At 68.0% G+C, this 230,686-nt stretch carries 208 protein-coding genes, 2 tRNA genes, 2 pseudogenes and 1 riboswitch (2 of these 213 cut by a window edge); of the genes and pseudogenes, 100 read left to right on the top strand and 112 right to left on the bottom strand.

Translation table 11 applies throughout. The features are described 5' to 3' along the window. Both ACZ50J_RS18105 and ACZ50J_RS18110 read left to right on the top strand, forming a co-directional pair. Positions 1-130 carry the final stretch of a C40 family peptidase gene (locus ACZ50J_RS18105; protein WP_464298549.1) on the top strand. 734 nt of this gene lie to the left of the window's left edge, so the window shows 130 of its 864 coding nt (coding positions 735-864); the start codon falls outside the window, past its left edge; its stop codon occupies positions 128-130. Between the two features lie 71 nt (positions 131-201). After that, positions 202-948, top strand: a complete 747-nt coding sequence (locus ACZ50J_RS18110; protein ID WP_464298550.1) for a CHAP domain-containing protein — start codon at positions 202-204, stop codon at positions 946-948. A gap of 70 nt (positions 949-1,018) precedes the next feature. Here the strand turns inward: ACZ50J_RS18110 and ACZ50J_RS18115 are convergent, their stop codons facing one another. The 7 genes from ACZ50J_RS18115 to ACZ50J_RS18145 are packed head-to-tail and all read right to left on the bottom strand — an operon-like array spanning position 1,019 to position 9,264. Beyond that, positions 1,019-1,699 carry an N-acetylmannosamine-6-phosphate 2-epimerase gene (locus tag ACZ50J_RS18115; protein ID WP_464298551.1) on the bottom strand — a complete coding sequence of 227 codons (681 nt, stop codon included), beginning with the start codon at positions 1,697-1,699 and terminating at the stop codon, positions 1,019-1,021. After that, positions 1,696-2,646: an ROK family protein gene (locus ACZ50J_RS18120; protein WP_464298552.1), complete on the bottom strand. Its 951-nt coding sequence runs from the start codon at positions 2,644-2,646 to the stop codon at positions 1,696-1,698. Before ACZ50J_RS18120 ends, ACZ50J_RS18115 begins: the two co-directional genes overlap by 4 nt. Then, positions 2,643-3,581 (bottom strand): dihydrodipicolinate synthase family protein, encoded by a 939-nt coding sequence (locus ACZ50J_RS18125; protein WP_464298553.1) that lies wholly within the window; start codon positions 3,579-3,581, stop codon positions 2,643-2,645. The genes ACZ50J_RS18120 and ACZ50J_RS18125 overlap by 4 nt, the downstream gene beginning before the upstream one ends. 3 nt (positions 3,582-3,584) lie before the next feature. Further along, complete coding sequence (locus ACZ50J_RS18130; RefSeq protein ID WP_464298554.1) at positions 3,585-4,628, bottom strand: ABC transporter ATP-binding protein; 1,044 nt, start codon at positions 4,626-4,628, stop codon at positions 3,585-3,587. After that, a complete protein-coding gene (locus ACZ50J_RS18135; protein WP_464298555.1) occupies positions 4,618-6,621 on the bottom strand; it encodes a dipeptide/oligopeptide/nickel ABC transporter permease/ATP-binding protein in 2,004 nt (667 codons plus the stop codon). Before ACZ50J_RS18135 ends, ACZ50J_RS18130 begins: the two co-directional genes overlap by 11 nt. Further along, a complete protein-coding gene (locus ACZ50J_RS18140) occupies positions 6,621-7,577 on the bottom strand; it encodes an ABC transporter permease (protein ID WP_464298556.1) in 957 nt (318 codons plus the stop codon). Before ACZ50J_RS18140 ends, ACZ50J_RS18135 begins: the two co-directional genes overlap by 1 nt. Before the next feature lie 52 nt (positions 7,578-7,629). Continuing rightward, entirely contained in the window at positions 7,630-9,264 is a 1,635-nt protein-coding gene (locus ACZ50J_RS18145) for an ABC transporter substrate-binding protein (RefSeq protein ID WP_464298557.1), read from the bottom strand. A 111-nt stretch (positions 9,265-9,375) separates the two neighbouring features. Here ACZ50J_RS18145 and ACZ50J_RS18150 point away from each other — a divergent pair, with 111 nt between their 5' ends. From ACZ50J_RS18150 to ACZ50J_RS18165, 4 genes are all read left to right on the top strand, one after another. Continuing rightward, positions 9,376-10,137 carry a FadR/GntR family transcriptional regulator gene (locus ACZ50J_RS18150; protein ID WP_464298558.1) on the top strand — a complete coding sequence of 254 codons (762 nt, stop codon included), beginning with the start codon at positions 9,376-9,378 and terminating at the stop codon, positions 10,135-10,137. After that, positions 10,130-11,101, top strand: a complete 972-nt coding sequence (locus ACZ50J_RS18155; RefSeq protein ID WP_464298559.1) for an acetylxylan esterase — start codon at positions 10,130-10,132, stop codon at positions 11,099-11,101. The genes ACZ50J_RS18150 and ACZ50J_RS18155 overlap by 8 nt, the downstream gene beginning before the upstream one ends. A 122-nt stretch (positions 11,102-11,223) precedes the next feature. Continuing rightward, entirely contained in the window at positions 11,224-13,038 is a 1,815-nt protein-coding gene (locus ACZ50J_RS18160; protein ID WP_464298560.1) for an exo-alpha-sialidase, read from the top strand. A 168-nt stretch (positions 13,039-13,206) separates the two neighbouring features. After that, entirely contained in the window at positions 13,207-13,662 is a 456-nt protein-coding gene (locus tag ACZ50J_RS18165) for an SRPBCC family protein (protein ID WP_464298561.1), read from the top strand. A 9-nt stretch (positions 13,663-13,671) separates the two neighbouring features. Here ACZ50J_RS18165 and ACZ50J_RS18170 read toward each other — a convergent pair whose 3' ends face one another. Further along, positions 13,672-15,429: a DUF429 domain-containing protein gene (locus tag ACZ50J_RS18170; RefSeq protein ID WP_464298562.1), complete on the bottom strand. Its 1,758-nt coding sequence runs from the start codon at positions 15,427-15,429 to the stop codon at positions 13,672-13,674. Positions 15,430-15,509: 80 nt separating this feature from the next. Here ACZ50J_RS18170 and ACZ50J_RS18175 point away from each other — a divergent pair, with 80 nt between their 5' ends. After that, positions 15,510-16,055, top strand: a complete 546-nt coding sequence (locus ACZ50J_RS18175) for a hypothetical protein (protein ID WP_464298563.1) — start codon at positions 15,510-15,512, stop codon at positions 16,053-16,055. A gap of 11 nt (positions 16,056-16,066) precedes the next feature. On the opposite strand, the gene ACZ50J_RS18180 is transcribed toward ACZ50J_RS18175, so the two are convergent. The 6 genes from ACZ50J_RS18180 to pdxH form a co-directional block, all read right to left on the bottom strand. Beyond that, positions 16,067-16,336 carry a DUF6295 family protein gene (locus ACZ50J_RS18180; protein WP_464298564.1) on the bottom strand — a complete coding sequence of 90 codons (270 nt, stop codon included), beginning with the start codon at positions 16,334-16,336 and terminating at the stop codon, positions 16,067-16,069. Between the two features lie 3 nt (positions 16,337-16,339). Then, the gene (locus ACZ50J_RS18185) at positions 16,340-17,083 is read right to left on the bottom strand and encodes a dienelactone hydrolase family protein (protein ID WP_464298565.1); all 744 of its coding nucleotides are present in this window, start codon (positions 17,081-17,083) and stop codon (positions 16,340-16,342) included. A 75-nt stretch (positions 17,084-17,158) separates the two neighbouring features. Next, positions 17,159-17,593 carry a DUF6918 family protein gene (locus ACZ50J_RS18190; protein ID WP_464298566.1) on the bottom strand — a complete coding sequence of 145 codons (435 nt, stop codon included), beginning with the start codon at positions 17,591-17,593 and terminating at the stop codon, positions 17,159-17,161. A gap of 103 nt (positions 17,594-17,696) precedes the next feature. Continuing rightward, entirely contained in the window at positions 17,697-18,479 is a 783-nt protein-coding gene (locus ACZ50J_RS18195) for a C40 family peptidase (protein ID WP_464298567.1), read from the bottom strand. Continuing rightward, a riboswitch (cyclic di-AMP (ydaO/yuaA leader) is annotated at positions 18,480-18,675 on the bottom strand. 123 nt (positions 18,676-18,798) lie between these two features. Continuing rightward, positions 18,799-19,488 (bottom strand): metal-dependent transcriptional regulator, encoded by a 690-nt coding sequence (locus ACZ50J_RS18200; RefSeq protein WP_464298568.1) that lies wholly within the window; start codon positions 19,486-19,488, stop codon positions 18,799-18,801. Positions 19,489-20,189: 701 nt separating this feature from the next. Further along, positions 20,190-20,870 carry a pyridoxamine 5'-phosphate oxidase gene (gene pdxH, locus ACZ50J_RS18205; protein ID WP_464298569.1) on the bottom strand — a complete coding sequence of 227 codons (681 nt, stop codon included), beginning with the start codon at positions 20,868-20,870 and terminating at the stop codon, positions 20,190-20,192. 33 nt (positions 20,871-20,903) lie between these two features. Here pdxH and serC point away from each other — a divergent pair, with 33 nt between their 5' ends. Continuing rightward, entirely contained in the window at positions 20,904-22,016 is a 1,113-nt protein-coding gene (serC, locus tag ACZ50J_RS18210) for a phosphoserine transaminase (protein WP_464298570.1), read from the top strand. A gap of 59 nt (positions 22,017-22,075) precedes the next feature. Then, the gene (gene pepN / locus ACZ50J_RS18215; RefSeq protein WP_464298571.1) at positions 22,076-24,658 is read left to right on the top strand and encodes an aminopeptidase N; all 2,583 of its coding nucleotides are present in this window, start codon (positions 22,076-22,078) and stop codon (positions 24,656-24,658) included. A 93-nt stretch (positions 24,659-24,751) separates the two neighbouring features. On the opposite strand, the gene ACZ50J_RS18220 is transcribed toward pepN, so the two are convergent. Further along, a complete protein-coding gene (locus ACZ50J_RS18220; RefSeq protein WP_464298572.1) occupies positions 24,752-26,041 on the bottom strand; it encodes an MFS transporter in 1,290 nt (429 codons plus the stop codon). Then, the gene (locus ACZ50J_RS18225; RefSeq protein ID WP_464298573.1) at positions 26,038-26,469 is read right to left on the bottom strand and encodes a MarR family winged helix-turn-helix transcriptional regulator; all 432 of its coding nucleotides are present in this window, start codon (positions 26,467-26,469) and stop codon (positions 26,038-26,040) included. Before ACZ50J_RS18225 ends, ACZ50J_RS18220 begins: the two co-directional genes overlap by 4 nt. A gap of 138 nt (positions 26,470-26,607) precedes the next feature. On the opposite strand from ACZ50J_RS18225, the gene ACZ50J_RS18230 reads away from it, so the two are divergent. From ACZ50J_RS18230 to ACZ50J_RS18250, 5 genes are all read left to right on the top strand, one after another. Beyond that, positions 26,608-27,306, top strand: coding sequence for a response regulator transcription factor (locus ACZ50J_RS18230; protein ID WP_464298574.1), 699 nt, complete (start codon positions 26,608-26,610; stop codon positions 27,304-27,306). A 120-nt stretch (positions 27,307-27,426) separates the two neighbouring features. Beyond that, entirely contained in the window at positions 27,427-28,971 is a 1,545-nt protein-coding gene (locus ACZ50J_RS18235; protein WP_464298575.1) for a sensor histidine kinase, read from the top strand. Between the two features lie 61 nt (positions 28,972-29,032). Further along, positions 29,033-30,589: a S1C family serine protease gene (locus ACZ50J_RS18240; protein ID WP_464298576.1), complete on the top strand. Its 1,557-nt coding sequence runs from the start codon at positions 29,033-29,035 to the stop codon at positions 30,587-30,589. A gap of 329 nt (positions 30,590-30,918) precedes the next feature. Continuing rightward, on the top strand, positions 30,919-32,985 hold the full coding sequence (locus tag ACZ50J_RS18245; RefSeq protein WP_464298577.1) for a HelD family protein: 2,067 nt from the start codon (positions 30,919-30,921) through the stop codon (positions 32,983-32,985). A 169-nt stretch (positions 32,986-33,154) separates the two neighbouring features. Then, positions 33,155-33,463 carry a WXG100 family type VII secretion target gene (locus ACZ50J_RS18250; protein ID WP_464298578.1) on the top strand — a complete coding sequence of 103 codons (309 nt, stop codon included), beginning with the start codon at positions 33,155-33,157 and terminating at the stop codon, positions 33,461-33,463. A gap of 65 nt (positions 33,464-33,528) precedes the next feature. Here the strand turns inward: ACZ50J_RS18250 and ACZ50J_RS18255 are convergent, their stop codons facing one another. The 4 genes from ACZ50J_RS18255 to ACZ50J_RS18270 all read right to left on the bottom strand — a co-directional run bounded on the left by ACZ50J_RS18255 (position 33,529) and on the right by ACZ50J_RS18270 (position 40,380). After that, a complete protein-coding gene (locus ACZ50J_RS18255) occupies positions 33,529-35,544 on the bottom strand; it encodes an NADPH-dependent 2,4-dienoyl-CoA reductase (RefSeq protein WP_464298579.1) in 2,016 nt (671 codons plus the stop codon). A gap of 203 nt (positions 35,545-35,747) precedes the next feature. Beyond that, positions 35,748-37,646, bottom strand: a complete 1,899-nt coding sequence (locus ACZ50J_RS18260; protein ID WP_464298580.1) for a potassium transporter Kup — start codon at positions 37,644-37,646, stop codon at positions 35,748-35,750. 308 nt (positions 37,647-37,954) lie between these two features. Next, complete coding sequence (gene groL, locus ACZ50J_RS18265; protein ID WP_464298581.1) at positions 37,955-39,586, bottom strand: chaperonin GroEL; 1,632 nt, start codon at positions 39,584-39,586, stop codon at positions 37,955-37,957. A 260-nt stretch (positions 39,587-39,846) separates the two neighbouring features. Continuing rightward, complete coding sequence (locus tag ACZ50J_RS18270; protein WP_464298582.1) at positions 39,847-40,380, bottom strand: hypothetical protein; 534 nt, start codon at positions 40,378-40,380, stop codon at positions 39,847-39,849. An 84-nt stretch (positions 40,381-40,464) separates the two neighbouring features. On the opposite strand from ACZ50J_RS18270, the gene ACZ50J_RS18275 reads away from it, so the two are divergent. Both ACZ50J_RS18275 and ACZ50J_RS18280 read left to right on the top strand, forming a co-directional pair. Then, complete coding sequence (locus ACZ50J_RS18275) at positions 40,465-41,325, top strand: GNAT family N-acetyltransferase (protein WP_464298583.1); 861 nt, start codon at positions 40,465-40,467, stop codon at positions 41,323-41,325. Between the two features lie 22 nt (positions 41,326-41,347). Beyond that, complete coding sequence (locus ACZ50J_RS18280) at positions 41,348-42,091, top strand: hypothetical protein (protein WP_464298584.1); 744 nt, start codon at positions 41,348-41,350, stop codon at positions 42,089-42,091. A 5-nt stretch (positions 42,092-42,096) separates the two neighbouring features. On the opposite strand, the gene ACZ50J_RS18285 is transcribed toward ACZ50J_RS18280, so the two are convergent. Beyond that, positions 42,097-42,669: a hypothetical protein gene (locus ACZ50J_RS18285; RefSeq protein ID WP_464298585.1), complete on the bottom strand. Its 573-nt coding sequence runs from the start codon at positions 42,667-42,669 to the stop codon at positions 42,097-42,099. Positions 42,670-42,902: 233 nt separating this feature from the next. Here ACZ50J_RS18285 and ACZ50J_RS18290 point away from each other — a divergent pair, with 233 nt between their 5' ends. From ACZ50J_RS18290 to ACZ50J_RS18315, 6 genes are read left to right on the top strand one after another with little or no spacing between them, the layout of a single operon-like run. Further along, entirely contained in the window at positions 42,903-45,233 is a 2,331-nt protein-coding gene (locus tag ACZ50J_RS18290) for an ROK family protein (RefSeq protein WP_464298586.1), read from the top strand. Beyond that, positions 45,230-46,156: an ABC transporter permease gene (locus tag ACZ50J_RS18295; protein ID WP_464298587.1), complete on the top strand. Its 927-nt coding sequence runs from the start codon at positions 45,230-45,232 to the stop codon at positions 46,154-46,156. The genes ACZ50J_RS18290 and ACZ50J_RS18295 overlap by 4 nt, the downstream gene beginning before the upstream one ends. Then, on the top strand, positions 46,149-47,075 hold the full coding sequence (locus tag ACZ50J_RS18300; RefSeq protein ID WP_464298588.1) for an ABC transporter permease: 927 nt from the start codon (positions 46,149-46,151) through the stop codon (positions 47,073-47,075). Before ACZ50J_RS18295 ends, ACZ50J_RS18300 begins: the two co-directional genes overlap by 8 nt. 2 nt (positions 47,076-47,077) lie before the next feature. Then, positions 47,078-48,073, top strand: coding sequence for an ABC transporter ATP-binding protein (locus ACZ50J_RS18305; RefSeq protein ID WP_464298589.1), 996 nt, complete (start codon positions 47,078-47,080; stop codon positions 48,071-48,073). Beyond that, a complete protein-coding gene (locus tag ACZ50J_RS18310) occupies positions 48,045-49,100 on the top strand; it encodes an ABC transporter ATP-binding protein (RefSeq protein ID WP_464298590.1) in 1,056 nt (351 codons plus the stop codon). Before ACZ50J_RS18305 ends, ACZ50J_RS18310 begins: the two co-directional genes overlap by 29 nt. 2 nt (positions 49,101-49,102) lie before the next feature. After that, positions 49,103-50,716, top strand: coding sequence for an ABC transporter substrate-binding protein (locus ACZ50J_RS18315; RefSeq protein ID WP_464298591.1), 1,614 nt, complete (start codon positions 49,103-49,105; stop codon positions 50,714-50,716). A 4-nt stretch (positions 50,717-50,720) separates the two neighbouring features. Here ACZ50J_RS18315 and ACZ50J_RS18320 read toward each other — a convergent pair whose 3' ends face one another. Further along, positions 50,721-51,863 (bottom strand): CaiB/BaiF CoA transferase family protein, encoded by a 1,143-nt coding sequence (locus tag ACZ50J_RS18320; RefSeq protein WP_464298592.1) that lies wholly within the window; start codon positions 51,861-51,863, stop codon positions 50,721-50,723. Positions 51,864-52,005: 142 nt separating this feature from the next. Between ACZ50J_RS18320 and ACZ50J_RS18325 the strand changes: the two genes are divergently transcribed. Genes ACZ50J_RS18325 through ACZ50J_RS18335 form a run of 3 tightly spaced genes read left to right on the top strand, consistent with a single transcriptional unit; the run spans position 52,006 to position 55,038 of the window. Beyond that, a complete protein-coding gene (locus ACZ50J_RS18325; protein WP_464298593.1) occupies positions 52,006-52,752 on the top strand; it encodes an SDR family oxidoreductase in 747 nt (248 codons plus the stop codon). Then, positions 52,752-53,804, top strand: coding sequence for a phosphotransferase family protein (locus tag ACZ50J_RS18330; protein WP_464298594.1), 1,053 nt, complete (start codon positions 52,752-52,754; stop codon positions 53,802-53,804). The genes ACZ50J_RS18325 and ACZ50J_RS18330 overlap by 1 nt, the downstream gene beginning before the upstream one ends. A 7-nt stretch (positions 53,805-53,811) precedes the next feature. After that, on the top strand, positions 53,812-55,038 hold the full coding sequence (locus ACZ50J_RS18335) for an acyl-CoA dehydrogenase family protein (protein WP_464298595.1): 1,227 nt from the start codon (positions 53,812-53,814) through the stop codon (positions 55,036-55,038). A gap of 103 nt (positions 55,039-55,141) precedes the next feature. On the opposite strand, the gene ACZ50J_RS18340 is transcribed toward ACZ50J_RS18335, so the two are convergent. Then, complete coding sequence (locus tag ACZ50J_RS18340; RefSeq protein WP_464298596.1) at positions 55,142-55,438, bottom strand: DUF3263 domain-containing protein; 297 nt, start codon at positions 55,436-55,438, stop codon at positions 55,142-55,144. Positions 55,439-55,569: 131 nt separating this feature from the next. Further along, the gene (locus tag ACZ50J_RS18345; protein ID WP_464298597.1) at positions 55,570-56,928 is read right to left on the bottom strand and encodes a pyridoxal phosphate-dependent decarboxylase family protein; all 1,359 of its coding nucleotides are present in this window, start codon (positions 56,926-56,928) and stop codon (positions 55,570-55,572) included. A 56-nt stretch (positions 56,929-56,984) separates the two neighbouring features. On the opposite strand from ACZ50J_RS18345, the gene ACZ50J_RS18350 reads away from it, so the two are divergent. Both ACZ50J_RS18350 and ACZ50J_RS18355 read left to right on the top strand, forming a co-directional pair. After that, positions 56,985-57,662 (top strand): uracil-DNA glycosylase, encoded by a 678-nt coding sequence (locus tag ACZ50J_RS18350; protein ID WP_464298598.1) that lies wholly within the window; start codon positions 56,985-56,987, stop codon positions 57,660-57,662. Continuing rightward, complete coding sequence (locus ACZ50J_RS18355; RefSeq protein WP_464298599.1) at positions 57,659-58,471, top strand: SGNH/GDSL hydrolase family protein; 813 nt, start codon at positions 57,659-57,661, stop codon at positions 58,469-58,471. The genes ACZ50J_RS18350 and ACZ50J_RS18355 overlap by 4 nt, the downstream gene beginning before the upstream one ends. Positions 58,472-58,626: 155 nt before the next feature. Here ACZ50J_RS18355 and ACZ50J_RS18360 read toward each other — a convergent pair whose 3' ends face one another. The 3 genes from ACZ50J_RS18360 to ACZ50J_RS18370 all read right to left on the bottom strand — a co-directional run bounded on the left by ACZ50J_RS18360 (position 58,627) and on the right by ACZ50J_RS18370 (position 62,616). Then, complete coding sequence (locus ACZ50J_RS18360) at positions 58,627-59,694, bottom strand: threonine aldolase family protein (protein ID WP_464298600.1); 1,068 nt, start codon at positions 59,692-59,694, stop codon at positions 58,627-58,629. After that, entirely contained in the window at positions 59,691-60,392 is a 702-nt protein-coding gene (locus ACZ50J_RS18365) for an SDR family NAD(P)-dependent oxidoreductase (protein WP_464298601.1), read from the bottom strand. Before ACZ50J_RS18365 ends, ACZ50J_RS18360 begins: the two co-directional genes overlap by 4 nt. 106 nt (positions 60,393-60,498) lie before the next feature. Then, positions 60,499-62,616, bottom strand: a complete 2,118-nt coding sequence (locus ACZ50J_RS18370; protein WP_464298602.1) for a DUF6421 family protein — start codon at positions 62,614-62,616, stop codon at positions 60,499-60,501. 120 nt (positions 62,617-62,736) lie between these two features. Between ACZ50J_RS18370 and ACZ50J_RS18375 the strand changes: the two genes are divergently transcribed. After that, complete coding sequence (locus tag ACZ50J_RS18375; protein WP_464298603.1) at positions 62,737-63,912, top strand: acyl-CoA dehydrogenase family protein; 1,176 nt, start codon at positions 62,737-62,739, stop codon at positions 63,910-63,912. Further along, a complete protein-coding gene (locus tag ACZ50J_RS18380) occupies positions 63,909-64,676 on the top strand; it encodes an SDR family NAD(P)-dependent oxidoreductase (RefSeq protein ID WP_464298604.1) in 768 nt (255 codons plus the stop codon). Before ACZ50J_RS18375 ends, ACZ50J_RS18380 begins: the two co-directional genes overlap by 4 nt. Before the next feature lie 203 nt (positions 64,677-64,879). On the opposite strand, the gene mgrA is transcribed toward ACZ50J_RS18380, so the two are convergent. After that, entirely contained in the window at positions 64,880-65,932 is a 1,053-nt protein-coding gene (gene mgrA, locus ACZ50J_RS18385; protein ID WP_464301369.1) for an L-glyceraldehyde 3-phosphate reductase, read from the bottom strand. A gap of 163 nt (positions 65,933-66,095) precedes the next feature. Between mgrA and ACZ50J_RS18390 the strand changes: the two genes are divergently transcribed. Beyond that, positions 66,096-66,168, top strand: a tRNA-Thr gene (locus ACZ50J_RS18390). Between the two features lie 66 nt (positions 66,169-66,234). On the opposite strand, the gene ACZ50J_RS18395 is transcribed toward ACZ50J_RS18390, so the two are convergent. Together ACZ50J_RS18395 and ACZ50J_RS18400 are read right to left on the bottom strand one after the other, a co-directional pair. After that, a complete protein-coding gene (locus ACZ50J_RS18395; protein WP_464298605.1) occupies positions 66,235-66,786 on the bottom strand; it encodes a methyltransferase family protein in 552 nt (183 codons plus the stop codon). Positions 66,787-66,795: 9 nt separating this feature from the next. Continuing rightward, on the bottom strand, positions 66,796-67,011 hold the full coding sequence (locus ACZ50J_RS18400; protein WP_464298606.1) for a hypothetical protein: 216 nt from the start codon (positions 67,009-67,011) through the stop codon (positions 66,796-66,798). 155 nt (positions 67,012-67,166) lie between these two features. On the opposite strand from ACZ50J_RS18400, the gene ACZ50J_RS18405 reads away from it, so the two are divergent. Together ACZ50J_RS18405 and ACZ50J_RS18410 are read left to right on the top strand one after the other, a co-directional pair. Next, the gene (locus tag ACZ50J_RS18405; RefSeq protein ID WP_464298607.1) at positions 67,167-68,150 is read left to right on the top strand and encodes a peptidoglycan-binding protein; all 984 of its coding nucleotides are present in this window, start codon (positions 67,167-67,169) and stop codon (positions 68,148-68,150) included. Positions 68,151-68,280: 130 nt separating this feature from the next. Further along, positions 68,281-70,407 (top strand): alkaline phosphatase family protein, encoded by a 2,127-nt coding sequence (locus ACZ50J_RS18410; RefSeq protein WP_464298608.1) that lies wholly within the window; start codon positions 68,281-68,283, stop codon positions 70,405-70,407. Positions 70,408-70,417: 10 nt separating this feature from the next. Here the strand turns inward: ACZ50J_RS18410 and ACZ50J_RS18415 are convergent, their stop codons facing one another. Continuing rightward, on the bottom strand, positions 70,418-71,842 hold the full coding sequence (locus tag ACZ50J_RS18415) for a helix-turn-helix domain-containing protein (RefSeq protein ID WP_464298609.1): 1,425 nt from the start codon (positions 71,840-71,842) through the stop codon (positions 70,418-70,420). Between the two features lie 148 nt (positions 71,843-71,990). Between ACZ50J_RS18415 and prpC the strand changes: the two genes are divergently transcribed. From prpC to ACZ50J_RS18430, 3 genes are all read left to right on the top strand, one after another. Beyond that, positions 71,991-73,136, top strand: coding sequence for a bifunctional 2-methylcitrate synthase/citrate synthase (gene prpC, locus ACZ50J_RS18420; protein WP_464298610.1), 1,146 nt, complete (start codon positions 71,991-71,993; stop codon positions 73,134-73,136). A gap of 192 nt (positions 73,137-73,328) precedes the next feature. Further along, positions 73,329-74,828 carry a bifunctional 2-methylcitrate dehydratase/aconitate hydratase gene (locus ACZ50J_RS18425; protein WP_464298611.1) on the top strand — a complete coding sequence of 500 codons (1,500 nt, stop codon included), beginning with the start codon at positions 73,329-73,331 and terminating at the stop codon, positions 74,826-74,828. Further along, positions 74,828-75,697 (top strand): isocitrate lyase/PEP mutase family protein, encoded by an 870-nt coding sequence (locus tag ACZ50J_RS18430; RefSeq protein ID WP_464298612.1) that lies wholly within the window; start codon positions 74,828-74,830, stop codon positions 75,695-75,697. Before ACZ50J_RS18425 ends, ACZ50J_RS18430 begins: the two co-directional genes overlap by 1 nt. A 164-nt stretch (positions 75,698-75,861) precedes the next feature. On the opposite strand, the gene ACZ50J_RS18435 is transcribed toward ACZ50J_RS18430, so the two are convergent. The 5 genes from ACZ50J_RS18435 to ACZ50J_RS18455 all read right to left on the bottom strand — a co-directional run bounded on the left by ACZ50J_RS18435 (position 75,862) and on the right by ACZ50J_RS18455 (position 81,856). Then, positions 75,862-76,602: a transglycosylase family protein gene (locus ACZ50J_RS18435; protein WP_464298613.1), complete on the bottom strand. Its 741-nt coding sequence runs from the start codon at positions 76,600-76,602 to the stop codon at positions 75,862-75,864. Positions 76,603-76,846: 244 nt separating this feature from the next. Beyond that, entirely contained in the window at positions 76,847-78,349 is a 1,503-nt protein-coding gene (locus tag ACZ50J_RS18440) for a threonine/serine exporter family protein (RefSeq protein WP_464298614.1), read from the bottom strand. A gap of 64 nt (positions 78,350-78,413) precedes the next feature. Further along, positions 78,414-80,231, bottom strand: coding sequence for a serine/threonine-protein kinase (locus ACZ50J_RS18445; protein ID WP_464298615.1), 1,818 nt, complete (start codon positions 80,229-80,231; stop codon positions 78,414-78,416). Positions 80,232-80,305: 74 nt separating this feature from the next. Beyond that, entirely contained in the window at positions 80,306-80,731 is a 426-nt protein-coding gene (locus ACZ50J_RS18450; protein WP_464298616.1) for a CBS domain-containing protein, read from the bottom strand. Between the two features lie 45 nt (positions 80,732-80,776). After that, complete coding sequence (locus tag ACZ50J_RS18455; protein WP_464298617.1) at positions 80,777-81,856, bottom strand: hypothetical protein; 1,080 nt, start codon at positions 81,854-81,856, stop codon at positions 80,777-80,779. A 108-nt stretch (positions 81,857-81,964) separates the two neighbouring features. On the opposite strand from ACZ50J_RS18455, the gene ACZ50J_RS18460 reads away from it, so the two are divergent. From ACZ50J_RS18460 to ACZ50J_RS18475, 4 genes are all read left to right on the top strand, one after another. Beyond that, a complete protein-coding gene (locus tag ACZ50J_RS18460; protein ID WP_464298618.1) occupies positions 81,965-83,371 on the top strand; it encodes an alpha,alpha-trehalose-phosphate synthase (UDP-forming) in 1,407 nt (468 codons plus the stop codon). Continuing rightward, on the top strand, positions 83,368-84,138 hold the full coding sequence (otsB, locus tag ACZ50J_RS18465) for a trehalose-phosphatase (protein WP_464298619.1): 771 nt from the start codon (positions 83,368-83,370) through the stop codon (positions 84,136-84,138). The genes ACZ50J_RS18460 and otsB overlap by 4 nt, the downstream gene beginning before the upstream one ends. Before the next feature lie 152 nt (positions 84,139-84,290). Continuing rightward, entirely contained in the window at positions 84,291-85,406 is a 1,116-nt protein-coding gene (locus tag ACZ50J_RS18470) for an ABC transporter ATP-binding protein (protein WP_464298620.1), read from the top strand. A 232-nt stretch (positions 85,407-85,638) separates the two neighbouring features. Further along, the gene (locus tag ACZ50J_RS18475) at positions 85,639-86,880 is read left to right on the top strand and encodes a DUF4032 domain-containing protein (RefSeq protein ID WP_464298621.1); all 1,242 of its coding nucleotides are present in this window, start codon (positions 85,639-85,641) and stop codon (positions 86,878-86,880) included. 108 nt (positions 86,881-86,988) lie between these two features. Here the strand turns inward: ACZ50J_RS18475 and ACZ50J_RS18480 are convergent, their stop codons facing one another. From ACZ50J_RS18480 to ACZ50J_RS18500, 5 genes are all read right to left on the bottom strand, one after another. Next, a complete protein-coding gene (locus ACZ50J_RS18480) occupies positions 86,989-87,414 on the bottom strand; it encodes a TM2 domain-containing protein (RefSeq protein WP_464298622.1) in 426 nt (141 codons plus the stop codon). Positions 87,415-87,529: 115 nt separating this feature from the next. Next, complete coding sequence (rlmB, locus tag ACZ50J_RS18485) at positions 87,530-88,486, bottom strand: 23S rRNA (guanosine(2251)-2'-O)-methyltransferase RlmB (protein ID WP_464298623.1); 957 nt, start codon at positions 88,484-88,486, stop codon at positions 87,530-87,532. A 1-nt stretch (position 88,487) separates the two neighbouring features. Continuing rightward, positions 88,488-89,915 (bottom strand): cysteine--tRNA ligase, encoded by a 1,428-nt coding sequence (gene cysS, locus ACZ50J_RS18490; RefSeq protein ID WP_464298624.1) that lies wholly within the window; start codon positions 89,913-89,915, stop codon positions 88,488-88,490. 165 nt (positions 89,916-90,080) lie between these two features. Next, complete coding sequence (locus tag ACZ50J_RS18495; protein ID WP_464298625.1) at positions 90,081-90,713, bottom strand: MBL fold metallo-hydrolase; 633 nt, start codon at positions 90,711-90,713, stop codon at positions 90,081-90,083. 66 nt (positions 90,714-90,779) lie between these two features. Continuing rightward, positions 90,780-91,616 (bottom strand): hypothetical protein, encoded by an 837-nt coding sequence (locus ACZ50J_RS18500; protein ID WP_464298626.1) that lies wholly within the window; start codon positions 91,614-91,616, stop codon positions 90,780-90,782. A gap of 145 nt (positions 91,617-91,761) precedes the next feature. Here ACZ50J_RS18500 and ACZ50J_RS18505 point away from each other — a divergent pair, with 145 nt between their 5' ends. Then, positions 91,762-93,351 carry a CehA/McbA family metallohydrolase gene (locus tag ACZ50J_RS18505; RefSeq protein ID WP_464298627.1) on the top strand — a complete coding sequence of 530 codons (1,590 nt, stop codon included), beginning with the start codon at positions 91,762-91,764 and terminating at the stop codon, positions 93,349-93,351. Position 93,352: 1 nt separating this feature from the next. Here ACZ50J_RS18505 and ispF read toward each other — a convergent pair whose 3' ends face one another. The 3 genes from ispF to ACZ50J_RS18520 all read right to left on the bottom strand — a co-directional run bounded on the left by ispF (position 93,353) and on the right by ACZ50J_RS18520 (position 95,902). After that, positions 93,353-93,832 (bottom strand): 2-C-methyl-D-erythritol 2,4-cyclodiphosphate synthase, encoded by a 480-nt coding sequence (gene ispF / locus ACZ50J_RS18510; RefSeq protein WP_464298628.1) that lies wholly within the window; start codon positions 93,830-93,832, stop codon positions 93,353-93,355. Positions 93,833-94,103: 271 nt separating this feature from the next. Next, on the bottom strand, positions 94,104-95,381 hold the full coding sequence (gene ispD / locus ACZ50J_RS18515; protein WP_464298629.1) for a 2-C-methyl-D-erythritol 4-phosphate cytidylyltransferase: 1,278 nt from the start codon (positions 95,379-95,381) through the stop codon (positions 94,104-94,106). A gap of 38 nt (positions 95,382-95,419) precedes the next feature. Next, positions 95,420-95,902 (bottom strand): CarD family transcriptional regulator, encoded by a 483-nt coding sequence (locus ACZ50J_RS18520; protein WP_325549501.1) that lies wholly within the window; start codon positions 95,900-95,902, stop codon positions 95,420-95,422. A gap of 211 nt (positions 95,903-96,113) precedes the next feature. Between ACZ50J_RS18520 and ACZ50J_RS18525 the strand changes: the two genes are divergently transcribed. Continuing rightward, complete coding sequence (locus tag ACZ50J_RS18525; RefSeq protein WP_464298630.1) at positions 96,114-96,674, top strand: hypothetical protein; 561 nt, start codon at positions 96,114-96,116, stop codon at positions 96,672-96,674. A 93-nt stretch (positions 96,675-96,767) separates the two neighbouring features. Here the strand turns inward: ACZ50J_RS18525 and ACZ50J_RS18530 are convergent, their stop codons facing one another. Next, a complete protein-coding gene (locus tag ACZ50J_RS18530) occupies positions 96,768-97,454 on the bottom strand; it encodes a winged helix-turn-helix domain-containing protein (RefSeq protein WP_464298631.1) in 687 nt (228 codons plus the stop codon). After that, positions 97,451-98,623 (bottom strand): sensor histidine kinase, encoded by a 1,173-nt coding sequence (locus ACZ50J_RS18535; RefSeq protein WP_464298632.1) that lies wholly within the window; start codon positions 98,621-98,623, stop codon positions 97,451-97,453. The genes ACZ50J_RS18530 and ACZ50J_RS18535 overlap by 4 nt, the downstream gene beginning before the upstream one ends. A 361-nt stretch (positions 98,624-98,984) precedes the next feature. Between ACZ50J_RS18535 and phoU the strand changes: the two genes are divergently transcribed. Continuing rightward, entirely contained in the window at positions 98,985-99,647 is a 663-nt protein-coding gene (gene phoU / locus ACZ50J_RS18540; RefSeq protein WP_464298633.1) for a phosphate signaling complex protein PhoU, read from the top strand. A gap of 238 nt (positions 99,648-99,885) precedes the next feature. On the opposite strand, the gene ACZ50J_RS18545 is transcribed toward phoU, so the two are convergent. From ACZ50J_RS18545 to mshA, 3 genes are all read right to left on the bottom strand, one after another. Further along, positions 99,886-100,629, bottom strand: coding sequence for a phosphoglyceromutase (locus ACZ50J_RS18545; RefSeq protein WP_464298634.1), 744 nt, complete (start codon positions 100,627-100,629; stop codon positions 99,886-99,888). Between the two features lie 9 nt (positions 100,630-100,638). Continuing rightward, positions 100,639-101,148, bottom strand: a complete 510-nt coding sequence (locus ACZ50J_RS18550; RefSeq protein ID WP_464298635.1) for a type III secretion system chaperone family protein — start codon at positions 101,146-101,148, stop codon at positions 100,639-100,641. A gap of 86 nt (positions 101,149-101,234) precedes the next feature. Beyond that, positions 101,235-102,512: a D-inositol-3-phosphate glycosyltransferase gene (gene mshA, locus ACZ50J_RS18555; protein ID WP_464301370.1), complete on the bottom strand. Its 1,278-nt coding sequence runs from the start codon at positions 102,510-102,512 to the stop codon at positions 101,235-101,237. A 123-nt stretch (positions 102,513-102,635) separates the two neighbouring features. Here mshA and ACZ50J_RS18560 point away from each other — a divergent pair, with 123 nt between their 5' ends. Then, positions 102,636-105,764, top strand: a complete 3,129-nt coding sequence (locus tag ACZ50J_RS18560; RefSeq protein ID WP_464298636.1) for an AfsR/SARP family transcriptional regulator — start codon at positions 102,636-102,638, stop codon at positions 105,762-105,764. Positions 105,765-105,934: 170 nt separating this feature from the next. On the opposite strand, the gene ACZ50J_RS18565 is transcribed toward ACZ50J_RS18560, so the two are convergent. The 8 genes from ACZ50J_RS18565 to ygfZ all read right to left on the bottom strand — a co-directional run bounded on the left by ACZ50J_RS18565 (position 105,935) and on the right by ygfZ (position 112,725). Then, entirely contained in the window at positions 105,935-106,747 is an 813-nt protein-coding gene (locus tag ACZ50J_RS18565; protein WP_464298637.1) for a peptidase inhibitor family I36 protein, read from the bottom strand. Positions 106,748-106,822: 75 nt separating this feature from the next. Further along, on the bottom strand, positions 106,823-107,659 hold the full coding sequence (locus tag ACZ50J_RS18570) for a CHAP domain-containing protein (protein WP_464298638.1): 837 nt from the start codon (positions 107,657-107,659) through the stop codon (positions 106,823-106,825). 123 nt (positions 107,660-107,782) lie between these two features. After that, a complete protein-coding gene (manA, locus tag ACZ50J_RS18575; protein ID WP_464298639.1) occupies positions 107,783-108,934 on the bottom strand; it encodes a mannose-6-phosphate isomerase, class I in 1,152 nt (383 codons plus the stop codon). A gap of 31 nt (positions 108,935-108,965) precedes the next feature. After that, positions 108,966-109,304, bottom strand: a complete 339-nt coding sequence (locus tag ACZ50J_RS18580; RefSeq protein WP_464298640.1) for a DUF2516 family protein — start codon at positions 109,302-109,304, stop codon at positions 108,966-108,968. A 40-nt stretch (positions 109,305-109,344) separates the two neighbouring features. Beyond that, the gene (locus ACZ50J_RS18585; protein WP_464298641.1) at positions 109,345-110,316 is read right to left on the bottom strand and encodes an asparaginase; all 972 of its coding nucleotides are present in this window, start codon (positions 110,314-110,316) and stop codon (positions 109,345-109,347) included. Positions 110,317-110,442: 126 nt separating this feature from the next. After that, positions 110,443-111,186 carry a hypothetical protein gene (locus ACZ50J_RS18590; protein WP_464298642.1) on the bottom strand — a complete coding sequence of 248 codons (744 nt, stop codon included), beginning with the start codon at positions 111,184-111,186 and terminating at the stop codon, positions 110,443-110,445. A 79-nt stretch (positions 111,187-111,265) separates the two neighbouring features. Then, positions 111,266-111,610 carry a helix-turn-helix domain-containing protein gene (locus ACZ50J_RS18595; RefSeq protein WP_464298643.1) on the bottom strand — a complete coding sequence of 115 codons (345 nt, stop codon included), beginning with the start codon at positions 111,608-111,610 and terminating at the stop codon, positions 111,266-111,268. Between the two features lie 68 nt (positions 111,611-111,678). Next, positions 111,679-112,725: a CAF17-like 4Fe-4S cluster assembly/insertion protein YgfZ gene (gene ygfZ, locus ACZ50J_RS18600; RefSeq protein ID WP_464298644.1), complete on the bottom strand. Its 1,047-nt coding sequence runs from the start codon at positions 112,723-112,725 to the stop codon at positions 111,679-111,681. A 65-nt stretch (positions 112,726-112,790) separates the two neighbouring features. Here ygfZ and ACZ50J_RS18605 point away from each other — a divergent pair, with 65 nt between their 5' ends. Both ACZ50J_RS18605 and ACZ50J_RS18610 read left to right on the top strand, forming a co-directional pair. After that, positions 112,791-113,972, top strand: a complete 1,182-nt coding sequence (locus ACZ50J_RS18605) for an LCP family protein (protein ID WP_464298645.1) — start codon at positions 112,791-112,793, stop codon at positions 113,970-113,972. Between the two features lie 27 nt (positions 113,973-113,999). Continuing rightward, on the top strand, positions 114,000-114,527 hold the full coding sequence (locus ACZ50J_RS18610; RefSeq protein WP_464298646.1) for a heme-binding beta-barrel domain-containing protein: 528 nt from the start codon (positions 114,000-114,002) through the stop codon (positions 114,525-114,527). Positions 114,528-114,558: 31 nt separating this feature from the next. On the opposite strand, the gene ACZ50J_RS18615 is transcribed toward ACZ50J_RS18610, so the two are convergent. Both ACZ50J_RS18615 and ACZ50J_RS18620 read right to left on the bottom strand, forming a co-directional pair. Next, positions 114,559-115,338, bottom strand: coding sequence for a hypothetical protein (locus ACZ50J_RS18615; RefSeq protein ID WP_464298647.1), 780 nt, complete (start codon positions 115,336-115,338; stop codon positions 114,559-114,561). Between the two features lie 16 nt (positions 115,339-115,354). After that, the gene (locus ACZ50J_RS18620) at positions 115,355-115,594 is read right to left on the bottom strand and encodes a MoaD/ThiS family protein (RefSeq protein WP_464298648.1); all 240 of its coding nucleotides are present in this window, start codon (positions 115,592-115,594) and stop codon (positions 115,355-115,357) included. A gap of 141 nt (positions 115,595-115,735) precedes the next feature. On the opposite strand from ACZ50J_RS18620, the gene ACZ50J_RS18625 reads away from it, so the two are divergent. The 9 genes from ACZ50J_RS18625 to ACZ50J_RS18665 all read left to right on the top strand — a co-directional run bounded on the left by ACZ50J_RS18625 (position 115,736) and on the right by ACZ50J_RS18665 (position 125,600). Next, the gene (locus ACZ50J_RS18625; RefSeq protein WP_464298649.1) at positions 115,736-116,446 is read left to right on the top strand and encodes a response regulator transcription factor; all 711 of its coding nucleotides are present in this window, start codon (positions 115,736-115,738) and stop codon (positions 116,444-116,446) included. Positions 116,447-116,493: 47 nt separating this feature from the next. Continuing rightward, positions 116,494-117,333 carry a mycothiol synthase gene (gene mshD, locus ACZ50J_RS18630; RefSeq protein ID WP_464298650.1) on the top strand — a complete coding sequence of 280 codons (840 nt, stop codon included), beginning with the start codon at positions 116,494-116,496 and terminating at the stop codon, positions 117,331-117,333. A gap of 196 nt (positions 117,334-117,529) precedes the next feature. Further along, positions 117,530-119,818 (top strand): RNA degradosome polyphosphate kinase, encoded by a 2,289-nt coding sequence (locus ACZ50J_RS18635; protein ID WP_464298651.1) that lies wholly within the window; start codon positions 117,530-117,532, stop codon positions 119,816-119,818. Next, positions 119,815-120,768: an NUDIX hydrolase gene (locus ACZ50J_RS18640; protein WP_464298652.1), complete on the top strand. Its 954-nt coding sequence runs from the start codon at positions 119,815-119,817 to the stop codon at positions 120,766-120,768. Before ACZ50J_RS18635 ends, ACZ50J_RS18640 begins: the two co-directional genes overlap by 4 nt. Positions 120,769-120,930: 162 nt before the next feature. Next, entirely contained in the window at positions 120,931-122,073 is a 1,143-nt protein-coding gene (pstS, locus tag ACZ50J_RS18645) for a phosphate ABC transporter substrate-binding protein PstS (protein ID WP_464298653.1), read from the top strand. Between the two features lie 129 nt (positions 122,074-122,202). Next, positions 122,203-123,210 carry a phosphate ABC transporter permease subunit PstC gene (pstC, locus tag ACZ50J_RS18650; protein ID WP_464298654.1) on the top strand — a complete coding sequence of 336 codons (1,008 nt, stop codon included), beginning with the start codon at positions 122,203-122,205 and terminating at the stop codon, positions 123,208-123,210. Beyond that, complete coding sequence (gene pstA / locus ACZ50J_RS18655; RefSeq protein ID WP_464298655.1) at positions 123,207-124,139, top strand: phosphate ABC transporter permease PstA; 933 nt, start codon at positions 123,207-123,209, stop codon at positions 124,137-124,139. The genes pstC and pstA overlap by 4 nt, the downstream gene beginning before the upstream one ends. A gap of 46 nt (positions 124,140-124,185) precedes the next feature. Next, positions 124,186-124,962: a phosphate ABC transporter ATP-binding protein PstB gene (pstB, locus tag ACZ50J_RS18660; RefSeq protein WP_464298656.1), complete on the top strand. Its 777-nt coding sequence runs from the start codon at positions 124,186-124,188 to the stop codon at positions 124,960-124,962. 356 nt (positions 124,963-125,318) lie between these two features. Further along, positions 125,319-125,600 carry a hypothetical protein gene (locus tag ACZ50J_RS18665; protein WP_464298657.1) on the top strand — a complete coding sequence of 94 codons (282 nt, stop codon included), beginning with the start codon at positions 125,319-125,321 and terminating at the stop codon, positions 125,598-125,600. 186 nt (positions 125,601-125,786) lie between these two features. Here ACZ50J_RS18665 and ACZ50J_RS18670 read toward each other — a convergent pair whose 3' ends face one another. The 3 genes from ACZ50J_RS18670 to ACZ50J_RS18680 form a co-directional block, all read right to left on the bottom strand. Then, entirely contained in the window at positions 125,787-126,437 is a 651-nt protein-coding gene (locus ACZ50J_RS18670; RefSeq protein ID WP_464298658.1) for a hypothetical protein, read from the bottom strand. 86 nt (positions 126,438-126,523) lie between these two features. After that, entirely contained in the window at positions 126,524-129,076 is a 2,553-nt protein-coding gene (locus tag ACZ50J_RS18675) for a DEAD/DEAH box helicase (RefSeq protein ID WP_464298659.1), read from the bottom strand. 31 nt (positions 129,077-129,107) lie between these two features. Further along, positions 129,108-130,292 (bottom strand): alpha/beta hydrolase, encoded by a 1,185-nt coding sequence (locus ACZ50J_RS18680; protein ID WP_464298660.1) that lies wholly within the window; start codon positions 130,290-130,292, stop codon positions 129,108-129,110. Positions 130,293-130,482: 190 nt separating this feature from the next. Here ACZ50J_RS18680 and ACZ50J_RS18685 point away from each other — a divergent pair. The 6 genes from ACZ50J_RS18685 to ACZ50J_RS18710 all read left to right on the top strand — a co-directional run bounded on the left by ACZ50J_RS18685 (position 130,483) and on the right by ACZ50J_RS18710 (position 133,869). Beyond that, positions 130,483-130,555 (top strand) — tRNA-Lys (locus ACZ50J_RS18685). 131 nt (positions 130,556-130,686) lie between these two features. Beyond that, the gene (locus ACZ50J_RS18690; RefSeq protein ID WP_464298661.1) at positions 130,687-130,995 is read left to right on the top strand and encodes a hypothetical protein; all 309 of its coding nucleotides are present in this window, start codon (positions 130,687-130,689) and stop codon (positions 130,993-130,995) included. Further along, positions 130,992-131,444 (top strand): pyridoxamine 5'-phosphate oxidase family protein, encoded by a 453-nt coding sequence (locus tag ACZ50J_RS18695; protein WP_464298662.1) that lies wholly within the window; start codon positions 130,992-130,994, stop codon positions 131,442-131,444. The genes ACZ50J_RS18690 and ACZ50J_RS18695 overlap by 4 nt, the downstream gene beginning before the upstream one ends. A gap of 325 nt (positions 131,445-131,769) precedes the next feature. Then, positions 131,770-132,015, top strand: a complete 246-nt coding sequence (locus tag ACZ50J_RS18700; RefSeq protein WP_464298663.1) for a hypothetical protein — start codon at positions 131,770-131,772, stop codon at positions 132,013-132,015. A 132-nt stretch (positions 132,016-132,147) separates the two neighbouring features. Then, positions 132,148-133,329: an MFS transporter gene (locus ACZ50J_RS18705; protein WP_464298664.1), complete on the top strand. Its 1,182-nt coding sequence runs from the start codon at positions 132,148-132,150 to the stop codon at positions 133,327-133,329. 90 nt (positions 133,330-133,419) lie between these two features. Then, positions 133,420-133,869 (top strand): MarR family winged helix-turn-helix transcriptional regulator, encoded by a 450-nt coding sequence (locus ACZ50J_RS18710; protein WP_464298665.1) that lies wholly within the window; start codon positions 133,420-133,422, stop codon positions 133,867-133,869. 33 nt (positions 133,870-133,902) lie between these two features. Here ACZ50J_RS18710 and ACZ50J_RS18715 read toward each other — a convergent pair whose 3' ends face one another. Beyond that, positions 133,903-134,580 carry a Pr6Pr family membrane protein gene (locus ACZ50J_RS18715; RefSeq protein WP_464298666.1) on the bottom strand — a complete coding sequence of 226 codons (678 nt, stop codon included), beginning with the start codon at positions 134,578-134,580 and terminating at the stop codon, positions 133,903-133,905. Positions 134,581-134,772: 192 nt separating this feature from the next. Here ACZ50J_RS18715 and ACZ50J_RS18720 point away from each other — a divergent pair. The 4 genes and pseudogenes from ACZ50J_RS18720 to ACZ50J_RS18735 all read left to right on the top strand — a co-directional run. After that, positions 134,773-135,333 (top strand): annotated as a pseudogene (locus ACZ50J_RS18720) (GTP-binding protein); the annotation flags it as partial. Between the two features lie 63 nt (positions 135,334-135,396). Beyond that, positions 135,397-136,506: a hypothetical protein gene (locus tag ACZ50J_RS18725; protein WP_464301371.1), complete on the top strand. Its 1,110-nt coding sequence runs from the start codon at positions 135,397-135,399 to the stop codon at positions 136,504-136,506. Positions 136,507-136,587: 81 nt separating this feature from the next. After that, positions 136,588-138,060: a bifunctional phosphatase PAP2/diacylglycerol kinase family protein gene (locus tag ACZ50J_RS18730; protein WP_464298667.1), complete on the top strand. Its 1,473-nt coding sequence runs from the start codon at positions 136,588-136,590 to the stop codon at positions 138,058-138,060. Between the two features lie 59 nt (positions 138,061-138,119). After that, positions 138,120-139,382 carry a cytochrome P450 gene (locus tag ACZ50J_RS18735; protein WP_464298668.1) on the top strand — a complete coding sequence of 421 codons (1,263 nt, stop codon included), beginning with the start codon at positions 138,120-138,122 and terminating at the stop codon, positions 139,380-139,382. Between the two features lie 158 nt (positions 139,383-139,540). Here the strand turns inward: ACZ50J_RS18735 and ACZ50J_RS18740 are convergent, their stop codons facing one another. Genes ACZ50J_RS18740 through ACZ50J_RS18750 form a run of 3 tightly spaced genes read right to left on the bottom strand, consistent with a single transcriptional unit; the run spans position 139,541 to position 143,636 of the window. After that, positions 139,541-140,137, bottom strand: a complete 597-nt coding sequence (locus tag ACZ50J_RS18740) for an ABC transporter ATP-binding protein (protein WP_464298669.1) — start codon at positions 140,135-140,137, stop codon at positions 139,541-139,543. Next, complete coding sequence (locus ACZ50J_RS18745; protein WP_464298670.1) at positions 140,134-140,991, bottom strand: ABC transporter ATP-binding protein; 858 nt, start codon at positions 140,989-140,991, stop codon at positions 140,134-140,136. Before ACZ50J_RS18745 ends, ACZ50J_RS18740 begins: the two co-directional genes overlap by 4 nt. Next, a complete protein-coding gene (locus ACZ50J_RS18750) occupies positions 140,988-143,636 on the bottom strand; it encodes an FtsX-like permease family protein (protein WP_464298671.1) in 2,649 nt (882 codons plus the stop codon). The genes ACZ50J_RS18745 and ACZ50J_RS18750 overlap by 4 nt, the downstream gene beginning before the upstream one ends. Before the next feature lie 182 nt (positions 143,637-143,818). On the opposite strand from ACZ50J_RS18750, the gene ACZ50J_RS18755 reads away from it, so the two are divergent. Continuing rightward, on the top strand, positions 143,819-144,277 hold the full coding sequence (locus ACZ50J_RS18755) for a Fur family transcriptional regulator (RefSeq protein WP_464298672.1): 459 nt from the start codon (positions 143,819-143,821) through the stop codon (positions 144,275-144,277). Position 144,278: 1 nt separating this feature from the next. Further along, positions 144,279-146,474 (top strand): catalase/peroxidase HPI, encoded by a 2,196-nt coding sequence (gene katG / locus ACZ50J_RS18760; protein WP_464298673.1) that lies wholly within the window; start codon positions 144,279-144,281, stop codon positions 146,472-146,474. Between the two features lie 80 nt (positions 146,475-146,554). Here the strand turns inward: katG and ACZ50J_RS18765 are convergent, their stop codons facing one another. Continuing rightward, complete coding sequence (locus tag ACZ50J_RS18765; RefSeq protein WP_464298674.1) at positions 146,555-146,980, bottom strand: hypothetical protein; 426 nt, start codon at positions 146,978-146,980, stop codon at positions 146,555-146,557. A gap of 94 nt (positions 146,981-147,074) precedes the next feature. On the opposite strand from ACZ50J_RS18765, the gene ACZ50J_RS18770 reads away from it, so the two are divergent. From ACZ50J_RS18770 to ACZ50J_RS18780, 3 genes are read left to right on the top strand one after another with little or no spacing between them, the layout of a single operon-like run. Beyond that, positions 147,075-148,379 (top strand): CapA family protein, encoded by a 1,305-nt coding sequence (locus ACZ50J_RS18770; protein WP_464298675.1) that lies wholly within the window; start codon positions 147,075-147,077, stop codon positions 148,377-148,379. 60 nt (positions 148,380-148,439) lie between these two features. Then, entirely contained in the window at positions 148,440-148,853 is a 414-nt protein-coding gene (locus ACZ50J_RS18775; RefSeq protein ID WP_464298676.1) for a VOC family protein, read from the top strand. Further along, positions 148,850-149,875 (top strand): GNAT family N-acetyltransferase, encoded by a 1,026-nt coding sequence (locus tag ACZ50J_RS18780; protein WP_464298677.1) that lies wholly within the window; start codon positions 148,850-148,852, stop codon positions 149,873-149,875. The genes ACZ50J_RS18775 and ACZ50J_RS18780 overlap by 4 nt, the downstream gene beginning before the upstream one ends. 3 nt (positions 149,876-149,878) lie before the next feature. On the opposite strand, the gene ACZ50J_RS18785 is transcribed toward ACZ50J_RS18780, so the two are convergent. Then, the gene (locus tag ACZ50J_RS18785; protein WP_464298678.1) at positions 149,879-150,232 is read right to left on the bottom strand and encodes a winged helix-turn-helix transcriptional regulator; all 354 of its coding nucleotides are present in this window, start codon (positions 150,230-150,232) and stop codon (positions 149,879-149,881) included. A gap of 79 nt (positions 150,233-150,311) precedes the next feature. Here ACZ50J_RS18785 and ACZ50J_RS18790 point away from each other — a divergent pair, with 79 nt between their 5' ends. The 7 genes from ACZ50J_RS18790 to ACZ50J_RS18820 all read left to right on the top strand — a co-directional run bounded on the left by ACZ50J_RS18790 (position 150,312) and on the right by ACZ50J_RS18820 (position 159,726). Further along, on the top strand, positions 150,312-151,085 hold the full coding sequence (locus tag ACZ50J_RS18790; RefSeq protein ID WP_464298679.1) for an NAD(P)H-dependent oxidoreductase: 774 nt from the start codon (positions 150,312-150,314) through the stop codon (positions 151,083-151,085). Positions 151,086-151,176: 91 nt separating this feature from the next. Beyond that, positions 151,177-153,585, top strand: coding sequence for a malto-oligosyltrehalose synthase (gene treY / locus ACZ50J_RS18795; protein ID WP_464298680.1), 2,409 nt, complete (start codon positions 151,177-151,179; stop codon positions 153,583-153,585). After that, entirely contained in the window at positions 153,582-155,309 is a 1,728-nt protein-coding gene (treZ, locus tag ACZ50J_RS18800) for a malto-oligosyltrehalose trehalohydrolase (protein ID WP_464298681.1), read from the top strand. Before treY ends, treZ begins: the two co-directional genes overlap by 4 nt. Further along, positions 155,306-155,770, top strand: coding sequence for a flavodoxin family protein (locus tag ACZ50J_RS18805; RefSeq protein WP_464298682.1), 465 nt, complete (start codon positions 155,306-155,308; stop codon positions 155,768-155,770). Before treZ ends, ACZ50J_RS18805 begins: the two co-directional genes overlap by 4 nt. A gap of 191 nt (positions 155,771-155,961) precedes the next feature. Continuing rightward, positions 155,962-157,278 (top strand): MFS transporter, encoded by a 1,317-nt coding sequence (locus ACZ50J_RS18810; RefSeq protein ID WP_464298683.1) that lies wholly within the window; start codon positions 155,962-155,964, stop codon positions 157,276-157,278. A gap of 46 nt (positions 157,279-157,324) precedes the next feature. Continuing rightward, entirely contained in the window at positions 157,325-159,088 is a 1,764-nt protein-coding gene (menD, locus tag ACZ50J_RS18815; RefSeq protein WP_464298684.1) for a 2-succinyl-5-enolpyruvyl-6-hydroxy-3-cyclohexene-1-carboxylic-acid synthase, read from the top strand. Between the two features lie 56 nt (positions 159,089-159,144). Then, entirely contained in the window at positions 159,145-159,726 is a 582-nt protein-coding gene (locus ACZ50J_RS18820) for a GrpB family protein (protein ID WP_464298685.1), read from the top strand. 14 nt (positions 159,727-159,740) lie between these two features. On the opposite strand, the gene ACZ50J_RS18825 is transcribed toward ACZ50J_RS18820, so the two are convergent. The 5 genes from ACZ50J_RS18825 to ACZ50J_RS18845 form a co-directional block, all read right to left on the bottom strand. Further along, a complete protein-coding gene (locus ACZ50J_RS18825; protein WP_464298686.1) occupies positions 159,741-160,670 on the bottom strand; it encodes an aldose 1-epimerase family protein in 930 nt (309 codons plus the stop codon). Continuing rightward, positions 160,663-162,300 (bottom strand): AMP-binding protein, encoded by a 1,638-nt coding sequence (locus ACZ50J_RS18830; RefSeq protein ID WP_464298687.1) that lies wholly within the window; start codon positions 162,298-162,300, stop codon positions 160,663-160,665. Before ACZ50J_RS18830 ends, ACZ50J_RS18825 begins: the two co-directional genes overlap by 8 nt. A gap of 44 nt (positions 162,301-162,344) precedes the next feature. Next, positions 162,345-163,112 carry a hypothetical protein gene (locus tag ACZ50J_RS18835; RefSeq protein WP_464298688.1) on the bottom strand — a complete coding sequence of 256 codons (768 nt, stop codon included), beginning with the start codon at positions 163,110-163,112 and terminating at the stop codon, positions 162,345-162,347. 3 nt (positions 163,113-163,115) lie between these two features. Next, positions 163,116-163,298, bottom strand: coding sequence for a hypothetical protein (locus tag ACZ50J_RS18840; protein WP_464298689.1), 183 nt, complete (start codon positions 163,296-163,298; stop codon positions 163,116-163,118). 123 nt (positions 163,299-163,421) lie between these two features. Next, positions 163,422-163,604 carry a hypothetical protein gene (locus ACZ50J_RS18845; protein WP_464298690.1) on the bottom strand — a complete coding sequence of 61 codons (183 nt, stop codon included), beginning with the start codon at positions 163,602-163,604 and terminating at the stop codon, positions 163,422-163,424. Positions 163,605-163,723: 119 nt separating this feature from the next. On the opposite strand from ACZ50J_RS18845, the gene ACZ50J_RS18850 reads away from it, so the two are divergent. After that, positions 163,724-165,928, top strand: a complete 2,205-nt coding sequence (locus ACZ50J_RS18850) for a helicase-associated domain-containing protein (RefSeq protein ID WP_464298691.1) — start codon at positions 163,724-163,726, stop codon at positions 165,926-165,928. 197 nt (positions 165,929-166,125) lie between these two features. Here ACZ50J_RS18850 and ACZ50J_RS18855 read toward each other — a convergent pair whose 3' ends face one another. Further along, positions 166,126-166,959: a TrmB family transcriptional regulator gene (locus ACZ50J_RS18855; protein ID WP_464298692.1), complete on the bottom strand. Its 834-nt coding sequence runs from the start codon at positions 166,957-166,959 to the stop codon at positions 166,126-166,128. 236 nt (positions 166,960-167,195) lie between these two features. Here ACZ50J_RS18855 and ACZ50J_RS18860 point away from each other — a divergent pair, with 236 nt between their 5' ends. The 4 genes and pseudogenes from ACZ50J_RS18860 (at position 167,196) to ACZ50J_RS18875 (ending at position 171,263) form a co-directional block, all read left to right on the top strand. Continuing rightward, the gene (locus ACZ50J_RS18860; protein ID WP_464298693.1) at positions 167,196-169,253 is read left to right on the top strand and encodes a putative Ig domain-containing protein; all 2,058 of its coding nucleotides are present in this window, start codon (positions 167,196-167,198) and stop codon (positions 169,251-169,253) included. Positions 169,254-169,471: 218 nt separating this feature from the next. Beyond that, complete coding sequence (locus ACZ50J_RS18865) at positions 169,472-169,597, top strand: hypothetical protein (RefSeq protein ID WP_464298694.1); 126 nt, start codon at positions 169,472-169,474, stop codon at positions 169,595-169,597. A 593-nt stretch (positions 169,598-170,190) separates the two neighbouring features. Next, positions 170,191-170,972: pseudogene (locus ACZ50J_RS18870) on the top strand (DUF222 domain-containing protein); the annotation flags it as partial. 48 nt (positions 170,973-171,020) lie between these two features. Continuing rightward, positions 171,021-171,263: an HNH endonuclease signature motif containing protein gene (locus ACZ50J_RS18875; protein WP_464301372.1), complete on the top strand. Its 243-nt coding sequence runs from the start codon at positions 171,021-171,023 to the stop codon at positions 171,261-171,263. Positions 171,264-171,265: 2 nt separating this feature from the next. On the opposite strand, the gene ACZ50J_RS18880 is transcribed toward ACZ50J_RS18875, so the two are convergent. The 3 genes from ACZ50J_RS18880 to ACZ50J_RS18890 all read right to left on the bottom strand — a co-directional run bounded on the left by ACZ50J_RS18880 (position 171,266) and on the right by ACZ50J_RS18890 (position 175,138). Continuing rightward, entirely contained in the window at positions 171,266-171,859 is a 594-nt protein-coding gene (locus ACZ50J_RS18880) for a GNAT family N-acetyltransferase (RefSeq protein ID WP_464298695.1), read from the bottom strand. Positions 171,860-172,172: 313 nt separating this feature from the next. After that, on the bottom strand, positions 172,173-174,119 hold the full coding sequence (locus tag ACZ50J_RS18885) for a M13 family metallopeptidase (protein ID WP_464298696.1): 1,947 nt from the start codon (positions 174,117-174,119) through the stop codon (positions 172,173-172,175). A gap of 89 nt (positions 174,120-174,208) precedes the next feature. Continuing rightward, positions 174,209-175,138: a hydroxymethylglutaryl-CoA lyase gene (locus tag ACZ50J_RS18890; RefSeq protein WP_464298697.1), complete on the bottom strand. Its 930-nt coding sequence runs from the start codon at positions 175,136-175,138 to the stop codon at positions 174,209-174,211. Positions 175,139-175,323: 185 nt separating this feature from the next. On the opposite strand from ACZ50J_RS18890, the gene ACZ50J_RS18895 reads away from it, so the two are divergent. The 3 genes from ACZ50J_RS18895 to ACZ50J_RS18905 all read left to right on the top strand — a co-directional run bounded on the left by ACZ50J_RS18895 (position 175,324) and on the right by ACZ50J_RS18905 (position 179,191). Next, positions 175,324-176,889, top strand: a complete 1,566-nt coding sequence (locus ACZ50J_RS18895) for a M20/M25/M40 family metallo-hydrolase (protein ID WP_464298698.1) — start codon at positions 175,324-175,326, stop codon at positions 176,887-176,889. A gap of 43 nt (positions 176,890-176,932) precedes the next feature. Next, positions 176,933-177,472 (top strand): YbaK/EbsC family protein, encoded by a 540-nt coding sequence (locus ACZ50J_RS18900; protein ID WP_464298699.1) that lies wholly within the window; start codon positions 176,933-176,935, stop codon positions 177,470-177,472. A 72-nt stretch (positions 177,473-177,544) separates the two neighbouring features. Beyond that, positions 177,545-179,191, top strand: a complete 1,647-nt coding sequence (locus ACZ50J_RS18905) for a DNA repair helicase XPB (RefSeq protein ID WP_464298700.1) — start codon at positions 177,545-177,547, stop codon at positions 179,189-179,191. Between the two features lie 49 nt (positions 179,192-179,240). Here ACZ50J_RS18905 and ACZ50J_RS18910 read toward each other — a convergent pair whose 3' ends face one another. From ACZ50J_RS18910 to ACZ50J_RS18940, 7 genes are all read right to left on the bottom strand, one after another. Then, positions 179,241-179,882, bottom strand: coding sequence for a response regulator (locus tag ACZ50J_RS18910; protein WP_464298701.1), 642 nt, complete (start codon positions 179,880-179,882; stop codon positions 179,241-179,243). Between the two features lie 5 nt (positions 179,883-179,887). Beyond that, positions 179,888-181,201, bottom strand: coding sequence for a sensor histidine kinase (locus ACZ50J_RS18915; protein ID WP_464298702.1), 1,314 nt, complete (start codon positions 181,199-181,201; stop codon positions 179,888-179,890). A 272-nt stretch (positions 181,202-181,473) separates the two neighbouring features. Beyond that, positions 181,474-182,940, bottom strand: a complete 1,467-nt coding sequence (locus tag ACZ50J_RS18920; protein ID WP_464298703.1) for an NCS2 family permease — start codon at positions 182,938-182,940, stop codon at positions 181,474-181,476. A gap of 37 nt (positions 182,941-182,977) precedes the next feature. Beyond that, positions 182,978-183,598 carry a LysE family translocator gene (locus ACZ50J_RS18925; RefSeq protein WP_464298704.1) on the bottom strand — a complete coding sequence of 207 codons (621 nt, stop codon included), beginning with the start codon at positions 183,596-183,598 and terminating at the stop codon, positions 182,978-182,980. A gap of 54 nt (positions 183,599-183,652) precedes the next feature. Next, entirely contained in the window at positions 183,653-184,480 is an 828-nt protein-coding gene (locus tag ACZ50J_RS18930) for a class I SAM-dependent methyltransferase (protein ID WP_464298705.1), read from the bottom strand. 18 nt (positions 184,481-184,498) lie between these two features. Then, complete coding sequence (locus ACZ50J_RS18935; protein ID WP_464298706.1) at positions 184,499-185,338, bottom strand: class I SAM-dependent methyltransferase; 840 nt, start codon at positions 185,336-185,338, stop codon at positions 184,499-184,501. Positions 185,339-185,465: 127 nt separating this feature from the next. Then, the gene (locus ACZ50J_RS18940; protein WP_464298707.1) at positions 185,466-188,183 is read right to left on the bottom strand and encodes an AfsR/SARP family transcriptional regulator; all 2,718 of its coding nucleotides are present in this window, start codon (positions 188,181-188,183) and stop codon (positions 185,466-185,468) included. A 141-nt stretch (positions 188,184-188,324) separates the two neighbouring features. On the opposite strand from ACZ50J_RS18940, the gene ACZ50J_RS18945 reads away from it, so the two are divergent. After that, positions 188,325-188,591: a DUF2530 domain-containing protein gene (locus ACZ50J_RS18945; protein ID WP_464298708.1), complete on the top strand. Its 267-nt coding sequence runs from the start codon at positions 188,325-188,327 to the stop codon at positions 188,589-188,591. 78 nt (positions 188,592-188,669) lie between these two features. Next, positions 188,670-190,112 (top strand): glucose-6-phosphate dehydrogenase, encoded by a 1,443-nt coding sequence (zwf, locus tag ACZ50J_RS18950; RefSeq protein WP_464298709.1) that lies wholly within the window; start codon positions 188,670-188,672, stop codon positions 190,110-190,112. A 153-nt stretch (positions 190,113-190,265) separates the two neighbouring features. Here zwf and ACZ50J_RS18955 read toward each other — a convergent pair whose 3' ends face one another. Continuing rightward, on the bottom strand, positions 190,266-190,793 hold the full coding sequence (locus ACZ50J_RS18955; protein ID WP_464298710.1) for a hypothetical protein: 528 nt from the start codon (positions 190,791-190,793) through the stop codon (positions 190,266-190,268). 118 nt (positions 190,794-190,911) lie between these two features. Here ACZ50J_RS18955 and ACZ50J_RS18960 point away from each other — a divergent pair, with 118 nt between their 5' ends. Continuing rightward, entirely contained in the window at positions 190,912-193,326 is a 2,415-nt protein-coding gene (locus ACZ50J_RS18960; RefSeq protein WP_464298711.1) for an ATP-binding protein, read from the top strand. Here ACZ50J_RS18960 and ACZ50J_RS18965 read toward each other — a convergent pair. Together ACZ50J_RS18965 and ACZ50J_RS18970 are read right to left on the bottom strand one after the other, a co-directional pair. Continuing rightward, positions 193,323-193,793 carry a hypothetical protein gene (locus ACZ50J_RS18965; RefSeq protein ID WP_464298712.1) on the bottom strand — a complete coding sequence of 157 codons (471 nt, stop codon included), beginning with the start codon at positions 193,791-193,793 and terminating at the stop codon, positions 193,323-193,325. The two genes, ACZ50J_RS18960 and ACZ50J_RS18965, sit on opposite strands and share 4 nt — an antisense overlap. After that, positions 193,793-194,275 (bottom strand): DM13 domain-containing protein, encoded by a 483-nt coding sequence (locus tag ACZ50J_RS18970; RefSeq protein WP_464298713.1) that lies wholly within the window; start codon positions 194,273-194,275, stop codon positions 193,793-193,795. Before ACZ50J_RS18970 ends, ACZ50J_RS18965 begins: the two co-directional genes overlap by 1 nt. A gap of 150 nt (positions 194,276-194,425) precedes the next feature. Here ACZ50J_RS18970 and ACZ50J_RS18975 point away from each other — a divergent pair, with 150 nt between their 5' ends. Together ACZ50J_RS18975 and ACZ50J_RS18980 are read left to right on the top strand one after the other, a co-directional pair. Beyond that, complete coding sequence (locus ACZ50J_RS18975) at positions 194,426-195,118, top strand: response regulator transcription factor (protein ID WP_464298714.1); 693 nt, start codon at positions 194,426-194,428, stop codon at positions 195,116-195,118. Between the two features lies 1 nt (position 195,119). Next, positions 195,120-196,286, top strand: a complete 1,167-nt coding sequence (locus ACZ50J_RS18980; RefSeq protein ID WP_464298715.1) for a sensor histidine kinase — start codon at positions 195,120-195,122, stop codon at positions 196,284-196,286. On the opposite strand, the gene ACZ50J_RS18985 is transcribed toward ACZ50J_RS18980, so the two are convergent. Beyond that, a complete protein-coding gene (locus ACZ50J_RS18985) occupies positions 196,267-197,415 on the bottom strand; it encodes a hypothetical protein (RefSeq protein ID WP_464298716.1) in 1,149 nt (382 codons plus the stop codon). The two genes, ACZ50J_RS18980 and ACZ50J_RS18985, sit on opposite strands and share 20 nt — an antisense overlap. Positions 197,416-197,691: 276 nt before the next feature. Here ACZ50J_RS18985 and ACZ50J_RS18990 point away from each other — a divergent pair, with 276 nt between their 5' ends. The 3 genes from ACZ50J_RS18990 to ACZ50J_RS19000 are packed head-to-tail and all read left to right on the top strand — an operon-like array spanning position 197,692 to position 200,742. Continuing rightward, positions 197,692-199,650: an FAD-dependent monooxygenase gene (locus tag ACZ50J_RS18990; RefSeq protein ID WP_464298717.1), complete on the top strand. Its 1,959-nt coding sequence runs from the start codon at positions 197,692-197,694 to the stop codon at positions 199,648-199,650. A gap of 13 nt (positions 199,651-199,663) precedes the next feature. Next, positions 199,664-200,275 carry a PadR family transcriptional regulator gene (locus ACZ50J_RS18995; RefSeq protein WP_464298718.1) on the top strand — a complete coding sequence of 204 codons (612 nt, stop codon included), beginning with the start codon at positions 199,664-199,666 and terminating at the stop codon, positions 200,273-200,275. Beyond that, positions 200,272-200,742 (top strand): group II truncated hemoglobin, encoded by a 471-nt coding sequence (locus tag ACZ50J_RS19000; protein WP_464298719.1) that lies wholly within the window; start codon positions 200,272-200,274, stop codon positions 200,740-200,742. Before ACZ50J_RS18995 ends, ACZ50J_RS19000 begins: the two co-directional genes overlap by 4 nt. A 10-nt stretch (positions 200,743-200,752) precedes the next feature. Here ACZ50J_RS19000 and ACZ50J_RS19005 read toward each other — a convergent pair whose 3' ends face one another. The 5 genes from ACZ50J_RS19005 to ACZ50J_RS19025 form a co-directional block, all read right to left on the bottom strand. Then, complete coding sequence (locus tag ACZ50J_RS19005; RefSeq protein ID WP_464298720.1) at positions 200,753-201,511, bottom strand: DUF3027 domain-containing protein; 759 nt, start codon at positions 201,509-201,511, stop codon at positions 200,753-200,755. A 4-nt stretch (positions 201,512-201,515) separates the two neighbouring features. After that, positions 201,516-201,899: a cold-shock protein gene (locus tag ACZ50J_RS19010; RefSeq protein WP_464298721.1), complete on the bottom strand. Its 384-nt coding sequence runs from the start codon at positions 201,897-201,899 to the stop codon at positions 201,516-201,518. Between the two features lie 170 nt (positions 201,900-202,069). Next, the gene (locus ACZ50J_RS19015; RefSeq protein WP_464298722.1) at positions 202,070-202,690 is read right to left on the bottom strand and encodes an HAD family hydrolase; all 621 of its coding nucleotides are present in this window, start codon (positions 202,688-202,690) and stop codon (positions 202,070-202,072) included. A 26-nt stretch (positions 202,691-202,716) separates the two neighbouring features. Beyond that, positions 202,717-203,394: a hypothetical protein gene (locus ACZ50J_RS19020; RefSeq protein WP_464298723.1), complete on the bottom strand. Its 678-nt coding sequence runs from the start codon at positions 203,392-203,394 to the stop codon at positions 202,717-202,719. Positions 203,395-203,479: 85 nt separating this feature from the next. Further along, positions 203,480-205,378 carry an ABC transporter ATP-binding protein gene (locus ACZ50J_RS19025; protein WP_464298724.1) on the bottom strand — a complete coding sequence of 633 codons (1,899 nt, stop codon included), beginning with the start codon at positions 205,376-205,378 and terminating at the stop codon, positions 203,480-203,482. 84 nt (positions 205,379-205,462) lie between these two features. Between ACZ50J_RS19025 and ACZ50J_RS19030 the strand changes: the two genes are divergently transcribed. Next, positions 205,463-205,921 carry a MarR family winged helix-turn-helix transcriptional regulator gene (locus ACZ50J_RS19030; RefSeq protein WP_464298725.1) on the top strand — a complete coding sequence of 153 codons (459 nt, stop codon included), beginning with the start codon at positions 205,463-205,465 and terminating at the stop codon, positions 205,919-205,921. Between the two features lie 9 nt (positions 205,922-205,930). Here ACZ50J_RS19030 and ACZ50J_RS19035 read toward each other — a convergent pair whose 3' ends face one another. Both ACZ50J_RS19035 and ACZ50J_RS19040 read right to left on the bottom strand, forming a co-directional pair. Then, positions 205,931-206,440, bottom strand: a complete 510-nt coding sequence (locus ACZ50J_RS19035) for a hypothetical protein (RefSeq protein ID WP_464298726.1) — start codon at positions 206,438-206,440, stop codon at positions 205,931-205,933. Between the two features lie 43 nt (positions 206,441-206,483). Further along, complete coding sequence (locus ACZ50J_RS19040; RefSeq protein ID WP_464298727.1) at positions 206,484-207,422, bottom strand: 1,4-dihydroxy-2-naphthoyl-CoA synthase; 939 nt, start codon at positions 207,420-207,422, stop codon at positions 206,484-206,486. A gap of 31 nt (positions 207,423-207,453) precedes the next feature. Here ACZ50J_RS19040 and ACZ50J_RS19045 point away from each other — a divergent pair, with 31 nt between their 5' ends. The 3 genes from ACZ50J_RS19045 to ACZ50J_RS19055 all read left to right on the top strand — a co-directional run bounded on the left by ACZ50J_RS19045 (position 207,454) and on the right by ACZ50J_RS19055 (position 210,287). Next, complete coding sequence (locus ACZ50J_RS19045) at positions 207,454-208,449, top strand: o-succinylbenzoate synthase (protein WP_464298728.1); 996 nt, start codon at positions 207,454-207,456, stop codon at positions 208,447-208,449. A gap of 102 nt (positions 208,450-208,551) precedes the next feature. Continuing rightward, positions 208,552-209,043, top strand: a complete 492-nt coding sequence (locus ACZ50J_RS19050) for a MarR family winged helix-turn-helix transcriptional regulator (RefSeq protein ID WP_464298729.1) — start codon at positions 208,552-208,554, stop codon at positions 209,041-209,043. After that, positions 209,040-210,287, top strand: a complete 1,248-nt coding sequence (locus ACZ50J_RS19055; RefSeq protein ID WP_464298730.1) for an MFS transporter — start codon at positions 209,040-209,042, stop codon at positions 210,285-210,287. Before ACZ50J_RS19050 ends, ACZ50J_RS19055 begins: the two co-directional genes overlap by 4 nt. A gap of 140 nt (positions 210,288-210,427) precedes the next feature. Here ACZ50J_RS19055 and ACZ50J_RS19060 read toward each other — a convergent pair whose 3' ends face one another. Together ACZ50J_RS19060 and ACZ50J_RS19065 are read right to left on the bottom strand one after the other, a co-directional pair. Next, entirely contained in the window at positions 210,428-211,207 is a 780-nt protein-coding gene (locus ACZ50J_RS19060) for an inositol monophosphatase family protein (RefSeq protein ID WP_464298731.1), read from the bottom strand. Between the two features lie 275 nt (positions 211,208-211,482). Then, the gene (locus tag ACZ50J_RS19065; RefSeq protein WP_464298732.1) at positions 211,483-212,223 is read right to left on the bottom strand and encodes an SDR family NAD(P)-dependent oxidoreductase; all 741 of its coding nucleotides are present in this window, start codon (positions 212,221-212,223) and stop codon (positions 211,483-211,485) included. Between the two features lie 154 nt (positions 212,224-212,377). Between ACZ50J_RS19065 and menE the strand changes: the two genes are divergently transcribed. Further along, positions 212,378-213,538, top strand: a complete 1,161-nt coding sequence (menE, locus tag ACZ50J_RS19070; RefSeq protein WP_464298733.1) for an o-succinylbenzoate--CoA ligase — start codon at positions 212,378-212,380, stop codon at positions 213,536-213,538. A gap of 128 nt (positions 213,539-213,666) precedes the next feature. After that, positions 213,667-214,545, top strand: coding sequence for a 1,4-dihydroxy-2-naphthoate polyprenyltransferase (locus tag ACZ50J_RS19075; protein WP_464298734.1), 879 nt, complete (start codon positions 213,667-213,669; stop codon positions 214,543-214,545). Between the two features lie 7 nt (positions 214,546-214,552). Here ACZ50J_RS19075 and ACZ50J_RS19080 read toward each other — a convergent pair whose 3' ends face one another. Continuing rightward, positions 214,553-215,779 (bottom strand): S1C family serine protease, encoded by a 1,227-nt coding sequence (locus ACZ50J_RS19080; RefSeq protein WP_464298735.1) that lies wholly within the window; start codon positions 215,777-215,779, stop codon positions 214,553-214,555. Between the two features lie 40 nt (positions 215,780-215,819). Continuing rightward, positions 215,820-216,764, bottom strand: coding sequence for an EamA family transporter (locus ACZ50J_RS19085; RefSeq protein ID WP_464298736.1), 945 nt, complete (start codon positions 216,762-216,764; stop codon positions 215,820-215,822). A gap of 71 nt (positions 216,765-216,835) precedes the next feature. Here ACZ50J_RS19085 and ACZ50J_RS19090 point away from each other — a divergent pair, with 71 nt between their 5' ends. Beyond that, on the top strand, positions 216,836-217,738 hold the full coding sequence (locus tag ACZ50J_RS19090; protein WP_464298737.1) for a LysR family transcriptional regulator: 903 nt from the start codon (positions 216,836-216,838) through the stop codon (positions 217,736-217,738). A gap of 13 nt (positions 217,739-217,751) precedes the next feature. On the opposite strand, the gene ACZ50J_RS19095 is transcribed toward ACZ50J_RS19090, so the two are convergent. The 8 genes from ACZ50J_RS19095 to ACZ50J_RS19130 form a co-directional block, all read right to left on the bottom strand. Further along, the gene (locus ACZ50J_RS19095; protein WP_464298738.1) at positions 217,752-217,994 is read right to left on the bottom strand and encodes a DUF4229 domain-containing protein; all 243 of its coding nucleotides are present in this window, start codon (positions 217,992-217,994) and stop codon (positions 217,752-217,754) included. After that, positions 217,994-219,028, bottom strand: a complete 1,035-nt coding sequence (gene ccsB, locus ACZ50J_RS19100) for a c-type cytochrome biogenesis protein CcsB (protein WP_464298739.1) — start codon at positions 219,026-219,028, stop codon at positions 217,994-217,996. Before ccsB ends, ACZ50J_RS19095 begins: the two co-directional genes overlap by 1 nt. Next, positions 219,025-220,695 (bottom strand): cytochrome c biogenesis protein ResB, encoded by a 1,671-nt coding sequence (gene resB, locus ACZ50J_RS19105; protein ID WP_464298740.1) that lies wholly within the window; start codon positions 220,693-220,695, stop codon positions 219,025-219,027. The genes ccsB and resB overlap by 4 nt, the downstream gene beginning before the upstream one ends. Continuing rightward, a complete protein-coding gene (locus ACZ50J_RS19110; protein ID WP_464298741.1) occupies positions 220,696-221,451 on the bottom strand; it encodes a cytochrome c biogenesis CcdA family protein in 756 nt (251 codons plus the stop codon). A gap of 10 nt (positions 221,452-221,461) precedes the next feature. Next, on the bottom strand, positions 221,462-222,130 hold the full coding sequence (locus ACZ50J_RS19115) for a TlpA family protein disulfide reductase (RefSeq protein ID WP_464298742.1): 669 nt from the start codon (positions 222,128-222,130) through the stop codon (positions 221,462-221,464). Continuing rightward, a complete protein-coding gene (locus ACZ50J_RS19120) occupies positions 222,127-222,783 on the bottom strand; it encodes a histidine phosphatase family protein (protein WP_464298743.1) in 657 nt (218 codons plus the stop codon). The genes ACZ50J_RS19115 and ACZ50J_RS19120 overlap by 4 nt, the downstream gene beginning before the upstream one ends. 122 nt (positions 222,784-222,905) lie before the next feature. Beyond that, on the bottom strand, positions 222,906-224,306 hold the full coding sequence (gene hemL / locus ACZ50J_RS19125) for a glutamate-1-semialdehyde 2,1-aminomutase (protein ID WP_464298744.1): 1,401 nt from the start codon (positions 224,304-224,306) through the stop codon (positions 222,906-222,908). Positions 224,307-224,340: 34 nt separating this feature from the next. After that, entirely contained in the window at positions 224,341-224,883 is a 543-nt protein-coding gene (locus ACZ50J_RS19130; RefSeq protein WP_464298745.1) for a MarR family winged helix-turn-helix transcriptional regulator, read from the bottom strand. 137 nt (positions 224,884-225,020) lie between these two features. Here ACZ50J_RS19130 and ACZ50J_RS19135 point away from each other — a divergent pair, with 137 nt between their 5' ends. Then, positions 225,021-225,551, top strand: coding sequence for a YceI family protein (locus ACZ50J_RS19135; RefSeq protein ID WP_464298746.1), 531 nt, complete (start codon positions 225,021-225,023; stop codon positions 225,549-225,551). 155 nt (positions 225,552-225,706) lie between these two features. Here ACZ50J_RS19135 and hemB read toward each other — a convergent pair whose 3' ends face one another. The 5 genes in view from hemB to ACZ50J_RS19160 are tightly spaced (each overlapping or abutting the next) and all read right to left on the bottom strand, a layout consistent with a single transcriptional unit that may run on beyond the window. Beyond that, positions 225,707-226,726: a porphobilinogen synthase gene (gene hemB / locus ACZ50J_RS19140; RefSeq protein ID WP_464298747.1), complete on the bottom strand. Its 1,020-nt coding sequence runs from the start codon at positions 226,724-226,726 to the stop codon at positions 225,707-225,709. Further along, positions 226,723-228,360 (bottom strand): bifunctional uroporphyrinogen-III C-methyltransferase/uroporphyrinogen-III synthase, encoded by a 1,638-nt coding sequence (locus ACZ50J_RS19145; RefSeq protein ID WP_464298748.1) that lies wholly within the window; start codon positions 228,358-228,360, stop codon positions 226,723-226,725. Before ACZ50J_RS19145 ends, hemB begins: the two co-directional genes overlap by 4 nt. Next, positions 228,357-229,382, bottom strand: coding sequence for a hydroxymethylbilane synthase (gene hemC / locus ACZ50J_RS19150; RefSeq protein WP_464298749.1), 1,026 nt, complete (start codon positions 229,380-229,382; stop codon positions 228,357-228,359). The genes ACZ50J_RS19145 and hemC overlap by 4 nt, the downstream gene beginning before the upstream one ends. After that, positions 229,379-230,680 carry a glutamyl-tRNA reductase gene (locus ACZ50J_RS19155; RefSeq protein ID WP_464298750.1) on the bottom strand — a complete coding sequence of 434 codons (1,302 nt, stop codon included), beginning with the start codon at positions 230,678-230,680 and terminating at the stop codon, positions 229,379-229,381. Before ACZ50J_RS19155 ends, hemC begins: the two co-directional genes overlap by 4 nt. After that, positions 230,677-230,686 carry the 3' end of a redox-sensing transcriptional repressor Rex gene (locus tag ACZ50J_RS19160; RefSeq protein ID WP_464298751.1) on the bottom strand. Its footprint extends 659 nt past the window's final position, so 10 of the gene's 669 nt are visible here — the last part of the coding sequence; its start codon lies beyond the right edge, outside the window — the gene reads right to left on this strand; its stop codon occupies positions 230,677-230,679. Before ACZ50J_RS19160 ends, ACZ50J_RS19155 begins: the two co-directional genes overlap by 4 nt.

The raw sequence follows: 230,686 nt of genomic DNA on the forward strand, positions 1-230,686 counted from the left end.
CCACGTCGGCCTCTACATGGGCGACGGAAAGGTGGCGCAGGCCGCCACACCGCGCAACTCGCACAGCGTGCGGATATCCGCCTTCCACGCCTCGGACTGGAACAAGCAGGCGGCCCGCCCCTTCAAGTGATCCCGGCGTGACAGCGCCATACATCGAGCACGACCTGCACTGACGGACACCCGACGAGAAGGAGAATCACCATGCGAACTTCCACCAAGACAGCCACCACTATCCTGGCGGCAACCGCCCTCTGCACCGGCCTCGGGGCAGCGTCCGGAGGCACGGCGCACGCCGCCACGGTGCACAAGTTCACGGCGAAGGTCGACATCAACGGCCGCGCCAAGATCGGCCAGCCGGCGAACGCACCCGGTCACGTCGAGAACCAGTACCGCAAGGGACACCAGGTGCCGGTCGTCTGCCAGCAGTATTCCGGCTCGGACCTGTGGAACAAGACCGCCGACAAGACCTGGGTGCCGGACAAGTACATCAAGACCGGCACCGACGGCCGGGCACCCGGCGTGCCCGACTGCAACCCGGGCAAGGCGCCCGGCAAGGGCGAGAAGCCGCGCGACGACTTCAACCACAAGACCTACGGCTTCGCCGCCGACAACTGCACCGCGTTCGCCGCGTTCCGGGTCGTCGACCGGCTCGGGGTCAAGGGCTTCAAGAACGACTGGAAGGGTCAACACTTCGGCAACGCCGGCACCTGGGACGACGCCGCCCGCGGCGCGCACCTGAAGGTCGACAAGAAGCCGGTCGTCGGTGGCATCGCCGTCAACGACGTGCACAAGGTCGGCCATGTCGCCTATATCAACAAGGTCTACCAGGACGGCTCGTTCGACGTCGAGGAGTACAACTGGAACAACCCGCTGCACTACGGCACCCGCAGTCACGTGCACCTGTCGAACGCGCAGGCGGACTTCCAGCACGTCATCCACTTCACGTGACCCGCGTTCGCCGCTGAGCAGGTCGGGCCTGCGGACGGTGCGCCTCAGCGCACCGTCCGCAGGCCCTTCTTCAGTGACCGTTCACGGCGTCGGCGAACCAACCCGTGATGGTCGCCGGATGGGTGATCGCTGTGCCGACCACCACCGTGAAGGCCCCGGCGTCGATCGCGGCACGCGCTTGCTCGGGCGTGTGCACCCGGCCCTCGCAGACGACGGGTACCTCCACCGCAGCTGCGAGTTGCTCGACCAGCTGCAGGTTCGGCCCCTGAGTCTTCTCGGTGTATGGCGTGTATCCGGCCAACGTGGTGCCGACCAGATCGGCGCCGGCATCGGCCGCCCCCCGTCCCTCGTTCAGGGTCGAGCAGTCCGCCATCACGAGAGCGCCTGTGCGGGCATGCAATTCGGCGATCGTCTCGGCAACGGTCCGACCGTCGGGTCGTTCCTGGGCGGTGCCGTCGATCGCCACGATCTCGACACCGGTCTCGGCCACCGCCAGCGCGTGCTCCAGCGTCGGCGTGATGTAGACCGGGGCGTCCCCGTCCTTCCACAGTCCGATGACCGGCAGGTCGACGGCCTGATGGATGGACCGCAGGTCGTCCAGCCCCTGTGCACGGATCGCCGCCGCGCCACCACGCGCCGCCGACAGGGCGACCTGGGTCATCGTGCGCGGATCGCGCATCGGCTCGCCCGGATAGGCCTGACACGACACGATCAGCCGACCGCGCAGTGCCTCGATCACGTTGGTGCTCAACGGTTCTCCTCCGTCTCATCAGCGGGTCGGAGCACCAGGCCGGCCGCGCCGGCCAGTGCGGCGTCGGTCCCGACGCGACTCGGCGACACCGGCACGTCGGCCGTCGCGGGCAGCAGCTCATCACGCAGTGCGGCCTCCATCGGTGACCACCACAGCTCGCCGGCGCCGGCGACCCCGCCGCCGATCACCACGACCCCGGGGTCGAGGAAGTTGACGGCTCCCCCGACCGCGGAACCCAACGCCCGGCCCGCCTCGGCGATGACCGCCGCGGCGTCCGCCGACCCGTCACCGGCACGCTGCACGATCTCCTGCACCGTCGGGAGTTCTTCCCCGGTCCGTTCGGCATACAGCGCGCAGATCGCCGGCCCCGCAGCGACAGCCTCGAGGTGTCCGACACGTCCGCAGACGCACGGACGTCCTTCGGCGGCCGCAACCGGGATGTGGCCGAGGTGCCCTGCGGCGTCGTGCGCGCCGAACCAGGCCGCACTCGATTGCACGAACGATGCGCCGACGCCCGTGCCGACGGCGACCATGAGCATGGACTCCGCACCGGCGGCCGTACCGACCCAGGCCTCGCCGAGCGCGTGCGCGTGCACGTCGTTGACGACACGTACCGGCAGGCCGGTGGCAGTCGAAAGTCGTTCTCGCACGGGCGTTCCCGCCCAGTCGCGCAACACGCTGGTCGCCGAGCGGACGACGCCGGAGCGGTGGTCGATGACCCCCGCAGAGCCAACACCGACACCGATCGGGTGGGCACCCGCGGAGACCTCGTCGATCAGCCGGGTCACGGTGGCCAGGATCGCGTCCGGCCCCTCCGAGCCGGGCGTACCCGCCGTCGCCCGTTGTATGACGCACCCCCGCGTGTCGACCAGCGCGGCGACCGTCTTGGTCCCGCCGATGTCCGCACCGACGGCGCAGCGGGGTTCAGTCCGGCGCCGCTCGTTCATCGACGAACGGTGAGCCCGGCGAGCTCCAATTGCTCACGGACACGGCCGGTTTCAGCCTCGTCGTAGCGACGCATGGGCAGCGAGACGGCAGGTGAATCGATAATGCCGAGCAGATGCAGAGCGCACTTGAAGGCACCGACCCCACGGGTCGCACCCGCGGCCGTCGAATCCGCAGCATCGACGATGCGGAACAGCCGTCCGAGGCGCTCCTGCTCCGCACGCGCGCCGGCCCAATCCTGTTTGTCGGCAAGCTGATGCAGTCGCGCGTAGCCGGCCGGGTCGACGTTCCCGAGACCCGGCACCGAGCCACTGGCACCGGCGAGCAGCATCCCGTCCACGACCAGTTCGTGTCCGGTCAGCAACGAGAAGCCGGTGTCACCCTGGTCGTCCAGACCGAGGCGCAGCTGCCGGAACGCGACGTCGTCACCGCTGGAGTCCTTGACCCCGGCGAGCACACCCTCCGCGGCCAGTCGCAGCAACAGGTCGAGCGGTAGTTTCCTTCCGACGCACACCGGGATGTCGTACGCAAACATCGACAACGAGCTCGCGGCACCGATGGCACGCAGGTGCCGCTCGATCTCGTGCGGTCCGACGATCGCGTAGAACGGCGCCGTCACGACCGTCGCGTCGGCGCCGAGCCGCTCGGCGACGCGCACGCGGTCGAGCACCCGCGGGGTCGTTGTCTCGATGCAACCGGCAATGACGGGGACTGCGCCACCGGCCGTGCCGATAATGACTTCCAGCGCCTCGTCACGCTGGGCGTCGGTGAGGAAGACGGCCTCGCCCGAACTTCCGAGAGCGAAGAGACCGTCGACACCGCCGTCCAGCAGGTGCTGCACCAGCCGTTCCAGCGAGCCGCGATCGACGCCACCGTCGTCGGACAGTGGTGTGACGACGGGCGGGATGACCCCGGTGTAGGTGGTGGGGGTGGCCACGATTCACGCTCCTTGCGCTGTCGCTGCGCGGTCATCGGCGGTCGCCTCGCGCAGCAGTTCGGTTGTCGTTGTTGAGGATTCGATGGGGTGGTAGCAGCGCACGACGTGGTCGTCGCCGACCTCGTCATAGGCCGGCATCGTCGTGCTGCAGGTCTCGTCCGCACGCCAGCACCGGGTGCGGAACGGACACCCGCTGGGCGGAGCCGATGCGGACGGCACCGCACCGACCAGCGGAATGGGGTCGGTCGGATGCAGCAGACTCGGCGCTGCCGAGAACAGTGCACGCGTGTAGGGATGCCGGCCGTCGTCCGGAAGTCCTGCCGCCGGCGCCTGCTCGACGATTCGGCCGAGGTACATCGTGACGACGCGGTCACTGATGCGCTTGACCGTCTGAATGTCGTGTGACACGAACACCATTGCCAGGTCGAGCTCATTCTTCAGATCCAGCAGCAGGTTGAGGATCTGCGCCCGGACCGACACGTCGAGCGCGCTGGTGGGCTCGTCCGCGACGACCAGCGCCGGGTCCAGCGCGAGCGCCCTCGCGATCGAGACGCGCTGCCGTTGGCCACCGGACAGGGACGTCGGGAGTGCGTCCGCGAGGGACGACGGCAGGCCGACGAGGTCCATCAGTTCCCGCACCCGTGCGGCGCGCTCCGTCGACGACTTCCAGCGGTGCACGTCCAGTGGGTCCCGGATGATCTCCGCAACCGGCATCCGCCGGTTCAGCGAGCCGGACGGGTCCTGGAAGATCATCCCGACCCCTCGACCGAGCACACTGCGCCGCTCGCGGGCCGACATGGACCAGACGTCCTTGCCCTGCCACAGCAGCGAGCCGTCCGTCGGGCGTTGCAACCCGACCAGCACGCGCGCGAGAGTCGATTTGCCGCAACCGGATTCGCCGACGATGCCGAGGGTGCGTCCGGCCTCCACCGACAGGTCCGCACCGGTCAGCGCGTAGACCTTGCCGCTGCCGAACAGCCCGTCCCCGCGGGTCCGGTGCACGACGTGCAGGTCCTTGGCCTCCAACAGTGGGGTCTCAGTGCTCATCGGCGGCCGCCTTCACGAGGGAGGGAGTGTCTTTCTCTGCGGTCACCGCGTGGTGGCACGCCGACCGGTGCTGCTCGTCACCGACCATCGCCGGGACCTTCTCGTGGCAGATCGACGTCGCCGCCGGACACCGGTCCGCGAAGCGACAGCCCGCCGGGAAGTCGGCCGGTGCGGGCACGACTCCACGGATCTGGGTGAGTCGTTCGGCACCCGCCTCGAGCGAGAGCACCGAGCCGAGCAGCCCGCGGGAGTAGTGGTGCTGGGGTTGTTCCACCACGTCCGCGCTCGTGCCGGCCTCGACGATCCGGCCGCCATACATGACGGCGACGGAGTCGCACACCTCGCTGACCAGGGCCAGATCGTGGCTGACCAGGATGAGTGCGAACCCGCACTCGGCCCGCAGCCGCAGCAGTAGCTCGATGACCTGCGCCTGGACGGTCACGTCCAGTGCGGTCGTCGGCTCGTCGGCGATGAGCAGCTTCGCGTCCCGGGCGAGTGCCATCGCGATGACCACCCGTTGCCGCTGGCCACCCGACAGCTCGTGCGGGTATGACGCCAGGGTCCGCTTCGGGTCCAGCCCGACGAGCTCCATCAGCTCATCCGCCGACCGAGTGCCTCCGCGCCGAATGATCTGTCGCAGTTGGGCTTTGATCGTCATCGCCGGGTTCAGCGCGGACAGCGCGTCCTGGTAGACCATCGCGATGTCGCGGCCCATCAACGCCCGTCGCCGGCCGGATTTCATACCGACCAGTTCGGCGCCGTCGAACAGCATCGACCCCGTGACGTGGGCACCCTTGGGCAGCAGGCCCATCACCGCGAGCGAGGTCAGCGACTTGCCGCTGCCGGACTCACCGACCAGGCCGAGGACTTCGCCCGGCCGGACGGTCAGGTCGACGCCGTCGACGATCGCGACGCCGCGGTGCCGTTCGGGGAAGTCGATGCGCAGGTCACGCACGGTCAGGATCGGCTCCGCGTCGGGCACCGGCCGAGCAGCCGCCCGCAACCGCTTCGCCGCGAGCGCGAGACCCGGCAACGCCTCCGCAGGCGCACCATCGCCCACGGCTGGTTCCGCAACGGCCGCAGCGGATTTCGCCGACGCGGTCGCCCGGGAGGCCGGCGCCGCCCACGCGTCCGAGATGCCCTCGGAGAGCACGTTCAGGGAGAGCACGGTGATCAGGATCAGCACGCCCGGGAAGAACGTCGCCCACCAGCCGCCGGCCTGCAGGATCTGCTGGCCGTAGGCGATGACCGAGCCCCAGGACGACTGCGCCGCCTGCCCGGGCAGGCCGCCGCCGATGAACGACAGCGACGCCTCGAAGATGATCGAGTCGGCGACCATCACGGTGGCGAAGACGAGCACGGGAGCCGCACAGTTGCGCATCACGTGCCGACGCAGGATGTGGAACCGGCGGGCACCGATCACCTGCTCCGCAGCGACGTAGTCCTCGCCGTACTGCGACAGCACGTTGGCTCGTACGACGCGTGCGATGGAAGGCATGAAGACGAAACCGATCGCGAAGATCAGCACCGACAGCTTGTCCTTGCCGTAGGCGACCACGAGCACCGCCGCGAGCGCGATCGCCGGGAAGGCCATCACGACGTCCAGCAGTCGCATGATCAGCTCGTCGATCACCTTGCGACTGGTGGCCGCGATCGCGCCGAGCACGGAACCGGCGATGAGCGCGAAAGCCGCTGCGCCGAAACCGACTTCGAGCGAACGCCGGGTGCCGACGATCAGCCGGGACAGGATGTCGCGGCCGGACGCGTCCAGACCGAACCAGTAGGACCCGTTCGGCCCGGTGCCGACGGCGTCGAGCCCGGTGCGGGTCGGGTCGTGCGGCGTGATCCACTGCCCGGCGATCGCCACGAGGATGAGCACCGCGACGAAGACGAGCGCGATCCGGGACGGTATGCCGAGCCGGGACAGGCTCATCGATCGGGTGCCGGGGTTGTTCGACAGCTTGCGGGTGAGTCCCGCGCGGTATCCACCCATCAGTTGCCTCCTCGCAGCCTCGGGTTCGCGACCGTGTAGAGCACGTCCACGACCAGGTTGATGACGACGAAGCAGCCCGCGATCACCAGGATCGTGCCCTGGGCCAGCGACGTGTCGTTGGTGGTGACGGCCTGCATGACCAACGTGCCCATGCCGGGCATCTGGAAGATCGCCTCGATGATGATGGTTCCGCCGAGCAGGTAGCCGACCCGCAGGCCGAGCACCGTGAGCGGGTTGACCAGTGCGTTGCGCAGGACGTTCCGCCCGACCACGACGTATGGCGGCAGGCCTGCGCCATACGCCGTGCGTACGTAGTCCTTGTCCAGCTCCTCCACCATCGAGGTCCGCACGATTCGTGCCAGGGAGCAACCCACCGGCAACGCCAGCGCCACCGCCGGCATCGCCATCGACTTCAGGAAGCCGACGAAATCGTCACCGGGGTTGACGTATCCGGCGTTCGGCAGCCAGGTGTGGCTGACCGCGAACTGCTGAATCAGCAACAACGCCAACCAGAACGACGGGATCGAGATGCCTGCCATCGACACCACCCGCACCAAGTGGTCGGGCCACCGGTCCCGGTAGAGCGCCGCACCGATCCCGAGCACCATCGCGATCACGAAGGCGAGCAGAACCCCGAGCAGAGTCAGCTCGATGGTGACGGGCAACGCCTCGCCGACCAGGCCGGAGACCGACTTGTTCAGCGAGTGCGTTGTCCCGAGGTCGCCGGTCAACAGGTCACCGAGGAAGTTGACGAACTGCACCGGCGGCGATTTGTCCAGACCGTGCTCGTGGTTGTATGCCGCGATCTGCGCGGGGCTGGCGTTGTCACCCAGCGCGGACACCGCGGAATTCACCGGCGACAACCGCATGACGATGAAGACGAACAGCGCGATGCCGAGCAGTAGGGGAATCAGTGTCAGTATTCGCCGGAAGACCAGGCCCAGGATGCGAGCCATGCGAACACCTCCTCGGAGATGGGATCGATCGGAAGAGTGCGGACGGGTGCGATCAGCTCGGCTTGGCGTCCAGGAAGTACAGGCCGGTCATCGACACCGGCTTGAAGCCGCTGAGCTTCTTGTCGTCCCAACCGGTCTCCATCTTGGTGTGGACGATCGGGTAGAGCGGGGCATCGTCGGCGATGAAGTCGATGGCCTGCATCCACAACGCCTTCTGCTTGGCCTTGTCGGTCTCCTTCGCCGCCGCATCCAGCCAGTCGGCGACCTTCTTCGTGGAGGCGGCCGACCAGCGGAAGCGGTCCTTCGGCCAGGTCGCGCCGTAGTAGAACCAGCGCAGCAGGAGGTCGACGTCCACGCCATAGACGGTCGGGTCACCGGACGCCAGCAGCACGCGGAAGTTCGACTTGGTCACCAGGCCGTCGGGTGCCGGGGCGTAGACCGACGAGGACGGCGCGGTGTTCAGCGTCGCCTGCACACCGACCTGCTTCCAGGCATCGACGATCAGCGGCGCGGTCGCCGCCACAGCGCCGGCGTCGGTGGTGACCAGCTCGATCTTGAGGTTGGTCGCACCCGCCGCGGCGAGCAGCTTCTTCGCCTTGGCCGGGTCGTGGTTGTAGACGGTCGACGCCTTCTGGAAGTCGGCATTGCCCTCGTCGAGGTAGCTCTGCGCGGCCGTGGCGTGGCCCTGGAAGGCCGTCTTGATGATCGCGTCGGTGTCGACCGCGTAGTGCAGCGCCTGCCGAACTCGCTTGTCGTCGAACGGTTTTGCCGCACAGTTGAACATCAGGAAGATCTGGTTGAAGGCCTGCTTCTCGGCGACCTTCTTGGTCTTCGACAGCTGCTTCACGTTGACGTAGGGCACCGCTTCGATGGCCTGCGAGCGACCGCTCTGCAGGTCGGCGATCCGGGTCGCGTCCTGGGTGGTGGTGTGCCACACCATCTTGGTCGCCTTGGCCTTGTGCGCACCGTTGTACTTGGTGTTGGCGGAGAAGGTGAGGCCGTTGTTGGGGTCCGCCGAGTCGAGCTTCCACGGGCCCGACCCGATCGGCGCGTCACCGAACTTCGTGGCCTGCGCCGTGGTGGCGGTCTTCGCCTTCGGCACGATCTTGATGACCGAGATGCGGGTCGGGAAGAGCGGGAACGGCTCCTTGAGGGTGAATTCCACGGAGGACTTGCCGGTCGCCTTGACGGACTTGATGAAGGTGATGAACTGCGACATCAGCGTGGCCGGGTCGAGCGCACGGGTGAACGACCAGGCGACGTCCTCGCCGGTCACCGCGGACCCGTCGGAGAAGGTCGCACCGTCACGCAGCTGGACGGTCCACGTCAGTCCGTCGGCGCTGGCCTTCGGCTGGGCCTTCGCGAGCGCGAGATACGGCTCGTGGGTGGCCGGGTCCAGATCGATGAGCCCCTCGAACACGTGCTGGTTGGCGGCCGTCGCGACGGCGCTCGAGTGGTTCACCGGGTCCAGCGTGCCGGAGAGCTGGAACGCGAGGGTCGCGTCGATGGTCGACGAGCCACCCTTGGCCCCACCACCACCGCCGGAGGTTCCGCTGGAGGGACCACAGGCGCTGACCGTCGTGGCGATGCCGGCGGCTGCCGCCAGAACTCCGGTGTACTTCAGGAATTGCCGACGCGAGGTTCCGCTGAGTCCGGCAGGATCGAGCGGTGAATTCTTGTGTGACACGACAGCCTCCAAGTTGCTGCAAAACGATGAATGTGAGCGACCCTACAAGACATCAGACGTCTGATGTTGGGATACGCTGACTTCCAGCCAGGAAATTTCGAGGGAGGACGCATGAGCGAGCGCGACGGACGACCACGCACTGCGCAGTTGCAGGTCGTGGAGCAGATCAAGAGCTACATCCAGGACCACCGCCTGAAGGCCGGCGATCCGCTGCCCACCGAGCCCGAGCTGATGAGCGCGATCGGCGCGAGTCGCTCCAGCGTCCGCGAGGCGATCCGCACCCTGAGTGCCCTGGACATCGTCGAGGTCCGGCACGGCCACGGGACATTCGTCGGCAGCCTCTCGCTGAGCGCGATGATCGAGAGCCTCGCCTTCCGCTCGCTCCTCGGCAGCGGAAGCGACTATCGCGTGCTGTCCGACGTGGTGTCGATCCGCCAGCTCATGGAGCAGGGTTTCGCACGCCTGATCATCGACGGCCTCGACGCCGGCCAGCGCAAGCGGATGGCCGGACTCGCCCGGGAGATGTGCAATCTCGCCGACCGGGGCAAGCCGTATGTCGAGCAGGACCGCGCCTTCCACCTGCTGCTGCTGCAACCGATCGGCAACGATCTCGTCGTCCAGTTGACCGGTGCGTTCTGGGAGGTGCAGGCGCGCGTCGCCACCACTCTCGAGGTCAGCGATCGCAGTTGGCAGCGGACCGCGCACGCCCACGTCGAGATCGTCGAGGCTGCGGCAGCCCGCGACCTGGAGCGCCTGCACGCCGCCATCGAGGAGCACTACGCCCCGGTCAAGGAACAGATCCAGACCCTCGCGGCACTGGCAGAATCGGAGTCGGAGTTGGAGGACGACGCGACGGAGGCGACCGGTGCCTGAGTTCGACCTGCCCCTGGAACAACTCACGTCATACCTCCCGGAGCGGCGCGAGCCGCAGGACTGGCAGGTGTTCTGGGACAGCACGCTCGCCGAGGCACGCGAGCACGACCTGGCCGTGCAGACGCGGGCAGCAGCCGACTACCTGACCAACGTCATCACGCACGACGTCTCGTTCGCCGGCTTCGGCGGGCACCGCATCAACGCGTGGCACCTGCGCCCCGCGTCCGGTGAGATCCAGGGCACCGTCGTGCAGTTCCTCGGGTATGGCGACGGGCGCGGCACTCCCCTGGACTGGCTGGCCCGGCCGGCCGCAGGTTTCGCCACGCTGGTCGTCGACACCCGCGGGCAGGGAGCGCGCGCTCGCCGCGGCGGCAGCACGGGCGACCCGGCGGGCAGCGCCTCGCCGCACGTCGAGGGATTCCTGACCCGGGGCATCCTCGACCCGCACGACTACTACTACCGGCGGGTCTTCACCGACGCGGTGCGCGCCGTCGAGGCCGCCCTTGCGCTGGACGGCACCGATCCGGAGCGACTCGCGGTCGCCGGCGCCAGCCAGGGCGGCGCGATCGCCCTCGCGGCGACCGCCCTCGCCGGCGATCTCGTGCGGGCGTCGGTCATCGGCGTACCGTTCCTCGCCGACGTCCGTCGCGCCGTTCGCATCACCGACGAGCGCCCCTACTACGAGCTCGTCGCGTTCCTCGGAACACATCGGGCCGACGCCGAAACTGCGTTGCGCACAATGGATTACGTCGACGGCATCACCATGGCCGCACACGCCACGGCACCGGCAAGGTTCTCGATCGCGCTGATGGACACGATCTGTCCGCCATCGGGCGGTTTCGGGGTCTACAACCACTACGCGGGCGCGAAGCAGGTCGACATCCACCCCTACAACAACCATGAGGCGGGCGAGGCGGACGACGAGATCGCCGCCATTCGTTGGCTGCAGGACCTCTGGACCTGAGTCCCGCAGCACGGCCGTCCCACCCGTCGAACCAGGCGTCGCGTAATCCACACGGCACAGCGGGATCGGACTACGGTCCGAGGACATCAGATGTCTGATGTCCTCCCCGAAAGGAACTCTCCATGCGCATCTCCCGCCTGACCACGCCGCTCGTCGCGGCGGCCACGAGTTGTTTGCTCGCGTCCGTCATGCTCCCGACAGCGCACGCTGTCACCCCCTCGGGCGACGGATCGGTGACCCTCGCCACCCGCGGGCAGGGCGGCTTCCCGCAATACCGCATCCCGGCGCTGACCAAGACCACCCAGGGCACCCTGATCGCCGCGTATGACGGCCGGCCGACCATGGCCGACCTGCCCAGCAACATCGCGATGATCATCCGGCGCAGCACCGACGGCGGTCGGACCTGGCAGCAGCAGCAGGTCGTCCGCGAGGACCCGGCACCGCACGGGTACGGCGACCCGAGCCTGCTCGTCGATCACCGGACCGGTCGCATCTTCCTGTTCTACGCAGCCGGCATGAACCAGGGCTTCGCCGGCTCCACGACCGGCAACGACCCCACCGATCCGAACGTGCTGCAGGCCGACTACAGCTACTCGGACGACGACGGCCGCACCTGGCACTCCCGCCGGATCACCCCGCAGATCAAGGACCCGTCGTGGGGCGGGATGTTCGCCGCGTCCGGCCAGGGCATCCAGCTCACGACCGGGCCGTATGCCGGGCGGCTCATCCAGCAGTACGTCATCCGGATCAACGGTCAGAACTACGCGGGCAGCGCCTACAGCGACGACGACGGAAACACTTGGCAGATGGGCAAACCCGTCGGCCCGGGCATGGACGAGAACAAGACGGTGCAGCTGGCGGACGGCTCGGTCATGCTCAACAGCCGCGCGGTGGGACACCGACTGATCGCGATCTCGCACGACGGCGGACAGACCTACTCGACGCCGGTCGCGGACCCGACTCTGGTGGACCCGGGCGACAACGGCTCGGTCGTCCGGGTCGCTCCGAACGCGCCGGCGAGCGACCCCGCGTCGCACCTGCTGCTGTCGGCGAACAACGACGACCCCTCGATCCGGCGGAACGAGACCGTGCGGTTGTCGTGTGACGACGGCAAGACCTGGGCGGCCTCGAAGGTGATCGACCCGGAGAGCTCGGCGTACTCGACGTTGGCGATGGTCACCCCCGACAAGGTCGGCCTGTTCTACGAACGGGACGGCTACCAGCACATTGCCTACACGTCGTTCTCGCTGAAGTCGATGAAGGCACTGTGTGCTCCGATCTCCGCCGGTGCCAACACTATTCAGGCAGGCAGCACGGAAACCGTGCCGATGACAATTACCAACCAGACCGGTCACGCACTCGGCGCGGGCACCCTGCAACTGACCGCACCGGATGGCTGGCAGGTCCCGAGCCGGGTCCGGGTGTCACGCATCGCGGCACGCGACAGCATCACGCTGCAGGTTCCGGTCACCGCCGCGCTGACGAGCTCTCCGGGCCAGCACCAGATCTCTGCTCGGTATGTCGCCGCCGGCAAGTCCTCCGACGCCGACCTCTCGGTGACCGTCACCGCCAATGACCAGGCACCCGCCACCCCCAACGTACGCATCGTGTCCTACCTGGACCACTTGGACACCGCGGGCCGGGCCGGCACCGTCGACGACGTCGCCACCTACGTCAGCCGAATCACCAACACCGGCAACACCACCCTCACGAACGTGACCGTGACCGGCAATCAGGACAACCTGGCGCGCTGCCACTACAGCTCGCTCGCGCCGGGCGCGTCATACAACTGCAGCTACGGCACGCACGCGATCTCGGACGCGGACGTCACCGCCGGCAGCTACGCACCGGACCTCACCGTGACCGGCGAGTCGACCGCCGGCACCGCGACCGATGCGACCACCGGTGAGGCGGTGAACCTGAGCGACTCGCACTGAGTCGTTCTCCCGACCCGGGCCCCGTTCGCCGACTCCAGCGGCGAACGGGGCCCGCCAAGCGGGTCGAGTAGCGACGAGCCCCTGGGCGAGGCCGTCGAGCGGGTCGAGTAGCGACGAGCCCCTGGGCGAGGCGCGTATCGAGACCGTCCTGCTGCCACGATGGGTCACATGACAACTCCGGAAGAGACCAAGGTCGTCAGCGCCACCCGAGACATCGCCGCACCCGCAGCGCGGATCTTCGAGCTGATCGCCGATCCGAGCCGGCAGCCTGCGTGGGACGGGAACGCGAATCTGCAACAAGCAGAGGAGGGTCAGCGCGTGCACTCCGTCGGTGACGTCTTCCGGATGACGACCACCAAGGGCACCGTCCGCGACAACGAAGTCGTGGAGTTCGAGGAGGGTCGCCGCATCGCCTGGTGCCCCGGCGACGAGGGCGCCGCACCGGCCGGGCACCTGTGGCGCTGGGAGTTGGAGCCGGCCGAGGACGGGCGGACCCGGGTCACCCACACCTACGACTGGTCCCGACTGACCGACGCCCGTCGCCTGGAACGAGCCCGTTCGACGACATCCGAGAATCTCGCGGCCTCGATCGAAAAGCTAGCTGCCGCAGTCGAATCCGCCTGATCGTCCGGCTCAGGACGATGCGCCGCGCAGCTTCGCCAGTCGCGACTGCAGTCGCTCGACACGGTGCGAGTTGCCCTCGAGGGCGACGTATTCGTCGCCGAAACGGTAGAGCAACGCGTCGTCCAATCGGCGTACCGCACCCGGCGGGGTGCGGTACGCCATCCGCTCGTCGATCGTCGCGGAATCGACGGTGTGCAGCGTCTCGGCCAGCTCCGCCAGCGTCCGTATGCCGAGCTCTCCGACCAGCCCCGCCATCCACGAGTAGTGGTCCGCGCGGGACCAGGCCGCCCCGGCGTACTGCCCGGCCAGATAGGCGGCCAGCTCGCGTGAGGAGATCTGGTCCGCGTCCAGGCCGCTGGGCACCGCCTCGGCGGCACCGGACTGCAGCTTGTCGCGGATGGTCGAGAACTCCTCGTCGGCCAGCTCCAGCAGTCCGGCGGCCAGCGTGAACCGCCGGTCGAAATCCGGCCGTTGCTCGGCGGGAATCGTTCCCTTGTAACGGATGTCGTGCTCGAACTCCGCCCAGGCGTGCTGCAGCACGGTGCGGATCTGCACCTGGACGTGCCGGTCGCCGAGGTCCGGGTGCTCGGCACGGTCCTCCGGTGCCAGCCGGATCTGCAGGTGCCGGCTGGAGTAGCCGAACCGACCCTCACTGGCGGTCTCCTGACCGAGGTCACGGTCGTCGAGCACCTCGGTCTCGGCACCGAGCAACTGCACGACCGCGTCGACGTCGCGCCGCACGTAGGTGATCACCCGCACACCGATGGTGTCGCCGATCTCGCGCATCGGATCCGGGTAGAGCGGAGCTCCGTCCTGCTCGCGCATCGCCTTCTCGGCGAACGACGCGACCGTCTTGGCCCGCCCGTCCACCGACAGGTAGTTGAGTCCGGCGTCGTCGAGCACTCCCGCGATCAGTGCGACCGCGGCTGCTGCCGCCCGCTCGACCTGGGGGAACTGCACGGCATACTCGCGCCGTGCGGCGCTGACGACGTCGGCCTGCCGCGCGCCCTTGGCCGACTGTCGACTCGGACGCATCCCCTCCGGGAGGGTCGGCGTCACGATGTAGCCCGACGCGAAGTCGCCGTATGTCGTGAGCCGTTCCGGAGCCTGGTGCGCCAACAGGGCGACATACGCACAGATGACCGCATCGATCGCGTCCTCGGCGCTGCGCAGTTGCGCCTTGCGACGGGCCGACTGCACGGTGTCGACGAGGCGCTGCCAATCCGGGCTCTGCTTCAGGCGCAGCGCCGGTTTCGCCGTCTCCAGCGACTCCAGCAGCCGGATCAGCGTGAGCATCTCGCCCTGCAACTGCTCGACCGACCGGCCCGGCTTGTTCTTGTACTTCAGGCTCTGCCCGAGCCGGAAGAGCGCGACGGTCGCCGCGTGCGGATAGACCTCCAGCGCACGGCGCGGGGCCCGTGATTCCGGGTCCATGTCCAGCTCGAGCAGGCCGGCGAGGCGGCCACCCCGGGTGCCGTCGGCGAACGCCGGATTGCCGGTGTTCGACGGGTGTGCGCCGGCTTCGTATGCCGCGAAGTCCCGCCCCAACGCGCGCTCCGCCGGCCTGCTGCTCCTGGGGTTGACCACGATCAGCGGCGCGTCGATGCCGACCACGCACTCGGCGGGCGCGGCACGCCGGACGAGGGCGACGATCTCCTCGTCGGTCCGGACCGCGCTCGCATGACACAGCGTGCCCGCCTCGTCCAGGACCGCCACTCCGGTGGGATTCTTCAGACCCCAGGCGAGATCGAGACCGACGAAATGCATGCCTGCAGCATGCCGTATCGACGCGCGCAGCCGTCGGCGGAGCACCGAAGGAGCGCCATACGACTCGTAGCATGGGCAGTATGCCGAACAGCACCCAGGCAAGCGGTGACGGCGAACAGCGATCCGCGAACGACGAGTTCATGGATCAGTGGGCCGATCCGGACGACGATTACGGCGACGACTACGGCGACGAGACCCGGCATCGACAGACACCGGGCCTGCTGCCCGGGGCGCTCATCGGTGCCGGGATCGCATCCTTGTGTGCCATCGGCATCTACCTGCTCGCCGGCGGCGGTGGGAGTGACACGGGCACCAGCCCGCAGACCGTCACCGAGACACAGCTCGGTCCGACGCAGACCGTGACGCAGGCCGGCGACTCGGATCCGGCGAACGACAGCACGTTCACGCAGACGACCACGGTCACGCTGCCGCGCCGGACCGTCACGGTTCAGGTCGTGCAATCCGGCAAGGACACGACGCGGACCGTGACCACGACGGCGACCACAACGGAGACCAGCACCACGACGGGGTCCGCTCCCCCGCCGCAGACCACGACGGTCACGCAGACGGTGACCGAGCCGGGTGGGCCACCGCGCCCGTCGGTAGGCGCGCCGCAGCTGCCCTGACGCGACTGCCGCTAGCCGACCTTGAGCTCGTCCGGCGCCGCGTCCAACGCCTGCTGGATCGAGTCGATCAGCCGCTGTGCCGACGCCGCCGTCAGCTCCAGCGCGATGCGCTGTCCCGGACCCGCGCTCGGGTCGGTCAGGTCCAGGTTGAGCGTGTGCTCGGCCATCGCGTGGACCGGGTGGTCGAAGTAAGCGGCGGCATCAGTCACCTTGAACCACTTGCCGCCCGGCGCCTTCGCACTGCCCTCGACGTCGGTCGTGACGGTGATGTAGGTGCACATGGCTCAGGCCCCCAGGTTCTCGTGGAAGAAGGTTTCGATACGTTCCCAGCCGTCGTTCGCGGCGGCCACCTGGTATGACGGCCGGTCGACCGCGAAGAAGGCGTGGCCGGCTCCGTCATACGAGAAGAACGCGTGCGGCTTGTCGTGCGTGGTGAGGATGTCGTCGAGTTCGGCCACCTGCTCCGGCCCGGGGAACTTGTCCTCCTTGCCGAACAGGCCGAGCAGCGGCGCCCGCAGGCCCGGCAGCAGCGGCACCAGGTTGGTGACGTTGAGCGGGTAGTCCGCGCCGGGTGTGCCCGTGACGAACGCGCCGTAGCAGTCGACGGCCGCGTCCAGGTCGACGTGGCAGGCGGCCAGCACGGCGTGCCGGCCGCCGGAGCAGTGTCCGATCACGCCGACCTTGCCGTTGGAGAGCGGCAGGCCGCGCAGGTACTCGGCCGCGACCTGCACGTCCGACACCAATTGCTCGTCAGGTATGCCGCCCGCAGCGCGCACCGCTGCCGCTGCATCGGCCGGGTCGGCGCCCGGCGCCTGGCGGGAGTAGAGGTTGGGGCAGATGGCGTCGTAACCCAGCTCCGCGAAGCGGCGGACCATCTCCTTGGTGGCCCGGTCGTAGCCGGGCAGGTGATGGATCACGACCACTCCGCCACGAACTCGGTCCTCGTCGGGCGTCGCGAGGTAGGCCTCGATGTCGGAGCCGTCGGAACCGGTGAGACGCACGGTCGTTGCGTGCAGCGAATCAGACATATTGAAGGTCTATCAGACCTTCATGGGCGGTTGCTGACCGGCCGCGCCACAGCCGGCAGCCGCCTCGGCACACGCTCAGGAAGCGTGCTGCTGAATGACCTTGCCCAGCCGCGGGAGGGCCTGCTTGACGTTCTCCTTGGCCTTGCCGCGCAGCCCCTTGTAGGCGCGTCGCAGCGGCTCACGCTCGGTCGCCGCGGCCCGTCGATCGGTCACCGCGAGCAGGGCGTCGGCAGCCTCGTCGCCGCGTCCGGCCAGGTAGTCGCCGAAGTCACCGGCGCCGGCGAAGTCCGTCCAGAACGGGTCCAGCGCCGTCGCGACCTCCGGCAGCATCCGGTTCGTCGCGTCGGACGTGACGGTCGGGTTGAACTTGCGCACCGCGGCATACCCGGCCTTGATCGCGCCGCCGCTCAGACCCTTCTTGTCCTTCACCTCGGCATCGATCACCGCGGCGAGGTCGGCCACCACCTGCGGGCGACGGTCGGCGGCGAGCAGCGATTCGGACAAGCTCATGGGTTCTGCCTTTCGGGAGGATGACGCTCGGCGGGTATGACGAACGCCGCGCCCGGCTGGGCCGGACGCGGCGTTCGGTGGAACTGGTGGATCAGGCGGTCGCTCAGAAGCGGCCGTAGCCCGACACACCGCTGTACAGCGGGCGCAGGCCGACCGAACCACCGGGGTGGTTGGCGTCGACCATCATGCCGTTGCCGGCGTAGATGCCGACGTGGTAGGCGGAGCTGCCGTCACCGTAGAAGACCAGGTCGCCGGGTTGCGGGTTGCTGACCCGGGTCGCGGCCAGCATCTGGGCGGTCGCCGTGCGCGGGATCGACTTGCCGATCTGCGAGTAGACGTAGGCGGTGAAGCCGGAGCAGTCGAAGCCGGCCGGGCTCGAGCCACCGTAGACGTAGGGGGTGCCGGTGTAGCGCTCCGCGATGGCGACGAGACCACCGGTCGCGGCGGGCGCCGGGTTCGACACGGGGGCCGGCTTGGTGACCGGCTGAGCCTTCGGCTGCGTCTGGACGGCCGGACGCGTTGCGGTGCGGGAGACCGACGAGGTGCGGGGACGGACGACCGGCTTCGGGGCCTCGTAGCGCTGGGCGGCGACCGGGGCAGCCAGCTGGGCCTGCGCGCGCACGGCGCCGAGCTGCTGCTCGGCCTTCGTCGCGGTCAGCGGGTGAGCCAGCGCCTGGGCGCGGGTCGCCTGGGCGGCAAAGTCGACCGAGCTCGCACCGGTGATCGATGCAACACCCGTGGTGGCCTGGGCGGCCTGGGGCGCGGCGATCGAGGCCACCAGACCACCGGCGACGGCAACAGTGGCCGAAACGCGCGCGGTCGAGTTGAAGGTCGTCGACAACTTGCTCGGGGCGCGGTGACGACCGCGCGTACCAAGAATGGACACGTGTTACCTCTCCGTCGCCTACGAGGTGAGCTGTCGGGCTCGAGTTGGAGATACCCGGTTCCGGCGCGACACCATGTGGTGCTGCGGCGAAACTTCGCCCCTAGGGCGGCTTGCGCCACCCGAATGTGGGTCCCCCGCTCCTGCCGGGCGGATTCGTTGCATCTGTTCGGCTGGCAGGACTCGGCGTTGCCTCACAGAAGCCCACCGAATGGCGGGCCGGGGAAAACGGTACACAACGCCGGACCGGATGTCACAGCGAGGTCACGAACTGGTCCAAAAAACTTTGCAACCCGTTGCGGTGACACCGATGCGACGTGCGTCACTCGGCGTCGACGAAGACGTGCATCGCGACGTCGTGCGGCAGCGACACGGCCTCACTGCCCTCGGCCCGAACCAGCACCCGGTCACCCTCCAGATGCGTCTCGACCTTGGCATCGGGCGTGATGCCTCCGGCGGTCAGCACGCTCAACGCTTCCTGGTCCGCCTGCGCGGGCTCACCGACGCGTCGTACGACGAAACTGGTCGGCTGATCGGACACGACGTCGGTCATCGGGCGGACGCCGTCCCGGAACCGCAGCCGGGTCTCCTCCTCGCCCAACTCCTCGAGACCGGGGATCGGGTTGCCGTAGGGCGAGATGTGTCGCTCCTGGAGCATCCCGAGGATCTTGCGCTCGACCCGCTCGCTCATCACGTGCTCCCACCGGCACGCCTCGTCGTGCGCGAACTCCAGCTCGACCCCGATGACGTCCACGAGCAACCGCTCGGCGAGCCGATGCTTGCGCATCACCCGCGTCGCGAGCATCCGACCGTGGTCGGTGAACTCCAGGTGACGGTCACCGGCCAGAGTCAACAGGCCGTCACGCTCCATCCGGGCAACGGTTTGGGACACCGTCGGACCGGAGTGCCCCAACCGCTCGGCGATGCGCGCGCGCAGCGGCACGATGCCTTCTTCCTCGAGGTCGAAGATCGTGCGGAGGTACATCTCGGTGGTGTCGATCAGCTCGCTCACACCGTAAGCCTGCCATTAAGCGGTGACAGGTGCCATTGCGGCCACCCCGAGAAGAATTTCGGTCAATAAGTTCGGGAATCCTGCTCGCTCACGCTACGTTCTTCTACTTGGAAGCCGTGGGGCTCCTCCCCCCTGACCCACGGCATCCCGAACCGTTCGTTCTACGGGCGGGGTGAGCGCACCGCAAGGTGGTGCTCGGACGGCTGGCGCACCTCCCCTGGGCGCCAGCCGTTCTTGCGTTCGGCGCCACGTCGTGGGACGCCCCGCATTAATCCGTTGCCTCCGGCGAGCACCTCGGCCTAGCGTGGTGGCACACGAGAAAGGAGGTGGTCCAAGAGTGAATTCTCAAAGGACGCGTGAGGTGGTTGCGCGCTAGCGCAACCTACGTATTCGTCGCCGGTCACCTCCGGTGCACCGACGAAACGGACGTTCGGTAGCTACTCCAACGCAGCCACCGCGGCCCGTGGGCGCGCGATCTCGTCCATCGTGCTTCCCGGTTTCGACCGGAGCTCACGGGCTGTCCCATGCCCGCGTGCAGGAAGGTCCTTGAGGAGCCCGTGAGGAACGAGCGGGCGTCTCGAAAGGCCGGGGACCTCGAGACGCTCCTTCGTCGCTCCTCGGCCACCTCGAGTTCGTCACTCCTCGGCCACCTCGAGTTCGTCGCTCCTCGGCCACCTCGAGTTCGTCGCTCCTCGGCCATCTCAGGGTTGGCGGCGCTCGATCCGCCAGGACGTCGCGTCCGCGAGGTCACCGTCGCCGGTGCGGACGTAGACCAGCCGGTCGTGCAGCCGACTGCTGCGACCGGCCCAGAACTCCACCTCGTCACAGCGCACGACATACCCGCCCCAGAAGTCGGGCAGCGGCACATCCGCCGGGCTGCCGGTGTCCGGCCACTTCGCCTCGTATGACGCAACGGCCGCTTCGAGTTCCGCTCGTGTCGCCGCCGGCTGCGACTGGTGCGATGCCCAGGCGCCGATCCGCGAGCCGTACGGGCGGCTGCGGAAGTACTCGGTCACGACCGGCTCGGGCAACCGCAGCGCCATACCGGTGAAGCGGATCGCGCGGTACATCGGCGGCCAGGTGAGCGCCGCCGCGATGCGCGGATTCGCCGCCAGGTCCAACCCCTTGCGGCTACCGAAGTTGGTGTAGAAACCCGGACCGTCCGGCGCGAGATAGCGCATCAGCACCGTCCGGACGTGCGGCTGGCCCGCGGCGTCGGCGGTGGCGACCGAGATCGCCTCCGGCTCGGGCACGTCACCGCGATCGTCCTGCCGGGCGCGCGCGTCGGACACCCACTGATCGATGAGATCCCAGGGACCGGGCGGCAGTTCGTGCTCGTCCAGACCCTCGCCCGCGTAGTCCCAACGCTTGATCGGCTGCATGGCTCCGACGGTACCGCTGGCAGAATCGGACCCGTGACCGACCAGCTCGTCATCCCTGACTCGTTGAAACCGTCCGACGGCCGCTTCGGCTCCGGACCGAGCAAGGTGCGCCCGGAGCAGCTCGATGCGCTGCTCGCGCAGGGCCGCACGGTGCTCGGCACCTCCCACCGGCAGGCCACGGTCAAGAACCTGGTCGCAGCGATCCGCTCCGGCCTCGCGGAACTGCTCGGCGCACCGGAGGGCTACGAGATCGTCGTCGGTATGGGCGGCACCAACGTGTTCTGGGACGCGGCGTCCTTCGGGCTGATCCGCGACCGCGGCGCCTTCGCCGTGTGCGGCGAGTTCAGCGCGAAGTTCGCGACCGTCGCGCGCAAGGCCCCCTTCCTCGCCGACCCGATCGTCGCCGAGGTCGAACCGGGTTCCTCCGTGCAACTGCTGACCAGCCACGGCGTCGACGCCTACTGCTGGGCGCAGAACGAGACGTCGACCGGCGTGGCCACACCGGTGCGAAGGGTCCCGGGTTCCGGCGAGGAACTCATGCTGGTGGACGCGACCTCGGCCGCCGGCGCCATACCCGTGGACCTGGCGGAGACGGACGTCTATTACTTCTCGCCGCAGAAGGTCTTCGCCTCCGACGGCGGCCTCTGGTTCGCCGCGATGTCGCCCGCGGCGCTGGAGCGGATCGCATCACTGAGCGCCCAGCGCTGGACGCCCGCGACGCTGGATCTGCAGGTGTGCGTGGACAATTCGCGGCTCAACCAGACCTACAACACACCGGCGGTCGCCACGATCGCGCTCATGGCGCAGCAGGTCGAGTGGATGCTGGCGAACGGCGGCCTGTCCTGGGCGGCCGGTCGCAGCGCCGCGTCGAGCCGGACGCTCTACGACTGGGCGGAGCGCACGTCATACACCGCCCCGTTCGTGCCCGACCCGGCCGACCGCTCCCCCGTCGTGGGCACCATCGACTTCGACGGTGTCGACGCGGCGGGTGTCGCGAAGACGTTGCGCGCCAACGGGATCCTCGACACCGAGCCCTATCGCAAGCTCGGCCGCAATCAGCTGCGCATCGGCATGTACCCCGCCGTCGAGCCGGAGGACGTCGCCGCCCTGACGGCGTGCATCGATTACGTCGTCGAGCACTCCTAGAAGAGCGTCGCTGACCCCGGGTCCCGCCCCGGAGCCCGTCATCAGCGACCATGGCGGGCGTGACTGTTGCGGACCTGAACCTCACTCGTGACGACTGCGCGACGCGTGGTCGTCAGCTCGCCGTCGACACCCAGCGGGTGGATCTGGACCTGAGCGAGGTCGACAACCCGGAGGTGGCGACCTTCGCGTCGCGTTCGACGATCCGCTTCACCAGCACCGGCACCTCGACCTGGCTCGATCTCGTGGCCGACGAGATCACCGCCCTCACGGTCAACGGCGCCACCCAGGCGTTCGACTCGTATGACGGCGCGCGTGTCCAACTCGCCGATCTGCTCACGGACGGCATCAACGAGGTCACGGTCGAGGCGCACTGCCGTTACAGCCGGACCGGTGAGGGTCTGCACCGCTTCACCGATCCCGCCGACCAGAACACGTACGTCTACACGCATTTCGAGCCGACCGACGCGCGCCGCGCGTTCGCCTGCTTCGAGCAGCCGGACCTGAAGACCCGCTTCACCCTCGCGGTCACCGCACCCGTGTCGTCATCGGTCTTCGCCAACCAGTCCCCGGTCAGTGACGTCGTGGACGGCGACCGCCATACGGTCACCTTCGCGCCCACGCTGCCCCTGTCGTCATACCTCACGGCGCTCGCGGTGGGCCCGTTCCACCACCTGTCGGACGTATGGCGTGCGGACCGCCCGGACGGCAGCTCCTTCGAGGTGCCGTTGGGTGCCATCTGCCGCAAGTCGATGGCCGAGCACCTGGACGCCGAGGACATCTTCACGATCACCAAGCAGGGTCTGACCTTCTTCGACGAGGTCTTCCAATTCCCTTACCCCTGGGGCAAATACGACGAAATCTTCCTGCCGGAGTACAACATCGGCGCGATGGAGCACCCGGGCCTGGTGACCTTCAGCGAGAGCAGCTACCTCTTCCGCGGGACCCCGAGCGAGGCGCAGCGCGAGTCCCGTGCGGAGGTGATCATGCACGAGATGGCGCACATGTGGTTCGGCGATCTCGCGACGCCGCGCTGGTGGGACGACACCTGGCTGAAGGAGTCGTTCGCCGACCTGATGGGCTACCTGGCGGCCACCGAGGCGGCCGGTCACCACGGGTCGTGGGTGACGTTCGCGCTCAACCGAAAGCAGTGGGCCTACACCCAGGACCAGCTGCCGACGACGCACCCGATCGTCGCCGACATCCCCGACCTCGAAGCTGCGCGACTGAACTTCGACGGCATCACCTACGCCAAGGGCGCGTCGGTCCTCAAGCAACTGATGGCGTATGCCGGGCGGGACGCGTTCTTCCGTGCCGCGCAGTTGTACTTCCAGCGGCACGCGTTCGGCTCCACCGGGCTGCAGGATCTGATCGACGCGCTGCAGGAAAGCAGCAGCGCCGACCTCTCGGACTGGGTGCCGACCTGGCTCGAGACGACCGGCCCGTCCGTCGTGTCGGTGCTTCGCGAGGGCGAAAAGCTCTATGTGACAACGGATTCAACAGATCAACTGACCGGCGAACAGATCGCCCGCAACCACCGGGTCGTCGTGTCCACCTTCGCTCTCACCGACGCGGGGCTGGAGCGCACTGCGCGCGTGGAGGTCACGCTCGACGCGGCCAAGGTCGAGGTGCCACTGCCGGCGGGCACGGCCGTCGACGCGGTGGTGGCCAACGACGACGACCTGACCTATGCACTGCTGCGCCTGGACGACCGGTCCGTGGAGACATTCCGGACCGGCCTGTCCTCCGTGCAGCCGACGTTGACCCGTGCCGTGGTGTGGTCGGCACTCTGGAACGCCGTCCGGGACGCCCGTCTGCATGCGGGGCGCTACCTCGAGGCCGTGGAGCGCAACGCCGCCACGGAAACCGATGCAGGACTGCTGGCGATGGTGTTGAGCCAGGCGGCATCCGCGATCACCAGCTACCTTGCCCCCGCCGAACGCGCCTCGGCCGCAACGGTTCTCGTCGCCTCGATCGACAAGGGTCTGCGCTCAGCGGCATCCGGTTCGGACCTGCAGCGCACCTGGGCGCATGCCCTGGCTCGGTGCGCCGGACTGACGCCGTCGGGTAAGACACCGGTCCGCCATACGCTCGAAGGCGGTGTCGAGGGGCTCGAACTCACGCCGTCCCTGCGCTGGGATCTGCTGGTCGCGCTCGCCGAGCTCGGCGCGGTCGACGAGACGCGCCTGCACGACGAGTACGCCGCCGACCCGACGATGAGCGGCGCGACCGCCAGGGACCGTGCGCTCGCGTCGCTGCCGGGCATCGCCACCAAGCAGCGGGTATGGCGCGAGCTGACCACCGACGCCACGTTGACCAACGACAAACAGCGTGCCCTGCTGGCCGGCTTCTCGACCGGCCCGGACGCCGAGGTGGCGGGTTTCGCCGCGCCCTACTTCGAGCAGGTCGGGCAGTGGTGGCAGCAACAGACGATGACCATGGCGGCGCGTCTGGCGACCGGCCTGTTCCCCCGCACGAGCATCACCGACGGCGGCATCGACGGCGGTGTCGCGAACCCGGTGGTGCGGGCCGCGGAGCAGTGGCTGGCGGACCGCGAGGACGCCCCGACGGCGTTGCGCCGCATCGTGATCGAGCAGTTGGACCACACACGACGCCGGCTGTTCGCGCAGCAGCAGTCGAGCTGAGTCGGCTGGTTCAGACGATCGCGCTGAGCACGGCGACGCCCACCAGGGCGACCAGCGCGACGATGACCACGATGCGCTGGGAGCGCGGCGACATCATGCGACGCGCTCGCCCGCGAGGTCGGCACCGCCGTCGCGGTGCCGCACCTCGAGGTGCGGGATGGGGCGGCCCTCCAACCGGAGTCGCAGGTTCGTGCCGCGCATCAGATAGATCATGACGGCACCCACCGTAATGGCTGTGGCGATGCTGCCGACCAGGATGGTCCATCGCGGCCCCCAGGCCGTGCCGATCCAGCCGACGACCGGCGCTCCCACCGGGGTGCCGCCCATGAAGATCGCCATGTAGAGCGCCATCACCCGGCCGCGCATCACCGGCGTGACACTCAGCTGCACGGTGGCGTTCGCGGTGTTCAACGTCGTGATCGCACACAGGCCGGTCGGGACCAGGAACAGGGCGAAGAGGAAGTAGGACGGCGCGATCGCAGCGAGCGCCGAGAAGATGGTGAACCCGACGAGCGCGGCCAGCACGATCCGCAGGCGCGGGCGCTGGCGGCGGGCCGCCATCAGCGCGCCGGCGAGCGACCCGATCGCCATGATCGAGCCGAGCAGACCGTATTCGGCGGCGCCCTGGTGGAAGACGGCGGTGGCCATCAGCGCGATGGTGATCTGGAAGTTCATCCCGAACGTGCCGAGCATGAACACCATGAACATGATCAGCATGATGTCCGGGCGGTGCCGAACGTAGGCGAAACCCTCGCGCACCTTGCCCTTGCCGCGCACCTGTGGAGCCGGCATCAGATCGGCCGGTCGCATCGCCCGGAGCGCGATCAGCACGGCGATGAACGAGAACGTGTTGAACACCAACGTCTGACCGGTGCCGATCAGCCCGATGCACAGGCCGGCGATGCCGGGGCCGATCAGGCGGGCCGCGTTGAAGGAGGTGGCGTTCAGGCCGACAGCGTTGCTCAGCAGGTCCGACTCGACCATTTCGGAGACGAAAGCCTGCCGACTCGGGTTGTCCAGGGCCGTCGCGACGCCCTGCAGCAGCGCGAGCGCGTAGACCTGCCACAAGGTGACCACGTCGGTGAGCACAAGCACTGCGAGCAGGGCGGCGGTCACGGCCAGGGCGCTCTGCGTGCCGAAGAGGATGCGCCGCTTGGGGAAGCGGTCGGTGATGGCGCCGGCGAACGGCGCGAGCAGGACGACGGGGGCGAACTGCAGCGCGGTCACGATGCCCAGCGCGGTCGAGTCGTGGTGCGTCAGCTGGGTCAGGACCAGCCAGTCCTGGGCCGTGCGGCCCATCCAGGTGCCGATGTTGGAGATCAGGGCGCCGGCGAAGTAGACGCGGTAGTTGTAGACGGACAGGGACGCGAAGGTCCGACTCATTGAGGGGTCACGACCCTTTCCAGGATGTCCGCAGCCTGCCGCAGGACCGCACACTCCTCCTCGGTGAGATCCGCCATACGGGAGTAGACCCACTCGTCGCGCGATCGTCGTATGGCGCTCAGGCTCTTGCGACCCTCCGGGGTCAACTGGAGGTGGACCTGACGACCGTCGTCGGGGTCGGCATCGCGTCGGACGAGCCCTTGCTCGACCAACGCGTTGACCGTGCGGGTCATCGACGGTGCGCTGACGCACTCGATCTCGGCGAGCTCGCGCGGCGTGCGGATATTCTTGTCCAGTTTGCCGAGCACCGAAACCTGGTGCGGCGGAAGGGAGCTGCGCCCGGCGCTGGAGAAGCGGACCCTGCGACTGATGCGCATGCACACCGAGCGGAGGTCGACGGCGAGGCGTCTGCGTTCGGCTGGAGTCACAGTTAGTTAGTTTAGCTCATTAGACCAGCTAATTAAATTCGCGAGTCGCAGCGCCTCCGACCCTCGCCCAGCAGAGCCGCCGCGACGTATCATGTGACTCTCAGACAATTCCCAGCGAAGGGGGTCACAGTGTCCGACATGAGTTCACCGGAAGCCCGCCTCCTCGTTGTCGAGGACGAGACCAACATTCGCGAATTGCTCGCAACGAGCCTCAAATTCGCCGGATTCGAGGTGCATACCGCGGCGACCGGCAACGACGCCGTGACGATCGCCGGTCAACACACCCTCGACCTGGCCGTCCTCGACGTCATGCTCCCGGACATGGACGGTTTCACCGTCACCCGCAAGCTGCGCGCCAATGGCATCGAGCTGCCGATCGTCTTCCTCACCGCTCGCGACGCGGTCGAGGACAAGGTCAAGGGCCTCACCGTCGGCGGTGACGACTACGTCACCAAACCGTTCAGCCTGGAGGAGGTCGTCGCGCGCATCCGCGCGGTGCTGCGCCGCACCCAGGTCGAGAGCGACGCCCGTTCGACGGTGCGGGTCTCGGACCTGGAGCTCGACGAGGACTCCCACGAGGTCCGGCGCGCCGGTCAGGTGATCGAGGTCTCCCCCACCGAGTTCAAGTTGCTGCGCTACCTGATGCTGAACCAGGGCCGTGTCCTGTCCAAGGCCCAGATCCTGGATCACGTGTGGGACTACGACTTCCGTGGCGAGGCGGGCATCGTGGAGAGCTACATCTCCTACCTGCGCCGCAAGATCGACGTCGGCGACGTCGCGCCGCTGATCCACACCAAGCGCGGCGTCGGATACGTTCTGCGTGCACCGCGCGAGTGACGCCTTCGCGCAACTCCTTCCGGTCCCGCCGAAGGACGGCACTCGGGCACAGAGCGTGAGGAGACGATGAGGAACCGCTCTTCTTCCTTCTCCGGACGTGTCCGCCACGAGTTGTCGGCCATGCCGCTCCGGCTCCGGCTGAGCGTGCTGCTGATGGGGCTCCTCGCGGTCGCCCTGTTGGCGAGCGGTGCCACGGCGACCACCCAGGTCCGCAGCTTCATGAGCGCCCGACAGGACGCCGAACTGCGTGCGGCGAGCGCCCATCTCGTCGACAGCGCGGTGCAGAACCCCGCGTCCGAGAAGCGGGCGTTCGCGTTCGTCCCGACCAACACCTACGCGATCGAGCTGCAGAGCGTGGACGGCCACGAGCGCAGCCTGGCGACCGACCCGGGCAACTCCTCGACGGGCGGACCGTTGCCCGCGATCCCACGGCTGACCAGCTCCGACCCCCGCGTCCGCAGCGGCCGCGTCTTCAGTGTCGGGTCCAAGAACGGCGACACCACCTGGCACGTCGTGGCAGGCACCGTCCGCACCGACAAGGAGACGCTCGTCTACGCCGTCGCCGTGTCGATGGACCACACGAACGACGTCATCGTGCACCTGGAGCTGGTGATCGTCTCGGTCGGGCTGATCGCCCTGCTGGCGTGTGCGGCACTCGGCTGGTTCGCCGTACGCCGGGCACTGCGCCCGCTGCGCCAGATCGAGGACACGGCGCGCAGCATCGCGCGCGGTGACCTCACCCAACGCGTGCCGGCGCCCGGCGCACAGGACGAGGTCGGCAGCCTCAGCAAATCGCTCAACATCATGCTTGCCCGGATCGAGGACTCCTTCGCCGTACGCCGTGCCTCCGAGGATCGGATGCGGCAGTTCGTCGCCGACGCGTCGCACGAGTTGCGCACCCCGTTGGCCACGGTGCGCGGGTATGCCGAGCTCTTCCGGCAGGGTGCCGTCTCCGAACCCGATGACGTGCGCTCCGCGATGCGCCGGATCGAGGACGAGGCGACGCGGATGGCGAGCATGGTCGACGACCTGTTGCTGCTGACCCGGCTCGAGCGGCGGCACAAGGACGACACCGTCGCCGAACGCCCGCTGACACCGGTCGATCTCACGGTTCTCGCGGCGGACACCGTGCAGGACGCGACCGCGATCGACCACGACCGGGAGGTCCGGCTGCACGGACTGGGCGGGCCGGTTCGCCCGACCGTCGTGCTCGGGGACGACGCCGCGGTGCGGCAGGTGCTCGGCAACCTGATGGCCAACGCCATCCGCTACACGCCGGCCGGGACGCCGATCGAGATCGCGGTCGGCACGATCGACGGCTCCGCCCAGGTCCACGTGATCGACCACGGCCAGGGCGTCCCCGCCGACCTGCACGATCGCATCTTCGAGCGTTTCTACCGTGCCGACGCATCGCGCAACAGCGAGCACGGGGGCAGCGGCCTCGGATTGGCGATCGTGACGGCGCTCGTCGCCGCCCACAAGGGAACGGTCGAGGTGAAGGACACCCCCGGTGGTGGCGCTACCTTCGTCGCGAAAATACCCTCTTTCGAAACAGACATGGCAGCAGACACCGTCAACGAGACAACCGCACCGCGCGACACGAGGGAGCCACAGGAAGCCCACAGGTTCGACGAAGCGCCGGAACAGACGGACGGCGTTCAGTAGGGACCAGTGACGGGCCGGCACCGGCGGCGCATCGACCACGAGGCACGAGGGGTTACACAAGATGTCGTTTGACCAGCATCCTGCTGACGACAGCAGGGGCGACGACGCACCAGGTGGCGACACGACCGGACGCATCTACACGTCCGACGACCACACCGCACATCTGCCGGCGCACCCGAGGCCGCATCAGTCGCCGTACGGCGAGCAGCCACAGTCGCAGCAGCAGAACCCGTATGCCGCGCCGGTCGGGGCCGGGCAGCAGCCCGCCTATGCGGCGGGACAACCTCAGCAACCGCAGCAGCCACAGCACGGCCAACAGCCGTACGGCGCGCAGCCGACGCACAACGCCTACGCGGCACCGACCTATGCCACCGGTGGCGGTCAGCAGGGCGGCTTCCCCGGTGGTCCGTACAACCCCGGCGGCGGGTCGAACGACGGCGGGCCCAAGCGCAGCAAGCGCTGGGCGGCGGTCCCGGCTGCTGCGATCCTCGCGGCCGCATTGGCCAGTGGCGGCACGTGGGCGCTGACGAAGGACGACAACGGTTCGTCGACCGCGACCGGCGGGAACACGACGGTCGTCAAGGCCGACCCGGCCGACTTCGCCGATGCCGGAGCGATCGACTGGTCGGCGACCGCGAGCAAGGTCGCCCCGAGCGTCGTCGCGATCACCGTGCGGGCCGGCAGCCAGGGTGACCAGGGGTCCGGGGTCATCCTGGACAAGGACGGCAACATCGTCACCAACAACCACGTGGTCACCGGTGCGGGCAGCAAGCCGACGGTGACGGTCACGCTGAACGACAGCCGCACCTTCACGGCAAAGGTCGTCGGCACCGACCCCAGCACCGACCTGGCGGTGGTCAAGCTGGAGAACCCGCCGGACAACCTGAAGCCGGTCGGTCTCGGCGACGACACGAAGCTCGTGCCCGGTCAGCCGGTCATGGCCGTCGGCAACCCGCTGGGCCTTGCCGGCACGGTGACAACGGGCATCGTCAGCGCGCTGAACCGCCCGGTCACCACGCAGCAGGAGAGCCAGGGCGGCAGCAACCAGGATCCGTTCGGCGGCTCCCAACAGCAGCAGTCCCAGGACAACACCTCGACCACCAACGCGATCCAGACCAGCGCGGCGATCAACCCCGGCAACTCGGGCGGCGCACTCGTCAGTGGCTCCGGGAAGCTGATCGGGATCAACTCCTCGATCGCCACTCTCGGGCAATCGTCAGCCTCCTCCCAGTCGGGAAACATCGGGATCGGTTTTGCTATCCCTGTGACCGTCGTCAAGAACATCACCTCGCAGCTGATCGACACCGGCAAGGTGAAGCACGCGCAGCTCGGCGTGCAGGTGGCGACCTCCGCAGCGACGGTCAAGGTCGGCAGCGCCACCGAGCAGGCCGCCAAGATCATGAAGGTCAACGCCGGCTCCCCGGCGGCGAAGGCCGGCTTGAAGAAGGGCGATGTGGTGACGAAGTTCGACGGACAGCAGATCGGATCTCCCCCGTCCGATTCGCTGATCGGCTTCGTGCGAGCACACAACGTGGGGGACAAGGTCACGCTGACCGTCATACGCGACGGGAAGCAGCAAGACGTCTCGGTCACCCTGGGCGAGGCATCGTCCAGCTAGACCGTGACGAGGGACCCCGGGCACTCTCCCTTCCTCCGTTGCCCGGTTGGTCCTGACGGGGTGGATCCGGCTTGTGACGGGGCCGGATCACGCGAAGTCCCCCTCGGCTCACGCCGAGGGGGACTTCGGCATTTCCCCATCGACCAGCCGACGGGCGCCTTATTCGGTGGTCGCGGGTGGAGCCGAGCGATAGGCTCGCTCGTCCCCCACAATCGACTGCCGGAAGAGGCGCCCTTTTTCGCCCCACCCCCCGAAGTTCTCCTCCGCTTCGCTCCCCCGATACTTCGCGGGGACCCCGGGTTCCTCCGGCCCGAAAATTCCTGGAGCTCATGGCCACTGACACCGACCTCGAACCCGAACGCGCCTACCTCGCAGCCGCCCGCGCCGACCTGGCCCGGATGCGCGAGCGCGCCGAATCCCTCGACCCGAACCACGCCAGCGACGGCGACTCGGCATACGAACTGGCCGTGACGCTGGCACGACGCGTCGCGTCCCTTCAGGACGACCCGCACAGCACCCTCTTCTTCGGCCGCATCGATTTCGACGCCCCGCCCCCTCGTATACCTGACGCGTCGGCAGTCGCTGATCAGATTCCAACTGCGTACATCGGCCGGCGGCACGTCAGCAACAACGACGGAGATCCGGTGGTGCTCGACTGGCGCGCACCGGTGTCGACCGCGTTCTACCGGGCGTCGCGGACCGAACCGATGGGCGTCGTACGCCGCAGACGGTTCGGGATTGACAAGGGCCAGATCTCCGCCATCGAGGACGAGAACCTCCTGGCAGCAGAGGAATCCAGCGGCACGAGTGAGATTCTCGCCCAAGAGATCGAACGCCCGCGCACCGGTCCGATGCGCGACATCGTGGCGACCATCCAGCCCGAGCAGGACCTCATCGTCCGGTCGGGCATCGAGACCTCCGTCTGCGTGCAGGGCGCTCCGGGCACGGGGAAGACCGCCGTCGGTCTGCACCGTGCCGCGTGGCTGCTCTACACGCACCGTGACCGGCTGGACCGGTCCGGTGTGCTGGTGGTCGGCCCGAACGGCGCGTTCCTGGATCACATCAGCGCCGTCCTACCCGCCCTCGGTGAGGTTCGTGTCGAGCACTCCACCGCGGCCGACCTGGTCGCGCACGCACGGGTGCGCGGCGAGGACAGCACCGAAGTCGCTGTCCTCAAAGGCGATTCGCGTATGGCGGAAGTGCTCCGCCGCGCCCTGTGGTCGCGGGTCAACGCTCCGACCGAGCCGTTGGTCGTGCCACGCGGATCCCGCAAATGGCGGATCCCGGCATACGAGGTGCAGGAGATCGTCGACGAACTGACCACGCGCGGCGTCCGCTTCAACGCGGCCCGTGACATGCTGCCGCGGCGACTCGCCCACGCCGTGCTGTTGCGCATGGAGCGGGCCGGCGACTCCCCCGACGACCGGGTGCAGGAGTCGATCGGACGGAGCGCACCGGTGAAGAAGTACACCGGGTCGGTGTGGCCGACGGTCGATCCGACCCAGGTGCTGTTCGACCTGTGGTCCGATCCGGAACGCCTGGCGGCGGCCGCCGACGGAGTGCTCGACGCTGACGAGCAACGGATCCTGTTGTGGGACAAGCCTGCCCGCAGCAAAGGCACGGCCAAGTGGTCGCTCGCCGACCTGACCCTGATGGACGAACTGCACGACCTGCTCGGCCGGACGCCGAGTCTCGGGCACGTCGTGCTCGACGAGGCGCAGGACCTCTCCCCCATGCAGTTGCGTGCGGTCGGCCGGCGGTGCTCCACCGGCTCGGTGACCGTGCTCGGTGACATCGCGCAGGGGACGACCCCGTGGGCCACGGACAGCTGGGCGACCGCGATGGGGCATCTCGGCAAACCCGAGCACCACCTGGAGGTGCTCGACCGTGGCTTCCGGGTACCCGCCTCGGTGATCGATTTCGCGGCGCGACTGCTGCCGACCATGGCTCCCGGTCTGGGTTCGCCGGTCAGTGTGCGCGACAACCCGGGCGAGCTCCTGCTGACCGCGGTTACCGCGGACGAACGATCGACGGCCCTCGTCGATGCGGTCCATGCAGCGCTGGACAACGTGGGATCGGTGGGCGTGATCGTGCCGGACGCCGTCGTTGCGAAGACGTCGAAACTGTTGCAGGACAACGAAATCGAGCACGGACAGTTGGACATCGCCACAGGTGACGAGGCCGACCACCGGGTCCAGTTGGTGCCCGCCACCGTGGCGAAGGGCCTGGAGTTCGACCACGTCGTCGTGCTCGAGCCCAGCGATATCGCCGACGCCGAACCCGACACGCGGACCGGACTGCGACGGCTCTACGTGGTGCTCACGCGAGCCGTGACCTCGCTGCGCGTCATACATGCCCGGCCGCTGCCGGCAGAGCTCACCACCCATGCCGAATGACGGTTTCCTCGGCGAATGACGGTTTGATCGAACCGTCGCTCGCCGAGAGAGCCGTCACTCGGCGAGAGTGGTTCGCCCCCTGTGGACAACTTCTGCGGGCGACCGCGCCCGCTGCCTACCGTCGTCCCAACGCGTCCGCACCGAGTGGACGACTTCTTGGGAGGCAGACATGCACACACCGAACGACGGTTACAGCGTCAACGCCGCGCACCTCAACCAGCACAGTCTCGACATCGGCCAGATCGGCCAGGAGATCGACACGCTGATGCAGGTGATGAAGGGCAAGCTCGCCACCCTGCAGGCCAGCTGGACCGGCCAGGGGGCCAATCAGTACGCCGCGCTGAACCACGAGTGGACCAAGGCGCAGTCGAAGGTCCGTACGGCGCTCGCCGACATCGGCAACACCGTCGGCTCCGCCGGCACCGCCTACGCACAGGTCGAGACCGACGTGGTCAAGGCGTTCAGTACGAACGCGTGACCTGAGGCTTCGTTCCTCATTCCTCGCCTGACCGTCATCGGTCCGGCACCAGTCCCCGGGGTGGGTCAGACCGTGGCCGCCAGCTCCGTCGCCTGCGCGATCGCACGCTTGGCGTCGAGCTCGGCGGCCACGTCGGCACCGCCGATCACGTGCCGCGCCGCGTCGCCCTCACGTACCAGGTCACGCACCGACTCCTGCCCGGCGCAGATGACGATCGTGTCGACCTCGAGCACTCGCGTCTGCGGCTCGGCGTCCTTGGTCCGCACGGTGATGTGCAGCCCGGCGTCGTCGATGCGGTCGTAGGTGACGCCACCGATCAACTCGACCCCGGCATCCTTCAGCGCAGCACGATGGACCCAGCCGGTGGTCTTGCCCAGGCCCTTGCCGAGCGGTGCCGGCTTGCGCTGCAGGAGGTAGACCTGCCGGCGCGGCTCGACCGGGCGCTTTACGGTGAGACCACCTCGCGCCTCCGGGTCCTCGGTCACTCCCCACTGGGCCTGCCAGTCCGGCAGCTTCTTGTGCTGGTCCTCCAGCAGGAATTCGCTGACGTCATACCCGATGCCACCGGCGCCGATCACCGCGACGCGACGACCGGCCTCGACCTCGCCGCGCAGCAGTTCGTCATACATGACGACGCTGGGGTGCTCGATGCCCTCGATCTGCGGGACCCGCGGCTTGACACCGGTTGCCACGACGACGTCGTCGAAGCCGTGGAGCTCGTTCTCGGAGACGTCGACCCCGTATCGCACGTCGACGCCGAGCACTTCGAGCCGTCGCGTGTAGTAGCGCAGCGTCTCGGCGAACTCTTCCTTGCCGGGCACCTGCATCGCCAGCCGGAACTGTCCACCGAGGTGCTGCTGACGCTCGAAAAGCGTTACCTGGTGGCCGCGTTCGGCGCTGGAGACCGCTGCGGCGAGTCCGGCCGGACCGGCGCCGACGACGGCGATCCTTCGTTTCCGCTGCACCGGCACCGGCAACAGGACCAGCGAGGTCTCGCGGCCGGCACGCGGGTTCACCAGGCAGGTGGCCTTCTTGTTGGAGAAGGTGTGATCCAGGCAGGCCTGGTTGCAGGCGATGCACGTGTTGATCTCGTCGGCGCGGCCCTCGCGCGCCTTGCGGACGAACTCCGGGTCGGCCAGCAAGGGGCGCGCCATCGACACCAGATCGGCCTGGCCACTGGCGAGGATCTCCTCGGCGACCTCGGGGGTGTTGATCCGGTTGGAGGCGACGACCGGAATGTCGACCTCCTGCTTCAGTCGCGCCGTCCAGTCGACGAACGCCGCCCGCGGGACCGAGGTGACAATGGTCGGCACCCGTGCTTCGTGCCAGCCGATGCCCGTGCCGAACATCGAGGCGCCGGCCTGCTGCAACTTGCCGGCGAGCGTCACGACCTCGTCCCAGGTCTGACCGTTGTCGATCAGGTCGACCAGCGAGATGCGGTAGTTGACAATGAAGTTCGCGCCGACAGCCTCCCGCACGCGGCGGACGATCTCGACCGGGAAACGCATCCGCTTCTCAGCACTGCCACCCCACGCGTCGGTTCGGTCGTTGGTGTGTGCCGCGAGGAACTGGTTGATCAGGTAGCCCTCGGAGCCCATGATCTCCACGCCGTCATACCCGGCGAGCTTGGCGAGCTTCGAGGCCCGCACGAACGCGTCGACCGTCCGCTCGACGCCCTTGCCCGACAGGGCGCGGGGCTTGAAGGGCGTGATCGGCGACTTCCGGTTGCTCGCGGAACGAATCAGCGGGTGATACCCGTAACGCCCGGAATGCAGCACCTGCAACAGGATTCGGCCGCCTTCGGCGTGTACGGCGTCGGTGACGGTCCGGTGCTTGCCGGCGGCATGCTTGGTCCGCATCAACGATCCCGCAGGCAACAGCCAGCCCTCGATGTTGGGGGCGAACCCACCGGTGACGATCAGGCCGGTGCCGCCCTTCGCACGCTCGGCGAGGTATGCCGCCCAGCGGCCGAAGTCCTTGCTCCGATCCTCGAATCCGGTGTGCATCGAGCCCATCAGGACTCGACTGGAAAGCGGTACCCCATCGATGTTGATGGGCTCGAGCAGGCGGTCGAATGCCACGGGTATGCCGTCCTTCGCGTGGGAGTTCCGCCGATGTTACCAGCGAGTAGCCACCATGCGCCCTGAAGAACCGATGAGCTGCGCCCTGAGGAGCCCGCGAGGGACGAGCGGGCGTCTCGAAGGGGCGAGCAGCGAATCGAACGGGCGGGACCTCGAGACGGTCGCTCGTTCCTCACGACCTCCTCGGCCACCTCGATGGTCGCTCAGAAGTGCACCTGGGCGCCCATGACGACGGTGCGGTCCTCGGGCAGTCGGTAGTAGACGGCCGGGTTTGCCGCGTTGTGCGCCATACCGAGGAACAGGCGCTTGCGCCACTTGCTCAGGCCGGGCAACGAGCCGTGCTGCACGCTGATCCGGGACAGGAAGTAGAACGCCTCGTCCGGGTCGAGATTGATCCCCTGCTCGCGCGCCGCGCGCAGTGCCTGCGGGACGTCCTGGTCGTCCTGGAAGCCGAAGTTCAGCTGGATGTGTGCCACCCCGTCGTACGGGTCGCCGAGACTGCTGAACTTCAACAGGTCCTCGGGCGCGACGTGCGGCACGTTCCGCGAAACGGCAGACACGATGTAGACGTTCTCGTGGGTGACGTGGTTGAACGCGACATTCTCCCGGAAGGCCAGCGGCGTGGTCTCGTTGTCGGGATGCAGGAACACCGCGACGCCGGGGACACGCGTCACCTCGCAGGTCTGCAGGTAGTCGATGAACTCGGTGAGCCGCCCCTCCTTCTCCCGTCGCATCCCCGAGACGATCGAGGCGCCGCGACGCCACGTGAACATCGTGGTGGCGACCACGGCCGCGATCGAGAGCGGCAACCAACCGCCGTGAATGACCTTCGCCAGGTTCGCGGCGAGGAACGTCAACTCGACGCCGTAGAACAGTACTCCGACGAGGATCAACCGCCACTTCGGCCACTTCCAGGCGGACTCGGCATAGACCAGGAAGAGGGTCGAGCTGAGCACGAGCGTGCCCGTGACCGCCAGGCCGTATGCCGTGGCCAGGTGCTGGGACGTGCGGAAGGTCAGCATGAGCACCAGCACCCCGGCGAACAACGACCAGTTGATCGACGGGATGTAGATCTGACCGCTCTCGTGCTCGGACGTGTGCAGCACGGTGAGCCGTGGCAGGTAGCCGAGTCGCTCGGCCTGACGCGCCACCGAGAAAGCTCCGGAGATCACCGCCTGCGAGGCGATCACGGTGGCCATGGTCGCCAGGATCACGATCGGCCACTGCGCCCACGACGGGCCGAGCAGGAAGAACGGATTGCGTATGGCGCCAGGCGATTCGGTGATCAGCGCGCCCTGGCCGAGGTAGTTGAGCGTCAGGCACGGGAAGACGAGGAAGAACCACGCGCGCCGGATCGGCGAACGGCCGAAGTGGCCCATGTCGGCATACAGCGCCTCGGCCCCGGTGATCGACAGCACCACCGCGCCCATCGCGATGAACGCGACGAACGGGTGCTCGAACCAGAACTGGAGGGCGTATGTCGGTGAGAGTGCGCGGATGATCCCCGGATTCGGGATCACCTTCGTCAACCCGAGCACCGCGATCGTCACGAACCAGAGCACCATCACCGGGCCGAACAGCTTGCCCACCACGGAGGTGCCGAAACGCTGCACCACGAAGAGGATGACGATGATCGTGATGGCGATCGGGAGCACGACGTCGTGCAGCCCCGGGGCCGGCACCGCAAGACCCTCGACCGCCGACAGCACCGAGATGGCCGGTGTGATCACGCTGTCACCGCTGAAGAGCGACGCGGAGAAGACACCCAGCACCATCACCAGTGCGAATCGCTTACCGCCCGGTCGGACCGCGCGGCGGGCGAGCGCCGCAAGCGCGAGGTCGCCGCCCTCGCCATCGTTGTCGGCGCGCAGGATGAAGACGACGTACTTGATGCTCACGACGATCGTGACCGCCCAGAACACCAGCGAGATCACGCCATAGACGTCCTCGTGGGTCGTGTCGACCCGGTTGTGGTCGAGCGAGAAGATCGTCTGCAGCGAGTAGAGCGGGCTGGTGCCGATGTCACCGAAGACGACACCGAGTGCCCCGAGCGTCAGGGACCAGAGTTTGACGCGGTGCGTCGGAGCCGAAGGCGTTGCCACAACCGGTGATTGTGCACCACGAACATGAAGAAGCCGTCCACCCCATTCACAGGGTGGACGGCCTCTTCGATGGTCACGCGTTCTCCGACCTGAGGTCGGAGAAACTTCGTGGGCGGACTAGAAGCCCATTACTTCAGGGCTCTTCCTCGCACTCCACTTCGGCCGGCGGCTTCGCTCCTTCGTCGCTGTGCCCGTAGCCGCACTCCTCACGCACAACGGCCAGGTCGCTGCTCGCAAGCTCGCAGCTGACCCGGCCGTTCCGCGATCGTCGGTTACGGCGAAGCCGCCAACCTTCGTTGCGTGCTTCGTCAGAAGCCCATGTCGCCCATGCCGCCGGACGGGTCGGCCGGCATGGCCGGCGTCTTCTCCGGCTTGTCGGCGATGACCGCCTCGGTGGTGAGGAACAGCGCGGCGATCGAGCCGGCGTTCTGCAGCGCCGAGCGGGTCACCTTGGTCGGGTCCGGGATGCCGGCCGCAAGCATGTCGACGTACTCACCGGTGGCGGCGTTGAGGCCCTCACCGACGGGCAGCGACGCCACCTTGGCGGACACGACACCGGGCTCCAGGCCCGCGTTGGCAGCGATCTGCTTCAGCGGAGCCGAGGCGGCGACCTGGACGATGTTGGCGCCGGTCGCCTCGTCGCCCTCGAGCTTCAGCGACTCGAACGCACCCTTGGCGGCCTGCAGCAGCGCAACGCCACCACCGGCGACGATGCCCTCCTCGACCGAAGCCTTGGCAGCGCGGACCGCGTCCTCGATGCGGTGCTTGCGCTCCTTGAGCTCGACCTCGGTGGCCGCGCCGACCTTGATGACCGCAACACCGCCGGCCAGCTTGGCCAGGCGCTCCTGCAGCTTCTCGCGGTCGTAGTCGGAGTCGGAGTTCTCGATCTCGGCGCGGATCTGCGCAACGCGACCGGCGATCTGGTCGGCGTCACCGGCGCCCTCGACGATGGTCGTCTCGTCCTTGGTGACGACGACCTTGCGGGCCTTGCCGAGCAGGTCCAGTTCCGCGGTGTCGAGCTTGAGGCCGACCTCCTCGGAGATGACCTGACCACCGGTCAGGATCGCGATGTCGCCGAGCATGGCCTTGCGACGGTCACCGAAGCCGGGCGCCTTGAGGGCGACCGATTTGAACGTGCCACGGATCTTGTTGACCACCAGGGTCGACAGGGCCTCGCCCTCGACGTCCTCGGCGATGATGACCAGCGGCTTGCCCGACTGCATGACCTTCTCCAGCAGCGGCAGCAGATCCTTGATGCTGCCGATCTTGGAGTTGACGATCAGGACGTAGGGGTCCTCGAGAACGGTCTCCATGCGCTCGGTGTCGGTCACGAAGTAACCGGAGATGTAGCCCTTGTCGAAGCGCATGCCCTCGGTGAGCTCGAGCTCCAGGCCGAAGGTGTTGCTCTCCTCGACGGTGATGACACCTTCCTTGCCGACCTTGTCCATCGCCTCGGCGATCAGGTCACCGACGGAAGCGTCGCCACCGGCGGAGATCCCGGCGACGGCCGCGATCTGCTCCTTGGTGTCGATCTCCTTGGAGGCCTTGGTCAGCTCCTCGGACACGGCGGCCACGGCGGCCTCGATGCCGCGCTTGAGGGCCATCGGGTTGGCGCCCGCGGCAACGTTGCGCAGGCCTTCCTTCACCATCGCCTGAGCGAGCACGGTCGCCGTGGTGGTGCCGTCACCGGCCACGTCGTCGGTCTTCTTGGCGACTTCCTTGACGAGCTCGGCGCCGATCTTCTCGTACGGCTCGTCGAGCTCGATCTCCTTGGCGATGCTCACACCGTCGTTGGTGATCGTGGGTGCGCCCCACTTCTTCTCCAGGACGACGTTGCGGCCCTTGGGGCCGAGAGTGACCTTGACGGCGTCGGCGAGGGTGTTCATACCCCGCTCGAGCCCGCGCCGGGCCTCCTCGTCGAATGCAATGGTCTTGGCCATGTGCAGTCCAATCCTCACGTGTTGTTGCGGAGTCAGTCGTATGGCGCCCGCGACGGACGAGCCGGTTCTTCGAAGGACTGTCTGAGTCCCGCGAGGTCCGGCTCTCGCCATACATCCGAACTATCACTCTGACTAGGAGAGTGCTAAGGCCATTATTGGCACTCTCCAACGGCGAGTGCAAACGGGGCCGGACCCCTCCCGAATGACGGCTTCCTCGCCGAGCGACGGTCAGATCCCGCCGTCACTCGCCGAGAGAGCCGTCACTCGGCGAAGCGGGTGGCGGCAAGGACACGCATGGCGACCTGCCCAGGAGTGTCGTCATCAACGTCGATGGCGAGGTCCGCGGTGTCCGCGTCGTCGAGCAGCACGTCGAGCTCCGGCGCACGGGCGACGTGCCAGTCGCGCTCCTCACCCGGCTCGTGCCGGGCGATCAGGCGTGCGTCGACCCGGTCGAGCGGCGGCCGGAGTCGGCAGAGCACGACGGGCTCACCGAGCGCCCGCTCGTAGCGGGCCCGGTCGTGCAGCACCACACCCGCGAGCACCAGCCGTTCGGCACCGGCGTTGCGGTAATTCGCCGCGACCGCAGCCAGATTCGCCAACTCGACCTGCTGGTTGAAGCCGTCCCCCGCCGGCGCCGGCCACAGGCGGTGCAACTCGTCGAGATCGATCACCGCATGTGCGAGGCCTCGTTCCCGAAGCAGGTCGCCGATCGCGTATGCCGTGGTCGTCTTCCCGGCGCCGACGGTGCCGGTGATCAGCAGGCTGCGTGGCCACGGCACGCGCTCGGTACTCATACGTCGATCCAATCAGTCGCCGTGCAGCGGTCGCACACCAATAATGAGGAGCGCGATCCGGCGTCGGCCTCCTAGCCTGAACGCATGGCGACCCAGATCAAGGCCTCCGGGCTCGACGCCCAGGAACTGGCGACTCGACTGCTGCAGCGCACCCGATCGGCCGATCCGGACCGCGGACTGTGGGAGGCCGCCGACGTGCAGTGGTGGTGGCGCCGTCCGAGTGCTTCCGACGACGTCGAGCAACCGTTCTGGCTCGACGACGACGGGCCGGTCGCCGGCATACTGCTCACGGGCGACCGGACCGGGTGCCAGGTCGACCCGATCGTCGTGCCCGGAGCCTTCGACCTGGACACGACCTTCGCCGCGGCTCTCGAGGCAGGACGTCGCTACTCCCCCGGAGGTTTCGACATCCCGGTCGGGGACGACGACACCGCGCTGCTTCCTCTCGCCCGGGGTGCCGGCCTGACGGCGGGATACACGGACAGCACCGCATGGCTGCACACCCGCGACGTCGGCGCCGTCCGACCCGTGGCCGACGGGTTCGTGCTGGTCGACCGCACCCAACGCGCGGACGCCGCACACCCGATGCGCAAGCGCAATGGCGAGCGCGTTGCCGAACGACTGGAGCAATGCTCCCTCTACGACCCCGAGCTCGACCTCTGGGTGGAGTCCGCCGACGGACGGTCCGCCGGATTCGCACTCTTCTGGGCCGATCCGGTCACCAGGGTCGGCTTGGTCGAACCGGTGCGAGTGGAGGACGAGTTCCAGCGGCGAGGGTTGGCCTCCGCGTTGGTCAGCGAGGGGGTCGCGCGCCTCGCTGCGCGCGGGATGGAGCGGGTGAAGGTCTCGTTCGGGTCCGACATCGCCGGCGCGACATACCAAGGCGTCGGTTTTCGGCCGGTCTCGACGACCACGTGGTATGGCGAGAAGGCCGCCACCGACTGAGCGGCGGAAGACGGAGCGGGACATGGCAGGGGAATCCTTCGACGCGACAGACGCTTTCGGCCAGGCGATGGAACGAGGCCGTGGGCCGCTCGCCGCCGGTGCCGCACCTCCCGACGCCACCATCACCGGATCACGGGCCAGGGTGTGGGACAGCATCAGCAGACTGCGCAGCATCGCTCGACGGGAGATTCTCGGCGTCGACGACACGACCTACTTGCTGTCCGGCCAGGTGCCGGAGGCGATCCAGTTGCGTGGTCCGTCCACGCTCCGCGCTGCGGTCCGCCGTGGGGTGACCGTCCGGCAGATCACCTCCCGGGCCGGCCTGCTCGCCGACACCGAACTCGGCGCGATCGTCTATCGCGACGGTGGGCACGCGCGGGTGCTGCCCGCCATACCGACGAAACTCACGATCATCGACCGACGACTGGCCCTGCTGCCGCTGGACTCAGTCGTGCTCGCCAACGGCTTCCGGGTGATTCGCGACGGTGCCGTGGTGTCCGCACTGGTCGCGTTCCACCAGAATCTGTGGCGGGTCGGTGACGACCCGGCCGCCGTGATCGCGAACGACCGCGGCGGCCGGCCGCCGTCACATCTGACCCAACTGCTGCCCACCCTGACCTTCAGTGGTTCCGACGAGACCGCCGCGCGCGCACTGGGTATGTCGGCGCGCAGTTACAGCCGCCGGGTCGCCGAACTCATGGCCCTCCTGGGCGCCCGCAATCGATTCCAGGCGGGCGTGGAAGCGGCGCGGCGTGGGTGGTTGTGAGTGGCTCAGCAGGGCTTGATCGACCAGACCCGCCAGGCGTCGCTGTCCCACGGCGTCTTCACCGGCGCTCCCGGGCTGGCGTAGCTGAACTTGCCCTGTGAGTCGTAGAAGCGCGCGTTCGTGCCCTTCGTCTGGTTATTGACCCACGAGGTGAACGGGTAGGGCGTCCGGTAGTACGTGCAGTGGTAGAGCTCGTGCATCGTCCCCTCCCAGTTGTGGTAGCGGTAGTTGCAGAAGTACTTCGGCGGGCATCGGTAGACCGTGCCCTGCAATGCATGCACCCCGTCGCTGAGATGCCGGGCACGGGTCTCGCCGGGCAGCACGAAGACGGTGGTCCCGCCGCTCCAATGCACCTCGTTGAGCGCGGTCTGCTTTCCGTGCGTGCGGCGGACCTCCTGGTCGACCTGACTCTGTAGTCGGTGCTGCGCGGCCGGGGTGAGACCGAGTTCCGTTGCCTGGTGGGCGAATACCCCGGTCGAGCTGTCCGCCGGCGACGTCGCGCGGGCAGCAGCGCCCGGCCCCGCCAGCGCGAGCAGAGCAGCCGCCGCAACCGGCAGCAGTTTGAACGTGTTCCGCATGGTGTTTCCCTTCCTCCGAGTGATGACCGACTCACCATTCCGCGGCCCAACGCAGCCCCCGAGCGCTTGGCGAGAAGTCGCCAAACGTCGCGGCACGACTCCTTGTCGAGACGTCTGCTGAGACACGGATCTCACGATGCAGACCGTCCTTGACGCCCGATGTGAGCTGCGCCACTCTCTTTCGCAACAAGTTTCATAAACATTATGAAACTCACTTTCGTTCGAGGGGAATCATGTCGATCGCCACCGGCGACAGCCACCAGCGAGTACTCGCCGCAATCCGCGACGCGGGGGCGGCGACGGTCAGCGAACTCGCCGACACCACCGGCCTGTCCCGGCCGACCGTCGAGTCGGCGCTCGGCCGCCTCGAGCGCGAACTGCTCGTCCACACGGATGCATCGGCACAGAGTCGAGGCAGTGGTCGACCCGCGCGAGTCAGCACGTTTCGCGCGTCCGCTGGCGCAGTGGCCGGCCTCGACCTGACCGGCGAGCGCGCCCAGGTGGTGGTCACCGACCTGGCGGGCGGTCTGCTCGCGACCTCCGCGAGCGACACGGCGTCACCGACGCAGGGCCGTAGCGACGTGCAGCCCGTCGTGGAGTTGCTGGACCGCACGCTGCTGTCCGCAGGTCTTGGCCGCGGTGACCTGCGAGCGATCGGCATCGGCATACCGGGCCTGGTCCGGGCCGACGGCGTCCTGGAGCTGGCGCCCGAGGTGCAGGACTGGCGCGGACGCAACATGCGCGAGCTGTTCACCGAGACGTTCGGTGTCCCCGCGGTGGTCGACAACGACCTCAGCCTCGCGGCCACCGCCGAGGCACGCGGCGGCGCGCTCACCGACACCCAGGTCGGCGTCTACGCGCTGAGCTGGTTCCACGTCTCGGCACGCACCGTCATCGACGGGACGGTCCTACGCGGACGGCGTTCCGGCGCCGGTGAGGTCGGCCTGTTGTCGGCCCTCTCCGACGTTCAGGGGCCGACCGGCACGCTGCGCAGTTCAATGCCGGCCGTTGTGGAGTCGCTCACCCGCCTGCGGTCCAACGGCGAGGACCGGGAAGGCATCGAGACCCTCGAACGGCTCACCACGGCCATGGCCCCGTCGATCGCCGCGCTGGTGCTGGCGACCGACCCGGACCGCGTCGTGCTCGGCGGCGAGCTCAGCGTCTTCCACGACATGATCGCGCCCCGCCTGACGGCCGCCATACGCGACGCCGTGGCGATCGACGTCGACGTCGAGGTGGTGCCCGGAGCACTCGGTGAGCACGCGGTCGCGCTCGGCGCACTACACCACGCCTTCAGCCAACTGCCCCATGAGATCTACGGAACGGCGACGATGACACCTCCCTCCCTGCCCACCGTCCACGCGTTGCGCGACGCGAAACCGACTGGCCGCGAACAGTTCTCAGCAGCCGTCATCGGCGTGGGTGCCCGTGCCGGTCTGGCCAGGAACGTCGAGAGCTTCGGTGGCGCGATCATCGCGGCCGTCGATCCGGACCCGTCCACGGCGACCGTCGCGGCGGACCTGTTCGGCGCCGACATACCTCTTCTTCCCGACGTCGCCACGTTGCTGCGCGAGTTCCCCGACCTGGACGGTGCGATCGTCGCGAGCCCCGACGACACCCACGCCGACATCGCCGTCGACCTGCTCGAAGCCGGCGTACCCGTCTACCTCGAGAAGCCGCTGGCGATCACCACCGAGGACTGTGACCGCGTGCTCGAGGCCGCGCACCGCACCGGCACCAAGCTGTATGTCGGCCACAACATGCGACACATGCACGTCGTGCGGTTGATGAAGGAGATCATCGACCGCGGCGAGATCGGCGAGGTCAAGGCGATCTGGTGTCGTCACTTCGTCGGAACCGGTGGCGACTTCTACTTCAAGGACTGGCACGCCGACCGGTCCCGCGCCGGAAGTCTGTTGCTGCAGAAGGGTGCTCACGACATCGACGTGATGCACTGGCTGGCCGGGTCGGCCAGCCGCGACGTCGTGGGTATGGGTGACCTGGCCGTCTACGGTCAGGTCACGGACCGACGGGACAACAGCGACCGCCGGATGCGCGACTGGTTCTCCTCCGAGAACTGGCCGCCGCTGACCCAGACCGAGCTGAACCCGGTGGTGGACGTCGAGGACATCTCGATGATCCTGGCCCGGCTCGACTCCGGTGCGTTCATCAGCTACCAGCAGTGCCACTTCACCCCCGACTACTGGCGCAACTACACCGTGATCGGCACCGAGGGCCGACTGGAGAACTTCGGCGACGGCGAGGGCGGCGAGGTCCGGGTCTGGAACAAGCGCTCCGGCTTCCTCGAGCGTGGGCACGTGCAGTACCCGATCGTCGGCGATGCGAACGGGCACGGCGACGCCGACCAGCTCACCGTCGGTGAGTTCATCGAGTTCGTCCGGGCCGGCTCCCCCACCGACACCTCGCCGTTGTCGGCGCGCGATTCCGTCGCCGCCGGTGTCGCCGGCGCGGAGTCGTTGCGGTCCGGCAGCAAGCCGGTCCATGTCGCCGAGGTCGGCGCCGACGTGCGCAGCTACTTCGAGAACAACCAGGAACGCCCGTGATCCGCTACGCCCTGCGTCGGATCGGATTCATGATCCCGACGCTGCTCGGGTCGACCCTGCTGGTCTACTTCCTCGTCTTCTCCATCCCGGGGGACCCGGTGCTGGCGTTGGCCGGCAACAAGCGGATCTCACCGGCAACGGCTGCTGCGATCCGCGATCAGTACAACCTGAACGACCCGTTCTTCGAGCAGTACGGCAAGTACCTCTGGAACGTCCTGCACGGCGACTTCGGCGCGGACTTCAACGGCAACTCGGTCATCTCGACGATCACCACCGCGCTGCCCTACACACTCGCCCTCGCGTTCACGGCGTTCGTGCTCAAGCTGGTCATCGGGATCCTGATGGGAGCCTGGGCCGGCCTGCGACCGGGACGCACCGCCGACCACACCAACCTGGCGTTCACCATCGTCTTCCTCGCCGTGCCCGGGTTCCTCGTCGCCTACGTGCTGCAGTACATCCTCGGCATCAAGTGGCATCTACTCCCGATCTCCGGGGTGCGTCATGGATATCCCGTCGCCTTCCTCCTGCCCGCACTCGTCCTGGCGCTCGAAACCGCTTCTCCGCTGGCAAGACTCACCCGCAACAGCCTCACCGAGGTAATGCGCTCGGACTACATCCAGACCGCGCGGGCCAAGGGAGCCGGCCCGACCCGGGTGCTGTGGCGGCACGCGCTGCGCAACGCGTTCGTGCCGGTCATCACCTACTTGGGCCTGTCCATGGCCGGGCTGCTCGGCGGCTCCGTGCTGATCGAATACATCTTCAATCTGCCCGGTCTCGGCGGCGCACTCGCCCAGGCCATCCAGAGCCAGGAGGGACCCGTCGTCGTCGGCATCTCGGTCTTCCTGCTGCTGTTCTACCTGGTCTCGGCGCTGCTGATCGACCTGCTCTACCCCGTCATCGACCCGAGGGTCCGCCATGCTTGAGCCCACCGAGACGACCTTGTCCCCCGCGGACGCACAACCCGCGGCGACCGAAGCGGCCACCACCGGCCGACCACGCGGAGCCACCGCCCAGGCCCTGCGCACCGTATGGCGCAAGCCGGTCTTCGATCTGGCCGTGCTCATCGTGGTGACGTTCGTCCTGATGGCGGCCTTCCCACGGCTCTTCACCGGCCAGGACCCGCAGGACTGCACACTGCGACGGTCCCGGGAGACCGCATCGGCGGCCCATCCGATGGGCTACGACATACAGGGCTGTGACTACTTCAGCAACGTCGTGCATGGTGCGCGCACCTCGATGGAGGTGGGCGTCCTGACCGCCGCGCTGATCTTTGCGGTCGCGCTGATCACCGGATCGCTCGCCGGCTACTTCGGCGGATTCGTCGACAGCGTCATCTCCCGGCTCGCCGACATCATGCTCGGCATGCCGGTGATGGTCGCCAGCCTCGTGGTCCTCTACCAGTTCAAGGACCGCACGATCTGGACGATCGTCTTCGTCCTGGTGCTCTTCGGCTGGGCGGGCACCATGCGCTACATGCGCGGCAGTGTCATGCAGATAAAGAACAACGAATACGTCCAAGCGGCAAAGGTTCTCGGCGTCTCGAACCTCACCGTGCTGCGACGGCATGTCCTGCCCAACGCCGTCATGCCGCTCGTGGTCATGTCGACCCTGGGCATCGGCGTCGGTATGACGGCCGAGGCCGGCTTCGCAATCCTCGGCGTCGGGCTGAAGCTGCCGGCGTACTCCTGGGGATTGCAGATCGCCGAGGCCAGCCGTGACGGGAACTGGCAGCTGGCCCCGCATCTGATGCTCTTCCCCGCCGCGATGCTCGGCCTGGCGACCCTCGCCTTCGTCGTCATCGGGGAGACGCTGCGCGAAGTTCTCGACGTGAGGAGCCAATGACCATGGCATTGCTGGAGATTCAGGACCTCAATCTGCGCTTCCACAAGCGAGGCGAAGACCGTCAGGCCCTCTCCTCGGTCAGCCTGCGGCTCGAACGCGGCAGCACGACCGTCGTGCTCGGCGAGTCCGGATCGGGCAAGAGTCTGACCGCGAAAGCGATCATGGGGCTGTTGCCACCGGGAGCCGAAATCACCTCGGGTTCCATTGTTTTCGACGGCCAAGAGCTGGTCGGAGCCAGCGAACGGACCCTGCAGCGGCTGCGCGGCGACTCGATCGCCATGGTGTTCCAGGACGCGATGACCGCGCTCAATCCGGTCACGCCGGTCGGTGACCAGATCGCGGAGGTGCACCGTATCCACGAGCGGGTCACCAAGAAGGTCGCCCGCGAGCGCGCGGTCGAGGCGCTCGACGCGGTCGGCATACCGGACGCACGACGGCGGGCGAAGGACTACCCGTTCCAGTTCTCCGGGGGCATGCGGCAACGCGCGATGATCGCCATGGCGATCGCGCGCAATCCCCGCCTGCTCATCGCCGACGAGCCGACCACCGCACTCGACGTCACCGTCCAGGCGCAGATCCTGGACCTGCTGGAGAGCCTGTGTGCCGACCGCGACATGACGCTGCTGCTGATCACTCACGACATCGGCGTCGCCGCCCAGGTCGCCGACCACGCGGTTGTCATGTATGCCGGGCACCTGGCCGAACGCGGCACGGCCACCGACGTTCTCGACGACCCCTCGCACCCGTACACGCAGGGCCTGCTCGGGTCGGTCCCTGGTCCGCAGTTCCGCGGTCGCGACCTGCCGACCATTCAGGGCGCCCCGCCCGCACTGGACCGGATGCCGTCCGGCTGTGCCTTCCATCCACGCTGTCCGCTCGCGACGAATCTGTGCAGCACGCAGTTCCCCGACGCGACGACGGTCGGCGACGCGCACACCAGCTGGTGTCATCACACGCAGGAGGCTCGCGATGAGCACACCGTTGCTGCAACTGTCTGACGTCCACCGTCATTACCGCGCTCGCAGCTCCGGGCTGCGCACGTTGACCGCGCCCCAGGTCCACGCCGTGAACGGTGTCGATCTGCAGATCAACCGCGGCGAGACACTCGGGATCGTCGGGGAGTCCGGGTGCGGCAAGTCGACGCTCGCACGGTTGATCGTCGGCCTGGAGCACCCGTCCAGCGGGTCGGTCAATTGGCAGGGCGACGACGTCACCCGGCTGAACCGCCAACAGCGCAAGGACTTCCACCGGCACATCCAGTTGGTCTTCCAGAATCCCCATGCCTCACTGAATCCCCGCCGCAGCGTGCGCGATTCGGTTGCGGAGGGCATCCTCACCCACGGCCTGGCAGCGCGTGCGGACATCGACCGACGCGTCGTCGAGCTGCTCGACCGGGTCGGTCTCGCACCCAGTTACGTGCATCGCTATCCGCACGAACTCTCCGGCGGTCAGCTGCAACGCATCGGCATCGCCCGCGCCCTGGCGGTGGAGCCGCAGCTACTGGTCTGCGACGAGCCGGTCTCCGCCCTCGACATCTCGATCCAGGCGCAGGTGCTCAACCTGCTGAATTCGCTCAAGACCCAGCTCGGCCTGGCGATCGTGTTCATAGCGCACGACCTCGAGGTCGTGCAGCACATGTCCGATCGGATCGTGACGATGTATCTCGGGAAGGTCGTCGAGGAGGGCCCTTGCGAGCGCGTCTACGAACGCTCTGGACACCCCTACACCCGCGCACTGATGTCCGCCGGTCCGCGGCGACTGGAGAATCGCGAGCGCATCGTCCTCCAGGGCGACCCGCCCTCCCCCGTCGATCTGCCAGCCGGATGTGCCTTCCACACAAGGTGTTTCGCGGCGCAGGAGGTGTGCTCGACCAAGGGGCCCGCGCTGGAGCCGCTGCCCGACGCGGACCGGTCGGCGCCCCTTCCACCGGCGAACGACCACCGGGTCGCCTGCCACTTCGCGCACGACATCGCCAACTCCACCATGGGCCTGCCGCAGCCGGCCGCCGGATCCACGACGGGATGACCATGCTCAACATTCGACAGTCTCGCGTCACCGTCGTCGCCGCGGCTGCGGCCGGCGCGGTGGCCCTCGGCGGCTGCGGCCTGGACGGACAGAAGGACGGGCTCGGCGCATCCTCCGCCGATGGACCGACCCTGACCGCGGTTTTCAACGGCTCCGTCAAACACCTGACGGGTGGCCAGGATCCGGGCTCCCAGATCGCCATGACGATGTGCGAGGGGTTGACCCGGCTCGATGCCACGACCCACGTGAAGATGGCCGCAGCCAAGTCCGTCACCACGAAGGACAACACGACCTGGAAGGTGGTACTCAAACCGGGCCGAACCTTCGACAACGGTGAGCCGATGACGGCCAAGACCTGGGTCGACACCTTCAACTTCATCGCCTCCGGGCCCAACGGGATGGTGTCGAACTACGCGTTCGAGCCGATTCAGGGGTATGACGCCCTGAACCCCGCCAGCGGCAAGCCGAAGACGAAATCGCTGTCCGGCCTGCGCATTCTCGGCAAGTACACGTTCACCGTCACCATGGCCAAGCCGGACAACGAGCTGCCTTTCATGCTCACCACGCTGCCCTTCTGCCCGATGCCGCACTCGGCCTTCGCCGACCCCACGGCATACGACAAGAAGCCGATCGGCAACGGGCCCTACAAGTTTCGCTCGCTCGACACCCGCAAGGGCGTCACGGTCGTACGCAATCCGCGGTATCGCGGGTGGCGGCAGAAGAATCCACCGGGTGCCATCGAGTTCCGGGTCTACAACGACGCCAACACGGCATACAACGACGTAGCTGCCGGCAATGTGGACATCATGCGCAACCTGCCGCCGTCGCTGGTGTCCCAGGCCAAGCGCACGCTGGGCAGGAGTGGTGTCACGCCGCTGCCGGCGAACGTGTTGGAGCAGTACGTCACGTGGCCGACCTATCTCGGCAAGAAGTTCCCCACCCCCGTGCGGATCGCGCTGTCCAAGCTGATCGACCGGGACGGGATCGCGCGCTATCTGTTCCTCGGCTCGAGCCTGCCCGCCCGCTCGCTGGTCCCGAACTCGGTGACCTCCTACCGGCCCGACCCGTGCGGCACGACCTGCGACTACGACCCCCGGGCCGCCAAGAAACTTCTTCGCCAGGCTGGCTTCCACGGCACCATCCCGCTCTACTACTCCTCGGACAACGCGGCCAATGCCACGACGGACGCGGCGACCGTGAAGGCGATCACCAACTCCGCCAAGCGCGTCGGCCTCAAGATCCAGCCGATGCCCACACCGGGAGACCAACTGACCGAACTGGCGACGAACCACAAGCTGACCGGGCCGTCCGTGCAGTTGTGGGGGTCGTCGTTCCCCGGCTCGTCGGAGTGGTTGGCATCGGTACTCGTCGATGCCAACTACGGCCTCAAGTACGACAGTCCGCAGGCCTCGGCGTCCGTGGCCGCGGCGCTGGCGAGCCGTTCTCCGGCGAAGTCCGACGCGTCCTGGCACGCGGCGGAGGACAGGATGCTCGCCGACCAGGTCATCCAGCCGTTGTTCTACCAGCGCGAGTACATCGGCCACAGCCGATGCGCGATCCCGGGCACCGCCGGCGGCGACATGCAGGTCGTGCGGACCGAGATGACCTGCGACTGAACGGTCAGTCGATCGCGTCGGCCGCTATGACGCCGGCTTCCGCCAGCCGTCGTATGTCGGAGTGTGAGTAGCCGAATTCGCCGAGCACGTCTGCGGTTTCGTCATCCAGCGACTCCTCGGGCAGCTCGGTCGGTGTCTCGCTGAAACGCGGCGCCGGTGCCGGATGTCGTATGCCGCCCCGGTCGACATACACCTCCCGGGCGATGACGTGCGGATCGGCCGCGGCCTCGTCCGGCTCCAGCACCGGGACGACGCACGCGTCCCGGCCGGCGAAGACGTCGACCCATTCGTCGCGGGTGTGCGCCGCGATCCGGGTCGCGAAGGCGACCCGCAGCTCCGGCCAGTGCGTCTGGTCGAACTGCTCCGCGGGATCGGCATCCACGTCGAGTCCCTTCAACAATTCGGCGTAGAACTTCGGCTCGATCGCCCCGACCGACAGCCACTTGTCGTCGGAAGTCCGATAGACCCGGTAGAACGGCGCACCGCCGTCGAAGAGATTGCCGCCCGGCGGTTGCTGCCACATCCCGGACGCCAGCATCGACTGGTGCATCGCGGTCAGCAGCGCCGTCCCGTCCAGGATCGATGCATCGACGACCTGCCCCTCGCCCGTCTGCTGCGCCGCGAACAGCGCGCTGAGCACGCCTACGGCAAGCAGCATGCCGCCGCCACCGAAGTCGCCGAGCATGTTCAACGGCGGGACGGGGCGTCCGCCGTCCCCCACCGACGGCGCCAGCGCTCCGGACAACGCGAGATAGCCCACGTCGTGCCCGGCATCACCGGCACGCGGTCCGTCCTGGCCCCACCCGGTCATCCGCCCGTAGACGAGCCGCGGGTTGATCTCGAGCAGGTCCTCGGGTCCGACACCGAGCCGTTCGGCGACGCCCGGCCGGAATCCCTCGGTGAAGACGTCGGCGCTGCGCACCAGGTCCTGCACCACCTCGGCACCGGCCGGATGCCGAAGGTCGAGATGCACGAACCGCCTGCCGCGCAACAGAACTCGGTGGGTGGCGGCCGTCATACCGCCGTCGTCGAGTCGCCCGATGTTGATCACTTCCGCGCCGAGGTCGGCCAGCATCATCCCTGCGAACGGCGCCGGGCCGATCGCTCCGAGTTCGACCACACGCACGCCGTCCAGCGGACCCGACATCGCGCCTCCTTCACTGGTTGCTCTCCCTGTGAGTCTGGCGGATCCGCCTCGACGGCCGAGGATCCGACACGTGGAACCCGTGACGAATCACTAAGCAAGCGCTTAGTGTGGTGGGCGCCATCGTCGAAGGAGTCAGCAACACATGAACGGCATCGCCGGCAAGACCGCCATCGTCACGGGTGCCAGCCGGGGCATCGGCTACGCGATCGCGCAGCACCTCGTCACCGAGGGCGCCAATGTCCTCATCACCGCCCGCAAGGAGGATGCCCTCGCTGCAGCGGTGCAAGACCTCGGCGAGCGCGCCACGTATGTCGTCGGCCGTGCCGACGATCCGGACCACCAGGACGAGGTGATCGCCACGGCGCTGGACAAGTTCGGCAGCGCCGACTTCCTGGTCAACAACACCGGCATCAACCCGGCATACGGGCCGCTGATGGACATCGATCCGGGCGCTGCTCGAAAGATCATGGATGTCAACGTGATTGCCGCCCTGTCGTGGGTGCAGAAGGTGCAGTCAGCCTGGCAGGGCGAGCACGGCGGCGCGATCGTCAACGTCGCATCCATCGCCGGCCTGCGGCCAGCCCCCGGCATCGCCATGTATGGCGTCAGCAAGGCGGCTCTGATCCACCTGACCGAGGAGCTCGCCCACGAGCTCGGCCCGAAGACCCGGGTCAACGCCGTCGCGCCCGCGATCGTGAAGACCGATTTCGCCAAGGCCCTCTACGAGGGACGCGAGGAGAAGGTGGCCGCCCCGTACGCGCTCAAGCGACTCGGTGTGCCGGACGACATCGGTGGAGTGGTCGCCTTCCTGCTCTCCGACGAGGCCGGCTGGATGACCGGGCAGACGCTGACCGTCGACGGCGGCGTGCTGCTCGCCGGCGGCATCTGATGACCGACGACCGGCGCAACTCGGAGCCGCCAGGGCTGGATCTGCAATCACTGCAACGCTTTCTGGCCGATGCGGCCCCAGGGCTCCTCGACGGGTCGCTGCGGGCGGAGCTGATCGTCGGCGGCAAGTCCAACCTCACCTACGTCGTCTCCGACGGCTCGCGCGAGGTCGTCGTACGCCGGCCGCCCCTCGGCCACGTGCTCGCGACGGCACACGACATGACCCGTGAACATCGGGTGATGGCGGCCCTCGCCGACACAGCGGTGCCGGTCCCACGGATGTATGCCGCGTGTACCGACACCGACGTGATCGGCGCACCCTTCTACGTCATGGAACGGGTCGCCGGGACGCCGTACCGGACCGCCGAGGAGCTGAATCCATTGGGACCGGAGCGCGTTCGCGCCATCGCGAACAGCGTCACCGACACGCTCGTGGCGCTGCACGACGTCGACCCGGCGGAGGTCGGGCTGGGTGACTTCGGCAAACCCGAGGGTTATCTGGAGCGTCAGGTCCACCGGTGGCGACGCCAGATGCAGGCTTCCCACTCGCGGGAACTGGCCGGCGAGGAGGAACTGCACCAGGCACTCGCTGCCGCCATACCGGAGTCGAGCGGGGCGACCATCGTGCACGGCGACTACCGGATGGACAACACGCTCATCGGCGAGGCCGACCGGGTGACCGCGGTGCTCGACTGGGAGATGGCGACGCTCGGTGATCCGCTCGCCGATGTCGCCCTCATGCTCGTCTACCAGGCATTGGCCGACGATGCCCCGCATGCTGTTTCGACGGTCTCCCGCGCGAATGGACACCCGAGTCGCGACGAGATCGTGCACCGTTACAGCGAGAGGTCCGGACGCGACGTGAGTCACCTCGCCTTCCACGAGGCCCTCGCCTATTACAAGCTGGCCGCGATCCTCGAGGGAATCTGGTTCCGCTATCAGCAGGGCCAGACGGTCGGCGCCGGTTTCGACGACATCGGCGGATCCACCGAGCCGCTGCTCGCGGCCGGGCTCGCCGTCATACGCAACTATCACGCCGCACCGAAGGGCTGACACAGCAATGGATTTCGAGTTCGACACACAGACCGAGGACCTCCGCCGCCGCGTGAGGGACTTCCTCGACGGCGAGGTCACACCGGCCGAGCCGGTCTTCGAGGAGCAACTGGCCGCGTCCGACGACCCGTGGGCGTGGAGCCGCGTGCCGGTGCTGGAGGAACTGCGCGACAAGGCCAGGTCGCAGGGCCTCTGGAACCTCTTCCTGCCCGGTGCCAACGGTGCCGGACTGACCAACCTGCAGTACGCCCCGCTCGCAGAGATCACCGGCCGGTCGTTCCTCGCCCCAGCGGCTCTCAACTGCTCCGCGCCCGACACGGGAAACATGGAGGTGCTGAACGAGTTCGGCACGCCGGAGCAACAGGACCGGTGGCTGAAACCGTTGCTGCGCGGTGAGATTCGCTCGTCCTTCGCGATGACCGAGCCCGACCTTGCGTCCTCGGACGCGACCAACATCGCCACCCGCATCGAGCGGGACGGGGACGAATACGTCCTCAACGGGCGCAAGTGGTGGATCACCGGCGCGATGAACCCGGACGCGAAGATCTTCATCGTCATGGGCAAGACCGACCCCACCGCGGAGAGGCACCGCCAGCAGTCGCAGATCCTGGTGCCGCGCGACACCCCAGGCCTGGTCGTGAAGCGCGGCATGGAGGTCTTCGGCTACGACGACCACGATCACGGCGGCCACGCCGAGCTGGAGTTCCACGACGTGCGAGTGCCGGCGAGCAACCTGATCGCCGGGGAGGGCCAAGGCTTCGCGATCGCGCAGGCCCGGCTCGGCCCCGGCCGGATCCATCACTGCATGCGGTCGATCGGCTTGGCCGAGAAGGCGATCGAGCTGATGTGCGCCCGGGCCGAGGAGCGCGTCGCGTTCGGCAGGCCGCTGTCGGAGCAGGGCGTCATACGCGATTGGATCGCCGAGTCCCGGGTCCGTATCGAACAGCTGCGGCTGCTGGTGCTCAAGACCGCCTGGCTGATGGACACCGTCGGCAACAAGGGTGCGCACACGGAGATCCAGGCGATCAAGATCGCGACGCCGGAGACGGTGCAATGGATCGTCGACAAGGCCATCCAGACCCACGGTGCAGGCGGCCTCTCGCAGGACTTCCCGCTCGCCCGTGCCTATGCCGGCATCCGGACGCTGCGCTTCGCCGACGGCCCGGACGAGGTGCACAAGGCTTCGCTGGCCCGCCGCGAGCTGCGCCGTCAGGCCGAACTACGAACCGAGTAAGAAATGCCGAATGACGGCTTCTTCGGCGAGTGATGCCCCAGTCTGAGCGTCATTCGGCGAGGAAGCCGTCACTCGGGGCGGAGATGCGCCGGAGCGAGCGGACTCACTCCATCTCGAAGCCGAGCCGGCGGGCGGTGCGCTGGCGCATCCGTCCGGCCCGGAGGCGCTGCAACCGCTTGACCAGCATGGGGTCGTACTTGAGCGCTGCCGGGGTGTCGATGACAGCGTTGAGCACCTGGTAGTAGCGGGTGGAACTCATGTTGAAGGTCTCGCGGATGGCCTGCTCCTTGGCGCCCTGGAGTTTCCACCAGTTGCGCTCGAACGCCAGGATCGCGGCGTCACGCTCACTCAGTTCCCCGTCACCCGACGGCATCACCTGCTGCTCCGCGGCGGCGGTCATCTGCTTGTCCCTTCAGCTCGTGAGCGATGTCCGAGACCGATGATAGGCGGTAAATCACACGCATGTCATTCCGGCAAGGACCCGGCGCGGCATGTCGTGACGCATGTGACTGGTGTTACCGAAGTGATATCTCAGACCATCGAGTCCAGGATCGCGCCGATGTCGTCCGTCGTCGTGTTCGGGTTGACGATCGCAAATCGCGCGATGGTCTCGCCGTTGTGCGAGCTCGGCACCACGAAGCCCTCCTGCCGTTGCAGGAGATCGTCCGACCACGCCTGGTAGTCCTGCGGGGTCCAGCCCAGTCGCCGGAACGCGACGACGGACAGGTCCGGCTCGCGCACCAGCTCGAACTCCGGTCGCGCGGTGATCTGTTCCGCCGCGAACCGGGCCACTTCCAGCGTGTGCTCGATCGCCGCCGTGTAGGCGTCGGTGCCGTTCGACACCAGCGAGAACCAGAACGGCAGCCCGCGTGCCCTTCGGGTCAGCCCGATCGAGTAGTCCGTCGGGTTCCAGTCGGGCGTTTCGTTCAGCACGTCCAGGTATGACGCATGCTGCGTGTGCGCGGCCCGCGCCAGCGCCGGCTCCCGGTAGAGCAGAGCGCAGCAGTCGAACGGCGCGAAGAGCCATTTGTGCGGGTCGACGATGAACGAGTCGCACTGCTCGACGCCCTGGTAGCGGTCGCGGACGCTCGGCGCCGCGAGACCGGCCCCGCCATACGCACCGTCGACGTGGAACCAGATGTCGAACTCCTTGCAGACGGCGGCGACGGACTCCAGGTCGTCGATGACGCCGAGGTTCGTCGTGCCGGCGGTCGCGACCACTGCGAAGAACGTCTCCGGGCCCTCCCGGAGCAGCACCTCGCGCAACGCGGCGCCGGTGAGCCGCAACTGGTCGTCCGCCGGGACCGGCACCAGCTCGGCGTCCATGACCTCACAGGCCGACGCGATCGACGAGTGCGAACCTGCCGTCGCCGCAACGCGGAACGGTCGGGCGTCGTCACGGGTGCGCGCGGCGTTGGCGCGCGCGGTCGCCCGGGCTGCCACGAGTGCCGACAGGTTGCCGATCGTGCCGCCCTGGACGAAACCGCCACCGGCTCCGTCGGGCAGGCCGGCGAGATCCGCGATCCAGCGCAGCGCCTGGTTCTCGGCATACACCGCACCGGCGCCCTCGAGCCAGGAGCCGGCATAGATCGACGAGGCACCGACGACGAGGTCGAACATCGCCGCCTCACGGGTCGGCGCACACGGGATGAACGACAGATAACGCGGGTGGTCGATCGACAGGCACGCAAGCGCGAGCTCGTCCTCGAAGAGCTTCAGCGCGGCCTGGCCGCCGATGCCGTCGGCCGAGATCGCCTGGCCGGCAACGGAGTCCAGCTCCTCGACGGTTCGGCTGAAGTCCAGGGGCACGGGATCCAGCGAGAGCCGCTCGGCGGCATACTTCAGGATCGCCCGGCCCAGGTCCGCAGTGTCTTCGGTAAAACGGTGCACCTGCCGAGTGTATGGGCCACCGGAGGGCGCCCGCTGCGCCCGGTTAGGTTGTCGGTATGCCGGTCCGACCCCTCGAAGAACTCGTCCATCCGTCGTGGCTGCCGGTGCTGCAACCGGTCGCCGACAAGGTGACGGAGTGCGGCGAATTCCTCCGCTCGGAGATCGCCGCCGGTCATGGATACCTGCCCAGCGGCGACAAGGTGCTCCGCGCGTTCGAGCGGCCCCTCGACGAGGTCCGGGTGCTCATCGTGGGCCAGGACCCCTATCCCACACCGGGGCACGCGATCGGACTGTCCTTCGCCGTGGCGCCGGACGTCTCGCCGATCCCACGCAGCCTGCAGAACATCTACCAGGAGCTGACCAACGACATCGGCTGTGCTCGCCCCACCACCGGCGACCTGTCGCCGTGGGCCGATCGTGGCGTCCTTCTGCTCAACAGGGTCCTCACGGTGCGTTCCGGCAAGCCGGCCAGCCACCGAGGCAAGGGCTGGGAGCACGTCACGGCTGCGGCGATCACCGGACTCGTCGCACGCGGCGGCCCACTCGCGGCAATCCTCTGGGGTCGCGACGCACGCAGCCTCGCAGATCATCTCGGGCAGGTGCCCTACGTGACCAGCCCGCACCCTTCCCCCTTGTCGGCGCACTCCGGGTTCTTCGGATCCCGGCCGTTCAGCCAGGTCAACAAGCTGCTCACCGACCAGGGTGCCGAGCCGATCGATTGGAGTCTCCCGTGAATCTGCAGCCGCGAAGTTGGCAGCGTTACGTCGCCATCGGCGACTCGTTCACCGAGGGCATGGTCGACCCCTCACCCACCGTCGAGGGCGAGTATGTCGGCTGGGCCGACCGACTGGCTGCCGTCCTTGCAGCCGAGAACTCCTCTGCCGGAACGGATTTCGGCTACGCGAACCTTGCAGTCCGTGGCAAGTTGCTGGCCGACGTGACCGGCCCGCAGGTCGACGCGGCGCTCGCGCTGCAGCCGGATCTGGTCAGCATCGTGGCCGGCGGCAACGACTGCCTGCGACCCCACGCCGACCTGGACGCACTGGCCGACGAGCTGGACTCCGCCGTCGCACGCATTCGCGCCACCGGTGCCGACGTGCTGATGGCCACCAGCTGCGATCCCACCTGGGCGCCGTTCCTCAAGGTGGTCGGGCGCCGGGTCGCCATACACAGCCTCAATGTGTGGGGCATCGCGCAACGACACGGCGCGTTCGTCCTCGACACCTGGACCTTGCGCTCCCTGCGCGACGTGCGGATGTGGGGTCCGGACCGGTTGCACCTGTCCACGCTGGGTCACCAGCGCGTCGCCGAACAGGCCGCGTGGGCGCTGGGTCTGCGGGACGGGGAACGGGATTGGGCTGTTCCACTAGCGCCGGCGCCCGGGCTCACCCGACTGGAAACTGCACAGGGTCACGCCGCATGGGCGCGCATCCACCTGACGCCATGGGTGCAGCGCCGGATCAAGCACGAGAGCTCCGGCGACAACCGCACCGCCAAACGACCTTCCCTGCAACCCTTTGCGGCGTCAGCAGAAGACGCATGATCCCGGCGAATAGGGTTGGCGTCCTGGGGACGGCCCTGGTCAAGGCGAGTGCACGACGAGCCGACGGCCGCGGAGACGACGACCACGATTGAAAGCGGTGCTCAGCGAACTTGTTCGCTGAGCACCGCTTTCAATCGTGCGAGGAGTCGGAGCAATCAGTGCAGCTCCGCACTCACGGCTTCGACGAACTCGTCGATGTCGCGCTCCGTCGTGTCGAACGAGCACATCCAGCGCACCTGCCCGGTGGCCTCGTCCCAGAAGTAGAAGCGGAACTTCTCCATCAGCCGCTTGGACACCTCGACCGGCAGGATCGGGAAGACCCCGTTGGCCTGCACCGGCAACGGCACGGTCAGGCCCGGCAGGTCGCGCACACCCTCGACGAGCCGCTGCGCCATCGCGTTGGCGTGGCCGGCGTTGCGCAGGTAGAGGTCGTCCGTCAGCAGCGCGATCAGCTGTGCCGAGACGAACCGCATCTTCGAGGCCAGCTGCATCGACTGCTTGCGCAGGAACAACATGCCGTCGACGACGTCCGGGTTGAGCACCAGCACGGCTTCGCCGAAGATCAGGCCGTTCTTGGTGCCGCCGAACGACACGATGTCGACACCGGTGTCGGTGATCATCTCGCGGAACGAAATCCCAAGGGTCGCAGCGGCATTCGACAACCGGGAGCCGTCGACGTGCAGCACCATGTCATTGGCGTGTGCGTGCTCGGCGATCGCCCGGATCTCCGCAGCGGTGTATGCCGTGCCGAGCTCCGTCGTCTGGGTGATCGACACGACCCGCGGCTGCGCGTGGTGCTCGTCGCCGCGGCCGAGCGACACGGTCGCGATCAACTCCGGAGTGAGCTTGCCGTCCGGGGTCGGGACGACCATCAGCTTCAGCCCACCCATGCGCTCCGGCGCAGCACACTCGTCGACGTGAATGTGTGCCGTCGCGGTGCAGATGACCGCTTCCCAGCGCTTGGTGACCGCCTGCAGCGCAACGACATTCGCACCGGTGCCGTTGAACACCGGGAACGCCTCGACACCCGGGCCGAAGTGCTGGGCGAAGACTTCCTGCAGGTGCTCGGTGTAGACGTCCTCGCCGTACGAGACCTGGTGTCCACCGTTGGCGCGCACGATGGCCGCGAGCACCTCCGGGTGGACCCCGGAGTAGTTGTCACTGGCGAAGCCGCGCTGGGTGGGGTCGTGCAACGGAGTGGGGAAACTGTCGGGAGCGTTCACCGGTCAATCGTCTCAATCAGTCCGTTGACCTCGTCGGCAGGGCGGTCGTAGAGACCGACCAGCCAGTCGGCGATGGTCGCGACGGGAGTGAACTTCTTGTATCCGTCAGGCTTCTCGGCCTGCATCTGCGGAGTCACCAGCGCCATGATTCGCCCGATCGACGCGGCGGCGTCGGACTCCTTGTAGGAGTCTGCGACCGCACGCAGCCACATCTCGGCCCCCGCCTTGGCCGTCAGGTATGCCGCGTTCGTCGCGCGCGGTTTGTCCAGACCGGTGGTGGAGATGATCGCGATCCGGCCGTGCGGCGACGCGAGGATCGGATCGTGCAACGCACGAGTCGCATGCTGCAGAGTCCGAATCAGGTTGGTGTGCAACACGTCCCAGTCGGCGAGGTCGCCGTCGACGATGCCCTTGCCGCCCCGCCAGCCACCGACCAGGTGCATCAGGCCGTCGACCCGACCGTGCTCCGCGAGCAACTGCTTCGCCCAGGCCAGGGTGGCTTGTTCGTCGGACAGGTCCACGACCGAGGCGACGATGTGCTCCGGGTCGAGAGCGACGACCTCGGCCAGTCGACCGGCGTCCCGGCCGGCCGCGACGACCGTCGCCCCGGCCGCGGCGAAGGCCGCGGCAGTGGGGCGGCCCTGGTCACCGGCGGCGCCGGTGATCACAACGATTGAACCAGTGAGGTCCGCGCTCATGCTGCTCCTCCCAAGCTGGTCGAGTAGGGCGAGCGGCGTCCTGAGTAGCCCGGAGCCTGCGACGGGCGTATCGAAGGGGCGCTGGCCGAGCCCGTATCGAGACCCGTCATGCTGCGTCCGGGGTGCTCGCGGTGATGCCGGAGGTGGAGGCGATGACCGATGCCATCTGCTTGCGCAGCGCCTCGTAGAAGACGTTGAGCGGGAACTCGTCGTCGAGCACGAGGTCGTTGAGCGCCTTGGTCTTGGTGCCGTCGAAGGGCAGCGCGTCGGGACCCTTGGCCCACGTCGAGCCCGGGTTCGGCACGACATACGTCGCGACGAACTCATGCGAGGCGAGCCAGTGTCCGACCCGTGACCGGTCGATGCCGCTGCGATAGAGGACCTCCACCTCGTCGCACAGCTGCACGATGACCTCGGGCACCCGCCGCCAGTCGAAGGACAGCTTGTTGTCGGTCCAGCGCAGCGCGTCGTGCTTGTGCAGGTAGCCGAACATCAGCTGCCCGCCGAGCCCGTCGTAGTTGCGGTGCCGGTCACCGGTGATCGGGAAGCGGAAGAGGCGGTCGAAAAGGATTGCCAGCTGGACGAATCGGGCGTAGGGCTGCCCTTCGTCCTCCAGCCTGACGGCCTGCCGGAAGGTGTTGAGGTCGCAGCGCAGCTCCTCCAGGGCGTACATCCAGAACGGCATCCGCTGCTTGATCATGAACGGGTCGAACGGCAGGTCGCCGTGGCTGTGGGTGCGGTCGTGGATCATGTCCCACATCGCGAAGGTCGACTGTGCGAGCTCCTGTGAGGCGACCAGTCGCTCGGCGTCCGGCGGGAGCTGCAGCGACAGCAACTCGGATGCGGCGGCGACGACGCGACGGAAACGGGCACCTTCGCGGTCGCAGAAGATTGCACCCCAGCTGAACTTCGGAACCTCGCGCACCGCAACGGTTTCCGGGAAGAGCACCGCGGAGTTGGTGTCGTAGCCGGGCGTGAAATCGATGAAGTTGACCGCCAGGAACATCTTGTTGTCGTAGGTCTCCTCGACCTTCGCCAGCCAGTCGGGCCACTGCACCGACAACAACAGCGCCTCGAAGACGCGGTCCAGGTTGCCGTTCTGGGTGTACATCGGGAACACCACGAGATGCTCGATGCCGTCCGCGCGGCACAGGTCCGGACGGAACTTCATCAGCGAGTCGAGGAAGTCCGGCTCGACGAACCCGCCGTCGACCCACTTCGTCAGGTCGTTCGGCAGCTCGGCGAGGTAGTCGGCGTCGTGCGGGAATCGCGGTGCCAATGCTGCGATCTGGGACTTCATCGTCTCGACGAGTTCGGCCGCGCGAGCGTGCCGGCCGGCGTCTTCGATGGAGCCGTCCTTCGCCTGCATCAGGCGCAGCTCCTCGACTGCCGCCTTGAGCTCCAACCATTCCGGGCTGCGGTCGACACCGGAGCCGATCGAGGTGACGCCGGCGGTCTGCTTGCGTGCGGCGCTCGCCCAGGTGATCAGGTTGGTCCAGAACCGGCGGTGGTCCAGTTCGTCGATGGAGTCGTCGCCGACGATGTCGGAGTCGGCCAGCACGACGACGCGTCCTGCGCCATACGGCAGGGCGACGGCGAGCGGCTGACGGGCGGGGTATGCCGTTGCGCTGGTCCGGGCAAGGACCTTCGCCTCGGGTGCGCCCGAGACGTCGATGATGCCGGCGCGGTAGAAGCACAGTTCGTCGACACCCGCGAGCAGTCCCTGGCCGAGCCCGCCCTCGACATCTGCCAGCACCCAGGTGGCGTTGTCGTGGAAGCGTCGGCCGCCCTCGGCGGACTCGTGCACGGTGGTGCTTGGAACGTGCAGGCCGAAGCGGGCGAGCAACTCGTTGAGGTTGTTGCCGTAGACGTCCTGGTCACACTCGGCCAGGACCACGAGACCGCCGCCCTGCTCGACGAACTCGACGACCGTGTCGATCTCGGTGCCGTCCAGCACGGGCGGCAGATCGCCGGTGGTCTTCTCGGCGGCCTTGGCGGCGGGATGATCGATGACGAGGACGTCGGCGCCCGCGAGGACCTCCGAAACCAGCGGGCCCGACTCGTGACCGACGACGTCGAAACCGCGGCCCCGCAGCGTGTCCGCGGCCTTCTCCAGCGAGGAGTCGGCCGGGTTCGCCGGGTTCATCGTCGCGGCCGTCGCGCGGGTCAACGCCCAGGCGCTGCTGTGGGCCTGCTCCACGACCACCTTCGGGAAGACGCTCATTTCAGTCACATCCTTCATCATCCATAGGAGATTTTCTTGTTGGCCCGAGTCTAGACAGTAAAACTTCCCGCTTCCAACCCAGTGGGGCGGGTCAATGTGACGCGCATTACGCTCCAAGACATGCCGGTCGAACGCATCCTTCCCACGGCCGATGCGGCGGATCTGATCGAGCTCACCCGCGAGATCGCCGCCCGCGAACTAGCCCCGCACGTCGACGAGGCGGAGCGCACCGCTTCCCCGCCCCGTGAGACCTTCCGGACCCTCGGTCGTGCCGGCCTCCTGTCATTGGCCTACCCGGAGGAGTTCGGCGGCGGGGCGCAGCCCTACGAGGTCTACCTGCAGGTCGTCGAGGAGATCGCGATGGCCTGGATGAGCGTCGCCATCGGCGTCTCGGTGCACTCCCTCACGGCATACCCGATCCAGCACTTCGGCAGCGACGCGCAACGCGAGGCACTGTTGCCGGACATCCTCGGCGGCGAAACCCTCGGCGGTTATTGCCTGTCCGAGCGTGAAGCGGGATCCGACATCGCATCCATGCGGACTCGCGCCGTGCTCGCCGACGACGGCAGCGCGACCCTGAGCGGCACCAAGAGCTGGATCTCGCACGCTGCGCACGCCGACTACTACACGACCTTCGCGCGCACCGATGACTCCGGCGGCAAGGGCGTCTCGTGCTTCATCGTGCCGGCCGATGCCACCGGCCTCGGTTTCGGTTCGCCCGAGCGCAAGATGGGGCTCGCCGGCGACCCGGTCGCGGAGGTGCACTTCGACAAGGTGGCCGTGGGGGCCGATCGGATGATCGGCGAACGCGGACAGGGCATCCAGATCGCGCTGGCAGCGCTGGACGCCGGTCGTCTCGGCATCGCCGCGGCCGCCACCGGCCTGGCGCAGTCGGCGCTCGACCTGGCTGCGTCATACGCCTCGGAGCGCACGCAGTTCGGGCAACCGATCGCCGAGTTCCAGGGCCTGGCGTTCCTGCTCGCCGACATGGAGGCCGCCGTGACCACGGCGCGCGCGACCTACCTGCACGCGGCACGGCTGAAGGACGCCGACCGGCCGTTCGCCAAGCAGGCCGCGGTCGCCAAGCTCGTCGCGACCGACGCGGCCATGCGCGTGACGACCGACGCCGTGCAGGTGCTCGGCGGCGCCGGTTACACCCAGGATTTCCCCGCCGAGCGGTTCATGCGCGAGGCGAAGGTGACCCAGATCTTCGAGGGCACCAACCAGATACAACGACTGGTGATCTCGCGGCACCTGCTGCGAGAGCTCACCGAACGAAAGGGCATCGCACGATGAAGATCGACTCCACAACGGTCTCGCTGGTCACCGGAGCCGGCTCCGGCCTCGGCGAGGCCACGGCACGCAAGCTGTATGCCGACGGAGCTTCCGTCGTGTTGCTCGACCTGCCCTCCTCCAAGGGTGCTGAGGTTGCCGAATCCCTCGGCGAGCGAGCGCAATTCGTCGCCGCCGACGTCACCGACGAGGAGCAGGTCAAGGCGGCCGTCGACGCCGCCGTCGCCATGGGCACACTGCGCATCGTCGTCAACTGTGCGGGCGTCGCGACGCCGGGACGCGTCATCAGCAAGCGCGGCGTGCTGCCGCTGGAGGCGTTCAGCAAGGTGGTCCAGATCAACCTGATCGGCACCTTCAACGTGCTGCGCCTGGCCGCCGAACAGATAGCCGGCAACGAGCCCGTCGAAGGCGGCGACCGCGGGGTCATCACCATGACCGCCTCGATCGCAGCGTATGACGGTCAGATCGGCCAGGCGGCATACGCCTCGTCGAAGGCCGGCATCGTCGGGCTGACGCTCAGCGCCGCACGAGACCTGGCGGACAAGGGAATTCGCGTCGTGACCATCGCGCCCGGCACCTTCGAGACACCGATGCTCGCCGGCCTGCCGAACGACGTGAAGTCGGTGCTCGAGGCGCAGGTCCCACACCCGTCTCGCCTCGGCCGACCCGACGAATACGCCTCGCTCGTCGCGCACATCATCGACAACCAGATGCTCAACGGAGAAGTCATCCGCCTCGACGGGGCTCTCCGGATGCCGCCTCGCTGAGTCCGCTGGCTCGACTCCTCGCAGGACAGTGGTGGCGCCACGCTCACGAGCTCGCGGCGCGCCACCACTGTCCTGGTCGTCGTCTCACGGGCGTCCACGTCTCGTTCTGTGACCTGATCGTGGCCTGTCGCCATACGTGCGTGGCGATGGTCGGAGATCGCCGAGGAGCTCGTGAGGAACGAGCGAGCGTCTCGAGGTGCCGCCTACTTGTTCGAGGACGTGGCCCAGAGGTTGATGCCTGCCTCGACGGCGTGCTTGTCGATCTTCTTCAGCTCGTCGTCGCTGAACTCCAGGTTGTCCAAGGCCCCGAGGCTGTCGTCGAGCTGCTCGACGCTGGATGCCCCGACGAGCACGGACGTGACGCGTCGGTCGCGCAGCACCCAGGAGAGCGCGAACTGCGCGAGCGTCTGACCGCGTTTCTTCGCCATCCGGTTGAGCGCCTGCAGATGCTTGAGCGTCTCCTCGGTCAGCATCTTCGGGTCGAGCGACTTGCCCTGGCTCGCACGCGAACCCTCGGGCACACCCTTCAGGTACTTCGACGTCAGCATGCCCTGCGCGAGCGGCGAAAACGCAATGCAGCCAACGCCGTTCATGCCGAGCGTGTCGAGCAGGTCTTCCTCGACCCAGCGGTTGAGCATCGAGTACGACGGCTGGTGGATGAGCAGCGGAGTGCCCAGCTCGCGCAGGATCCGCACCGCTTCCGCCGTCCGGGGGCCGCTGTATGACGAGATCCCGACATACAGTGCCTTGCCCTGCCGCACCGCGGTGTCCAGCGCGCCGAGCGTCTCCTCCAGCGGAGTCGTGTCGTCGAAGCGGTGGCTGTAGAAGATGTCGACGTAATCGACGCCCATCCGCTGCAGCGACTGGTCGAGTGAGGCGAGCACATACTTGCGCGAGCCGCCGCCCTGGCCGTAGGGACCCGGCCACATGTCATAACCGGCCTTGGTCGACAGGATCAACTCGTCGCGGTAGCGCTTGAAGTCCTGGGCGAAGATCGTGCCGAAGTTGCGCTCGGCCGATCCGTAGGGCGGGCCGTAGTTGTTGGCCAGGTCGAAGTGGGTCACACCGCGGTCGAAGGCCCGGCGCAGAATGGCGCGCTGCCGGTCCAGCGGAACGTCGTCGCCGAAGTTGTGCCACAGCCCGAGCGAGAGGGCGGGCAGGTCCAATCCGCTGGTGCCACAACGCCGGTAGGTCATCGAGTCGTAGCGACCGCGGTCTGCTTGATAGTCGTCAACATGCATCGTCACGCCATACATTCTGACAGCACCCATGCCGAGTGACGGCTTCTTCGCCGAGTGACGGCGCACAAGGACCGTCACTCGGCGAGAGAGCCGTCATTCGGCAGGTCGCTGGTGGATTCGTGAGTCCGCCAGGCCCATGGGTAGCATTGGGCCGCTCGCGGGACGCGTCCCGCAGCACGCCGGTGTAGCTCAGTTGGTAGAGCGCTTCACTTGTAATGAAGATGTCGCGGGTTCGACTCCTGTCACCGGCTCTCCCGGACGGCGCACGCCCGTCCAGTTCCTTCGCCGCATTCGCCCACGGTGGGCACGTACGCAGTTCAGAAGACGAACGGCACGAGCATCTTGGTCGACCGTTTGTATGCCGGGTAGGTGTCCGGAAGCTGCTGCGCCAAGTTGGACTCCTCCACCGTCGCGCTGTAGACGAAATAGGCCGTGGCCAGCGCGGCGGCGAACAACCACTGCCAGCTCAACGCCACCGCAGTGGCGACGGTGGCAAGCAGGAGGCCCGAGTAGATCGGGTGACGCACGAGCCGATAGGGCCCGCTCGTCACCAGCTCGGGATCGTCCTTCAGCGTCATCGGTGTTCCCCAGTTGCGGCCGATGTGCCGACGCGCCCAGCAGGCGAATCCGAGACCGGCAGCGAGGAGCGCGAGACCGACGCCGGCCCGCCAAGCGCTGGTGTTCATGTCGCCACCCCGGAACGCTCCCAGGCGAATCAGCAGGATGACGACTGCAGCGATCAAGGCCCTGATTCCCAGTTCGCGGCGCCACGGGACGTGACCGCCCTTCTTCATCGAGATGGCCGACACCAGCCAGTAGAGCCAGAAGATCGCCCACGCGGTCGCCACGACGAACTCGACTGCTCTCATCACGGCCGATCAACTCTCGGAGCGCGCTTTCAGATACAGCGGGAAGAAGAGAATCCACAGGACGAGGCACCCCGCCGCCCACACCTCCGGGCGATCGATCTGCAGGTCACCGATGCGCATGATCACCGCACGCCGATGGTCAGCGCGCACGCGAGCGTCATTCAGCACCCACAGCACGGAAGCGACCAGCAGTCCCAACAGCACAAGCGGTGCGAGCACCTGCATCGACAATGTGGCACCTCCACCGGCAGCGGATCGGATCTCAGTGTCCCACCGGGTGCTGCATACCGCTCACCTCACCGGTTCCTCATTTCCCACCAACCACATCTCTCGCTCCTCTACCGTGACGTACCTCGGGTTTACACGAGCAGGAGAGTCAGATGAAGGCGCTCACCACCATCGCCACGTCAACTGCTGCAGCGCTGGCACTCAGCGCCGGAGGTATGGCGCTCGCCGGACGCGCGACTGCTACGACCAGCACCGCGGCCACGACTGCGACGTGCACGGTCATCACCCTCCAGTACGGCGACTCACACCACTCGCTCGTCAAGACGCTGCAGCAACGCCTCGGTGGGCTGACCGCCGACGGCTACTTCGGCAAGGACACCCTGGCCAAGGTCAAGGCCTTCCAGACCACCCGCGGGTTGGTCGCCGACGGGATCGTCGGCGCCATGACCTGGGACCTGCTCGGTGGTTTTCCGGGTTGCACGACCGTCACCGGCTACGTCATGGCCGATTCCGGCGCCGCCGGGTCGAAGGCGAACATTCGCTCCGGGCCGGGACTGAAATACAGCATCGTCGGGACCTACGGGCCACACGCCAAGGTCGTCGGCACCCGGGTCGGCACGGGACCGTGGCTGCACACCAGCCGTGGTTACGTCCACAAGGGCACCCTCGAGACGACGACCTCCAACCCCTCGTCCATCAACGGCCGGATCCCGGCCGGCAATCGGTGCAAGATCTCGCTCGCCTACAACTCCCCCGATTCCTTCGACCCCGGATACACCCCCACGACCCAGCGCTACCTCAACTGCGACGACCAGCCCTACCTGGCATCGCTCGAGGCGACCTACAAGGCGACGTTCGGGCACTACGCGGCGATCGACCTGACCTACCGCGACATCAACGAACAGTGGTACTGGTACAACAAATTCGGCAGTCCACGCGCTGCCTACCCCGGGACCTCGAACCACGGCTACGGGCTCGCCGTCGACTTCCGGGAGACGGACAAGCCCGGCGAGGAGTTCGGCTGGGGCGGCGCCGGCCAGAAGTGGCTGACAGCCAACTCGATGCGCTGGGGCTTCACCAACCCGTTCCCCTACGGCACCGACGGCGAGAGTTACCACTTCCAGTTCGTCGGCTGAAAGTTCGCTGGACGTCGGAGTTCGACGTTCATCAAATGCTCCATTCCAAACCGCCCGGTGACCTGCTGCGCGGGTGGAAGATCACTGATGCGTCCACTCTGTCGGGACAGCATTTCAGAAGGAGTCATCAATGCGGACAACGCTTTTCGGTGCCCTCGCAGCAGCAGCCATTTGTGTCGGCGCCTCATCGCCGGCACTGGCTGCCGCCCCTGGTCAACACCCTGATCACGCCACACCCTCCGGCTGCCACCTGGCCAACGGGATCCAGCACGTCGTACAGATCGATTTCGACAACGTCCACCTCACGCGCGACAACCCGAACGTCGCGAGTGATCTCGAGCAGATGCCGGCACTGCTCAACTTCATGAAGAGCCAGGGCGTCGTCATGACGAACACGCATGACGACCTGGTGCACACCGGCACCAACATGATCTCGAACGCGACCGGGCTCTACCCGGACCGCAATGCGATCACCCAGTCCAACAGCGGCGACCTGTATGACGCCACGGGCACTCCGACGGGCTACTCGTCCTTCTCGTACTGGACCGACAAGCTCTCCGATTTCAACGGCAACACCTACAACCGCTACAACCTGGACTACCTGCCGTCCCGGACCGCGCCGGCACCGAAGCAGAGTGTCAACGTCCCTGCTCCGTGGACGCCCTTCACCGAGGCCGGCTGCAATGTCGGCGAGGTCGGCAGCCCCAACACCATCCTGGAGAACACCGGCAGCGACGTGACGACGGTCTTCGGGGCCGACTCGCCGCAAGCGGCCGAGGCGAAGGCCGATCCGGTGAAGGCCCAGGCCGACATGGTCGGCCTCGCGGTGCACTGTGCCAAGAGCGCCGCGTTGTGCGCCTCGGGCCAGCAGGACGCGCTGCCCGACGAACCGGGCGGCTACGCCGGTTACCGGGCACTCTTCGGCAACGCCCAGATCCAGCCGCGCATCAGCCCGAGCGGTCCGGTGCAGTCCACCGACGGCAAGACCATCGCCGACAACAAGGGCAACCCCGGCTTCCCCGGGTTCGACTCCGAGACCGCGAACAACTCACTCGGCTACACCGCGCAGATGCTCGAGCACGGCGTCCAGGCGGTGAACCTCTACATCTCGGACGCGCACGGCGACCACACCGCAGCGCAGACCGGTGACCTCGGGCCGGGACAGCAGACGTACGAGCAACAGCTTGCGGCATACAACACGGCGTTCCAGGCGTTCTTCGACCGCCTCGCCAAGGACGGTATGACGGCCAAGAACACGCTCTTCACCGTCACCACCGACGAGGGCGACCACTTCGCCGGAAGCGCGCCGACCCCGGCGAACTGCACTGGCAGCAATGGCAATTACTGCAACTACGCGACACGCTCCGAAGTCAACGTGAACCTCCCCGGGCTGCTCGCGACACAGCGCGCGAACACCACACCGTTCGGGATCCACGCCGACCCCGCTCCGGCGATCTGGTTGAACGGCAACCCGGATCGGACTGCGGCGGTGACCCGCACCTTCGGTCGTGACCTGGGCGGGCTGACACTCACCGACCCCTACACCGGCGAGAAGCAACCGGTCGCGTACGACATCGCGGACTCGGTTGAGCAACGCATCCTGCATTTCGTGAGCGCCGACCCGGCACGCACACCGACCTTCACCGCCTTCTCCGGCGAGGACTCGTATGTCGGTGGCGGGCAAGCGAATTGCAGCCAGCCGTGCGTCTACACCAGCTCCGGGTACGCATGGAACCACGGCAGCTACTGGCCGGACATGCAGGACATCTGGGCCGGGTATGTCGGCCCGGGCATCTCGGCCCGCGGCACGAACGACACGTTCACCGATCAGGTCGACATGCGCCCGACGGTGCTGCTGCTCACCGGGCTGCAGGACCGATACCAGGTCGACGGCGTGCCCGTGCTGCCGATCGTGGCTGACTCGGCGCTGGCGCCCGCGACCCGAAACCACCGGTCGCAGCTGACGGCGGCGGCAGCGGCATACAAGCAACTGGTCGCGCCCACCGGCACGTTCGCGATGCACACGCTCAAGGCGTCGACCGCGGCGATCAAGAGCGACAGCGCGGGAGATGCGCAGTACACCAGGACCGAAAACGCGCTGAGCACACTGGGATCCGTGCGTGACGCAACCGGCCAGCAACTGGCCGCGGTCATCCTTGGTGCCACCGAGGAGCACGGCGCGCAATCCGTGGGCAAGCTCCGGCAGCTGACGCAGGAAGCGGCGCACCAGCAGGATCACGCGGCCGCGCTCGGCTAGGAACCAGCGGTCAGCTCTGCTCCGCTTCGTGCATGTAGGGGTAGAGCTGGCCGCGGTTCTCGTCGATCTGCAACGTGCGGCCGGCGAACGGGAACGCCCGCTGCGGGCACGCCGGCCGCTCGCAGACCTTGCAGCCCATCCCGATCCGGGCGCGCAATGTCCGGTCCTCCAGATCCAGCCCGGCGGAGTAGACCGTCTGGTCGGCATAGCTCAGGTCGCACCCCAGCCCGATTGCGAATGTCTTGTGCGCAGAACGGAATCCGGCACCGCCGCTGCTCACCGTCCGAGCGATCCAGAGGTACGCCCTGCCGTCCGGCATCTCCGCAATCTGGCGCAGCACCTGGCCCGGTCGACTGAAGGCGTCATACACCGTCCACAGCGGGCAGGTGCCACCGCTGCGGGAGAAGTGGAACGGCGTCGCCGACTGGCGCTTGGACAGATTGCCCGCCCGGTCGACCCGCACGAACGCGAACGGAATGCCCGAATCCCCAGGACGTTGAAGGGTGTTCAGCCGGTGACACACCGTCTCGAAGCCGACATCGAACTCCTCGGCCAACCGTTCGATGTCGTAGCGAACCCGGCGCGCGGCCGACAGGAACACGCCGTACGGCAACAGGATCGCGCCGGCGAAGTAGTTCGCCAGCCCGATCCGCGCCAGCCGCGTCGTCACCGCGTCGTCGAAGGGCGCGGTCTCGACGATCCCGTCGATCAGCTCCGACGCCACGACCAGGGCCAGCTGGCTGCCCAACTGGAACGCCTTCTGCGCCGGACGCAGCTCCTGCGCGACCCGCAGCGTGCGCGTCTGCGGGTCGTAACGACGCTGCCCACCGACCTCCGCACGTGGTGCCTCCACCACCTCGACCTCGAGTGCTGTCAGGTGATTTCGCAGCTCGGCATACCGACTGCGCGGCTGTATGCCGAGCTGCGCCACCAGCTCTTCCGCCCGGACGTCGAGCGCGTCGAAGTAGTTGTGGTGCACCGAGAAGAAGTCGCGAACCGCCTCGTAGGGCATCGGCGGAGCAAGAGGATCCTCGCGGTCCGCACCGAGCCGCGCTTCCAGGGACTCGATGCGCTCCCGATCGGCACGCCGCCCGGCAGTCAGGTCCAGCAGGGCCGCGGCCACGCCCGGCAACTGGTCGGCGACCATTCGCACCTCCGCCACCGACAGAGCACGCAGCTCGGCATGCTCGGCGAAGGAGTCGACGAGCGCGGCTGCGGTGCGCGCGTCGGCCTGCACCGTCAGTCGTTGCGCGTCGACTCCCAGCACGGCGGCGACCCGGACCCGCAACTCCGGCGTGAGGACCCGATTGTTGTGTTCGATCTGACTCAGGTAGCTCGGCGAGATCGCGAGCTGTCGTGCGAGGGCGGCTCCGCTGATCCCCGCATCCACCCGGGCCCGTCGGACGACGAAGCCGGCGTACTCACCCATAGCCATCCGCCCATCTTCACAAACTTCACAACACGCGTCGAGAAACTGTCCAAACTTCGCAGACCGGTGCGGGTATCAGTGCGTCCTTTCCATTGCTTATCTTGTGAAGGTAGAAGATCCCTCGACAAGCTCCATCGACAAGGAGAGCGCCGTCATGGCTGACACCAAGCCGAAGCCCAAGAAGTCCGTCGCACTGTCCGGTGTGCCGGCCGGCAACACCGCACTGTGCACCGTCGGCCAGCACGGCAACGACCTGTCGTACCGCGGCTACGACATCAACGACCTGGCCGAGAACTGCAGCTTCGAGGAGGTCGCCTACCTGCTCATCCACGGTGCCCTGCCGACGGCCGCCCAGTTGGACACCTACCAGGCACAGCTGAAGGCCAAGCGTGCGCTGCCGCTCGCCGTGCGCACCGCGCTCGAAGCGCTCCCCGCGGCCAGCCACCCGATGGACGTCATGCGCACCGGCGTCTCCGTCCTCGGCTGCACCCTGCCGGAGAAGGACGACCACAACGATGCGGACGCCCGCGACATCGCCGACCGGCTGATCGCGTCGCTCGGCTCGATGCTCCTCTACTGGTATCACTGGAGCCACAGCGGCAAGCGCATCGACGTCGAAACCGACGACGACTCGATCGGCGGCCACTTCCTGCACCTGCTGCACGGCACCGAGCCGACCGACGAGCAGGTCAAGGCCATGAACATCTCGCTCAACCTGTATGCCGAGCACGAGTTCAACGCCTCCACCTTCACCGGTCGCGTCATCGCCGGCACCGGGTCGGACATGTACTCCGCCATCACCGGCGCGATCGGGGCCCTCCGCGGCCCGAAGCACGGCGGCGCGAACGAGGTCGCACTGAACATCCAGCAGCGCTACGCGACCGCCGACGAGGCCGAGGCCGACATCCGCGAGCGCGTCGCCAACAAGGAGGTCGTGATCGGCTTCGGCCACCCCGTCTACACGATCTCCGACCCGCGCAACAAGATCATCAAGAAGGTCGCCCAGGAGTTGTCCGAGGGCACCGGTGACGAACGGCTGTATGACGTCGCCGAGCGCATCGAGTCGGTCATGTGGGACGCCAAGAAGATGTTCCCGAACCTCGACTGGTTCAGCGCCGTCAGCTACCGCGCCCTGGGCGTGCCGACCGACATGTTCACGCCGCTGTTCGTCATCTCCCGCACCACCGGTTGGGCGGCGCACGTGCTCGAGCAGCGTGCGGACAACAAGATCATCCGCCCGAGCGCGAACTACGTCGGCCCCGAGGACCAGAAGTTCGTCCCCCTGGCCGAGCGACGATAATTTGCTTCAACTGATCCATGCCGAATGACGGCTCTCTCGCCGGGTGACGGTCCTATAGCGCCGTCACTCGGCGAAGAAGCCGTCATTCGGCAAAGGGGTGTCCCGGGAGGTCGCGATGCGCCTCCACCGCTGCGCTCCCCCGGCACTCGACCTGCTTCTCCTCAACCCACTCCGACCGATTGGCGACATACCTTGTCCAGCACTGACAGCACACCCACCAAATCCGCGACCGGCGGCCGCGCCTGGGACGACATCCTCGTCGACATCGTCGACTATGTCCGCGATTACCAGATCGACTCCGAGCTCGCGCTGACCACCGCACGAAACATCCTCATCGACGCGCTCGGCTGCGGCCTCGAAGCGCTCGAATACCCCGCAGCGACAAAGCTGCTCGGCCCGATCGTTGCCGGCACGACCGTCCCGAACGGCGCCCGAGTCATCGGCACCAACTACGTCCTCGACCCGGTGCAGGCCGCATTCGACAACGGCGCGCTGGTCCGCTGGCTCGACTTCAACGACACCTGGCTCGCTGCCGAATGGGGGCACCCGAGCGACAACTCGGGCGCAATCCTCACCGTCGCCGACTGGATCTCCCGCGAGCGCGTCGCCCGCGGCGAGGAGCCGCTGACCATGCAGGCGGTCATCGAGGGCGTCGTCAAGGCGCACGAGATCCAGGGCGTCATCGCCCTCGAGAACTCCTTCAACGCGGTCGGCCTCGACCACGTCATCCTGGTGAAGGTCGCCAGCACCGCCGTCGTGTCCACGCTGCTCGGACTGACCCGCGAGCAGACGCTCGCCGCGGTGTCGCTGGCGTTCGTCGACGGCCAGTCGCTGCGCACCTACCGCCACGCACCCAACGCGGGCAGCCGCAAGAGCTGGGCCGCGGGTGACGCCTGCAGCCGCGCCGTGAAGCTCGCGCTGATCGCGCAGACCGGTGAGATGGGCTACCCGACCGTGCTGACCGCGCCGACCTGGGGTTTTTACGACGTCAGCTTCGGTGGCAAGCCGTTCACCTTCCAGCGGCAGTACGGCTCGTATGTCGCCGAGAACGTCCTCTTCAAGATCAGCTACCCGGCCGAGTTCCACAGCCAGACCGCCGTCGAGGCGGCGCACACACTGAAGGACCGGATCGAGGCCGCCGGCAAGACGATCGACGACATCGACGAGGTGACCATCCGCACCCACGAGGCGTGCATCCGGATCATCGACAAGCAGGGCCCCCTGAACAACCCGGCCGACCGCGACCACTGCATCCAGTACATGGTCGCCGTGCCGCTGATCTTCGGCCGCCTCACAGCCGCGGACTACGAGGACGACGTGGCCGCTGACCCGCGGATCGACGCGCTGCGCGCCAAGATCCACTGTGTCGAGGACCCGCAGTTCACCACGGACTACCACGACCCGGAGAAGCGCAGCATCGCCAACGCGCTGACCGTGAAGTTCACCGACGGCACATCCCTGGACGAGGAGGTCGTGGAGTACCCGATCGGCCACCGCCGCCGCCGCGAGGAGGGCCTCCCGCTGCTCGAGGCGAAGTTCCGTCGCAACCTGGCCCGTCGCTTCGACGAGTCGCGCCAGCAGCAGATCGCCGAGGTGTCCCTCGACCAGGCCAAGCTCGCGGCCACGCCGGTCCACGAGTATGTCGACCTGTTCGTGACCGCGGACAACGACTTCGGGAAGAAGGACCAGTGATGCAGGCGTCCACCAAGCAGCAGCTGCGCGCGCTCGTCGACGAGCGCTCCGGTGTGGTCGTGCCCGGATCGTTCAATCCGTTGTCCGCCAAGGTGATTCAGGACCTGGGCTACCGGGCGTCATACGTGACGGGCGCCGGGGTGACCAACATGTCGCTCGGCCTGCCGGACCAGGGCTTCATGGGCCTGGCGGAGATCGCGGACCACACCGCGCGCATCCGGGACGCGGTCGACCTGCCGCTGCTGGTCGACGCCGACACCGGTTTCGGCAACGCGCTCAACGTGCGCCATACGGTGCGCGTGCTGGAGCGGGCCGGCGCGGACTGCATCCAGTTCGAGGACCAGGTCAGCCCGAAGCGCTGCGGTCACTTCGAGGGCAAGTCGGTCATCGGCACGGACGAGGCGGTCAACAAGATCAAGGCGGCCGTCGACGCTCGCACCGACGAGAACCTGCTGATCATGGCGCGCACCGACGCGGCCGCCGTCCATGGCTTCGAGGCCGCGGTCGAGCGGGCCCGCGCCTTCGGCGAGGCCGGCGCGGACATCCTCTTCGTCGAGGCGCTCACCGACCGCGAGCAGGTGCTCAACCTGCCGTCGATGGTCGAGCAGCCGCTGCTGGCGAACCTGGTCATCGGTGGCAAGACACCGATGGTGTCCGCACCCGAACTCGCCGAGGCCGGCTACGGCATCGTCCTCTACGCCAACGCGGCGTTGCAGGGTGCCGTCTTCGGCATGCAGAACGCCCTCACCGCGCTGCGCGATCGCGGCCGGGTCACTGAGGAGGACAACCTCGTGGTCGGCTTCGCCGAGCGGCAGCGCCTGGTGGACAAGCCGATGTGGGACTCCCTCAACGACCGGTACAGCAGCTGAACCTGCTGCTTCGACTCCTCGCAAGACGGCGGTGGCCCGGAACGAACTCGTTCGTTCCGGGCCACCGCCGTCTTGGTCGTCGTCTCGCGGGCGTCCCCGTATCGCGCGGTCCGGTTGCCTTGGCCCGTCACTGTCGCCAGAGAGGAGAAGGGTCCCGGTTCGCGTCACATGCCCTTCGAGTTCAGCAAGCTCTGCAGGGCGACGACCGTGCGGCCGTTGAGGTGCGAGGCACCGTCCTGCGGGACACCGAGGTACCGCTGCACCGCACGCGTGGTGACCGGGCCGATGACGCCGTCACGGTAGACGCCGAGCCGGGCCTGCAACGCGATGACGGTGCTGCGGGTCAGGTGGTTGGCGCCGTCCTGTCGCACGCCCAGCCAGTGTTGGGTCGAAGCGGTGGTGAGCGGACCCACGATCCCGTCGAGGACCAGTGCACGATGGCCGCCACCGCGGGAGGGCGGCGTCGGTGTCGGCTTCGGGGTGGGCCGCGAGCCCGGATTCACTTGCACGGCAAGGCCGTTGGCGCGGGTGAGTCCTGCCTTCTTGGAGCAGACCGGCCACGCACCGGGTCCCTGCACACGCAGGGTCGCCTGTGCGACGTATATCTGCTGATCGCGCGTGGCGTACTGCGCACTGGAGGCGAAGCGGCCGCCGCCGAACGCCTGCCAGGTGGACTGGGTGAACTGCAAGCCTCCGGAGAAGCCGTTGCCGGTGTTGATCGACCAGTTGTTGCCCGACTCGCAGGTCGCCACGCGGTCCCAGACGTTCCAGGGGGTAGCCGCCTTGGCGTGCGCGGCAGCAGCCAGCCCGGCGCCGACGGTGGTGGCCGAAGCCATCACGGCGCCCATGGCGCGGCGTCCGGCGACAGACGGGCGATCCGTCTTGTGACGCGGTGTGTACGGCAAGGTGATGTCCTTTCCTGACGAACCCGACTCGCGCCGGGATCGGTGCCTTGAAGCGCCCCGCACGTTACGGGATTGACGCATGTGACACAAGATGTGAGTGTGACTCGTGAGCAAAGTTCAAGCCGACACGCGGAGCGGAAAGGTAAAATTACATCCGTGTAGTTCCCAGCGCTCACCGTGAATCCGCGACCCGGCCGGGCCATACACACCGTGCCGGACCACGCCGGAAAATTCGTTGCGGAACTCAGCGCCGGCGGACGCGCCGGCGGCGCAGCGCCTTGCGGTCCAGCGGAGCCGACATGACGTCGCCCATCACCACGCCGGTGCTGATCGCCAGCGCCACTGCGGCGGCACCCATCAGCGTGCTCAGCGCGTTGGCCTGGGTGGTCACGGACGTGCCGATGATGCTGCCGGACACCGCGTCATACATGCCACGGAAGATCCGCAGACCCGGCAACAGCGGTGACACCGCGGGCACCACCAGGACGAGCGCCGGAGCGCCGAGCCGGAGCCCGATGAGGCGACCGAGGATGCCGATGACGATGGCCGCCACCGCGATGGCCGTGGTCGCACCGAGTCGGAACCCGCCCAGCCCCAGCGAACTCGACAATCCACCGGACAGGAACAGGCCGACCGCCCCGAGCAGACCGGCCGGCAGCAGGTGTCGTGGCAGCACCCGGGCGGTCACCGCACTGCAGGTGGCACCGATCCCGCCACAGATCACCCGCACCCACAACGTGGTGGTCTGATCGCCGAAGGCAAGTGCGTGGGGCGCCGTGAGGTCCAGGTCCAGCGCCTTGTCCAGGCGCAGGGTGAACGACAGCCCGGCAGCGATGCCGACGATGATGCCCGCCGTCGACAGGAAGACGGTGAGCAGCCGCCCGGCACCGGTCACCGGATAGCCGGTGATCGCGTCCTCCACCGCCGAGGCCATCGCGCGGCCGGGCAGCAACACGACGATGCCCGCCGCGACGGCATACGCGAAGTCGGGTTTGGACATGTCCGAACCGAGCCAATGGTGTGCGCCGACCACGAAGCCCGACCACGCGAGCACGACCGACACCGCGCTGCCGGCGGCGGCCGCGTAGAAGGACGGTACGGCGCGCTTGCCCAGCCAGCGTCCGATCCGGTCGACCAACAGCGCGGAGATGACCGACACGACGATGGCCATCAGGTGACCGCCGAGCAGCGCACACACCGAGCCGGCCAGCCCGGCATACCCGACGCCGACCAACCAGCGCGGGTAGAGCCGGGACTTGCGCTGGATGCGACGCAGTCGGCGGGTCGCGGCGTCGACGTCGTCGATGCCGCCGGACACCAGTTCCTCGACGAGCCCGTGTACGGCGGTCAGTCGGGCGAAGTCGCGGGTGTTGGAACGCACGACCCGCAGCAGTGTGACCGGCACGCCGGCCGGGGTCGGCGCCTGGACCAGCAGCGACTGATTGGTGATGTCGACCTCGAGACGACGCAGCCCGGCAGCGGCGGCAACCGCGACCACGGCGGCCTCGACGTCCCGGGTGCCCGCGCCACAGCGCAGCAGAAGCTCACCGACCCGCACCGCCAACTCCAGCGCACCACGGACGCTGGCCTCCTGCTCGGGCGCCTCCATAGTGCGCGGATCCCGGTATGGCGTGTGCCGCAGCGAGTCCACGATCGGCATCGGCTCCGTGACCGGCTCTCCCTGCAGGAAGCGCAGCCGGCCGGACATGGGCATCCCACCCGGGTCAGTGTCCTGCACCTCGTCCATCGGATCAGGGTAGGACCGTCACCCGGCGTGCGGTAAGCACCGGCTGAGGATCAGCTGTACCGGATCAGTGACCGACGGGACGCGCCAGCGCGAGCTGCAGTTTCAGGCTCGAATCGCCGGGGATCGGCCACCAGGTGGCGCCGGACGACAGGTGGGTGAGCGCGAACACCGCACCCAGCACACCGATCACGACGCACAACCCGACGATGAGTTGGGTCAGCTGCTGCCCGCGCACGACGCCACGCACGATGCTGCGCGACCCACGTCGCAGTGGTATGCCGCCCGGGCCCCACCACATCACCAGCGTGCCGATGAGCACGCCGACGCCGAGCGGCAGCGGCCGCCCGACATAGACGGAGTCGTTCTCGACCATCGAATAGATGAGCGCGACGGCGGCCGCGGTGCAGCCGCCGACGAATGCCGGGATCAGGACCGTCAGCAGGGTCGCCAGCGCGGCGACCACACCGTGCCAGGGCGAGGTGATCGCCGCCACGAAGGTGTCGGACTTGCGCGGCCCGGAACTGTAGCGGCGCAGCACCATCGAGGTGATCGTCTTGTCGCACCAGCGGGCAGCGATGGCCCAGAGCACCAGCAGGGTGATCCCGACCGTCGGCAGCACCGCGCTGATACCGGCGAGCGCGGCCGCGAGCGCGGCCAGCGTGCCGGTCCGAGAGGCCTGGCCGATGCGCGGGTCGGGCGGCGGCACGAACCGGCCGGGCGCCACCGACGGCACCGGCCGGTCAGCTCGCTCTGCGGACCGATCTGCGGACCGGCCCGCGGAACGATCGACAGAGCGGTCGGCCGGCCGGACGACGTGGCCGCCCGGTGCGGGACCGAACCGTTCCGTCGGGTCGGGCCGCGAGACCGGTGCCGCGGGATGACCGAAACGCTCGGTCGGGTCGGGGGTCGCGCCGTTGCCGAAGCGTTGTGTCACCGGCGTGCGGCGGTCGGCGGGTGGCCGACGGTGCGCGATCACCGGAATCTCCCCGGTGTCGCCTCCGCCGGCGAAGATGTCCAGCGCGGTCAGCACTTCCTGCGCATCAGGCCGCCGGGTCGCGTCGGGGTCGAGCGCAGCTTCCAGCAACGGCCGCAACCGGGAGTCGACGCCGCTGAGGTCGTACTCGCCGCGGCATACCCGATCCAGCACGACCGGCATCGGGCCACGACCGAAGGGCGAGCGACCGCTGGCGGCATACGCGAGCGTGGCGGCCCAGCCCCACCAGTCGGTCGCCTGGCTGACGGCCTCGCCCTCGACGATCTCCGGGGACAAGTAACCGGGCGTGCCCATGACGAGGCCGGTCGAGGTGAGGCGGGAGTCGTCCGCCACGTGCGCGATGCCGAAGTCGATCAGCACCGGGTCATCGCCGACCATCAGCACGTTGCCCGGTTTGAGGTCGCGGTGCACGATGCCCGCACGATGTATGGCGCCCAGCGCGTCCGCCAGTCCACGGCCGAGCCGCGCCAACCGGGCCGCGCCGAACGGGCCGTCGTCCTCGACCACTTGGTCGAGCGCGGCTCCCGGCACGAAACTGGTGACCAGATAAGGGTTGTCGCCGTCGACATCGGCGTCGAGGAACGACGCGACATGCGGGGACTTCACCCGCACCAGCGTGCTGACCTCGCGGCGCAGCCGCTCGCGGGCGCCCTGGTCGTGGGCGATGTGAGCCCGCAGCACCTTCACGGCGACGGCCTGCCCGTCGGCGTCGAGCGCCTTGTAGACGACACCCATGCCGCCCTCGCCGATCTTGCGGATCAGCTCGTAGTCACCGATCCGGTCCTGGTCGGCGCGCCGGTCGCTGTCGTCGGCACCCTGGATCACCGGCAGCCGGTGCGTGCCGCCCACCCCGGACGGGCCGGAGGTCGAGCGACGTTCTGCAGTCATGTGGTCCACGGTATGCGACAACGAACGAGTCGCCGCGGACGCTTCACGACGTGGCGAAAACCACGTCGTCCCGATCAAGAGGTGATGTAGGACTCCAGCTGGTCACGCTCGCCCTGCAGCTCCTCCAGCCGGAACTTCACGATGTCACCGATGCTGACGATGCCGACCAGCTCGTCGCCCTGCATGACCGGGAGGTGGCGGAATCGGTGCTCGGTCATCGATGCGGCGAGCGAACTCACCTCGTCGCCCGGCGTGCAGGTGATGACCTCGCTGGTCATCAGGCTGGACACGGGACGCTCGAGCAGGCCGTCGGCGCCCGCTGGCAGTGCCCGCACGACGTCACGTTCGCTGACGATGCCGGTGATCGCTCCGTCGTCCACGACCACCACGGCACCGATGCGGTGGTCGGCGAGGGTCTGCACCAGATCGCCGATCGTCGTGTCCGAGGTGACCGTCACGACGTCCGATCCCTTGCCCTTGAGCAGCTCTTGGATGCGCATGTTCCACGGTAACGCCCCTGGGACGCCTGTGGCCATGACCGACGACTACGAGGTCGGCGTGTCAGCGGCTCCGCCGGAGGATCCGGGGCAGAAGGCCCACGGCGTGTCGGCCTGCTGCGTCATACGGAGCAAGAGTGCAGGTCGCGTGAACTTGAGCGAATAGGCCAGTGTGTTGCCGTGTTCGGCAACGCGCGCCGTGAACAGGTCCCGGTACGGGCGGGCTTGGGTCGGGTCCGTTCCTGATGCGATGAGGCTCGATCGGGCGTTCTTGTCCGCGGACGCTGTCGTCTCGTTCGGATAGGCGACGGTCACGTGACCTGCGAGCGTGTCGGTCTCCGCAGCCGCCCAGCCCTGAACCTTCTTGAGCCGGTCCGGATGCACGACACGCATGCTCGCGGGCGAAGCTGCACGCGGGTTCGCGCATGCAGACTTACCGGTGGCGATCGTGACGACTCCGGCATCTGCCGCGTCCTGCGCCACCGTTCGCACCACCGACTTGGTTGCGAAGGATCCGGATCCGGTCGCCACGGCTGTGGCGTCACCGGTCATGACCACCAGGTGTCTTCCGGGGACGACCGTGACGCCCAGAGCGAGCGGGATCACCGTGTCGGCGGAAGTCATCTTGCCGCGCGGCAGCTTGAAGTGTGGCGCGTCCTTGGAACCGGATCGCTGATAGCCCCGCTTGGTCAGCGAGTCGATGACGACCTGCATGTCGAGTCCGGGTCGCATCTTGTCGATGGTCATCGGAGGTGTGCTCACGCCGCTTGCGGCTGCCTCCCACTGGACGTCGAGCGCGTTCCAGCCCCAGCTCTGCATGGGGTAGATCCACGACGCAAGGTCCACGGCGTATGACGAGTCGGCGGACTTCTTGCTGTAGCTCGCCATCTTGGCCCTGTCGTCGACCATCTTTCCGGTGGCGTCCGGGAAGCCCAGCTCCTTCAGGCCGCGTTGCTGGTCGGTGAAGCGCACGGAGTCGAACTTCGCGGGCACGAGTTGGAGTGCGTCCTTCAACTCACTCGCCGGTATGCCGCCCCCGACGCGACTCCCGCCGGACGAACCTCCGCAGCCGGCGGTCGCCAGAACCAGCGCGCCGACAGCGACAAGACTCAGCACTCCCCTGCTCATACGGCCGGACGCTACCGCAGGGCGACCATCCGGCATACTCGGTCGCAGTGAGGCGTCGCAGCCTCCACGGAGTCGCCGTGCCACATCCGATTCGAAGGGTTGTGCCCGTTGCCGCAGGACAAATTCGACCTGGTGATCGCCGCCAACCGACTCCCTGTCGACCGGGTCCGCGAAGGCAACCGGTCCGTATGGCGACGCAGCCCGGGCGGCCTGGTGACCGCGATGGAGTCGGTGATGAGCGGCCGCGACGGGGCGTGGATCGGCTGGTCGGGCGTGCCCGGCAAGGCACCGGCCGCCTTCGAGCAGGACGACATGTCGCTGCATCCGATCGCACTCAGCGCGGACGAGATCACCGACTACTACGAGGGATTCAGCAATGGATCGCTCTGGCCGCTCTACCACGACGTCATCGTGCCGCCCACGTTCCGACGGCGGTGGCAGGCGGCATACGAGAAGGTCAACCGGAGGTTCGCCGAGGTCGCTGCCGACCTCGCGGCCACCAACGCCACGGTCTGGGTGCATGACTACCAGTTGCAGCTCGTGCCGCAGTTCCTGCGCGAGTTGCGGCCCGACGTCCGGATCGGCTGGTTCAACCACATCCCCTTCCCGCCGGTCGAGCTGTTCATGCAGCTGCCGGCACGTGACGCCCTGTTGCATGGCCTCCTCGGTGCCGATTTCCTTGGTTTCCAACGCCGTACGGACGCTCAGAACTTCCTGCGCGCCTGTCGGCAACTGCTCGGGGACGATGTCTCCGTACGCTCCGACGTGGTCCAGACCGCCGACGGGCACGTATGCCGCGCCGCCGCCGTGCCCATCTCCATCGACACCCGCGGGATGGCCAAGCTGGCCGCGACACCGCAGGTGCAGGCCCGCGCGGCGGAGATCCGCGAACAGCTCGGCAACCCGGAGAAACTGCTGCTGGGCGTCGACCGGCTCGACTACACCAAGGGCATCCGGCATCGCTTGAAGGCGTTGGAGGAGATGTACCGCGAGGGCACCCTGGACGGGACCCGCACCAAGTTCATCCAGGTCGCGACGCCGAGTCGCGAGCGGTTGGAGGCCTATCAGCACATCAAGAGCGAGGTGGAGCAGACCGTCGGTCGGATCAACGGCGAGCACTCCGACTTCGGGGCTCCCCCGGTCACTTACCTGCACCGGTCCTTCCCGCGCGAGGAGATGGCGGCGATGTTCGTTGCCGCAGACGTCATGCTGGTCACTCCCCTGCGCGACGGGATGAACCTCGTCGCCAAGGAATACGTCGCCTCACACGATCATGACGGTGCCTTGGTGCTGAGCGAATTCACCGGCGCCGCAACCGAACTCAAGCAGTCCTACCTGTGCAACCCGCACGACATCGCGCGCACCAAACGGACGATCATCCGGGCGATCGAGGCGCCGCTCGAGGAACGCCAACGCCGGATGCGCGCGATGCATCGGCAGGTGCTGCGCCATGACGTCCAGCACTGGGCCGAGCGCTTCCTCAGCAACCTCGCGGTCGCGCCGGGGCAGCCGTGACACTCAGCCCAGAACTGCAGGACGCTCTCGTGGCGTTCGCCCGGGTCGGTCCGATTCTGGTCGCCACCGACTTCGACGGCGTGCTGGCGCCGCTCGTCGAGGACCCGTCGGCCTCGCGACCGATCGCCGGGTCGATGGAGTTGCTGCACGAACTCTCCGCACTGCCGGACGTTTTCGTCGCGATCGTGTCCGGACGGCATCTGGCGGCACTCCAGGCGCTGACCGGTGTGACCGCCGGCGACGCCATCGCGCTGGTGGGTTCCCACGGAGCAGAGCCGGACCGCGACCTGCCGCTGGACCTCACCTTCGACGAGGCAGCCCGCGACCGACTGGCGCAGGCGACGACCGCTCTGGAGTCGGTCGCCGCGGCCCATCCACCGACGCGCGTCGAGTACAAACCCGCCGGCGTCGTCCTGCACACCCGAAACGTCGCGGCCGACATCGCTGCTGCAGCGACCGGTGCGGCGCTGGGGATCGACATACCGGGCGTCGACGTGATGAACGGCAAACAGATCGTCGAACTGAGCGCGCTGTCGGTCACCAAGGGCAGTGCATTGCAAGCGCTGGCAACCGCATTCGGCACCGCCGCCAGCCTCTACCTGGGCGACGACGTCACGGATGAGCGCGCGTTCGTGGCCCTGGCCGACGACCCGCACAACGTCTCGATCAAGGTCGGCGCCGGTGATACGGCCGCCGCCTTCCGGATCGACGCGCCACCCGAAGTGCTGCCGATCCTCGAGACGCTACGCACGGCACGGCGCGGCTGACTCGAGCGGTTGATTCGGACGTACTCGCCCGTCACTTCCGCGGGCCGGTTACAGTGTGGCTGGCGTCACACCCGTGTAGTGCGGGACAGGCGCGGCATCCATTCACAACGGATCGTCCGGCACGTTCCTGCCGGTGAAGGAGTTGCATCACCATGGCCACAGTCACCTACGACAGCGCCACCCGGGTCTATCCCGGAGCTGACACCGCATCGGTGGACAAGCTCAACATCGACATCCAGGACGGCGAGTTCCTCGTCCTCGTCGGCCCGTCCGGTTCCGGAAAGTCCACCGCGTTGCGCATGCTCGCCGGACTCGAGGAAGTCAACGAGGGCCGCATCCTGATCGGTGACCGTGACGTCACCAACCTGTCGCCCAAGGACCGCGACGTCGCCATGGTCTTCCAGAACTACGCGCTCTACCCGCACATGTCGGTCGCCGACAACATGGGCTTCGCGCTCAAGATCGCGGGCGTGCCGAAGACCGAGATCCGCAGCCGGGTCGAGGAAGCCGCGAAGATCCTCGACCTCGAGCAGTACCTCGATCGGAAGCCGAAGGCGCTCTCCGGTGGTCAGCGGCAGCGTGTCGCCATGGGTCGCGCGATCGTCCGCTCCCCGCAGGTGTTCCTGATGGACGAGCCGCTGTCGAACCTGGACGCCAAGCTGCGCGTCCAGACGCGCACCCAGATCGCCTCACTGCAGCGTCGGCTCGGCGTCACGACCGTCTACGTCACGCACGACCAGGTCGAGGCCATGACGATGGGCGACCGGGTCGCCGTGCTGAAGGACGGCATCCTGCAGCAGTTGGACACCCCGCGCCGGATGTACGACCACCCGAACAACGTCTTCGTGGCCGGCTTCATCGGCTCGCCCGCGATGAACCTGCTCGAGGTGCCCGTCACCGACGCCGGCGTCAAGCTCGGCTCGATCGTCCACCCCGTCGACCGCGCGAAGCTGGCCAAGACCGAGACCACGGTCACCGTCGGCATCCGCCCCGAGGACCTCGTGCCCACGACCGAGGGCGGCATCCCGGTCGAGATCGACGTGGTCGAGGAGCTCGGTGCGGACGCCTACATCTACGGTCGCACCACGATCGGTGAGCAGCCGGGCGAGAAGCAGCTCGGCGGCCGGGACGACGAGAAGCAGATCGTCGCCCGTGTCGATGGTCGCCAGGTCCCGGACAAGGGTCAGGTCGTCCACTTCGCGCCTAAGGGCGAGGGTGACCACCTGCACCTGTTCCACCCCAAGACCGGCGAGCGCCTCGAGTCCTGACTTGTAGGGCGGACCAGCCCCGGCGTCGAAGGCGGCATACATCCACTGGGTGTATGCCGCCTTCCGCATTCCCACGTACTCGAAATTGCAGTGGCACCGAATTCGGGGCCCCCGCGAAGTATTCGGAGGCTGCGGGCTCCGGCGAAGTATCGGAGCGAGGAACGAGCGGAGAACTTCGTTGGGTGCAGGGCAGCGGGGGGAGAAACTTCGTGGGGTGAAGCACAATGGGGATGTGGCACTCGACATGACCACGGCCCGTCCCTGGCCGGCGCTGCTTGATCTCCCCTGGCGGCAGCCGCTGGAGAACTGGCCGGAGGAACGACTGGCAGCGCTGCCGCGCGGTATCTCGCGGCACATCGTCCGCTTCGTGCGGGTCGAGGGACGTGTGGTGGCGGTCAAGGAGATCAAGGCCGACATCGCCACGCGTGAATACAACATGCTACGGATGCTGCGGCGTCTCGGGCAGCCCGCCGTCGAGCCGGTCGGTGTGGTACGCGGGCGCCTCACCAAGGAGGGCGAGCCGCTGGACGCATGCCTACTCACCCGGCACCTGCAGTTCTCGCTCCCCTACCGCGCAATGCTCAGTCAGAGCCTGCGCCCGGAGACGGCTGCCCGGCTGATCGATGCACTCGCCGTGCTCCTGGTCCGGCTGCACCTCATCGGCTTCTGGTGGGGCGACGTGTCGTTGTCCAACACGCTCTTCAAGCGGAGCGCCGGCGAGTTCGCGGCATACCTGGTGGACGCCGAGACCGGCGAGCTGCACGCCTCGCTGACCGACGGCCAACGCGAGCACGACCTCGACATCGCACGCGTCAACATCGCCGGTGAGCTGATGGACCTGCAGGCCGGCGGCTTCCTCAGCGAGGACTACGACCCGGTCGAGGTGTCCGACCGCATCATCGAGCGCTACCAGATCCTGTGGAAGGAACTCACCGCGGTCGAGCGGTTCGACGTCGGCGAGCGCTGGCGCGTGGACGAGCGGATCCGCCGCCTCAACTCACTGGGCTTCGATGTCGGCGAGCTCGACATCACCACCGACTTCGACGGCGCTACCATCCAGATCCAGCCGAAAATCGTTGATGCCGGGCATCATTCGCGTCGACTGTTGAGACTGACCGGGCTCGATGTCGAGGACAACCAGGCCCGCCGGCTGCTCAACGATCTCGACTCCTATCGCGCCGCGCACGACCGCCAGAACGACGACGAGGAGCTCGTCGCGCACGACTGGCTGATGCAGATCTACGAACCGGTCACCCGCACCGCGCCGCCGGAGATGCGTCGCAAGATCGAACCCGCCGAGCTGTTCCACGAGGTGCTGGAGCACCGGTGGTACATGTCCGAGGCGGCGCACCGGGATTTCCCGATCGAGGAGGCCGCGCGCGACTACATCGCGACCGTGCTCCCGGACAAGCCGGACGACAGCACCGTCGTCGGCGTCGACACCAAGGAGATGCCGGTCCGCGCCGACCGGTGACACCTGCCGGTCGACTGCGGCCGAGCCCCTCGAAGTTCTCCCCCGCTCCGCCCGTCCCACATGCCACGGAGGCGCTGGGCTGCGAGAGTGCAGTCGATCCAAGGAGCGCTACGCCAATGGCTTGCCGTCGGCGTCGTTGATCTTGCGCATCAGCAACATGATGAAGTCGATGAGCGACCAGACGCCACAGGCGCCCAACGTCACAAGCTTGAGAATGCCCAGGCCGACCTGACCGAGGTAGAACCGGTCCACCCCGAACCCACCGAGGAAGAAGGACAGCAGCACCGCGGTCATCCAGTCCTTGCTGGAAAAGACGCCGGGGACCTGCTTGGCCTGCAGCACTACACCGTTGCTCGCGTCACGGATCGGCGTATCACCGTTCACCACGCCGGCTGCTGCCATCTGCGCGAGCTGCGAGTACGGCACCGGGCCTTGTTCCTGACCCATAGTCAGAATGAAGAAGGCCGGTTCGCCACCGGCCGCGGCGTACTGCGGCTGCCCTCCGTAACCGTCATGCCCGTAGTAGTTGCTCATGTCCTGCTCTCGTTCGTCGCGCCGTGCCGAAACCATACGTCAGACAGCGCGGAACGACCCCAGGTTCCATCCAGCCGGCGACCGCCTCCCGGACCAGTCGGCGAGCGGGATCGGGTCAGGCCTGGGCGCGGAGCCGGGCCACCTCGTAGAGCGTGACGGACGCCGCGATGCCGGCATTGAGGGACTCGACGGACGAGCTCATCGGCACCGACACGATCTGGTCGCAGGTCTCGCTGACCAGTCGCGACAGGCCCTTGCCCTCCGACCCCACGACGATGACCAGCGGCTCGGTCGCCAGCTTCAGGCCGGGCAATTCGACGTCGCCGTCCATGTCGAGACCGATGACGAAGAAGCCCGCCTTGCGGAAGTCGTTGAGGGTCCGGGTGAGGTTGCCGGCCAACGCGACCGGGACACGCGCCGCAGCACCGGCGGAGGTCTTCCAGGCCGCGGCCGTCATACCGGCGGAACGGCGCTCGGGGACGATCACGCCGTGGCCGCCGAAGGCGGCGACCGAGCGCAGGATCGCACCGAGGTTGCGCGGGTCGGTGATCCCGTCGAGCGCGACGACCAGCTGAGTGCCGGGCGCCTCGGGGTTGAGCAGGTCGTCCGGGTGCGCATAGTCGTATGCCGGGACCTGCAGGGCCAGCCCCTGGTGTGGCGTGCCGTCGGCGAGCCGGTCCAGCTCGGGGCGCTGCGCCTCCATGATCGGGATCGCCTGGTCGGCGGCGATCTTCAGCGACTCCTTGACCCGGTCGTCGGAGTCGATCCGACCGGCGACATACAGCGCGGTCGCGGGTATGCCGACCCGCAGCGCCTCGAGCACCGAGTTACGGCCGACGATGAGCTCACCGGACTGTTTGGTCGAGCGCTGCGGGCGCTTGGGCGCAGCCTTCTTGCCGGCATCCGATTTCTGAGCTGCCTTGTAGGCCTTGTGGTTCGGGCGATCGCCGGCCTTCGGCGTCGGACCCTTGCCCTCCAGGGAGCGCCGCTTGTGACCACCCGTGCCGACCTGCGGCCCCTTGCGGGAGTTGCCCTTGCGGACCGCACCACGGCGGCTTGAATTTCCAGGCACGTCAGTCCTCCGGATTGTCTGTGGTTTTGCCAGTGACCGTCCAGCGGGCACCGTCGGCGGAGTCCTCCACCGCGATGCCGGCAGCGGTCAACTGGTCACGAATCTGGTCGGCCGTCGCGAAGTCACGGTCTTTGCGGGCTCGCGCACGGGCTTCGATCAACGCCTCCACCAGCGCTGCGAGAGCGTCCGAGCAGGCATCGTCGTCGCTGGAATTCCACTGTGTCGCAAGCGGATTGACACCCAGCACCTCGGTCATCGCCATGACCTGTCCGGCGATCTCACCGGCCCGGTCGTGATCGCCCTCGTCGAGCGCGATGTTGCCCTCGCGGATCAGGTCGAACACGACGGCCAATGCGCCGGAGACGTTGAGATCGTCATCCATCGCCGCAGCGAACGCCTCGGGTATGGCGCCGGCCTCCGTCATACCGGCCGGCAGGGCGCGACCGAGGAACCCCTCGATCCGGTCGACGGCGGCAGCGGCCTCGTCGAGCGAACCGGCCTGGTATTCGATCGTGGAGCGGTAGTGCACGGCGCTGAGGTAGTAGCGCAGCACCAACGGTCGCACCGTCTTGGTGAGTTCGAGCACCGCGAGGCTGTTGCCCAGCGACTTGCTCATCTTCTCGCCGGAGATGGTGACCCAGCCGTTGTGCATCCAGTAGCGCGCGAAACCCAGTCCGGCAGCTCGAGATTGAGCCTGCTCGTTCTCGTGGTGCGGGAAGCGCAGGTCGATACCACCGCCGTGTATGTCGAAGCTGTCGCCGAGCCAGCGACGGACCATCGCCGAGCACTCGAGGTGCCAGCCGGGACGGCCGTGTCCCCACGGCGTCGGCCAGGACGCGGTCGCCGGTTCGTCGGCCTTGACACCCTTCCAGAGCGCGAAGTCGCGCGGGTCCCGCTTGCCGCGGGGGTCCGCGTCGGCCGTCGGCTCCATGTCGTCGATCCGCTGACGGGTCAGCCGGCCGTACTCGGGCCAGGACTTGACGTCGAAGTAGACGTCCCCGGAACCGTCCTCCGCCGGGTAGGCGTGGCCCTTGTCGATGAGCAGCTGGATCAGCTCGACCATGTCGGTGACGTGGCCCGTCGCACGCGGTTCGTAGCTCGGACGCTGCACGCCCAACAGATCGAGCGCGTCGTTGGTCTGCCGCTCGAAGTCGTAGGACCACTGGTTCCACGGAACGTCGTGGTCCGCGGATTTGGCCAGAATCTTGTCGTCGATGTCGGTGACGTTCCGCACGAGCGTCACGTCATACCCGTGGCCGGTCGTGAGCCAGCGACGCAGGATGTCGAACGCGACGGCGAACCGGACGTGGCCGATGTGCGGCGCCCCTTGCGTGGTGAGTCCGCAGATGTAGATGCCGACATGTCCCTCGCGCAGCGGCTCGAAGGCACGCTGTGTCCCGGTAGCGGTGTCGAAGATCTGCAAAGTCACCCGCCGAGTTTAACGGCCCCTCGGCACTCCCCTCGCCACCAGCAACCCTGGGGTCCCTGAGGAGCTCGCGAGGCACGAGCGAGCGTCTCGAAGGGCCCGGTCGATCCACACACACGTTGGTCGAGCAGCGAAGGAGCGTAGCGGGGGAAGCGTTTCGAGACTTCGTCAGTGACCCCGGTCGATCCACTCCTGCAGGTGCGGCGCCTCGTCGCCGATCGAGGTGTCGTCACCATGGCCGGTGTGCACCACCGTGTCCGGCGGGAGCGTGAGCAACGTGTCGCGGATCGACTGGATGATGGTGCCGAAGTCGCTGAACGACCGTCCGGTGGCACCAGGCCCGCCCTGAAACAGGGTGTCACCGCTGAACAGCACCTTCTCGTCCGCGAGGAGGAAACAGCACGCACCGGGCGAATGTCCCGGCGTGTGCAGCACTTTCAGCTCCGTCCCGCCGACGGGGATCAGCCGGCCGTCCGCCAGGTCACCGTCCGGCGGCACAGTGATCTCGCGGTCCCAGAGCATCCGGTCGGCCGGGTGGATCAGTACCGTCGCGTCCGGGTTCAGCGCGACCAGGTCACGGGCCGCGTCGATATGGTCGTCGTGGCCGTGCGTGCACAGGATGTGTGTCAGGCGCCTGCCGGCGATCGCCTCGTGGATCGCCGACGCATCGTGGGCGGCATCGATCACCACGCATTCCGCGTCGTCACCGACGACCCAGACGTTGTTGTCGACGTCCCAGGTCCCGCCGTCGAGACTGAACGTGCCGGAGGTGACCACCCTGTCGATTCGTATGTCGCCCACTGCATCTCCTCGTTGTCGCGTGGCGCCAGCGTAACGATCGGCAACCGCGCGAACGAGGACACCGGGTCAGTAGCGGCTCAGCACCAGGTTGGTCTTCAACACCTCCTCGTGCAGCAACCAGCCGTGGGCGTCGGCAACGGCGATGGCATCGGTTCGGACCTGCTGTGCCGTGGCGAGGTCGGGTGCCTTGAACGACAGTTCGACCACGGTCTGCGCCGGTTGCCCACCGGCCGCCTTGACCGGGAGCACCTCGATCGCCGCGTCGGTTCCCTCATAGCTGCCGGACCATTCGGTGGACGTCACCGGTCCGTGCGGGCGGGACACCTGCAGCGTGTCGGTCCCCCAACCGTTCGCGGACCAGTCCTCGAGCTTGCCAGGCACCTGCTTCACCGCGATCTGCACCGCGTCCTTCGCCGACGGCATACCGATCCCGTCGACGTTCGTGCCCGGATCCTTGTCCGTGCTGAAGCTCAGGGTCTGCTTGCTGTAGCCCCAGTCCACCTCCGCCTTGTAATTGGTGTCGCTCGAGTCGAATCCAGCTGCCTGGGCCGTCTGCAGCGCGCTGTTCACATCACCACCGGAGACGGGGAACCGCTTCTTGTAGTCCAGTTCCAGTGGGTCGCCCTGCTTGTTGCGCAACCGGACGCTCCACCCCTGTCCGTCCAGGTCCAGCGCATCGGTGTCGACATACTCGTAGCTCTGCTGCTGGCCGGCACCGTCGACACCGAAGGCAGCCTGCACGGAGGCGCTCGGTGACCCGGAACTCAGCGCGGACGTCGCAAGGTCGAGCTTGATCTCGTATGACGGCTTCGCGACTCCGGCGGCGTGCGCCGCAGACGGCGTCGTGCCGAGCACGGTCAGGCTCAGTCCGGTCGCGAACATGGTTGCGGTGACGATCTTCATGTCGCCAGAGCCTGCCGAGAAAGGAAGTGCTCGTGTGGGGACGGCAACCGACGAATGGGTGAAATCCGGATGCCGTCCCGTTCCTTCGCGCAAGGTTCACGTCGCGGTCCACCGCCGCACCGTCGACTGTGTCATCGTCGCTCGAATGGAGAGCCTTGACCGCGACCAATTCGCCTCTGCCACAACGGATGACGCCGATCACGACCACGGCATGCTGGCCCGAAGGACGTTGCTCGCCGCGGCCGGCTTCGGCGCCGGCATGGTCGTCGCGCCGACGGCGTTCGCCGCGAGCGACACCGGAAGCACGACGACCAAGACGATCACGGGACATTTCGACCCCGGCGCCGCCGACTTCATCTATGTGCCGGTGCAGGTGCCGGCCGGCGTCCGTCAACTCTCGGTCTCCTACACCTACAGCAAGCCCACGGTTCCGGCGGGCACACCCGGAAACTCCTGCGACATCGGCATTTTCGACACACGCGGTGTCAGCGCTGACTGCCGCGGAAGTCGGGGCTGGTCCGGCGGCTTCCGCACCGAGTTCAGCATCAGCAACAGTGCGGCGACCCCCGGTTACCTGCCGGGCCCGGTCACCAAGGGCACGTGGCACGTCGTGCTCGGTCCGTACCAGGTCGCTCCGCAGGGCATGGACTGGACGGTCACCGTCACCCTGGAGCACGGGCCGGCCGGCCCGGCATACGTGCTCGACTACCCGGCGCTCACTGCTGCCGGTCGCGGACGCGACTGGTACCGCGGCGACTGTCACCTGCACACCGTGTACTCCGACGGGCGCTACCAGCCGTCGGAGGTTGCCGCGGCCGCGCGACAGAACGGCCTGGATTTCATGGTGTCGACCGATCACAACACCAACACCTCGCACGGTGTCTGGGGACCGCTGGCCGGTGACGACCTGCTGATCATCACCGGCGAGGAGGTCACGACCCGGAACGGTCACTGGCTGGCCCTCGGGGTGAAACCGGGCCAGTTGATCGACTGGCGGTACCGATCGCGCGACGACCAGTTGGACCGGCGCCAACGCGACGTCCATCGCAGCGGCGGGCTCTGCGTCTCGGCACACCTGTACTGCCCGTGGATCGGTGCCGAGTGGAAGTTCGGCTTCGACGGGCTGGACGCCACCGAGGTCTGGACCGGACCGTGGGGTTGGGACGACGAGGCGGCTGTCTCCACGTGGGCGAACCTCCTCGCGGTCGCCGCGCGCGGACACAGCACGGACTGGCTGCCGGCGATGGGCAACAGCGACGCGCACAGCCCGGGCAACGTCGTCGGGCTGCCGCACAACGTGGTGTATGCCGAGGGCCTGAGCCGGGATTCGGTTCTGGCGGCTGTCAAGGCGGGCCGCACCTGGATCGCCGAATCGTCGGCGGTCGACGTGTCACTCACCGCGACGGCCCGCGGGCACAAGGTCGGCATCGGGGACCGGGTGACGGTGCGGCGCAGCGACTCAATCACCGTGCAGCTGACCGTCAGCGGCGTCCCGAACGGAACCCTGCGACTGCTGACCGACGAAGGTCAGATGCTCCAATCGGTGCTGCCGGCAAGCGGATCCGGCACCCTCACCTGGCAGACGAAGGCCGAGATCGCAGCCTTCGTGCGGGCCGAGGTCCGGCATCCGAAGGCCGACGGGGGCGCGGGCGGAACGACCATGGACCCGGGCTTCGGCTTCGGGCCGATGGCCGCTCTCACCAACCCGATCTGGTTCGACGTCGCGAAGTCCTGAGCTACTCGGCGGGTATGACGAGGGCGGTCGCGATCGCCGCGACCCCCTCACCGCGACCGGTGAGGCCGAGGCCCTCGGTCGTGGTGCCGGCGACCGAGACGGGCACGCCACCGAGGGCTGCGGACAACGCGGCCTGAGCCTCACTCCGTCGCTTGCCGATCTTCGGCCGGTTGGCGATGACCTGGACCGCGACATTGCCGATCTCGAAACCGTTGTCGCTCAGGATCTTCCGGGCTTCCTGCAACAGGCGTTCGCCCGAGGCGCCGGCGAGTTCGGGCCGATCGACGCCGAAGTGCGCTCCGAGGTCACCGATCCCGGCCGCCGAGAACAGCGCGTCGCACATGGCGTGGGCCGCAACGTCGCCGTCGCTGTGCCCCTCGACGCCCCGCTCCCCCGGCCACTCCAGGCCGGCCAGCCACAACGACCGGTCGTCGTCGGCATACCCGTGGACATCGACGCCGATCCCCGTACGCGGCAACATCACTCGTGACTCCTCATGCAATCGGTCATGTCACCGATCCCCGTACGCGACAGGGACATGAACACCATCATTCGTGACCCCTCACGCAATCGGTCATGTCACCGATCCCCGTACGCGACAGGGACATGAACACCATCATTCGTGACCCCTCACGCAATCGGTCATGTCACCGATCCCCGTAAGCGACAGGGACATGAACACCATCATTCGTGACCCCTCACGCAATCGGTCATGTCACCGATCCCCGTAAGCGACAGGGACATGAACACCATCATTCGTGACTCCTCATCCAGTCGATCACGCTGTCGGCAAGTTCGTCCGGGCTGCTGCTGGCGGTGTCGAGACGCAGGTCCGGCGACCACGGATGGTATTCGCGATCCTGGACCGCCTCCCACGTCGGCACCGTCAACCCGGGTATGTCGGACTCCCGGGCCTCCACTCGCTCCCGATGCTCGCCGTGGTCGGAACAGGAGAGTTCGACCTCGACCACGCGTGCGCCGTGCCGCCGAGCGACCTCCCGCCACCAGTCACGCGTCTCCGGCATCGGGTTGACCGTGTCGGCGACGACGGACAGACCGACGGCGAGTTGGTCGCCCGCGACCCGGAACGCCACGGCATACCCCTCCGGCCCGGTGATCCGATCGGCCATCCCAATGTCCACCATCGTCGCCTCGATCGTGTCAACCCGTAGGTGCGCCAACGGGATTCGGCGGGCCAGCGCGCGTGCCAGCGTCGTCTTGCCGACACCCGGCAGACCGCCGAGGATGATCAGGACGGGGTTCGCTGGTTTCGATACGCGGTCGGGAGCCGGCTCGTTCCTCGCTGTCTCCGGCCCGCTACTCAACCCGCTTTTCGCGAGCAGACGTTCGGCGGCCTCGATGTCCGGCGGCAGAGTGATCTTCATCGCGAGCGGGTCACCCTCGATCACCTGCACGGTGCCGCCTGCCTGTTCGATGAGCATGGCGTCGTCGGTCGCGGCGCCGCCGCGCGCATGGGCGGCTTCGAGCGCCGACCGGCGGAATCCCTGTGGTGTCTGCACGGCTCGCAGCGTCGAACGATCGGGGGTGTGCACGACCGCACCCGACTCGGCGACCTGCTTGATCGTGTCGGTGACCGGAAGACCCGGCACCACGGCGTCGGCACCGTCAGCGACGGCTTGCGCGACGGCCGCGAAGAGCGACGGCGGCGCCAGCGCACGCGCCGCGTCGTGGACCAGCACGACGTCGACCTCCGCCGGTAGGGCTGCGAGACCGGCCGCGACGGAGTCGGTGCGCTCCGCGCCACCGGGTATGACGCGTGCCTCCGGCACGAGGGCCTCGAATTGCTCCAGGTGAGTCTCGGGGACAACAACGACGATCGGGCACGAGGTCTCGATACGGGCTCGCCTAGCGGCTCGCCCTACTCGACCAGCTTGGATGACTCGACCAGCTCGTGAGGCCCGCTGCACGGCGTGCTCGACGAGCGTCCGACCGCCGACGCTGACCAGCGCCTTCGGCATACCGGCGCCCAGCCGCACGCCCATGCCGGCGGCAACGACGACAACGCCCACGACGAGATCGTCGTGGGCGTTGTCGGTGGTTGTCGGGCTCAGGAGGCGAGCACCTCGTCGAGGGTGGCCTCGGCCTTGTCCTCGTTGGTGTGCTCGGCGAGCGCCAGCTCGGACACCAGGATCTGGCGGGCCTTGGCCAGCATGCGCTTCTCGCCGGCGGACAGGCCGCGGTCCTGATCGCGGCGCCACAGGTCGCGGACGACCTCGGCCACCTTGATCACGTCACCGGAGGCCAGCTTCTCGAGGTTCGCCTTGTAACGACGCGACCAGTTGGTCGGCTCCTCGGTGTGCTCCGCACGCAGCACCTCGAACACGCGGTCGAGGCCTTCCTTGCTGACGACGTCGCGGACACCCACCAAGTCACAGTTTTCGGCGGGGACTTCGATCTTCAGGTCACCCTGGGCGACCTTGAGGACGAGGTACTGCTTGTCCTCTCCCTTGATCTTGCGGACATTGATCTCTTCGATGAGAGCCGCTCCGTGATGCGGGTAAACGACCGTCTCGCCGACCTTGAAAACCATGTGTTGTTTTCCCCTTTCGCGACTCCCAGAATATCACGAGTTGCGCGCGTCACATAAACGTTTCCGCAGGTCAGCGGCCCTCCACCGGCCATCCACGACACCTTGACAAGCCGCAGCGGGCATGCTCCGCGCGCGCGTCATATAGTCGTATGGCGCCCGCCGCCGCGTGCCCGGTCGAAACCGCCGATGCGGGACCGCTAGGCTTCCGCGTGTGACGCGACGACTGCCTTCCCCCTTGAACTCGGTGTCTCGGCCGGCCCTCGGTGCAGTGACCCTTGCGGCGGCTGCAACGACGCTGAGCGGGTGCATGTACCTCTCGCCCGCGCAGACGACCAAGAGCTACGAGGCGTCCGACGGGACCAACACGACGATGGGCTCCCTGGAGCTGCAGAACGTCCTGATCGTGGCCGGCGCCAAGGGCGACACCGGTTCGATGCACGGCGTCGCCGTCAACAACGGCCAGTCGGCCATCAAGCTCACCGTCACGGCCGGCAAGCAGGCGACCACGATCACCGTGCCCGCCGAGACCGCGGTCCGACTCGACGGCCAGCAGACGCCCGACTCCAAGTCGACCGTCTCGCCGGTCTCGGTGCCCTCTGTCGCCGCCGCTCCCGGCAACTCGCAGAAGGTCACCTTCACCACGTCGCAGACCGGCGCCACCGACGTCCAGGTGCCGATCCTGCTCGACCAGTACCCCTACGGCTCGGCCTCGCCCGACCACCCGACCTTCACGCCGCCCCCGAACACCGAGACGGAGGAGCCGCCGGCCTGATCCGGCGCGCTCTCACCCGCGAGGGGTAGACGTGCAGCACACGAAAGGCCGCTGACGGCATACCGTCAGCGGCCTTCGCGTATCCCGCCCGGGTCAGGCGGTGTCGAACTTGTAGCCCAGCCCGCGCACGGTCTGGATGTGCTGCGGATTGCCGGGATCGGTCTCGATCTTGGCTCGCAGTCGCTTGATGTGCACGTCCAGCGTCTTGGTGTCGCCGACGTAGTCGCTGCCCCAGATCCGGTCGATCAACTGCGACCGGGTGAGCACCCGGCCAGTGTTGCGCAGCAGCAGCTCCAGCAGCTCGAACTCCTTCAGTGGCAACGAGATCGACTCGCCCGCGACGACGACCGTGTGCCGCTCGACATCCATCCGTACCGGTCCGCCCTCCAGGGTCGCCGGCAGCAGTTCGTCGCCGGCGTCCTGGCCGCGACGGAGCACGGCCTTGAGCCGGGCGAGCAGTTCACGGGACGAGTACGGCTTGGTGATGTAGTCGTCCGCACCCAGCTCGAGGCCGACGACCTTGTCCACTTCGTCGTCCTTGGCCGTGAGCATGATGATCGGCACGTTCGACTTCTGCCGCAGCACGCGGCACACGTCGACGCCGGACATGCCCGGGAGCATGAGGTCCAACAGCACCAGGTCGGCGCCGCTGCGGTCGAATTCCAGGAGAGCGTCCGGACCGGTCTCGGCCAGCGCGACTTCGTAACCCTCCTTCCCGAGCAGGTAGGTGAGCGGGTCGGAGATGGAAACTTCGTCCTCGACCACGAGGATGCGCGTCATGTGCTGACCTTCCGTGTAGTTCCAGGTATGACGGTGTTGTCCGATGACTCAGGACGAGCCGCCGGGAGTCGGACGGTGAAGGTCGAGCCCTGGCCGGGTTCGGACCAGACGGTGACCTCCCCGCCGTGGTTCGAGGTCACGTGCTTGACGATGGCCAGGCCGAGCCCGGTGCCACCGGTGCGCCGCGAACGCGCGGCATCGACGCGGTAGAACCGCTCGAAGATGCGATCGATCTCACCGGGCGGTATGCCGGTCCCCTGGTCCTTGACCACCACCGACACGAAGTCGCTGGCCGGCTGGACCGTCACGCTGACCCGGGTGTCCTCACCGGAGTAGTTGACGGCGTTCTCCACCAGGTTGCGCAACGCCGTCGTGATCAGGTTGGCGTCGCCATACACCTCGGCAGGGACCGCCGGGTCGCCCATCGCGGTCGAGATGGTGATCCGTTTGTCGGCGGCCAGCAACTGCAGGTGCCCGACCGCCTCGCGCGCACAGGAGCGAACGTCGACCAGCACCGGCTCGTCGAGTGCGTCGGCGACCTGGAGTCGGGAGAGGTCCACGATCTCCTGCACCAATCGGGCCAGCCGGGTCGTCTCGATGCGCATCCGCGCGGCGAACCGGTGCACCGCCTCGCCGTCGTCCCGAGCCTCGTCCATCGCCTCGGCCAGCAGGGTCAGACCACTCACCGGCGTCTTCAGCTCGTGCGAGACATTGACGACGAAGTCGCGCCGGATCTCCTCGACCCGTCGCGCGTGGGTGCGGTCCTCGATGAGCAGCAACACATGCTGCGCGCGCAGGCGGGCGACCCGGACGTCCAGTGTCAGCACCGCACGTCCGAGCGGCCCTCGGGCCACTTCGAGCTCGACTTCCCGGACGCCGCCGTCGCGGCGTACCTCGCGCACCAGGTCGAGCAGCCGAGTGTGCGACAGCTCGGTGTGCCGCACCAGCCCGAGCGCACCGGCGCTCGGACTCGACCGCACCACCTTGTCGGAGGGGTCCACGACGATGATCACCGAACTCAACGCGTCGAGGACATCACTCGCCGCGGGAGCCAACGGCGAGGCCGGTGGGTCCGCAGCGGTCCCGGAGTCGGCTCCGCGGCTGCGCAGCAGCCAACCGACGGCGACGCCGGCGATCAACGCCACCACGGCGGCGACAATTGCGACCATCAAGGAACTTTCTTCTGACCAGGCACAGGGAGCTCGAGCTGCAATGCCATGGCGGCAGCTTGCTGACGCTCTCGCCGGCACAGAACACGTCTCACGGCGACCAATGTACGCACCCGCGACACCACGTTTTCACCTGAGAGGCGCCGTATACCGGGTGTGTACCGATCGTTCATCCGTGGGTCCCGCCGTGTTCACCGGTCCCTGCGAAGGTCCACCATGGACGGACCTACCGCAGGCGAGGCGCGCCCGTATGACGCCCTGCGCGCCGGTGCGCTCGTCTGGTTCACTAGCTGTGCAGCGCCGACCGGTGCCCACCCGACGCCACCATCCGACGCCCCACCCACGAAGGATCGAAGTTCAGATGCGCGACGCTTTCCACGACGACCTCGACAAGGTCTCCGACGACCTCGTCGAGATGACCAACATGGTCGGTGCCGCGATGCGGCGAGCCACCACGGCTCTGCTGGAGACCGACCTGACCACCGCCGAGAGCGTGATCGCCGCCGACGACGACATCGACTCGCTGCGGCGGGAAGTGGACGACCGAGCGGTCGACCTGCTGGCCCGTCAGCAGCCGGTCGCCACCGACCTGCGGATGGTCGTCACCGCCATGCACATGTCCAGCGACATCGAGCGGATGGGTGACCTGGCACGGCACATCGCCAAGGCAGCACGCCGTCGCTACCCCGACTGCGCCGTGCCCGACCAGTTGCACGACACGATCCGGCAGATGGCCGAGACCGCGGATCAGCTCGTCACCGCGACCGGAAACGCCATCGCGGACAAGGACATTCACGGTGCGATCGAGATCCAGTCGATCGACGACCGCATGGACGAGCTGCACCGGAAGATCTTCGGCGAGCTGCTCGACCAGAGCTGGGCGCACGGCACCGAGGCCGCCGTCGACACGACGCTGATCAGCCGCTACTACGAGCGGTTCGGCGACCACGCGGTCGCCGTCGCGAACCGCATCGTCTACCTGGTCACCGGCCGTTACGGCACCGAGGACGAGGGCCTGCAGTAGCTTCTTGCTCTACTCCTCGCATAACTGAGAGAGGCTGTCCGCGAGCGAGCTCGCGGACAGCCTCTCTCAGTTATGGTCGTCGTTTCGCAGGTGTCCGCTTGTCGTGCGGTCGCCCGATCTTGCCTGTCGCCGCGGACTCCCCGTCCCGCGAGTAACTGACGACTGTCGCCACTGTGTCGCCCGAAACCGCCGTTCCGGGCGAGTAACCGACGACAGTAGCGATTACGTCGCCGGGAGGTCAGCGGCCCTGATTCGCCACCGCTTCGGCGGCTGCCTTGGCAGCCACCGGGTCGAGGTATTCGCCACCCGCCACGGTGGGCTTGAGGTTCTCGTCCAGCCGGTAGACCAGCGGCTGGCCGGTCGGGATGTTCAGGCCGACGATGTCGTCGTCACTGATGCCGTCCAGGTGCTTCACCAGGGCGCGCAGCGAGTTGCCGTGGGCGGCGACGAGCACCGTCCTGCCGTCCTGCAGGTCCGGGACGATCGACTGCTCCCAGTAGGGCACGAAGCGTGCGATGACGTCCTTGAGGCACTCGGTCGCCGGCAGTTCGTCGCCCAGGTCGGCATACCGCGGGTCGGCATCCTGACTGAACTCGCTGCCCGCCTCGATCGGCGGCGGTGGCACGTCGAAGGACCGACGCCAGGTCATGAACTGCTCCTCGCCGAACTCCGCCAGCGTGGCCTTCTTGTCCTTGCCCTGCAGCGCGCCGTAGTGGCGCTCGTTCAGCCGCCAGCTGCGACGCACCGGGATCCAGTGCCGATCGGCGGTGTCCAGCGCGAGCGCGGCGGTCGAGATCGCGCGCCGCAGCAGCGAGGTGTGCACCACGTCGGGGAGCAGCCCGGAGGACGCCAGCAACTCACCACCGTGCACGGCCTCCTGGCATCCCTTGTCGCTCAGCGGGACATCGACCCAGCCGGTGAAGAGGTTCTTGGCGTTCCACTCGGACTCGCCATGACGAAGCAGCACAAGGGTGTAGGTCATGCGCTCATCCTAGGAGGCCGAGTCCTCGGACTTGTCGTCGTCCAGCAGGTGGCGGAACGCCTCGAGGTTGCGGGTCGACTCGCCGCGACTCACTCGCCAGTCCCATTCCTTCTGCATCGAGGTGCGGAAACCGATCACCAGCAACTCGTTGAAGATCTCGTCGGCCGCCTCGAGCACGATGCCGAAGAGTGTGTCGAGGTATGCCGCGTCCACCGCGGCCAGCGGGGTGCGCGACACCACGAAGACGTCACCGTGCTGGTCGGTCGCGTAGGCGATGCCGGGGCGGCGCAGGTTGCGCCGCAGCAGGTACTGATAGAACTGCGCGTGATTCTCGTCCGGATGCCGTATGACGAAAGCCGTTGCGGTCAGGGCACTTTCACCAGTGAGCAGGGAAACGACCGTCTTCAGCTTGCGCTCGCCCGGCAGGGTGACGACGAACTCGCCCTCCCGCGCTCCGAGCTCCCAGTCGATCTCGGCGTCGGTCAGATACTGCTCGACGGTCTGCTGGATGTCGGTCATCTACCGGCCTCTCCTCGGATGGTGGTCTCCATACGCGCATTCCTCTGCTTCGCTCCCCCATACGCCACTCGACCGGCGTGGTGGGGTCACGGGATCGGTGCGGTCGGGACGCCGGCGAAGTCGAGCCTGGACAGGTCCGGGGTCTCCTCGACCGCCGACCGACAGGCCCGCCGGTAGACCTGCAACAACCGATCGCTGGTGGCGTCCCAGCTGAAGTGAGCGGCGTGGTCGATCGCTCTGCGGGAGAGTTCTTCCCGGGTCGCGTCGTCGTCCAACAGGTCGCCCAGCGCGGTCGCCCAGGCGTCAGGGTCATGACCGCTCACCAGCCGTCCGGCATCGCCGATGGCATCCGGCAGCCCGCCGACGTCGGCCGCGACGACCGGGGTCCCGCAGGCCTCGGCCTCCAGCGCGACGAGGCCGAAGGACTCCGAATACGAAGGAACCGCAAGCACATCCGCCGCGCGATACCACTGCGCGAGACCGGCCCGGCTGACCGGCGGGACGAACTGCACGACGTCGGCGATGCCGAGATCGCGCGCCAGTTGCTGCAGGCCGCGAGGCTTGTCCAGGCCGGTGCCGCTCGGTCCGCCCAGCACCGCCACGACCAGCTTCTCCCGTCGCGTCGGATCGCGCTCGAGCAGTTTCGCGATCGCACGCAACAGGACGTCGGGCGCCTTCAACGGCTGGATCCGGCCGACGAACAGCACGACCTGTGCATCGTCCGGCAGACAGACCGCGGCGCGGGCCTCGGCCGCGTCGGCAGGCGTGAATGTCTCGAGATCGACTCCGGGAGAGACGATCTCGACCAGGTCGGGGTCGGCGTCATACAGCTCGACGAGCTCGTGCGCCTCACGGGGAGTGTTCGCCACGAGCAGGCTCGCCGCCCGCACGACCTGCTCCTCACCGATCTCGCGACCACTCGGTTCCGGTCGGTCGTCCTGCGCGAGCGAGGCGTTCTTGACACGCGCCATCGTGTGCATCGTGTGCACCAGCGGGACGTCCCACCGGTCGGCAGCGAGCCAGCCGACCTGGCCGCTGAGCCAGTAGTGGGAGTGCACCAGGTCGTAGTGGCCCTCCGGGCTGCGTGCGACGTGGCGCATCACCCCTGCGGCGAAGGCGCAGAGCTGTCCGGGCAGGTCGTCCTTGGCCAGACCCTCGTAGGGGCCCGCGTCGATGTGCCGCACCAGCACGCCGGGTGCCAATTGGACCGTCTCGGCGAGCGCCGCAGATGTCCGTCGCGTGAATATCTCCACCGCGATCCCTTGCCGCCCCAGTCGCTTCGCGGTCTCCACGACGTAGACGTTCAGACCGCCCGCATCGCCGGTCCCAGGCTGGTCCAGCGGTGAGGTGTGCACGCTGATCATCGCGACCCGGCGCACCGGACACGGCTGCTGGGAAGGTGTCGTCACCGCTCCAGTGTCCCACCGGGCAAATCCGCCGGTAACGGAACCTCCGTCGGTTCATTTCGTCGCATTACCGTGAGAAGCATGCGTACTCCAGGGGACTGCGCCCGTCTTCGGGCCCTGGGTCATGTGGAGCTGCTTTGCGACTCCACACCGTTGCCGTTGAGCCAGCTGGAACGATCCCTGCTCGCCCGGGTGGCCATGTGCCCGGACGGCGGATCCGTTTCGGCGGAGTCTCTCGTGCCCTGGATCTGGGGCGACGACCCACCCTCCTCGGCCCGAAACCGGGTGCAGGCGCTGGTGTCCGGGCTGCGCCGCAAGGGCCGGGAGCGTTCACTCATCGAGACGACGAAAACCGGCTACCGGCTCGCCGACGGCGTCCGCTCCGACTGCGACGAGTGGCGCGAGCTGATCGCCGACGGTGGCGACTCCGCCGAACGATGGGGGCGGCTGAGCTCGGCGATCGAGTTGTTCAGTGGGCCGCCCTTGCAGAACATCCCCCTGACCGACGAGGTGCACCTCGCGCAGGAGACCTTGAACGGCGAACGCCTCACGGTGATCGAGGAGTGCAACGAACTCGCACTGGAACTCGGCGAATTACGAGGCCTGACAACGCGATTGACCGCACTGGTCCAGGAACAGCCGTTCCATGAGGCGTTCGCCGCACAGCTGATGCGGGTGCTCGCCCGCGCGGGCCGCCAGGAGGAGGCCCTGCGCGTCTACCGGGACATCTATCGCCGGTTGGACCAGGAGCTGGGCGTTGCACCCTCGGAGGTGCTGCGGGCAGCCCACCAGGACGTGCTCACGGGCACCGGAGCGCCGGAGGACTCCGCCGACACAGCGACCGTCGACGCCGAGCCGCACGAAGCGCTCCCGGAGGCGCCGCCGACCGCGCCACCCACACCCGCGCCGGTCCCGGCGCCGATGTCACTCAGCGCCGGCATCTCGCAACTCCCCGTGCCACGGACCCTCCCCCGCGACCCGTCGCACTTCGTCGGCCGCGAGGACGAGACCGACCACATCCGACAGGCCGCCGCTCGAGCAGCCACCGAGGCCGTCGTGGTCACCGTCACCGGACTGACCGGTGTCGGCAAGAGCGCACTGATCATTCGTGCCGCACGTGAGGTGCAGGACGACTTCCCCGACGGCACCCTGTATGCCGATCTCGGCAACACCGAAGGGCTGGACGTCACGGGCATCCTCGGCTCGTTCCTTCGCCTGCTCGGCGTCCGCACTCGCGCCATACCCGAGGATGCCGCCGCGCGCACCGGGCTGTTCCGGTCGATCCTCGAGGAGCGCCGGGTACTGATCGTGGTCGACAACCTGCCGGAGATCACACCCTCGGTCGCCGAAGCGCTCGAGCAGCTGCTGCCGGTGTCGGCCGGTTCGCTGGCGATCGTGACCTCGCGGGGGATCGACACCCATGTCGAGGACTGGTCGTCAATCCGCCTGCGGTCATTGCAGATCGACGATGCTCGGGAGCTGCTGTGCGCGTTGATCGGCAACGAACGAGTCACTGCGGACAGCGACGGCGCAACTGCCCTGCTGACCGCCACCGGGCGTCTGCCGCTCGCCATCCGACTCGTCGCCGGACGACTTGCGCATCGACCCGACCGGCAGTTCGGTCCGATGGCGCAGCGGCTGCTCTCCTCGTCCGCCGGCGGCCGTGACGCCCTGGACGGCCTGCGCAAGAGCGTGCAATTGGTCTGGGAACGCCGCACCGAGGACGAGCAGCGCGCGATCGCGCTCATCGCGCACCTGCCGCTGAGCGGCATCAGCGGGTGGATGCCCGGGACGATGCTGCACGACGAGGACGACGGTGACGACCTGGTCGAGATGCTGTTGGCCACCAACCTGATCGAACCGGTCGAACGCGACAACGAGAGCACGATCTACCGGTTGCACAGCCTGGTCGCGCAGTTCGCGCGGGCGCAGCACCCGATCGACGACGACGCCCTGCAGACCGCGATCACCGACCTCGGGCGTGAACTGCTGCGCAGGGCCAGCAGCTTCCACGGTTCGTTCCACCGCAGATTCGTACCCGCTGCCCCACCCATGCCCGACGACGAATCGCCGATCCCGCACTGCGCGGACGTCGCCGTCGCCCGGGCCTTCTTCCGGGCGGACGGCCGGGCGATGCTGACCATCGCCGAGATCGTGGTGGATTCGGCGCCGGAGCTGTCCTGGCGACTGCTGGTCGCGTCGGCCAATGCGCAGCACACCTTCGCCGGGCACGGCAGTTGGCTCGGCGTCGCCTCCACCATTCGCCGGCGACTGGACTCCGCATCGTCGGACCAGCAACTCGGTCGTGCCATGCTGCAGCTTGCCGAGGCCTGGCACCGGCAGGACCTGCGGTCGGAGTCCCGTGAGGCACTGACCGCAGCCAGCGGTGCCCGCAAGGCCTTGACGCTGCTGGGTGCGAATCGCGCCGCCGCAGCAGCCGACATCGTGACGGCGCAGGCGGCGCTCTCGCTCGGTCGGCGTCAGGCGGTCGAGGCGGCCCTGGCGCGCGCCGAGGGACTGCTCTCCGGTGCCAGCGACCCGACATACGCCGGATGGGCGAGCACGGTGCGCGGGGTGCTGCACAACGACTACGACGAACTCGAGGCGGCCGACCACGAGTTGATGCGCGCCCGCGAGCTGCTCGCCACCGACGGCGACCGGATCGCGTACGCCGCGGCGACGATCGAGCTCGCGCGGGTCACGTGGCGACAGCATCACCTCGGCTCCGTCAACGTGCTGCTCAGCGAAGTGACCACGCTGCTGCAGGATCTCGGCGAGCAGCACCTGCTGTCGTACGCCCTGGACGCCCGCTCCGAGATGAGTTATCAGCTCGGCCGGGACGAGGACGCGCTGCGCGAGTCGGAGATCGTATGGCGCCGGGCGGTCGACTCGAAGGACCTGTTCCTGGCCGCGCGAGCCCGACGCACCAAGGCCCGAGCACTCGCCGCGCTCGGCCGGCTCGACGAGGCGGAGGACGAGTTGCGGGAGAGCATCGAGGAGTGCACCGCTCTCGATCGGCCGCTCAGCGTCGCGGCCGCGATGCACGATCTGTCGGTGGTGCTGGCCAAACAGGGCCAGCACGCCGCTGCCGGCGAACTCCGCCGCCAGGAACGTGCTGCTCGGGCGTCGGCCGATCTCGCGGCTCGCGAGGAGTTCGACAAGGCGTTCGGTCGGGAGGTCGCGGACGTCGCCGACCCGGCGACGCTCTGATCGGACCAGTGGTCGCACTCGCGAATCATCTTCAACCCCAACGAATTACCTGAGGGCGCCGGCGGTCGACTGCGACGACCGCCGGCGCCTTACCGGACCGAATGCACGCGATCACTGCGAGATCGCGCCATCCGGGCTTGCACCCGACGGATGTGTCGGGTTGTCCTGCGTTACGACGCCAGCTTGCTGTAGTGGAACGGCTTGAACGTCCCGTAGCCGGAGTAGTAGGGATACGGGTTCACCCGGTGCACGGCGCCGTGGCTGCCGCTCTCCTCGTAAGCCCAGTAGGACGTGTGCGCCGAGTTGGCCCACTTCTCGAAGATGACCACGTGGCCCTGGCTGCCGGCGTTGGAGTTCAGCAGCACGTCACCGGTCTTGAGCGCCGACTTGCTGATGTAACTGCCGTACTTCGGCATCACGTTCGTCGTCGTACCCGGCTTCGCCAGGCCCCACGCCATCGACACGTAGCCGGAGCAGTCCTCGCGGTAGCCCTGATAGGTGTGCGTCTGGCTGTAGGGAACGCCGGCCGCCACCCAGACCTTGGCCCGGGAGATCACCGTCGCGCCGGTGACCCCGCCGGAGGAGGAGGTTGCGCCGATGTGGTGACCCGCGTTGTTGTTCTTCAACGCGGAGTTCAGATTCGCCTTCGCACCAGCAGCAATCGCCTGCTTCGTCCCGGCATACCCACTGTTGTAATAGACGTACACCGTCTTCGACGTACGGTTCCACACCGACGCAGCCTGATTCTTCACACACAGGCCCTTACCGGCACCCGCACCCTTGAAGTCATAACAACTCGGCTGCGACGCACCGTAATCCGACACCGACGCACTGAAGTCCGACACCGAACCAGCCTCACCGGAGTTGTAATACAGGCAGAACTCACCCGACTCACACACCCCGTTACGCGCCGTCGCCGCATGCGCCGGTGCCGCGAACAGCGCGCCGGAGCCCGCTGCGACGACTGCACCCGCGAGCGCCACGGTGGCCGCCCTGCGTCGAGTGCTCCGAAAACCCTTGATTTCCATGACGTTTCGCCCCTGTCAATCCGTGTCGGCTCAGAAGTGGATCGCGTACTGGAAGCCGCCGTCAGCGCTGTTCAGCGCCGTGATGTGGCGAGTGGTGTAGCCGTGGACGATGCCCCAGTTGTATTCCTCGACGTCGAACGAGCCGTTCGAGTAGACCTTGTTGATGTAGGCGACGTGCCCGACCTTGTGGACCGTGTTGACCGCGATCGCACCCACCTGAGGGGTCCGGTTCACCGAGAGACCGGCGGCCTTCGCCGCGGTGTACCAGTGCCCGGCATTGCCCCAGTGCTGGCCCTTGTAGGAGTTGCTGAACTTCACGTGATCGCGGCTGTTGACGCGGTACGCCGCGAAGGAGGTGCACTCCCGGTAGTAGAAGTTCCACGGGTCGACACCGCTGGGCGACTTCGTCTTGTAGGGGTAGTCGTTGACCGGGGTCTGCGCAGTGCCGCCGGAGATCGCGCCGATGTGGTGACCCGCGTTGTTGTTCTTCAACGCGGAGTTCAGATTCGCCTTCGCACCAGCAGCAATCGCCTGCTTCGTCCCGGCATACCCACTGTTGTAATAGACGTACACCGTCTTCGACGTACGGTTCCACACCGACGCAGCCTGATTCTTCACACACAGGCCCTTACCGGCACCCGCACCCTTGAAGTCATAACAACTCGGCTGCGACGCACCGTAATCCGACACCGACGCACTGAAGTCCGACACCGAACCAGCCTCACCGGAGTTGTAATACAGGCAGAACTCACCCGACTCACACACCCCGTTACGCGCCGTCGCCGCATGCGCGGCAGGCATCGCCATCGTGAAGGCCGCACCCGCGACCATTGCTGACACACCGACCAGAGCTGCGGTGCGGTTCATCCGAGAACCCGTGCTGACCATCGTGACCATCTCCCTGACTTCGCTGGACGAGCGGAACAGGGATCACTGTGCTCAGGGGCGCTGCGAAACCGCTGCGGCCGGTTCGCAGCGAGCGCAGCGTGGTCAGTTCGCCATACCCGATGTCGCGAGGTAGACGGTGCCGGATCCGGACACGGTCGCGGCGCACTGGTGCGCGCCGAGGAAGCAGGACTCCCCCGGCGCGAGCTCGAAATCGCTGTCCCCACAACGGATCACGACCGATCCGTGCAGTGCCAACGCGATCCGGGGACGGGCTTCGCCCGGCAGTTGTATGGCGCCCTCACCGGGCTCGACGACGTGCAGTTGGAAATGCGGGACCTCGACCGGGAAGGAGTGCACCCGCCCCGGGGTGGGGTGTTCCGGGATCATCTCGCGGTCGGTGTCCACGATGCGCAGCAGCTCGTCAATGTTGAGCGGCTTCGAGGTGAGGCCGGCGCGCACGATGTTGTCGGAGTTGGCCAGCAGCTCCACACAGGTGCCACGGACATAGGCGTGCAGGACCCCGGCCGGCACGAAGATGTAGTCGCCCGGCTCGAGAATGCGGTGCACCATCAGCAACAGCACGACGGCCCCGATGTCGCCGGGGAACTGGTCGGCCGCGCGCAGCACCGCCTCGAACGCCGCCGTGTCCGAACCGGTGAGATTCCGCCCGCAGGCCGCGACCACCGCCCGCACCAGGACGTCCTGCTCGTCGGCCGGCGCGCGGAGCAGATTGATCAGCAGGTTCGTGACCGGCTCCGACAGGTGGGCGACCTCGGCGACCTTCGCCGACAACTCCGGCACGCCCAACGAGGTGGTGACCCGGCGGATGTCGTCATACGAACGCAGGCCGGCGAAGATCTCGAACTCGGTGACGGCCACCAGGGATTCCGGCTTGGGCCACCGGTCGATGTAGGTCCCCGGTGCGGCGGCCAGGGCCTGCTCGGCGTTGGGATGCACCTGGATCGACAGCACGCTCTGTGGGGCGAGGATCTTGAGCAGGAACGGGAACCGGCCACCGAAGTGCTCGGCCACCCGATGCCCGAGTGCGGCCACCGGGTCCCGCGCGACGAGTTCGTCGAGGGTGGTGTCGCCGATCCCGGACGGAGCAGCCTCGTGGGCGCCCATCCAGAGCTCCGCCTCGGGCTGCTCGGCCGGTGAGGGTCGCCCGGTCAGCTCGGCGAGCACGGTGCGTGACCCCCATGCGTAGGCCTTGATCTGCGGCCGCAGCTTGCCGCTCACCCGCTGCGACGTCACGCTCGTCTCCTCGAGCATCGTCGGGGGCCTTTCACCAAGGGCCGTAGGGGCCGTCGTTGTTGCGGCGGGCATTGCGGCCGGCATTGCCGACGACGTGCTGCAGTGCGGGGCGCACGTCGGCGAGGTAGACCCCGGCCGCCACGACGGCAGCGATCCCGATGATGTTGACCGGCGACTGGATGGTCAGGAAGCCCAACAAGCAGGCGCCACCGGTGATGGCCAGCCAGGCCGGTTTGCTCAGCTTCCCGGCGGCGGTGAACGCGTCGGACCGATGCCGGAGGCAGTCGATGAACGCGAACAACTGCATCGCGAAGAGCACGACGCCGAGCACCAGACCGACTGTCTGCTGCAGGTGGATCAGACTTCCCATGTCGCCAGCCTAACCCGGCGATCGTGTGTGTTCCGTGTGGTCAGAGACCTACGGCGGTGATTGCACCCACGGGTTCGCCGTGCCCGAGGACGTCGGCGCGACCCAGCTCGTCGACCGCGGGACCGTCGACTCCGGCGCGCCGCAGCAGTGCCGCCATCACCACCGGCCGGGCACGCTGGCCGCCGTCGGCGATCTTCACCGCCAGCCCGCGGCCATCAGGCAGTCCCACGGCATACACCGCCTCGGCACCGTCCTTGGCGATCAGGCCGTCGACGCCCCGGATCAGCGCGGTCACGTCGCGACGGGTGCCGCCGAGGTACTCGGGGTGTGAACGGATGCCGTCCCGCACCGTCGCCTCGTGGCTGCCCGCTTCGGCGGCGGCGAGCGCGCCGAACGCCCGCGCGAGTCCGGCCGGCGAGATCGCCATCACCGGCGCGCCGCAGCCGTCGGTGGCGACCGCGGAGATCTGCTCGTGCGCGAGGTCGCCGATGGTCTCCACCATCGCCTGCTGCAGCGGGTGCTGCGGGTCGCGGTAGGTGCTCGTGTCCCAGTCGTTGGCCACACAGGTGGCCAGCATCCCGGCGTGCTTGCCCGAGCAGTTCTGGGTGATCGAGGTGGGACCGTTACCGGCACGCAGCCAGTCGTTGCGGGTCTGCTCGTCGTACGGCAGGTCGGGCGTGTTCTGCAGGTCGGCCTCGCTCAGGCCGGCGGCGTCGAGGATCTGGCGCACGCCCGCGAGGTGGAAGTCCTCACCGGAGTGACTGGCGCTGGCGAGCGCGACGAGCCTGGGATCCGCGAGCTGCAGACCGCTGCGCAGCATGGCCAGCGTCTGCATCGGCTTGTTGGACGACCGCGGGAAACACGGTGCGGTCGCGTCGCCGACGGCGAACTCGATCGCACCGTCCGGTGTCGTGATCACGGCGATGCCGCGGTGGACGGACTCGATGAAACCACCGCGCTCGACGTGGGCCAGAACGGGTGCGTCGGACAGTGCGCTGAGAGAGGAAGCCACGACGCCGACGATAGAGGCGTATGGCGGCGCAGTGTCCGCAGGGTCGGCGAACGGGACGAGCCCCGCGCACCGGATGGCGTGCGGGGCTCGTCGTGGTCAGTGCCAGATCAGTGGCAGTTGACCCTCTCAGGCGTTGTCAGCGGCCTCGACCTTGGCGTCGACCGGGAGGGTCGGAACGGCGGCGGTGGTCTTCGCCGGCGCGGTCTTCTTCGCGGTGGTGGCCTTCTTGGCCGGCGCCTTCTTGGCGGCGGTCTTCTTGGCCGGGGCCTTCTTCGCAACCGGCTTCTTCGCGGTCGTCTTCGTGGCGGTGGCCTTCTTGGCGACCGAGCTGCGGCTCGGACGCTTCGCGGCACCCTGCTTGGCGGCGTTGCTGCGCACGACGGTCTCGGCCTCGGCCTCGACAGCGGTGGCGTTTCGGCCCACCAGGCCGGCCAGACGCTCGACGCCCTTGGCGGCTTCCTTGCGGACACCGAAGACGGCGGCCAGCGTGCTGTCACCGGTCTCGGAGGCGTTCGCACGAGCGGCGGTCACGACGGCGCGGCCCTGCTCGGTGGCCTCGCGGGTGACCTCGGCGCCGCGCTGGGCGAAGTCGAGGTAGCTCTTGGCGAAGTCGTCGTAGGCGCGCTCGACGTTGCCGGCGACGAGCTCGTAGCGCTCGGTGGCCAGCGACGGGAGGGCGAAGATCTGGTCGCGAACGTCGTTGACGGTGTTCAGGATTCGCTCCTGGACGTTCTCCGGGGTGAGCTCGTCACGCAGCGACAGGGCGCTCTCGGTGGCGGTGTCGACGGAGTTGCGAACGGTCTCGACGGCGGCGTCGGCCGCGCCGATCAGTGCGTAGAACGGGGACTCGAAGGTGCTCTTGGAGGGCATGATCTGCTCCCTTTCTTTCGGGGTTCGGTGGCACGACGTTCGGAACGCCGCGGGTCTTGGTGGGTTACTTGGTGAGTGATCAGTCGCCGACGTACGAGTCGTAGACGTCGATCAACGCCTTGCGCTGTTTGTCGGTGAGCCGCGGATCGTTCTTGATGACTTGTCGCGTGTCGATCGGGGTCTCACCCTCGGGCACTGCGTCGAGGATGCCCGCGTGGACGTAGATCTGCTCGGCCGAGATGGCCAGGCCCTTGGCGATCGCCTGCAGGATCTCTGCGCTCGGTCGCTTCAGGCCGCGCTCGATCTGCGACAGGTACGGGTTGGAGATCCCGGCGCGGTCGGCGACCTGCCGCAAGGAAAGCTGCGCCTGCTGGCGCTGCTCCTTGAGGTAGGTGCCGAGGTCGGTCACCGGGTTCGGGCTCATGTCCCCAGTATGCTAACTACAGTTAGCAAAATGCAAGCCCGGGCAAGCGTGAAGCCCGTCACACGGCGCTACGCGCCGACGATCTCCGTTTGCGCAGCGGCGATCTCCCCGGCATACAGCTGTATGTCGAGAGGGGTGTTCCGCTTCACGACGGCCAACGCGATCGGGCCGTCGTCGGCGTGCCGCGCGACCGTGGTGATGCGGCCGACCGGCCGCTCGCCGGGGACCTTGGCCAACTCGGCACCCTCGTCGGGCAGCACGTGCCCCGAGCCGTCGAGGTGCAGGAAGACCAGCCGACGCGGTGGCTTGCCGAGGTTGTGCACTCGCGCGATCGTCTCCTGTCCGCGGTAGCAGCCCTTGTGCAGATGAACAGCGGTGCGCAGCCAGTCCAGCTCGTGCGGGATCGTGCGGTGGTCGGTCTCCTTGCCGACGCGCGGGCGCCAGGCACTGACCCGCTCGGCCTCGGCGGCCCAGATCCCGGCGAGTTGCCGGTCACCGACCTCCTCGACCAGCCGCTCGCGCGGCACGAGCAGCTCGCGCCATGCCCGGCCGGTCGCCGGGTGCGGCTCGGCCGCGCTGTATGACGCCGTGTCCGCGCCCATCGACGGCCAGCTGTCCCGCCAGGCGATGACGCCACGACTCTCGCGCTCGGCCGGCAGCGACTCGGCATCGATGGTCTCGCCGAGCACGGCATACGCATCGGTGACGTCGGCGACCTCGACACGGAGCATGAAGCGCATGGAGTTCAGCCACTCGACCAGCGCCGGCGCAGTGCCCGGCTCGACAGTGATCCAGGTGGTCTCACCGTCGTCGACGAGGTGCAGGTCGTGCTCGATGTGGCCGTGCGGGCTGAGCACCAGCGACTCCGTCGAGGTGTATGGCGCCAGGCCGGTGAGCGCCTGCGTCGTCATCGAGTGCAACCAGCTGAGCCGGTCCGGGCCGGTCACCGTGACGACACCGCGATGCGACAGGTCGACCACGGCCAGACCCTGCTCGAGCAGCCGTTGCTCGCGCAGCGGATCTCCGTAGTGCGCGGCCACGCCGGCGTCGAGTCCGTCGGCCGGGACCGCACCTGGGTGTGCCAGTAAGGGGCTCTGCACAGCTGCCGTCGTCACGGTTCCAGCGTACGTCGCTCGGAAACGGCGTCGAATCGGCCGGGCCGGACCATAGACTTCCGCCCATGAGTGGGGACGACCGTGACGGCGAGCTGCCCGGCAACGACCACGACGAGCATTCGTCCTTCCAACAGGCGGATTCGTCCTCGGCACGTGCGACGAGTGACACCAGCGTCGCTACGGAGCCGGAAGGGGATGGCGCAGACGACTTCGAGGAGCCTCGCGACGGATACGCCGCAACACCGACCCGCCGTGGCCGTCGCCGCGCCAAGAAGAAGGCCGGCTGGCTGAAGGTCACGCTGTTGACGCTGCTGTCGATGGTCCTGGTCATCGTGCTGGCGTTCGTGGGGTTCGCGCTTTACCTCAACCACGTGCTCAGCTCGAACATCACCCACGGCAAGGCGCTGCCCAGCTCGACGGTGAAACCTGCTGAGGATGCAGGGAATTCGCAGAACATCCTGTTGCTGGGCAGCGACACGCGGTCGGGCACCGTCAAGGACGTCCGGGCCAACGCACGCGCTGACGTCATACAGCTGGTGCACATCAGCGCGGGCCACAAGTCCGTGCAGATCATCCACTTCCCCCGCGATCTCTACGTGTCGATCCCGGGCCACGGCAAGAACAAGATCAACGCCGCTTTCGCGTATGGCGGGCCGGGGCTGCTGGCCCAGACGCTGTCGCAGATGCTCGGCGGCATCGTGATCAACCGCTACGCGATCATCGACTTCAAGGGCTTCGCCGACCTGACCGACGACCTGGGCGGCGTGAACGTCTATGTGGCGCAGGCGTTCGATGAGAAGGGCTACGGCACCTTCCACAAGGGCTACAACACGATGAACGGCGATCAGGCGCTCGGGTTCGTGCGTGAGCGCCACCAACTCGCCGAGGGCGACATCGACCGCGGCCGCAACCAGCAGGCCTGGATCAGCGCCGTCGTGCACAAGACGCTGACCGCGGGCACCCTGCTCAACCCGGTGAAGCTGACCAACACCGTGAAGGACCTGACGAAGTACACCGAGGTCGACGCCGACACGTCCGCCGGCGACATACGCAGCCTCGCGCTGGACATGCGGAACCTGCGCTCCGGCGACATCACCTACTACACCGCGCCGTTCACCGGGTTCGCGAACGATCCGGTCGCCGGGTCGATCGACGTCGTGAACCAGCCGCAGATGAAGAAGCTCGGCCAGGCGCTTTACCACGACAAGATGGCGGACTACTCGTTCGGCAAGAACAGCATCCAGTAGGTCCACCGACATCGTTACGATCGGATCGTGCCCATCGAACTCGACACGTCCATGCATCCCGACCTCGCGCCGCTCGCCTGGCTGCTCGGCCAGTGGGAGGGCACCGGGGTCGCCGGTTACCCGGAGCTGCCCGAGGTGAAGTTCGCGCAGGAGATCAGCTGCACGCACGACGGCCGACCGTTCCTGCGCTGGGAGACCCGCAGCTGGGTGCTCGATGAGGACGGCAGCCGCGGCGAGCCGTTCGAGACCGAGCTCGGCTTCTGGCGCCCGCTGCCCGAGGGCGAGGTCGAGCTGTTGCTGTCACACCCGACCGGTGTGACCGAGCTCTACTACGGCAAGACCGAACCGGCCAAGGCCGAGCTGCGCACCGACGGCGTCCTGCGCAGCCCGGACGCGCGGGAGTACTCCGCGGCGCATCGCCTCTACGGCTACGTGCAGGGCGGGCTGATGTGGGCGATGGACATGGCGGCCCTCGGCCAGCCCCTGCAGTCCTACGCCTCCGCGCAACTGACCCGCGCAGCGCGAACGGGCGACGGCTCAGACCAACAGGTGTGACCGACAAGCGGGCGGCCGCGGAGCCGGAGCCTCAGCGATTGATCAGCCACTGCGCGGCGTAGGCGAGGACGCCGGTGCTGAGCACGGCGGCGATGCCGTAGGTGAGCCGGCCGGCGGGCTCCACGGTGTCGAGCTGTCGCAGCACGCGCCGTAGTGCCGCACCGACGAATCCGGCCAGCAGGCCGGTCAGCAGCAGGAAATTGAGGGCGTTGTCCTCGGTCAACCCGACGATCAGGCCGAGCAGGACACCGATCAGGACACTGGCCGGCAACGACCACTCAGCCGCGTGCCGAGCCGGCACCACCGTGTCGACCAGCAGGCCGAGCGCTGCGGCGCCGACCGCGACCGCCACGGCCGCGTCACCCTGGTCGTACGGCGCAGCTCCCGCGCAGAACATCCCACTCGCCAACACCGCCAGCCCGAGGCAGCAGCTCGCCAACGACACGACCAGCGCCTCGCGGCCGTCCGTGCGGACCAGTTGATGCAGGAACGCCAGGACGAGTCCGACGGCCAGCACGACGCTCAGATCCTGCATTCCGTCGTCAGAGCCGGAGAAGACGACGACTCCCGCCATACCGAGAGCGCCTGCGGCCAGGACGAGGCTGATGCCGGTCGGATGCGGCAACTCGAGCAGCAACGGCCAGCCCCAGGCGAGCGCGAGCCCGGCCGCGAGCACGGCGTATGCCGTGACGTCGTGCCCGGCATACGCACCCAGGATCACGAGGGCGGCCGTCACGACACCACCGATCAGCGCGAGCGGACTCATGGTGATGCGGGATGTGGATGTTTCGGTCAGTCTGGCTCCTGGCACGACCGGCATCCTCCCATCACCCACCGGCGAATGGCGGAAGTACCTCGACAACGGAGTCCGCGGGCAGCGCGGTCGCGCCGTCGATGCGGCGCCCGTCGAGCAGGAATGACGCGACCTCGAGGACCGGCGCGAGGCCGGGGTGAGCCTGCAGCGCCACGTCAAGCAACTGGCCGAGATCGGCCGCCGCCAGTCGCTCCTCGTGGGTGCCTGCGGCGGCCTGCGCGCCCGCCCAGTAGCGGACCGTCACCTCGTGCATTCGTTCCTCCGGACCACGACTGCCGTCGTGACATTGTTGGTGCGGACACCCGACGCAGGACGAGCCTCAGCCGTGTGTCGCTGGTCACCGCGGCGCCGTTCGAGCGGGTTCGCGGCCTGTTGCCCAGTATTCTTGCAAGGTATGGCCCGCCTGTTGCTCCTGACCGACGCGCCCGGCGCGAGCGTCGAGGTGCTGCCGGCGCTGGGGTTGTTGAGCCACCGTGTGCGCATTCTGTCGCCTCAGCCGCAGGCACTGGTGGAGCCGCCCGAGTGCGATCTCGTGCTGCTCGATGCGCGTCGTGACCTGGCCGGCGCGCGCGGCCTGAGCCGCGTGCTGCGCACAAGCGGGCTGTCCGCTCCCCTACTGGCGATCTTCACCGAGGGCGGTATGGCGGCACTCACCGGCGAGTGGCAGATCGATGACGTGATCCTGGACAGCGCCGGGCCGGCCGAGGTCGAGGCGCGGTTGCGCTTCGCGATCAGCAAGGTGACCGAGGAACAGGACGAGGTGCCGGCCCGCATCACCGCCGGCGGACTGGTCGTCGACGAGGAGTCGTATGCCGCCAAGATCCACGGCCAACCGCTCGACCTGACCTACAAGGAATTCGAGCTGCTGAAGCACTTGGCCGCCCATCAGGGTCGTGTGTTCACCCGGGCGCAACTGCTCCAAGAGGTCTGGGGTTACGACTATTTCGGCGGTACGCGCACCGTCGACGTGCACATCCGGCGGCTGCGCGCGAAGCTCGGCCCGGAGCACGAGTCACTCATCGGGACCATCCGGAACGTCGGCTACCGCTTCGTCGGTGCCGCCGGCTCGCTGCAGCCGGAGTCCGATCCGACACTCGTGGACTAGATCTGCCCGAGCCATCGATCGGCCTGCACGTGCGGCACGATGGTCGGGTGACTGCCGCAGCGGAACTTCTGGCCATCGCGGATCGCGCCGCGTCATACGACGAGGTCGATCCCTTCTCGGAACAGACGCGACTGGCGTTGCGGCATACCGAACCGCAGCACGTCATTTCCTCCGACGAGGTGGTGAAAGCAGGGGCGTATGTCGCCGACGACGGCGCCGTCGAACTCGTCGTCGACCCGGACAGTCGCCGGCACGGTTTCGGCTCGAAGATCGTGCAGGAGGTCCTGGCCCAACGGCCCGGCGCGCGGTTCTGGGCGCACGGCGACCTGCCCGGTGCGCAGGCGGTGGCAGCTGCTGCGGAGCTGACCGTGGTGCGCAACCTGTGGCAGATGGGAAGGTTCGTCGATGCGTCGCCGGCGATTGAAATCCCCGTTGTGCCAGCAGGATTCAGCGTTCGCTCGTTCCAGGAGGGCGACGAGGAAGCGTGGCTGAATCTGAACCGGCGCGCCTTCGACTACCACCCCGAACAGGGCAAGATGACCCGGCAGGATCTCGACGAGCGGATGGCCGAACCGTGGTGGGACCCGGCGGGGCTGATCCTCGTATTCGATGACGCCAGTGGGGAACTCGCGGCCTCGCACTGGACCAAGGTCGAGCCGACCGAGCCGGACTCCGGTGAGGTGTATGTCGTGGCCGTCGACCCCGGCCACCAGGGACACGGGCTCGGCAAACTCATCACCGCGCTCGGGCTGGATCACCTGCGGTCGCGCGGTGTTCGGCACATCGACCTGTATGTCGAGGGCGACAACGACTCGGCTGTGGCGACGTATCGGCGACTGGGGTTCGAGCGCACCGGGGTCGATGTCATGTATGCCGTGGAGGGCTGACTCGCTCAAGGCCGCTTCGACGATCGGGTGAGGTCCAACGGGCGTCGGGTGCGTCGTCGGGCCGGGCCTATGCAGAGAGCGGAGCGCCAGCGGAGCGAACGGAGTGAGACCGGCACGGCGGCGTAGCCGACGCCAACAGGGTGACCACACGGCCTCAGTTGGTGCGGGGTTCGTGCGTATTTGGGAAGATGTGCGCATGGACTCCGAGCCGACGACCAACCCCGCCGAGGACCCGGCGACCCAGACGACCGCGAGCGACGCGTCGCTGGTGCGCCTGCAGTCCCGCGCGGCCCAGCGCTCGCGCGGTGAGAACGGCCGATTCATCCGAGTTGCGCCCGAACTCGACGCGCCCGTCGACGAGGAGTTGCCGGACGACCGCTTCCTGGACCGAGAGATCTCCTGGTTGCAGTTCAACGAGCGGGTGCTGCAGTTGGCCGGCGACCCGTTGGTCCCGCTGCTGGAGCGCGCCCGCTTCCTGGCGATCTTCGCCAGCAACCTGGACGAGTTCTTCATGGTCCGTGTCGCCGGTCTGAAGCGGCGCATCGCCACCGGGCTCGCCGTGCGATCCGCCTCCGGCCTGGAGCCACGCGAGGTGCTCGACGAGATCAGCAACGCCGCGCACGAGCTGATGCAGGTGCACGCCAAGATGTTCCAGCGGCACATCCGCCCCGCCCTGGCGGACGTCGGCATCCGCATCGTCCGTCCGAACGACTGGACCGACGCCGACCGCGCGCACCTCAACAAGCTGTTCCGCAACCAGGTCTACCCCGTGCTGACCCCGCTGGCGGTCGACCCGGCCCACCCCTTCCCCTACATCTCCGGTCTGTCGCTCAACCTCGCCGTGGTGCTGATCAACCCCAAGACCGACCGCGAGCACTTCGCCCGGGTGAAGGTCCCGCCGCTGCTGCCGCGGCTGATGGCACTGCCGCCCGGCGAGGACGAGGACAAGCTGTATGACGCACGGTTCGTCGCCATCGAGGACGTCATGGCCGAGCATCTGCAGTACCTCTTCCCCGGCATGGAAGTACGCGAGCACTTCACCTTCCGCGTCACCCGCAACGAGGACCTCGAGGTCGAGGAGGACGACGCCGAGAACCTTTTGACCGCACTGGAGAAGGAGCTCACCCGGCGCCGCTTCGGCCCGCCGGTCCGGCTCGAGGTCGCCGACGAAATGGACGACCACGTCATGGACCTGCTGGTTCGTGAGCTCGGCGTCCGCGACGACGAGGTCTACCGGCTGCCCGAGCCGCTGGACCTGCGAGGGCTGAACACCCTTGCGGATCTTGACCGTTCGGAGTTGCGCTGGCCGCCGTTCCTCGCCAAGCCGCACCCCGACCTGGCTCCCGTCGAGCGGTCCGCCCAGTCCGACGTGATGGCCGCGATGCGCTCGGGCGACATACTCCTGCATCACCCCTACGACTCGTTCTCCACGTCCGTCGTCGCCTTCATCGAGCAGGCCGCGAACGACCCGCATGTGTTGGCGATCAAGCAGACGCTCTACCGCACCAGCGGTGACTCGCCGATCATCGACTCGTTGATCGACGCCGCCGAGGCCGGCAAGCAGGTGCTGGCCGTGGTCGAGATCAAGGCCCGGTTCGACGAGGAGAACAACATCACCTGGGCGCGCAAGCTGGAGCGCGCCGGGGTGCACGTCGTCTACGGCATGGTCGGCCTCAAGACGCACGCCAAACTCTGCCTGGTGGTGCGCGAGGAGAACGGCGAGATGCAGCGCTACGCGCACGTCGGCACTGGCAACTACAACCCGAAAACCGCTCGCCTGTATGAAGATCTGGGCCTGCTCACCTGTGACCGCGAGGTCGGCGAAGACCTGTCCCGGCTGTTCAACCAGCTCTCGGGTATGGCGCCGCGCAGCAAGTTCAAGCGCCTCCTCGTCGCACCGCGTTCAGTCCGCACCGGCTTGCTGGAGAAGATCCAGCGGGTGACCGAGGCCGCCCGCGACGGCAAGCGCGCTCGCCTGCAGATCAAGGTCAATTCGCTCGTCGACGAGGAGATCATCGACGCCTGCTACCGCGCCTCGATGGCCGGCGTCGCGGTGGACATCTGGGTCCGCGGCATCTGCTCGTTGAAGCCGGGCGTGGAGGGACTGTCGGAGAACATCCGGGTCCGGTCGATCCTCGGCCGGTTCCTGGAGCACTCGCGGGTGTTCCGGTTCGTCATCGAAGCGCCCGAGGGCGCCGACGGCCCCGAGGAGGACATCGTCTACATCGGCAGCGCCGACATGATGCACCGCAACCTCGACCGCCGCGTCGAGGCTCTGGTCCGCATCACCGATCCCAAGCACATCGAGACGCTCGCCGCCCTGCTCGACGAAGGTATGTCGGACGAGACCTCCTCCTGGCACCTGCACGGCGACGCCCGGTGGGAGCGACATCACCTCGACGCGGAGGGCAACCCGTTGCGCGACCTGCAGTCCGACCTGGTCGCGACCTACGCGAAGCGCAAGCGCAAGGCCCGCCGCCGGTGACGGCTCGCACGACCACGCTGCGAACCGGCACGGTCGCCGCCGCAGGCGCCCTGCTGTGGCGCCGCAGGAACGACAAGCTGCAGGTCGCCCTCGTGCACCGGCCGAAGTATGACGACTGGTCGTGGGCCAAGGGCAAGCTCGATCCGGGTGAGACCTGGGTCGAAGCAGCCGCCCGAGAAGTGTTGGAAGAGACCGGTTTTCGGCCTCGGCTCGGCATACCGCTGCCTCGCTCCGTCTACACAATGCCGCGCGGCTCCCTCAAGGAGATCCGCTACTGGGCAGCCGAGGTCATGGCGGGTGACGGTTCGCTGGAGAACGAGATCGACCAGGTCGCCTGGCTCACCCCCGAGAAGGCGCAGCGGCGACTCAGCTACGAGCGGGACGCGCAGCAACTGCAGGCCGTGGTCGACGCCGACCGCGCCGGCACCCTGCAGACCTGGCCGCTCGTGGTGGTCCGGCACGCCGACTCGGTCCCGCGCAAGCTGTGGGACGAGCCGGATCCGCTGCGACCACTGGACCGCAACGGACGCGACCAGGCGCGCGCGCTGGTGCCGATCCTCGCGGCATACGGCATCGAGCGCGTGATCACCTCACCGTCCACGCGCTGCCTCACCACCGTCGAGCCGTATGCCGCCGCTGCGGGCATCGCCCTGCGCACCAAGTCCGGACTGTCCGAGGAGACCTTCGAGCGGGACCCGGGGCGGTCCGTCCGGAACGTCGAGCGACTGCTGGCGCGCGCCGAGCCGGCCGCCCTGTGCACCCACCGACCGGTGCTGCCGACGGTCCTGGAACACCTGCGCGACACGACCGAACCGGACAGCGAGGTGCACGAGATCCTCGCGGTCGCCGCCGAGGACGGTATGGCGAAGGGCGAGGCGCTGGTCTGCCAGGTCAGCGGCAGCGGAGACTCTGCGCGTGTCATGAGCGTCGAGCGCCATACGCCATCCTGACCGTTCGCTGACCATTCACCCGCCGGACTCTCATCAAGGCGTCGCGACGCGTTCACCCTGCGTTCACCACCGAGGTGGTAACCGGTCACCCGCCTTCCCTACGTTCTGCCTTGACCGGCCGACGTGGCCGTTTCCACCAAGCTTTATGGGAAGGCAGTTCTCTTGAAGATCTCGCGCATTGGTCGCGCTTCCGGTCTGGCCATCGCAGGAGCGCTCGCGCTCTCGGCCTGCGGCAGCTCCTCCAACTCCGACTCCAGCAGCTCGGCCGGTGGCTCCTCCGCCGCAGCGAGCTCCTCCGCCGGAGCGACTGGCGGCTCGACTGCCGCCGCCGGCAGCGTCACCTGCTTCTCCGGCAACCTGACCGCCGAGGGTTCCACCGCTCAGCAGAACGCCATCACGCAGGCGATCTCGGACTACCAGGGCAAGTGCAGCGGCGCGAAGGTGTCCTACAACGGCACCGGCTCCGGCGCCGGCATCACCAAGTTCATCGCCAAGCAGGTCAACTTCGCCGGCTCCGACTCGGCACTGAGCCCCGACAAGGGCGAGCCCGCCAAGGCCAAGGCAGCATGCGGCTCCGACGCCCTCGACATCCCGATGGTGACCGGCCCGATCGCGGTCTCCTACAACGTCAAGGGTGTCGGCAAGCTGAACCTCACGCCGAAGCTCATCGCGCAGATCTTCTCCGGCAAGATCAAGACCTGGGACGACCCGGCCATCAAGGCCGCCAACAAGGGCGTCACCCTGCCCAGCACGAAGATCTCGGTGTTCTTCCGCTCCGACTCCTCGGGCACCACCGACAACTTCACCAACTACATGAACACCGTCGACCCGGCGGACTGGCCGAACAAGCACGACAAGACCTGGAAGGGTTCGGTCGGCCAGGGCAAGGCCAAGACGGCCGGCGTCGCCTCCGCCATCAAGGCGACCGACGGTGGCATCGGCTACGTCGAGTGGGGTTACTCGATCCAGAACAAGCTGAACATGGCCACCGTTGACGGTGTCGCCCTGACCGCGGACTCCGCCGGCAAGGCCATCGCGGCCGCCAAGGTCATCGGCACCGGCAAGGACCTGTCGCTGAAGATCGACTACAAGACCAAGGCCGCGGGTGCCTACCCGATCGTCCTGGTCACCTACGAGGTCGCCTGCTCGAAGTACGCCGACGCCACCACGGGCAAGAACGTCAAGGCGTTCCTGTCCTACATGGCCTCGCAGGACTTCCAGAAGCAGCTCACCGGTGTCGGCGCCGCGCCGCTGCCGGCAGCGATCCAGTCCAAGGTCGTCGAGACGATCAACTCGATCAGCTGACGAACAAGTGACAGGCTTGCGGGGGTGTCGTGATCACGGCGCCCCCGCAAGCGTGTGCGAAAGACCTTCCGCCATACCGCATCACCCAGCCGGCCCCGTCCCACGTGCCGCGCAGTTCACGGAGATCAGATGAGTTCATCGACCGGCGCCTCGCTCGCCGACGAATTGCCCGACCCCGACGGCAGACCGCCACTGCACGGTGACAACGCCAACACCGGCCGCCTCGGCGACCGGATCTTCGGCGGCGCCGCCACCGGCGCCGGCCTGCTGATCATCGCCCTCGTCGTACTGATCGGGATCTTCCTGCTCTTCCAGGCGGTCCCCGCCATCGGCCAGGACAAGGTCAACTTCCTGACCAGCCGTGACTGGGACATCACGGCCAAGAAGTTCGGCATCCTGCAGTTGCTCTGGACGACGGTCGCGACCTCGGTCGTCGCGCTGGTCATCGCCGTGCCGTTCGCCATCGCGATCGCGCTGTTCCTGACGCAGTACGCGCCCAAATGGCTCTCCGGACCGGCTGCCGCGCTCATCGATCTGCTGGCCGCCGTGCCGTCGATCGTCTACGGCCTCTGGGGCTACTTCATCGTCGCGCCGAAATACGCGACCATCCAGAACTGGCTGTCCGACCACCTCGGCTGGTTCCCGCTCTTCGGCAAGGTCGACGGCGTCGGCGGCGGTACGACCATGTTCCTGGTCGGCATCGTGCTGGCCATCATGGTCCTGCCGATCGTGACAGCGTTGACCCGCGAGGTGTTCGCGCAGGCACCGCAGGCGCACCAGGAGGCGGCCTACGCGCTGGGCGCGACCAAGTGGGAGATGATCCGCACCGCGATCCTGCCCTTCGGTCGCCCCGGAATCATCAGCGCGACCATGCTCGGGCTGGGCCGGGCACTCGGCGAGACCGTCGCCGTCCTCTACATCCTCTCCTCGCTGCCCGGTGGCACGAAGTGGACCTGGTCGCTCTTCAACGGCGGCGACACCTTCGCCTCCAAGATCGCGAACGGTTCGTCCGAGTTCACGCCGGGCATCGGCACCGGCGCGTATGTCGCAGCCGGTCTGGTGCTCTTCGTGCTGACGTTCGTGGTCAACGCAATAGCGCGCGTCATCATCGAGCGCAGGAAGGCGTTCTCGGAATGAGTATGGATGTGAAGGACATTGCGCCGGCCGATGCCGGTGACCTGGGCGGCATCAACCACGGCAAGTCCGGTGCGCGCGCGGTCAAGAACACCATCGCGACTGTCGTCATCTGGGCGGCCTTCCTGGTCGCCCTGATCCCGCTCATCTGGATCATGTGGTCGGTCATCTCCAAGGGCTTCAGCACGATCCTGGACACGACGTGGTGGCAGAAGGACCAGTCGGGCGTCGGCGCCCCGGGCTTCGACCACAACGTGCGTGGCGCCCGCCATGCTCTGGTCGGCACCATCCTGATCTCGGTGGCGACCTCGGTGATCGCGATCCCGATCGCGATCATGACCGCGATCTATCTGGTGGAGTACGGCCGTGGTCGCCTCGCCCGCGCGATCAGCTTCATGGTCGACATCCTGTCGGGTGTGCCGTCGATCGTCGCCGGTCTGTTCATCTACGCAGTGTGGGTGACCTTCTTCGGTTTCACCCTCAACGGCTTCTGCGCCTCGCTGGCGCTGGTGCTGCTGATGGTGCCGGTCGTATGTCGCTCCACCGAGGAGATGCTCAAGCTCGTGCCGAACGAGCTGCGGGAGGCGTCATACGCGCTGGGTGTCCCGAAGTGGAAGACCATCGTTCGCGTCGTGCTGCCGACGTCGTTCTCCGGCATCGTCACCGGCTCACTGCTCGGCTTCGCCCGCGTGGCCGGCGAGACGGCACCGCTGCTGATCCTGGCGCAGTACTCGCAGTTCCTGAACCAGAACCTCTTCTCGGGCAACTTCGCCGCACTGCCGACGCTGATCAACACGAACCTGCCGAACATGTCGGGTGACCCGGTCAGCGCCGACCGGGTGTGGGGTGCGGCCTGCACCCTGATCCTGCTCGTCCTCGTGATCAACCTGATCGGTCGGGTCATCGGCCACTTCACCAAGGTCAAGAAATGACCGTCCAGTCTCCCCGCCCGGCACGCAAGAACTAGGAAAGCACTTCATGGGTAAGCGAATTGACGTCAAGGACCTGAACGTCTTCTACAGCGACTTCAAGGCAGTCGAGGGCGTCACGATGACGATCGAGCCGCGCTCGGTCACCGCCTTCATCGGCCCGTCGGGCTGCGGCAAGTCGACGTTCCTGCGCACGCTCGACCGGATGCACGAGGTGACGCCGGGCGGACGTGTCGAAGGCAAGGTCATGCTCGACGACGAGGACCTGTATGCCGCCACGGTCGACCCGGTCGCGGTGCGGCGCACGGTCGGCATGGTCTTCCAGCGACCGAACCCGTTCCCGACCATGTCGATCCGCGACAACGTGGTCGCCGGATTGCGCCTCAACGGGGTCAAGAACAAGAAGGTGCTGGACCAGAAGGTCGAGGAGTCGCTCGTCGGCGCGAACCTCTGGAACGAGGTCAAGGACCGGCTGAACAAGCCGGGCGCCGGCCTGTCCGGTGGTCAGCAGCAGCGACTCTGCATCGCCCGCGCCATCGCCGTCGAGCCGCAGGTGCTGCTGATGGACGAGCCGTGCTCGGCGCTCGACCCGATCTCGACCCTGGCGATCGAGGACCTGGTGACCCAACTCAAGGAGCAGTTCACCATCGTCATCGTCACGCACAACATGCAGCAGGCCGCGCGCGTCTCGGACCGCACGGCGTTCTTCAACCTCGAGGCGACCGGCAAGCCCGGCAACCTGATCGAGATGGACGACACGCAGCAGATCTTCAACAACCCCGGCAAGAAGGCCACCGAGGACTACATCTCCGGTCGCTTCGGCTGAGTTGTATTGCTTCGACTCCTCGCACGAGGGAAGGGGCTGGGCAACGAGCGAGCTCGTTGCCCAGCCCCTTCCCTCGTGGTCGTCGTCTCCGCGGCGTCCGCTTGTCGTTCGGTGCCGGTTGATCATGCCTGCTCCGTCCTCTCCGCGGCGCCCGGCACACACCTTCCCGAGTGACGGCTTCTTCGCCGAGTGACGGCGCCATACGACCGTCAGTGGGCGAGGAAGCCGTCACTCGGCGGTGACGGTCGACACCCTGCGACTTGAACGATCGTCCATTTCAGTGAGACTCGCCACAGAGCACCCGAATTCACCCACTGCCGCGTGCAGTTCGCCTCGCGTTCCTGCATCATTAACCCGTGGTGAAGAAGGAGAACCGTCGTCCGCGGTTTCGCGGTCGCAAGGGAAACACTCTCGAGGTCTCCGATTCCCACGGACATCGTGCGACGACTCCGCTGGTGCGGCTCGAGGACGACCTGACCAAGGAGAACGGCAGTTTCGCCTTCGGCTACTGCAAGAGCTGCGACTGGACCGGCCGCGCCCGCAGGTCACGCGACAAGGCCCGTGAGGACGCGCGCCATCACCGCGAGAACTGCTCGGGCAAGGGCAAGGTCCGGCTCGGCGCCATCGACCACCGCTGAGCCCATCCTCGAAATTCCCGATCGAGGGCAGGAACAAGTCCGGACACGACACCGTTAGGCTTCATGGTGCGTCGGGCCGCGGCAGCCCCGGGTCCCAAAATTAGCCGCTACGAGCGGCCGTGCGCCGTGAGGCGCTCCCGGCCCGACGCACCCACTCCCCTTCCGGTGACTGCTACTGCTGCGCGTTCAGGTGAGTGAGCCGGCCCGCCAGGCGGACGCGGCACGCTCCAGATCCGTTGCGGTGTCCAGCAGTGCTGCGGCGCTGCGAGTGCCGGCGCTCGCGCGCAGTTCGTCATACCCGTCCTGATCGTCGGCACGGTGCGCCCGACCGATCGAGATGATCCGGCAGAACGCCGCTGCGCGCTCCAGCGCCACCGCCAGGTCGCCGTCGAAGACGCCGGTCAGTATGGCGTCCACCAGCTGCCGCAATGCCTCCGGCGACGGTGGCTCCGCGGCTCCAGCGATGACGTGCTGGACATCTGCCAACTGTCTCCCCGACTCGTAGTCGGCCGCCGCACTGACCGGGTCCCGGCGCACCGACTCGTGGATCGCGTAGAGGCGCCACAGCGCGCCCGGCAGGCTGACCGGAGGGCGGCCGGCCCAGAGCTCGGCCACGGTCGCCATACCGAGTTCGTCGACGAGGCCGACCAGTCGCTTGGTCAGCTCCGGGTCGTCGGCGGCACGACCGTGTCCCACCAGGACGGCTGCCGTCTCGTGGGCTATCTCCGAGACCTGCGCCGGATCTACGCCGGCCGATGCCTGGGCGTCGAGCGCGCCCGGGCTGAACATCGCCGGACGTCGTGGTCGCCGTTGCTCGTTGCTGCTGTCGTCGGTCATCCGTGACTCCTCTGCATCGCCGTCCACCGTAGGCGATATCGAGTAGACCTCGAGACGCTCCTTCGTAGCTCCTCGGCCACCTCTGGTCAATCGAGTCGGTTGAGGCCGAGGACGACGATGACGGCCTGGCCTGCTGCGTCGCTGGCCGCGAGGTTGACCTCGGCGTCGATGCCCCAGTCGCCGTCACCGGCCGGGTCGTGCACGACCTGGCGGACCTCCCACTTCTCCCTGCTCCGCTCGATGCGCAGGTATGACGGACCACGCGCGTCCGCGTCGGTGAGCATCTCGTCGTGTTCGTCGAAGTATGCTGAAAGGTCGTCGTGCCAGGCGGATTCGTCCATGACGACTTCGGTGGGAGGTTCCGTGGACGCGGCGACCGACCGCTCGAGGGCAGCGAGCGCAACGATGTCCCGGCGTGCGGCGAGCTCCAGGCGGTGGAACATGCCGCGCCGGATCTGGATCTGGAACGCCTTCCCGGTCGTGATCGACCGCGGTGTGTGCACCAGGGCCGCCCCGCGTTCCTCGTGCAGCGCCGGGTTGACCAGTTCCTCCCACTCGTCGAGCAGGCTGGAGTCGGTCTGCCGGATGACCTCGCCGAGCCACTCGATCAGGTCGGTGAGCTCGTCGGTCTTGGCGTTGTCCGGCACGGTCTGCCGCAACGTGCGGTAGGCATCGGTCAGGTAGCGCAGCACGATCCCCTCGGATCGTGCGATTTCGTAGTAGCGCACGAGATCGCCGAAACTCCAAGCGTTTTCGTACATCTCGCGCACGACCGACTTCGGTGAGAGCGCCTGCTCGCCGACCCAGGGCTGCGCCGCACGGTAGGTCTCGAAGGCCGCGTCCAGCAGCTCCGCGAGCGGCTGCGGCCAGGTGACGTCCTCCAGCAGCTCCATGCGCTCGTCATACTCGATGCCGTCCGCCTTCATCTGCGCCACGGCCTCACCACGAGCCTTGCGTCGCTGGCCGAGCAGGATCGGCCGTGGATCCTCCAGGATCGACTCGATGACGGACACGACGTCGAGCGCATGGGTCAGCTGGTCGGTCGCCGGGTCCTGCGGATCGGGCAGGACATCGAGCGCCGCGAGTGCGAAGGGTGCCAGCGGCTGGTTGAGCGCGAACCCGTCCTGCAGGTCGGTCACCAGCTGTATGCCGCGCCCGTCGGACAGCGGCTGCGGCAGTCGCTCCACGACACCGGCCGTGAGCAGCTCCCGGGTCAGCGTGATCGCCCGCCGTGCGAGCCGCCGCCGGCGTCGCGGGTCCTCATGGTTCTCCCGCACGAGATCACGCACAGCGGCATACGGATCGCCCTCTCGTGCAATGAGATTGAGCAGCATCGAATGAGTGATGCGCATGCGCGACTGGAGCGGCTCCGGGTCGGCGTGGACCAGTTTCTCGAAGGTCTCCTCGGTGTAGTTGACGAAGCCCTCCGGCGGCTTCTTGCGTTGCACCTTGCGCAGCTTCTTGGGATCGTCCCCGGCCTTGGCGATGGCGCGTGCGTTCTCGATCAGGTGTTCCGGCGCCTGTATGACGACCGTCCCGCTCGTGTCGTAACCGGCCCGCCCGGCGCGGCCGGCGATCTGGTGGAACTCGCGCGCCTTGAGCAGCCGCTGACGGGTTCCGTCGAACTTCGCCAGACCGGTGAAGATGACCGTGCGGATGGGCACATTGATGCCGACCCCGAGGGTGTCGGTGCCGCAGATGACCTTGAGCAGTCCGTCCTGCGCCAGCGTCTCGACAAGGCGGCGATACTTCGGCAACATGCCGGCGTGGTGAACGCCGATCCCGTGGCGCACCAACCGATTCAGTGTCTTGCCGAAGCCGGCGGAGAAGCGGAATCCGGCGATGATCTCGGCGATCTGCTCCTTCTCGGCCTTGCTGAGCATGTTGATGCTCATCAGCGCCTGGGCCTGTTCGAGGGCGGCGGCCTGGGTGAAGTGCACGACATACGCCGGCGCTTCCTTGGCGTAGAGCAACTCCTCGATGGTCTCGTGCAGCGGCGTCATCGCCCACTTGAAGGCCAGCGGCACGGGACGCTCGGCGTTGGCGACTGTCGCGGTCGGCCGGCCGGTCCGTCGCGTGAGCTCTTCCTCGAAGATGGTCACATCGCCCAATGTTGCTGACATCAGCAGGAATTGGGCCTGCGGCAGCTCGAGCAGCGGCACCTGCCACGCCCAGCCGCGTTCGGGCTCGGAGTAGAAGTGGAACTCGTCCATGATGACCAGGCCGACATCAGCCGTCCGCCCCTCACGCAATGCGATGTTGGCCAGCACCTCCGCGGTGCAGCAGATGATCGGCGCGTCCGCGTTGACCGACGCGTCGCCGGTCAGCATGCCCACGTTGTCCGCGCCGAACATCTCGCAGAGCGCGAAGAACTTCTCCGACACCAGCGCCTTGATCGGCGCGGTGTAGAAGCTGACCCGGTCGCCGGCGAGCGCTGCGAACTCGGCAGCCGTGGCAACCATCGACTTCCCGGAGCCGGTCGGCGTCGCCAGGATGACGTTGGCGCCGGCGAGCAGCTCGATGATCGCCTCCTCCTGGTGCGGGTAGAGCGTCAGGTTGCGCTCCCCCGCCCACTCCACGAATCGCGCGTAGGTCTCGTCCGGGTCGTCGGTGTCGGGCAGGCGCTCGTAGAGATTCATGATGAGCCCATTCTCCCAGGCTCTTGTCCGATCACCGACCGCCGCTGGGGTCACCCGCTGCCGACGGTCGGAACCCGGCGCGCGTCGAGCCGAGCCACTGCAGCGCCAGTGGCATGGCTTGGATCCAGGCGCCCATGCGGTGCCCGACCCGTCGCCAGACGACCGTGGTCACCGACAGCGGCGGCTTCGCCTGGTGCGCGAACTGCTCACTGGCCCGTCCGGACACGGGGTCTTGCAGCGCCACCTGCACCCAGGCCGCGATCCGCGGCGGCGCCGTGCGCACGACGTGGTTCAGGTCGTATGTCGCCGGAGGCTTGCCGTGGAACGGGTTCCACCGTCCGAAGATCGGCCGGAAGTACCCGCCGAGCACGATCATCGAGCCGAACTGCTGTGGGCGATGCATCGCCGTCAGTGCCGCGCAGTAGCCGCCGGCGCTGAAGCCGAGCGTCGACCACGACTCTCGGTCCGGACGGGCTCGCAGATGCCGCACGACCCAATCGGGAACGTCGTGCGTCAACCAGGTCAGCATCGGCATGCCGGGGCCGTCGACACATTCGGTGTCGACGCCGTTCGGCAGGTATGTCGGGGCGATCACGATCGTGGGGGCCATCTCGTGCCGTTCGACCAGCCGGCTGATCATCGCACCGATGTGCACCGGGCGATGAAAGTCGTCCGACGTGCCGGGCACGCCGTGGAACGCCTCGATCACCGGAAAGGTCCGGCCTCGCTGTGATCGATCGTTGTATTCAGTCGGAAGCCACACCGACATCCGGACGTTTCGTCCGGTCGGTCCGGGCATCGACACGGTGGTGTACTGGCCACCGCCCCGGCGCTGATGCCGCAGATGCTCCTCCCACCGCGAGCGGTGTCCTCCGAACCGGTGTCGTGCACGTGAGTCGGCCTCGATCGCACCCGGCGAGAGGGCAGGCTGCACGGGGTCAGCGCCATACGTGGTCGGACCGCCGTGCGGTGAATCGGCACCGATCAGATCGTTGCGGAGGTCGGACCAGTCGGCATACCAACCGTTCTGGGCATTCAGCGTCGCGGCAACGGCTACCAGCGTGAGCAGCGTCGCCGTGGCCTGCACGCCGACACGACCTGCGATGGAGCGCCACCGGGATTGTGCGAGACGCGGCCAGAGCAGGACCACGGCGACGAAGGCGCTCACCGCCGTCAGCCATGTCACCACGACCGTGCCCATGCCGTTCGGCGCCATACGTCATCCCCCGGTATCCCCCGATGCAACACATCCCCCGAGCGCCCCGATGCACCCGCCCCGAGCCATTCTGCCCTGTGGCGGCGACCGTTCGCACCACATATGCTCGGCCGCGCTGCGACCGACCCGGACGGGTCGCCGTGACGCCGGACGCCGGGTTTGACTACGCTTACCGGGCGCATCCGCGCGAGGGCCTTTAGCTCAATTGGTAGAGCTGCGGACTTTTAATCCGTAGGTTGTGGGTTCGAGCCCCACAGGGCCCACTCCCTGACGAGCGGCAATCGGCTGCGTCACCCCCGTCCCACGGCGCCGGGCACTGGTCTGTTCCCACCAGGAATGGCATGGTCGTTGTGACACCTTGTCCCAACGACGGGCATTCGACTCGGGAGCACTCATGAGCACGGTGATCATGCACAACGTCGTGTCGGTGGACGGGTTCATCGCCGACCTGAATGACGATCCAGGACCGTTGCACGAGTGGTGCTTCGGTGGCGATGTCCCGATAGGCAATGGCGACAAGGGATTCGACCATTCCGGCGCCGGCGTCGGCTTCAAGGTCGCCGCGGCGTCTGCGCCATACGTCCAGGCGATGTGGGACTCCATCGGCGTCATCGAGCTCGAACAGCAATGCCTGCTGGAGGATCCGGACCTGGTGATCCAGGGCGAAAGCGTCCTGCACCTGCGCTATCGGGTACGGCGATGAGCGAGCTCTCCGTCGACGGCATCCTGGCCGCCAATCGCTACCTGGTGCTCGGCACCGCCGACGCGGACGGCACGCCATGGGCCACACCCGTGTTCTTCGCGCCGCTCGGCGACGACCGCGTCTGCTGGGTCTCGTCACCGAGCAGCAGGCATTCGCGCAACATCGCAGCTCGCGCGCAGATCGCGATCACGGTGTTCGACTCCAGCGTCGCCGTCGGATCGGCCGAGGCGGCCTACTTCGATGCCGTCGCCGTGGCAGCACCGGACGCCCCATCCGCACTCGAGGCGCTGAACGCGCGCCTGCCGAGCGGCAAGGAACTGACTCCCGAGGACCTCGAACCGGCCGGCCCGTTGGTCGCGTATGCCGCCGAACTGCAGCGTCGCTATGTGCTCGTGCGAGGCAGCAGTCCGCACTCCACCCACGCGTTCGACACGACGGTCGAGATCTGAGATCGCTTGACAGTCGGTCGATTTCGGCCGTTCGGTCCGATATCGATTCGTGACCTCCGGACCGCCAACCCGGCAGCGCGCTCGGGAGTCTTCCAGGCATGAACACTCGGGGAAAAGCAATCGCGACCACACTCACCACCGTCTGCGCACTCGGCGTCATCGGCGCGACCGGACCGTCCGCGCTGGCAGCGACCCACAGTGCGACCAGCATCGCCCACCTGACGCCCGCGCCCGTGCTCGGTTCGGCGCACAGTTGCACGGTCTGGGTTCGAGCCGACCGAAAACCGTTGACTTCGGCGGAGATCCGACCAGCTACATCAAGAACGTGCACTGGACCTCGTGGGACGGCAAGGTCGCCACGGGCACCGGCACCGCCTGCCGTCCGCCGGCCGACGGACCCATCGCCTACTGCAAGCCGACCACCGCGACGATCAAGGCGTTCCGCCTCGGCAGCTGCAGCACGCACGGCCGTCCGGCATACACCCGCGTCGTGTGGTGGTTCCCGGTGGACGGTGCGTTCGACCCGAAGAACAACTCGGCCTTCAACACCTGCACCGCCGGCGTCGAGTAGCCCTCGGGGGACCCCTCATCCGCGGAGCCGCGCATAGCTCCGCGGATGAGGTGCGTTTGCGTTTATACCGCGCATGCAACTATTGTTGACGCCGGTTACATCGACGCGCACTCATGAAAGGTCCTCCCCGCGATGCCTCTCGCACTTCTCGCCCTGGCCATCGGAGCCTTCGGCATCGGCACCACCGAATTCGTGGTCATGGGGCTGATGCCCCAGATCGCCGATTCGTACGGCGTCTCCATCCCGACGGCGGGACTGCTGGTGAGCGGTTACGCCATCGGCGTCATGCTCGGCGCGCCGGTGATGACGGTGCTCGGCAATCGGATCAGCCGCAAGACGATGCTCATGCTGCTGATGGGCCTGTTCATCGTCGGGAACGCCCTGTCGGCGGTCGCGCCGACCTTCGGCCTCATGTTGACCGGCCGGATCGTCGCCTCGCTCGCACACGGAGCCTTCTTCGGTATCGGCTCGGTGGTTGCCGCAGGTCTCGTGGCACCGAAACGCAAGGCTGCCGCGATCTCGCTCATGTTCACCGGGCTGACCGTCGCCAACATCGTCGGCGTCCCGGCCGGCACTCTCATCGGACAAACTGTCGGCTGGCGGGCAACGTTCGCGGCGGTTGCCGGATTGGGCGTCATCGGGCTCCTCGGGATCGCGAAACTCGTTCCGCCGATGCCGCGTTCGCAGGCCGCGAACCTGCGCGGCGAACTGGCGGCGTTCCGCAACGTGCAGGTCGTGCTCGCGATGGCCATGACGGTCCTCGGCTTCGGCGGCGTGTTCGCAGCGATCACCTACATCGCACCGATGATGACCAAGGTTGCAGGCTATTCCGAGGGCGCCGTCACCTGGCTGCTCGTGCTCTTCGGAGTCGGCATGTTCGTGGGCAACCTGGTCGGCGGCAAGTTCGCGGACCGGCGGCTGATGCCGATGCTGTTCGTCACGCTCGGCGCCCTCTCGCTCGTCCTGTTGGTCTTCACCGCCACCGCCCACAACAAGGTGCTCGCCGCGGTCACGATCGTGCTGGTCGGCGGGCTGGGCTTCGCCACTGTGCCGCCGTTGCAGAAGCGCGTCCTCGACCAGGCCCACGGTGCACCGACCCTGGCCTCCGCCGTCAACATCGGCGCGTTCAATCTCGGCAACGCATTGTCGGCGTGGCTCGGTGGCATCGTGATCGGTGCCGGTTTCGGCTACACCGCGCCCAACTGGGTCGGTGCCGTGCTCGCGGCGTCGGCACTCGGCCTGGCCATCTGGTCTGCGGCGCTGGAACGTCGGCCGGAGCAGGTGCCGGCGCTGGCGCAGACCTCGTGTGCCTGAGGTACGGCCGGTAAACTTGCAAGCGCCGATTGCCGTCATACGACGGAAGTTCGGCGGAACCACGACAACGCATCACCCGCAGGGAGCGACATGACCGCCACCGACCCACAGCTCACCGCTCTCGTCAGCGGATGGGCTGCACTCTCCCTGCTGCACGATCGGATCGACGGCCAGGTCGAGCGGGCACTGCAGGCGAAGCACGGACTCAGTGTCCGGGAGTACTCGCTGCTCGACGTCCTCAGCCGGCAGCACGACGGAGAGGGTGGCCACCTGCAGATGAAGCAGGTCGCCGACGCCGTCGTGCTCAGCCAGAGCGCCACCACTCGCCTGGTCACCCGGCTCGAGGACCGCGGACTACTCGCCCGTTACCTGTGCCCGACGGACCGGCGCGGCATCTACACCGATGTCACGCCCGCCGGGAAGACGCTGCTGAGGAAGGCTCGGCCGACGAATGACGAGGCGGTGCGCTCCGCGCTCGACACCGCGGCCGAGAACCCGGAGCTGACCACGCTCGTCGACGCGGTCCGCGCGCTGAAGTGAGCCGGGTGCCGGGCGTCGTTCGCCGTGCCGGACTCAGTCGCGACGGCTGAGCATGCGCCCCGGGAGCCTGGTCGCCCCCGCGATCACCGCGGCGAAGAGTGCGGCCGCGATGGCGACGACCACGCTCATGACCGCGACGTGGCCATAGCCGTCATGTCGGGGGTCCAGGAACGGATACGGATACCAATCGACGATCGGCCCGCGGATCAGCGAATAGACAAGGTAGGCAAGCGGATACGCCAGCCAGAGGGTGGCCGAACGCAGGCTGATCCGCCGATCCGGCAGGTCGATCAGCCAATCGACCACGGCGACGATCGGCACGAAGTAGTGCAGCACGACATTCGCCCACGGGAGTGGTGTGTCGACGTCGACGTTGCTGAGCAACAGTGCGTAGACGACTCCGGTGATCGAGATGTAGACCGTGGCCGCACCACGCAACGAGTCGAACCATCGCGGCCCACTGCCTCGCAGTTGTATGGCGGCAGCCATTGCGAAGACGACCGCGACGATGATGTTCGACTGGATCGTGAAGTAACTGAAGAAGTTTGCCGCTGTCGCGGGGTCGACGTCGCGCATCGTGGTGTTGACCAACAAAACGACCACCGTGACCACGATCAGCGCCGCCAATAGCAGGCGCACGACGGCGTGGACCCGCTCCGGGACCGACACCCCTGTGTCGTCCCGGCCCTGCACCAGCGGTCCCGCTGCCATGGACTCACGGTAGAGGTCGCGACACCTCCCGGCATACCTCCTCGCAGAAACTCGTCGGACGAAATCCCGTTGCATCCGATCCGCGTGGTCTGGTGCACTGAGAAGGACCTGTCCGAGATACGAGGAGCCCGCAGATGCGCCGTCCTTCCTGCACCGCACCGATTCACTTCCCCGCGGCCAAGGACAGGACCCTTGCATCTACTCAATCTCGGAATACTCGCGCACGTCGACGCCGGTAAGACCACGCTGACCGAGCGCCTGCTCTTCACGGCAGGCGCGATCGACAGACTCGGCAGCGTCGACAGTGGCACCTCCACAACCGACACCTTGACGCTCGAACGCGAGCGTGGCATCACCATCAAGACCGCCGTCGCCAGTTTCACCATGGGCGACCTGTCGGTGAATCTCGTTGACACCCCTGGACATCCGGACTTCATTGCCGAGGTCGAGCGCGCGCTCGGCATCCTCGACGGTGTGGTGCTCGTCGTCTCGGCGGTCGAAGGTGTGCAGCCCCAGACACGGATCCTGATGCGTGCCCTTCAGCGCATGGACGTGCCGACGACCCTCTTCATCAACAAGACCGACCGGGCCGGCGCGGACCCCGATCGGGTCACGCAACAGATCGTGCACCGGCTGAAGCCGGCACTCGACACTCGAATCCTGCGCGGGTCCGCCCGCACCGGCGACGGCATCGACGAGTTGCTCGCCGTCATCCGTCGGATGCGGCCCGCTTCGGGCGACAACGCTGCACCTGTCTCCGCAACCGTCTTCTCCGTCGAGCGTGACGGTCGGGCCTGGATCCGAGTGCACGACGGGATGATTCGGGTGCGCGACCGGCTCGACACGCGGTCCCGTGTCACCGCGATCTGCGAGCCCGCGGGCAAGCGCACCAAGGCGCTGCCGCCGGGCGGCATCGGCATCCTGACCGGCCTGGACCATCCGCGTGTTGGTGACCGGATCGGCGGCGACGGCGCCCGCCAGGTCACCGCGCTTCGCCCGTCCACGCTGGAAACTGTTGTCGACAGTGCGGATCCGGCGCAGCGCGGTCAGCTGTTGGCAGCGTTGGCGACGTTGGCCGACCAGGATCCGCTCATCAACCTGCGCCAGGACGATGCCCGGGGCGAGGTCCGGCTCTCGCTGCACGGAGAGGTGCAACGACAGGTGATCGCGGCACGACTCGCCGACGAATTCGGGGTCCGTGCCACCTTCCGGCCGCTCTCGGTCGTTTGCATCGAACGAGTCACCGGGACCGGTGCGGCACACGAGCTCATCGCAACCCCGCCGAATCCCTACCTGGCGACGGTGGGGCTGCGGATCGGTCCCGGTTCGATCGGCAGCGGTGTCGTCTTCGAACTCGACGTCGAGGCGGGTTCGATGCCACCGGCGTTCTTCACCGCCGTACGGTCGTCGGTCGACGACACGCTGCGGCAGGGGATCGACGGCTGGCAGGTGACCGATTGTGTTGTCACCATGACACATTCGGGGTATTGGGCACGCCAGTCCCACTCGCACGGCACGTTCGACAAGTCGATGTCGAGCACCGCGGGAGACTTCCGGTTGCTGACCCGGGCGGTGCTGATGCGGGCTCTGCGCAGGGCCGGGACAGCGGTCTGCGAACCGGTCGACGCGTTCACACTGGACCTGTTGCCGGAGCAGGTCCCGCTGCTGCTCGGCGAGCTGGCACGGTCTGAGACCGACGTGACCCGCACCGAGGTCGACGACCGTGACGCACGCATCGAGGGCGTCATACCGACGCGGCTGGTCGACTCCGTGCAGCGGCGCCTGCCCGACCTGACCAGCGGTGAGGGCGTGTGGGAGAGCCGGTTGGACCACCACCGGGTCGTGCGCGGCACGCCTCCGCGGTCACCGCGGGTGGGCGTCGATCCCGGCGACTGGGCCGCATATGTGAAGGCGAATCCGCGATGAGATCCCACGCCTGCCGACCCTTGTCCGGTGGGTGCGCGAGGATGGCAGGCACCCCATCCGCACTGCGACAGGACAGTCCCCGTGATCGACCGGCTCCAGCGCATCATCAAGGACATCGACAATCTCGACGTCTCGATCTTCGACGGCATCGCCGCCACTCGGAGTCCGGTGCTCGACGCCGTCATGCCGCGCCTCACCAATGCGGCCGACCACTCCGTGCTGTGGTTCGGCGTCGCGGGCGCGTTGGGCGTGAGCCGTGACCGACGCGCCAAACGTGCTGCGCTGCGTGGTGTCGTCTCGATCGCGGCGACCAGCCTGATCGCGAATCAGGTTGCCAAGCGGACCAATCGGCGCCCCCGGCCGTCCATCGGTTCAGTTCCGGCGGCGCGCTTGTCGCGTCGTCTGCCGACGTCGGCCAGTTTCCCGAGCGGTCACGCGGCCAGTGCGGCCGCGTTCGCGACCGCGGTCGGCCTGGAGATGCCGACGCTGTCGGTGCCGTTGCGCGCCCTGGCCGGCCTCGTCGGCTTCTCGAGGATCTCCACCGGAGCGCACTATCCGTCGGACGTTGCGGTCGGCTGGCTGCTCGGGACAGCGGTCGCCGGACTCGGCGGCCGGATCGTGCCGCCCGCGGAGCCACCGTCCGCCATACGCCGCCCTGACGCCATACAACTGGAGGCGAAGCCGACCGGTGCGGGCGTCGTACTGGTGGTCAACCCCGCGTCGCACAGCGGCGAGGGCAAACGCGTGCTGGACAAGGTCCGTGCCGAACTGCCCGACGTAGAGGTCGTCGAGTTGGAGGAGCATGCCGACGTCGAGGCCGTGATGCACGAATCCGCCTCTCGCGCGCAGGTTCTCGGGGTCGCCGGTGGGGACGGGACCGTTCGCTCGGCGGCTGCTGCCGCGCGGGACGCAGACGTGCCACTGGCGGTCTTCCCGGCGGGCACGTTCAATCACTTCGCGAAGGACGCCTGGACCTACCCGTTGCGTGCCGCGATCTCCGCGGTCAAGGCGGGCACCGCCGCCAAGGTCGACCTCGCCTATCTCAACGACGAACTCTTCCTCAACACCGCCAGCATCGGTGCCTACACCGACTTCGTCGCGATCCGCGAGCGGAACGAGAAGCGCATCGGCAAACCACTGGCCGCCCTGTATGCCGGAGCCCGAACGCTGTTGCGTTCGAAGCCGATCACCATCCGCGTCGACGACCGCACCACCGAGGTCGACCTGCTCTTCCTGGGCAACGGGGAGTACCAGCCGCACGGCTTCGCACCGAGCTTCCGCGAGCGCATGGATGACGGTCTGCTCGATCTGCGCACCCTAGACGCATCCGGGCTGGCGGCGACGATGATCATCCTCGCCGGCCTGCTGACCGGTCAGCTCGGCCGGCATGGGCGCTATCACGAGATCCACGCGCCATCCTTGACGATCGAGGTGCTGCGGGACGGTCCGGTGCGGATCGCGCGTGACGGCGAGCTCGGCGAGGAGGCGGACGTGCTGGACCTCCGCGTCGACCGACGGGCGTTGACGGTGTACCGGCACGACGGCGCCTACTGAGCAGCTCCAGGACGCCATGGCCCTGTGCTCCGTCGCGCACGTGGCGCACGATGGACTCCATGAGCATCGTTCAGGACACTCGGGCCGCCGTGGCGTTCAGTCGGGAGCTCTACCGCTCGAAACTGTCGACCGCCTACCACGGCAGAGTGCATCGCGACCCGTTCGCGCGGCTGCACCTCAGCGAGGGCCGTAACGATCCCTATGCGGTGTATGCCGAGTTGCGCCCGCGCGGGCCGCTGATCCCCACCCGGCTCGGCAACCTGGCGACCGTCGACCACGGCGTGACCCGGTCGGTGCTGACCAGCCGTACGTTCGGCGTCCGCCCGAACGGTGCGGCGCCCGCCACGGAGAGCACCTTCGACCTGTCGTTCCTGGATCGCAACGAGCCCGACCACAGCCGCCTGCGACGGGTCGCCGCTCCGGCGTTCAGCCCGCGGATGGTGCGCGAATACCGTTCCCGCATAGAGCAGCTCGTCTCGCAATTCATGGGAGATCTGCGCAAAGGCGAGGTCACCGACTTCGTGTCGGCGTTCGCGGCGCCGCTGCCGATCGCCGTCATCACCCGGATGTTCGGCATCGACGAGAACGCCGGCATCGACACCACCGCGTTCGCCCGGTACGGCGCAGCGCTCGGCGGCTCCCTGGACGGCATACATTCGCTGCGGCACGCGCGTGAACTCATGCAAGCGGCCGCAGCTCTCGGGAGCATGTTCGAGCGCCTCCTGGAACTTCGAGCGGCCGACCCGCAGGACGACCTGACCAGTGTGTTGGCGACCGAGCGTGGCGAGCAGGTGCGACCCGACGAACTCATGTCGATGTGCATACTGCTCCTGGTCGCAGGCTTCGAGACGACCGTCAACCTGCTCGGCAACGCCCTGCTCGCGCTGCAGGATCACCCCGATCAGTGGCAGTTGCTGACCGAGCATCCGGAACTGGCCGCGCAGGCGATCGAGGAGACGCTGCGCTGGAACCCTCCCGTGCAGCGCACCGAGCGAATCTCCTTCCAGGACCAGGAGATTGCTGGTGTGCGAGTCCGCAAGGATCAGTGGGTACTGCTGTTGCTCGGCGGCACCGGTCGTGACCCGGAGGTGTTCACCGATCCGGATCGCTTCGACATCACCCGGTCGCACGGCTCCGAACATCTGGCGTTCTCGAGCGGGATCCACTACTGCCTGGGTGCACCCCTGGCCCGACTCGAGGCGACGATCGCGCTGGAACAGCTGGCGATTCGCCTACCCGACATTCGCCGGGCCGGTCCGGTCACCATGCGACGCACGACGCTGATCCGCGGGCCGCTGCATCTGCCGATACGAGCGAGTTGAGTGGGCCGTGTCCGGACCGCGGTCTCGATACACCTCCTCCGCTGCGCTCCCCCGGCACTCGACCAACGTGTCCGCTGCGCTCCCCCGGCACTCGACCAGCATGTCCGCTGCGCTCCCCCGCCACTCGACCAGCGAGGTACTGGGTCTCGACCAACGTGTCAGCGGACGCCCAGGACGATCGAGTTGCCCGAATCCTTCGCCAACTGGGTGTCGTTGGTGGTGATGAGCACCGATGCTCCGTTGTCGGCCGCACGACGCAACTCCGCCAGCACGATCGCCCGGTTCTCGGCGTCCAACGCGGCGGTGGGCTCATCGGCGACGATCACCCCGGGCACGTCGGCGAGCGCCCGGGCGACGGCGACCCGCTGACGTTGGCCGCCGGAGATCTCGTCGACCAGGTGGTCGCCGATCGCGTCGATACCGAGGCGCTGCAACGCATCTGCGGTGCGCTCAGCTGCACGCGCATGATCCACCCCGCGGGCGATCATCGGCAGCAGGATGTTCTCCTCGACCGTCAAGGACTCGCACAATCCGTAGTCCTGCGTCACCACGGCGCACTGTCCGGTCGGCTCGATCTCGACGTCTCCGGACGTCGGGAACAACTCGCCACGGCATACGTCGACGAGCGCCGACTTCCCGCTGCCGGCGTGCCCGGTGACCACCAGCACCTCACCATCATCGACATGCAGGCTGAGCCGGTCGAAGATGACTGTCCCGTCAGTTGATTCGGCGGTCACTTCGCGGAGTCGGATCATGCCTGCTCACCACCTGTCGCCCGACGCACGACGAAGGTGTCGGCGTCCTCACCCGGTTGGATGGTCACCGGGGTACCCATCGGGAACCGGCCGAGCATGTCGTCCGGCAACGGGATGCTGCCGTCGTCCCGCACCATCACATGCGTGCTGCCGTCTCGGGCGTCCATCCGAATGCGGCCGTCACGGATGGTGATGACCCGCGCGTGCAGCGCGGTGGCCACGTCCAGGTCATGTGTCACCGCGATGACGGTCGTGCCGAGTTCCTCGTTCGCCCGGAGTATGGCGTCCGTGACCGCACGCACCTCCGCACCGGCGAGACTGCTGGTCGGCTCGTCGGCGAGCAGCACCTTCGGCTTGGTGACGATGGTCGCCGCGATCGCGGTGAGTTGCCTCGCAGCAGCCGAAAGCGACTGCACCGACTGCGGTCTCAGCTCCGGCGCGAGTCCGACGATGTCCAATGCTTCATCGGGGTCGATGCCGGATCGCAGCTCGTCCGGCCAGCCGAGCTCGACGTTCTGGCGCGCCGACAGGTAGGGCAGGAGGTTCCGGGAGACGTCCTGCAGCAGCACCGCGAAATCGGCCCCGCGTGCCTGATCGAGTCGGCCCGGGTTCTTCGCGCTGAGCTCGTGGCCGGCCAGCCGGACCCGGCCCGCGCTCGGCGTCATCAGACCGGCAAGCACGGTGAGCAGGGTCGACTTTCCGGCGCCGGACGGTCCGACGAGCGCGACGATCTCACCCGGTTGCACCGACAGGTTCACCCCGGACAGCGCAGCGACGTCCTGGCCTTCGAGGCTGTAGATCTGCACCAGACCCTCGACGCTGACGATGGGTCCGGCTTCTTCCGTGATCCTCATGCTGCCCTCCCCCGGCCGGCGGCCCGCGCGAGCCGCACCCCGAACGCGGCACCGACGACGACCAGCAGCACGATCAGCGCGCCGGCTGCCGACAGACCGACCCGCCATACGAAACCTGTCTGGGTGACCGGCTGAGCCGGCTCGGTCGACCACCACAACATCGTGGGGCCGGTCAGCCAGGCGGCCAGCGGTGCCGTCAACGCACCGATCACGCTGCCCACCAACGCCAGCAGCACGAACTCACTCACCGTCGCACGACGCAGCACTGCAGGCGGGACGCCGCCGGTCCGCAGGGCGCGCAGGTCGCGCTCCCGATTGCGCCGGGACGCCACCGCCACCAGCACCACGCTCGTGAGAGCCGCGAGCAGCGCCAGCAGCGACACGACGATGCTGAGGTTCATCGCCCAGGCAGTGGCCGTCGCGCCATACCCGGCACGCACCGTGTCGGTGGTCTCCACCTCGGTCGACGCGAAGCCCACCCTCCGGAGGGTCTTGTCGAGCTCGGCCAGGCGCTTCGGGTCCTGTGTCGCGGAGAACACCTGGTAGGTCACGTTGTCCTGCCGCTCACCGACCCGGAGCATCGACCGGAGGTCGACGACGATCGTCCGTTCGTCCGCACCCGGGATGTATGGCGCGCTGCCGACGACCCGGAAGTCACCATCGACATCCGCCATGGTCGGCGCCGAATCCAACGACCCCACAGCGGTTTTCGTCGTCCACGTGGCGACCAGTGCTTTGGGGGTCCCGGCGAACCCACTGGGTGTCCGCAAAGCCGCCCACGGCACCGGCTCACGCAACCCGGTGCGGGCACCAATACGCTCCATCTCGGACGGAATGACGCCGAGGATCGCGTTGCTGAGCGGTGTCGATGCGTTGATCTCGACCGCCGGCGTGAACTCCCGATGGTGCGGGTCGACCGAGCTCACCGCCTTGATCAGGTCCTGGCCGCTCAGCGTCGCGGGGCCTTGCGTGACGTGGACCAGCGCCGCCGCACCGAGATCGGCGGCGGTCCGGGCGTCCCGGTTGTCGGCTCCCCGCGCGAACACGCTGACGCTGAGCGTCAGGAGCGCGGAGGTGATGATCAGCGTGGTCACCGCCGTCACGACTCCTGCACGGCGGCCGAGCTGGGCGACGGCCAGCGCGCCGGCCGGTCGACGCCGTGAGAGCAGGCGACCCACCAGCCAGCCGGCCACTGGTGCCAGGACCGTTCCGACGACTATCGCGACGAAGCCGGCCAGCAGGACCGGGGTGACCTGCACCGGGGCACCGGTCAGACTCTTCGTCGCGGTCAGCACGACACCGACGAGGCACAACGCGCCGAGCACTGCCGCCGGCATCGACAGCCGCAGACCGCGATGCCGCGAGGGACGCGACCGCAACAGCGTGCTGATCGGCTCGCGCACCATCACCCACCAGCAGAGGAACCACACTGCCGCGACGACGACCGCAGCCGCCAGGGCGAGCACGAGAGACGTCCAATTCCAGGCAATCCCAACGCCTCCCGGCAGCCAGAGGTGTCGGACGAGGCCGTCCACGACATACGCCAGGAGCAGTCCACCCACGACTCCGAGAACGGCCGAGGGCAGGAATTCCTCGGCACCCAGTCGGATCACGCCGGCGGTCCCGTTGCCGCGCATCTTCAACACCGCGGCCTCACCCCGCCGGACGGTTGCGAAGTATGACGTCACCTGCACCAGCAAGATGAGCAGGACGACACCGAGTTGCACCAGCAGGAAGGGCAGGATCTGACCGACCTGCTTGAGGTCGACGCGGGTCTCGTCGTAGACCGAGGACAGCGACTCCGTCACGTCACCGTTGTCCGCCAGATGCCGTTGGGTGGCCGCCAACCCCAGGCGAGCAGCGGACAAGGTCGCCGGCGTCAGTGTGTCGGTGTCGACCGGATAGGAGACGGAGTGCGAGATTCCGTTCCAACTCACCGAATCCGGAGCATCCCGGTCCGGCGGCTGCGGCGCCGTCGGCACATCGCCGGCGAAGGTGGCGTCGGTCGTCAGCCAGTACTCCGACGGCCCGGGGATCCCCGGCGGCTGCGGTGGCGTGATGAAGGCGCCCACGGCGGCGCCGCCCCAGAAGCGATCCGCGACAGGCGCGCGGAAGATGCCGACGAGCCGCATCGTCTTGCGTGGATTGTGGGTCGAGGGAACACCGGTGTAGGAACCGACGACGGGAAGTCGAGCGCCGACCTTCAGTTTCGACGAATCCCCAGCGGCGACAGCGGTGCTGGAGATCATCACCTCATTGCGTGCGCGAGGGCAGCGACCGGCCACGATCCGTACGTGCGCGCACTGATCGTGCGTGGACTGGATGCGCACGAGGACACCGGCGGTCGCCGAACTCGCCGTGACCGCGGTCGATTCCGTCGGCGATCCGGTCACCGCCGTCACGCGCGGGTCGACACGCTCCTTCAGCAGCGGGATCGCGGTGACCCTCTCCCCACTGGACTCCAGCACCACCTGCTTCCCCACCACACCCTGTTGGTCGGTGTGGAACTTGACCAGCGCATCACTGAACGACCTGGTCAACAGCGGGTCGACCGCAGCCGTCCCCACGAGAAGGCACACCGTGACCGCGAAGAGAACGGCGTGCCCGAACCGATGGCGGCGGGCGATCGTTGCCAGCCGCGTCATACCGTCCTACCCACTGAAAGCCCTTCCACCCCGCCGCCGTTGCGATCGCAACGGCGTCACATCCCCTTCGGCACGCTATCGATGCGGGTCGGCGCGGGGTGGCTTCCGCCGGCCAATCCGACCCGAATCGTTACCTCCGACGATTACTTGACTCAGTCCAGACAATGCGTAGGCTGGGGAACATGCCGGACTTCGAAACCACGCTGCGCGAAGCGGGGTTGCGCGTGACGCGCCCGCGGATCGCGGTCCTCGACGCCGTGCGTGACAACCCGCACGCCGACTCGGCGCTGCTGGCCGAGACGGTGCACAACGCGTTGCCGAGCGTGTCGCGACAGGCGATCTTCGACTGCCTCAACACCTTCACCGAGACGGGTCTGGTGCGCCGCATCCGTCCGTCCGGCTCTCCGGCGCGCTACGAGCTGCGCCGCGGCGACAACCATCACCATCTGGTCTGCCGATCGTGCGGCACGGTCGTCGACGTCGACTGCGCAGTCGGCTCGGCGCCTTGCCTCGAGCCATCGGACAACCACGGCTTCATCGTTGATGAGGCCGAGGTCATTTACTGGGGCTTCTGTCCCGATTGCACTGTGTCACAACACGATTCACTCGCGAGCGCGCAGAGCGCCGCAACGAAAGGATGACATGAGCACCACAGAAGAGCAGCCTCTCGCCGAGATCGACGATTCCGGCAGCGAAGGCAAGTGCCCGGTCATGCATGACCTGGTGCGCCCCACCTCGGGTCAGGCCAACCAGCAGTGGTGGCCGCAGCGTCTCAACCTGAAGATCCTCGCCAAGAACCCCGCTGTCGCGAACCCGATCGGTGACGACTTCGACTACGCCACGGCGTTCGAAGCACTCGACCTGGCCGCGGTGAAGTCGGACATCGAGCAGATCATCACCACCTCGCAGGACTGGTGGCCGGCCGACTTCGGCAACTACGGCCCGTTCATGATCCGGATGGCGTGGCACAGCGCCGGCACCTACCGCGTCCAGGACGGTCGCGGTGGCGGCGGCACCGGTCAGCAGCGGTTCGCGCCGCTGAGCTCCTGGCCCGACAACGTCCTGCTGGACCGCGCCCGCCGGCTGCTCTGGCCGGTCAAGAAGAAGTACGGCAAGTCGCTGTCGTGGGCCGACCTGATGATCCTTGCGGGCAACGTCGCGCTCGAGAACATGGGCTTCAAGACCTTCGGTTTCGCCGGCGGACGTGTCGACGCGTGGGAGCCGGACGACGACGTCTACTGGGGCTCGGAGATCGAGTGGCTCGCCGACGACAAGCGTTACACCGGTGAGCGTGACCTCGAGAACCCGCTGGCCGCGGTGCAGATGGGCCTCATCTACGTCAACCCGGAGGGCCCGGAGGGCAACGGTGACCCGCTGAGCTCGGCACGCGACATCCGCGAGACGTTCGCCCGGATGGCGATGAACGACGAGGAGACCGTCGCCCTGATCGCCGGTGGTCACACCTTCGGCAAGACCCACGGCGCCGGCGATGCCGAGCAGGTCGGCCCCGAGCCGGAGGCTGCGCCATACGAGCAGAACGGCATCGGCTGGAAGTCGTCGTACAAGTCGGGCAAGGGCATCGACGCCATCGGCTCGGGTCTGGAGGTCACCTGGACCTACCACCCCACCCGCTGGGACAACGAGTTCTTCCACATCCTCTACGGCTACGAGTGGGAGCAGTTCGAGTCGCCCGCCGGTGCCAAGCAGTGGCGTCCGGTCAAGGGCGGCGGCGCCGACATGGTGCCCGAGTCGCAGGGTGACGGCAAGCGCGAGCCGCGCATGCTGACGTCCGACTTGGCGCTGCGTTTCGACCCGGCGTACGACAAGATCTCGCGTCGTTTCCTGGACGACCCGGACTACTTCGCCGACGCCTTCGCGCGTGCGTGGTTCAAGCTGACCCACCGCGACATGGGCCCGGTCAGCCGCTACCACGGCACCGAGGTCCCGAGCGAGGAACTGCTCTGGCAGGACCCGATCCCGGCGACCGAGGCACCGAGCGCCGACGCCATCGCCGCGGCGAAGCAGCAGATCGCCGACGCCGGCTTCTCGGTGTCGGAGCTGGTCAAGACCGCCTGGGCGGCCGCCGGCTCGTTCCGTGGCTCAGACAAGCGAGGTGGCGCGAATGGTGCACGCCTGCGTCTCGAGCCGCAGAAGAGCTGGACGGTCAACGACCCGGCCGTGACCGGTCCGGTCGTCGCGAAACTGGAGCAGATCGCTGCTGCCACAGGCGTTTCCGTGGCCGACGCGATCGTGCTGGCCGGCAACGTCGGCGTCGAGCAGGCGGCGAAGGCCGCCGGGCACGACGTCCAGGTGCCGTTCACCCCGGGCCGCGGTGACGCGACGCAGGAGCAGACCGACGTCGACTCGGTGAACTACCTCGAGCCGCGCATCGACCCGTTCCGCAACTACACCGACTTCGAGCCGAAGGCACCGTTGGAGCACCACCTGGTGGATCGCGCCAACCTGCTGAACCTCTCGGCGCCGGAGACGACGGTGCTGATCGGTGGACTGCGCGTGCTCGGGGCCAACACCGGCGACAACAAGGCCGGCGTGTTCACCGACCGCGAGGGCCAGTTGACGAACGACTTCTTCGTCAATCTGCTCGACCTCACCACCGAATGGAAGCCGGGCGACACGCAGGGCACCTACGTCGGCACCGGCCCGGACGGCCAGACCTGGACCGGCACCCGCGCGGACCTGGCGTTCAGCGCCAACTCCGAGCTGCGTGCCGTCGCCGAGGTCTACGCCTCCGACGACGCCGCCGAGAAGTTCGTGACCGACTTCGTCGCCGCGTGGGCGAAGGTCATGGACAACGACCGCTTCGACGTGCAGCGGTGAGCTAGCACCCAGGTATGACGAGGGCCCCGGCGGACTTCCGCCGGGGCCTTCGTCATACCTGAACTGCCTACTGTCGTCAGTTACTCGGCCGCGCGCTGCGCCACGTCGTACTCGTGCTGCTTCTCCGCGGCGCGGAAGAACAGCACACCGCCGCCGAAGCCGATGAAGAAGGTGGCCAGCGTCTGACCGATCCACTGCGCGTCACCCTGGAAGAACTCGCACAGGATCACCAGCACGAGGACGACACCGGGCACGATCCACGACTGGACCTGCCAGCTGCGCGGCTTGACCACGAGCGAGGCCAGGATGCCGACGACGAAGCCGATCACCGGGCCGGTCAGCCACGTCGGCCCGGGCAGGGACGAGGTGTCGGGCTGGAAGATGAAGTCCAGGAAGAGCAGCACGATGAAAGCGCCGACCGTGATCACTGCCCAGAGCAGGCCCTCCTGCTTGGCGTTGAGGTCCGAGCCCGGGGCTGCCTTGACCGGTGAATCGAACTTTCCCATGGGTTGCACTCCTCGAAGGGGTCGACCGTACTGGCGGGTACTTACTGGGAAGTTACCGCAGATCCGGCTGTGATGTCAGTTACGCTCACGCCGCATGTGGCCCTACCGTTCCCGCGTCGGTCACCGGGCTGTCCTGCTGGCAACCGCTGGCGTGCTGCTCGCCGGGTGTTCGGCGGGCGGCGGCTCCTCAGCAGGCAATGACACGGGTGCGACCTCGACGACCACCGCGGTCGGGCGAACGTCGTCCGGCACGTCGTCCGGCACACCGGACGACACATCCGGCACGACCACGGGTGCGCCTGCGGGCCCGACGGACAGTGCCACGCACTCCGCTTCGAGCAGCCCGTCCCGCTCGAACGCCGCTCCGAAACCTGCTGGTTCGGTGACCGTCGCCGTCTCGGGCGACGAGATCCCGCACGCCGCCATACTCTCGACCGCACGTCGCGGATCCGGCTGGGACTTCGACCCGATGTTCGCGCAGGTGGCACCCACGATCCGCGGCGCCGACGTCGCGATCTGCCAACTGGAGACCCCGCTCGGCGCGTCGGGCGCGAACCTCAGCCACGGCTTCGTCATGGGCGCGCCGGCTGCGTTCGGCACCGGCCTGCGACGCGCCGGATTCGACGGCTGCAGCACCGCGAACAACCACACCTTCGACCAGCACCTCGCCGGAGTCCGCGACACCCGGCGCATCATGGCGCAGCTCGGGCTCCGGGCCGCGGGGCCGGGAGCCGATGCCACGCACCCCGGGCAGCCGGCGTTCTATCGCGCGAAAGGCTTCACGATCGCGCAGCTGTCCTACTCCTACACGCTCGACAACACGGTCGGGAACACCACGCACATCCCGCCGGAAGCGCCGTGGTCCGCGCGCAATCTGTATGACGTCATCGGCGTGTCCGGGATCGAGGCCGACGCGCGCGCCGCGCGTGCCCGTGGCGCGGATCTCGTTCTGGTGTCGATGCATTGGGGCGAGGAGCAGGATCAGAAGCCCACCGCCGACCAGCACCGTATGGCGCGCGAGCTGCTGTCGTCCGGTGCCGTCGACTACATCATCGGCAACCACCCGCACGTCGTCCAGCCGTGTCAGCGCATCCATGGGCGGATGGTCAACTACAGCCTCGGCAACGCGCTGTCCGACCAGACGCCCGGCATCGTCGCGTATGGCGGCCGGAAGTCCACCGACGCCGTTCAGGACGGTGTCATCGCGCTGGTCACCTTCCACCGCAACTCCGCCGGGAAAGTCACCTCTACCGAGCGCTTCCAGCCGACCCGCGTGGACCGCGCGAACGGCTACGTCATACGCCCGGTGTCGAAGGCGTCCGATCCTGCGTCGTGGCAACGTACTTCGTCGGTCATCCGGTCCGGCGGCGACAGTTGCGCGGCGACGCCGATCTCCTGAGCGTCATACCGACCAACAAACCGGTGTCGGATGTGCACCCGTCCGGCAGAGAATGCTCGCATGGAGATGCAATTGAGCATGGTCGTGCTCGAGGTCCGCGACGTCGCGAAGTCGGTCGAGTTCTACCGCACGCTGGGGGTGGCGATGCCGGACCCGCGCGACGACCGCCCGGTGTCGATCCTGCGGATGGCCAGCGGCGTCAGCCTGGTGCTCGTCGAAGGCTTCGCGGCGGCCAACGATCCCGGCTGGAGCAGACCGACCGGTGGCTATCAACAGATGCTGGAGTTCTTCGCCGGTGACGACGCCGAGGTCGACGCGATGTGGCAGAAGCTCACCGCTGCCGGCCATCACGGACGGATGGCACCGACGCAGACCCAGGGCCCGTATGCCGCCATGGTCGACGACCCGGACGGCAACGTCGTCCTGTTGACGTCGGACGAGGCTGCGCGAATCCGTAGTGAGGACAACGCATGACGCCGATCTCCGAAGCCGCCGCGCGCGCCGCACTGGACGAATTTCCGGGGATCTCGTGGCAGCCGTTCGGGCGGAACGACCTGCCGGCGATCGCCGAGTTCTACACCGAGTGCGAGACGTATGACGAGAACCCCGAGCGCACCTCGCTCGCCGACCTCGAGGAGTTCTGGGACTCACCACGCTCCGTACCCGACGAGGACACACTCGTCGGGCGCGACAGCGGTGGCCACGTGGTCGCCACTGCGTGGGCCGGGTGCAACCGGTCGATCACCGTACGCCGCGGGGTCCGGTTCGCCGGCGCCGTCCGACCGGACCGCCGCGGTGAGGGCATCGGCCGGGCGATCCTGCAGTGGGAGCTCGCGCACGGTCTCGCCTGGGACACTGCCACCCGCCGGGCGGGCTACGGTCCGCTCGTGATGCGGCTGTTCGTGCCGACCGAGCAGGCGGATGTCCGCGATCTCGCGACCCGGCACGACATGCCCACGGAGCGCTACTTCTTCGAGATGTCACGCCGTCTCGAGGATCGGGTCGAGGTCCCGTCGGTCGACGGCATCCGCCTTGCCGCGTGGGACGTCGCGCGCAGCGCCGAGGTGCACCGGGTGATGGACGAGGCGTTCCGGGAGCACTGGGGCCACGTCGACACGACCGACGAGATGTGGCAGGAGGGCATCGACTCGCACGGCTTCCGTCCTGCGTGGACCGTCCTCGCGATCGATGCCGCGTCCGACCGGGTGATCGGTGCGGCGATGAACTTCGCCTGGGAGCAGGACTGGGCACCACAGGGTTACACCGAGGGCTACACCGACCAACTGGGTGTGCTGAGCAGTCACCGGGGGCGCGGCATCGCGGCCGCACTGTTGGCCGAATCCATGCGCCGATTCCACGAATCCGGCATGCAGGCAGCCGGACTCGGTGTCGACGCGGCCAACGCGTCCGGTGCATTGCGGCTCTACGAGAAGGTCGGCTACCGGCGCGTCGCCAGCACGTGCGCGCACCAGTTCACTAGCGCGCCGGCCGACTGAGGTTCAGTCCGAGGGAAGCCCGGGTTCTGTCGGGTTCGCGACATACTTCGTGCCCCAGCTGCCGAGCCGGTCGGCGATCTCCGCGAGCGCCATACCGGCTTCGGTGAGCTCGTAGGTGACCCGTGGTGGCACCTCGGCATAGACCGTGCGTATGACGACCCCGTCCTCCTCCAGCGCACGCAACTGGCGAGTCAGGGTCTTGGCGGAGACCGAGCCGACCGCCCGCTGCAACTCGCCGAAACGCAGCGGCCCGGACGCGAGCGTGGACACCGCGGTCAGCTTCCAGTCGCCACCGGCAACCGCCACCCCTACCTCGATGGGGCAGACCTCCAGCGCGCGGCGCACCGAATCCCGCATGGTCAATTCCCCTCGTGTCCATTAGTGACATGAATGACCGTACTATCCAAATGCGCATCATGCACCTAGCGTTGTGATCATGCGAGCACTAGTGATCTCCGGGGCACCGTCCGCACAATCCCTGACCGACGACCTCAGCCGTACGGCGAGCGCCGAGCTGGGCGCGCGGGGCTACGACGTGGACGTGCTGAATCTCAATGGCCTGCACTGGGATCCGGTCGTTCGCCCCTGCGACTACGGCATCTGCGAGTTCGACGGGCCGGTGGGCGATCACGCGGTCGACGCCCGCACCGAAGGCGTGATCGACTCGGTCGTCGGGCAGCACCAGCGGCTCGTCGAACGAGCCGATCTGATCGTGCTGGTCTTCCCGCTGTGGTGGGCCGGCATGCCGGCGATCATGAAGGGCTGGTTCGATCGCGTCTTCACGCAAGGGTTCGCCTACGGACTGCATGACGCTGCAGGCAATTCGCGAAAGTATGGCGACGGAGCCTTCGCCGGCAAACGAGGCCTCGTCATCACCACCACCGGCGATCGGGCGTCGGCGTTCGACGAACGTGGCCTCAACGGCAACATCCACGATCTGCTCTTCCCGATAACCCACGGCATCTTCTGGTACACCGGGGTCGCACCGCTTGAATCGTTGGCCCTGCTCGGCATCGACACCCCGGACTGGCCCGGGATCGAGGACGCGCGGGAGCGGGTGCGCACGCGGATCGCCTCTCTGGAGCAGGAGCAGCCGATCCCCTACCGCCGGATGCTGGAGGACTACGACTCCGACCGGCGGCTGTGTGGGCAGCACGCGACGGGTCGGACCGATCTGGCGATCCACCTGCGGCCGGAGCGCGCGTCCTAGCCTCGGCTGGTCTCGATCACCTGTCTCGATACGCCTCTCCCGCTGCGCTCCCCCGGCACTCGACCAGCATCTGCACAGGCATGATGGGGCCATGGCACGTGACGTCACGAGTACCTATCGGCTGCAGCTGCATGCAGGGTTCACCTTCGCCGACGCCGCCACCCAGCTGGACTACCTGGCAGCCCTCGGGATCTCGCATCTCTACCTGTCGCCGATCCTGCAGGCCGCGCCCGGATCGATGCACGGGTATGACGTCGTCGACCACACCCAGATCAGCGAAGAGCTCGGCGGGCGTGCGGCGTTCGAGGAGCTCGTCACGGCCGCGCACAACCGCGGCCTCGGCATCGTGGTCGACGCCGTCCCGAATCACATGGCGATCCCGGCTCCCGAGTCACTCAATGCGCAGCTGTGGGAGCTGCTCCGGGACGGTCGCGACGCGAGTACGGCGGGCTGGTTCGACATCGATTGGAAGGCCGGTGGCGGCCGGGTCGGGCTGCCGTTCCTCGGCAAACCGTTGGACGAAGTGCTCGCCGACGGCGAGATCACCCTCGACCGGTCCGGAGACGAGCCGGTGCTGCGCTATTTCGATCACGCCTGGCCGCTTGCGCTCGGCACGGACAGCACCGACGATGTCGCGAAACTCCTTGACCGGCAGCACTATCGGCTCGCGCACTGGCGCGAGAAGGACACCGTCCTCAACTATCGGCGCTTCTTCGAGGTCGACACGCTCATCGCCATACGGGTGGAGGAGCCGGAGGTGTTCGACGCCACGCACGCCCTGCTCCTCGAGCTCAACGACGACGGCCTGATCGACGGATTCCGCATCGACCACCCGGACGGCCTGGCAGATCCCATCGGATACCTGAATCGCTTGCGGGACAAGACATCTCGCGGCACACCCGTCTGGGTGGAGAAGATCCTCGAGCCCGAGGAGTCGCTGCCGCGAACGTGGAAGTGCTCCGGCACGACGGGGTATGACGCACTGCGCGTCATACAGTCCGCGCTGGCGGACGCGGATTCGGCGCCGACGCTGCAGTCGACGTGGGCCGCGACCGGCGGTGACCCGGATTACGCGCATGCGGTCGAGGTCGCCAAGCGCCAGGTCATTGCCCGCTCGTTGCAGCCCGAGGTCGAGCGGCTGACCCGCCGCGCGCGGGAGGTCCTGCCCGAGCTGCCGGCCGAGGGTTTGCGAGCCGCGATCATCGAATTGCTCGTCGCCAGTGAGGTTTACCGCGTCTACGTCCGCCCGGGAAGGAAGCCGACCGACGCGGAGACGGAGCAACTGCGTGCCGCATACGACCGTGCCCTGGAGGCACGTCCCGACCTGCAGGACGAGCTGGACGCGCTGCTGCCGCTCGCGCTGCTCACCGACGAACGCGCCTCCGCGATCGACTTCGGGGTCCGGCTGCAGCAGACCTGGGGGCCGGTGATGGCCAAGGGGATCGAGGACACCACCTTCTACCGGTGGGGCGAGTTCGTCGCCATGAACGAGGTCGGTAGTGACCCCCACCGCGTCGCCGACTCGGCACCCGAGGAGTTCCACAACTGGGCGAAGGAACACCGCGGAACGCGATCGGGCACGATGACGACGCTCTCCACCCACGACACCAAACGCAGCGAGGACGTGCGCGCCCGACTCCTCGCTGTCGGCGGGGATCCGAAGGCATGGCAAGCAATTTCGGATGCGACGCGCAAGGAGGCCAAGCGACTCCGAGTCGACGGACGCACCGGACACTTCGTCTGGCAGACCCTGCTCGGCACCGGGTCGATGTCCGACGAACGCCTCACGGCATACCTGCAGAAGGCGCTGCGCGAAGCCGCCCTGCAGACCTCGTGGCTCGACGTCGATGCCGACTACGAGCAACGGGTCATCGAGTTCGCGCGCAGCGTGTCCGCCGGCGGTCCGGTGCGCGATGCGATTGATGCCGCAATCACCGCCAACAGCAAGGCGATTCGCGCGATCACGCTCGGTGCGAAGCTGCTGCAGTTGACCATGCCCGGCATACCGGACACCTACCAGGGCACTGAGTTGGTCGACCTCTCACTGGTCGATCCGGACAACAGACGGCCCGTCGATTTCGAGCGTCGCGCCGACCTGCTCACCGCGGAAGACGGGACAGGACTGGACGCCGAGAAGCTGCACGTCGTCGACATCGCGCTGCACGCACGACGCGAGCACCCACGAGTGTTCGGCGACGAATCGTCATACCTGCCGGTCGAATCCGGCTCCGAGCACCTCGTTGGCTTCAGTCGCTCCGTCGCGCCCAGCCGCCTGTCCGGCGTGGTCGGTCGCACGGGCCGCGAGTCGTTCGTGACGCTCGCGACCAGAGCCCCGTCGCGGCTGCATCGATCGCGCGGCTGGGGTGACGCAACCGTCGAGCTGCCCGGAGGCGAATGGCGCGACCACATCGCCGACACCACCGTCACGAGCGACGGCGCCCTTCGCGTCTCGGCGTTGCTCGAGGACTGGCCCGTGGCGCTGCTGGAGAAGCTGTCATGACCGACGGCCGACACTCCTTCGCGGTGTGGGCACCGAACGCCCGCGACCGGGTCGACCTCGTCGTGGGCGATCGGGCGATGGCGATGCAGCGGGACGGCGACTGGTGGCGAGTCGGAGCTGCTGCCGCACCGGGCGACCGCTATGCGTTCCGCATCGACGGTGGCGACGAACGCCCGGACCCGCGCTCGCTCGCCCAGCCCGACGGACCACACGGCCGATCCGCAGTGGTCGATCTGGCGGCCCACGACTGGCAGGACCGCAACTGGGTCGGCCACGGGCTGGACGGCTCGGTCATCTACGAGCTGCACATCGGCACCTTCACGTCCGACGGCACTTTCGACTCGGCCGTCGAGAAGCTGGATCACCTTGTCGCGCTGGGCATTTCGCTCGTCGAGGTGATGCCGGTCGCCGCCTTCCCCGGAGATCGGGGATGGGGCTACGACGGGGTGGCGCCATACGCCGTGCACGAGGTGTATGGCGGCGCCGCTGCATGTCAGCGGTTCGTCGACGCGTGCCACCAGCGCGGGCTCGGCGTCCTGCTCGACGTCGTCTACAACCATCTCGGGCCGAGCGGGAACTACCTGGCGGAGTTCGCGCCGTACTTCACCGATCACTATGCGACGCCGTGGGGCAGCGCCGTCAATCTCGATGGTCCGGGCAGTGACGAGGTACGTCGCTACTTCCTCGACAATGCGCGAATGTGGTTGCGGGACTTCCATTTCGACGGCTTGCGACTCGACGCGGTGCACGAGCTGCACGACGGGCGCGCGGTGCACTTCCTGGAGGAGCTGGCACAGGAGGTCGACGCGTTGTCCGAGGAGCTGGGCCGGCCGCTGACGTTGATCGCCGAATCGGATAGGAACGACCCGCGCACGGTCGTTCCCCGCGACGACTCCGGTGCCGGGCTGGGTCTCACCGGACAGTGGTCGGACGACATACATCACGCTCTGCACGTTGCCCTGACTGGCGAAACACAGGGCTATTACGCAGATTTCGCTGATCCTGCCGCGCTGCGCAAGGTGCTGCGCACGCCGTTCTTCCACGACGGCACCTGGTCCAGCTTCCGCGGCCGACACCATGGGCGGCCGGTCGACCTCCGCCGCACTCCCCCGTGGCGCTTTGTCGCGTCGCTGCAGACGCACGATCAGGTCGGCAACCGCGCGACCGGCGACCGGTTGTCGCAGCTGATCGGCCCCGGGCGTCTCGCCGGAGCGGCGGCACTGCTGCTCACCAGCCCCTACACGCCGATGCTCTTCATGGGTGAGGAATGGGGAGCGTCGACCCCGTGGCAGTACTTCACCGACCACCAGGAGCCGGAGCTGGCCAAGGCGGTCTCCGAGGGTCGCGCACGTGAGTTCTCCGCACACGGCTGGTCTGCGAATGTGCCTGATCCGCAGGCGGTTTCGACGTTCGCTGACTCCACGCTCGACTGGGCGGAATCGACCGAGGGCGATCATGCGAAGCTGCTCGACTGGTATGCCGCACTGCTCCGGTTGCGCCGCGAGGTCCCGGCGTTCACCTCCGCCGCCGCGCCACACGTCTTCCGGAACGGCACCACGATCCGGGTGCACCGCGGCGACCACGTCATACTGCTCAACCTTGGTTCGTACGACGCGGCGATGCCCGGCCAGATCGTGCTGGCGTTCGGTGACGTCCGAGGCGGCGGCAATGAACCGGTCACCATCGGCTCCGAGTCGGTGGCGATCCTGAAGACGAGCCGGTGAGCACCCCTCGCCTGTTGGTGCTGCACCACTCGCCGACCCCGCGATTGCGGTCGCTGCTCGACGCGGTGCTGACCGGCGCGAGACACGAAGATCTGCCACCGGTCGACATACACGTCGTCGACGCGCTGTCGGTGACGATCGACGACTTCCTGACGGCGGACGGTTATCTGCTCGGAACGCCCGCGAACTTCGGCTACATGTCGGGCGCGATGAAGCACGCCTTCGACTCGACGTATGACGACACCCGGGGCAAGGTGTCGCGCCGGCCGTTCTCGTTCTGGATCCACGGGCGCTCGGACACGACCGGCGCGCGACGGTCCCTGGAATCGATCACCTCCGGCCTGGAGTGGCGACTCGCAGCCGAACCGGTCGAGATCCTGCGCGTCGAGTCCGACGACCAGCGCGCGGCGCTCACCGAGCTCGGCGGCACCCTCGCCGCACTCGTCGCGGAGACCCGCTGACCCGCCGACCCACCCGTGGATCCACCCACCCACCACCTTCCCGAATGACGGCTTCCTCGGCGACTGACGGTCGTATGGCGCCGTCACTCGCCGAGGAAGCCGTCATTCGGCATCGTTGGGCGGGCCGGAAGGTGGCAGGCCGGGCGAAAATCGGGTGACGGGTGTCGGTGCCTCGTGGTCGACTGAACGACGTGTCCGAACGCCGCACCCGAGCCGCGAAAGCGGTCCGACAGCTGATCCCGCCGACTCCGTTGTCGCGGCGCCTGTCGCTGCAATCGCTGCTGTTCGCGACCGGTGAAGGCACCTTCCTGACCGGTAGCGCCGTCTTCTTCACCCAGGTAGTCGGGCTCTCCGCGGCGCAGGTCGGCCTCGGCCTCACCATCGCGGGCGTCGTGTCCTTCCTGGTCGCCTACCCGGCCGGCCGACTCGTCGACGTGCTCGGCCCGAAGCGGATGTGGTCGGCGGGCGCGCTGCTGGGTGCGCTGATGTTCGGGCTGTGGCCGTTCATCGGTGGATTCTCGTCATACCTGCTGATGGTCGTGCTCTTCGAGATCGTCGGCAACGCGGGTGGAGCCGGGCGGGGCGCCTACATCCTCGACGTCATGCCCGAGGCAGAGCGGGTCGAGACGCAGGCCTACATGTACTCCTCACTCAACGTCGGCTTCACCCTCGGCGCGATCATCGGCGGTGTCGCGCTGGCCTTCGACAACCTGACCGTCATGCGCTGGCTGCCGATGCTGGCGCTCGCGATCGGCCTGGTCAACGCCTATTGGATCGGCCGGCTGCCCAAGGCGAGCCACGACCTGCGCGTCGCGCAGCGCGACCGCAAGCGCGCACCGGAGACGATCCCCGGCAAGGGACCGTTGCACAACGTCGGGTGGATGGTGCTGAGTCTCTTCTCGGGCACCATGTTCACCAACCAGGTGCTGCTCAACGTCGTCATCCCGCTGTGGCTCGTCGAGGAGACCGACTCCCCGCACTGGCTGCTGGCCTGGTTGTTCGGCACCAACACGGTGTTGTGCATCTTCCTGCCGGCATACACCTCGCGCGGAGTGCGCACGGTCGATCACGCGATCCGCGCGGTATGGGTGTCGAGCGGGTTCTTCGTGGTCTCCTGCCTGATCACCATGGCCACGCACAGCACAACCGGCCTGCTCACGATCTTCCTGGTCTGGCTCGGCCACGTCGCCGTCACGGGCGCCGAGCTGGCCAACTCCGCCGGCAACTTCGCCTTCGGTGCGCTGCTGATGGACCCCCGTCGCCGTGGCGAATACGGCGGCATTGCAGAGGTTTTCGGCACTCTCGGCGGGCGGTGGGCTCCTGCCGCCTTCACCTTCCTGGCGCTGAGCTGGAGTGGCCCGGGCTGGCTGGTCATCGCAGCCATCGTGGTCGTGGCGGCGATCGGCACGGGCCCGGCCGCGCACGCCGCCGAACGCTTCATGGCGCGCGAGGTGCCGACGCCGACCCCGCTCGTGGTCACACCGACCGACGTCGCGCTCGGGGACTGACCGCGCACCAGTGCCGCGCGGTCGGTCGTGGCACAGATGCGCGAAGATGGCTGGCGTGAATCCTTCCGCTGCCATCGCGACCGTGCTGCTGGACGAGCTCATCCGTCAGGGTGTGCGCGAGATCGTCCTGGCTCCCGGCTCACGCTCCGCACCGCTGGCGTATGCCGCGGAGGCGGCCGAGCGTGCCGGGCGGTTGCGCCTGCACGTGCGCGTCGACGAGCGGTCCGCGGCATACCTCGCGCTGGGCTTGGCCAAGGCATCCCGGATGCCGGTGCCGGTCATCACGACGAGCGGCACCGCGGTCGCGAACCTCTACCCGGCCGTGCTCGAGGCGGCGCACGGCTATGTCCCGATGATTCTGCTGACCGCGGACCGACCGCAGGAGCTACGCGGCACCGGCGCGAACCAGACCACCGACCAGGTGAAGATCTTCGCCGGGTCGACCCGGTGGTTCCACGAATTCGGCACGCCCGAGCGGCGATCCGGACAGCAGGCGATCTGGCGGTCGGTGATCGGCCGGGCGGTCGCGGAGTCCCGCGGCTACCCCTCCGGCGATCCCGGACCGGTGCATTTGAACGTTCCGCTGCGCGATCCACTGGTGCCGGATCAGCTCGACGACACCGACGACGACTGGCCGGAGAGTCTCACCGGCCGCCCGCACGGCGAGGCCTGGCTCAGCCTGCGGCAACCCGATTCGCACGGTCGCAGCAGCGCCGTGTCGGGATCCGGCATCGCGCCGGTGCCGCGCACGTTGGTGCTGCTGGGCGACCTGCCCGCTCCGCATCACTCCTCCGAGTTGGCCGAGCTCGCGGACGCGGCCGGCTGGCCGATCATGGCTGAGCCGTTCGGCGCCTACCGGCGCGGCAGGGTCACGCCCAACGGACCGCTGTTGCTGCGCGCCCATGAGTGGGTCGATGCGCACCTGCCGGAGCGAGTGCTCATCGGCGGTCGGGTCACCCTCGACCGCGAGGTCGCCCGCCTGCTGAGCAACCCGGCGGTCACCGTCGAGGCCGTCACCCCGCTGACATCCTGGGCCGATCCGGGGCACGTGGTGCGCCGGGTGCACGACTGGGACGACATCGAGCGCAGCCACCAGGCCGTCGCCTCGTGCGTCGATCGTGCGTGGGCGTCGCAGTGGCGGACCGCCGGACAGATCGTGGCCGCCACGGCGGCGCCGTTGATCGAGGCCGGCTGGCCGAGCGGCCCGGCCGTCGCGCGCACCGTGGTGCACAACCTGCCGGCCGACGCCGGGCTGTATGTCGGGTCGTCCAACACCGCCCGTGACCTCGACCTCGCCCGTGACCCTCGGGAGATCACCCACGGCGTCGTGGCGGTCGGCAACCGCGGACTCGCCGGCATCGACGGAGTCATCTCGTCGGCGATCGGCTTCGCACTGGCGCGCGCGCCGCATCCCGCAGTGGCACTGGTCGGCGACCTGACGTTCCTGCACGACACCAACGCGCTGCTGATCGGGCCGCACGAGGCACGGCCGGACCTGACGATCGTGGTGATGAACGACAACGGCGGCGGCATCTTCGGCACCCTCGAGCCCGGCCGCGACTCGCTGTCCCGGCCCTACGAGCGAATCTTCGCCACTCCGACCGACACCAACATCAGCGAGCTGTGCGCCGCGCACGGCATCGAGCACGAGTATGTGGGAGAGGCCGACGTGCTCGCGGAGCGGATCGCTAACCCTGGCAAGGGAATTCGCGTGTGCGAGGTGCGCATCTCGCGCGCCGGCCAGCGGGAGTTCCGTGCCGAGCTCGCCACTGCCGCGGCTGCTGCACTCGCTCCGAAGCCGACCGAATAGCCGAGGCGGTTCGCAGACGCTGAAGGCGATGTCGTTGTGCTGAATAGGCTTGTGCCGTGCCTTTTCCCGATGAGACTTCCCCCACTGGTGTCCACGTTCATGAATACCAGGACCGCTGGGCGGACGAGGCGAGCAACCTCCGCGCTCAGCTCCGCGACCTCGTCCCGGATGCTGTCGCAGTGGAGCACATCGGATCCACGTCGATTGCCGGCATGAGCGCCAAGGACTGCCTCGACATGATGATCGTCGTCGCCGACCTCGACGCGACGTCGGCGGCGACCAGTCTTCCGGATTCGGGCTATCGCCGTCGTCCCGAACCGTGGAACCAACAGGAGCCGGCCGCGGACGGTGAGATGTGGCCCAAATTCGTCTTCGCCCCGCCGGTGGGTGGTCGTTCGGTCAACATACACGTGCGGCTCGCCCACGCGCCAACGACGCGGCGCGCATTACTGTTTCGCGACTTCCTCCGGGCAAACCCTGCGCAGTCGCACAACTGGGCACGGTTCAAGATCGCCGCTGCCGCCGCAGCGAACGACTTGTTCGAGTACGGCGCGATCAAGGATCCGGCGTGGCTGCTTCTGATGGAGCTCGCTGAGCACTGGGCCGCGAGGGCCGGGTGGGCGCCGGCCTGGATCTGAGCGCCGCAGCCGAGTCAGCCGCGGTGGCTGACGCCCCATTGGCCGGTCCAGGTGTCACCGGGCTCGAGCACGACGAGCGCCTCACCGGTGGCGAAGGCACCGGCCGGACAGCTCATCGGCTCGACGGCGACGCCGGTGCGGCGCGCCCGGCCGGCGGGCAGTGAGTCACCGGTGAAAACCTGTGTGTAGCCGAAGTGTTCGGCTTCCGCCCACAGCGTCGTACTGCGTTCGCCGCTGCTCAGCGTGACGCGCCAGCGACCGTCATCATCGGCGACCAGCCCGGTGAACGCCGTGTCGATCACGGTCTCCCCGATCGGTCGCGATGCGCGGAAGTCATAGTCGGACCCCTCCACCGGTGCGGTGCCGGTGGGCAGCAACCGGTCGTCGACCGTGAGGTGGTCGGTCGCCGGAAGGGTGAGGGTCAGCTCGTCCACCGTCTCCTCGCCGACGGTCAGATAAGGATGCGCTCCGAAGCCGAACGGTGCCCGCGTCGACCCGACGTTCGTGGCGCTCGGCGTCACCGTCAGCCCGTCATCGCCCAGCTCGTACCGCACCCTCAGATCGAGTATGGCGTCCCATCCGGCGCTGGGCATCAGCCGAAATCCAACAGTCAGAGTCGAATCCGTCTGCTCCACCAGCGACCACTGCTCCCAGCGAACCAGCCCGTGGGAGGCGTTGCAGCGCGCGGGCTCGGTCAGCGGCAACTGCTGCGTCGCCCCGTCGAACGTGTAGCGACCGTCGGCGATGCGGTTGGGCCACGGCATCAACAGCTGACCGCGTCCCGCGTCGGCCTTCGCATCGGCGGGGTAGCCGAACAGGACCGGCCGCTCTCCGGCGTCATACGACCGGATGCCGCCGCCGACGCCGACAACGGTGAGGCGTTGGTCGCCGTGGGTGATCGCCCACTGCTCCCCTGACGGTGAAATCCCTTGTGTCTCAGTCATCGGCGAGGATCTTACGCGCTTCCTCACGCATCTCGACCTTGCGGATCTTGCCGGTCACCGTCATCGGGAATGCCTCGGTGACGTGCACGTAGCGCGGGATCTTGTAGCGCGCCAGTCGCCCGTCGCAGAACTCCTGTATGGCGCCGGCATCCAGCGGTGCCTCACCGGAGCGCATGACGATCCAGGCCATCAGCTCCTCGCCGTACTTCTCGTCCGGCACTCCGATGACCTGCACGTCGGCAATCTTCGGATGCGTGTAGAGGAACTCCTCGACCTCGCGGGGGTAGATGTTCTCGCCGCCGCGGATGACCACGTCCTTGATGCGGCCGACGACGTTGACGTAGCCGTCCTCGTCCATCGTGGCCAGGTCACCGGTGTGCATCCAGCGAGCGCTGTCAATCGCCTCCGCGGTCTTCTCCGGCTGCTCCCAGTAGCCGAGCATCACGCTGTAGCCACGCGTGCACAGCTCTCCGGTGCCGCCCCGCGGAACCGTCAAACCCGTTGCGGGGTCGACGATCTTGACCTCCAGGTGCGGCATCACCCGACCGGTCGTCTCGGTGCGTCGCTCGAGGGTGTCGTCGGTGCGCGTCATCGTCGAAACCGGCGAGGTCTCGGTCATGCCGTAACAGATCGCGACCTCGCTCATGTTCATCTCCGCGAGCACCCGCTTCATGACCTCGACCGGGCAGGGCGACCCGGCCATGATGCCGGTGCGCAGGGAGGAGAGATCGAAATGCTGCTCGCCCTGGTCGATCAGCGCGAGCTCGGCGATGAACATCGTGGGGACGCCATACAGGGACGTGCAGCGTTCGGCTTCAACGGCTTTCAGGGTGGCCGCCGCCTCGAAGGACGGCGCCGGGATCACCATGCACGCACCGTGCGAGGTGGCTGCCAGGTTGCCCATCACCATCCCGAAGCAGTGGTAGAAGGGCACCGGCAGGCAGATCCGGTCCTCCTCGGTGTAGTCGATGAGCTCGCCGACGAAGTAGCCGTTGTTGAGGATGTTGTGGTGCGAGAGCGTCGCGCCCTTCGGGAATCCTGTTGTGCCAGAGGTGTATTGCAGGTTGATCGGATTGTCGGCCGACAGCCCGTCCGACCGCCGGGCGAGCTCGTCGGCGGTGACGCGAGCCGCACCGGCGACCAGGTCGTCCCAGCTCGCGTCGCCGATGTAGACGACCTGCTGCAGGTCGCGACATTCCTCCCGCACCTGCTCGACCATCGACCGGTAGTCGGACGTCTTGTGGCTGACGGCACTCACGATCATCCGCATGCCGGACTGCTTGATGACGAAGGCCAGCTCGTGAGAGCGGTATGCCGGGTTGACGCACACCATGACCGCGCCGATGCGCGCGGTGGCGTATTGGGTGAGCGTCCACTCCGGGCAGTTCGGCGACCAGATGCCGACCCGGTCGCCCTTGTCGATGCCGGCCGCCATCAGCCCGCGTGCCACCTCGTCGACTGCGGCGTCGAATTCGGCATACGTCCAGCGACGCCCGCTGGGCATGTCGACCACGGCGTCCCGGTCGGCGAAGCGCTCGGCCGTCCGGCGCAGGTTGTCACCGATCGTGTCACCGAGCAGCGGCGCCTCGGAGATCCCGCTGGCGTATGACGGGTGACTGGCGACGGACATCGGAGAACCTCCTGCAGCGCGGGCGACGTGTGTCGCCCCTCACATTAGGTCAGCGACCTCCGTGATGGCATCGCTCTCTCCAGAGCCTGCGCCAATCGTTGCGGTCGGCGGGTGCCGATGACGTAGACACCGATGTCCCGGGCGGTGCGTCGGGCGTCCTCGACACCGGCACCCATCATCACCACTGCCGGCATCGCCGCCGGGACACGCGCCGGGTCGACCCGCACGACCAGGACGTCGCGCACGCCCGGGCCGGTGAAGTTTCCCCAGTTGCCGACCCGCTTGTCTGCCGGCGGCACGGCGAGGTCACCGTCGGCGAACGGCGAGCGCGGGATGCTCTTCGAGGCGTCGGAGCGCGAACACACCGTCCACGCGATCACCTCTTCCAGTGGCAACTGTTGGCGTTTCCAACCGCGTCCGATGCGCGGCACAGCGCGCGCTCCGATCCATAAGGTTCCGCCCTCGAGCCGGATGCCGTAGGGAAGGAAGATCAAAGACCCGACGAAAAGGATCACCGGGACGACGAGCAGCACCGCGATCACACCGACCAGCCAGGCGGGCGAGACCGTGATGCCCCAGATCAACACGGCGAACAGGCCGAGACAGCCCACGACGAGCCGCCACGGGAACTCACTGCACGCCTCCCGGTAGGTGACACTGCGATCGATCGGCGTGCTCACCCAACTGGGCGCGCGACTCGGGGCGGCGTCGCCCGGCGGCTCTGGCGCGACCGGGTATGGCGCGACCGGGTATGGCGCCACGCCGGATCCCGGATCGAAGCGCTGCGCGGCCGCCCGGTTGATCTCGCCCACGAATCAGGCGCGTTCCGCGGAGCTCGGCGTGCGCGCCATCGTCAACCCGGCCGTTCCGACTGCCGCACAGAACATCCCGCCGGTGAGTCCGCCGCCCAGCCCGGACAGGTCTCCACCGACTGCCTGCGCGATCACCGCGACGATGATGATGGCTGCGATCCCCAGGAAGACGACGGCCATCGTCATACCGCCGGCCTTGCGCGCCCTCGAATTGGTCGGAGGCCGCACGCCCGACGGGTCGGTCTGCTTCTGTTCGGCCCACTCGGGCCGGCCGCGGCGCACGAACGCCCTGACGCACAGGAAGGTCCACTAGGTCAGCAGGGCGACAACGACACCGACGAGGATCATCCCGAGTGTCCTGCCCTCGGTGTCCTTGGTGTCCAGTGCGCCCTCGACCAGGACGAGGACGACGAACAGGTCCAGGACGCCGAACGCGAGCGCCAGCGGCACGAACGGCCAACGCCGCCTTCGGACAACCTCCGGTGTCGTCACTCCGCTCCCCCTTCGTCGGCGGCATTTTGCCTGCCCTTCCTGAGTACGCGCACCGGCCGCGGCGAGCGTCCGCCGTCCGGCGTGCCCGCGGCGGTTGAAGCGCCGCATATCCTTGCTCAGTGCCGAAATCCGCCCGCAGTTTCGCCGACGACCTGCGTGCGCGCAGCGACGAGCAACTGCGCGTGCTGTTGGCCGCACGCCCCGACCTGACCCGCCCGGCGCCGGGCGACCTCACGTCCCTCGCCGCGCGCGCCGCGACCAGGGGCAGCGTGCAGCGCGCCCTCGACGTCCTGTCCGCCGATGAGCTGCGCGTGCTCGAGGCAGTGCTCGTCGGTGGCGCCGACGCAGCGCCCCAGCTGCTGTCGACCACCAAGCGCGCGGTCCAGGCGGCCGGCCGTGTGCTGTGGGATCGTGCCCTGCTGTGGCGCAGTCCCGAGGGCTATCGACCGGCACGCGCGGTGTCGGAGATCCTGAGCACTCCCGCCCGTCTCGGCCCTCCCGCCCGCGAGCTCGGTGCACCCGATCGCAGCGCGGACGCCGTTGTGTCATACGAGAACCTCAGCGGGGCAGCGCGATCCGCGATCGACCGACTGCTCTGGCGCCATCCGCGCGCAAGCTTCACCGGCTCGTCGGCGACCGGGGTCCTCGACGAGCTGATCGCCGCCGGCCTGATCGTCCACACCGAGGACGGCGGCGTGATCCCCCGCGAGGTGGGTCTCGCGCTACGCGGCGGGCGCCTGTATGCCGACGGCATCACCCCGCCGGCGCAGCCGACGCAGCGGCTGGTCGCCCGGGACGTCGACGCGGACGCGGCCGGTGCCGCCCTCGACATCCTCTGGCGGGTCGATGCTCTGGTGCGGTTGTGGGACCAGTCGCCGCCGCGGGTGCTGCGCTCGGGCGGCCTCAGCGTGCGCGACCATCGCGCCGCGGCGAGCGCTCTCGATGCCGACCTCGAGCTCGCCGCCTTCGTCATCGAGCTCGCGTATACCGCCCGGCTCATCGCCAATGACGGTGACTTCGAACCGAGCTGGCTGCCCACGACGGCGTATGACGACTGGGTCGACACGGACACGGCGTCCCGTTGGGCGACGATCGCGACGGCCTGGCTGGACAGTTCACGGGCGCCTTCGCTTGCCGGGACGTCCACCGAGCAAGGCACCATCAACGTGCTGAGCACCGAAGTGGCGTGGCCGATGATGCGGTCGCGCCGACGTGACGTCCTGGACATACTGGCGACCGTAGACCAATCCGTTTCGGTACCAACGGAATACATCGAGTCGATGCTGCACTGGCAGCGTCCGATGCGGCTGCCGGCCGGTGCGCCGACTCGTGCGGACGAGGTGCTGCGGGAGGCGGCCTGGCTCGGGGTGACCGGCCGCGGTGTGCTGTCGGCGCCCGGTCGCGCACTCCTTGCCGGGGACGGCGGCGCGGCGACGGCAATGGCAGCGGCACTGCCTGCGCCGGTCGACCACTTGTTGCTCCAGGCCGATCTCACCGCGGTTGCGCCGGGTCCGTTGACCGAAGAACTGAACTCCTTGATGCAGGCTGCCGCAGATGTCGAATCTCGCGGTGGCGCAACGGTTTACCGGTTCACCGACCGGAGCATCCGGCGGGCACTGGACACCGGCCGGTCGGCCTCCGAGCTGATCGAGCAACTGACGGTCGCCAGTCCGACCCCGGTGCCGCAACCGCTGGACTACCTCATCTCCGACGTGGCACGTCGCCACGGCCAGACCCGCGTCGGCACGGCAAGTTGCTACCTGCGCAATGACGACACCGCGATGCTCGACGCCATGGCGGGTGACCGCAACCTGTCGGCGCTGCAATTGCGGAAGATCGCGCCCACGGTGGTCATCTCCCCCGCCCATCCGACGACGGTGCTGGAAATGCTGCGACAGCACGGGTATTCACCGGTCGCCGAAGGACAGGACGGACACGTCGTTCATGTCGGCAGCGATCACACCCGGGCTCCGGCACCGCGCGTCAGCGAGCCGCCACGACTGGATGCGGTCACCGACGAGGTCGTCGAGCAGGTGATCGCGCACGTCCGGCGCGGTGAGCAGGAATCGGCGGGCCGGGCCGCACAGAGCGCCGGGCCGCGCATCCCCTCGACCGATCCGACCGTGACGCTCGCGATGTTGCAGGACGCGGCGTCCGAGCAAGCGGCCGTGTGGATCGGCTACACCGACACCGACGGTGCACTGCACCGGACGTTGTTCCGGCCGCACCGCGCCGACGGCGGCCGGGTCACCGGCATGGTGGGCGACGGCTCGCAGTCCCGCACCTTCTCGATCCACCGGATCACCGGCGTCGCACCGGCCTAGGGTCCTTGAGGAGCGAACGGGCGATCCTTGAGGAGCCTGCAAGGCACGAGCAGGCTCCTGAAAAGGTCGTCTTGCGGGTCTCGATACACCTCCCCCGCTGCGCTCCTCCGGCACCTTTCGAGACGCCGCTCGTACCTCACGGCTCCTCAAGGCAACGCTCGACCAGCCTCACCCGCAACGCTCGACCGGCTTTTGACTCAGATGTCGTAGCCGGCCTCGCGCGCGACGTCGAGAACGGGCCGCCCGGTCTCCCACAGCGCCTCGAAGGCGAAGGTCAGCGATGCAGCGAGGTCGGGGTGCTCGACCAGCACGTTCGTGGCGGTCAGTCCGCCGGCCACGGGGTCGGTCAACGAGAAGAGTGCATGCGTCCCGTTGACCAGACACAGCTTCATCGGCACTCGATCCACGACACGGCCCTGCTCACCCGCAGCCGCGAATTCCTTCAGCGTCTCGACCGATTCGACCGAGTCGAGCACTTCCTTCTCATAGCAACACCGCACGTCGCCTCCGGAGTCGGCGATCCGCCGGGTCGCGTCGAGACCGGGTTCGTTGTTGTCGACGACATACGGCTTGCGGGTGAAGAGCAACATCGAGTCGGTGGCTCGGCGCTGCAACTCCAGGAACCGGGAGCCGAGGCTGGCCGGGTCACGCAAGAACTCCACGAACGCCAGCGGGGTCTGCTCCTGCTGGCCGTCGTCCCACAGACCGGAGAGCTGCTCGGACACGTCGTCCGCGTGCAGCGCGAGGTCGCTGAACTGCTGCCGGTGCTCGGCGACCAGGCCGGAGATCGCGACCCGCGGGTCGGTGGCCGCGAACGATGCGACGTCGCCGCTCACCGGACGGGCCAACCCGCGCTGCACCAAGCCGTCAACGACGTCGTAGATCCGCTGTCGCGGGATCCGCGCGCTGCGCGCCAGCTCCACCGCGGTCGTCGCATTCCGTTGCACGAGAACGGCATACGCCTTCGCTTCGTATGACGTCAGCCCCAGGTCGCGCAGGACACGGCAGATGTCGGCAAGGTCGGGAGACATTGAGACTCACGCTCCGTCGGTGTTGCGAGTCGCAAGCTCCCTGCAACGCCCACGCATCGCGAGTCTCCTGTGTTTGTTCTGAATCAACGTCATTGCAACCATCATCCGGTCACGCGCAGCTTTGACCAAACGCTTGCCATCTCTTGACCCATCGCTGGTCGTTCACGCGAGTAAGTTCGCCGGTTGCCACCACTACTCAGTGGTGACATTGGGAATGTTACGTGAAAGGACACCTGATGTCGTCAACCAAGCTGCGGCGCTCACGGCGGAAAGCCGCCGGCATCGCACTTTTCGGGGTTGTCGCTGCGCTCCCCCTCGCCATGACCGGCGGTACGGCGTACGCGCACCCCGACCACAGCTCTGCCCACCAGGCACACAAGACGACGGCGCTGGCACCGTCGACGTCGACCGCCACCGGCACACCGATCAAGGCAGCGGTCAAGGTGGAACACAGCTGTTCGCAACATGTTTCGAAGGGTTTGGCCACCTGCTTCGCACTCAAGCAGACGAACCCCGTCGAGCCGAACCACATCGTCCCGCGCGCGGTCACGCCGAACGCGACGCCGTCCGGTTACGGGCCGAGTGACATCCAGTCGGCATACAGCCTGCCGGCGAATGCAGGCGCCGGCACGACCGTCGCGATCGTCGATGCGTATGACGACCCGAGCGCCGAGTCCGACCTCGCGGCATACCGTCAGCAGTACGGGCTCCCGGCCTGCACGTCCGCCAACGGGTGCTTCACCAAGATGGGCCAGAGCGGATCGACCTCGAGCCTGCCGACGCCGGACTCCGGCTGGGCCGGCGAGATCTCACTCGATCTCGACGCAGTCAGCGCGGCCTGCCCGGCGTGCAAGATCCTGCTGGTCGAGGCGACCTCCGCGAGCATGGACGACCTCGGCGCCTCGGTGAACACCGCGGTGGCCAAGGGCGCGAAGTACGTCTCGAACAGCTACGGCGGCAGCGAGGACTCCAGCGTCACCAGCGCCGACACGTCCTACTTCAAGCACTCGGGCGTCTTCATCTCGGCCAGCACCGGCGACAGCGACTACGGTGCGTCCTACCCGGCGACGTCGGCATACGTCACCGCGGTCGGCGGCACCTCGCTCAGCCGCAGCAGCGGCACGAGCCGGGGCTGGACCGAATCCGTATGGAAGACAAGCTCTTCCGAAGGCACCGGATCCGGTTGCTCGGCATACATCAGCAAGCCGACCTTCCAGAGCGGCGTGAGCACCGGGTGCAGCAAGCGCGCCGAGGCGGACGTGTCGATGGACGCCGACCCGGCCACCGGCCTCGCGGTCTACCAGACCTACGGCGGCAACGGCTGGAGCGTGTATGGCGGCACCAGCCTCGCCTCCCCGCTGCTCGCGGCCACTGCCGCCTTGGGCAACGCGGCGAACAACTCGACCTACGGAAACGACCTGTCCTACTCGCACACCGCCAACTTCAATGACGTGACCAGCGGCAACAACGGCAGCTGCGGCACTGTGCTGTGCAACGCGGGAACCGGCTGGGACGGACCGACCGGGAACGGCACCCCGAACGGCGTGGCCGGCTTCGGTGGTGGCACCACCTCCGGCGTCACTGTCACCAACCCGGGTAGCAAGAGCAGCGCCGTGAACAACGCTGTCTCGCTTCAGCTTTCGGCCAGCGGTGGCACTGCGCCATACACCTGGAGCGCGAGCGGCCTGCCGACCGGTCTGTCGGTCAGCAGCACCGGCCTGGTCTCGGGCACGCCGACGACGGCCGGCAGCTACTCGGTCACCGCGACCGCCAAGGACGCTGCGGGCAAGACCGGCTCGACGACCTTCGCGTGGACGATCACCAGCGGCTCGGGCGGGTCCTGCACCGCGCAACTGGTGAGCAACCCCGGGTTCGAGTCGGGCACCACCGGCTGGACCCAGAGCAACAGCCAGATCATCGGCCAGTGGGGCGCCGACGAGCCGACGCACGCCGGTTCGTATGACGCCTGGTTCGACGGTTACGGCCAGTCGCACACCGACACGCTGTCGCAGAGCATCACGATCCCGTCCGGTTGCACGGCGAGCCTGTCGTTCTACCTGCACATCGACACCGACGAGTCCGGCTCCACGGCATACGACAAATTCGCCGTGAAGGCCGGCTCGACCACGCTGGCGACATACTCCAACGCCAACGCGGCCGGCGGTTACACCAAGCGCACGGTCAACCTGTCGGCATACGCCGGCCAGACCGTGAAGCTCACCTTCACCGGCACCGAGGACTCGTCCCTGCAGACGTCCTTCGTGCTGGATGACGTCACGACGACGCTTTCCTGAAACGTGTCGTCCTGACAGGTGATGGTTGAGGAGGGTTGGGCGCCGGCGAAGAAATGAGCCGTCTCCCAACCCGTCCCGAAACCCCGGCGCCTTCCCCCCACCCGTGCCGGATCACCCAGAGCCGGCCCGGCCAGCGATTCGCTGGCCGGGCCGGTTTCTCGTCGTTCGGTGGTGGTGAGGACCTTTCGAGAAGACCCGACGCGCTTAGGCTGCTGACCATGACCCGGGGGCTGACCGGTCGCCGCAGAGAGAGCTGGCGCAGAGCAATCGCCTGGATCTTCCTGTCACTGTGCGGATTCGGCGCAGTCGGCGTCACCCTCTGGCTCGGCTTCGTGACCGCGTGAAGACCCATTGGGTCGCTGCGCGTTCAGTGCACCGACTCGGCCGAGTGCGGACCAGGTCGAACTGACCTGGTCCGCGAATCTATTCACCAACACGTTGCGCTGCACGTGGAGCTCCGTGGACGGCACGGAGTCGACCGCGGTGACGATCAGCGCGTACTGAGTCACGGGCACGCTGTGCTGCCCCAATGCCGTTCGGCAGGCCGCTCTCGAAGGCAGTCAAAGATACGCCGGAATCGCAATTGTGTTCGGCTCAACACTGTACGTCGCGTGCCAGTCCTGATATCCTGTAGACACGTGAAAACGCAAGCAGGGAAAGGAGATTCGGCCGTGAACCTCGATTCGACAACGCCGATCTCTGGGCCTGCCGATGATGCGCTGGATGCGATGAAACACGGGCTGCGGAGCCGGGGCGTGGGCCGGAGTTGCTCGCTGGACTGGAGGCTGCCGTCGGCCTGCTGGACGAGGTCCCCGGCGCCGTGCACCAGCTCGGAGGGGACCAGGAGGACGAGCTGGTGACCGTGCTCCTGCGGCTCGTGGGCAGGGCTGCACAAATCACGGTCGTGGTCACCGCCGACGCAGCGGATCGTGGCGCGGTGGCCGAGTCGAATGCGGTGAACACGAGCCAATGGCTGAGCGCTCACGTGGCCGCCGGAGCTCCGGTGGAACCGAAGTCCGTGCGAACAATGGCCACGGTGGCTGATGCATGCCGGGCACGGAAGAACCAGGTCATCGCTGCAGCATTACGTGACGGGACCTGTTCGGTGGAGTCCGCCACAACAGCGCTCACCCAAGCGGACAAGGTGCAGCCCGTCATACCGACTGCAGACCGCGACGAAGTGCTCTCGTGGTTCCTGCAGGTCGATCCGGCGTTGGGTGCCGCCGGACTCACTCAGCTGACACGGCGAATCATCGCGCGCTTCGCGCCGGACGAACTGTCCACGGATGACGAGAAGCTCGAGTGCACCGAGTCATTGACCTGGGCCACCACGCCGACCGGCATGACCAGACTGGTGGCAGAGCTCGCCCCGGCGAACGCGGCAATCCTGCAGGACGCGATCACCGCGAAGTCGGCGCCACGACCGGCGAAACCCACTGAAGATGTTGGCGAGCCGGTCCGAGACGAACGCTCCCCGGCAAACGACGGGTCGACGCGCTCATGGACCTGGTCGGCGCCGGCGCCAGAGTCGCCGACGGTGACGGGGTCCAAGCCGGCGCAGCCACCGTCCTGCTCACCATGGGCTTACAGGAACTCCTGGCCGGTCATGGCGCGACCACAACGACCGGAGACGTGCTTGATGCGGGTGCCGCCCGCAGGCTCGCGTGCACCGCCGACCTCATCCCCGTCGTCCTCGGCGGACCCAGCCAACCACTCGATGTCGGCAGGCGAGAACGATTAGCTACCAAAGCAATCCGCGCCGCAGCCATCCTCCGCGACGGCGGCTGCTCCTTCCCCGGATGTGACCGACCACCAGGCTTCTGCGAAGTCCACCACATCAGCCCCTGGTGGGCCGGCGGCGAAACATCCCTCATCAACTCGGCACTGCTCTGCGGACGACACCACCAGATCGTCCACCGACAGGGCTACACGGCACTGGTCCGCGCCGACGGCGTGCACTGGGACCTGACCCCGGGCCGCATGCATGGGCACCAGACGGCAGCCGCCTGAGTTCACGCCTGCAACCGACGACTCCACGTCTCACGGGCGATTTCGTAGAGCACCTCACCCTGGTCGGTGTCGGGCAATGGGTCGTCGAATTCGACGAAATACGTTCTGACGAAACACATTCCGAGCTTCTCCATGACGGCACGCGATCCGGCGTTCACTGCCATGGTGTCCGCAACAACCCTCTGGACGCCGACGGTCTCGAACGCGTGCCGCAACAACTCGGCGGACGCCTCACTCGCGTAGCCCTGTCGCCAGTGCTTGCGCATGATCCGATAGCCCAATGCGGCGTCCTTCGGATCGCACTCGCGACCGTCGGCGTGATCCGGCGGCAGCATCATCAGGCCGATGAATTCGGCTGGCACGGAATCATTCTCGCCGTCGGGAAGGAATGCCATCCAGTAACCGAGCCCCTCGACCTGCTGCCCGAGGCCGATGCGCTCCGCGTGCGACGCAACTACTTCGTCCCGCGACCGCGCCCGGCCCCAGAGGTAACGCAATACCTCGGCGTCGGAGTCGAGCTCGACCTCGAGCTCCAGGTGCTCGTCGGCCAGCGGCAGCATCAGCAGTCGCTCGGTTCGCAACACGGGTTGGCTCATGGCTTGTCCTCACGGAAGGTGACATTCACGCGGTGTCGAGGTGCCCTTTCGAGACGCTCGTTCCTCGCTCCTCAAGGAGCTTCGGTGGAGTGCCCTTTCGAGACGCTCGTTCCTCGCTCCTCAAGGAGCTTGGGTGGAGTGCCCCTTTCGAGACGCTCGTTCCTCGCCCCTCAAGGAGCTTGGGTCGGAGTGCCCTTTCGAGACGCTCGCGGGTGCGGTCTCGATACACCTCCTCCGCTGCGCTCCCCCGGCACTTGACCCGCTTTCAAACCGACGCACGCTCGTGCCTCGCGTGCTCCTCAAGGGGCTCGGCTCAGAAGATGCGGACCTGCTCGTCCTCGGGCAGGTACATGCCGTCGTCGGCAGTAACGCCGAACGCCCCGAAGAACTCGTGCAGGTTGCGGGCGACGTTGGCGCGGGCATCGGCCGGCGAGTGCGGGTCGATCGTGAGCAGCCGCTTCGCCTCCGCCTCACGTGCCTTGCCGCACCAGACCTGAGCCCAGCCGAGGAAGAACCGCTGCTCAGGGGTGTACCCGTCGAGTTCGGGCGATTCCTGGGACTCCTGCGCGATCTGCAGCGCGTGGTAACCGATGGTCAGTCCGCCCAGGTCGCCGATGTTCTCGCCGATCGTCAGCGCACCGTTGATCTTGTTGCCCGGCGCATCGCGCCCCTCGAGATTGTTGAACTGCTCGATCAGCTTCTGCGACAACGCATCGAAACGCTCCCGGTCCTCGTCGGTCCACCAGTCGACGAGGTTGCCGTCGCCGTCATACCGCGACCCCTGGTCGTCGAAGCCGTGCCCGATCTCGTGGCCGATGACGCCACCGATGCCGCCGTAGTTGACGGCGTCCTCGGCGTCGACGTCGAAGAACGGCGGCTGCAGGATGGCGGCCGGGAAGACGATCTCGTTCATCACCGGCATGTAGTAGGCGTTGACCGTCTGCGGAGTCATGAACCACTCCTTGGCGTCCACCTCGTCGCCGACGCGTCGCAACATCCGGTCGATCTCCCACGCGGTGCCCGCGGCAACGTTGCCGATCAGATCATCGGCGCGAATCTCGATGGCGGAGTAGTCCTTCCACTCCTCCGGGTAGCCGATCTTCGGCGTGAACTTCGCGAGCTTCTCCAACGCCTTCGCCCGCGTCGTCTCACTCATCCAGGACAACGTCTCGAAGTCACGCCGGTAGGCCTCGACGAGGTTGGCGACCAGCTTCTCCATGCGCGCCTTCGCGGGCGGCGGGAAGTGCCGCTCGACATACAGCTGGCCAGCGGCCTCACCGATCAGCGACTCGACGAGCGCGACACCGCGCTTCCAGCGCTCCCGGTTCTCGGGTATGCCGGACAACGTCCGCCCGGCGAAGTCGAACCGCTCGTCGACCATCGCCTCATGCAGGTATGGCGCCCGGTCCGACACCAGCCGCCAGGTCAGCCACGACTTCCAGGCGTCGAGCGACTCACTGCTCAGCGCTTCGGCGAATCCCGTGAGGAATGAAGGCTGTTCGACGTTGACCGGGTCGAGGATCCGTGCCTCGCCGCCCACACCGTCGAGCCAGGCGTCCCAGTCGAGACCCGGAGTCAGCGCTTCCAGCTCGGCCCGGGTGACCTTGTTGTAGGTCTTCACCGCATCGCGCGCGGCGACTCGATCCCAGTGCGCCTTCGCGATGCGCGTCTCGAGCGCCATGATCGTCTCGGCCTGATCGGCATCCAGCCCGGCGAGCCCGAGCAGCCGGCCGATGTGCGCGACATACTGCTCGCGCACCTCCGCGTGCGCGTCCTCGCGGTAGTAGGACTCGTCCGGCAGGCCGATGCCGGCCTGCATGACATACAGGATGTTGTGCGCCGAATCCTTAGCATCCGCAATGGAATAGAAGCCGATGAAGGTGTCCACACCGCGGCGGCTCAGCTGCCCGCACGCGCGCACGAGCTCGGATGTCGAGCTGACCTTGTCGATGATCGCGAGGTCCTCGGCGAGTGCACTCGCACCGGCCTTCTCGATGCGGTCGGTGTCCATGAACGACGCGAAGAGGTCGCCCACCTGTCGACGAGGGGTGCCGGGCTCGGAGGCGGACTCCGCTGCCTCCTCGATCAGCTCGTGCACGGCCGCCTCGGCGGCCTCGCGCAGCCGATCGAACGTGCCGTAGCGGCCACGGTCGGAGGGGATCTCGGTCTTCTCGATCCACGTGCCGTTGACGTGACCGAACAGGTCGTCCTGCGGCCGGACCGACAGGTCGAAGTTCTCCGTGCTGAGACCAGACTTCATGCGTGCACTCCTCATAGATTTCCCGCCCCCTGCGGATTTCGGTCTGTGGCCAACCTACGCGGCCGACCGCGGTATGTCGCCGGGTCTCCTCAACCCGCCAATGCCTTGACCACACTGGACGGTGACGGCCGGCCGAGCTGCTCCGCCATCCACACCGACGTCGCGACCAGTTTGTCCAGGTCCACCCCGGTCTCGATGCCCAGGCCTCGACACATCCAGACCAGATCCTCGGTCGCGAGGTTGCCGGTGGCCGACTTCGCGTAGGGGCAACCGCCCAGGCCACCGGTGGACGCGTCGACCACACGGATGCCGTGCCCGAGCGCGGTCACCGTGTTGGCCAGCGCCTGCCCGTAGGTGTCGTGGAAGTGCACGCCGATGCGGTCACTGCCGATGCCCTTGTCGTCCAACGCCGCCAGCAGTGCGGTCACGTGGCCGGCGGTCGCGACGCCGATGGTGTCGCCCAGACTCAGCTGGTCACACCCGAGGTCCATCAGCTTGCGGCATACATCGACGACCTGCCCGATCGGCACGGGACCCTCCCACGGGTCGCCGAAGCACATCGAGACATAGCCGCGCACCCAGAGTCCGGCGTCCTGCGCCCGTGACACGACCGGCGCGAACATCGCGAGTGACTCGTCGACCGAGCGGTTCAGGTTCTTGCGCGCGAACGTCTCGGTGGCCGATCCGAAAACGGCGACCGCCCCGACACCGGCCGCGAGCGCGTTTTCCAGGCCGCGTTCGTTGGGGACCAGCACCGGACGCTTCGCGCCCTTGCCGAGGTGGCCCAACCGCTCCATCAGCGCGGGCGCGTCGGCGAGCTGCGGGATCCAGGACGGCGGCACGAACGACGTCAGCTCGACCGTCTCGAGCCCGGCGTCGATGATCCGCTCGATGAACTGCGCCTTCACCTCGGTCGGCACGACGGTCTTCTCGTTCTGCAGACCGTCCCGCGCGCCGACCTCGTAGATCGTGATCGAGTCCGGCATCGAGGGCATCGACACAACTTGGGGCAGCTCCATGCGCCCATCGTCGCACTGTGTGATCCAGGGCACGTATGGCGGTCGTTCGTCGCACCGGAGCGACCGCTCGGCTCAGCGGCCCGACCACTGACCGAACCTGAACCGACCTTGACCCCGCCCGACCGAGCCACGGCGAAGAGTGGCCCGACCTGCACCACCGATCTCGATGCGTAAGGAGCCAGACCGTGACTGAAGACATTGATCGCATCTCCCGAGGACGAACGCTCAACCGCCGAGGATTCCTGACCCGAGCCGGCGGCATCGCCGCCGCCGTCGCCGTGGGTGCCGTGTCCGGGGAGACACTCTTCGGCAGTGACCAGACGGCGTCGGCAGCCTCGCTGCGGGGCAGCCTGAAGGTCGACACGACCGCCGGCGACGACCCACTGGCACTGCTGCAGAAGATGATCAGCTTCGACACCCAGAACTTCGGCGAGGGCGGCAAGACCAGGCCGTACGCCGAGATGATCAAGGGGCTGTGGGACGCAGCCGGAGTGTCGTCGGAGATCATCCCGACACCGCAGCCGGACAACGTCCATCTGCTGGCCCGGATCAAGGGCACCACGTCCGCAGCGCCGGTCCTGCTGCTCGGCCACTCCGACGTCGTACCGGTGGAGAAGGAGCACTGGTCGGTCGACCCGTTCGCCGGCACGGTCAAGGACGGCCAGATCTGGGGTCGCGGCGCCTTGGACATGAAGGGTATGAACTCGGCGACGATCAGTGGGCTGCTCCGGCACCTGGGCGAGGGCGGCAAGTTCGAGCGCGACATCATCGTGCTCACCGACTGCGACGAGGAAGCCGGCAACTACGGCTCCTCGTGGCTGGCGCAGAACCACTGGGACAAGCTCGACTGCGGCATGGTCCTCACCGAGGGCGGCTGGTTCATCGCCCAGTCCGACAAGACGACGCCGATGCTGATCACCGTCACCCGCCAGGACAAGGTCTACTTCAACCTCGACCTGTATGCCGACGGCACCGCCACCCACTCGTCCAAGCCGATGCCGGACTCCGCGATCGTGGGCCTGTCCCGCGCCGTCGCCGAGCTCGGGGAGTATGACGCGCCGGTCCACCTGACCGACGTGACCCGCGAGTACTTCGGAGCGCTGGCCGATGCCACGAAGGACCGGCGGTGGGAGCGCGCCATACGGATGATGTTGCGGGCGCACAACCAGCACCAACTGGAACGCACCGCGGCCCTGGTCGTGAAGGGATCGGACTATCCCTACCTGCACCAGGCTCTGCTGCACACCACGGCGGCATACGTCATCGAGGACTCGGGCTACAAGGAGAACGTCATCCCGTCGGAGGCGCATGTGCGCGTCAACTGTCGCGGCATCCCCGGCGGCGAGAAACCGCGCGACTTCCTGGCGACAGTGCGGCAGAAGATGAAGCACCGCGGGATCACGGTGAAGCTGGCAGCACCCGATGGAGTGTCGGAGGCGGACTACCTGGATCAGCTCGACAAGACCTGGGCCACGCCGGCCGCGGACATCGATACGCCTCTCTACCAAGCGATTTCGAAGGCGTCGAAGCAGACGTACCCGGGTGCGGTCTTCGCGCCGGCGTTGTTCGAGGCAGGCACGAGTCTCGGGCCGTGGCGCGAGCACGACATCCCCGGGTACGGCGTCTACCCCTACGTCATCGACAACGATCAGCTCGTCGCCATGCACGGCAACGACGAGCGGATCTACGTCGATGCGCTGAAGAAGGGCACGGACTTCATGTATCGCGTCTTCAACCAGTTCCGCGCCTGAACCGCTCGGCGCCATACCTGCGAACAGGCCATAGGCTCGCCGCATGTCTGATGCACCCGACGGACGCGGCACCCTGACCTGGCACCCCGCAACGGACCACCTCGACCTGCTCGGCGCCCCGGTTGCCGCGCAGGTCGAGGCGGTCCCCGGTCTCGAGGTCGCCGAGATCGACGCGGACCTTGCCGACACCGCAGCGTTCTGTGAGCGCTACCGCTCGGCACCGGAGCTCTCCGCAAACTGCGTGGTGGTCGCCGGCCGCCGCGGTGAGATCACCCGGTATGCCGCCGTCGTCATCCTGGCGACCACTCGGGCCGACGTGAACAAGGCGGTCCGCAAGTTCCTCGACGTACGCAAGTGCTCGTTCGCGCCGATGGACGACGCCGTCCGCCTCAGTGGCATGGAGTATGGCGGGATCACCCCGATCGGTCTGCCCACCGATTGGCCGGTGCTGATCGACGAGCGGGTCGCGAATGCGCCGGCCGAGGTGGTCATCGGATCCGGATTGCGTCGCAGCAAATGCCTTGTGCCGCCGATCCAACTGGCAGACCTCCCGACCTCCGAGGTGGGCAGCTTCGCCGGCTGACCGGTCGGTACGGAAGAACCAGCCGGTCCCTGTCGTTACGGTTAGTCGGCTACTTCTTGAAGGGACACCCGCGTGACCGACGGACCACTGATCGTCCAGAGCGACAAGACCGTGCTGCTGGAGGTCGACCACCCCCTCGCGACGGAGGCACGTCGCGCGATCGCACCGTTCGCGGAGCTGGAGCGCGCCCCCGAGCACATGCACACGTATCGCGTGACGCCGCTCGGCCTGTGGAACGCGCGCGCCGCAGGCCATGACGCCGAGCAGGTCGTCGATGCGCTGATCCGCTACAGCCGCTACCCGGTGCCCAATCCGCTGCTGATCGACATCGCCGAGACGATGGACCGTTATGGCCGGCTGCTGTTGCGCAAGGACGACGAGGGCCGGCTGATCCTCACCACCACGGACACGGCGGTGCTCGCAGAAGTGTTGCGGCACAAGAAGATTGCGCCCATGGTCGGCGAGCGCATCGACGACTCGAGCGTGCTGGTGCACCCGTCGGAGCGCGGCGCCATCAAGCAGCAGCTGATCAAGGTCGGCTGGCCGGCCGAGGACGACGCCGGCTATGTCGACGGCGAGGCGCACGCGATCTCGCTGAAGGAGGACGGCTGGTCGCTGCGGCCGTACCAGCAGCAGGCTGTCGACGGCTTCTGGCACGGTGGCTCCGGGGTCGTCGTACTCCCCTGTGGCGCCGGCAAGACACTCGTCGGCGCGGGAGCGATGGCCGAGGCCAAGGCCACCACGCTCATCCTGGTGACCAACACGGTCTCCGCCCGCCAGTGGCGGGACGAGTTGCTCGCACGCACCAGCCTCACCGAGGACGAGATCGGCGAATACTCCGGCGCCCGCAAGGAGATCCGACCGGTCACCATCGCGACCTACCAGGTGCTCACTCACAAGCGTAAGGGCGTCTTCCCGCACCTCGAGCTGCTCGACGCCCGCGACTGGGGCCTCATCCTGTATGACGAGGTCCACCTGCTCCCCGCACCGATCTTCCGGATGACCGCCGATCTGCAGGCACGTCGGCGACTCGGACTGACCGCGACGCTCGTACGCGAGGACGGTCGCGAGTCCGACGTCTTCTCGCTGATCGGCCCCAAGCGGTATGACGCACCGTGGAAGGACATCGAGACGCAGGGCTACATCGCGCCCGCCGATTGTGTCGAGGTGCGGGTGACACTCTCCGACAGCGACCGCATGGCCTATGCGACGACCGAGACCGAGGACCGCTATCGCTTCGCCTCGTGCGCACCGGTGAAGGAGTCCGTCGTCGAGGAGCTCGTCCGGCAGCACGACGGTCAGCCGACGCTGATCATCGGCCAGTACCTCGACCAGCTGGAGTCACTCGCCGATCGGCTCGGGGCGGACCTGATCACCGGTGAGACGCGAGTTGCGCAGCGGCAGAAGCTGTTTCAGCAGTTCCGGGACGGTGAGATCAACAAGCTCGTGGTCAGCAAGGTCGCGAACTTCTCGATCGACCTGCCCGAGGCGAGCGTCGCGATCCAGGTGTCGGGCACGTTCGGTTCCCGCCAGGAGGAGGCCCAGCGACTCGGCCGGGTGCTGCGGCCCAAGGGCGACGGCCGGACCGCGCACTTCTACACCGTCGTCACTCGCGACACCGTCGACGCGGAGTTCGCCGCGCACCGGCAGCGCTTTCTCGCCGAGCAGGGTTACGCCTACCGGATCGTCGACGCGGACGACATACCCGCCGCCGGCTGACCGGACCCGAACCTCGACCGTCGAAGGTTGGGCACGCCCCTCGGCCGACTCAGTCGCGCAAGAACGCCAGCACGGCCAGCACCCGCCGGTGCCCGGCCGTGTCGTCCGGCGACAACTGCAACTTCGCGAAGATCCGCTGGGTGTGCTTCTCGACGGCGCCCGAGGTGACGACCAGGCGGGCGGCGATGGCGGCGTTCGACATACCCTGCGCCATCAGCGAGAGGACCTCACGCTCGCGAGGTGTCAATGACACCAACGGATCCCGGCGCCGGGTCATCAGTTGGGCGACAACCTGCGGATCCAGCACCGTGCCCCCGCCGGCAACGGACTCCACCGCGGCGAGGAACTCGTCGATGTCACCCACGCGGTCCTTGAGCAGGTAGCCGATGGAGCCGATGCCCGCGGCGAGCAACTCGTCGGCATACGCCTCGACGACATACTGCGACAGCACCAGGATCGGAGCGTCCGCCCACTCCTGCCGGATCCGCACCGCAGCACGCAGCCCCTCGTCGGTGCCGCTCGGCGGCATCCGCACATCGGTGATGACCAGGTCGGGCCGCTCCCGCAGCGCGGCTTCGACGAGTGCTGTTCCGTCACCGACGCCGGCCACCACCTGGTGTCCGGCGTCGCCGAGGATGAGCTGCACTCCTTCTCGTAGCAGCGTCGAGTCGTCGGCCACCACGATCCGCATGCCGATCAGATTAGAGGAAACACCGCCAGCACCGTCGTCGGTCCTCCCACCGGGGAGTCGACGGTGAACGTGCCACCGACAGACCGCACGCGGTTCTGCAGGCCTACCAGGCCGCTCCCCTTCGACAGGTGCGCGCCGCCGTGGCCGTCATCCGTCACCGAGACAGTGAGTTCAAAACCGTTGACCTGCAACGAAACCAGACCGCTGCGGGCTGCGCTGTGCTTGGCCGTGTTGGTCAGCGCCTCCGAGACGACGAAGTATGCCGCCTGCTCCAGATGTGGCGGCAGGATCGCCTCCCCCAGGTCTGCCTCGACCGTCACCGGGATCGTCGCGCGCCCGGCGGCCTCGCGCACCGCGGCGACCAGGCCGCGGTCGGACAGCACCGGCGGCGCGATGCCCTTGGACAGCGCCCGCAGTTCGTCCAGCGTCTCCTGGGTCGAGGCGATCGCCGCCCGCAGCCCGAGTATGGCGTGCGAGTCGTCGCCGACCTGGCGCTCCATCCGGGCCAGATCCATCTTGAGCCGGACCAACCGCTGCTGCGGCCCGTCGTGGATGTCCCGCTCCAGCCGGGACAGCTGCGCCGACTCCGCCACTCGCGCCGCGTCACGCGACTGGGTGAGTTCGGCGATCTTCGCCTCCTGCTGCGCCCGGTTGAGCAACGCGCTGGAGACCAGGCCCTGGCCACGCGCCATACCGATCATCACCAGCGGAAGGGTCGCGAGGAAGAGCAGGCCGACCGTCACATTGGCGATCGCGGCGACCCCGAAGGAGTGCAGTCCGACCAGATCCGCCAGGTCCTGGTTGTCGCCCCGGCCGTGGAAGATCCAGCCGTATGCCGGCCAGGTCGTCCCGGCGATCGCGATGGACCACCATGCGATCGTGATCGTCCACGTGATCATCGACAGCACCCAGGCGACCTGCGTCCACACGATCTCCAGCCAGACGCTCGGGCTGGTGAGCACCCGGCTGACGTATTCGCTCAGCGACTCGTCACGGGTCTTGGCGAACCGGCGCATCGCGGGCCGCGGAGAAGCCGAAACCGGTTCGAAACCGGCCAGATTGGATATCAGGCGGCGTTCGATGGCGGCCGACCCGGAGGCACACATGATGGCCAGCGGGATCGCGATGGGCGCGAGGATGACCGACAGCGCCGTGGACAGCAGCGTGATGTTGATCAGGAAGATCGTCAGGTGGAACGGCGACGCGAGCAATAGGTAGACCGTGCTGGACAGCGTGCGGCGCACCAGCCCCGGCCGACGGTCCTCGACCGGGCCTGTTCCTGACTGCATGCCGCTGCTCATCACCTGTGAATATGCCATGCCTCAACGCTAGGAATCGCCGGCCAGGATGCCGATCCCGTCACCCGGCCAAAGGTATGTCGGGCTAGCCTCACCAAGCGGGTCGAGCGTCGTCCTGAGTAGCCGCGAGGTACGAGTGGCGTATCGAAGGGTAGGGCGAGCCCCCAAGGGCGAGCCCGTATCGAGACCAAGGCCGCGGTCTCGATACACCTCCTCCACTCGCCCCCTTCGAGACGCCTGCTCGTTCCTCACAGGCCCCTCAGGACACAGGTCGCCGCACTCGACCCGCTCTGCTAGAAGATCTTGTCGAGGACGTCCTGGACCGGAGCGATCGCGAAGTAGACGACGAACAGCCCGGCGATCAGCCACATCAGCGGCGGCACCTGCTTGGCCCGGCTGCGCGCGAGCTTCACCACGACGAACGCGATGCAGCCGGCGCCGATGCCGACGGTGATCGAGTAGGAGAACGGCATCAGCACGATGGTCAGGAACGCCGGTATGGCGATGTCCCAGTCGTGCCAGTCGATCCCGCCGACCTGCTGCATCATCAGGAAGCCGACCAGCACCAGTGCGGGAGTCGCCGCCTCGTAGGGCACCACCTCGACCACCGGCGACAGGAACGTCGCCAACAGGAAGAGCGCTCCGGTGACCAGCGCGGACAGACCCGTCCGCGCCCCCTCACTGACACCCGCGGAGGATTCGATGTAACCGGTGTTCGAGCTGACCGCCGCCATACCGCCGGCAGCTGCGGCGACGGAGTCGACGACCAGGATCTTCTGCGCGTCGGTCGGCGTGCCGGTCTCGTCCAGCAGGTCGCCCTTGCTGCCGATCGCGACCATCGTGCCCATGGTGTCGAAGAAGTCGGCGAGCACCAGCGAGAAGATCAGCAGCAGTGCGGTGATGACACTGATCTTGCTGAACGAGCCGAACAGGCTGAAATGGCCGAGCAATCCGAAGTCCGGTGTCGCCACCCAGTCGGACGGCAGCTTCGGGACGTTCAGCCGCCAACCCGTCGGGTTCTTGCCGGTCGGGTCGGCGCCGGGGTGCCAGATCGCCTGCGCGATCACCGCGAGCACGGTCGTGCCCAGGATCGCAATCAGTATGGCGCCCTTGACCTTTCGCACGTAGAGCCCGATCACGGCGATCAGTCCGATGCAGAAGACCAGCAGCGGCCAACCGTTCAGCTGACCGTTGACGCCCAGCTGCACCGGGGTGCCGGCGCCCGCCCGGATGAAGCCGGAGTCGAAGAACGCGACGAAGGTGATGAACAGGCCGATGCCGACGCTGATCGCGGTCTTCATCGGCGGCGGCAGTGCCTTGAACGCCGCGACCCGGAAGCCGGACAACACCAGGACGAGCATGACGATGCCCTCGAGCACGACCAGCCCCATCGCGTCGGCCCATGTCATGTCGGGCAGCGCAGCGATCGAGAACGTCACAAAAGCGTTGAGCCCCAGACCTGTTGCGATCGCCATCGGATAGTTCGCGATGGCACCCATCAGGATCGTCATCACGCCCGCGACCAATGACGTCGCCGCAGCGACCTTGGCCAGCTGGGGGTCCGATCCGCCGCCGAGGAACGACCCGTGACCGCCGTCGTCCTTGACGGTGCCGATGATCAGCGGGTTGAGCACGATGATGTAGGCCATCGCGAAGAAGGTGACCAGACCACCACGGATCTCCCGCCCGATGGTCGAGCCGCGCTCGGTGATCTTGAAGTACCGGTCCAGCGCGTTCGGCGCCACGGCAGGTGAACTCATGGGCAGCAGCGTACCGGCGCCTCGCGCTCGATCCGGGTCAGGCGAAGCACACGACCGCACCGAGTCCGAGGTAGACGCAACCCGTGGTCCTGTTCACCATGCGCTGGGCTCGTGCCGACGAGCTCAACCGCCGGCTGAACGACCCCGCGAGCAGCGCGTAACTGCTGTCGCACACCACGGCCATCAGCACGAAGCAACACCCCAGCACGATGACCTGCCCGGACTCCGATCCCCGCACCGGCTGGACGAATTGGGGCAGGAAGGACAGGAAGAACAGGGCCGACTTGGGGTTCAGCAGGTCCACCATGACGCCGTCCCGGAAGAGCCGCGTCCTCGTCGCGTCCGTTGTCGACGGCGCTTCCACCGGTCCGACGGCGACCCGGATCTCACGAATCCCCAAGTACACCAGGTAGATCGCGCCGCCATACCGAAGCGCGGCGTAGACCGGCTGCGATGCAGCGACCAGCGCGGCAACCCCACCCGCCGCCGCGCACATGTGCACCACCGCACCGGTTTCGAGTCCGAGCATCGAGACCAGACCGGCGGCGCGACCCTGGGCGATGCTCCGAGACATCACGTAGACGACCGACGGGCCGGGCACGAGCAGCACCGCGAGCGCCGCGGCCGCAAACGTCAGCAACGTGTCGGTGGTCGGCATCCGTGCTCTCCCCCGCGAGTCATGACCGCACTCATGACATCCCCGGATCACCCATCACGCACCGGTCGATCGTCGAGTGTGTGGTTTGCGGCCCGCGGTCGTGACCAGCCGCAGGAACGGCCAGGCCCGGAATCTCGGGTCCCGCATCAGGGCGTGGTAGCGCGCCAGCTCCTCCTGGGCGACGCCCTGCGCGAGTAGCAGCGGTTTCGCCTGTGCGACATACGAACTCATCAGCAGGGCACCTGGATCGCCACCGGTGATCATCGGACAGAACTCGCAGCCACGGATGTCGGTCAGCCCGGCTTCAATCAGGTGTTGCTCGACCTCGTACGCCCATTCCACGGCGACACCGACTTCGCGCACCGCCCGGATACCGGCGCCGAGCACTCGGTCGGCGAGTGCCGCGTCGTCCGCGGTCGGCGCGGCGAGGACCTCCTGCGGCCGGTCGGGAGTCTCCCCCAGCACCAACCAACCGCCCGGTGCCAGCGCGTCGATCAACTCGGCCAGGACTCGTTCGCGATCGTCCAGGTGCATCAGTACGAGGCGCCCGTGGATCAGGTCGAAGCCGCCCTCCATTGGCAGTCCCTTCCGTATGTCGTGCTGGTGCACCTCGACCTGCTCCGGCACCTCGATCTGCTCGGTCTCGATGTCCACGGCGACGATCTCGCCCGCCCGGCCGACCCGGTGCGCCAGCCAGCGCGCAATCGACCCACCTCCCGAACCGAGGTCCAGGCAGCGCATGCCCGGCTGCACGCCGAGGTCACCGAGGAACCTCGTCGTAATCGGGTCGAGCAGTGTCTGCAAGTGCCCCAACTGTTCCCGTCCGGCGTCGGACGGGCTGTCGAAGACATACTCAGTGACTGGCTTCGTGGTTGTCGACATTCGTGAACTCCCCTGTGATCAATTGTGATTCGTAGTCGAAGGAACCGGTCCGATCGGCCGATCCGCGGGCTTGCGACCCGCCGTGGTGACCATCCGCAGATGCGGCCACGCCCGGAACTCCGGGTCCCGCATCAGTGCGTGGAAACGGTCGATCTCGGCTCCGGTGATCCCCACGCCGGCCAGCCGGTCCGCCATCTGTGCGACGTATGTGCTGACGAGCAGCGCGCACGGATCGCCGCCGCGCATCATCGGGCTGTACTCACTGCCGCGGATGTCCTCCAGCCCGGCAGCGGCCAGCTGTGCCTCGATCTCGTACGCCCAGTCCAGGGAGAGGCCGGCCTCCTCCGCGCAAATGAGCGCGGTGTGCACGAGCCGATCGGCAAGTTCCGCATCGGCGGCGCCGGGTGCGGCGAGCACCTCTTGCGGCCGGTCGGGCGAGTCACCCACCACCAGCCAGCCGCCCGGCGACAATGCATCCACGAGTTCGTGCAGGATCCGCAGCCGATCCGGCAGGTGGATCAACAGCAGCCGGGCGTGGATCAGGTCGAACGGACCATCGGCCGGGAGCCCCTCTCGTATGTCGTGCCGATACACATCCACCTGGGCCGGAACGTCCACCTGCTCGGTGTCCTTGTCGACGGCGACGACCTGACCGTGCGGACCGACACGGCCGGCCAGCCAGGTCGCGATCGACCCGGAACCTGCGCCCAGCTCGAGGCAGCGCGCGCCGCTCCATGGACCGAGGTGTTCGAGGAAATCCGTCGTGATCGGGTCGAAGACCGTCGTCAGGTGATCCACCTGCTGACGTCCCTGCTCCGACGGGCTGTGGAAGATGTAGTCAGTGGTGTCCGCGGTCATGCGTGCTTCCCTGGGTGCTGGCTGGTCAGTGCCGGCAGCCTGACCCGCAGCGCTTTATTGCCGGTTCATCGGCGGTTACAGGGGTCTTCGATAGACCTCCCCCGCTTCGGCACTCGACGAGAAAAAGTCAGAGCTGGCGCGCGATGACGACGGGGGTGTCCGGGACCGGTTCGGCCAGGAGGGCGTCGAATTCGTCGCTGCCGATCAGACCGAGCTCGTGCAGGATCCTGGTCGAGCGGTCCCAGCAGTCGCGGGCGGCCCGGGTGTCCCCTTGCTCGTGCCGGGCTCGTCCCAGTCCCCACAGGTGCTCGGCCTCGAAATACGTTCCGGCGTTGCCGGATTCGTGATCCGCTCGGAGGGCGCGTTCGAACTCCGCGACCGCCTTCGGCAGGTCACCCGCCCGGCGGTGCAGGTCGGCGACGTTGCCGATGAGCACCCCGGCGTGCCAGAGGTCACCGAACCGCTCGGCGATCTCGATGCCCTCTTCGTGCGCCGCCACCGCCGTTGCCAGGTCACCCGTCGTGGCGGACTGCAGACCGATCGCGATCAGACAGTCGAGCTGCCCCTCCCGGACGTCGAGCTCCCGGAAAATCGCCAGCGCCCTGCGCGCATAGTCGATGCTCTCCGCACCGTGGCCGATGCCCGCCATGGCCCGCGCGAAGACACGCAGCGTCGTCGCCTCGCCCCGACGTTGCCCGACACCGCGCCAGTGCGCGAGAGCGTGTTCGAGATGTGGCATTGCGTCCCGCGGACTGCCGAGCAGCGCGTTGATCCAGCCGAGGTCGTTCTCGAGCAGTGCTCGATGGTCGCTCGTGTCGTCGTCGCCGAGCGCTTCCAGGCCTGCGGTGATCAGCTCCCGCAGCTCGTACCACCGGCCACGCGTGTTCATCGGGGCGAACAGCACCGCCGCGAATGCCGCCGCGAGTTGCGGCCCGTCGCCGGGCAGAGTCGCAGCGCGTCGCGCGGACGCGACCAGGTTGGTGATCTCGTCCGACAACCATGCACCGATCTGGGCGTCGACGATGAGCCGGCGACCGGTGTTCTCCAGGCCGGCGGGCGCGAACCGCCACCGCCAGCTCTCCGGGGACTGGTGCAGCTCGGCGCTCAACGCCGTGCCGAGGTACCACTCCAGCGCGCGCCGCACTGCGTCGTCCCGGACGGCCTCAGGCTCCTGCTCCTCGGCCCGCTCCCGCGCGAAGAGCCGCAGCAGATCATGCAATCGGTAGCGGCCCGGCGCCCGCGACTCGGCCAGTTGGGCGTCGACGAGCTGGTCGAGGGTCGCTTCCGCCTCAGGCTCGGAGCAGCCGGCCAGGGCCGCGGCGACCGGCACACCGGCGTCCCAGCCGGGCAGCAACCCCAGCAGTCGGAACAGCCGCGCAGGCTCACCGGGTATGTCGGCGTAGCTGACCTCGAAACTGGTGCGTACGGCGCGGTCCGGCACCTCGAGCTCGTCGAGGCGCCGCTGCTCGTCCGACATACGACGAACGAGTTCGACGACCGGCCAGTGCGGCCGGCGGACCAGCTTGCCGCCGGCGATCCGCAGGGCCAGCGGAAGGAAGTCGCAGAGCCGCGCGAGCTGCTCGGCCACCCCGGGCTCGGCCCGGAGGCGATCGGACCCGGCCACCCGGGCGAGCAGCGCCACCGAGTCCTCCTGGCTGAGCGGGCCGAGTTGCAGACTGACCGCACCGTCCAGCGCGGTCAGCACACTCCGGCTGGTCACCAGCGCGGCGGACTGCGTCCCTCCGGGGAGCAGTGATCGGACCTGCGCCTCGTCCACGGCGTCGTCCAGCACCACGAGCAGTCGCCGGTCGGCGGTCAGCGTGCGCAATCGCGCCGAAGCCTCCGGAACGTCACGGGGTGTCTCGAAATCGGCGTCGCCGAGCGACCGGAGCAGGCGGTCGATCGCCTCCCAGACACCGAGCGGTCGCTCGCCCGGTGTGGCGCCGCGCAGGTTGAGATAGAGCTGCCCGTCGGGGAACTCGGCGGCGACATTGTGCGCCGCCTGGACGGCGAGCGCTGACTTGCCGACACCACCCGCGCCGGCCACGGCGACGATCGGAACGGCGCGACCGCGGGACCCGGACAGGTCCTTGCAGATGGCGTCGAGATCGCCGGTGCGACCGGTGAAACTGTTGTCCGCGGGCGGCAGTTCGGCCGGGACGGGTCGTGTCCTGGAAGCCGGGACCGCCGCGGCGGAAGAGTCCAGGCCGGGGTCCTCGTTGAGGATCCGCTGGTGCAGCTCCTGCACCGCGTGGCCGGGTTCGACACCGACGTCGTCGACCAGGCGGGACCGCAGACTGCGGTAGGCGTCGAGCGCCTCGGTCACCCGACCCGAGCGGTGCAACGCCAGCATCTGCTGCTCGACGAACCGCTCCCGCAACGGATGACGCGCGGTCAACTGCTGCAGCTCGGGCACCAGTCGCCCGTGCAGGCCGTGGTCGAGGTCGGCGTCGATCCGGGTCTCGAGCGCCGCGAGCCGCAACTCGGTCAACCGGTTCGCTTCCTCACGGACCACTTCGAGGTCGGCCATCCCGTCATACGCCGCGCCCCGCCAGAGGCCGAGTGCGTCGCGTGTCTCATCGGCCGCGAGCATCGCCTCGAACCGTCCGGAGTCGATCTCGTGCGGCTGCACCAGCAGCCGGTAGCGGCCGTCGCTGTGCGCCAACCGGCCGTCCCCGAGCAGGCGACGCAACCGGTGCACGTAGACCTGCACGTTGGAGCGCGCCGACTGCGGCGGGCGCCCCGCCCACAACACCTCGATGATCCGGTCGACCGACATCTCGTGCCGCTCGGCGGCCAGCAGCATCGCGAGCAGCCGGGCCGGTTTCGTCGGAGGTACCTCCACCGGAGATCCCCCGTCGTCATGAACCCGGAGCGGGCCCAACACCCCGAACCACATGGAATACGAGCCTATAGCGCGACCCCGGCGAGCGGGCCGGCCCTGAGCGGGCGATGAGCGGAGCGTCCGTTGGTTAGGCTGCTGCTCGTGAGCGACCGCATCCCCGACGAACCCGCCGAGGTCACCCCCGAGGCTTCGGCCGACGACCTGCTGCCGGTGCAGATCGACGTGTTGCGCGTCCTCGAGATCGGCATCGCGCTGTGGGTCGTCGCCCTGGTGTTGACCCTCGTCATACCGGCTCTGCATCAGGACGGGCGGGACTGGTGGCCGTGGACGTGCGTCGCCGGCGCGGGGCTCGGCGCCATCGGCTGGGCGTACATCAAGCGCGGCCGCGGAAACGCCAGCGCCGCATAACCGCCGTCGAGGTTCGAGGGCCGCGACCTGCGCGCCCCGACTTCCCCTCGCCCGGGCCGAGGGTAGAAGCTTGGGGGTATGACGCCAGACGCCATGCAGGACTCAACCACTTTCGTTCTTTTCGGCGCGACCGGTGACCTGTCCCGGCGCAAGCTGCTCCCAGGGTTGTTCCATCTCTTCGACACCCACCTGCTGGCCGACCTCCGGGTGATCGGCACCTCGCTGGAAGGCATGACGCGCGAGGAGTTCGTCGAGTTCGCCAAGAAGGCCGTCCATGAGTTCAGCAAGCACCCGGTCGAGCCGAAGGTCTGGAATGCCTTCGCCAAGCGACTGCACTACGTGCCGGGCTCGGACGGCCCGGCGGCATTGCGCAACGTCGTCGTCGAGGCCGAGAAGGACATGGCGCCGCCGATCCAGCATCTGCACTACCTGAGCGTTCCGCCGAAGGCGGCACTGGACGTCATCCAGACACTCGAGGCGGCCGGACTCGTCGAGGGTTCACGGGTCATCATGGAGAAGCCGTTCGGCACCGACCTGGAGAGCGCGGTCAAGCTCAACGCCGCCGTCCACCAGGTCTTCGACGAATCGCAGATCTACCGCATCGACCACTTCCTCGGGAAGGAAGCGGCGCTCAACATCCTCGCGTTCCGCTTCGCCAACGGGCTCTTCGAACCGATCTGGCACCGCAACTTCATCGATCACGTGCAGATCGACGTGCCCGAAGAGCTCGGCCTCGAGGGGCGCGCCGGCTTCTACGAGGGCACCGGTGCCTACCGCGACATGGTCGTCACGCACCTGTTCCAGGTGCTGGCGTTCACCGCGATGGAACCCCCGACGTCGCTCGACCCGGAGTCGATCACCGAGGAGAAGAACAAGGTCTTCCGCTCGATGGTGCCGCTCGAACCGACCGAGGTGGTTCGCGGGCAGTACCAGGGCTACCGCGACGAGAAGGGCGTCCACCCGGAGTCCGAGACCGAGACGTTCGTCGCCCTCAAGTGCCGCATCGACAACTGGCGTTGGGCCGGCGTCCCGTTCTACCTGCGCACCGGCAAGCGGCTCGCCGAGGGACAGCGGATCATCTCGATCGCCTTCAAGGAGCCGCCGAAGTCGATGTTCCCGTCCGGGTCCGGTGTCGGCCAGCAGGGCCCGGACCACCTGACCTTCGACCTCGCCGACGAGGCGCGAGTCTCGTTGTCGTTCTACGGAAAACGGCCCGGACCCGGCTTCCGGATGGACAAGGTGTCGATGCAGTTCGCCGTGCAGGACACCGACTGGGCCGGCTCCGTGCTCGAGGCCTACGAGCGGCTGATCTACGACGCAGTCCGTGGCGACCACACCCTCTTCACCACGGCGGAGGGCATCGAGCGGTTGTGGGAGATCAGCCAGCCGCTGCTGGACAACCCGCCGCCGGTCCGGCCCTACGCACCCGGCTCGTGGGGTCCCAACCAGATCCACCAGCTCGTCGCGCCCAGCGCCTGGCGACTGCCGTTCGAACGCAAGTGGCGCGAGCCGACAGCCTGACGCAACAGGCGAGGCGAGTCAGCCGAGCGACAAGCCGACGCCGCGAAGGCGACGACCGGGTGCGGTGGCTGATCGAGCGAGCTTGCGAGCCGATCAGCCACGACACCCGCGAGGAGCCGAAGCAGAGAGCTCAGATCAGTGCTGCGCGAGGACTCAGCTCAGGTAGCAGACGGTGTCCGGGTCATTGAACGTCCGCCGCACCCCGGCCACGTTGTTGGCGGCGTTCGCGTCCGGGGTGGTCACGGTCAAGGTGGTGGTTTCACCCTCGGTGCCGAGGATCTTGTAGACGTAGACGCGCAGTAGCGCGGCCGCCGTGATCTCGCGCGTCGTGACGAAGGTCGCCTGCGACGCGTCGGCCGAGACGGTCACGCCCGCGATGCCGTCGGTACCGCCGTTGAGACTGGTCATGATCGAGCCGACGGTCAGATTGCTCGCGGCTCCGGGGATCTGCTGGTTCACCACCACGTTGGACCCCGCGGGGACCGGAGTGGCGCCGGCCGTCAGCTCGAAGTACGCGAAGACCGAACCGAACATGTCCCCGGTGGGCAGGCAGCCCGCGGCGACCGCGAGATCGAAGTCGGTGGTCGACGCCGACGCGGCGGGCGCCGCCGCCGCTACCGCGACGACCGGCACGGACCAGGCCGCTCCCTTGGCGAGTTGACGACGTGACAGTGCAGACATGGAGTTCCTCCCGATTGCCGAACCTGGCCGACAATCCGGCCCCTGAGTCGTTAGCATCACGTGCACCGCAACCCACCGGCACCTTCCCCGAACGAACCCGAACAGATCGAGGATTCCGATGACCGAGGAGTTCGTCCCGGACCGTCCGCCGGCGCCTGGTGTGGTGACCTCCTGGGACGACATCGCCGATGCGCTCGGTGAGCTTCGGGAATGGGCGGGGTTGCCGTCATACGCCCTCATCGCGTCGGGCATCCGCGCGGCTCGCCTCGAGCGCGGGGTGCCCCAGTCGGAGGCCGCCATCGGACGCGTCACCGTCTACGACTACTTCCGGCACGGGCGCCGTCGGGTCGACGTCGACCTGGTTGTCGAGATCGCGCGGGCCCTCGGCGCTTCCGAGCGGCAAGCATCGGTATGGCGCCAGGCGACCCGCCGCGCCATGTCCCCCGCACGCGCCCTGCGCTCCGCTGCTGCCGACGTGACGCTTCCTGGCGCGCCCACGACGTATGTCGGCCGGCGCGACGAGCTGCGCCAGGTGCTCGCGGCCGACGGCCCGACCTTCATCGGCGGTCTGGCCGGCAGTGGGAAGTCGGCACTGGCACTGACTGCCGCACAGCGTTTCGCAGCAGCCGAGCCCGACAGCACGGCGTTGTACGTCGATCTGCTGGGCGCCGGCACCGAGCCGGCCGATCCACAGTGGGTGCTGCGTGAATTCCTGCGCGCACTCGGCGCGGATCCGGACCCCGCCGACCGGTCGTCCGCTTTCGCTGCGGCAGTGCAGCACCGCAGCGTCGTCCTGGTCCTCGACAATGCCGCGTCGGCCGAACAGCTCGCGCCGCTCCTGCCTGCCACCGGCAGTGCCCGCGTCATCGTGACCTCACGGCACGCACTGCCCGGCGCCTGGTCGGCATCCATCACGCTCAGTGAGCTGCCACCGGGCGAGGCCGTCGAACTCCTCACCCATCTGGCAGCGCGCACTACGGTCTCCGAGCCGGACAGGACCGCGTTGTCCGAGCTCTCCACCCTCGCAGGTGGACTGCCCCTCGCCTTGACAATCGTCGCCAATCGCCTTCGTACGCATAGTGATTGGCCGCTGAGCGATCACGTCCAGGCCTACCGCGAGAGACTGGACCTGTTGCGCTCGGATGCTGACCTCGTCGGTGCGCTCAGCGTCAGCGTCGACGCCCTGTCACCGGAGGAGCGGCGCTGTTTCCTGCTGTGTGCGCTCCATCCGGGCGCGGACTTCTCGGCGGACGCGTCCGGCGCGATGCTCGACCTTGGCCCCGACGAGGCACGTCGGGAGATCGAGCGACTGGAGGACCGCCATCTGGTGCGCGCCGTCCTGCCGGGCCGGTGGTCGATGCACGACCTGGTCCGGTCCTTCGGAGCGCGCCACGCTGTCAGCGATCTTCGCCCCGCAGAACGCAATCGGGCGATGGAGCGACTGCTGCACCACTATCTCGACGACTGCGTGGCCGCTGTCGCAGCTACCAAACCACACGCGGTCAGCGACTGGTTCTGGCTCAGCCGCCCGCCGACGCCTATGGAACCCCCTGAAGCAGCGCACCGGTGGTTCGACCAGGAATACCGCAACGTCGCGGCCGCGGTGTCCTGGGCGGCCGAGCACCGTCCCGAACTCGCCGTACGCCTCGCGGCCGCCGCATCCTGGCCGCTGTGGGACCGGGCCGACCTGGACCTCGCCACTGCGATGCATCGCACTGCGGTCCAGGCGGCCGAGTCGACCGGTGACCTCGCCGAGCGCGCCCTCGCGCTGCGACTGCTCGGTCTCACGCTCGTGCGAGCCGCCCGGTTCGCCGACGCACAGCCGCTGTTGGAGCGGTCGGCCGCGCTCCACCGCGAGTCCGGCGACCTACGGGGCGAGATCGCGTCCCTCAACGGTCAGGCGATCGTCGCCACCATCACCGGTCGGTATGACGAGGCGATGGCGATGCTGGAGCACATCGTCGCCTACTACGAGGCGCAACCGGAGACCGCCGAGAACGCCGACCGACTCTGTGTCGCGCTCGGCAACCTGGCGGTGGCACGCAGTCGCTCCGGCGATCACGGCACGGCGATCGACCTCGTGCGGCGTGCCCTCGAAGTAGCGGTCGCCCACGGACGGACGCAGCGTGAGCTCAATGCGCAGAGCAATCTTTCGGAGATGCTCGCCGAGGAGGGCCGGTTCGCCGAAGCCGAGACCGCTGCTCGGCGAGCATTGGAGCTGGCGCGAGCCGAGCACGACGAGATCACCGAGATCTATGCACTGACGAACCTTTCGACGGCTCTGGCCGGGAGCGATCAGATGGCGGAGGCACTCCGGCTCGGGGAGCAGGCACTGGCGCAGGCCAGGGCCGCCGACGCTCCGGACACGCTCGCTTCCGTCCTGAACAACCGTGCCGACCAGCTCGTCGCCGCCGGGACAGCGGACGATGCCCACGATCTGTACACGGAGGCACTATCCGTGGCCACCGGAATCGGCGAGGAACTGGAGATGCAGCGTGCGGCGGATGGGCTGGCGTCGCTCGGCGCCGGCTAACCGCTCCGAGCCGGCGTGAGTCTCGTCCGCACCAGGCTGGCGACCGTGAGGGCACTCGCCGCCGCGGGGAAGACCAGAACGGCCGAGGCCAACAGAACCATCACCGGGTACTGCCCGATCAACTGGTCCGACAGCCAGTAGGTCATCAGCGTCCCGACCGCCGCGCCGGCCAGCAGCCTGCTGAGCAAGCCGGCGACGAGTGCGACCCCGAGCAGCGTCTCCCACGCCGGCACGAGCGCGCCGAAAAGGGTCGGCGCCCGGCCCAGACTCTGACTCAGTAGATCGCTGAAAACCCCTGGTACGCATGGATTCTGTTTCGCACTGTCGACCACCAGGAGTATGTCGGCGCGGCCGAAGTGTGCGCGGTACTTCGTCATACCCTCACGTATCCAGAGCACTCCGAGCACTACGCGCACCGCACCACCGAGCGCCGGGCCGATCCACGACGGGATGCGGCGCCCGGTCATCACGAGGTCAACGCGGCCGCGCCGAACACCGCTTTGGCCTTGTCACAGTGCACGACCACGTCGGTGTAACCGGACGTCTTCACATCCATCAGATCGAACTTCTGGGTCGCCTTGTCGAAGGCTACCTTGCCGACTTCCTTGCCCTTCCCGACCGCAGCCTCGTCGGTGCCGTTGGTCAGGTAGAGGTGCAGGTCCGGCCCCTCGTCCGAGGAGAAGCCGGTCAACTTCACCGATCCGCCCCCGACCGCGACGGTGCCCTTCACGTGCTTGCCGTTCAGCCCCTTGAACATCCCGTGGTCCATGCTGTCGGCCATCATCGAGCCGCTCGACATGGGAGCGCTCGACGACATCGCCGAGTGACTGGACATGCTCGAGGACATGTCGGAGGAGGACGCTGCCGATCCCCCACCGCTTGATCCGCAGGCCGTGAGTGCCATCGCGGCGATGGCGATTCCGGTGCCGATGAAGGGTTTTGAACGCATGTGTGTCTCCTCGTAGCTCGTGTCAGCGGCCCGTTCGCCGGGCCGCGCCTCGGGGACCGATCGAAGCAGCGGGACCCACCGCGAGCCGCGGATCTTTCATCGCCGTAAGGAAGGCGGCGGCTCCCCGGATGGGTGGGTACCGTCGTGGCCATGGAGAGCAGACCTCGCGTGATGATCGTCGAGGACGACCCGACGGTCCGCGGCGTCGTCGGGGACTACCTGCGATCCAGCGGGTATGACGTGTCCTCGTTCAGCGACGGTGGTCGCGCGCGCACCGCACTGGAAAAGGACCTCCCGGATGTGCTGATCGTCGATCGGATGCTGCCGGGCGTCAGCGGGGACGACCTGTGTCGGGACGTACGACGGCGCTCCGACATACCCGTCATCATGTTGACGGCGCTCGGCGCGGTCGACCACCGCATCAGCGGACTCGAGTTCGGGGCCGACGACTACATCGCGAAACCGTTCTCGATGAAGGAACTTCAGCTTCGCGTGGCGGCTCAGCTACGCCGCCATTCGCCGTCGGCACCGGCCGAGCCGTTCACGGTCGGCGCGTTCCGGATCGACCCCGGCCATCGCCGGATCTGGCGCGACAACGACGAGATCGCGCTGACGACAAGGGAATACGAACTCCTGCTGTTCTGTGTCCAACGGCCGGGTGAGGTCCTGACCCGCAACGCCATCCTCGGGGAGGTGTGGGGTTGGACCTTCGGCGACGCATCGACGGTCACCGTGCACGTCCGCCGGCTCCGGGAGAAGATCGAACCCGAGCCGCGCTATCCCATCTACCTGCGCACCGAATGGGGCGCCGGCTACCGGTTCACTCCGTACGGAAAGGGCTGACATGCTCACCGTGCCGAATCTCGCATTGATCGTGCTGACCGCGGCGCTCTGCACCGCGGTCGTGACCGCGCTTGCCTTGGCTGTATTGCGTTGGAACTCCAAGGGATCGGTCGCCTCTCAGGTCACCGTGGTCGTTGCGGCAGCGGTGCTGTCGATCGTCGCCTCCGTGGTGGCGGTCGTGATCGAGATGTTCGTCTCCGCACACGACCTGACTGTGCTGTGCTGGGTCGTCGGCGTCTCTGCGATCGTCAGCCTCACCGCCGCCTGGGTGACGATGCGGCACACCGTGGGTCGGTCGGTCCGCACTCTCGTCGAGTCGGCCCGGCGGATCGGCGACGGCGACGTCCTGCAGCCGCAGGCTCCGGGGTTGAAGGAATTCAACGAACTACATTCTCAGCTGGCGGACTCGTCCGCCCGACTCGCCGAAGCACGCGCGGAGGTCGACAAGCTGGACACCGCGCGTCGACAGTTCTTCGCCTGGATATCTCATGACCTGCGCACGCCGCTGGCCGGAATGCGTGCGATGACAGAGGCTTTGGACGACGGAGTCGCGACCGACCGCGACGCCTACATCCGCACGATCCGCGCCAAGGTAGACACGATGACCGGCATGGTCGACGACCTCTTCGAGCTCTCCACACTGCAGAGCGGAACCCTCCGGCTGCAGCGGGAGGTCGTCGAGTTGCTGGACCTCGTCTCGGATGCCGTGTCCGACATACAGCCGGTTGCCGCCGGTCGCGGCATCACCGTCGTGCAGCGCGGCGTCGAAGGACATCTGCTGTGGGCCGACCCGCGGGAACTCACCCGGGCGATCGGCAACCTGCTGGCCAACGGCGTGCGGCATGCTCCTGCCGATTCGGAGATCCTGATCTCGGCCCACACGAGCGACGAGAAGCACCTGGTGCTGAGCATCATGGACCACGGCAGCGGCGTCGGCGTGGAGGACCTGGGTCGGATGTTCGACGTCGGCTGGCGGGCGAACACCGCTCGTACCACTGACGATGCCGCGCACGGCGCCGGCTTGGGGCTGGCGATCGTGCGCGGCATCGTCGAGGCTCATGACGGCGAGATCCACGCCGAGCACGTGCCGGACGGCTTCCGGCTCAACGTCACCCTCCCCATCGTCGAGCCGGAGCCGAACCTCGGCCTCAGTAGCGCGGGTCGATGACGGCCGTGCTGGTCGCCTTGCCGCCGTACTGCGAGTGCGGTCCGACCAGGTAGCTGACCTTCTTCGTCCTCAGGTCGTATGCCGCGACTGCACCGTTGTCACCCATTGGCGGGTTGGTGTGCGTGTAGAAGACGATGTTGCCCACGACCTTCGCCGTGTCGACGCTCTTGGCGACATCGGCGGCCAGCGGCGCCTTGATGGTCCCGACGACCCGGCCGGACTGCACGCGGTAGACCGTGCTCCGCTTTCCGGAGAGGTCCTCATTGTGCGCCGTCGCGACCGTTCCCAGCACGGTCTGGTCCGCGTCCACGAAGCCCTGTCCGAACGGCGCGGTGATGTCCCCCGCCCAGCTGCCCGTGGTAAGCGCCTGCGGTGCCCCGCCGTTGATGTTCTGCCGGAACACCTCCTGCTGGTTGAGGTCGCCGAGCTCCTTGGTCGTGCAGGCTTCCAACAGCGTCGAGGCATCGGTCCAGCCGACCGCGACGCAGCCCTTCGCACCCTTGGGCATGGCATAGGTGCGGACCGGTTTCATCGTCACGTGGTTGTAGAGCGTGACGGCGTGATTGCCTTCGGAGGCGGCATCCAGCAGGCCGCCCGGATGCGGCAGGTCGAAGATCGTGCCGGGCCGATTCGCGACCCGCAGTTCCTTGTGCCCGGTCACCGTGACCCGCTGGAACGTGTTGTTCTCCAACGTTTCGTTCACGGCGGATCCGGTGGATCGGGTGAAGCCGGCGAACGACACGTCGGCGGCCAACGTCGTCGACACCTTGCCGCTGCGCGCATCCCAGACCCGGTATCGGACAGCGGGATTGGCGTCCGACGTCAGGTAGGTGGTCAGCACGTGCTTCCCGTCATTCGCGATGCTGAGAACGTTCTCACCGGATCGCAGTGTGGCGATCTGGTACGACTGACCGGCCGGAGAGACGAGCACCAGACTGTTGTGTCCGGTCTTGGTCACCGATGCGGCAGTCCATCCGCTGCCGACCTTCGACCAGGGCACCTGTGCCCGGGTGTGGATGCCGCTGGTGGTTGCCGCGTGCGCGCTCGGCGACGCAACAACCGCGGTGGTGATGCCGGCCCCGGTGGCCGCGATGGTGAGAAGCGCAGCTGCGCGTCGTGTGCGTGACATTTCATCCCCTACGTGATGTTTCGGGTGTGTATGACGCCCGCCACCTGAGCTGTGCAGGTGATCGAACGGTGCGTCCCCCTGGAGGTGAACTCAATCGTGAAAATCCATGCGCAGCAATGGTTTCCACCGCAAACACGCCACAGTCGTAGGGGGTCTAGGACTAGGTCCCAGAGCGCATCCGATGCCATCTCGAGCAGCCGATCCGTCGAGGCGAGAAGCAGAGTCACCCCCGGCATGTACTAGTGCATCTATAACTAGTGATGTTATAACTAACACATGAGCCAACGACTACAGATCCACCCGGACCGATCCGAGACCAGAGTCAGCACCAGCCGGGAGACCTTGCGGCGCATGGGTTTCTGGTCCACGACCCGCCACTACGCCATCCAGGCCGACCACTCGCGGGTCGTCCTCGACCTGCGCGACGCATGTCGCAGATTCACCGAGGTCACCGTTCGCGCCGACCTCGCCAAATCCACCCTGGTCCTGCTGGTCGACGAAGGAACGCAGGTGGACGACACACTCCGCCGGACCGGGAAGGGAAGGCTGAAGGATCGACAGCCCTCGGCGCACCCGTCGGGTGCGCTGACGATCACGGGTGACGCCCACGGCAGCGAGGTCCGCATCCACCGAGGCGGCATGGCCACCCTGCACGACCCGACGTCCGTGCACCGCCTCCGCGAGCTGCGCGCGGCCGAGGGCGCCACGGAGGTCGAGCATGTGCCGGTCCTGGTGGTCGGGGGCGGTTACGCCGGCACCACCATGGCAATGTTCCTGGCACACAACGGCATTCGCGTCATGATGGTGGATCGCCACGACCAGCCGAGCGTGCAAGGCCGGGCACGTGGGGTCAACCAGCGCACCATGGAGGTCTACCGCTCGGTGGGTGTCGACCGGCAGGTCGAAGCACAGTCCGCGCCCTTCACCGGGGACGCCGGTGTCGCCCGTTGCGCGCCACTGTCCGCGCCGTGGGAGTGGCTGTTCGACCCGGAGCCCGACCCACGACTGCAGACGATCACCCCTGCACACTTCGTCATGGCCGACCAGAACTCGGTGGAGCCGGTGCTGACCCGGCGGGCGTGCGAGCTCGGCGCGCGGATCGAGCGGGGCCTCGTCGCCGACCAGATCACCGTTGCCGACCGTGGCGCCGAGGTCACGTTGCGCGACATCACCGACGGGACGACGCGTCGGGTGCACTGCGACTACCTGATCGCGGCAGACGGGTATGCCGGCGGCATCCGCGGGCAACTCGGCATCCAGCACAGCGGATCCGGCGACGTGCAGCACTGGGCGAGCATCGTTTTCGAGGCCGACCTGGACGATCTCGTCACGCAGCGAGCGTTGTTCTGGATCGTGCTGAACGAACAACTCGGGTTCGCCTCCCTCACCACGACCGCCGAGCGGCACCGCTGGAGCCTGGGGTTGGTGTTCGATCCGGACACGAAGCCACTGGCTTCCTTCGACACGGCCGCCTGCGTCGAGGCGATCCGCGCCGCGCTGGGCGACCCCGATCGCGACGTGCGGATCGTCGATGTCACGCCGTGGCAGCAGGCGGTCGGGGTCGCCGACTCCTACCGTCACGGGTGCGCGTTCCTGGTCGGTGATGCCGCGCACGTATGGCCGCCGGCCGGGGCGATGGGAGCCAACTCCGCCGTCCAGGACGCACACAATCTCGCCTGGAAGCTCGCCGCGGTCCTCGACGGTCGGGCCGACCCCACTCTGCTGGAAACCTATGCGGCAGAACGCAAACCGGTCGCCGACGCGCTCGCCGACCTCACCGTGCGCCGTCAGGCGGCCCGCTTCGGCGGTGGGCTCGAGGACGACATCGACGATCTGGTCTGCACCCTGGGTCAGCGCTATGACTCCCCCGCCATACTCGGTGCCGGCGCAGCCGTTCCGTTCACCGACACGGTTGCCGAGGTCGCCGAACCCGGCGCACGCATGCCGCACACCTGGATCGACTCGGCCCATCAGCGGAGCATCCTGGACGCGACCGGGACCGGCTTCGTCCTCGCCGTCCGCGAGGGCGCCGACGTATGGCGCAGCGGGCTCGAGCCGTACGGCGTGACGGTGCACCAGACAGATCCGCCGGTGCTCGGGCCGGGCGTCGGCGCCGCCCTGATCCGACCCGACGGATACGTCGCCTGGGTCGCGAAGGCTCCGACCCCCGACGTCGAGTCCGTCCTCGATGCGATGCACCGGGTGCTGGGACACACGACATACTCGGGAGAGTGACGAGGCCACGCACATGACGACGCGCACCCAGCAGCCCACCCGACGGATGAAGCCGACAGCCCTCGGACTGATCGTCCTCGGGATGCTCCTCGAGGAGCCGATGCACGTCTATCGGATGCAGAAACTGATCAAGGAACGCGGCAAGGACAAGGTCGTGAACGTGCGCCAGCGCACCAGCCTGCACCAGGTCATCGACCGACTCACCACCCACGGCCTCGTCGAACAGGCCGGGACCGATCGGGACAGCTCGGAGAACTACCCCGGGCGTCGCGTCTACCGCATCACCGCCGTCGGCCGGCGGGCCGCCGTCGACTGGCTGACCGAGATGGTCACCGAGCTGCCGGAGGAATTCCCGCAGTTCCCCGCCGCACTCTCGGTGCTCACCATGGTCGACGAGGACACCGCGGCCGACCTGATCGCAGCCCGCATCGAAACCCTGGAGAGCACGGTGCGCGACGCACGCGCCGCGGACGCCGGGTACGACATACCCCGCGTCTATCTCCTGGAGGACGAATACCGCACACGAAGCCTCGCAGCCGAAGCCGGTTGGCTCACCGAGGTCCTGCAGGACATCCGGGGCGGCCGGCTGTCCTGGACCACACCGACCAAAGAGACCACGCCGTGACCACGACAGAATCCACCGACGCACAGCGCCCGACGCTCTACGAACACCTGGGCGGACGCACCGTGCTCGTCCAACTCGCCGACGCGCAGTACCGACGCTGTGTGACCGACCCCGTCCTGATCGAGATCTTCGGGACCGAGCCGCACCCCAGCCACGTCGAGCATCTGGCCGACTGGCTCACCGAAGTCTTCGGCGGGCCGCACCTCTACACCGAACGCCACGGTGGGCACGGCGCACTGTTGCGCCATCACGCGAACCTGGCGATCCAGGAACAGCACCGCGCGCGGTTCGTCGAGGTCTTCATCGAGGCCGCCGACGAGGTCGGGCTGCCCTCGGACGAGGAGTTCCGCAGCGCCCTGACGGCATACCTGGACTGGGGGTCGAAGATCGCGCAGGAGGTCTCCCAACCGGGTGCCGACACGACCAGCAGCGACCCCGTCCCGGTGTGGGACTGGCAGTCGAAGTAGGCCAGCTCGCTCAGGAGAAGTCGAGCGCCAGTTCGTCGAGCACGGGCGCGTCGAGCACCTCGGGCGCGGTCGCCGGAGCCTCGGTCTCGCTGTGCGCGCCACAACCGTGGTCGAGCGAGACGACCTGGCCGTCGGACGGTGACCACTCACCGGCGCAGACCCCGAAGACCTGCCGCAGCACACCCGGCATCGGCACGAAGAAGCCACAGGTCGAGCAGTGCGCCTTGGCCTGTTGCGCGACCGCGGTGTTGGGACCGGATTCACCGTCATACCAACGCTGCGCGGCAGCATCGCGGCCCTCGGCGGACAGCACCCGCGGGCGACCGAGGCCGAGCTCGAAGAACCCGACCTGGTCGACGTCCTCGTCACCGGTCGCTTCGAAACCCGCTTCGAGGAGGTCGTCGTCCTCGACGTACGGCCGCTCGTCCCCGGCGCCGATGTCACCCGGTGCGATGCGGTCGACATACGGAACCCAGTCGGGCGACAGGACGGCGTCGTCGGTCGGCAGCAGGTTGGTCTCGCACACTGTCGCGAACTTCTGCCGCGGTGCACGAGCGACCGAAACCGCCCAGTGCCAGCCGACATACCCAGGCGACAGGCAGGCGAAGTACTGCATCGCCAGGCGGTCACCGATCATGACCGAGCCGACGTGCTCACCGACCGTGCCGGGTTCGGCGATCGCGACGACCGCCTCGCGGGCCGGCTCGATCGCGGCGAGCGCGACCTTGTCGGCCTTCGGCTTGGACTTGCTGTCCTTCTTCACTGCCATTGACTCAGCCTTCGAGATCGTCGGCGACGGCGCGCAGCACGGAGGCGACCTTGTCCGCGTGGCGCTTGTCGGGGTAGCGGCCGCGGCGCAGGCCGTTGCCGAGGTCGTCCAGCAACTTGATGACGTCCTCGACGATGACCGCCATGTCGTCGGCCGGCTTGCGGTGCCGGGCCGCCAGCGACGGCGAGGCGTCGCGCAGGGTGACGCTGAGCGCCTGCGCGCCGCGCCGCCCCTCGGCGACCGAGTAGTCGATGCGGGTGCCGCTCTTGACGGTGGTCACACCAGCCGGCAATGCACTGGAGGGCAGGAAGACGTCCTGCCCGTCGTCGCCGGAGACGAACCCGAAACCCTTGTCCGAGTCGAAGAACTTGACCTTGCCGGAAGGCACCGTGACACCTACTTGCTGGTTGCGTGGTTGATCGTGGAGGAAGCAGCGCGCGATCGCGTCGCGGTGATGCTTGCGGCGCAAGATTAACGTGTGATCGGCGATTCGATCGAATCGTTTGCCCTGCGGACCGCTCTGTCGCGCCGGGATGGCAAGACCCCGGTCGGTGCGGGTCAGGCGGCGGTCAGAGCGTCCAGCCGCGCGACCAGATCGCCGAGGTCGTCGACCACCAGATCGGCACCGGCCTCGCGCAGCGCTTCGGCGTCGGTCGGGCCGGTGGTCACGCCGATCGCCCGGACGGCGGCGGTGTTCGCGGCGTGCATGTCACCGCTGTGATCCCCGACGTATGCCGTGGCGCCGTGCTCCCGCAGCGGGGTCGCCTTGTCGTGCCCGAAGAGGTCGCCGACCACGATGTCCGGGTGCACGCCGACGTGTTCCAGCACCGCCTTGACCGCGGTCGGGTTCTTGGCGCTGACCACCAGAACGGTGCCGCCCGCGTCATGGATGGCGTCGACGAGTTCGCGGGCGCCGGGCAGCAGCACGGTGACCTCGATCGCCCGCACCAGGTAGTCGGCCCGGTAGTCCGCGGCCGCGGCCTCCAGTTGCTCGTCGGGCAGGAACAGCGCCAGGTTGTCCAGCAGCGGTGCGCCGATCAGCGGCCACAGCTGTTGCTCGGTCGCGGTCACACCGCGTGCCTCGAGCACACGCTGCATGCACTCGACGATCCCCTGCCGGGAGTCGACGAGCGTCATGTCCAGATCGAATCCGACAACGAGGCGCCCTGCGTCATACACGTGGCGAACCTTAGCCAAGCGCGTGCTCAGTGCCGGTAGGGGTCCTGCGGATCACCCGGCTTGTACGGCGGCTGCCCGCCATACCCCTGCGGCGGACCGTATGGCGACCCGCCCGGTCCGGGACCGCCAGGCCAGCCGGCCGCAGCCATCCGGGCGCGCGAACGTTCCTGTCCGGACTTGACCAACTTGACGATGCCGACGATCAGCAGCACGACACCGAGCAGGAACGCGAGCACGCCGATCCCGACGCCGATGCCGAGCGGCACCAGCACCCGGCGGGCGACGTCGTTGGCCACGCTGGAACTGATGACCTTGGTGCGGTGACCGCTGCAGTCCACGGTGTAGTCGCCGGGGCCGGACGGGGTGAAGGTTCCTGCCCGGCTGTACGCGGTGCCGCCCCAGTCCATCGACAGTCGCGTGGTTCCCTCGTCGACCGTGAGGCGGTGGCCGTCGGGTCCGGTGACCTCGCAGGTGGGCAGCGGCATACCGGTGTCGTACCGTCCTTCGACCAGGATCGTCTGGTCCTCCGCGCCGGTGACGTGCACCGAGCCACCGGCAGCGGTCCACGCGGTGTCGCTCACGGCGTTCATGCCGCCCGAGACGCCCTTCCAGATGCCGATGCCGGCAGCGGCGGGCGCGACGACGAGCATCAGGATCGCACCGATGATGGTCAGTGCGAGACCTCGTCGCTTGGGCAGTTGCATCGGCGTCTCCTGTCGGCGTCCGTGGACGTGGGCTGTCAGCAGACCACGCCGCAACCGGCGGCGTCCACCGGATCAGCCCACCGGGTCAGTTCATCAGGCTGACGTGCCGGGTTGCCTGGGAGTTCCACAACGTCGCGTAGCGGCCGCCGCGGGCCAGCAGTTCGTCGTGCGTGCCGCGTTCGACGATGCGACCGCCGTCGAGCACGACGATCAGATCGGCGCCCTGGACCGTCGACAGCCGGTGCGCGATCGTCAGCGTCGTGCGGCCCCGACTGACCTCGTCGAGGGCGTCCTGGACGGCGCGCTCGGTGGCGTTGTCGAGGGCACTGGTGGCTTCGTCCAACACCAGGACCGCCGGGTCGCGCAGGATCGTCCGGGCCAGCGCGATGCGCTGCTGCTCACCACCGGAGAAGCGGTGGCCGCGGGCGCCGACGAGCGTGTCGTAGCCGTCCGGCAGCGCCTCGATCAGGTCGTGGACCTGGGCGGCGCGAGCCGCCTGCTCGACCTGCTCGTCGGTGGCGTCCGGCCGTGCGTAGCGCAGGTTCTCGCGGATGGTCGTGTGCAGCAGGTAGCTCTGTTGCGAGACGACACCGACCAGGGATGCGACGTTCTGCAGCGTCATGTCGCGCAGGTCGACACCGTCGATGCGGACCGATCCGCTGTTCGGGTCGTGCAGCCGCGAGACCAGTCCGGCGAGGGTCGACTTGCCCGAGCCGGTCGCACCTACCAGCGCGACCTGCTTGCCGGCCGGCAGCTCCAGGTCGATGTGGGTGAGGGCGTCGCGGTCCGCCCCGTCATACCAGAAGGTGACGTCGGTCAACGCGACGTCGCCCTGTGCGGTTGCCGGGTCGACGACCACCGGGTTCTCGGGGTCATCGATCGTCACCGGCATGTCGAGGAACTCGAAGACCCGGCTGAACAGCGCCATCGAGGTGACGACCTCGGCGCCGACGTTGAGCACCCCCAGCATCGGACGGAACAGCGCGGACTGCAGCGCGGTGAACGCGACCAGCGTGCCGATCGTCATCCCGCCGCTCGTGGCCGGAAGACCGGCGGCCAGGTAGATCAGCGCGGGTATGGCGGAGAAGACGATCGCCATCGTGCCCATCCGCCAGCGACCGGCCATCTGCGATTGCAGCTCGAGCTCGGTCAGCTCGGACGAGGTGTCCCGAAAGCGTTGGGAGAGAGCGGGACCCGAGCCGACCGTCTTGGCCAGCAGAACGCCACTGATGGACAGCGACTCCTCGATCTGGGTCTGCATGTCGGCGAGCGCACGCTGCGCGCGGGTCTGGATGGTGCGGCGCAACCGGGCGACGCGACGGGTCAACCAGATGGCCGGCGGCAGCACCAGCAGGCTCAGCAAAGACAACCGCCAGGAGAGCACGACCATCGCGGCGGCGGTGCCGACGGCGGTGGTGATGTTCGTGGCGACCGAGGTCGCGGAGTTGGTGACGACGCCCTGCATGGCGTTGACGTCGTTGGTCAGTCGCGACTGCACCTCCCCGCCGCGGGTGCGGGTGAAGAAGCCGAGCGGCAGGCGTTGCAGGTGGCTGAAGAGGTCGGTGCGCAGCCCGTGCATGACCTGTTGACCGATACGCGTCGACAGCCACGTCTGTATGACGCCGAGCGCCTGCGTGGTGACGGTGATGGCGAGCATGCCACCGACGAGGAAGAGCAGGAGCCGCACGTTCTGGTGCGGGATGGCGTCGTCGATGAGGTGCTTGGTCAGGAACGGCGTGACCAGTCCGATCAGCGAGCTCGCGACGATGATCGCCGTGACCACCGCGAGCGGGCGCCGATGCGGGCCGAAGAGCGCGGCGATGCGGCGCAGCGGGACGGGGTGCTGCTCGAGTTGTGCGACGTCGGCGGCGCTCTTGCGACGACCGGCTCCGCGGCTCTGGTGGCCGGGTTCGCGTTCGCCGTCGGGACGGCCGGGTTGCGGGCGGACACCCGGGGATCCGGGGAAGGTGGTGGGGGCTGTCATAGGCAGCACCTGCCTTTCGGTGAAAGTCTTTAGTGAGGTTACCTCACATTGGTGTAACCACACTGACCGCCATACAATTCCCGAATGGCGAAGAAACCTGCGCCGGCCGCCGAGGACGAACCGTCGCTGACCCAACTGGTGATGCGCACGTCCCGTTCGTTGCGGCGGGCCACGATGGGCGAGCTGGAGCCGTTCGGCCTGACGCCGAGCCAGTCACGTGCGATGGGTGTGATCAGTCGGCACTACGACCGGCCACTGCGTCTCGGCGACATCGCGGCACACCTGGACATCGCGCCGCGCTCGGCGACCGAGGTCGTCGACCACCTCGAGGAGCGTGGCCTGGTCCGCCGCTCCCCCGACCCCACCGACCGGCGTGCGGTCACGATCGCGCTGACCGATGAGGGCCGTGCGCTGCGCGCCCGCATCGAACGCGCCCGCGCACGACGGGGCGATGAGTTCTTCGGACACCTCAGCGAGAAGGAGCAGGCGCAGCTGCAGTCACTGCTGGAGCTGGCACTCGCGCCGCATCGCCGGCAGACCTGACCGGGGCGGTCACCCGAGGTCCGGTCCGGCCGCAGCCTTCCGGCGGCCGCGTGCCACCAACAGCACGCCGAGGCTGGCCAGCGCGATCACACCGGCGGCCACGAGCGCGGCGGCGGTGAGGTGGTGTCCGGAATGGTCGGTGCCGACGGTCGCGGGCTGCCCGCCACTGTCGTTCTCGACCTGCACCGCGCCGCCCTGACAGGTGATCTTGTAGTCACCCTCCGGACCGGTACGAAAGGCCGCCGTGCTGCCCATGGCGGCGACCGAGTGGTACCAACCGCGCGGTCCGGCGATCGCACAGCCGCGGATGGCGGTGGCACCGTCGCCACTGTCGAGCGTGACCTCGTGGTGCGCGACGAGCAGCACCGAGGCGCCCGGCTCCAACCGCACGCTCTCCCGACTCGCCGAGGGGCGATCGAGGCCTCCGAACACCGGCGCCAGCACCCCGACGACCACGGCGACGAACAGCCCGATCGTCCCCCAGTGGCTGAGTCTGCGAGTCCCTTCGTCCGCCGTCACAGACCAAGGAATATCGTCCCAGCCTTGGAGGTAGCAGGGAACGTCAGAAGTACCAGGGGAACGGCGACCAGTCGGGGTCGCGCTTCTCCAGGAACGCGTCCCGCCCCTCGACCGCTTCGTCGGTCATGTACGCCAGCCGGGTCGCCTCACCGGCGAACACCTGCTGCCCCATCAGCCCGTCATCGGTCAGGTTGAACGCGAACTTCAGCATCCGCTGCGCGGTCGGGCTCTTGCCATTGATCTCGGCCGCGACCTGCAGCGCTTCGTTCTCCAGATCGGCATGGTCGGCCACGATGTTGACGGCGCCCATCCGCTGCATGGCCTCTGCGTCATACGAACGACCGAGGAAGAAGATCTCGCGGGCGTTCTTCTGCCCCACCATCTTGGCCAGGTATGCCGAGCCGTAGCCCGCGTCGAACGAACCGACGTCGGCATCGGTCTGCTTGAAGCGGGCGTGCTCACGGGAGGCGATGGTCATGTCGCAGACCACGTGCAGGCTGTGTCCACCACCGGCGGCCCAGCCATTCACCACTGCGACAACGACTTTCGGCATGGTGCGGATCAGTCGCTGCACTTCCAGGATGTGCAACCGGCCGCCCTGCGCCTTCACCCGGGCGGCGTCCACGGTGTCCGCGGTCTCGCCCTCGGCGTACTGATAGCCCGACCGGCCACGGATGCGCTGGTCACCGCCGGAGCAGAACGCCCAACCGCCGTCCTTCGCGCTCGGGCCGTTGCCCGTGAGCAGCACGCAGCCGACGTCGGGCGTCATGCGTGCATGGTCGAGCGCCCGGTAGAGCTCGTCGACCGTGTGCGGACGGAACGCGTTGCGGACCTCGGGCCGGTCGAACGCGATGCGCACCGTCCCCCGCTCCGGCCCGGGCCGCACGCACCGGTGGTAGGTGATGTCGGTGAAGTCGAATCCCTCGACCGGTTCCCACGCGCTCTCGTCGAAGATCTCGCTGACCTGGCTCTGCTTGCTCACCCGCCCAAGGTTATGGCTACCGTCGTATGTCGTGACATCTTCCCCGTCTCTCGGTGAGCTCCTCGACTCGTTGCACGTCGTCAGCATCCCGATGCAGGTGCGCTTCCGTGGCGTGATGCACCGCGAGATCGCCCTGTTCGCAGGGCCGTCCGGCTGGGGCGAGTTCTCGCCCTTCCTGGAGTACGACGCACCCGAGGCATCCCGTTGGCTCGGCGCTGCGATCGACGCCGCATGGGGTCGGTGGCCGGAGCCGGTGCGCTCCGTCGTCCCGGTCAACGCGACGGTGCCGGCGGTGGCAGCTGCGGACGTTGCGGGCGTGCTCGCCCGGTATGACGGCTGCCGCACCGCGAAGGTCAAGGTCGCCGAGCGCGGACAGTCACTCACCGACGACGTCGACCGCGTCGCGGCCGTGCGGGACGCGATGGGCGGCGATGCCTTCGTGCGGGTCGATGCCAACGGCGGGTGGTCCGTGGACGACGCGGCAGGGGCGATCGCGGCACTGGCGCCATACGGACTGGAGTATGTCGAGCAACCCTGCGCGACCGTCGAGGAGCTCGTCGAACTGCGAAACCTGCTGGCACGCAACGGTATCGACGTGCTGATCGCCGCCGACGAGTCGATCCGCAAGGCGGAGGATCCGCTGCGGGTGGCGCGCCTCGGCGCCGCCGACGTCGCCGTCGTGAAGGTCGCTCCGCTCGGAGGGGTGTCGGCAGCGTTGCGGATCGCCACCGAGTCCGGTCTGCCCACAGTGGTTTCCAGCGCCATCGACTCCTCGGTAGGGATCGCCGCCGGAGTCGCATTGGCGGCTGCCCTGCCAGCACTGCCGCATGCGTGTGGCCTCGGCACCCTCGAGCTGATGGCCGGCGACGTCGTCACGGATTCGCTGGTGCCACAAGGGGGTTCGATCACGGTCCGCCGCCCCCAGCCGGACCCGGCGTTGCTCGACGAGCACCGTGCGCCGGAGGATCGACAGACGTGGTGGCGCGAGCGCGTGGCGGCCTGCCACGACTTCCTGACCCGACCCTGACGGTCGCTTTCACGACTGACGGCGCAATTCGGCCGCCAGTCGCGAACTGCGCCGCCAGGGAAACCGGTTGGCCATTTATATAAGCACTGTTACATTTAACGAATGTCCGAACCGGATCTTCTCGACAGCAGCTACTACCGGCCTCTCTTCCAACTGCTCCACGCGATGGACCAGGACATCGAGCGTCTCTACAGCTCTCGCGGCGCGTCGGTGCGCAGCCGATTCGTCGGGCCGCTGATCACCCTCTCCCGGCGCGGCCCGATGACCGTCAAGGAGCTCGCTGCGGCGCAGGAGATCTCCCATTCCGGGATGAGCCAGACCGTGTCATCGATGATCAAGGCCGGCCTGGTGCGGTCCGAACCCGGCGAAGATGCCCGATCCCGGGTCGTCATACCGACGGACGAGGCGAACGAGCTCATCCCGTTGCTCAAGGCGGAATGGCGCTCCACGGAGCACGTGATCCGGGCGCTGGACGTCGAGATCTCGCAGCCGATCATGGCTGCGGTCGACGCCCTCCATGAGGCTCTCGCCCGGAAACCCTTCGCCGAACGGCTGGCCGAGTCCCTGGACGAGCACCTGCAGGACCGCTCGTGAAGGTCCTGACCGACATCACTCCGCTGCGCACCAGCCGGGCGTTCCGACGCCTCTGGGGCGGCGGCGCCGTCTCGGCGATCGGCAGCCAGTTCAACAGCTTCGCCGCCATGTATGCCGTCTGGCATCTCACCGGATCCTCTTTCCTGGTCGGCCTGTTGGGACTTGCATCCGGCGTGCCGCTGATCGTGATCGCCCTGGCGGGTTCGATGTTCATCGACTCGGTCGACCGTGCCGCACTCGCCCGTCGCGCGACGGTCGGGCAGATGATCACCAGCCTGCTGATGGCATGGGCGGTCCTGGCGGAGCAGGTCGGACTGCTCATCGGGTTGACCGCAGTCGCAGCGGCGCTCGGCTCGTTGGCCGGCCCCGCCCGACGCGCGCTCACCCCGACCGTCGTCGCCAACGGCGAACTGGCCGCGGCATACGCGTTGACCTCGTTGGCTTTTCAGGTGTCCATGCTCGTCGGGCCGGTGCTCGCGGCGCTCGTCGCCACCACGTTCAGCTTGCCCGTGTGCTTCCTGATCGATGCCGGCTCGTTCGTGGTCGCCCTTGCCGGTCTGCGAGGGCTGCATCGTCCACCCGAGGATGCCGCCGCGGACCGTGGCCTGCGCGCCGCGATGGCCGGATTCCGTTTCGCCGCAACGGCACCCGTCGTTCGTGGAGCCCTCCTCTGCGACCTCGGAGCGACCGTGCTCGCCATGCCGTTCGCACTCTTCCCCGCCCTCAGCCACGAACGGTTCGACGGTGGCGCGCAGACCCTGGCGTGGTTCACCACCGCGGTCGCCGTCGGTGGCGTGACGGCGTCGACCCTCAGCGGCCTGATCACCCATCGCTCCCGGCCGGGGCTCGTCATGGTGACCTGCTCGATGACGTGGGGCGCAACGCTGGCCATTGCCGGCGCATCACACCTGCTGATCGTCACCCTGGCCATGCTGGCGCTCGCCGGCGCGGCCGACACCTGGTCGGTGACCAGTCGCACCACCCTGGTGCAGTCGGCGACGCCGGACCGCTTCCGTGGTCGGCTCAGCGCACTCGAGCAGGTCGTCGGCATCGGCGGACCCAACCTGGGCAACTTCCGGGCCGGTGCGGTCGGCACCGCGATCGGTCCCGGTCTCGCCATGTCGATCGGGGGCCTGACCAGCATTGCCGCCGTCGCCGGAATCCTCGCCAGTGGCAAGGAGATTCGCACTTACAAAGTCCCAACGGAAGCGGCTTCGAGCGAGCCCGCGGCCACGACCGGCTGACGAAGGGTCCCTGAGCCGCGCCTTGAGGAGTTCGCGAGGAACGAACGAACGTCTCGAAAGGGAGACCGTGAGGGACGAGCGGGCGTCTCGAAGGGTGGTCCCTGAGGAGACCGCGAGGGACGAGCGGGCGTCTCGAAGGGTCAGAGCTGCGTGCCGTCCAGGGCCTTGAGAACGGCGGCCGAGATGGCCGTCTTGCCGGCCGCGATCAGCGGTGACCTGGTGGTCGTCGGGTCGTATGCCGAGCCGTCGTCATACGTCAGCACTCCACCGGTTTCGGTCACCAGCAGTGATCCGGGCGCGTGGTCCCAGGGCATCGCTCCGCCGTACAGCAAGTAGTCACAAGCGTTTTCGGCGAGCTTGGGGTAGTCGATGCCACAGCTGACCCAGGTGAGTTCCAGCGACGGCAGGTCACCGAGGGCGGTCCCAACGAGCGCCCGGCGTGAGGTGCGGCCGCGCGGGGCGTCCTCGTCCCGCTCCGGGACACCGAGGCGGCGATCGCCGCACCAGGCACCCGCGCCGCGTTCGGCGACATACGCGAGCTTGTGCTCCGGCTGCCAGATCCAGCTGCGGACCACCTCGCGACGCCGCATCTCCGCGACCATGACGGCGTAGTCCTGGGAGCCGTGCACGAAGTTGCGGGTGCCGTCGACCGGGTCGATGGTGAACCAGTGCTCGGCGCCGCCGGCTGCATCCAGCGCCGAACCGTCGGCGGAAACGGCCTCCTCGCCGACCATCAACGCGTCGGGGTATGCCGCGACCAGTCGCTTGGTGATCTCCACCTCGGCCTCACGATCGGCCACGGTGACCAGATCTCCGGGGTTCTTCTCCATCACCTCACCCTCGGCGAGAGCCCGGAATCGGGGCTCGATCACCGTCTCGGCGACTTCTTGCAGCAGGTTCAGGACCTCGTCAGTCTGCACGTTGTCCACTATGCCGGGTCGGATCCGGCCGCGATCACCCAGGGCGGGTGAAGCCGGCGCGACCAACTGACGACAATCGCCAGCATGCCGCCCGAAAGCGCCGCGTACGGCGAGTAACCAACGACAGTATGCGGCAGTTGGGCGGGCGGGACCTCGAGACGCTCGTCCCTCGCTCCTCGGCCACCTCCGGGCCCAGGGATCTCGATACGCGCCTCGTACCTCGGCGCTACTCGATCAGCTTTGGGTGGCCTCGTACCGCGGACTGCTCAGGGATCTCAGTCCTCGCGGTGAACCTTGTGCGCGGCGGCCTGGGCGCGGGGGCGCACGACCAACTGATCGATGTTGACGTGCTCGGGGCAGGTGGCGGCGAAGGCGACGCAGTCGGCGATGTCCTCCTGGGTCAACGGATTGCGCACTCCGGCATACACCTTCGCGGCCTTCTCGGCGTCGCCGCGGAATCGCACGAGCGCGAATTCGTCGGAGGCGACCATCCCGGGGTCGATCTCGCAGACACGGACCGGCTGGTCCCAGAGCTCCAGGCGGAGCGACATCATCAGCGAGTGCACGGCCGCCTTGACACCGCAGTAGCCGGCGCCGCCCTCGTAGGCGACCATGCCGGCCACCGAACCGATAGTCACGATCGTGCCGTGCGCAGCGGTGAGCGCCGGCAGCAGTGCCTGGATCGTCGCGGCGACACCGAGCACGTTGGTCTCGTACATCGCGCGCCAGTCGGAAAGGTCTGCGTCCGCGACGTATTCGGAGCCGACCGCACCACCGGCGTTGGCGACCAAAAGGGCAACGCGATCACCTGCCGCGTCGGCCAGCGCCTTCACGTCGTCCGGCTTCGTCACGTCGCACGTCACTGCGCGACCGTCGATCTCCGCAGCCAGCTCCGCGATGCGATCGGTACGGCGAGCCGCGCAGATGACCTCGAACCCCTCGGCCGCCAGCTTGCGGGCGGTCGCCCGGCCGATCCCGCTGCTCGCGCCGGTCACCACCGCGATCGGACGGGTCATCACACAACTCCTTGGTCGAAGGGCACCGAGCCGCAGAACGCGCGGCCTCGCTCGATGCTCACGATAGAGCGACGACCCGGACACCCGACGGGGTCCCCGCGAAGTACCGGGTGACGAAGGAGCGAGGACTTTGTGGGGTGTCTAATCTGGGTGGGTGCCAGACCTGTTGCCCTTCCCTGTCGATGCTGGTGACCTCACCGCCTACCGCGCCGCACTCGCCGCGGCTCTCGACGGCAGCGGACCGGCCATCGCCCCGTATGCCGACGGCGCAGCCCCCACCCTCGATCCGACCGCAACCCGTCCCGACGGTCTGGCATTGGTGGTCAGCACCTCCGGCTCCACCGGAGCACCGAAACGCGCGATGCTGACAAGGGACGCCTTGATCGCGAGCGCCGATGCGACGCACGAGCGGCTCGGTGGGCCGGGTCAGTGGTTGCTGCCCATGCCGGCCCACCACATCGCGGGAACGCAGGTCCTGATCCGCTCGCTGCGCGCGGGCACCGACCCGGTCTCGCTCCCCCACTTCGACATCGCCGAATTCGTCTCTGCTGCAAGCACGCTCGCGCACGAACGCCACTACACGGCACTGGTGCCGACCCAGCTGCGGCGGCTGCTTGATGCTGGCGACGACGTCCGCGCAACCGTGGCGCGCTTCGACGGGATCCTGCTCGGCGGGGCGGCCGCCGATCCGCGGCTCCTCGACGAAGCGGCCGACGCCGGCGCCACGGTGCTGACCACCTACGGTTCCAGCGAGACCGCCGGCGGCTGCGTCTACAGCGGCGTGCCACTGAACGGAACTCGCGTCGAGCTCGCCGATGACGGCCGAATCACGTTGTGCGGCACCACGATCGCCTCCGGATACCTCGGCGACGTGGAGCGCACCACGGCGGTCTTCGGTCGCCTCGAGGACGGCACACGCACCTTCCGCACCGACGACCTCGGTGTATGGCGCGACGGGCGCCTTCAGGTCATCGGCCGCATCGACGACCTGATCAACACCGGCGGGATGAAGGTCGCCCCACGGACCGTCGAGACCGCTGCGACCACGCACCTGGACGTGCTCGAGGCGGTCGCTCTCGGCCTGCCCGACCGCGAGTGGGGCGAGGCGGTGGCGATCGCCATACGAGCTCGAACAGCGTTGTCGTTGCAGGACATTCGGGCTCACCTGCGGGATCGCGTCCCGCCATACGCACTGCCCAAACGTCTGCTGCTGGTGGACGAGATGCCGTTGCGCGGCCCGGGCAAGCCTGACCGCGCGGCCTTGGCAGCGGCCGAGGGATGGCAGACTCTGAGTCCTCACCAGCAGGCCGACTGACGGCCGCCCGTCTCCCGAAAGTCACGAAGCGCTCGCATGGAAGTCTGTTTTGAACAAGCACAGCAAGCTTGGGCTGCGTTGGCAGGGCGGCAGCTTGCTGGCGCTCGTGCCGACGCAGAATAAGCCGCATGGCCACGCTCAACGAATGGATCGCCGGATCCCGCCCTCGCACCCTGCCCGTTGCGGTTGCACCCGTCGCAGCAGGAACCGGAGCGGCATACGCCCTCGGGGACGGCAACCCGGCCTACGCGCTGCTCGCGCTGTTGGTGTCACTGCTGCTGCAGATCGGCGTCAACTTCGCCAACGACTACTCCGACGGCATCCGTGGCACCGACGACTCGCGGGTCGGCCCGGTGCGGCTGGTCGGCCAGGGCCTCGCGACGCCGTCGAGCGTGAAGGCCGCGGCGTTCCTCAGCTTCGGTGCCGCCGGCGTCTGCGGACTGGCTCTCGTCGCGCTCTCCGGGAAGTTCTGGCTGCTGATCCCCGGTGTGCTGGCGGTCGTCGCCGCCTGGAAGTACACCGGCGGCAAGCACCCCTACGGCTACCTGGGTCTCGGTGAGGTCTTCGTCTTCATCTTCTTCGGGCTCGTCGCCACCCTCGGCACGACCTACACGCAGGCCGGTTCGATCGACCTGAGCGCGGTCGCCGCGGCCGTCGGCATCGGCGCCATCGCCTGCGCGATCCTGGTCGTCAATAACCTGCGCGACATCCCCGGCGACACCGTCTCCGGCAAGCGCACTCTCGCCGTCCGGATCGGTGACGCCGCCACCCGCAAGCTGTTCACCGCGATGTTCGCGGTCGCGCTGGTCGCGGTCGTCGTGTCCGCCGTACAACGACCGTGGGCGATCATCGCGCTGATCGGCCTGGCGCCGTCAGCCCGCTCCGTGCAGACCGTGACCAAGGGCGCCACCGGCCGCGACCTGATCCCGCCGCTCGCTGCGACCGGCATGACGATCCTCGCGTATGGCGTGCTCTTCGGCCTCGGCCTCTTCCTGGACCACCTCTGACCGATCGTCAGTTGGCGGGGCTGGTGCCCAGCGTCACCGTGGCGGTGTGCGACTGACCCTGCGCGTCGGTCCAGGTGACCGACACCTTGTCGCCCGGGTACTTCTGGTCCAGCAGGTCGGTCAGTGCGGTCGGCCCGGACACCTGCGTGCCGCCGATGGCGGTGATCGTCGAGCCGGCCGTGATGCCGGCCTTGGCCGCCGCACCGCCGGACGTGGCACCGACGACCGGTGCACCGGTCGCGCCGCCGTACCCGTATCCGTTCGACGACTGCGTGCTGATCTCGACGCCCAGCGCCGCGCGCCCGCCGATGTGCACGGTGGACGACTTCGAGCCGTTCTCGATCTTGGTGGCGATCTTCATCGCCGACGACATCGGTATGGCGTACCCGGTGATCGGGGTCGACGACGACGCCGCGGTGTCGATGCCGATGACCTTGCCGTCGGAGTCGAGCAGCGGTCCACCGGAGTAGCCCGGCACGATCTGCGCGTTGGTCTCGATCAGCCCGGTCAGCTTCTCCGCGGAGGCTCCGCTGCCGCCGTCCGAGGCGGTGATCTGCTCGTTGGTGTCGGTCACGGTGCCACCGGTCTTGTAGAGGGTCCCCTGGCCGCCACCCTGACCGACCGCGGTCACCTTCTCACCGAGCACAGCGGCGCCGGTGTCCAACGACGCCGTCTTCAGCCCGCTCGCGCCCTCCAGTTTGATCACCGAGATGTCGTGTGTCTCGTCGAAGCCGAGCACCTTGGCCGTGTAGACCTTGCCGTTCGAGGCCTTCACCCGGATGGAGGTCGAGCCGTCGACCACGTGGTAGTTGGTGAGGACGATCCCGTCGGAGGTCAGCACGATGCCGGAGCCCGCACCCTCACCGCCCTGCAGGACGGTGTCGACCATGACGACTCCCGGCCAGGACGACACCGGCGTACCGGACGTCTGACTCGTCGTCGCCTGCGACCACGGGTTGGCGCCGTTGCCATCGCTGGACCCACCGCTGGATCCGCCGCTGCCACCCGAAGAGCCGGAGCCGTTGCTTCCCGACGAGCCATTGCCGTTCGAGGAGCCGTTTCCGGAACCGGTCGACGGGCTGCTGGTGCTGGGGCTGCTGGGGATCGTCACCGACGGCGCGGCCCCCGAGACCGTGACGCGGTTGCTCATGTTCTCGCCCGCGGCGAATGCACCGACCGGCACGAGCGTGGCGACGGCGAGGGCTGCTGTGGCGGCTGTCAGACGGTGTTTCATTCCGGGCTCCTGAAGTTCGACTGACCTCAGACTCCCGCTGTCACCGATGGAGGACCGCGGAAGCAGTTGTGCGCTCCCTGTGAACCGCCTCGTCCGTTCGATCGCTCTCCGACCCACTGTCCGCGGGCCGACCGGCCACCTGCGACGTGAGCAGCACGCCGGAGACCACCACCACGCAGCCGAGCAACTCGATCGCCCCGGGGCGTTCGCCGAGCGCCAGCCAGGCGGCGCTCAGGCCGATCACCGGCACGAGCATCGAGTATGGCGCGACGGTGCTCGCCGGATGCCGTGCCATCAGCCAGGTCCAGATCCCGCTGCCCGCAACGCTGCCCAGCACACAGGTGTAGAGCAGCCCGGCCCAGGCCGGCCACGCACTGCCGGAGGTCGCCACCGAGCCGGCGATCCGCTGCGGACCCTCCACCAGGAGTGAGAGCCCGAACATCGGCAGCGGTGGCACCACGGTCATCCACAGGGTGAGGTGCAGCGGCCTGGGCGGGCGCGCCAGCTTGCTGGACAGGTTGCCGAAGGCCCAGCCGAGGCCACCGCAGAGCGTCAGCACGAACGGCCACCACGCGGCACCGCCGGCCCGCTGCGACCCGACGATCACCAGGCCGCCGACGGCGACCAGCACGCCGAGCGAACGCGTCGGCGTGAGGCGCTCGCCCACGAGCACGCCGAGCAGAACGGTGAACGGTGCCGAGCTCTGCAACACCAGCGACGCGAGGCCGGTCGGCATACCCGCGTCCATCGCGCTGTAGAGGAACGCGAACTGCAGCACACCGAATCCCAGGCCGTAGCCGAGCAGATAACGCAGCGGCACCTGCGGTCGCGGGACGAACAGGACGGTCGGCACGGCGATCAGCGTCCAGCGCAGGGCGACCAGGAAGTATGGCGGGAACTGCTCGAGCGACGCGTGGATCGCCAGGAAGTTCAGCCCCCACAGCACGGCGACCAGTCCGGCGAGGAATCGGTGACGAATCGGCATGGGTCAATGCTCCGCCGATCCACTCAGTAGGTCTATCAAGAATTTGTGGAGGTATTCTTTAGGATTACTTCATGGAGTCGAGACACCTGAGCCTGCTACGCGAGCTGCGCGACCGCGGCAGCGTCGCAGCGGTCGCGGCAGCCACCTGGCGCACACCGTCGGCGGTGTCGCAGCAATTGCGCACCGCGGAGCGGGATCTCGGCGTGCACCTCGTGACGGCCGACGGGCGCGGGCTGCGACTCACCGACGAGGGTCGGCTGCTGGCCGACGCCGCACTCGAGGTGGAAACTGCGCTCGCGAGCGCTCAGGCACGACTCGACGAGTTCCGCGGCGACATCGCCGGCGAGGTGCGGATCGCCGCACTCCCCAGCGCGCTCGAATATCTCGCGCCACTCCTGCTGACCGCGCTGCGGGACGTGCCGGTGGACGTGCGGCTGGAGGACTGCGACGTCTCCGAGGAGGACTTCGCCGGCCTGGCCGACAGTCACGACCTGGTCATCGGACACACCATGAACGCCGCCGTGCCGCGCCGTCGCGGGCTGGTGGTCCGCGAAGTGGTCCGCGAGCCGCTCGACATCGCCATACCCGTCGGCCACCGCTGGTCGAAGCGCCGCAGCCTCCGGCCGGACGAGGCGATCACCGAGCCGTGGGTGACGACGCCGCGGGGCTATCCCTTCCGCACCTTGCTGGACCGCGTCGAGCGGTTGACCGGTCGATCGGCCGAGATCGTCCAGGAGGTCCGCGACAACCGCGTGGCGGAGGCGCTGGTCGCGGCGGGAGCCGGCATCGCGTCGCTGCCGCGCTTCACGACCCGGCCGAATCCCGCGGTCCGGCTGCTGCGGCTGCGCGACATCGACAGTGCCCGCCGAGTGCTGGTGCTGGCTCGACGAGACCGCGCCGAGCGAGCGGTCGTGCGCCACGTCATACAGGAGCTCGTCGCGATCGGACAGGACCTCGCCGCCGCGAACGACTAACCCGCGAGCGCGCTCACTCGTCGGTGTCGTCGTCCTCGGCGCTGCGGTATGCCGCCGCGCGCTCCTGACGCTCGGAGACCTTCTGCTGGACCTGGGTGGCGAACTGTTCCCGGGGTCCACGCAATGCGAAGAAGGACACCACGAGCGAGACCGCCGCGGACAGGACCAACAACGCCCAGCTGCGGAATCCGACCGCGAACAGGAGGAGCAGGGCGACCACGAAGACGAGCAGTCGCAGAATCGTGTAACGGATCATCACATACCTGAATACGAGTGCATGCCAACGATGAAGACGTTGACGACGCAGAAGTTGAACAGCACGCAGCCGAAGCCGGCGAGCGCGATGTAGGCGGCTTTCTTGCCGCTCCACCCAGCGGTGGCGCGGGCGTGCAGATAGGCGGCATAGACCACCCAGATCACCAGCGACCAGACCTCCTTGGGGTCCCAGCCCCAGTAGGTGCCCCAGGCCTTCTGGGCCCAGATCGCGCCGGCGATGACCGTGAACGTCCACAGCGGGAAGGCGATGATGAGCAGCCCGTACGTCGTGCGGTCCATCACCTCGGAGTTCGGCACGGCATCCATGAACGTGTACTTGGTGTCCTTGATGTCCTCCCGCCACTTCTGCACGAAGAAGAGGATCGTCGTGGAGAAGGCGATGGTGAAGAACGCGACGGACAGGATCGCGACCGTGACATGGATGGTCAGCCAGTAGTTCTTCAGCGACGGCAGCAACTCGCTGGCGGCCGTGTAGAAGACGAGCGCGGCGAGCATCTCGGTCAGCAGTGTCGGTCCGACCACGAAGATCCCGAGCGACCGCACGTCGCGCTTGAGGCTCCAGATCAGGAAGGCTGCCAGCACGAAGAACGCACCGACGATGGCGAATTCGTACATGTTGCCCAGCGGCGGGCGTCCGACGGATGCCGACCGCAGCACGACACAGGCCGTCAGCAGCAGCGCCCCGAGCCACGAGAGCGACATACCGATCCCGGCCCACTGCCGTTTCTCCGGTATGACGGGCTGGTCCTGCGCGGTCCGCTCGAGCACTGCGGTGCCACCGCTGCCGGCTTCCGCGGCCGCCGCCTCGGACGACTCAGTGGCAGCGGCCTCGGCGCGTTCGGCGGCCCGCGCGACCCGTCCGGGGTGCCCGGCGAGGTCGGCGGCGAAGGACAGCATCGCCAGGGCCAGCACGACGGCCGAGGCGTAGAGGAATTCGTTCGACAGGTCGGACAGGCCGACGTTGGTGGCATGCCCACCGAAGTCGAAGGAGATGCTGGGCGTGAGGGTGATCATCGTGCCGAACCTGCCTGGGATGTCGGGGTATTGCCGAGCCGGGTCTCGATGCCGTCGAGCAGGGCGTCGAGTGCGACCTGCAGGCGCGGATCCTCGCCCTTGGCGAGTGCGCCGGCGGTGATCAGACTACGCCCGTCGCGGGCGGAGCTTTCGGTGTCGTCGCCACCGGCACCGCGGACCTTGACGAAGATGCGCCGCCGACGCAGCGTCATGGACATGATCAGGCCGGTGAGGCCGAGCAGCGCGGAGACCAGTGCGGTGCCCTTGCCGGGGCTGTACCGCGCCGACAGTCCGGCCCACCGCGGGATCTTCTTGTCCATCGAGATGGTGGTGCCGTCCGGGAGCTTCACCGTCTTGCCCGGCCGCACCACGGCGCTCCAGGGCGTCTTGCCGTTCATGACCTGCTTCATCTTCTGGGTGTTGAGCGCGTAGACGGACTGCGGTGTGCCGTCGGGGAAGAGCTGCCCGCTGTACGCGCCGACGACCAGTTCGGGATTGCTCAGGCCGGCGTAGGTCGAGATGGGTCCGAGCTTGTTGTCGAACTTCGCGGTCGGCAGGAAGAACCCGTAGAAGCCGAGTTCCTTCGGTGACGCCGCGGGCACCTTGATGGCGCCGACCGACCGGTAGGCATTGTCCTGCGGCAGGAACGGCGTCGCCTGGTGGTAGAGCACCTTGCCCTTCGGGTCCTTGACGGTGATCACGGGGGCGTAGCCGTTGCCGAGCAGGTAGACCGAGGTGCCGTCGAGCTTGACCGCATCGTTGACCGCGAGGCGGCGGGTGGTCGTCTTGCCACCGGGCTCGGACGCGGTCGTCACGGACGCGAGGAAGTTTCGGGGCTGACCGAACTGCGCCGAGTCCTGCGGGACGTTCTTCTCGAACGTGACGTCGAGGCTGTTGACCTTCAGCGTCCACGGTTTGACGTCGTCGGTGCCCACCCAGGGGCCGAGGTCGAGGGTGTTGTAGCTGCCGACGGCACTGACGAAGGGATCATCGCCCTCGGGCACGATGACGTCGCCACGCCAGCCGAGCAGGTGTCCTGCCGCGACAGCGAGCACCAGCACGACCAGGCTCAGGTGGAACAACAGGTTGCCGGTCTCACGCAGCCGACCGCCCTCGGCGGCGATGGCCTGTTCGCCGTCGACGGCATCGTCGACCCGCACCCGATATCCCTTGCGGCGCAACGTTTCCCGCGCGGCGTCGACCAGCTGGCCGGTGCTCGCGTCGACCGTGCGTTCCGCACTGGCGGGCAGGCGGGTGAGTCGCTTGGGCACCTTCGGCAGCGGCGACCGCAGGGCCTTCGCGTGCACCAGACAGCGCGGCAGAACACAACCGATGAGCGAGATCAGCAGCAGGATGTAGACGGCCGCGAACCACGGCGCGCTGTAGACGTCGAACATGCTCAGCTTGTCGAGCCACGGTCCGACGGTCTTGTGCTCGTCCAGGTAGGTCGTCACCTTGCCCGCGTCGATGCTCCGCTGCGGGAAGATGGACCCCGGCACCGCTGCGACCGCGAGCAGCAGCAGGAGGAAGAGCGCCGTCCGCATCGAGGTGAGCTGCCGCCAGAGCCAGCGCACGGTGCCGAAGAAACCCAGCTTGGGTGCCTTCGCCTGCGGCTTGCGGCCGGGTTTCGCCTTCTTGGAGGGGTCCTTCTTGACTTCGGTCGACAATCAGATCACCGGTACGAACGTGTCGGAGCCGGTCAGCCGGACCTGGATCCAGGAGATCAGGTGCAACCACTGCCCCGACACCATGATCAGTCCGACGACCAGCATGAGGATCCCACCGACCAACTGGATCGGCCGGTGGTGGTCGCGCAGCCAGCGCGACCAGGTCTCAGCGCGGGACCAGCCGGCCGCGATGAGCAGGAACGGTATGCCGAGCCCCAGGCAGTAGAACGCCGCGAGCGTCACGCCGCGCGACGTCCCCGAGTCACCGATCGGGTTGGCAAGGTTGAGGATTGCGCCATACACGGGGCCCACGCAGGGGCTGGCGCTGAGTCCGAAGACAGCACCCAGCAGAGGTGCACCGACCAGACCGGCGGACGGCTTCCACCGCACCGGTATGCCGCGCTGACCGATGAAGCCGAGGTAGACGAGCGCCAGCAGGATGACGATGACCCCGCTGATGCGGATCGTCAGGTCCTGGTGCAGCAGGCGCAGGTTCGCGACCCAGCTGTATGCCGCGGCGACGCTGACCAGCACCACCGAGAAGCCGAGCACGAAGAGCAGCGCACCGGTGACCAGCCGGGTCTTGCGCTGCTCGTCGGTCAGGCCGGTGACATAGCCGAGGAAGCCTGGCACCAAAGGCAGTACGCACGGCGACGCGAACGACACCACGCCCGCGACGATCGCCAGGAGTACGGCGATCGGCAGGCTGCCCGTGGCGACGGTCTGTGCGGCGTCGGCGGTCATCGCGGCGGTCATGGTGCGGATGTCAGCTCTTGCCCTTGTTGCTCAGCACGTCGTCGACGAGGCCGACGAGAGTGGCAGTGGTGGTCGGTCCGGAGACCCGGGCGGCGATGCGGTGCTGCGTGTCGAGCACCAATGTCGACGGCGTGGCCGAGGCCTTGCCCTGCAGCGCGACGAGCGCCGCACCACCGTCGTCGCGCAGCGACGGGTAGGTGACACCAGCCGTGTGCAAGTACGCAGCCGCGGTCTGTGGGCCCTCCAAACGGTCGACGCCCACCATCAACACGCCCTTCTTCTGCAGCTTGATCCACGCCTTCTGCAGATCCGGGGTCTCGGACTTGCACGGCGGGCACCACGAGCCCCACACGTTCACGACGATGACCTTGCCGGCGTGGTCCTTGGTCGACCACGACTTCCCGTCGAGCAGCTTGCCGGAGAGCGTGACCGGTTTGCCGCGCTTGCCCGGGGCCAGCTGCGCCAGCGTGCCGTCGCCGGCGAGGTAGTTCTTGTCCGATCCCTGGTTGGCCTGTTTGCTGATCGAGTTGCCGTCGCTGCTGCACGCCGCGAGCCCGAGGACCGCGACGCAGGTCAGCGCAACAGCCGGGATGCCTCGGCGGGTCGACGCGCTCCTCGGGGTCCTCGCGAAGTATCGGAGCGAGGGACGAAGCGGAGAACTTCGTGGGGTGATCTTCATCGCTTCGCCCCCATCGCCGAACCGGCGGCCTCCGTCGCGTTCGGCAACAGGTCGCGGGCCGGCTCGGCATACTCGATGCGGCTGAACCGATCGCCCTCGAAGACGACGCTCGTGACCGACGCGAGGGTGCACTGCCGACGACGGGGGTCGTGCCACAGTCGCTTGCCCTCGAAGTGCTCACGGGCGATCCAGACCGGCAGCTGGTGACTGACGATGACCGCCTCGTGGCCCTCGGCGGCCGAGCGCGCATCCCGGGTGGCGGCTTCCATCCGCTCGGCGATCTCGACGTACGGCTCGCCCCAGCTGGGCTTGATCGGGTTGGTCAGCTTGCCCCAGAAGCGAGGATTGAGAAGCTGTTTCGGGTTCTTGCCGACCGTCAGCCCCTCGAAGTCGTTGCCCGCTTCGATCACGCGATCGTCGAGCGAGACGGGCAGCTTGAGCGCCTCCGCCAGCGGTTCGATCGTCTCCTGCGCGCGCTCCAGCGGCGAGGACACGAGGTGGGTGATGTCCCGGCCGGCGAGGTAGGACGCAGTGCGCTGCGCCATCTGCCGGCCGAGCTCGGACAGGTGGAAGCCGGGCATCCGGCCGTAGAGGACACCACCGGGGTTGTCGACCTCGCCGTGGCGGACGAGGTGCACGACGGTCTCAGTCACCGGTGGTCACCCCCGCGCACCCGCTCGTCGAATGACCGAGCCGCTTGGGGCGAGGCATATCGGAACCCGGGCGCCATACGAAAACACGCTGGGAGTGTGACATCGGAGTCTGTGTCGCTTTCTCAGGAGGCGGCGGCAGCTGCGGCGGCGGCCGGGAGCGCGGCCAGGACGTGCTCGATCGCCGCATCGTCGTGCGACGCACTGACGAACCATGACTCGAACGAGCTCGGCGGCAGGTGCACGCCCTGCTCGAGCATCGACTGGAAGAACCGGCTGAACGCCGCGGTGTCCTGCGCCTCGGCGTCCTCGTAGTTGCGGACCGCGCCGTCCCGGAAGAACACCGAGAACATCGACCCGGCCCATTGCACCGTGTGCGGCACACCGTGCTGGGTCAGCGCCGCCGACGCGGCGTCGGCGATCGTGTGCGCGACGACGCCGATGCGGTCGTAGACGTCCGGCGTGCACCCGCGCAGCGTCGCCAGTCCGGCTGCCGTCGCGACGGGGTTCCCGGACAGCGTGCCCGCCTGGTAGACCGGCCCGTCCGGTGCGAGGCCCGCCATCAGGTCGGCCCGGCCACCGAACGCAGCGGCCGGGAAGCCACCGCCCATGACCTTGCCGAAGGTGAACAGGTCGGGGGCGCCGCCCTCGGGCTCGCCCTCGAGGCCGTACCAGCCCGCGGCCGAGCAGCGGAATCCGGTCATCACCTCGTCGGAGATGAGCAGCGCACCGTGCTCCTTGGTGATCCGGCGCAGCGCACTGGTGAAGCCGGGCGCGGGCGGGACGACGCCCATGTTGCCCGGGGATGCCTCGGTGATGACGCAGGCGATCTCGTCGCCGTGCTCGGCGAAGGCCGCCTCGACGGCCTGAATGTCGTTGTAGGGCAACACGATCGTCTCGTGAGCGGCAGATGCCGGCACGCCCGCGGAGTCCGGCAGCGCGAACGTCGCGACGCCCGATCCAGCCGAGGCGAGCAGCGGGTCGACGTGCCCGTGGTAGCAACCGGCGAACTTCACCACGGTGCTGCGCCCGGTCGCACCGCGGGCGAGCCGCAGTGCGGACATGGTGGCCTCGGTGCCGCTGTTGACGAGGCGGACCTGCTCGAGCGGCTCCACCCGCGAGACGATCTCCTCGGCCAGGGCGACTTCGTTCTCACTCGGCGTGCCGAAGCTGAAGCCCCGGGTCGCGGCATCCTGCACGGCGGCCAGCACGTCCGGATGTGCATGCCCGAGGATCATCGGCCCCCAGGAGCAGATCAGGTCGACATACCGATTGCCGTCGACGTCGGTCAGCCACGGCCCCTTCGCGGAGGCGATGAAGCGGGGCGTGCCGCCGACGGCGCGGAACGCGCGCACCGGGGAATTGACGCCGCCGGGGGTGACTGCCCGCGCTCGGTGCAGCAGCGCTGCCGAGGCTTCGTCGCGGGTGACGCGGTCGGGGATCCGGTCCTGCGGATGCTGCCCCCCTCCTTCGTCGGGTCCCAGCATCCGCCTGAGCCGTTGTTCCTCTGAGGGCGTGCTCGTCATACGACCATTGTCTCAGGCGGCACCGCGCGATCTCCTACGGGTTGTAGTTTTGCGGTGCGTCACCCAGCAGATGCGTGCGGACCTTGCGCATCGCGTCGCCGAGGGATTGGAAGAGCGCCGGATCCATCTGCCGGATGAGGTGCTGCTGGACTCCGGTGGCGTGCACCCGCGAGGCGGACCGGACGGCCGCATATCCCTCGTCAGTGAGCCGCAACTGGATGCCGCGACCGTCGTCCGGCGCGGGCCGGCGCTCGACCCAGCCGCGCCGCTGCAGGCGGGTGGCGGTGTGCGTGACGCGACTGCGGGACTGCACGGTCTGATCGGCGAGCCGGCTCATCCGCATCACGTGATCCGATGCCTCGGAGAGCATCGACAGCAGCTCGTACTCGGCGAGCGACATACCTGCGGCCTGCAGCTCGGCGTCGAGGATCACCTCGAGCGCACGGCTGCCGCGCAGGTAGGCGCGCCAGGCATCCTGCTCCGCGTCGGACAGCCAGGGCACGTCACTGTCGGCGCCGACATCGGGTATGGCGTCGGGTATGACGGGAGCGGGCGCTGCGGATGGGGTCTCGGACACCCTCACAGCATAAGTCGACGGAAAACCTGCCCGATCGGGAATAATTGAAACATCAATCAATGTTGGACATGATGGTTGCCACAACGGCAGTCGCACCAGAAGACTTCCAATGTCACTGCATCTACCAAGGAGCACTCATGAGCACGCTTGACGGCTTGACCCCCGGCACCTGGAACATCGACCCGGCGCACAGCGCGCTCGGCTTCCAGGTCCGCCACATGATGGTGAGCAAGGTCCGCGGCAAGTTCGACGAGTTCGACGCGACCCTCACCGTCGGTGACACGCTGGAGACGACCAGCGTCAACGCCGAGGTCCAGATGGCCTCCATCAACACCGGTGTCGCCGACCGCGACAACCACCTGCGCACCAACGACTTCTTCGAGGTCGAGACCCACCCGACGATGACCTTCAAATCGACCAAGGTCACCGAGACCGAGCTGACCGGCGACCTGACGATCAAGAACGTCACCAAGCCCGTCACCTTCGACGTCGACTTCGGTGGCGTCGGCCCCGACCCGTACGGCAACACCCGCGCCGGCTTCGAGGCGACCGTCGAGATCAACCGCAAGGAGTTCGGCGTGGACATCGAGATGCCGCTCCAGGGTGGCGGCGTGGTCGTCGGCGACAAGGTCAAGATCACGCTCGACCTGGAGTTCGTGAAGGCCTGAGCGACTGGCCTGATCGAACACGCTGATCGGCATACTCCGACCAGCAGGTGTGGCAGCCTGAAGAACGTCACACCCACGAACCGCGCGAGCGGGACCGGCATACCCCCGAGTGCCTGGTCCCGCTCGCGTTTTCGTGTGCGCGTCGTGCCGAGTGCTCAGGCGCCCCGCAGCCGGCGGGCGACCTCGACCGCGTAGTAGGTCAGGATGATCTGCGCACCGGCCCGCTTGATCGCGCTGAGCGACTCCATGACCATGGCGTCGCGGTCGATCCAGCCGTTGGCACCGGCCGCCTCGATCATCGCCATCTCGCCACTGACCTGGTATGCCGCAACCGGCACATCGCTGATCTCGCGGACGTCCCGGACGATGTCCAAATAGGGCAGCCCCGGCTTGACCATCACCAGGTCGGCGCCCTCGGCGAGGTCCAACTGCAACTCGCGCAGCGCGTCCGTGCGGTTGGCGAAGTCCTGCTGGTAGGTCCGGCGGTCGCCCTGCAGTTCCGACTCCACGGCCTCGCGGAACGGACCGAACGCGGCGGACGCGTATTTCACGGCGTAGGCGAGGATCCCGACGTCGGTGTGCCCCGCCTCGTCCAGCGCACGGCGGATGACGCCGACCTGGCCGTCCATCATTCCGGAGGGTCCGACGAGATGTGCGCCGGCTTCGGCATGCGCGATCGCCATGTCGGCATACCGCTGCAGGGTGGCGTCGTTGTCGACCCGGCCCTGCGCGTCCAGCACACCGCAGTGCCCGTGCGAGGTGAACTCGTCCAGGCACAGGTCGGACATCAGCACGGTGTCGTCGCCGAGCTCGTCCCGCAACCGCCGCAGCGCGACGTTCAGGATGCCGTCGGGATCGGTTGCACCGGAACCGATTTCGTCACGCTCTGCCGGCACGCCGAAGACCATCAGGCCGCCCACACCCGCGTCGACCGCCTCGCGGCCGGCCTGCACCAGCGAGTCGAGCGTGTGCTGCTGGACGCCCGGCATCGACTGCAACGGGATCGGTGCGTCGGTGCCCTCCTTGACGAACATCGGCAGCACCAGCTCGGCCGGGTCCAGCCGGGTCTCGGCGACCAGTCGGCGCATCGCGGGCGTCGTGCGCAGGCGCCGCGGACGGGCGGAACCCGCGGGCAAGGCCCACGGGTTCCCACTCGTTGCACTGTGCCGGCTCATCGTGAGGCCTTGGCCTTGCGCCGCGACGAAGCCTTCCGCTCGCTCGGACGACGCACCTGGTCGCCGTTCTCGGCTGCGGTCAGCGCCAGGCCTCGGCCGTAGTCCGCGAGGGCCTCGACCAACGCTTCGGCGCTCGGCTCGGCGGCCAGCACGTCGACCCGCAGGCCGTGCTCCTCGGCCGTCTTGGCGGTGGCCGGTCCGATGCAGGCGATGACCGTGGTGGCGTGCGGCTTGCCCGCGATGCCGACCAGGTTGCGCACGGTCGAGCTGGACGTGAAGCAGACGGCGTCGAACTTGCCGGTCTTGATCGCCTCGCGCACCTCGGGTGCCGGCGGAGCCGCACGGACCGTCCGGTATGCCGTGACGTCGTCGACCTCCCAGCCCATGTCCTGCAGGCCCGCGACGAGCGTGTCGGTGGCGATGTCGGCGCGCGGCAGGAAGACCCGGTTGATCGGGTCGAGCAGGTCGTCATACGGCGGCCAGTCCTCGAGCAGTCCCTTGGCGGACTGTTCCTCGCTCGGCACGAGGTCGGGCTCCAGGCCCCACTCGCGCAGCGACTCGGCAGTCACGCCGCCGACCGCGGCGATCTTCAGACCGGCGAACGCCCTTGCGTCCAGACCGAATTCGACGAACTTCTCACGCACGGCGCGGACCGCGTTGGCGGACGTGAACCCGATCCACTCGTAGCGGCCGGTGACCAGGCCCTTGATCGCCCGCTCCATCTGCTGCGGGGTCCGCGGCGGCTCGACGCTGATCGTCGGGACGACGTCGCTGGATGCACCGTGCGCCGCGAGGCGGTCGGTCATCGTGCCGGACTGCTCCTTGGTGCGCGGCACCAGGACGTTCCAGCCGAAGAGCGGCTTGGTCTCCCACCAGGACAGCTGCTCGCGCAGGCCCACGACGGAGCCGACGACCGCGACGACCTGGCCGGCGAGCGGCTGGGTCTTCAGCGCCGCGGCGACCTCACCGAGGGTGGTGACGCGCGTCGCCTGGCGGATCGTAGTGCCTTCAGTGCTCAGCGACACCGGGGTGTCGGCGTTGCGGCCGGCGGCCGCCAGCTTCGCCAGTCCGGCGGGCACGGACTCGGCAGTGCCGAGGACGACCGCGGTGGCGTCGTTCGCGACCGCGCTGCTCCAGTCGGTCTTCTCGTCGGCCGCGGACAGCACGTGCACCGTGCGTGCACCGCTGCCGACCAGCGGGATGCCGGCGTATGACGGGACCGCGCTCACCGCACTGACGCCCGGCACGATCTCGAAGGCGATGTCGGCTTTGTGGCAGGCCATCGACTCCTCGGCGAGACCGTTGAAGGTGGCGGGGTCGCCGTCCATCAGGCGGACGACCAGGCCGACGGTGTCGTCGGTGCGCGCGGCCGCCTTCGCGGTGCGCACGACGAGCTTCGCCCGGGACGCCGTCGTCAGGGTCTGTCCGGTCTCACCGTGCCCGGCATCGACGATCTCGACGTCCTCGCCGGCGAACTGTGCGACGAAGTCCTCCCGAGCGATCTGATCGATGATGATCACGTCGGCCGCTCGCAGCAACCTGGCCGCCCGGACGGTGATCAGTGACGGGTCGCCCGGCCCGGAGCCGATGAAGGCAACCTGGGGCAGGGTCTTGCGGGTCTTTGTTGTGCTCACTTCTTCACGCTCCGCGGCGCTGGGGGGTGTTGGACGGTGACGGGATCTGCGTCCCTTGATAAGTCCCTTGGTAAGAGTCCGCCGGGTGTCGGCTCTGGTGCTTGCCCATCCGGCGGGAACGCTGCCAACGCTCCGTCGGTGAGCAGTAACTCCGCGAGGTCGTGGCCGAGTCGCTCGGGGTCACCGAACGGTCCGGTCACTGACCGTCGCAGGTCGAAGGTGCCGTCGGTGCGACCGACGAACGCGCGCAGGGAGATCTCCAGACCGCCGTCGACGTCCTCGCTGATCTCCGCGAGCGCGCCGAGCGGGGCCGAACAACCGGCCTCGAGTCGGGCGAGAACGGCACGCTCGGCGGTGACGGCCGCGCGCGTGTCCGCGTCGTCGAGCTGCCGCACGATGTCGTGCAGCTCGGTGTCGTCGGACCGGATCTCCAACGCGAGGGCACCCTGTCCGGGCGCCGGCAGCATCTGCAGCGGGTCGATGGTCTCGGTGACCTCGTCCAGCCGGCCGACACGCGACAGGCCGGCCCGGGCCAGCACGATGCCGTCGAGCTCACCCTTGCGGACGTAGTCGATCCGGCGATCGATGTTGCCGCGCACCTCACGGGTCTCGAGACCGAGCCCGAGCGCGGCGAGCTGAGCGGCCCGGCGCGGCGATCCGGCGACCACGGCACCGGCCGGCAGCTCACCGAGCGTCAGCCCGTCGCGGGCGATCAGCACGTCGCGCGGGTCCTCGCGAGGAGGTATGGCGGCGATCGTCAGACCGGGAGCCGGAGCCGTCGGCAGATCCTTGAGCGAGTGAACCGTCAGGTCGATCCGGTTGTCCCGCAACGCATTACGTATGGCGGTCGCAAAGACCCCGGTGCCACCCAGCTGGGTGAGCGGGGCGCGATTGGTGTCGCCCTCGGTGACGATCTCGACGATCTCGATGTCGTGGCCGAGCGCCCGCAACTGGTCGGCGATCATGCCGGTCTGGGTCAATGCCAGGGTGCTGCGCCGGCTGCCGAGACGGATCAGGCTCATCGCGACTCACCCCCGGCCACCTCGCCGTGCGGGATGTTCGCGACGCGCGACTCGTGCGGGTCCAAGTCGAAGAGCATCCGCAGCAACGCTGCGTAGTCCTGGCCACCCTGCTCCTCACCCGCGAGTTGCTTGATGCGCACCGTGGGCGTGTGCAGGATCTTCTCGACCACCCGGTGCACGGTCATCTGCACCTGCGCGGCGTCGTGCTCGGAAAGGTCCGCGCGCTGCTCGAGTCGGGTCAGCTCGGCGGCCACCACGTCCGCGGCGCGCTTGCGCAGCTCGGCGACGGCGGGTGCGACGGCTGCGGCACGGCGTGAGACGAGGAACTCCGCGACCTCGGCACTCACCAGATCGTGCGCGGCGGTCACCTGGGTCTTCTCGGCGTCCTCGGCAACGGCGGCGCTCAGGTCCTCCAGGGTGACCAGGGCGATACCGGGCCGGTCTGCGAGCTCCGGGTCGACGTCGCGAGGCAACGCGAGATCGACCAGCAGCGTGGGGGTTTCGGTGGCGGCGACGTTGTCCGCGTCGAGCACATGACCGACGGCCCCGGTGCAGGAGATCACCAGATCGGCGTCGGTGATCGCGTCCGGCAGGTCCGACCAGTCGCGTGCGACTCCCCCGGTCGCCTGGGCCAGGCGGGCCGCCTTGGCCGGCGTGCGGTTGATGATCGTCAGGCTGCCGATGCCGGCGCGGGCCAGGGTGTGTGCAGCCAGTCCGCTCATCGCGCCGGCGCCGACGACCAGGGCACGCTGCTCGCTCACCTCGCCCAGCGTCGACTGCGCGACGACCAGCGCCCGCTCGACGAGGGATCGGCTGACCGTGTCGATCTCGGTCTCGGTGTGGACGCGCTTGCCGACCCGCAGCGCGTGCTGCATGAGCGCCGACAACGACGGATCGAGGTGGCCGCCGTCCTGCGCGGTGCGCATCGCCTCACGCAACTGACCGAGGATCTGCGCCTCACCCACCGCGACCGAATCGAGCCCCCCGGCCACCTGGAAGGCGTGCGCGACGGCGCGGTCCTCGAAGTGCACATAGAGATGGTCGCGCAGCTGCCCGACTGCCAAACCGGTTGTGGCGGCAAGGGATTCGGTGATGCCGGTGACGGCACCGTGGAAGGTCTCGACGTCGGCGTAGATCTCGACGCGGTTGCAGGTCGAGACCACGACGGTCGCGTTGACATGCTCGTTCAGCTCGAGCGAGGCCACCAGGCGGTTGCGCTGCTCGTCGGTCAGCACGACCTGCTCCAGCAGCTCGACGCCGGTCGTGCGGTGCGACATACCGATGACGATGAGGCTCACTGCACG

The organism is Flexivirga sp. G2, assembly GCF_055397625.1.

Bases quoted from the DNA above. Each gene is read 5' to 3' on its own strand.
- ACZ50J_RS18275 (WP_464298583.1), top strand. From the start codon at position 40,465: ATGGCGACCCAGATCAAGGCCTCCGGGCTCGACGCCCAGGAACTGGCG.
- ACZ50J_RS18530 (WP_464298631.1), bottom strand. From the start codon at position 97,454: ATGACGCGCATCCTCGTGGTCGAGGACGAAGTTTCCATCTCCGACCCG.
- ACZ50J_RS18165 (WP_464298561.1), top strand. From the start codon at position 13,207: ATGACAACTCCGGAAGAGACCAAGGTCGTCAGCGCCACCCGAGACATC.
- ACZ50J_RS18980 (WP_464298715.1), top strand. From the start codon at position 195,120: ATGCTCACCGTGCCGAATCTCGCATTGATCGTGCTGACCGCGGCGCTC.
- ACZ50J_RS18605 (WP_464298645.1), top strand. From the start codon at position 112,791: ATGAGTGGGGACGACCGTGACGGCGAGCTGCCCGGCAACGACCACGAC.
- ACZ50J_RS18285 (WP_464298585.1), bottom strand. From the start codon at position 42,669: ATGCGGAACACGTTCAAACTGCTGCCGGTTGCGGCGGCTGCTCTGCTC.
- ACZ50J_RS18535 (WP_464298632.1), bottom strand. From the start codon at position 98,623: ATGGTCGCAATTGTCGCCGCCGTGGTGGCGTTGATCGCCGGCGTCGCC.
- phoU (WP_464298633.1), top strand. From the start codon at position 98,985: ATGCGCGACGCTTTCCACGACGACCTCGACAAGGTCTCCGACGACCTC.
- ACZ50J_RS18765 (WP_464298674.1), bottom strand. From the start codon at position 146,980: ATGGGAAAGTTCGATTCACCGGTCAAGGCAGCCCCGGGCTCGGACCTC.
- ACZ50J_RS18580 (WP_464298640.1), bottom strand. From the start codon at position 109,304: ATGGGAAGTCTGATCCACCTGCAGCAGACAGTCGGTCTGGTGCTCGGC.
- ACZ50J_RS18220 (WP_464298572.1), bottom strand. From the start codon at position 26,041: ATGAGTCGGACCTTCGCGTCCCTGTCCGTCTACAACTACCGCGTCTAC.
- ACZ50J_RS18985 (WP_464298716.1), bottom strand. From the start codon at position 197,415: ATGTCACGCACACGACGCGCAGCTGCGCTTCTCACCATCGCGGCCACC.
- ACZ50J_RS18120 (WP_464298552.1), bottom strand. From the start codon at position 2,646: ATGAACGAGCGGCGCCGGACTGAACCCCGCTGCGCCGTCGGTGCGGAC.
- ACZ50J_RS18855 (WP_464298692.1), bottom strand. From the start codon at position 166,959: ATGTCTCCCGACCTTGCCGACATCTGCCGTGTCCTGCGCGACCTGGGG.
- ACZ50J_RS19110 (WP_464298741.1), bottom strand. From the start codon at position 221,451: ATGACCGCCGCGATGACCGCCGACGCCGCACAGACCGTCGCCACGGGC.
- ACZ50J_RS18970 (WP_464298713.1), bottom strand. From the start codon at position 194,275: ATGCGTTCAAAACCCTTCATCGGCACCGGAATCGCCATCGCCGCGATG.
- ACZ50J_RS18785 (WP_464298678.1), bottom strand. From the start codon at position 150,232: ATGCGGGATTCGGTGCGCCGCGCGCTGGAGGTCTGCCCCATCGAGGTA.
- ACZ50J_RS18505 (WP_464298627.1), top strand. From the start codon at position 91,762: ATGGAGAGCCTTGACCGCGACCAATTCGCCTCTGCCACAACGGATGAC.
- ACZ50J_RS18900 (WP_464298699.1), top strand. From the start codon at position 176,933: ATGTCTGATGCACCCGACGGACGCGGCACCCTGACCTGGCACCCCGCA.
- ACZ50J_RS19005 (WP_464298720.1), bottom strand. From the start codon at position 201,511: ATGGCAGTGAAGAAGGACAGCAAGTCCAAGCCGAAGGCCGACAAGGTC.
- ACZ50J_RS18230 (WP_464298574.1), top strand. From the start codon at position 26,608: ATGAGTTCACCGGAAGCCCGCCTCCTCGTTGTCGAGGACGAGACCAAC.
- ACZ50J_RS19065 (WP_464298732.1), bottom strand. From the start codon at position 212,223: ATGACCCGTCCGATCGCGGTGGTGACCGGCGCGAGCAGCGGGATCGGC.
- ACZ50J_RS18400 (WP_464298606.1), bottom strand. From the start codon at position 67,011: ATGCAGGTGCTCGCACCGCTTGTGCTGTTGGGACTGCTGGTCGCTTCC.
- ACZ50J_RS18635 (WP_464298651.1), top strand. From the start codon at position 117,530: ATGGACTCCGAGCCGACGACCAACCCCGCCGAGGACCCGGCGACCCAG.
- ACZ50J_RS18310 (WP_464298590.1), top strand. From the start codon at position 48,045: ATGAGCACACCGTTGCTGCAACTGTCTGACGTCCACCGTCATTACCGC.
- ACZ50J_RS18330 (WP_464298594.1), top strand. From the start codon at position 52,752: ATGACCGACGACCGGCGCAACTCGGAGCCGCCAGGGCTGGATCTGCAA.
- ACZ50J_RS18770 (WP_464298675.1), top strand. From the start codon at position 147,075: ATGTGGCCCTACCGTTCCCGCGTCGGTCACCGGGCTGTCCTGCTGGCA.
- ACZ50J_RS18880 (WP_464298695.1), bottom strand. From the start codon at position 171,859: ATGAGCCAACCCGTGTTGCGAACCGAGCGACTGCTGATGCTGCCGCTG.
- ACZ50J_RS18340 (WP_464298596.1), bottom strand. From the start codon at position 55,438: ATGACCGCCGCCGCGGAGCAGCAGGTGATGCCGTCGGGTGACGGGGAA.
- ACZ50J_RS19115 (WP_464298742.1), bottom strand. From the start codon at position 222,130: ATGAAGATCACCCCACGAAGTTCTCCGCTTCGTCCCTCGCTCCGATAC.
- ACZ50J_RS18595 (WP_464298643.1), bottom strand. From the start codon at position 111,610: ATGAGCCCGAACCCGGTGACCGACCTCGGCACCTACCTCAAGGAGCAG.
- ACZ50J_RS19080 (WP_464298735.1), bottom strand. From the start codon at position 215,779: ATGAAACACCGTCTGACAGCCGCCACAGCAGCCCTCGCCGTCGCCACG.
- ACZ50J_RS18990 (WP_464298717.1), top strand. From the start codon at position 197,692: ATGAGCCAACGACTACAGATCCACCCGGACCGATCCGAGACCAGAGTC.
- ccsB (WP_464298739.1), bottom strand. From the start codon at position 219,028: ATGATCACCCTCACGCCCAGCATCTCCTTCGACTTCGGTGGGCATGCC.
- ACZ50J_RS18160 (WP_464298560.1), top strand. From the start codon at position 11,224: ATGCGCATCTCCCGCCTGACCACGCCGCTCGTCGCGGCGGCCACGAGT.
- ACZ50J_RS18710 (WP_464298665.1), top strand. From the start codon at position 133,420: ATGACCGCCACCGACCCACAGCTCACCGCTCTCGTCAGCGGATGGGCT.
- ACZ50J_RS18965 (WP_464298712.1), bottom strand. From the start codon at position 193,793: ATGACCGGGCGCCGCATCCCGTCGTGGATCGGCCCGGCGCTCGGTGGT.
- ACZ50J_RS18190 (WP_464298566.1), bottom strand. From the start codon at position 17,593: ATGAGCTTGTCCGAATCGCTGCTCGCCGCCGACCGTCGCCCGCAGGTG.
- ACZ50J_RS18245 (WP_464298577.1), top strand. From the start codon at position 30,919: ATGGCCACTGACACCGACCTCGAACCCGAACGCGCCTACCTCGCAGCC.
- ACZ50J_RS18545 (WP_464298634.1), bottom strand. From the start codon at position 100,629: ATGACCTACACCCTTGTGCTGCTTCGTCATGGCGAGTCCGAGTGGAAC.
- ACZ50J_RS18560 (WP_464298636.1), top strand. From the start codon at position 102,636: ATGCGTACTCCAGGGGACTGCGCCCGTCTTCGGGCCCTGGGTCATGTG.
- ACZ50J_RS18725 (WP_464301371.1), top strand. From the start codon at position 135,397: ATGATTCGGGTGCGCGACCGGCTCGACACGCGGTCCCGTGTCACCGCG.
- hemL (WP_464298744.1), bottom strand. From the start codon at position 224,306: ATGACGAGCACGCCCTCAGAGGAACAACGGCTCAGGCGGATGCTGGGA.
- ACZ50J_RS18915 (WP_464298702.1), bottom strand. From the start codon at position 181,201: ATGGCATATTCACAGGTGATGAGCAGCGGCATGCAGTCAGGAACAGGC.
- ACZ50J_RS18365 (WP_464298601.1), bottom strand. From the start codon at position 60,392: ATGAGCGCGGACCTCACTGGTTCAATCGTTGTGATCACCGGCGCCGCC.
- ACZ50J_RS18270 (WP_464298582.1), bottom strand. From the start codon at position 40,380: ATGAGTACCGAGCGCGTGCCGTGGCCACGCAGCCTGCTGATCACCGGC.
- ACZ50J_RS18625 (WP_464298649.1), top strand. From the start codon at position 115,736: ATGGCCCGCCTGTTGCTCCTGACCGACGCGCCCGGCGCGAGCGTCGAG.
- ACZ50J_RS18175 (WP_464298563.1), top strand. From the start codon at position 15,510: ATGCCGAACAGCACCCAGGCAAGCGGTGACGGCGAACAGCGATCCGCG.
- ACZ50J_RS18675 (WP_464298659.1), bottom strand. From the start codon at position 129,076: ATGAATCTCTACGAGCGCCTGCCCGACACCGACGACCCGGACGAGACC.
- ACZ50J_RS18470 (WP_464298620.1), top strand. From the start codon at position 84,291: ATGGCCACAGTCACCTACGACAGCGCCACCCGGGTCTATCCCGGAGCT.
- ACZ50J_RS18885 (WP_464298696.1), bottom strand. From the start codon at position 174,119: ATGAAGTCTGGTCTCAGCACGGAGAACTTCGACCTGTCGGTCCGGCCG.
- groL (WP_464298581.1), bottom strand. From the start codon at position 39,586: ATGGCCAAGACCATTGCATTCGACGAGGAGGCCCGGCGCGGGCTCGAG.
- ACZ50J_RS18350 (WP_464298598.1), top strand. From the start codon at position 56,985: ATGCCGGTCCGACCCCTCGAAGAACTCGTCCATCCGTCGTGGCTGCCG.
- ACZ50J_RS19020 (WP_464298723.1), bottom strand. From the start codon at position 203,394: ATGCAACTGCCCAAGCGACGAGGTCTCGCACTGACCATCATCGGTGCG.
- ACZ50J_RS18935 (WP_464298706.1), bottom strand. From the start codon at position 185,338: ATGACCGCGGACACCACTGACTACATCTTCCACAGCCCGTCGGAGCAG.
- ACZ50J_RS18590 (WP_464298642.1), bottom strand. From the start codon at position 111,186: ATGCCCTCCAAGAGCACCTTCGAGTCCCCGTTCTACGCACTGATCGGC.
- pdxH (WP_464298569.1), bottom strand. From the start codon at position 20,870: ATGCAGCCGATCAAGCGTTGGGACTACGCGGGCGAGGGTCTGGACGAG.
- ACZ50J_RS18170 (WP_464298562.1), bottom strand. From the start codon at position 15,429: ATGCATTTCGTCGGTCTCGATCTCGCCTGGGGTCTGAAGAATCCCACC.
- ACZ50J_RS18395 (WP_464298605.1), bottom strand. From the start codon at position 66,786: ATGAGAGCAGTCGAGTTCGTCGTGGCGACCGCGTGGGCGATCTTCTGG.
- ACZ50J_RS18280 (WP_464298584.1), top strand. From the start codon at position 41,348: ATGGCAGGGGAATCCTTCGACGCGACAGACGCTTTCGGCCAGGCGATG.
- ACZ50J_RS18715 (WP_464298666.1), bottom strand. From the start codon at position 134,580: ATGGCAGCGGGACCGCTGGTGCAGGGCCGGGACGACACAGGGGTGTCG.
- ACZ50J_RS18380 (WP_464298604.1), top strand. From the start codon at position 63,909: ATGAAGATCGACTCCACAACGGTCTCGCTGGTCACCGGAGCCGGCTCC.
- ACZ50J_RS18320 (WP_464298592.1), bottom strand. From the start codon at position 51,863: ATGTCGGGTCCGCTGGACGGCGTGCGTGTGGTCGAACTCGGAGCGATC.
- ACZ50J_RS18130 (WP_464298554.1), bottom strand. From the start codon at position 4,628: ATGAGCACTGAGACCCCACTGTTGGAGGCCAAGGACCTGCACGTCGTG.
- ACZ50J_RS18300 (WP_464298588.1), top strand. From the start codon at position 46,149: ATGCTTGAGCCCACCGAGACGACCTTGTCCCCCGCGGACGCACAACCC.
- ACZ50J_RS18620 (WP_464298648.1), bottom strand. From the start codon at position 115,594: ATGCACGAGGTGACGGTCCGCTACTGGGCGGGCGCGCAGGCCGCCGCA.
- menD (WP_464298684.1), top strand. From the start codon at position 157,325: ATGGCTGGCGTGAATCCTTCCGCTGCCATCGCGACCGTGCTGCTGGAC.
- ACZ50J_RS18480 (WP_464298622.1), bottom strand. From the start codon at position 87,414: ATGAGCAACTACTACGGGCATGACGGTTACGGAGGGCAGCCGCAGTAC.
- ACZ50J_RS18925 (WP_464298704.1), bottom strand. From the start codon at position 183,598: ATGCCGACCACCGACACGTTGCTGACGTTTGCGGCCGCGGCGCTCGCG.
- ACZ50J_RS18500 (WP_464298626.1), bottom strand. From the start codon at position 91,616: ATGAAGATCGTCACCGCAACCATGTTCGCGACCGGACTGAGCCTGACC.
- ACZ50J_RS18370 (WP_464298602.1), bottom strand. From the start codon at position 62,616: ATGAGCGTCTTCCCGAAGGTGGTCGTGGAGCAGGCCCACAGCAGCGCC.
- pstC (WP_464298654.1), top strand. From the start codon at position 122,203: ATGAGTTCATCGACCGGCGCCTCGCTCGCCGACGAATTGCCCGACCCC.
- mgrA (WP_464301369.1), bottom strand. From the start codon at position 65,932: ATGTATGGCGTGACGATGCATGTTGACGACTATCAAGCAGACCGCGGT.
- ACZ50J_RS18375 (WP_464298603.1), top strand. From the start codon at position 62,737: ATGCCGGTCGAACGCATCCTTCCCACGGCCGATGCGGCGGATCTGATC.
- ACZ50J_RS18830 (WP_464298687.1), bottom strand. From the start codon at position 162,300: ATGTCCGTCGCCAGTCACCCGTCATACGCCAGCGGGATCTCCGAGGCG.
- ACZ50J_RS18735 (WP_464298668.1), top strand. From the start codon at position 138,120: ATGAGCATCGTTCAGGACACTCGGGCCGCCGTGGCGTTCAGTCGGGAG.
- ACZ50J_RS18960 (WP_464298711.1), top strand. From the start codon at position 190,912: ATGACCGAGGAGTTCGTCCCGGACCGTCCGCCGGCGCCTGGTGTGGTG.
- ACZ50J_RS18430 (WP_464298612.1), top strand. From the start codon at position 74,828: ATGCAGGCGTCCACCAAGCAGCAGCTGCGCGCGCTCGTCGACGAGCGC.
- ispF (WP_464298628.1), bottom strand. From the start codon at position 93,832: ATGTTGCCGCGTACGGGGATCGGCGTCGATGTCCACGGGTATGCCGAC.
- ACZ50J_RS18290 (WP_464298586.1), top strand. From the start codon at position 42,903: ATGTCGATCGCCACCGGCGACAGCCACCAGCGAGTACTCGCCGCAATC.
- ACZ50J_RS19135 (WP_464298746.1), top strand. From the start codon at position 225,021: ATGAGCACGCTTGACGGCTTGACCCCCGGCACCTGGAACATCGACCCG.
- ACZ50J_RS18865 (WP_464298694.1), top strand. From the start codon at position 169,472: ATGACCCGGGGGCTGACCGGTCGCCGCAGAGAGAGCTGGCGCAGAGCA.
- ACZ50J_RS18975 (WP_464298714.1), top strand. From the start codon at position 194,426: ATGGAGAGCAGACCTCGCGTGATGATCGTCGAGGACGACCCGACGGTC.
- ACZ50J_RS18780 (WP_464298677.1), top strand. From the start codon at position 148,850: ATGACGCCGATCTCCGAAGCCGCCGCGCGCGCCGCACTGGACGAATTT.
- ACZ50J_RS19095 (WP_464298738.1), bottom strand. From the start codon at position 217,994: ATGATCCGTTACACGATTCTGCGACTGCTCGTCTTCGTGGTCGCCCTG.
- ACZ50J_RS18180 (WP_464298564.1), bottom strand. From the start codon at position 16,336: ATGTGCACCTACATCACCGTCACGACCGACGTCGAGGGCAGTGCGAAG.
- ACZ50J_RS18445 (WP_464298615.1), bottom strand. From the start codon at position 80,231: ATGACTGCAGAACGTCGCTCGACCTCCGGCCCGTCCGGGGTGGGCGGC.
- ACZ50J_RS18405 (WP_464298607.1), top strand. From the start codon at position 67,167: ATGAAGGCGCTCACCACCATCGCCACGTCAACTGCTGCAGCGCTGGCA.
- ACZ50J_RS18955 (WP_464298710.1), bottom strand. From the start codon at position 190,793: ATGTCTGCACTGTCACGTCGTCAACTCGCCAAGGGAGCGGCCTGGTCC.
- hemC (WP_464298749.1), bottom strand. From the start codon at position 229,382: ATGAGCCTGATCCGTCTCGGCAGCCGGCGCAGCACCCTGGCATTGACC.
- ACZ50J_RS18745 (WP_464298670.1), bottom strand. From the start codon at position 140,991: ATGAGGATCACGGAAGAAGCCGGACCCATCGTCAGCGTCGAGGGTCTG.
- ACZ50J_RS18520 (WP_325549501.1), bottom strand. From the start codon at position 95,902: ATGGTTTTCAAGGTCGGCGAGACGGTCGTTTACCCGCATCACGGAGCG.
- ACZ50J_RS18920 (WP_464298703.1), bottom strand. From the start codon at position 182,940: ATGAGTTCACCTGCCGTGGCGCCGAACGCGCTGGACCGGTACTTCAAG.
- ACZ50J_RS18455 (WP_464298617.1), bottom strand. From the start codon at position 81,856: ATGAGCAGGGGAGTGCTGAGTCTTGTCGCTGTCGGCGCGCTGGTTCTG.
- prpC (WP_464298610.1), top strand. From the start codon at position 71,991: ATGGCTGACACCAAGCCGAAGCCCAAGAAGTCCGTCGCACTGTCCGGT.
- ACZ50J_RS18440 (WP_464298614.1), bottom strand. From the start codon at position 78,349: ATGGACGAGGTGCAGGACACTGACCCGGGTGGGATGCCCATGTCCGGC.
- ACZ50J_RS19030 (WP_464298725.1), top strand. From the start codon at position 205,463: ATGGCGAAGAAACCTGCGCCGGCCGCCGAGGACGAACCGTCGCTGACC.
- ACZ50J_RS18110 (WP_464298550.1), top strand. From the start codon at position 202: ATGCGAACTTCCACCAAGACAGCCACCACTATCCTGGCGGCAACCGCC.
- ACZ50J_RS19025 (WP_464298724.1), bottom strand. From the start codon at position 205,378: ATGACAGCCCCCACCACCTTCCCCGGATCCCCGGGTGTCCGCCCGCAA.
- katG (WP_464298673.1), top strand. From the start codon at position 144,279: ATGAGCACCACAGAAGAGCAGCCTCTCGCCGAGATCGACGATTCCGGC.
- ACZ50J_RS18995 (WP_464298718.1), top strand. From the start codon at position 199,664: ATGACGACGCGCACCCAGCAGCCCACCCGACGGATGAAGCCGACAGCC.
- ACZ50J_RS19075 (WP_464298734.1), top strand. From the start codon at position 213,667: ATGGCCACGCTCAACGAATGGATCGCCGGATCCCGCCCTCGCACCCTG.
- ACZ50J_RS18150 (WP_464298558.1), top strand. From the start codon at position 9,376: ATGAGCGAGCGCGACGGACGACCACGCACTGCGCAGTTGCAGGTCGTG.
- ACZ50J_RS18740 (WP_464298669.1), bottom strand. From the start codon at position 140,137: ATGATCCGACTCCGCGAAGTGACCGCCGAATCAACTGACGGGACAGTC.
- pstB (WP_464298656.1), top strand. From the start codon at position 124,186: ATGGGTAAGCGAATTGACGTCAAGGACCTGAACGTCTTCTACAGCGAC.
- ACZ50J_RS18825 (WP_464298686.1), bottom strand. From the start codon at position 160,670: ATGACTGAGACACAAGGGATTTCACCGTCAGGGGAGCAGTGGGCGATC.
- ACZ50J_RS18690 (WP_464298661.1), top strand. From the start codon at position 130,687: ATGAGCACGGTGATCATGCACAACGTCGTGTCGGTGGACGGGTTCATC.
- ACZ50J_RS18775 (WP_464298676.1), top strand. From the start codon at position 148,440: ATGGAGATGCAATTGAGCATGGTCGTGCTCGAGGTCCGCGACGTCGCG.
- treZ (WP_464298681.1), top strand. From the start codon at position 153,582: ATGACCGACGGCCGACACTCCTTCGCGGTGTGGGCACCGAACGCCCGC.
- ACZ50J_RS19050 (WP_464298729.1), top strand. From the start codon at position 208,552: ATGTCCGAACCGGATCTTCTCGACAGCAGCTACTACCGGCCTCTCTTC.
- ACZ50J_RS18185 (WP_464298565.1), bottom strand. From the start codon at position 17,083: ATGTCTGATTCGCTGCACGCAACGACCGTGCGTCTCACCGGTTCCGAC.
- hemB (WP_464298747.1), bottom strand. From the start codon at position 226,726: ATGAGCCGGCACAGTGCAACGAGTGGGAACCCGTGGGCCTTGCCCGCG.
- ACZ50J_RS18890 (WP_464298697.1), bottom strand. From the start codon at position 175,138: ATGGAGCTGCCCCAAGTTGTGTCGATGCCCTCGATGCCGGACTCGATC.
- ACZ50J_RS18840 (WP_464298689.1), bottom strand. From the start codon at position 163,298: ATGACGATGGCCGTCGTCTTCCTGGGGATCGCAGCCATCATCATCGTC.
- zwf (WP_464298709.1), top strand. From the start codon at position 188,670: ATGACGCCAGACGCCATGCAGGACTCAACCACTTTCGTTCTTTTCGGC.
- ACZ50J_RS18240 (WP_464298576.1), top strand. From the start codon at position 29,033: ATGTCGTTTGACCAGCATCCTGCTGACGACAGCAGGGGCGACGACGCA.
- ACZ50J_RS18415 (WP_464298609.1), bottom strand. From the start codon at position 71,842: ATGGCTATGGGTGAGTACGCCGGCTTCGTCGTCCGACGGGCCCGGGTG.
- ACZ50J_RS18315 (WP_464298591.1), top strand. From the start codon at position 49,103: ATGCTCAACATTCGACAGTCTCGCGTCACCGTCGTCGCCGCGGCTGCG.
- ACZ50J_RS18325 (WP_464298593.1), top strand. From the start codon at position 52,006: ATGAACGGCATCGCCGGCAAGACCGCCATCGTCACGGGTGCCAGCCGG.
- ACZ50J_RS18305 (WP_464298589.1), top strand. From the start codon at position 47,078: ATGGCATTGCTGGAGATTCAGGACCTCAATCTGCGCTTCCACAAGCGA.
- ACZ50J_RS18695 (WP_464298662.1), top strand. From the start codon at position 130,992: ATGAGCGAGCTCTCCGTCGACGGCATCCTGGCCGCCAATCGCTACCTG.
- ACZ50J_RS18235 (WP_464298575.1), top strand. From the start codon at position 27,427: ATGCCGCTCCGGCTCCGGCTGAGCGTGCTGCTGATGGGGCTCCTCGCG.
- ACZ50J_RS18550 (WP_464298635.1), bottom strand. From the start codon at position 101,148: ATGACCGACATCCAGCAGACCGTCGAGCAGTATCTGACCGACGCCGAG.
- ACZ50J_RS19085 (WP_464298736.1), bottom strand. From the start codon at position 216,764: ATGCCGATTCGTCACCGATTCCTCGCCGGACTGGTCGCCGTGCTGTGG.
- ACZ50J_RS18250 (WP_464298578.1), top strand. From the start codon at position 33,155: ATGCACACACCGAACGACGGTTACAGCGTCAACGCCGCGCACCTCAAC.
- ACZ50J_RS18570 (WP_464298638.1), bottom strand. From the start codon at position 107,659: ATGAACCGCACCGCAGCTCTGGTCGGTGTGTCAGCAATGGTCGCGGGT.
- ACZ50J_RS18450 (WP_464298616.1), bottom strand. From the start codon at position 80,731: ATGCGCATCCAAGAGCTGCTCAAGGGCAAGGGATCGGACGTCGTGACG.
- treY (WP_464298680.1), top strand. From the start codon at position 151,177: ATGGCACGTGACGTCACGAGTACCTATCGGCTGCAGCTGCATGCAGGG.
- ACZ50J_RS18335 (WP_464298595.1), top strand. From the start codon at position 53,812: ATGGATTTCGAGTTCGACACACAGACCGAGGACCTCCGCCGCCGCGTG.
- ACZ50J_RS18860 (WP_464298693.1), top strand. From the start codon at position 167,196: ATGTCGTCAACCAAGCTGCGGCGCTCACGGCGGAAAGCCGCCGGCATC.
- ACZ50J_RS18790 (WP_464298679.1), top strand. From the start codon at position 150,312: ATGCGAGCACTAGTGATCTCCGGGGCACCGTCCGCACAATCCCTGACC.
- ACZ50J_RS18670 (WP_464298658.1), bottom strand. From the start codon at position 126,437: ATGACCGACGACAGCAGCAACGAGCAACGGCGACCACGACGTCCGGCG.
- ACZ50J_RS18755 (WP_464298672.1), top strand. From the start codon at position 143,819: ATGCCGGACTTCGAAACCACGCTGCGCGAAGCGGGGTTGCGCGTGACG.
- ACZ50J_RS18750 (WP_464298671.1), bottom strand. From the start codon at position 143,636: ATGACGCGGCTGGCAACGATCGCCCGCCGCCATCGGTTCGGGCACGCC.
- pstA (WP_464298655.1), top strand. From the start codon at position 123,207: ATGAGTATGGATGTGAAGGACATTGCGCCGGCCGATGCCGGTGACCTG.
- ACZ50J_RS18910 (WP_464298701.1), bottom strand. From the start codon at position 179,882: ATGCGGATCGTGGTGGCCGACGACTCGACGCTGCTACGAGAAGGAGTG.
- ACZ50J_RS18140 (WP_464298556.1), bottom strand. From the start codon at position 7,577: ATGGCTCGCATCCTGGGCCTGGTCTTCCGGCGAATACTGACACTGATT.
- ACZ50J_RS18705 (WP_464298664.1), top strand. From the start codon at position 132,148: ATGCCTCTCGCACTTCTCGCCCTGGCCATCGGAGCCTTCGGCATCGGC.
- mshA (WP_464301370.1), bottom strand. From the start codon at position 102,512: ATGATCAGCGTGCACACCTCACCGCTGGACCAGCCTGGGACCGGCGAT.
- ACZ50J_RS18680 (WP_464298660.1), bottom strand. From the start codon at position 130,292: ATGGCGCCGAACGGCATGGGCACGGTCGTGGTGACATGGCTGACGGCG.
- ACZ50J_RS18930 (WP_464298705.1), bottom strand. From the start codon at position 184,480: ATGTCGACAACCACGAAGCCAGTCACTGAGTATGTCTTCGACAGCCCG.
- ACZ50J_RS18135 (WP_464298555.1), bottom strand. From the start codon at position 6,621: ATGGGTGGATACCGCGCGGGACTCACCCGCAAGCTGTCGAACAACCCC.
- ACZ50J_RS19090 (WP_464298737.1), top strand. From the start codon at position 216,836: ATGGAGTCGAGACACCTGAGCCTGCTACGCGAGCTGCGCGACCGCGGC.
- ACZ50J_RS18410 (WP_464298608.1), top strand. From the start codon at position 68,281: ATGCGGACAACGCTTTTCGGTGCCCTCGCAGCAGCAGCCATTTGTGTC.